This is a genomic window from Paenibacillus sp. RC84, assembly GCF_041260495.1.
Lineage (GTDB): Bacteria > Bacillota > Bacilli > Paenibacillales > NBRC-103111 > Paenibacillus_F.
This window is the reverse complement of sequence record NZ_JBGBYL010000008.1, coordinates 115,344-346,029: the sequence shown is the minus strand read 5'-3', so window position 1 is coordinate 346,029 and position 230,686 is coordinate 115,344. Positions and strand designations below refer to the sequence as shown.

202 protein-coding genes, 1 tRNA gene, 2 pseudogenes, 3 riboswitches and 2 other annotated features (2 of these 210 only partly in view) are annotated in these 230,686 nt (G+C 54.5%); of the genes and pseudogenes, 62 read left to right on the top strand and 143 right to left on the bottom strand.

Going from position 1 to position 230,686, the window contains the following annotated elements:
* Positions 1-50: the 5' end (the start) of a 2-isopropylmalate synthase gene (locus ABH899_RS19720; protein ID WP_369999677.1), read on the bottom strand. It extends 1,501 nt beyond the left edge of the window; 50 of the gene's 1,551 nt are visible here — the first part of the coding sequence; it begins with the start codon at positions 48-50; the stop codon falls past the left edge of the window.
* Positions 51-163: 113 nt separating this feature from the next.
* Positions 164-450, bottom strand: a binding site (T-box leader).
* On the bottom strand, positions 428-580 hold the full coding sequence (locus ABH899_RS19715) for a hypothetical protein (protein ID WP_009675215.1): 153 nt from the start codon (positions 578-580) through the stop codon (positions 428-430). Its footprint overlaps the feature before it by 23 nt.
* Before the next feature lie 112 nt (positions 581-692).
* Positions 693-1,040: a binding site (T-box leader), on the bottom strand.
* A 348-nt stretch (positions 1,041-1,388) separates the two neighbouring features.
* Between ABH899_RS19715 and ABH899_RS19710 the strand changes: the two genes are divergently transcribed.
* Positions 1,389-2,345, top strand: a complete 957-nt coding sequence (locus tag ABH899_RS19710; RefSeq protein WP_369999765.1) for a macrolide 2'-phosphotransferase — start codon at positions 1,389-1,391, stop codon at positions 2,343-2,345.
* A gap of 141 nt (positions 2,346-2,486) precedes the next feature.
* On the opposite strand, the gene ABH899_RS19705 is transcribed toward ABH899_RS19710, so the two are convergent.
* The 8 genes from ABH899_RS19705 to ABH899_RS19670 form a co-directional block, all read right to left on the bottom strand.
* Positions 2,487-3,533, bottom strand: a complete 1,047-nt coding sequence (locus tag ABH899_RS19705; RefSeq protein WP_369999674.1) for a hypothetical protein — start codon at positions 3,531-3,533, stop codon at positions 2,487-2,489.
* A 31-nt stretch (positions 3,534-3,564) separates the two neighbouring features.
* On the bottom strand, positions 3,565-4,398 hold the full coding sequence (locus tag ABH899_RS19700; RefSeq protein ID WP_369999671.1) for a hypothetical protein: 834 nt from the start codon (positions 4,396-4,398) through the stop codon (positions 3,565-3,567).
* Positions 4,399-4,556: 158 nt separating this feature from the next.
* Positions 4,557-5,582: a tRNA (adenosine(37)-N6)-threonylcarbamoyltransferase complex transferase subunit TsaD gene (tsaD, locus tag ABH899_RS19695; protein WP_009675233.1), complete on the bottom strand. Its 1,026-nt coding sequence runs from the start codon at positions 5,580-5,582 to the stop codon at positions 4,557-4,559.
* A gap of 52 nt (positions 5,583-5,634) precedes the next feature.
* A complete protein-coding gene (gene rimI, locus ABH899_RS19690) occupies positions 5,635-6,078 on the bottom strand; it encodes a ribosomal protein S18-alanine N-acetyltransferase (RefSeq protein ID WP_231392150.1) in 444 nt (147 codons plus the stop codon).
* 70 nt (positions 6,079-6,148) lie between these two features.
* Complete coding sequence (gene tsaB, locus ABH899_RS19685; protein ID WP_369999668.1) at positions 6,149-7,156, bottom strand: tRNA (adenosine(37)-N6)-threonylcarbamoyltransferase complex dimerization subunit type 1 TsaB; 1,008 nt, start codon at positions 7,154-7,156, stop codon at positions 6,149-6,151.
* Positions 7,153-7,626 carry a tRNA (adenosine(37)-N6)-threonylcarbamoyltransferase complex ATPase subunit type 1 TsaE gene (tsaE, locus tag ABH899_RS19680; protein ID WP_369999665.1) on the bottom strand — a complete coding sequence of 158 codons (474 nt, stop codon included), beginning with the start codon at positions 7,624-7,626 and terminating at the stop codon, positions 7,153-7,155. The genes tsaB and tsaE overlap by 4 nt, the downstream gene beginning before the upstream one ends.
* Positions 7,627-7,641: 15 nt before the next feature.
* Entirely contained in the window at positions 7,642-8,673 is a 1,032-nt protein-coding gene (gene thiL, locus ABH899_RS19675) for a thiamine-phosphate kinase (RefSeq protein ID WP_218230794.1), read from the bottom strand.
* A 165-nt stretch (positions 8,674-8,838) separates the two neighbouring features.
* Positions 8,839-9,033, bottom strand: coding sequence for a hypothetical protein (locus ABH899_RS19670; protein WP_369999762.1), 195 nt, complete (start codon positions 9,031-9,033; stop codon positions 8,839-8,841).
* A 191-nt stretch (positions 9,034-9,224) separates the two neighbouring features.
* Between ABH899_RS19670 and ku the strand changes: the two genes are divergently transcribed.
* Positions 9,225-10,091 (top strand): non-homologous end joining protein Ku, encoded by an 867-nt coding sequence (gene ku, locus ABH899_RS19665; RefSeq protein WP_369999662.1) that lies wholly within the window; start codon positions 9,225-9,227, stop codon positions 10,089-10,091.
* Between the two features lie 84 nt (positions 10,092-10,175).
* On the opposite strand, the gene ABH899_RS19660 is transcribed toward ku, so the two are convergent.
* A complete protein-coding gene (locus ABH899_RS19660; RefSeq protein ID WP_369999659.1) occupies positions 10,176-11,123 on the bottom strand; it encodes an ATP-dependent DNA ligase in 948 nt (315 codons plus the stop codon).
* Between the two features lie 183 nt (positions 11,124-11,306).
* On the opposite strand from ABH899_RS19660, the gene ligD reads away from it, so the two are divergent.
* Entirely contained in the window at positions 11,307-12,200 is an 894-nt protein-coding gene (gene ligD, locus ABH899_RS19655) for a non-homologous end-joining DNA ligase (RefSeq protein WP_326053280.1), read from the top strand.
* A 211-nt stretch (positions 12,201-12,411) separates the two neighbouring features.
* Entirely contained in the window at positions 12,412-12,819 is a 408-nt protein-coding gene (locus tag ABH899_RS19650; protein WP_369999656.1) for a hypothetical protein, read from the top strand.
* 79 nt (positions 12,820-12,898) lie between these two features.
* Here the strand turns inward: ABH899_RS19650 and cls are convergent, their stop codons facing one another.
* A complete protein-coding gene (gene cls, locus ABH899_RS19645) occupies positions 12,899-14,329 on the bottom strand; it encodes a cardiolipin synthase (RefSeq protein WP_369999654.1) in 1,431 nt (476 codons plus the stop codon).
* A gap of 203 nt (positions 14,330-14,532) precedes the next feature.
* Here cls and ABH899_RS19640 point away from each other — a divergent pair, with 203 nt between their 5' ends.
* Positions 14,533-15,279, top strand: coding sequence for an HAD family hydrolase (locus tag ABH899_RS19640; RefSeq protein ID WP_369999651.1), 747 nt, complete (start codon positions 14,533-14,535; stop codon positions 15,277-15,279).
* 258 nt (positions 15,280-15,537) lie between these two features.
* On the opposite strand, the gene ABH899_RS19635 is transcribed toward ABH899_RS19640, so the two are convergent.
* The 3 genes from ABH899_RS19635 to ABH899_RS19625 form a co-directional block, all read right to left on the bottom strand.
* On the bottom strand, positions 15,538-17,022 hold the full coding sequence (locus tag ABH899_RS19635) for a glutamate synthase subunit beta (protein WP_009675221.1): 1,485 nt from the start codon (positions 17,020-17,022) through the stop codon (positions 15,538-15,540).
* A gap of 43 nt (positions 17,023-17,065) precedes the next feature.
* Positions 17,066-21,655, bottom strand: coding sequence for a glutamate synthase large subunit (gene gltB, locus ABH899_RS19630; RefSeq protein ID WP_369999649.1), 4,590 nt, complete (start codon positions 21,653-21,655; stop codon positions 17,066-17,068).
* A gap of 382 nt (positions 21,656-22,037) precedes the next feature.
* Positions 22,038-22,667, bottom strand: coding sequence for a YdcF family protein (locus ABH899_RS19625; protein ID WP_369999646.1), 630 nt, complete (start codon positions 22,665-22,667; stop codon positions 22,038-22,040).
* Between the two features lie 243 nt (positions 22,668-22,910).
* Here ABH899_RS19625 and ABH899_RS19620 point away from each other — a divergent pair, with 243 nt between their 5' ends.
* From ABH899_RS19620 to ABH899_RS19595, 6 genes are all read left to right on the top strand, one after another.
* Positions 22,911-23,489 carry a thymidine kinase gene (locus ABH899_RS19620; RefSeq protein WP_369999643.1) on the top strand — a complete coding sequence of 193 codons (579 nt, stop codon included), beginning with the start codon at positions 22,911-22,913 and terminating at the stop codon, positions 23,487-23,489.
* Positions 23,490-23,595: 106 nt separating this feature from the next.
* Entirely contained in the window at positions 23,596-24,702 is a 1,107-nt protein-coding gene (locus tag ABH899_RS19615; RefSeq protein WP_369999640.1) for an MGDG synthase family glycosyltransferase, read from the top strand.
* Positions 24,703-24,950: 248 nt separating this feature from the next.
* Positions 24,951-25,934, top strand: a complete 984-nt coding sequence (locus ABH899_RS19610; RefSeq protein ID WP_369999637.1) for a M23 family metallopeptidase — start codon at positions 24,951-24,953, stop codon at positions 25,932-25,934.
* 1 nt (position 25,935) lies between these two features.
* Positions 25,936-26,376 (top strand): bactofilin family protein, encoded by a 441-nt coding sequence (locus tag ABH899_RS19605; protein WP_369999634.1) that lies wholly within the window; start codon positions 25,936-25,938, stop codon positions 26,374-26,376.
* Positions 26,377-26,460: 84 nt separating this feature from the next.
* On the top strand, positions 26,461-27,339 hold the full coding sequence (locus tag ABH899_RS19600) for a DUF2935 domain-containing protein (RefSeq protein ID WP_369999631.1): 879 nt from the start codon (positions 26,461-26,463) through the stop codon (positions 27,337-27,339).
* An 84-nt stretch (positions 27,340-27,423) separates the two neighbouring features.
* A complete protein-coding gene (locus ABH899_RS19595) occupies positions 27,424-28,773 on the top strand; it encodes a hydroxysqualene dehydroxylase (protein ID WP_369999628.1) in 1,350 nt (449 codons plus the stop codon).
* A 369-nt stretch (positions 28,774-29,142) separates the two neighbouring features.
* Here ABH899_RS19595 and ABH899_RS19590 read toward each other — a convergent pair whose 3' ends face one another.
* From ABH899_RS19590 to ABH899_RS19550, 9 genes are all read right to left on the bottom strand, one after another.
* On the bottom strand, positions 29,143-30,192 hold the full coding sequence (locus tag ABH899_RS19590; RefSeq protein WP_369999625.1) for an ABC transporter substrate-binding protein: 1,050 nt from the start codon (positions 30,190-30,192) through the stop codon (positions 29,143-29,145).
* Between the two features lie 36 nt (positions 30,193-30,228).
* A complete protein-coding gene (locus ABH899_RS19585; protein WP_231392098.1) occupies positions 30,229-30,993 on the bottom strand; it encodes an ABC transporter permease in 765 nt (254 codons plus the stop codon).
* Positions 30,926-31,765, bottom strand: a complete 840-nt coding sequence (locus ABH899_RS19580; RefSeq protein ID WP_009674680.1) for an ABC transporter ATP-binding protein — start codon at positions 31,763-31,765, stop codon at positions 30,926-30,928. The genes ABH899_RS19585 and ABH899_RS19580 overlap by 68 nt, the downstream gene beginning before the upstream one ends.
* Before the next feature lie 350 nt (positions 31,766-32,115).
* Positions 32,116-34,470, bottom strand: a complete 2,355-nt coding sequence (locus tag ABH899_RS19575) for a histidine kinase (protein ID WP_369999621.1) — start codon at positions 34,468-34,470, stop codon at positions 32,116-32,118.
* A 328-nt stretch (positions 34,471-34,798) separates the two neighbouring features.
* Positions 34,799-35,416, bottom strand: coding sequence for a potassium-transporting ATPase subunit KdpC (gene kdpC, locus ABH899_RS19570; protein WP_369999619.1), 618 nt, complete (start codon positions 35,414-35,416; stop codon positions 34,799-34,801).
* A 135-nt stretch (positions 35,417-35,551) separates the two neighbouring features.
* The gene (kdpB, locus tag ABH899_RS19565) at positions 35,552-37,597 is read right to left on the bottom strand and encodes a potassium-transporting ATPase subunit KdpB (RefSeq protein WP_369999616.1); all 2,046 of its coding nucleotides are present in this window, start codon (positions 37,595-37,597) and stop codon (positions 35,552-35,554) included.
* Between the two features lie 20 nt (positions 37,598-37,617).
* A complete protein-coding gene (gene kdpA / locus ABH899_RS19560) occupies positions 37,618-39,297 on the bottom strand; it encodes a potassium-transporting ATPase subunit KdpA (protein WP_369999612.1) in 1,680 nt (559 codons plus the stop codon).
* A gap of 60 nt (positions 39,298-39,357) precedes the next feature.
* Positions 39,358-39,432, bottom strand: coding sequence for a K(+)-transporting ATPase subunit F (kdpF, locus tag ABH899_RS19555; RefSeq protein WP_009674691.1), 75 nt, complete (start codon positions 39,430-39,432; stop codon positions 39,358-39,360).
* Positions 39,433-39,622: 190 nt separating this feature from the next.
* Positions 39,623-40,063 (bottom strand): hypothetical protein, encoded by a 441-nt coding sequence (locus ABH899_RS19550; protein WP_009674676.1) that lies wholly within the window; start codon positions 40,061-40,063, stop codon positions 39,623-39,625.
* Positions 40,064-40,180: 117 nt separating this feature from the next.
* Positions 40,181-40,359, bottom strand: a riboswitch (cyclic di-AMP (ydaO/yuaA leader).
* Positions 40,360-40,467: 108 nt separating this feature from the next.
* Positions 40,468-40,662: riboswitch (cyclic di-AMP (ydaO/yuaA leader) on the bottom strand.
* 262 nt (positions 40,663-40,924) lie between these two features.
* Between ABH899_RS19550 and ABH899_RS19545 the strand changes: the two genes are divergently transcribed.
* The gene (locus ABH899_RS19545; protein WP_369999608.1) at positions 40,925-43,015 is read left to right on the top strand and encodes a carbon starvation CstA family protein; all 2,091 of its coding nucleotides are present in this window, start codon (positions 40,925-40,927) and stop codon (positions 43,013-43,015) included.
* The gene (locus ABH899_RS19540; protein WP_326053305.1) at positions 43,008-43,211 is read left to right on the top strand and encodes a YbdD/YjiX family protein; all 204 of its coding nucleotides are present in this window, start codon (positions 43,008-43,010) and stop codon (positions 43,209-43,211) included. The genes ABH899_RS19545 and ABH899_RS19540 overlap by 8 nt, the downstream gene beginning before the upstream one ends.
* Positions 43,212-43,341: 130 nt before the next feature.
* On the opposite strand, the gene ABH899_RS19535 is transcribed toward ABH899_RS19540, so the two are convergent.
* The 17 genes from ABH899_RS19535 to ABH899_RS19455 form a co-directional block, all read right to left on the bottom strand.
* Positions 43,342-44,169: a YitT family protein gene (locus ABH899_RS19535; protein ID WP_231392149.1), complete on the bottom strand. Its 828-nt coding sequence runs from the start codon at positions 44,167-44,169 to the stop codon at positions 43,342-43,344.
* 392 nt (positions 44,170-44,561) lie between these two features.
* Positions 44,562-44,951: an MmcQ/YjbR family DNA-binding protein gene (locus tag ABH899_RS19530; protein WP_369999605.1), complete on the bottom strand. Its 390-nt coding sequence runs from the start codon at positions 44,949-44,951 to the stop codon at positions 44,562-44,564.
* A gap of 224 nt (positions 44,952-45,175) precedes the next feature.
* The gene (gene ptsP, locus ABH899_RS19525; RefSeq protein ID WP_369999602.1) at positions 45,176-46,894 is read right to left on the bottom strand and encodes a phosphoenolpyruvate--protein phosphotransferase; all 1,719 of its coding nucleotides are present in this window, start codon (positions 46,892-46,894) and stop codon (positions 45,176-45,178) included.
* Positions 46,887-47,159, bottom strand: coding sequence for a phosphocarrier protein HPr (locus tag ABH899_RS19520; protein ID WP_369999600.1), 273 nt, complete (start codon positions 47,157-47,159; stop codon positions 46,887-46,889). The genes ptsP and ABH899_RS19520 overlap by 8 nt, the downstream gene beginning before the upstream one ends.
* Before the next feature lie 95 nt (positions 47,160-47,254).
* Positions 47,255-49,315 (bottom strand): glucose-specific PTS transporter subunit IIBC, encoded by a 2,061-nt coding sequence (gene ptsG, locus ABH899_RS19515; protein ID WP_369999597.1) that lies wholly within the window; start codon positions 49,313-49,315, stop codon positions 47,255-47,257.
* A 532-nt stretch (positions 49,316-49,847) separates the two neighbouring features.
* On the bottom strand, positions 49,848-50,249 hold the full coding sequence (locus ABH899_RS19510) for a 4Fe-4S dicluster domain-containing protein (RefSeq protein ID WP_009674669.1): 402 nt from the start codon (positions 50,247-50,249) through the stop codon (positions 49,848-49,850).
* On the bottom strand, positions 50,246-51,934 hold the full coding sequence (locus ABH899_RS19505) for an FAD-dependent oxidoreductase (protein ID WP_369999592.1): 1,689 nt from the start codon (positions 51,932-51,934) through the stop codon (positions 50,246-50,248). Before ABH899_RS19505 ends, ABH899_RS19510 begins: the two co-directional genes overlap by 4 nt.
* A 56-nt stretch (positions 51,935-51,990) precedes the next feature.
* Complete coding sequence (locus ABH899_RS19500) at positions 51,991-53,007, bottom strand: ABC transporter substrate-binding protein (RefSeq protein ID WP_369999589.1); 1,017 nt, start codon at positions 53,005-53,007, stop codon at positions 51,991-51,993.
* A 78-nt stretch (positions 53,008-53,085) separates the two neighbouring features.
* Positions 53,086-53,937, bottom strand: a complete 852-nt coding sequence (locus ABH899_RS19495; RefSeq protein ID WP_369999586.1) for an ABC transporter permease — start codon at positions 53,935-53,937, stop codon at positions 53,086-53,088.
* Positions 53,938-53,952: 15 nt separating this feature from the next.
* Positions 53,953-54,825 carry an ABC transporter permease gene (locus ABH899_RS19490; RefSeq protein ID WP_369999583.1) on the bottom strand — a complete coding sequence of 291 codons (873 nt, stop codon included), beginning with the start codon at positions 54,823-54,825 and terminating at the stop codon, positions 53,953-53,955.
* A gap of 18 nt (positions 54,826-54,843) precedes the next feature.
* The gene (locus tag ABH899_RS19485) at positions 54,844-55,620 is read right to left on the bottom strand and encodes an ABC transporter ATP-binding protein (RefSeq protein WP_009674667.1); all 777 of its coding nucleotides are present in this window, start codon (positions 55,618-55,620) and stop codon (positions 54,844-54,846) included.
* Between the two features lie 305 nt (positions 55,621-55,925).
* A complete protein-coding gene (gene glcT / locus ABH899_RS19480; protein WP_369999580.1) occupies positions 55,926-56,828 on the bottom strand; it encodes a glucose PTS transporter transcription antiterminator GlcT in 903 nt (300 codons plus the stop codon).
* Between the two features lie 88 nt (positions 56,829-56,916).
* Positions 56,917-58,611 (bottom strand): polysaccharide deacetylase family protein, encoded by a 1,695-nt coding sequence (locus ABH899_RS19475; RefSeq protein ID WP_369999577.1) that lies wholly within the window; start codon positions 58,609-58,611, stop codon positions 56,917-56,919.
* Positions 58,604-59,818 carry an MFS transporter gene (locus tag ABH899_RS19470; RefSeq protein ID WP_009674704.1) on the bottom strand — a complete coding sequence of 405 codons (1,215 nt, stop codon included), beginning with the start codon at positions 59,816-59,818 and terminating at the stop codon, positions 58,604-58,606. Before ABH899_RS19470 ends, ABH899_RS19475 begins: the two co-directional genes overlap by 8 nt.
* 5 nt (positions 59,819-59,823) lie before the next feature.
* On the bottom strand, positions 59,824-60,972 hold the full coding sequence (locus tag ABH899_RS19465) for an MGDG synthase family glycosyltransferase (protein WP_369999574.1): 1,149 nt from the start codon (positions 60,970-60,972) through the stop codon (positions 59,824-59,826).
* Between the two features lie 64 nt (positions 60,973-61,036).
* Positions 61,037-62,206, bottom strand: a complete 1,170-nt coding sequence (locus ABH899_RS19460; protein WP_009674679.1) for an MGDG synthase family glycosyltransferase — start codon at positions 62,204-62,206, stop codon at positions 61,037-61,039.
* Between the two features lie 293 nt (positions 62,207-62,499).
* The gene (locus tag ABH899_RS19455; RefSeq protein WP_369999570.1) at positions 62,500-63,357 is read right to left on the bottom strand and encodes a glycosyltransferase family 2 protein; all 858 of its coding nucleotides are present in this window, start codon (positions 63,355-63,357) and stop codon (positions 62,500-62,502) included.
* Positions 63,358-63,695: 338 nt separating this feature from the next.
* Between ABH899_RS19455 and ABH899_RS19450 the strand changes: the two genes are divergently transcribed.
* The gene (locus ABH899_RS19450; RefSeq protein WP_369999567.1) at positions 63,696-64,394 is read left to right on the top strand and encodes a response regulator; all 699 of its coding nucleotides are present in this window, start codon (positions 63,696-63,698) and stop codon (positions 64,392-64,394) included.
* A 114-nt stretch (positions 64,395-64,508) separates the two neighbouring features.
* On the opposite strand, the gene ABH899_RS19445 is transcribed toward ABH899_RS19450, so the two are convergent.
* Positions 64,509-66,359, bottom strand: a complete 1,851-nt coding sequence (locus tag ABH899_RS19445; RefSeq protein WP_369999564.1) for an ATP-binding protein — start codon at positions 66,357-66,359, stop codon at positions 64,509-64,511.
* 234 nt (positions 66,360-66,593) lie between these two features.
* Between ABH899_RS19445 and ABH899_RS19440 the strand changes: the two genes are divergently transcribed.
* Both ABH899_RS19440 and ABH899_RS19435 read left to right on the top strand, forming a co-directional pair.
* On the top strand, positions 66,594-66,833 hold the full coding sequence (locus tag ABH899_RS19440; RefSeq protein WP_009674659.1) for a hypothetical protein: 240 nt from the start codon (positions 66,594-66,596) through the stop codon (positions 66,831-66,833).
* A 240-nt stretch (positions 66,834-67,073) separates the two neighbouring features.
* Positions 67,074-67,733 (top strand): thiamine diphosphokinase, encoded by a 660-nt coding sequence (locus tag ABH899_RS19435; RefSeq protein ID WP_369999562.1) that lies wholly within the window; start codon positions 67,074-67,076, stop codon positions 67,731-67,733.
* A 326-nt stretch (positions 67,734-68,059) separates the two neighbouring features.
* Here ABH899_RS19435 and ABH899_RS19430 read toward each other — a convergent pair whose 3' ends face one another.
* Positions 68,060-68,590, bottom strand: coding sequence for a YfiT family bacillithiol transferase (locus tag ABH899_RS19430; protein ID WP_369999559.1), 531 nt, complete (start codon positions 68,588-68,590; stop codon positions 68,060-68,062).
* Between the two features lie 233 nt (positions 68,591-68,823).
* Positions 68,824-68,924: riboswitch (purine riboswitch) on the top strand.
* Positions 68,925-69,108: 184 nt separating this feature from the next.
* On the opposite strand from ABH899_RS19430, the gene ABH899_RS19425 reads away from it, so the two are divergent.
* From ABH899_RS19425 to ABH899_RS19415, 3 genes are all read left to right on the top strand, one after another.
* On the top strand, positions 69,109-69,720 hold the full coding sequence (locus tag ABH899_RS19425) for a xanthine phosphoribosyltransferase (RefSeq protein ID WP_009674690.1): 612 nt from the start codon (positions 69,109-69,111) through the stop codon (positions 69,718-69,720).
* Positions 69,704-71,038, top strand: a complete 1,335-nt coding sequence (locus ABH899_RS19420; RefSeq protein ID WP_369999555.1) for a nucleobase:cation symporter-2 family protein — start codon at positions 69,704-69,706, stop codon at positions 71,036-71,038. The genes ABH899_RS19425 and ABH899_RS19420 overlap by 17 nt, the downstream gene beginning before the upstream one ends.
* 348 nt (positions 71,039-71,386) lie before the next feature.
* Complete coding sequence (locus tag ABH899_RS19415) at positions 71,387-72,964, top strand: S-layer homology domain-containing protein (RefSeq protein WP_369999552.1); 1,578 nt, start codon at positions 71,387-71,389, stop codon at positions 72,962-72,964.
* A 248-nt stretch (positions 72,965-73,212) separates the two neighbouring features.
* On the opposite strand, the gene ABH899_RS19410 is transcribed toward ABH899_RS19415, so the two are convergent.
* From ABH899_RS19410 to ABH899_RS19395, 4 genes are all read right to left on the bottom strand, one after another.
* On the bottom strand, positions 73,213-73,668 hold the full coding sequence (locus ABH899_RS19410; protein ID WP_009674685.1) for a MarR family winged helix-turn-helix transcriptional regulator: 456 nt from the start codon (positions 73,666-73,668) through the stop codon (positions 73,213-73,215).
* Between the two features lie 13 nt (positions 73,669-73,681).
* Positions 73,682-74,170, bottom strand: a complete 489-nt coding sequence (locus ABH899_RS19405; protein ID WP_369999548.1) for a glutathione peroxidase — start codon at positions 74,168-74,170, stop codon at positions 73,682-73,684.
* A 251-nt stretch (positions 74,171-74,421) separates the two neighbouring features.
* Positions 74,422-75,159: a UMP kinase gene (pyrH, locus tag ABH899_RS19400; protein ID WP_326054755.1), complete on the bottom strand. Its 738-nt coding sequence runs from the start codon at positions 75,157-75,159 to the stop codon at positions 74,422-74,424.
* A 209-nt stretch (positions 75,160-75,368) separates the two neighbouring features.
* Positions 75,369-75,812: an Lrp/AsnC family transcriptional regulator gene (locus ABH899_RS19395; RefSeq protein ID WP_009674688.1), complete on the bottom strand. Its 444-nt coding sequence runs from the start codon at positions 75,810-75,812 to the stop codon at positions 75,369-75,371.
* Positions 75,813-75,971: 159 nt separating this feature from the next.
* Here ABH899_RS19395 and ABH899_RS19390 point away from each other — a divergent pair, with 159 nt between their 5' ends.
* Both ABH899_RS19390 and ABH899_RS19385 read left to right on the top strand, forming a co-directional pair.
* Positions 75,972-76,526: a cysteine hydrolase family protein gene (locus tag ABH899_RS19390; protein ID WP_369999759.1), complete on the top strand. Its 555-nt coding sequence runs from the start codon at positions 75,972-75,974 to the stop codon at positions 76,524-76,526.
* 241 nt (positions 76,527-76,767) lie between these two features.
* Positions 76,768-77,064, top strand: coding sequence for a DUF2691 family protein (locus ABH899_RS19385; protein WP_369999539.1), 297 nt, complete (start codon positions 76,768-76,770; stop codon positions 77,062-77,064).
* 131 nt (positions 77,065-77,195) lie between these two features.
* On the opposite strand, the gene ABH899_RS19380 is transcribed toward ABH899_RS19385, so the two are convergent.
* Positions 77,196-78,392 carry an MFS transporter gene (locus tag ABH899_RS19380; protein WP_369999537.1) on the bottom strand — a complete coding sequence of 399 codons (1,197 nt, stop codon included), beginning with the start codon at positions 78,390-78,392 and terminating at the stop codon, positions 77,196-77,198.
* Positions 78,393-78,536: 144 nt separating this feature from the next.
* Positions 78,537-78,608, bottom strand: a tRNA-Thr gene (locus ABH899_RS19375).
* A 249-nt stretch (positions 78,609-78,857) separates the two neighbouring features.
* Here ABH899_RS19375 and ABH899_RS19370 point away from each other — a divergent pair.
* The 4 genes from ABH899_RS19370 (at position 78,858) to ABH899_RS19355 (ending at position 83,485) form a co-directional block, all read left to right on the top strand.
* Positions 78,858-80,084, top strand: coding sequence for an SPL family radical SAM protein (locus ABH899_RS19370; protein ID WP_369999534.1), 1,227 nt, complete (start codon positions 78,858-78,860; stop codon positions 80,082-80,084).
* A gap of 148 nt (positions 80,085-80,232) precedes the next feature.
* On the top strand, positions 80,233-80,895 hold the full coding sequence (locus ABH899_RS19365; protein ID WP_369999532.1) for an NUDIX hydrolase: 663 nt from the start codon (positions 80,233-80,235) through the stop codon (positions 80,893-80,895).
* A 72-nt stretch (positions 80,896-80,967) separates the two neighbouring features.
* Positions 80,968-81,867: an SDR family oxidoreductase gene (locus ABH899_RS19360; protein WP_369999529.1), complete on the top strand. Its 900-nt coding sequence runs from the start codon at positions 80,968-80,970 to the stop codon at positions 81,865-81,867.
* Positions 81,868-82,012: 145 nt separating this feature from the next.
* Positions 82,013-83,485 (top strand): basic amino acid/polyamine antiporter, encoded by a 1,473-nt coding sequence (locus ABH899_RS19355; protein ID WP_369999527.1) that lies wholly within the window; start codon positions 82,013-82,015, stop codon positions 83,483-83,485.
* Positions 83,486-83,762: 277 nt separating this feature from the next.
* On the opposite strand, the gene ABH899_RS19350 is transcribed toward ABH899_RS19355, so the two are convergent.
* The 3 genes from ABH899_RS19350 to ABH899_RS19340 form a co-directional block, all read right to left on the bottom strand.
* Positions 83,763-85,766, bottom strand: a complete 2,004-nt coding sequence (locus ABH899_RS19350; protein WP_369999524.1) for a methyl-accepting chemotaxis protein — start codon at positions 85,764-85,766, stop codon at positions 83,763-83,765.
* Between the two features lie 203 nt (positions 85,767-85,969).
* A complete protein-coding gene (locus ABH899_RS19345) occupies positions 85,970-86,296 on the bottom strand; it encodes a DMT family transporter (protein WP_217560384.1) in 327 nt (108 codons plus the stop codon).
* A 142-nt stretch (positions 86,297-86,438) separates the two neighbouring features.
* The gene (locus tag ABH899_RS19340) at positions 86,439-87,434 is read right to left on the bottom strand and encodes a metallophosphoesterase family protein (RefSeq protein WP_369999521.1); all 996 of its coding nucleotides are present in this window, start codon (positions 87,432-87,434) and stop codon (positions 86,439-86,441) included.
* Between the two features lie 883 nt (positions 87,435-88,317).
* Here ABH899_RS19340 and ABH899_RS19335 point away from each other — a divergent pair.
* Together ABH899_RS19335 and ABH899_RS19330 are read left to right on the top strand one after the other, a co-directional pair.
* Complete coding sequence (locus tag ABH899_RS19335; RefSeq protein ID WP_016423801.1) at positions 88,318-88,518, top strand: cold-shock protein; 201 nt, start codon at positions 88,318-88,320, stop codon at positions 88,516-88,518.
* A gap of 128 nt (positions 88,519-88,646) precedes the next feature.
* Positions 88,647-88,853: a cold-shock protein gene (locus ABH899_RS19330; RefSeq protein WP_009674668.1), complete on the top strand. Its 207-nt coding sequence runs from the start codon at positions 88,647-88,649 to the stop codon at positions 88,851-88,853.
* A gap of 125 nt (positions 88,854-88,978) precedes the next feature.
* Here the strand turns inward: ABH899_RS19330 and ABH899_RS19325 are convergent, their stop codons facing one another.
* The 4 genes from ABH899_RS19325 to ABH899_RS19310 form a co-directional block, all read right to left on the bottom strand.
* A complete protein-coding gene (locus tag ABH899_RS19325; protein ID WP_369999518.1) occupies positions 88,979-90,172 on the bottom strand; it encodes a cytochrome P450 in 1,194 nt (397 codons plus the stop codon).
* 115 nt (positions 90,173-90,287) lie between these two features.
* Positions 90,288-91,229 (bottom strand): alpha/beta hydrolase, encoded by a 942-nt coding sequence (locus tag ABH899_RS19320; RefSeq protein ID WP_369999516.1) that lies wholly within the window; start codon positions 91,227-91,229, stop codon positions 90,288-90,290.
* A 390-nt stretch (positions 91,230-91,619) separates the two neighbouring features.
* Complete coding sequence (locus tag ABH899_RS19315) at positions 91,620-92,171, bottom strand: DNA-3-methyladenine glycosylase (protein WP_369999515.1); 552 nt, start codon at positions 92,169-92,171, stop codon at positions 91,620-91,622.
* Positions 92,172-92,185: 14 nt separating this feature from the next.
* Positions 92,186-92,662, bottom strand: coding sequence for a hypothetical protein (locus ABH899_RS19310; protein ID WP_369999514.1), 477 nt, complete (start codon positions 92,660-92,662; stop codon positions 92,186-92,188).
* A 177-nt stretch (positions 92,663-92,839) separates the two neighbouring features.
* On the opposite strand from ABH899_RS19310, the gene ABH899_RS19305 reads away from it, so the two are divergent.
* Both ABH899_RS19305 and ABH899_RS19300 read left to right on the top strand, forming a co-directional pair.
* On the top strand, positions 92,840-93,226 hold the full coding sequence (locus ABH899_RS19305; protein ID WP_369999512.1) for a DUF4183 domain-containing protein: 387 nt from the start codon (positions 92,840-92,842) through the stop codon (positions 93,224-93,226).
* 22 nt (positions 93,227-93,248) lie between these two features.
* Positions 93,249-93,668, top strand: coding sequence for a DUF4183 domain-containing protein (locus ABH899_RS19300; RefSeq protein ID WP_369999510.1), 420 nt, complete (start codon positions 93,249-93,251; stop codon positions 93,666-93,668).
* 72 nt (positions 93,669-93,740) lie between these two features.
* Here the strand turns inward: ABH899_RS19300 and ABH899_RS19295 are convergent, their stop codons facing one another.
* On the bottom strand, positions 93,741-94,646 hold the full coding sequence (locus tag ABH899_RS19295) for a polysaccharide deacetylase family protein (RefSeq protein ID WP_369999509.1): 906 nt from the start codon (positions 94,644-94,646) through the stop codon (positions 93,741-93,743).
* A 64-nt stretch (positions 94,647-94,710) separates the two neighbouring features.
* Between ABH899_RS19295 and ABH899_RS19290 the strand changes: the two genes are divergently transcribed.
* Positions 94,711-95,292: a TetR/AcrR family transcriptional regulator gene (locus ABH899_RS19290; RefSeq protein ID WP_016423800.1), complete on the top strand. Its 582-nt coding sequence runs from the start codon at positions 94,711-94,713 to the stop codon at positions 95,290-95,292.
* A 62-nt stretch (positions 95,293-95,354) separates the two neighbouring features.
* Positions 95,355-97,238 carry an alpha/beta fold hydrolase gene (locus ABH899_RS19285; protein WP_369999508.1) on the top strand — a complete coding sequence of 628 codons (1,884 nt, stop codon included), beginning with the start codon at positions 95,355-95,357 and terminating at the stop codon, positions 97,236-97,238.
* Positions 97,239-97,353: 115 nt separating this feature from the next.
* Here the strand turns inward: ABH899_RS19285 and ABH899_RS19280 are convergent, their stop codons facing one another.
* The 4 genes from ABH899_RS19280 to ABH899_RS19265 form a co-directional block, all read right to left on the bottom strand.
* On the bottom strand, positions 97,354-100,470 hold the full coding sequence (locus ABH899_RS19280; protein WP_369999507.1) for a hypothetical protein: 3,117 nt from the start codon (positions 100,468-100,470) through the stop codon (positions 97,354-97,356).
* A gap of 274 nt (positions 100,471-100,744) precedes the next feature.
* Entirely contained in the window at positions 100,745-102,229 is a 1,485-nt protein-coding gene (locus ABH899_RS19275; RefSeq protein ID WP_369999505.1) for an arylsulfatase, read from the bottom strand.
* A gap of 156 nt (positions 102,230-102,385) precedes the next feature.
* Positions 102,386-104,191, bottom strand: coding sequence for a glycoside hydrolase family 35 protein (locus ABH899_RS19270; RefSeq protein ID WP_369999502.1), 1,806 nt, complete (start codon positions 104,189-104,191; stop codon positions 102,386-102,388).
* 9 nt (positions 104,192-104,200) lie between these two features.
* The gene (locus tag ABH899_RS19265; protein ID WP_369999500.1) at positions 104,201-104,548 is read right to left on the bottom strand and encodes an ABC transporter permease family protein; all 348 of its coding nucleotides are present in this window, start codon (positions 104,546-104,548) and stop codon (positions 104,201-104,203) included.
* Positions 104,549-105,394: 846 nt separating this feature from the next.
* Between ABH899_RS19265 and ABH899_RS19260 the strand changes: the two genes are divergently transcribed.
* Positions 105,395-105,715 carry a hypothetical protein gene (locus ABH899_RS19260; RefSeq protein ID WP_369999497.1) on the top strand — a complete coding sequence of 107 codons (321 nt, stop codon included), beginning with the start codon at positions 105,395-105,397 and terminating at the stop codon, positions 105,713-105,715.
* 18 nt (positions 105,716-105,733) lie between these two features.
* On the opposite strand, the gene ABH899_RS19255 is transcribed toward ABH899_RS19260, so the two are convergent.
* Together ABH899_RS19255 and ABH899_RS19250 are read right to left on the bottom strand one after the other, a co-directional pair.
* On the bottom strand, positions 105,734-106,039 hold the full coding sequence (locus ABH899_RS19255) for a hypothetical protein (protein WP_369999494.1): 306 nt from the start codon (positions 106,037-106,039) through the stop codon (positions 105,734-105,736).
* A gap of 148 nt (positions 106,040-106,187) precedes the next feature.
* The gene (locus tag ABH899_RS19250) at positions 106,188-106,949 is read right to left on the bottom strand and encodes a MerR family transcriptional regulator (protein WP_369999491.1); all 762 of its coding nucleotides are present in this window, start codon (positions 106,947-106,949) and stop codon (positions 106,188-106,190) included.
* 144 nt (positions 106,950-107,093) lie between these two features.
* On the opposite strand from ABH899_RS19250, the gene ABH899_RS19245 reads away from it, so the two are divergent.
* Positions 107,094-108,323 (top strand): cation:proton antiporter, encoded by a 1,230-nt coding sequence (locus tag ABH899_RS19245; RefSeq protein WP_369999488.1) that lies wholly within the window; start codon positions 107,094-107,096, stop codon positions 108,321-108,323.
* An 87-nt stretch (positions 108,324-108,410) separates the two neighbouring features.
* Here the strand turns inward: ABH899_RS19245 and ABH899_RS19240 are convergent, their stop codons facing one another.
* The 7 genes from ABH899_RS19240 to ABH899_RS19210 form a co-directional block, all read right to left on the bottom strand.
* Positions 108,411-109,001, bottom strand: a complete 591-nt coding sequence (locus tag ABH899_RS19240) for a DedA family protein (protein ID WP_369999485.1) — start codon at positions 108,999-109,001, stop codon at positions 108,411-108,413.
* A gap of 382 nt (positions 109,002-109,383) precedes the next feature.
* Positions 109,384-110,382 (bottom strand): zinc-dependent alcohol dehydrogenase, encoded by a 999-nt coding sequence (locus tag ABH899_RS19235; RefSeq protein WP_369999483.1) that lies wholly within the window; start codon positions 110,380-110,382, stop codon positions 109,384-109,386.
* Positions 110,383-110,441: 59 nt separating this feature from the next.
* Positions 110,442-112,769 carry a helix-turn-helix transcriptional regulator gene (locus tag ABH899_RS19230; RefSeq protein ID WP_369999480.1) on the bottom strand — a complete coding sequence of 776 codons (2,328 nt, stop codon included), beginning with the start codon at positions 112,767-112,769 and terminating at the stop codon, positions 110,442-110,444.
* Positions 112,770-112,846: 77 nt separating this feature from the next.
* On the bottom strand, positions 112,847-113,725 hold the full coding sequence (locus ABH899_RS19225) for a carbohydrate ABC transporter permease (RefSeq protein WP_009675769.1): 879 nt from the start codon (positions 113,723-113,725) through the stop codon (positions 112,847-112,849).
* Positions 113,719-114,684: an ABC transporter permease gene (locus ABH899_RS19220; RefSeq protein ID WP_369999476.1), complete on the bottom strand. Its 966-nt coding sequence runs from the start codon at positions 114,682-114,684 to the stop codon at positions 113,719-113,721. The genes ABH899_RS19225 and ABH899_RS19220 overlap by 7 nt, the downstream gene beginning before the upstream one ends.
* Positions 114,685-114,771: 87 nt before the next feature.
* Positions 114,772-116,364: an extracellular solute-binding protein gene (locus tag ABH899_RS19215; RefSeq protein ID WP_369999473.1), complete on the bottom strand. Its 1,593-nt coding sequence runs from the start codon at positions 116,362-116,364 to the stop codon at positions 114,772-114,774.
* Between the two features lie 138 nt (positions 116,365-116,502).
* Entirely contained in the window at positions 116,503-116,685 is a 183-nt protein-coding gene (locus ABH899_RS19210; protein WP_369999470.1) for a hypothetical protein, read from the bottom strand.
* A gap of 319 nt (positions 116,686-117,004) precedes the next feature.
* Between ABH899_RS19210 and ABH899_RS19205 the strand changes: the two genes are divergently transcribed.
* The 5 genes from ABH899_RS19205 to ABH899_RS19185 all read left to right on the top strand — a co-directional run bounded on the left by ABH899_RS19205 (position 117,005) and on the right by ABH899_RS19185 (position 122,849).
* Entirely contained in the window at positions 117,005-118,759 is a 1,755-nt protein-coding gene (locus ABH899_RS19205) for an ABC transporter ATP-binding protein (RefSeq protein ID WP_009675730.1), read from the top strand.
* 50 nt (positions 118,760-118,809) lie between these two features.
* Positions 118,810-119,487, top strand: coding sequence for a response regulator transcription factor (locus ABH899_RS19200; protein ID WP_009675708.1), 678 nt, complete (start codon positions 118,810-118,812; stop codon positions 119,485-119,487).
* Positions 119,484-120,557: a HAMP domain-containing sensor histidine kinase gene (locus ABH899_RS19195; RefSeq protein WP_369999465.1), complete on the top strand. Its 1,074-nt coding sequence runs from the start codon at positions 119,484-119,486 to the stop codon at positions 120,555-120,557. Before ABH899_RS19200 ends, ABH899_RS19195 begins: the two co-directional genes overlap by 4 nt.
* A 226-nt stretch (positions 120,558-120,783) precedes the next feature.
* Positions 120,784-121,743 carry a helix-turn-helix transcriptional regulator gene (locus ABH899_RS19190; RefSeq protein ID WP_369999462.1) on the top strand — a complete coding sequence of 320 codons (960 nt, stop codon included), beginning with the start codon at positions 120,784-120,786 and terminating at the stop codon, positions 121,741-121,743.
* A 119-nt stretch (positions 121,744-121,862) separates the two neighbouring features.
* Entirely contained in the window at positions 121,863-122,849 is a 987-nt protein-coding gene (locus tag ABH899_RS19185) for an ABC transporter substrate-binding protein (RefSeq protein ID WP_369999460.1), read from the top strand.
* 221 nt (positions 122,850-123,070) lie between these two features.
* On the opposite strand, the gene ABH899_RS19180 is transcribed toward ABH899_RS19185, so the two are convergent.
* The 6 genes from ABH899_RS19180 to ABH899_RS19155 all read right to left on the bottom strand — a co-directional run bounded on the left by ABH899_RS19180 (position 123,071) and on the right by ABH899_RS19155 (position 129,795).
* Complete coding sequence (locus ABH899_RS19180) at positions 123,071-123,982, bottom strand: winged helix-turn-helix domain-containing protein (RefSeq protein ID WP_369999457.1); 912 nt, start codon at positions 123,980-123,982, stop codon at positions 123,071-123,073.
* Between the two features lie 166 nt (positions 123,983-124,148).
* The gene (locus tag ABH899_RS19175; protein ID WP_009675723.1) at positions 124,149-125,114 is read right to left on the bottom strand and encodes an ABC transporter ATP-binding protein; all 966 of its coding nucleotides are present in this window, start codon (positions 125,112-125,114) and stop codon (positions 124,149-124,151) included.
* Complete coding sequence (locus ABH899_RS19170; protein ID WP_369999452.1) at positions 125,111-126,091, bottom strand: ABC transporter ATP-binding protein; 981 nt, start codon at positions 126,089-126,091, stop codon at positions 125,111-125,113. The genes ABH899_RS19175 and ABH899_RS19170 overlap by 4 nt, the downstream gene beginning before the upstream one ends.
* Before the next feature lie 5 nt (positions 126,092-126,096).
* The gene (gene opp4C / locus ABH899_RS19165) at positions 126,097-127,026 is read right to left on the bottom strand and encodes an oligopeptide ABC transporter permease (protein ID WP_009675689.1); all 930 of its coding nucleotides are present in this window, start codon (positions 127,024-127,026) and stop codon (positions 126,097-126,099) included.
* Between the two features lie 12 nt (positions 127,027-127,038).
* On the bottom strand, positions 127,039-127,995 hold the full coding sequence (locus tag ABH899_RS19160; RefSeq protein ID WP_009675750.1) for an ABC transporter permease: 957 nt from the start codon (positions 127,993-127,995) through the stop codon (positions 127,039-127,041).
* A gap of 75 nt (positions 127,996-128,070) precedes the next feature.
* Positions 128,071-129,795: an ABC transporter substrate-binding protein gene (locus ABH899_RS19155; protein ID WP_009675757.1), complete on the bottom strand. Its 1,725-nt coding sequence runs from the start codon at positions 129,793-129,795 to the stop codon at positions 128,071-128,073.
* 259 nt (positions 129,796-130,054) lie between these two features.
* Between ABH899_RS19155 and ABH899_RS19150 the strand changes: the two genes are divergently transcribed.
* Positions 130,055-130,255, top strand: coding sequence for a hypothetical protein (locus tag ABH899_RS19150; protein ID WP_369999447.1), 201 nt, complete (start codon positions 130,055-130,057; stop codon positions 130,253-130,255).
* Positions 130,256-130,330: 75 nt separating this feature from the next.
* Here ABH899_RS19150 and ABH899_RS19145 read toward each other — a convergent pair whose 3' ends face one another.
* Entirely contained in the window at positions 130,331-130,732 is a 402-nt protein-coding gene (locus ABH899_RS19145; protein WP_369999446.1) for a hypothetical protein, read from the bottom strand.
* A gap of 81 nt (positions 130,733-130,813) precedes the next feature.
* Here ABH899_RS19145 and ABH899_RS19140 point away from each other — a divergent pair, with 81 nt between their 5' ends.
* Positions 130,814-131,377: a hypothetical protein gene (locus ABH899_RS19140; RefSeq protein WP_369999443.1), complete on the top strand. Its 564-nt coding sequence runs from the start codon at positions 130,814-130,816 to the stop codon at positions 131,375-131,377.
* A gap of 108 nt (positions 131,378-131,485) precedes the next feature.
* On the opposite strand, the gene ABH899_RS19135 is transcribed toward ABH899_RS19140, so the two are convergent.
* Together ABH899_RS19135 and ABH899_RS19130 are read right to left on the bottom strand one after the other, a co-directional pair.
* The gene (locus ABH899_RS19135; protein WP_009675738.1) at positions 131,486-131,656 is read right to left on the bottom strand and encodes a hypothetical protein; all 171 of its coding nucleotides are present in this window, start codon (positions 131,654-131,656) and stop codon (positions 131,486-131,488) included.
* Between the two features lie 222 nt (positions 131,657-131,878).
* On the bottom strand, positions 131,879-132,781 hold the full coding sequence (locus tag ABH899_RS19130) for a LysR family transcriptional regulator (RefSeq protein WP_369999440.1): 903 nt from the start codon (positions 132,779-132,781) through the stop codon (positions 131,879-131,881).
* Between the two features lie 184 nt (positions 132,782-132,965).
* Here ABH899_RS19130 and ABH899_RS19125 point away from each other — a divergent pair, with 184 nt between their 5' ends.
* Positions 132,966-133,709 (top strand): SDR family NAD(P)-dependent oxidoreductase, encoded by a 744-nt coding sequence (locus ABH899_RS19125; RefSeq protein WP_369999438.1) that lies wholly within the window; start codon positions 132,966-132,968, stop codon positions 133,707-133,709.
* A 414-nt stretch (positions 133,710-134,123) separates the two neighbouring features.
* Here the strand turns inward: ABH899_RS19125 and ABH899_RS19120 are convergent, their stop codons facing one another.
* Both ABH899_RS19120 and ABH899_RS19115 read right to left on the bottom strand, forming a co-directional pair.
* The gene (locus ABH899_RS19120) at positions 134,124-134,915 is read right to left on the bottom strand and encodes a formate/nitrite transporter family protein (protein WP_016423796.1); all 792 of its coding nucleotides are present in this window, start codon (positions 134,913-134,915) and stop codon (positions 134,124-134,126) included.
* Positions 134,916-135,033: 118 nt separating this feature from the next.
* Positions 135,034-135,585 carry a helix-turn-helix domain-containing protein gene (locus ABH899_RS19115; RefSeq protein WP_009675670.1) on the bottom strand — a complete coding sequence of 184 codons (552 nt, stop codon included), beginning with the start codon at positions 135,583-135,585 and terminating at the stop codon, positions 135,034-135,036.
* Between the two features lie 79 nt (positions 135,586-135,664).
* Here ABH899_RS19115 and ABH899_RS19110 point away from each other — a divergent pair, with 79 nt between their 5' ends.
* Together ABH899_RS19110 and ABH899_RS19105 are read left to right on the top strand one after the other, a co-directional pair.
* A complete protein-coding gene (locus ABH899_RS19110) occupies positions 135,665-136,390 on the top strand; it encodes an AzlC family ABC transporter permease (protein ID WP_369999434.1) in 726 nt (241 codons plus the stop codon).
* The gene (locus tag ABH899_RS19105) at positions 136,387-136,713 is read left to right on the top strand and encodes an AzlD domain-containing protein (protein ID WP_369999431.1); all 327 of its coding nucleotides are present in this window, start codon (positions 136,387-136,389) and stop codon (positions 136,711-136,713) included. Before ABH899_RS19110 ends, ABH899_RS19105 begins: the two co-directional genes overlap by 4 nt.
* 125 nt (positions 136,714-136,838) lie before the next feature.
* Here ABH899_RS19105 and ABH899_RS19100 read toward each other — a convergent pair whose 3' ends face one another.
* The 6 genes from ABH899_RS19100 to ABH899_RS19075 all read right to left on the bottom strand — a co-directional run bounded on the left by ABH899_RS19100 (position 136,839) and on the right by ABH899_RS19075 (position 144,691).
* Positions 136,839-137,897 carry a Gfo/Idh/MocA family protein gene (locus tag ABH899_RS19100; protein WP_369999428.1) on the bottom strand — a complete coding sequence of 353 codons (1,059 nt, stop codon included), beginning with the start codon at positions 137,895-137,897 and terminating at the stop codon, positions 136,839-136,841.
* 7 nt (positions 137,898-137,904) lie between these two features.
* A complete protein-coding gene (locus ABH899_RS19095; protein ID WP_369999426.1) occupies positions 137,905-138,900 on the bottom strand; it encodes a sugar phosphate isomerase/epimerase family protein in 996 nt (331 codons plus the stop codon).
* Between the two features lie 17 nt (positions 138,901-138,917).
* The gene (locus tag ABH899_RS19090) at positions 138,918-139,742 is read right to left on the bottom strand and encodes a carbohydrate ABC transporter permease (protein ID WP_009675692.1); all 825 of its coding nucleotides are present in this window, start codon (positions 139,740-139,742) and stop codon (positions 138,918-138,920) included.
* 58 nt (positions 139,743-139,800) lie between these two features.
* The gene (locus ABH899_RS19085; protein WP_009675663.1) at positions 139,801-140,754 is read right to left on the bottom strand and encodes a carbohydrate ABC transporter permease; all 954 of its coding nucleotides are present in this window, start codon (positions 140,752-140,754) and stop codon (positions 139,801-139,803) included.
* A gap of 33 nt (positions 140,755-140,787) precedes the next feature.
* Positions 140,788-142,143, bottom strand: coding sequence for an ABC transporter substrate-binding protein (locus ABH899_RS19080; protein WP_218230859.1), 1,356 nt, complete (start codon positions 142,141-142,143; stop codon positions 140,788-140,790).
* A gap of 274 nt (positions 142,144-142,417) precedes the next feature.
* Positions 142,418-144,691 (bottom strand): Ig-like domain-containing protein, encoded by a 2,274-nt coding sequence (locus tag ABH899_RS19075; protein ID WP_369999421.1) that lies wholly within the window; start codon positions 144,689-144,691, stop codon positions 142,418-142,420.
* Between the two features lie 238 nt (positions 144,692-144,929).
* Between ABH899_RS19075 and ABH899_RS19070 the strand changes: the two genes are divergently transcribed.
* The 4 genes from ABH899_RS19070 (at position 144,930) to ABH899_RS19055 (ending at position 150,132) form a co-directional block, all read left to right on the top strand.
* Complete coding sequence (locus ABH899_RS19070; RefSeq protein ID WP_369999418.1) at positions 144,930-147,047, top strand: histidine kinase; 2,118 nt, start codon at positions 144,930-144,932, stop codon at positions 147,045-147,047.
* A gap of 17 nt (positions 147,048-147,064) precedes the next feature.
* The gene (locus ABH899_RS19065; protein ID WP_369999415.1) at positions 147,065-148,123 is read left to right on the top strand and encodes a helix-turn-helix domain-containing protein; all 1,059 of its coding nucleotides are present in this window, start codon (positions 147,065-147,067) and stop codon (positions 148,121-148,123) included.
* A gap of 237 nt (positions 148,124-148,360) precedes the next feature.
* Positions 148,361-149,386, top strand: a complete 1,026-nt coding sequence (locus ABH899_RS19060; protein ID WP_369999756.1) for a YrpD family protein — start codon at positions 148,361-148,363, stop codon at positions 149,384-149,386.
* A gap of 284 nt (positions 149,387-149,670) precedes the next feature.
* Positions 149,671-150,132, top strand: a complete 462-nt coding sequence (locus tag ABH899_RS19055) for a hypothetical protein (RefSeq protein ID WP_009675745.1) — start codon at positions 149,671-149,673, stop codon at positions 150,130-150,132.
* Between the two features lie 152 nt (positions 150,133-150,284).
* Here ABH899_RS19055 and ABH899_RS19050 read toward each other — a convergent pair whose 3' ends face one another.
* The 28 genes and pseudogenes from ABH899_RS19050 to ABH899_RS18915 all read right to left on the bottom strand — a co-directional run bounded on the left by ABH899_RS19050 (position 150,285) and on the right by ABH899_RS18915 (position 175,185).
* Positions 150,285-150,755, bottom strand: coding sequence for an immunity protein YezG family protein (locus ABH899_RS19050; protein ID WP_369999410.1), 471 nt, complete (start codon positions 150,753-150,755; stop codon positions 150,285-150,287).
* Between the two features lie 60 nt (positions 150,756-150,815).
* Positions 150,816-151,271, bottom strand: a complete 456-nt coding sequence (locus tag ABH899_RS19045) for a DUF6630 family protein (protein WP_369999407.1) — start codon at positions 151,269-151,271, stop codon at positions 150,816-150,818.
* Positions 151,272-151,294: 23 nt separating this feature from the next.
* Positions 151,295-151,527, bottom strand: a pseudogene (locus ABH899_RS19040) (hypothetical protein); the annotation flags it as partial.
* Positions 151,528-151,571: 44 nt separating this feature from the next.
* Complete coding sequence (locus tag ABH899_RS19035; protein ID WP_009675695.1) at positions 151,572-152,060, bottom strand: antitoxin YezG family protein; 489 nt, start codon at positions 152,058-152,060, stop codon at positions 151,572-151,574.
* Positions 152,061-152,197: 137 nt separating this feature from the next.
* Positions 152,198-152,251 carry an HNH endonuclease gene (locus ABH899_RS19030; protein WP_231392146.1) on the bottom strand — a complete coding sequence of 18 codons (54 nt, stop codon included), beginning with the start codon at positions 152,249-152,251 and terminating at the stop codon, positions 152,198-152,200.
* Positions 152,252-152,442: 191 nt separating this feature from the next.
* On the bottom strand, positions 152,443-153,099 hold the full coding sequence (locus tag ABH899_RS19025) for a hypothetical protein (protein WP_369999404.1): 657 nt from the start codon (positions 153,097-153,099) through the stop codon (positions 152,443-152,445).
* 235 nt (positions 153,100-153,334) lie between these two features.
* A complete protein-coding gene (locus ABH899_RS19020; protein ID WP_369999401.1) occupies positions 153,335-153,877 on the bottom strand; it encodes a DUF6560 family protein in 543 nt (180 codons plus the stop codon).
* A 154-nt stretch (positions 153,878-154,031) separates the two neighbouring features.
* A complete protein-coding gene (locus ABH899_RS19015) occupies positions 154,032-154,409 on the bottom strand; it encodes a hypothetical protein (protein ID WP_369999399.1) in 378 nt (125 codons plus the stop codon).
* A 313-nt stretch (positions 154,410-154,722) separates the two neighbouring features.
* Positions 154,723-155,190 carry a DUF6985 domain-containing protein gene (locus tag ABH899_RS19010; RefSeq protein ID WP_369999396.1) on the bottom strand — a complete coding sequence of 156 codons (468 nt, stop codon included), beginning with the start codon at positions 155,188-155,190 and terminating at the stop codon, positions 154,723-154,725.
* Positions 155,191-155,205: 15 nt separating this feature from the next.
* Positions 155,206-155,823, bottom strand: a complete 618-nt coding sequence (locus tag ABH899_RS19005) for an HNH endonuclease (RefSeq protein ID WP_369999753.1) — start codon at positions 155,821-155,823, stop codon at positions 155,206-155,208.
* Between the two features lie 1,881 nt (positions 155,824-157,704).
* Positions 157,705-158,082 (bottom strand): annotated as a pseudogene (locus ABH899_RS19000) (contractile injection system protein, VgrG/Pvc8 family); the annotation flags it as partial.
* A gap of 118 nt (positions 158,083-158,200) precedes the next feature.
* Positions 158,201-158,590 carry a DUF4280 domain-containing protein gene (locus tag ABH899_RS18995; protein WP_369999393.1) on the bottom strand — a complete coding sequence of 130 codons (390 nt, stop codon included), beginning with the start codon at positions 158,588-158,590 and terminating at the stop codon, positions 158,201-158,203.
* A gap of 27 nt (positions 158,591-158,617) precedes the next feature.
* Complete coding sequence (locus ABH899_RS18990) at positions 158,618-159,154, bottom strand: hypothetical protein (RefSeq protein ID WP_369999390.1); 537 nt, start codon at positions 159,152-159,154, stop codon at positions 158,618-158,620.
* 38 nt (positions 159,155-159,192) lie between these two features.
* Entirely contained in the window at positions 159,193-159,741 is a 549-nt protein-coding gene (locus ABH899_RS18985; RefSeq protein ID WP_369999388.1) for a hypothetical protein, read from the bottom strand.
* Positions 159,738-160,373, bottom strand: coding sequence for a hypothetical protein (locus tag ABH899_RS18980; RefSeq protein ID WP_369999385.1), 636 nt, complete (start codon positions 160,371-160,373; stop codon positions 159,738-159,740). Before ABH899_RS18980 ends, ABH899_RS18985 begins: the two co-directional genes overlap by 4 nt.
* Positions 160,370-161,782 carry a phage baseplate assembly protein V gene (locus ABH899_RS18975; protein WP_369999382.1) on the bottom strand — a complete coding sequence of 471 codons (1,413 nt, stop codon included), beginning with the start codon at positions 161,780-161,782 and terminating at the stop codon, positions 160,370-160,372. The genes ABH899_RS18980 and ABH899_RS18975 overlap by 4 nt, the downstream gene beginning before the upstream one ends.
* Positions 161,779-162,378 (bottom strand): hypothetical protein, encoded by a 600-nt coding sequence (locus ABH899_RS18970; RefSeq protein ID WP_369999379.1) that lies wholly within the window; start codon positions 162,376-162,378, stop codon positions 161,779-161,781. Before ABH899_RS18970 ends, ABH899_RS18975 begins: the two co-directional genes overlap by 4 nt.
* 29 nt (positions 162,379-162,407) lie before the next feature.
* Positions 162,408-163,184, bottom strand: a complete 777-nt coding sequence (locus tag ABH899_RS18965) for a DNA and RNA helicase (protein ID WP_369999376.1) — start codon at positions 163,182-163,184, stop codon at positions 162,408-162,410.
* Positions 163,185-163,210: 26 nt separating this feature from the next.
* Positions 163,211-165,862 (bottom strand): Hsp70 family protein, encoded by a 2,652-nt coding sequence (locus tag ABH899_RS18960; RefSeq protein ID WP_369999373.1) that lies wholly within the window; start codon positions 165,860-165,862, stop codon positions 163,211-163,213.
* 22 nt (positions 165,863-165,884) lie between these two features.
* Positions 165,885-166,580: an iron-dependent peroxidase gene (locus tag ABH899_RS18955; protein ID WP_369999370.1), complete on the bottom strand. Its 696-nt coding sequence runs from the start codon at positions 166,578-166,580 to the stop codon at positions 165,885-165,887.
* Positions 166,571-167,857: a normocyte-binding protein gene (locus ABH899_RS18950; RefSeq protein ID WP_369999367.1), complete on the bottom strand. Its 1,287-nt coding sequence runs from the start codon at positions 167,855-167,857 to the stop codon at positions 166,571-166,573. The genes ABH899_RS18955 and ABH899_RS18950 overlap by 10 nt, the downstream gene beginning before the upstream one ends.
* Positions 167,854-169,614, bottom strand: a complete 1,761-nt coding sequence (locus ABH899_RS18945) for a PP2C family protein-serine/threonine phosphatase (RefSeq protein WP_369999364.1) — start codon at positions 169,612-169,614, stop codon at positions 167,854-167,856. Before ABH899_RS18945 ends, ABH899_RS18950 begins: the two co-directional genes overlap by 4 nt.
* Positions 169,615-169,664: 50 nt before the next feature.
* Positions 169,665-170,507: a PP2C family protein-serine/threonine phosphatase gene (locus ABH899_RS18940; RefSeq protein ID WP_369999361.1), complete on the bottom strand. Its 843-nt coding sequence runs from the start codon at positions 170,505-170,507 to the stop codon at positions 169,665-169,667.
* Complete coding sequence (locus tag ABH899_RS18935; protein ID WP_009675759.1) at positions 170,507-171,043, bottom strand: FHA domain-containing protein; 537 nt, start codon at positions 171,041-171,043, stop codon at positions 170,507-170,509. Before ABH899_RS18935 ends, ABH899_RS18940 begins: the two co-directional genes overlap by 1 nt.
* Before the next feature lie 60 nt (positions 171,044-171,103).
* The gene (locus ABH899_RS18930) at positions 171,104-171,682 is read right to left on the bottom strand and encodes an FHA domain-containing protein (protein WP_369999358.1); all 579 of its coding nucleotides are present in this window, start codon (positions 171,680-171,682) and stop codon (positions 171,104-171,106) included.
* Between the two features lie 168 nt (positions 171,683-171,850).
* Complete coding sequence (locus ABH899_RS18925; protein WP_369999355.1) at positions 171,851-172,282, bottom strand: DnaJ domain-containing protein; 432 nt, start codon at positions 172,280-172,282, stop codon at positions 171,851-171,853.
* A 189-nt stretch (positions 172,283-172,471) separates the two neighbouring features.
* Positions 172,472-172,897, bottom strand: a complete 426-nt coding sequence (locus tag ABH899_RS18920; RefSeq protein ID WP_009675650.1) for a hypothetical protein — start codon at positions 172,895-172,897, stop codon at positions 172,472-172,474.
* A gap of 119 nt (positions 172,898-173,016) precedes the next feature.
* Complete coding sequence (locus ABH899_RS18915; RefSeq protein ID WP_369999352.1) at positions 173,017-175,185, bottom strand: transcriptional regulator; 2,169 nt, start codon at positions 175,183-175,185, stop codon at positions 173,017-173,019.
* 428 nt (positions 175,186-175,613) lie between these two features.
* On the opposite strand from ABH899_RS18915, the gene ABH899_RS18910 reads away from it, so the two are divergent.
* Positions 175,614-177,668 carry a VWA domain-containing protein gene (locus tag ABH899_RS18910; RefSeq protein WP_369999349.1) on the top strand — a complete coding sequence of 685 codons (2,055 nt, stop codon included), beginning with the start codon at positions 175,614-175,616 and terminating at the stop codon, positions 177,666-177,668.
* Between the two features lie 92 nt (positions 177,669-177,760).
* Here ABH899_RS18910 and ABH899_RS18905 read toward each other — a convergent pair whose 3' ends face one another.
* The 6 genes from ABH899_RS18905 to ABH899_RS18880 form a co-directional block, all read right to left on the bottom strand.
* Positions 177,761-178,750 carry a serine/threonine protein kinase gene (locus ABH899_RS18905; RefSeq protein ID WP_369999346.1) on the bottom strand — a complete coding sequence of 330 codons (990 nt, stop codon included), beginning with the start codon at positions 178,748-178,750 and terminating at the stop codon, positions 177,761-177,763.
* 214 nt (positions 178,751-178,964) lie between these two features.
* Positions 178,965-180,143, bottom strand: coding sequence for a response regulator transcription factor (locus ABH899_RS18900; protein WP_369999343.1), 1,179 nt, complete (start codon positions 180,141-180,143; stop codon positions 178,965-178,967).
* Positions 180,140-182,365 (bottom strand): histidine kinase, encoded by a 2,226-nt coding sequence (locus tag ABH899_RS18895; protein ID WP_369999340.1) that lies wholly within the window; start codon positions 182,363-182,365, stop codon positions 180,140-180,142. The genes ABH899_RS18900 and ABH899_RS18895 overlap by 4 nt, the downstream gene beginning before the upstream one ends.
* Before the next feature lie 54 nt (positions 182,366-182,419).
* Positions 182,420-183,244: a carbohydrate ABC transporter permease gene (locus ABH899_RS18890; RefSeq protein ID WP_009675707.1), complete on the bottom strand. Its 825-nt coding sequence runs from the start codon at positions 183,242-183,244 to the stop codon at positions 182,420-182,422.
* A 14-nt stretch (positions 183,245-183,258) separates the two neighbouring features.
* Entirely contained in the window at positions 183,259-184,149 is an 891-nt protein-coding gene (locus ABH899_RS18885; RefSeq protein ID WP_009675755.1) for a carbohydrate ABC transporter permease, read from the bottom strand.
* Between the two features lie 120 nt (positions 184,150-184,269).
* Positions 184,270-185,610, bottom strand: a complete 1,341-nt coding sequence (locus tag ABH899_RS18880; protein WP_009675659.1) for a sugar ABC transporter substrate-binding protein — start codon at positions 185,608-185,610, stop codon at positions 184,270-184,272.
* 240 nt (positions 185,611-185,850) lie between these two features.
* Here ABH899_RS18880 and ABH899_RS18875 point away from each other — a divergent pair, with 240 nt between their 5' ends.
* Entirely contained in the window at positions 185,851-186,993 is a 1,143-nt protein-coding gene (locus tag ABH899_RS18875; protein WP_369999335.1) for a Gfo/Idh/MocA family protein, read from the top strand.
* 622 nt (positions 186,994-187,615) lie between these two features.
* Here ABH899_RS18875 and ABH899_RS18870 read toward each other — a convergent pair.
* Complete coding sequence (locus ABH899_RS18870) at positions 187,616-188,824, bottom strand: hypothetical protein (protein WP_369999333.1); 1,209 nt, start codon at positions 188,822-188,824, stop codon at positions 187,616-187,618.
* 230 nt (positions 188,825-189,054) lie between these two features.
* Here ABH899_RS18870 and ABH899_RS18865 point away from each other — a divergent pair, with 230 nt between their 5' ends.
* The 4 genes from ABH899_RS18865 to ABH899_RS18850 all read left to right on the top strand — a co-directional run bounded on the left by ABH899_RS18865 (position 189,055) and on the right by ABH899_RS18850 (position 192,843).
* Positions 189,055-189,912, top strand: a complete 858-nt coding sequence (locus ABH899_RS18865; RefSeq protein WP_369999330.1) for an AraC family transcriptional regulator — start codon at positions 189,055-189,057, stop codon at positions 189,910-189,912.
* Between the two features lie 139 nt (positions 189,913-190,051).
* Entirely contained in the window at positions 190,052-191,152 is a 1,101-nt protein-coding gene (locus tag ABH899_RS18860; protein ID WP_369999328.1) for a Gfo/Idh/MocA family protein, read from the top strand.
* Positions 191,153-191,361: 209 nt separating this feature from the next.
* Complete coding sequence (locus ABH899_RS18855; RefSeq protein ID WP_369999750.1) at positions 191,362-192,222, top strand: sugar phosphate isomerase/epimerase family protein; 861 nt, start codon at positions 191,362-191,364, stop codon at positions 192,220-192,222.
* A gap of 231 nt (positions 192,223-192,453) precedes the next feature.
* Positions 192,454-192,843: a hypothetical protein gene (locus ABH899_RS18850; RefSeq protein ID WP_369999326.1), complete on the top strand. Its 390-nt coding sequence runs from the start codon at positions 192,454-192,456 to the stop codon at positions 192,841-192,843.
* Between the two features lie 99 nt (positions 192,844-192,942).
* On the opposite strand, the gene ABH899_RS18845 is transcribed toward ABH899_RS18850, so the two are convergent.
* Together ABH899_RS18845 and ABH899_RS18840 are read right to left on the bottom strand one after the other, a co-directional pair.
* The gene (locus tag ABH899_RS18845; protein WP_369999323.1) at positions 192,943-194,208 is read right to left on the bottom strand and encodes a glucuronate isomerase; all 1,266 of its coding nucleotides are present in this window, start codon (positions 194,206-194,208) and stop codon (positions 192,943-192,945) included.
* Between the two features lie 61 nt (positions 194,209-194,269).
* The gene (locus ABH899_RS18840) at positions 194,270-195,037 is read right to left on the bottom strand and encodes an SDR family oxidoreductase (protein ID WP_369999320.1); all 768 of its coding nucleotides are present in this window, start codon (positions 195,035-195,037) and stop codon (positions 194,270-194,272) included.
* Positions 195,038-195,343: 306 nt separating this feature from the next.
* On the opposite strand from ABH899_RS18840, the gene ABH899_RS18835 reads away from it, so the two are divergent.
* Complete coding sequence (locus ABH899_RS18835) at positions 195,344-196,198, top strand: AraC family transcriptional regulator (protein ID WP_369999317.1); 855 nt, start codon at positions 195,344-195,346, stop codon at positions 196,196-196,198.
* Positions 196,199-196,346: 148 nt separating this feature from the next.
* Here ABH899_RS18835 and ABH899_RS18830 read toward each other — a convergent pair whose 3' ends face one another.
* The 4 genes from ABH899_RS18830 to ABH899_RS18815 all read right to left on the bottom strand — a co-directional run bounded on the left by ABH899_RS18830 (position 196,347) and on the right by ABH899_RS18815 (position 199,958).
* Entirely contained in the window at positions 196,347-197,447 is a 1,101-nt protein-coding gene (locus ABH899_RS18830) for a YitT family protein (RefSeq protein WP_369999314.1), read from the bottom strand.
* A gap of 82 nt (positions 197,448-197,529) precedes the next feature.
* On the bottom strand, positions 197,530-198,771 hold the full coding sequence (locus tag ABH899_RS18825) for a cation:proton antiporter (RefSeq protein ID WP_369999311.1): 1,242 nt from the start codon (positions 198,769-198,771) through the stop codon (positions 197,530-197,532).
* Positions 198,772-198,775: 4 nt separating this feature from the next.
* A complete protein-coding gene (locus ABH899_RS18820; protein ID WP_009675736.1) occupies positions 198,776-199,270 on the bottom strand; it encodes a cation:proton antiporter regulatory subunit in 495 nt (164 codons plus the stop codon).
* Positions 199,271-199,598: 328 nt separating this feature from the next.
* Complete coding sequence (locus ABH899_RS18815; protein WP_369999308.1) at positions 199,599-199,958, bottom strand: hypothetical protein; 360 nt, start codon at positions 199,956-199,958, stop codon at positions 199,599-199,601.
* Positions 199,959-200,184: 226 nt separating this feature from the next.
* On the opposite strand from ABH899_RS18815, the gene ABH899_RS18810 reads away from it, so the two are divergent.
* A complete protein-coding gene (locus tag ABH899_RS18810; RefSeq protein WP_369999305.1) occupies positions 200,185-200,877 on the top strand; it encodes a M24 family metallopeptidase in 693 nt (230 codons plus the stop codon).
* Between the two features lie 32 nt (positions 200,878-200,909).
* On the opposite strand, the gene ABH899_RS18805 is transcribed toward ABH899_RS18810, so the two are convergent.
* Both ABH899_RS18805 and pdxR read right to left on the bottom strand, forming a co-directional pair.
* Entirely contained in the window at positions 200,910-201,671 is a 762-nt protein-coding gene (locus ABH899_RS18805) for an HAD-IIB family hydrolase (protein WP_369999302.1), read from the bottom strand.
* 421 nt (positions 201,672-202,092) lie between these two features.
* A complete protein-coding gene (pdxR, locus tag ABH899_RS18800) occupies positions 202,093-203,472 on the bottom strand; it encodes a MocR-like pyridoxine biosynthesis transcription factor PdxR (protein WP_369999299.1) in 1,380 nt (459 codons plus the stop codon).
* Positions 203,473-203,734: 262 nt separating this feature from the next.
* Between pdxR and ABH899_RS18795 the strand changes: the two genes are divergently transcribed.
* Positions 203,735-204,376: an iron-containing redox enzyme family protein gene (locus ABH899_RS18795; RefSeq protein WP_218230892.1), complete on the top strand. Its 642-nt coding sequence runs from the start codon at positions 203,735-203,737 to the stop codon at positions 204,374-204,376.
* A 19-nt stretch (positions 204,377-204,395) separates the two neighbouring features.
* Positions 204,396-204,845: a hypothetical protein gene (locus tag ABH899_RS18790; RefSeq protein ID WP_009675647.1), complete on the top strand. Its 450-nt coding sequence runs from the start codon at positions 204,396-204,398 to the stop codon at positions 204,843-204,845.
* Positions 204,846-205,005: 160 nt separating this feature from the next.
* On the opposite strand, the gene ABH899_RS18785 is transcribed toward ABH899_RS18790, so the two are convergent.
* The 3 genes from ABH899_RS18785 to ABH899_RS18775 form a co-directional block, all read right to left on the bottom strand.
* Entirely contained in the window at positions 205,006-207,060 is a 2,055-nt protein-coding gene (locus ABH899_RS18785) for a glycerophosphodiester phosphodiesterase family protein (protein WP_369999295.1), read from the bottom strand.
* A 231-nt stretch (positions 207,061-207,291) separates the two neighbouring features.
* Complete coding sequence (locus ABH899_RS18780; RefSeq protein WP_369999292.1) at positions 207,292-209,049, bottom strand: fibronectin type III domain-containing protein; 1,758 nt, start codon at positions 209,047-209,049, stop codon at positions 207,292-207,294.
* Between the two features lie 356 nt (positions 209,050-209,405).
* A complete protein-coding gene (locus tag ABH899_RS18775) occupies positions 209,406-209,690 on the bottom strand; it encodes a GNAT family N-acetyltransferase (protein WP_369999289.1) in 285 nt (94 codons plus the stop codon).
* A 108-nt stretch (positions 209,691-209,798) separates the two neighbouring features.
* On the opposite strand from ABH899_RS18775, the gene ABH899_RS18770 reads away from it, so the two are divergent.
* A complete protein-coding gene (locus ABH899_RS18770; protein ID WP_369999286.1) occupies positions 209,799-210,248 on the top strand; it encodes a GNAT family N-acetyltransferase in 450 nt (149 codons plus the stop codon).
* Between the two features lie 64 nt (positions 210,249-210,312).
* On the opposite strand, the gene ABH899_RS18765 is transcribed toward ABH899_RS18770, so the two are convergent.
* Complete coding sequence (locus ABH899_RS18765) at positions 210,313-211,275, bottom strand: DUF4097 family beta strand repeat-containing protein (protein WP_369999283.1); 963 nt, start codon at positions 211,273-211,275, stop codon at positions 210,313-210,315.
* Between the two features lie 210 nt (positions 211,276-211,485).
* On the opposite strand from ABH899_RS18765, the gene ABH899_RS18760 reads away from it, so the two are divergent.
* Positions 211,486-211,896, top strand: coding sequence for a YuzC family spore coat inner layer protein (locus ABH899_RS18760; protein ID WP_369999280.1), 411 nt, complete (start codon positions 211,486-211,488; stop codon positions 211,894-211,896).
* A gap of 437 nt (positions 211,897-212,333) precedes the next feature.
* Here the strand turns inward: ABH899_RS18760 and ABH899_RS18755 are convergent, their stop codons facing one another.
* Both ABH899_RS18755 and ABH899_RS18750 read right to left on the bottom strand, forming a co-directional pair.
* Positions 212,334-213,197 carry an NAD-dependent epimerase/dehydratase family protein gene (locus tag ABH899_RS18755; RefSeq protein ID WP_369999277.1) on the bottom strand — a complete coding sequence of 288 codons (864 nt, stop codon included), beginning with the start codon at positions 213,195-213,197 and terminating at the stop codon, positions 212,334-212,336.
* 159 nt (positions 213,198-213,356) lie between these two features.
* A complete protein-coding gene (locus ABH899_RS18750) occupies positions 213,357-214,976 on the bottom strand; it encodes a glycoside hydrolase family 13 protein (protein WP_369999274.1) in 1,620 nt (539 codons plus the stop codon).
* Between the two features lie 586 nt (positions 214,977-215,562).
* Between ABH899_RS18750 and ABH899_RS18745 the strand changes: the two genes are divergently transcribed.
* On the top strand, positions 215,563-217,140 hold the full coding sequence (locus tag ABH899_RS18745; protein ID WP_369999271.1) for a M4 family metallopeptidase: 1,578 nt from the start codon (positions 215,563-215,565) through the stop codon (positions 217,138-217,140).
* A 177-nt stretch (positions 217,141-217,317) separates the two neighbouring features.
* On the opposite strand, the gene ABH899_RS18740 is transcribed toward ABH899_RS18745, so the two are convergent.
* From ABH899_RS18740 to ABH899_RS18720, 5 genes are all read right to left on the bottom strand, one after another.
* Positions 217,318-217,689 (bottom strand): DUF898 family protein, encoded by a 372-nt coding sequence (locus tag ABH899_RS18740; protein WP_369999268.1) that lies wholly within the window; start codon positions 217,687-217,689, stop codon positions 217,318-217,320.
* Between the two features lie 43 nt (positions 217,690-217,732).
* On the bottom strand, positions 217,733-218,056 hold the full coding sequence (locus ABH899_RS18735; protein WP_369999265.1) for a hypothetical protein: 324 nt from the start codon (positions 218,054-218,056) through the stop codon (positions 217,733-217,735).
* A 33-nt stretch (positions 218,057-218,089) separates the two neighbouring features.
* Entirely contained in the window at positions 218,090-218,251 is a 162-nt protein-coding gene (locus ABH899_RS18730; protein WP_369999263.1) for a stalk domain-containing protein, read from the bottom strand.
* 399 nt (positions 218,252-218,650) lie between these two features.
* Positions 218,651-219,172, bottom strand: a complete 522-nt coding sequence (locus tag ABH899_RS18725; protein ID WP_369999260.1) for a nucleotidyltransferase domain-containing protein — start codon at positions 219,170-219,172, stop codon at positions 218,651-218,653.
* A 670-nt stretch (positions 219,173-219,842) separates the two neighbouring features.
* Positions 219,843-225,317, bottom strand: a complete 5,475-nt coding sequence (locus tag ABH899_RS18720; protein WP_369999257.1) for a glycerophosphodiester phosphodiesterase family protein — start codon at positions 225,315-225,317, stop codon at positions 219,843-219,845.
* 361 nt (positions 225,318-225,678) lie between these two features.
* Between ABH899_RS18720 and ABH899_RS18715 the strand changes: the two genes are divergently transcribed.
* Complete coding sequence (locus ABH899_RS18715; RefSeq protein ID WP_369999254.1) at positions 225,679-226,089, top strand: DUF4395 family protein; 411 nt, start codon at positions 225,679-225,681, stop codon at positions 226,087-226,089.
* Between the two features lie 128 nt (positions 226,090-226,217).
* Here the strand turns inward: ABH899_RS18715 and ABH899_RS18710 are convergent, their stop codons facing one another.
* Positions 226,218-226,706 (bottom strand): DinB family protein, encoded by a 489-nt coding sequence (locus ABH899_RS18710; protein ID WP_369999251.1) that lies wholly within the window; start codon positions 226,704-226,706, stop codon positions 226,218-226,220.
* Positions 226,707-226,769: 63 nt separating this feature from the next.
* A complete protein-coding gene (locus ABH899_RS18705) occupies positions 226,770-227,639 on the bottom strand; it encodes an AraC family transcriptional regulator (RefSeq protein WP_369999249.1) in 870 nt (289 codons plus the stop codon).
* A gap of 278 nt (positions 227,640-227,917) precedes the next feature.
* Between ABH899_RS18705 and ABH899_RS18700 the strand changes: the two genes are divergently transcribed.
* Positions 227,918-230,686, top strand: the 5' portion of a protein-coding gene (locus ABH899_RS18700) for a S8 family serine peptidase (protein WP_369999246.1). The gene runs 504 nt beyond the window's last position; 2,769 of the gene's 3,273 nt are visible here — the first part of the coding sequence; the start codon lies at positions 227,918-227,920; its stop codon lies beyond the right edge, outside the window.

Here is a 230,686-nt window from a genome sequence, read left to right as displayed (position 1 = left end):
TCGCCGTCTCTCAAAGTCGTGTCAAAAATTTTAATTTGCCGTTTCGTCATTTTCGTTATCCTCCTGATTACCCGTTTCGGGTTTATTAAAAACTCCGGTTGGGAGTTTTTTGTGACATGCCTTCCTCAGCCGCCCTGAGCATGCAAAAAAGCCGCCGTCTCCAGAAAGAGACGACGGCTGTGCCGGCGCGGTACCACTCTTGTTGACCTTCCCCACGGGAAAGTCCGCTTACGGCAGCGAATGCAAAAGGGATTGAAGCCTAACATTCGCTGCGCGCCCGTTAACGGAGGCCAACCGTTTGTAAGCTTGAGTCACGGCCGCCCATGCGGCATTCGTAACATTCGGCTCCCGGCTCCCAAGCGAGTTCCGATCCCTTACGGACTGCGTCGCACCTCCCCGCAGCTCTCTGTACCGTTACCGGATCGTACTACTCTTGTTCATTGCCTTTTTGGATATACATGTTGTTCGATGTTTCCCGGACACCGGCTCCTGCTTGAATGTCCGCTCGTTTATATTTGCGATGATCGCAGGCTGTGCCCGCCGCGTTCTTGCTTCGCTTGTACGATCGACCGGTGGTCACCGTCGTTCCGCCTTGCTTAGCCTACGCCCATCTATCTCACTGTTGGTTATCAATGCTGTCTGTGCACATCTGTCTGCTGGAGAGGATACAAAAAAGACCTGCCGTCTCTAACTTAAGAGACGACAGGCCGTTAGCCTTCCGCGTTACCACTCTCATTGATCCGCCGTAAGGCGAATCCACTCGATGCTCTTGGAAACAAGTCGGCCGGTATCCGGATACCGGGACGTTCCAATCGCTGCCCGATCACGGGGGCCAGCCGTTAAAACTTACTTCGCCGGATGCTTCGAAGACTTCTGACCCGACCGATGGGACATCTGTCTCACGGGTTCGGGACGGCTTGCCGGCGTTGTTCAGTTTTACCGCTCCCGGGCGAGTTCAGGGTTCATCCGGCTGCGTTGCACCAACCCGCAGCTCTCTGTGCGACATGAATGACCTTACTTTTCCCGTTCGTTGCGTGTACGTTTTGAACTTGTTGTGATTATAATATGCGCGAAAACGTAAAGTCAATACAAAATGTCAAAATGTTCAAAATTTTAAGCGAAAGCGGAAAAAATTCGTTAAGGAAAACTCGCCCGTTGCCGGCGTTTTCTCTCCTATGGTACGGTTAAAACAGGGGATTTTCCCCTAAGATCGATAGGAGGGCGTTTAACATGGTTATCCACTTCATGCGGATCAGGTAATGTAGGCGGACTGATACCCTACACCTGTTCTTTTTCAAAAAGAGAGATCAGGCTTATTTGTGCTGCCCCGTAAGGATGCTTTCATGAGATTCGATTACTTGATTAAAGATGAAGAGGTGCTAGGAGATATGAACGACTCCGTAAAAAAATCAATACCGTTAACGGAACAAGAACAACTCAACCATTTCCGCCTGTTGGCGGCAAAATATAATCTGGAACTGGACCCGTCGAAGCCCCTGGAGCTGAACGATTCCGGGCTGGACTTTCTGGCGGCGTCCGGCCGTACGGCAGACGATTCCTCCTGGATACTCCGTATCCCCAGGAGACCGGACGTTATCCAATCGGCCGCTTACGAAGCTAAGGTGCTGGAGCTTGTCGGCCGTTCGCTGCCCGTTGCCGTTCCCGGCTGGCAAATCAACCGGCCGGACTTCATTGCCTACCGCAAGCTGCCCGGGACGCCGGCGGCCACTATAGACACCGCCGCAATGGCCTACACGTGGCATATCGATCCGGAGACGCCTTCCCCCGAGTTCGTTCAGTCGCTTGCGGCGGCAATGGCCGCCCTGCACCGGATAGACGGCCGTACCGCCGAACAGGCGGGCCTTATGGCCGTAGAAGCCGGTGACCTGAGAGCGGTCTCCGCGGCACGCATGGAAGTCGTCCGGCAAGCCTACGGCGTTTCGGACGAACTTTGGGAGCGCTGGCAGGCTTGGCTTGCGGACGCATCCTACTGGCCGGAGCATACGTCGCTGATCCATGGCGATCTGCATCCGGGCCATATTCTGGTCGACGGAAACGAGCGGGTTTGCGGGCTGCTGGACTGGACGGAAGCGGAATGCGGAGACCCGGCCACGGACTTTACTGCGTTTTACACTGTTTTCGGCGAGGAAGCCTTGTCGGTACTGCTGAAGGAATATGAAAAAGCAGGGGGACGCGTTTGGCCGAGGATGAAAGAGCATATCGCGCAATTGCAGGGGGCCTTCGCCGTTACCATCGGCTTGTTCGCCCTTAAGTCCGGCCTTGAGGAATATGCCGACATGGCACGCGAAGCTCTCGGAGTCACTGTTCATAAGTCGGCGGATTAAAAGCCAGTTGATGCTGCATCTGGGGTCAGCTTTTAATCCATAGCGCACAGCGAAATGGCGTGATTGATAAACAAAAACAGCCCGGAGGCTGTCTTTGTTTGTTTAGCATCTTCATTTCATTTCCGAATTTCTACCCTTGGGTTACTTGGAAATCAACATAAATTGATTGATAAACCCTGCCTTTTGAATGAAAATTTCATCCATTTTCTTGCTTTCAAAATCATAATAATAAATCCCTCTGGCCGATTTCGATTCGTCCGTACTGCTGGAACCGAGCAGATAAATTCCTTTCGCCTCTTGGCTAAGAAAAGCCCCACTTCGTGCTTTTACCGGCAAACCCAGCTTTTCTCTTTTTCCCGATTTTAAATCGAGCATACTATAATCCAACGGTTCTTTATTGAAATAAGGTGAAGTAGCCAAAAAAAGTTTATCTCCCCGCGCAGATAGAGTGAGTACATCCTCTTTTTCCAGTTCAATGACTTTCTTCGTTTCCTTTGTTACGTTATCGATCTCATAGATGGTTCGCTTGGATGCAGTCATGGGGGTTTGGGACTCATTTGCTGACAAAAGATTGTTTCGGTCCTCTTCGTCCGAGAATCGGACTACATAGGTCTTGTTCGTCTCCGGATTAACAGAAATTCTCGAGTTCTGGGTGCTCTGATCGTCATCGTCCAGAACGGTTAATTTTTTACTTTCTTTATCGTAAAACATCGTTTTTAGCATTCGTTCCCCGTTCTTTACGGCCAGAAGTACCAAAGATCGATTGTCGGGAGTCGGCAAAATAAAATTTATGGCAAACAAATTGGAAGATAGCTGTTCTGTCGCAGCGGTTGATAAACGATAAACCGTTAATTGATCACCTTTCTGCGTAGTTGAAGAAGCCGGGTAATAGATCGAGCTGTCCGTCAAAGAAAGAAAAGAGAGGGGTGATTGGGACGTATAAGGAAGATTGCCGGCATTGCTCAACTTCTTATCCGTAATTCCATACGAATAAATTTTCATGACCATCCCGTCTTTCGAATCCACACCGTTTACGTATTCCGTGTTTGTTAGGCTGATATAGTCATCCTGAGCTGTTTTTTCTTTACTTGAGGGTGTCGAAATAGCTTTAGGTGAATGTTGAGGTTGGCCGGCATCCGGGTTTTCAGCTGTACAACCTACCATTATTCCACTGGCAATTGTAAACAATGCGAAGCACGTCTTCGCGCGGTTCAATCGGTTAAAAAGCATAATAATATCTACCACTAAATGAAAGAGAGGAAGACCAATTCATACCAAAAAGCTCCACGCCTGTTTTCCAAACATCAAGTACAGCATCAGGTAACTGTCCATTATCAGCTTTATATACATTGGAAAAAATATTATTTTCAGTATTTCTCGCATCTAATACCGTATTATATAAAGGATTATCTATTGTATTTTTTGTAGCAACATCACCCTTTTTTAAATAATTACTACTATCACCCATTGCGTCTGTAAAGTTAGTAAAACGACCTTCACCTAAAACTTGTCCAGAAGACGTACCGGTAATTGTAATCTTATTGTTGTTTCGACCATAACTATAAACATTTGGCTCTGCTCTGGTACCTATCTTTAAAACTTTTGTAGGAGGAGACACTTGAGAATTAATATGCGGAGCAATGGATTGGTGTTCAGGGTACATGATCTCTTTCACGTATCCTTCATCATCGTAGTATACCTTCATTCCAGGCTGAACAACCGGATACTCAAGTTTAACAACATTTAAATTTTTAGAGAATTCTTTTATTTGCTTTATTAATTCTTCTTCATTTTTCAATTTATTTAAATCGAGAGGTGGATGGTCCTTTAGTTCCATGGTTTGATTGCTAAATTTTTCAATCTCTTTGCCCGCTTTCAAAATTACCATATTACTAGAGCTATCATACTCAATAATAGTACCAGCCTGCATCTTATCAGGTATCCTAATTTCAAATTTCTCTGCAAAAACCACAGCTGAACTAAGCAATGTGAGGCAACTTGTTATCATTGTAGTTTTCATAGATAGTCTTAAAAGCTTTTTTACATTTTTCAAAAAAATCACTCCTATTATTATTCTTCTACATTAAATACTATACATACATTTTACATATTTACCAATTAATATATATTTATGAAAATAAAAAACCAATCCATAAACTTTATTGTTGTTTATGGATTGGTCTATTTTATCTTTCGTTTTTCCAATTAAGCTCAGTATCCCCACTTCTCCAGGCTCAGCACCGGCTCCGCCTTAAACTCCGGCCCCGTGATATCCCCGCGGTTCCATTTAAGGAAAGCCGCGGCGCCGATCATGGCGGCATTGTCGGAGCAGAGATCCATCGGCGGCAGCAGCAGGGGCACGCCAAGCTCTGCGCAGCGCTTCGTCAGCTCTTCGCGCAGTCCGCGGTTAGCCGCCACTCCTCCCGCAAGCAGAAGCTGCTTGGCGCCGTATTCCCGGACGGCCCGTGCGGCTTTCTCCACCAGCACGTCCACCACGGAGGACTGGAAGCCTTTGGCGACATGGGCCGCCACCGGCTCCTCTCCGCGCATACGCGACTGGTTAAGGACGTTAAGGACCGCCGATTTCAAGCCGCTGAAGCTGAAATCGTAGGAGTCGTCCAACCAGGCACGGGGCATCGGAATTTCCCCGTCCGCTTCCTGGGCGAGGCGGTCAATATGAGGACCGCCCGGGTAAGGCAGTTTCAAGGCGCGCGCCACTTTGTCGTACGCCTCGCCGGCCGCGTCGTCACGCGTCTGCCCGATGATCTTGAAGCTTCCTTCGCTCTCCATATACACAAGTTCGGTGTGGCCGCCGGAGACGACAAGCGAAATCAGCGGATATTCCAGCTTGTGGACAAGCTGATTCGCATAAATGTGCCCGGCGATATGATGCACGCCGATCAGAGGCAGGCCGAGCGAGAAAGCCAGCGCTTTGGCCGCCACTACGCCGACAAGCAGCGAGCCGACCAGACCGGGCCCTTGGGTGACCGCAATAGCGGACATGTCTTTCATCGCAAGCCCCGCCTGATCGAGCGCTTCCTGCAAAATCCAAGTAATGCTCTCGACATGCTGGCGGGATGCGATTTCGGGCACGACGCCGCCGAAGCGCCGATGGGTTTCGATCTGGCTGGAAACCACGTTGGACCGGATAACGGTCCCGTTCTCTATCACGGCTGCGGACGTCTCGTCGCAGCTTGTTTCAATGGCCAGAATGTACACAGGCTTTGTAGTGTTCATGACGTTTTTTTCATTCCCTTTTATCAAATGCGAACAGGACGCTGCCGCCGCTTTAGGCGGGTTGATTCGTGTCGGGCAAATCCGCCCACATAATGATCGCGTCTTCGTTATTATCGGTGTAATAGCCTTTGCGGACGCCGACGTACCGGAAGCCCATTTTGTCGTAGAGGCGCTGAGCCACGTAATTCGACGCGCGGACCTCCAGGGTCATGCGGACCGCCCCCAGCGATCTTGCCTTGGATTGCAGCTGGTGGACGAGCGAAACGCCCAGCTTGCGGCCGCGGAACCGGCCGGATATCGCGATGTTGGTTACATGGGCCTCATCCATAATGAGCCACATGCCCCCGTACCCCGCAATGACCCCGTCTACCATCATTACCGTGTAATGGGCAAAATGATTGCTCGTCAGCTCGTTGTGAAAAGCTCCCGCCGACCAGGGTGTCGTAAAGGCTTCCTGTTCGATTTCGCAAATGTGGGGGATGTCGTCCAGCCTCATCACACGGAAAATCGGGGTTGAAACAGGCTGCTCCCATCTTCGTTCGTCCAAAGAGCCCCTCCCCTTTCCGTCAGGATTTGGCCTTAGCCATCAGATTCACTTCAGCTTCCGTAAGCTGCGTATAGTTCGGAACGAACGTATACTTGTCGATCGTTTCCCCGCGCTTTAACCGGGGCAAGCCAAGCAGACCCACTTCGGACGCCGTCAAGTCGTACGGAAGAACGCGCACAGGGATGCTCAGCTCTGCCGCGGCCTGACCGATCGTTTCTTCGAAAAAAGAAGTCTCGCCGACGAAAACGATCTCCTGGGGTTTTGCAAATCCGGAAGGCACGACAAAAGTTCCGGCGTCGCCCGCGGATTGTCCACCGATCGTCCCGGCGGTTTCCGCTCCCGCCACAGCGTCCCCAATGTGCCGCGTAAAATCGGCCACAAGGCGGATGCCGTCCGGCTGAAGCCGGACCCATCTGCTGCCGGTGTTATCCGACGACGACGCACCGGCGATGTCTTCCGCGCCCAAAAGCTCAACGGCCGGTTCATTCCCGGCCGATGCATAAAGCGCGGTAAATGCCTGCCCCCGCCGGGCATTCATCAGGGGCACGAACCAGCGCACGGCACCGTCCGTACCGCCCCCGCCCTCATCGGCGAGCAAAGCCGTCCGCGCACCCAGCGCCAGCGCCTCCAGACTGGAGACGGCCGCAGCCGGAATGCCGAGCGACCAGGCGAAAGTTTTCGCAACGGTTACCGCAATCCGTACACCGGTATAGGAACCCGGCCCCTGGCCCGCCACGACCGCGGTCAGATCGTTCGGCCGGATGCCGCGGGAAGCAAGCAGCTCCTGCAAATGAGGCATGAGGTGAATGGAATGATTGCGCTCCACGATCGTGTGCTTTTCGGCGACTACGCGGCCGCCCTGAAGCAGGGCAACGGCCAGCGAAGCCGTGGACGTATCCAGCGCAAGCACATACCCGTTTCCGTCGAATCCGGGCCGGCTGCTTTCACAACCTTCACTATCCCCGGCAAGCGGAGAGTCCTTCATCTTTTCCCGCTCCTGCGTACTATTTCCGTTCCCGCTGCTCATACCAACCATCCGTTCTCTTTCAAATTTGCGCACCAGCTCTCGTAAGGCTGTCCGGACGGATTCAAGCGGAACACCCGCTCGTCTCCCCCGCTGTGCTCGATATAAATTTCAAGCCGGTTCGGCGGCAAAAGCTCCTCCACCAGACTGGCCCATTCAATCAAAGTCAGACCTTCCCCGTAAAAATATTCGTCCAGCCCCAAATCCTCGGCTTCTTCCAAAGAAATCCGGTAAACATCCATATGATAGAGAGGGAACTCTCGTCCCTCGTATTCTTTAATCAGCGTAAAAGTCGGAGAGTTGACAACGCCCTGCACCCCGATCGATTTAGCCACCGCCTGCGAAAAACGCGTTTTGCCCGCGCCAAGATCGCCGTCCAGCGCGATTACGGCGCCGGGACCCGCAAGTATTGCAAGCTGGGCTGCCAATGCTTCCGTGTCCCGTTCGTCTGCGGCTTTATATTGGTAAGCCATCTCCGTCGCTTCCTCTCATTTCGCAGCAAAGTGATTGTAGCCCCGCTTCGGCAGCGGCTGCACGGTCCCGTCCGGGCGCTGCAGCCGCACCCCTTCATCCGCGGCCGTCACACGTCCGATGACGTGCAAGGGCAGCCCCTCGCCCGCGAACGCCTCGCGCAGGGCTGCCAGATCCGCTTCTGCGGCCGTGCCCAGAAGCTGGTAGTCCTCGCCGCCGTACAGCACCCACTCCAGCGGGTCGGCGGCCAGCTTCTCCGCGCAGGCGCGAAGCCCTTCCGCCAGCGGCAGCTTCTCCTCCGCGATGAGGAGCCCGACTCCCGAAGCCTCGGCGATTTCGCCGGCTTCGCTCGCGAGCCCGTCGCTGATGTCGTTCAGCGCCCGGCACAAGCCCGTGCGCTGAAGCAGCTCCCCGGCCGCAGCCTGCGGCAGAGGCCGGGTGTGGGCGCGGACGAGCTCCGCGGCCTCTGCGGGCAGCTCGCCCCAAAGCGCCGCGTCCGTGCCGCGGTGCAGGAGATAGCTCAGCCCCGCGGCCGAGCCGCCGAGCGGCCCCGTCACGAAGACGGCGTCGCCCGGCTTCGCGCCGCTGCGCAGCAGAGCCCGGCCTGCGGGGACTTCGCCCAGAATCGTGACGGTCAGCACGATTCCGCCGCGCGTGGACGTCGTGTCGCCGCCGATGACGGCCACACCGAACAAGTCCGCGCACTCATACAATCCGGCGTAAATGCGCCGGATCTGTTCCGTGTCGGCATCCTTCGGCAAAGATAGCGCGACAAGCGCATAACGCGCCTTCGCGCCCATCGCGGCCATGTCGCTGATATTCGAAGCCATCGCCTTGAATCCGATGTCCTCGTCCCGCATCGTCACAGGCAGGAAATGAATCCCTTCGGTCATCGTGTCGCAAGAGGCGACAAGCTGCATGCCGGGAGACAAAGCGGTAACGGCCGCATCGTCTCCGATGCCGACTACCACTCCTTGCGAACGCATTCCGTCCGCCTGTTGTCTGTCCCCCGTCAGCAGGCGGATCAGGCCGAATTCGTCATGCTGCATAAATGCCGCTCCTCCGGTTTGGTTTGCCTCCTATTATAGCCCTCTATCCTCCCTCTAGCAACCGGGATATGCGTGCCCCCGCAAGGCGCGGGCGCTCTTCCGGCTCCTTTCCCGCCCAGCAAAAAAAAGCGCCTGCATGTGCTTTCCTCCATGCAGGCGCCGTCCTCACGCTTCCTCATCCCTTACGGATTCGGGATATCCCATCGTATCCGTGGTGGATTCCTCGATCAGACCGTTATGAACCGTAACCTGGCCGCCGCCGAGCCCTTCATTGATCATCCGGTCGATGTCCATGTAATAGTCGTCCCGGCCCTGATGGTTGCCGTCTTTGGCTTCTTTTTGCCGCTTGTCGTCTCCCATTTCATTCACCTCCACTCTCCGGAGTAAACCTGGCTCCGGTTAGCGTGACACAAATCGCCCTAAAGCATTCATATCCGGCGAATTTTTTGGACATACTGATGCTAAAAAGAAGTTTGGTCACTGAGCGGCCGGTCCCATGCGGATCAATAAAATAAGCCCGTTACGCGGGCGCCCTTAGGAGGTTTCCCCTTATGCATACGGTCTGGAAAGGCGCTATCAGCTTCGGTCTGGTGCACGTTCCCGTCAAAATGTTCTCGGCTACGGAAGAGAAAGACATCTCCATGCGTTACATTCATAAACGCTGCACCACTCCGCTTTCTTACGTAAGAAAATGCACCACCTGCGACACGGAAGTGGAGTGGGGAGAAATTACGAAGGGCTACGAATACGAACCCGGCCGCTTCGTTCTTTTTGAGAAAGAAGAACTGGAGAAAATCTCCGGTGAAGCGACTAAAGAGATTAAAATCTTGGATTTCGTCAACTTGACCGACATCGATCCCATTTATTTTCAGAAGACGTACTACCTCTCCCCCGGAGATACGGGTGCCAACGCCTATAACCTGCTGCTGGAATCCATCAAGCAGACCGGCAAAATCGGGATCGCCACCATTTCCATCCGTTCCAAAAGCAGTCTGGCCGCCGTCCGGGTTATCGATAACTGCATCGCTCTGGAAACGATTTTCTACCCGGACGAGATTCGCGCGATCAATCAGGTTCCCAACCTTTCGGAAGCCTCGAACGTGAATGACAAAGAGCTTACGATGGCCAAAATGCTGATCGAACAGTTGTCCACGCCGTTCGAGCCGGAGAAATACCAGGACGATTACCGGACAGCGCTGATGGAAGCGATCCAGCAGAAAGTGGCCGGCGAAGAGGTCCAGGTCGCTCCGGAGCAGAAGCGCACCAACGTGATCGATCTGATGTCCGCGCTGCAAGCGAGCCTCGAAGCCGTCAAGCCCGTCGCGGCGGACAAGTCGGATGCCAAGGCCAAAGCGAAGCCCAAAACCGCGGCCAAGCCGCGCAAGCCGAAGGAAAAGGCAAAGGAAACAGTATCCTGAGGAAGCCTTCCTCAAGAGAACGACAGCAGAAACGAGCCGCCGGCATCGGAGGCTCGTTTTTTTCGGGCTGTTTTCAGACTGTCTTCACTTTTCCCGCAGGAACGTACATTCCTCAGGCGCAACAGATAGAAAAGCCTGGATACTCGGCTGCCTCAGGGTCAGATACCGGGTCCATTCCATGAACCGGATCTTAACGGTAAGCCGCGGCTGCAGCCAGGCGGCCTCCCTGCTCCGTTCCGGTTCGTTGATAAACGGCCTCTCCGGTACGATAAGAGGTTTCGTTAAAGCCGTCAGGTCCATCCAATCCTGGCGGCTCAGCTTGCCTGTCCCTGCGTGTCCGATGTACACAAACTGCCCCTCTTCGTTGTACAAACCGAGCAGAATCGCATTCACAATTCCCGAGCGATAAGTCACGCCCCCGATTACTGCATTCACGTCCAGGTAGTTTTTATGCTTGCGCCAGCGGTGATCTTTGCCTTTGAGCGCGTAAGTGCTTCCCAAATCCTTGTACACGACTCCTTCCAGACCGTGCGCCTGGGCAATGCCGAACAGTTCTTCCGTCTGCGTGAAGCTTTGGACGATTTGGACCCGGTCATCCGGGATGATCAGTTCTTCAAGAAGCGCCTGCCTTTCCGAAAGCGGTTTGTCGACGACCCATTCGTCGTTACAATACAAAATGTCAAACAGCATGTAGACGACCGGAACTTTCTGCACCGAGCCCGCCAGGGATTTGCCGCTTCGCAGGCCGTCCCTTTTCATGACTTGATGAAAGGAAGGCTTCCCGTTTTCCAACGCGATGATTTCCCCGTCCAGGATGACATTCCTCGCTTGGCAATAATCCGTGACGGCCTGATATTCCGGGTACTGGAGCGTTCTTTCGTTGAGCTTCCGGTTAAACAGCTGCACGCCCGTTCCGTCATAGTAGGTTAGCATGCGGACTCCGTCCCATTTGAACTGGGCAATCCATTCCCCGCCCGAAGGCGCCTGATCCGTGGAAACCGGCTCGAATGGAACAACCGGTGGTAGATTCATGTAAGGTGCCTCGCTTCCGGTACTTTTTATGTTCCATTATTGCCAAAAGCTCCACGCGGAATCCCGCATAGGGCCTTGTTCTTTGACCTCCTCCGGAAAGACGCCGCTGCCGCAAAGAATAGCCCGCCTCTTTTTCGCCCACAATGGGGATAAATGCTTGTACGTCCGGAAGGAGTGCACAGGATGCCCGCAGGGTACAAAAAAACGCAAGGCACGATCATGGTCGAAGGGCAGGAACTGACCATTACCAACCCCGAGAAGCCTCTCTGGCCGGAGGCGGGAATTACGAAACTTGATTTCCTTCAAAAGCTGATTGAGCTGTCCCCCTATTTGCTGCGCTACTGCCGGGACCGGCATTTGACGACGATCCGTTTTCCTCACGGCATTCACGACAAATCGTTTTACCAGAAAAATACCCCCGAGCCCGTTCCGGATTTCGTGAATCTCGCTCCGCTGGACGGCATCCGGTATGTCAATCTGGATTCGCTTCCGACGCTGATCTGGCTCGGCAACCTGGCCTGCCTGGAATTTCATCCCTCGTTCCACCGCATCGGGGAGACACTGCCGGCCGAGTGGCTTATTGATATCGACCCCAGCCTGGAAGTCGAACCGCGGATTATGGAAGCGGCTCACCTGATCGGAGAGGTGCTCGATTCCCTTCATATCCAGTCCGTGCCCAAAACGTCCGGAGCGACCGGCGTACAAATTTACGTACCCATCCAGCACGGGTACACCTTCGAGCAGCTTCGCAAAATCGGCTATTTTATCGGCTCCTTCGTCGTTAAAAAATACCCGAAGCTGTTTACGATTGAGCGCCTGAAAAAGAACCGTGGCGATCTCATTTACTTCGACTACCTGCAGCACTGGTACGGCAAAACGCTTTCCGCTCCCTACACGCCGAGGGCCAAAATCCACGGGACCGTCTCCACCCCGCTGCTTTGGGAGGAAGTCGAGCGTCGCTGCGATCCGAGGGACTTTACGCTGCACGTCATCGTGGAACGGATCAAAAAGATGGGCGATCTGATCGAGAAAGTGCCTCCTCAGAACCTCGATGCTGTTTTGTCTCATCTGGAGTAGCATGGCGGGCCGTTTGGCCCCCAGTAAGAAGTAAGATCTTTCACTTTCCAGTGGGAGATCTTTTTAACATGAATTCTGTAAAATTCTAAAATTTCTTTTCCAATGACTGCATATATGGGGTAAAATAATAACATACATTAAATGACAATTATGGATCTCAAATAGTATGGTTTACCGATTTATAAAATTTTATCTGGAGGCGATGGCTGCCATGAACTTTAAAGAGGTATGGAGGGGCAGAACGTTCATGCTGCTCGGTTTGCTGTTTCTGCTGTTCATTTTGTTTAAAATGGTTCCGCTGCTGGATGCCGGTCAGCCTACCTTCTGGCCCACCCTAATCTTCGTTGTATGCATTCTAATGAACATGTCATGCGACATTTTTTTATCTCCATTCCTTAAAAAACCGGATGAACGGATGAAGGCGATCCGGTCTAAAGCTTATTTCTATTCCTATTTTGCCACTCTGATTTATATGGCGGCGGCTGCGGTTCTTGTTCTCATGGAAATGACGCCAATTCCCCTTCCCCTGATTTTCTTGGATCTGATCGCTTTTGCGTGTCTGACTCCCAACCTCCTCCTGATTCTGTTTTTCAAACGGTCCCCAAAGCTCTCATCGTGATGCTTCCGGATCTATGCACCAGAAAGCCCCGCTTCACTTTTTCAAGCGAAACAGGGCTTTTTTACATTTGCCTTGCCTCTTAAAACAAAGGCGACAGCAATCTTCCCAGCACTTCTTTGCCGCGCTGGAAGCGGGAGCGTTTTTCGAACTCCGACAGGATGATCCGCTTGCTGTTTTTCAGATCCTCCAGGAAATCATGCTCCAGCCGCTCGATCGATTCTTTGTCGTACAGGATGGCGTTCAGCTCGAAGTTGCTGTAGAAGCTGCGCATGTCCATATTGGCCGTCCCCACGGTAGCGAACAAATCGTCGATGATGGTGACCTTCGCATGCACGAATCCGGGCTGGTACTGATAGAACCTCACCCCCGTCTGCATGAGTTCATGAATATAGGACAGCGAAGCGTAGTGGACGATCCAGGAATCGGGAATTTGCGGAAAAATGATTTTCACATCGACGCCGCTTATGGCTGCCGTTTTGAGCCCCATGATCAGACTCGCGTCGGGGATAAAGTACGGGGTCGTAATATAGATCCGCTTCTTTGCCGTCGTAATGCCCCCGAAATAGGATTCTAAAATGGAGTCCCAATGGGCGTCGGGTCCGCTCGCCACGATTTGGACGGGTTTGTGGCCCTCACACGTGTGCTCGGGAAAAAAGTTCGTGTCCACCAGCTTCTGCCGGCATACGAATTCCCAATCGGACAGGAACGTACTCTGCAAATAGTACACGGAATCCCCTACCAGCTTCAGGTGGGTATCCCTCCAAAACCCGAGGACCGGATGCTTCCCGAGGTATTCGTCTCCTATGTTGATGCCGCCTACGAAACCGACCGTCCCGTCGACCACAATAATTTTGCGGTGATTGCGGTAGTTCATCCGCTTATCGAAAAAAGCGATAAAGGCCGGAAGGAAACAGTAGGTATCTATTCCGGCTTCGATCAATTCGCGTATGTAAGAAGAGGCAAGCTTGTAACTGCCGATTCCGTCATAAATGACGCGGACTTTAACGCCTTCGCGCGCTTTCCGGATAAGCAGTTCCTGAAACCTTTTACCGGTGTCGTCGTGCCGAACGATATAAAACTCAAAATGAATATGGTGCTTCGCATTCTCCATCGCCTCGAACATAGCCTCGTAAGCCGCCTCGGCGTTGGTCAGCACTTCCACCTCGTTGTTACGGGTGATCGGCGAGCTGGGAATGTTGCTCAGCAGCCCGAACAGACGCGGTTCTTTGACAATGCTGGGGACGGGATAATCCCGGCCTTTTTTCGTGTTCTCCAGCTCCCGTCGCATTTCCCGCTGCATTTCACCGAGCACCCGCCGGTTTTTACGCTTCACGTGACGCCGCTGCGAGTATTCTTTGGCCAGAAAATAGTACATAATAAATCCGATGACCGGCAGGATAAACAATATCATAAGCCAGGCGACCGTCTTGGTCGGGTTTCGGAATTCCACCACAACGATCGTGACGATTTGAAAAATAAATAGCAGCAGCGCAATGACAAGCCACAGCATCGGCCGGTTCTCCCCCTTCTCTACTCCATGGCCGGCCCTTGCCGGCCGGGATTGCCGTATCTTTAGGTTTTACGTACTTTTAATCCACTATTCGGATCCTATAAACATAAGCCGATCACGTTGTCTTGTAAAGCTGGGTTATCTAGACCGGACATGGTATAATAATCGTTAAACCTATCTACAGAGACCAGGAGAGAAAGCACATGAGACAAACCATTTTGTTCGATCTGGATGACACCCTCATTCACTGCAACAAATATTTTAATGTCGTGATTCAGCAGTTCGTGGATACGATGCTGACCTGGTTCGCGGGTCACCGTCTTACGGATGAAGACATTAAACACAAACAGCTTGAAATAGATTTGGCGGGTGTGGAAATCCACGGTTTCAAAGCGGAGCGTTTTCCGCAGTCGTTTATCGAAACGTATCATTTTTATTCCGATTTTTATGACAGAGCTCCTCGGAAAGAAGAGGAAAAGTGGCTTTATCAGCTCGGCAACAGCGTCTACGAACATTCGATTGAACCGTATCCGATGATGGACACGACTCTTCAGTCCCTGACGGACCAGGGGCATGAGCTGTACCTGTACACGGGCGGCGACGCAACGATCCAGATGCGTAAAATCCAGGAAGCCGGGCTTCACCGCTACTTCGGCGAACGGATTTTCGTCGCGCTGCACAAAACCCGCGAATTTATGGAAACTCTTATCCATACCCAGCAGTTCGAGCGCGCCCGCACCTGGATGATCGGCAATTCCGTACGGACCGACGTCCTCCCGGCCATCGAGGCGGGAATCAATGCGATCCACATTCCGGCTCAGCTGGAGTGGAAATACAACATCGTCGATATTACCGCTACACCGAAAGGCGCCTTCTTCACGCTGCCTTCCCTGACGGAAGTTCCGCAGGTTATATCCGACTATAGCGGCAAACAAGCCGTTAGCCTGTAAAAAGCAAACGCCCGCAAAGCAGCCTGACCAGGCTGTCTTGCAGGCGTTTTTGCCGCTTAGGGGATGTGGGACTTTTGGGTTAACCACCGTCATATGACGCCGAACACCTCGCGCTTTGGGAGCTTCGCGCGAGACGGAAGGAACTGTCCGTCAGGTAAGGCAACGGAAACGGGTGTTGTCGGTTCCCGAACCGTTTCACGCCTATTCGCCTTTCTTGCACGCAAAAAAGGAGCCCTTCGGCTCCTTTTTTATTTTACCTTACGGAAGGTTCGAACTGCCCATCAGGAAACGGTCCACTTCACGTGCCGCTTCCCGTCCTTCGTTAATAGCCCAGACGACCAAGCTCTGTCCGCGGCGTACGTCACCGGCGGCGAAGATGCCTTCCACGTTCGTCTTGTACTTGCCGTACTGCGCTTTCGCATTCGAACGCACGTCTCTTTCAATGCCAAGCTGGTCAAGCAGGTTCTGCTCGGGACCCGCGAAGCCCATAGCCAGGAAGACCAGCTGAGCCGGATAAACCTTCTCGCTGCCTTCCACTTCCTCAGGCACAAGACGGCCTTGGTCGTCGCTTCTCCAGCGGACTTTGACGGTTTTGAGCCCCGTCAGGTTGCCGTTCTCGTCGCCGACAAAGTTTTCGCTCAGCGTCAGGTACTCACGCGGATCTTTGCCGTGCACGGCTTTCGCTTCCTCGTGACCATACTCCAGCTTGTAAACCTTCGGCCATTCCGGCCAAGGGTTGCTCACCGCACGGGTTTCCGGCGGCTTCTCGCGGTATTGGAACTGCACGACGCTTTTCGCTTTGTGGCGCACAGCGGTCGCCACGCAGTCGGTACCGGTATCGCCGCCGCCGATGACGATGACGTCTTTGCCTTCGGCGTTGATATACTCGCCGTCGGCCAGGTTGGAATCGAGCAGGCTCTTGGTATTCTTGTGCAAGAACTCCATCGCCGGGTAGATCCCTTTAAGCTCGCGCCCTTTAATGTCCAGTTCACGCGGACGTGTGGCGCCGATAGCCAGAATGACGGCATCGAACTCGTCCTTCAACTGATCGACCGGCACATTTTTGCCGATTTCCGCATTTGTAACGAAGTTAACACCTTCCGCCGCCAGCAGATCAACCCGACGCTGCACGAGATGCTTCTCGAGCTTCATGTTCGGAATGCCGTAGGTCAGCAGTCCGCCGATCCGGTCGTCACGCTCGTAAACGGTCACGGTGTGACCCGCTTTGTTGAGCTGTGCCGCCGCCGCGAGTCCGGTCGGACCGGAGCCGATGACGGCGACTTTCTTGCCCGTACGCGTTTTCGGCGGTTCCGGTACGATCCAGCCTTCTTCGAAACCGCGGTCAACGATCGTTTTTTCGATGTCCTTGATTGTAACCGGAGAATCGATCAGCCCCACCGTACAAGAGCCTTCGCATGGAGCGGGACAGACCCGGCCGGTGAATTCCGGGAAGTTGTTCGTCTTGTGAAGCCGGTCAAGGGCTTCGCGCCATTGACCGCGGTAGACGAGGTCATTCCATTCCGGAATGAGATTGTTTACCGGACAACCAGTCGTTGATCCGGCAATAATTTTGCCTGTATGACAATACGGAATGCCGCAGTCCATACAGCGTGCTCCCTGAACCTGCAGTTTCTCTTCGGAATTTTTATTATAAAATTCCTTCCAGTCCTGAATCCGCTGCAGAGGGGCGCGCTCGGTGGGCAGCTCGCGTTGAAACTCAATAAATCCGGTAGGTTTTCCCATTGCGCTTCCTCCATCGTATAGAATCTGTCCTGCTCGTTATGAATTAGTTGCCGCCGACACGGGCCAGATCGCGCGTGTTTTCTTCGAACGCCTTCATAACGGCATCCTGCTGGCTCAGTCCGGATCTCTTCATCCGCTCGATTGCATCGAACATCCGTTTATAATCCTTCGGAATGACTTTCACGAATTTCCAGATATATTCATCCCAACGGCCCAGCACGCGGTGTGCGATCGAGCTGTCGGTAAAGGTTGCATGATGCTGAATCATCAGCTTCAGTTCGTTGATTTCATAGCTTTCTTCCACCTGCTCCAGCGACACCATCTCGGTGTTGCAGCGGCTGGCCATCGTACCGTCCTCGTCGAGGACGTAAGCTACGCCGCCGGACATGCCCGCCGCGAAGTTGCGGCCGGTCTTGCCGAGGATGACGACGCGTCCGCCCGTCATGTACTCGCAGCCGTGGTCGCCCACGCCTTCGACAACGACGCGCACGCCGGAGTTGCGGACAGCGAAGCGTTCGCCCGCGATACCGCGGATATACGCTTCCCCGTCGGTAGCTCCGTAGAAGCCCACGTTGCCGATGACGATGTTGTCTTCCGGCACGAACGTCGATTCGCTCGGCGGGAAGATGACGACTTTACCGCCGGACAATCCCTTGCCGACGTAATCGTTGGCGTCGCCTTCCAGCGACAGCGTCACGCCCTTAGGCACGAATGCGCCGAAGCTTTGACCGGCGGAGCCGGTGAAATGCAGGCGGATCGTGTCGTGCGGGAGCCCTTTCGCGCCGTAACGGCGGGTCACTTCGCTGCCGAGAATCGTGCCGACAACCCGGTTCGTGTTGTTAATCGGCAGTTCGATGCGGACGTGATCCTGGTACTCCAGCGCAGGTTTGCAGAGCGGAAGAATTTCGCGCATGTCGAGCGATTTCTCCAGTCCGTGATCCTGCTGCATCTGGTTGTAGCGGCCGACCTCTTCCGGCATCTCCGGCTGGTGAAGCAGCGGGCTCAGGTCGAGACCTTCGAGCTTCCAGTGCCCCGCTTCTTCTTCCTGGGCCAGGAATTCGGTGCGGCCGATCATCTCTTCCAGCGTGCGGAAGCCGAGCTCAGCCATCGTTTCGCGAACATCTTGAGCGATGAAGTGCATGAAGTTCACGACATGCTCCGGCTCGCCCATGAAATGCTTGCGAAGTTCCGGATTCTGCGTCGCCACTCCGACCGGACATGTGTCAAGGTGACACACCCGCATCATGATGCAGCCCAGCGAGATGAGCGGAGCCGTGGAGAAGCCGTATTCCTCGGCTCCCAGCAGCGCTGCGACGATCACGTCGCGGCCGGTCATCATTTTGCCGTCGGATTCCAGCACGACGCGGCTTCTCAGGTTGTTCAGGATGAGCGTCTGGTGAGCTTCGGCCAGGCCCAGCTCCCAAGGAAGTCCCGCGTGGCGGATACTCGTCTGCGGCGAAGCGCCCGTACCGCCGTCGTAGCCGCTGATCAGGATAACGTCCGCCTTGCCCTTGGCCACGCCGGCCGCGATCGTGCCGACACCGACTTCGGAGACGAGCTTCACGCTGATGCGGGCCTGAGGGTTCGCATTCTTGAGATCGTGGATCAGTTCCGCCAGATCCTCGATGGAATAGATGTCATGGTGCGGAGGCGGGGAGATCAGGCCGACGCCGGCCGTCGTACCGCGCACTTCCGCTACCCAAGGATATACTTTCTTGCCCGGCAGCTGCCCGCCTTCTCCCGGCTTGGCGCCTTGGGCCATCTTGATCTGAATCTCGTCGGCATTGACGAGGTAATTGCTCGTTACGCCGAACCGGCCGGAAGCTACCTGCTTGATGGAGCTTCTGCGCAGATCGCCGTTCTCATCCGGCGTGAAGCGGTTCGGATGCTCCCCGCCCTCGCCGGTGTTGCTGCGGCCGCCGATACGGTTCATGGCGATGGCAAGCGCTTCGTGCGCTTCCTTGCTGATGGAACCGAAAGACATGGCCCCGGTCTTGAACCGCTTGAAGATCGCTTCGATCGGCTCGACTTCCGACACCGGAACCGGCGAGCGGTCCGATTTCAGCTTCAGCAGGCCGCGCAGCGAAGCCGCTTTCTTGGACTCACGATTGATGAGCTCGGCGAATTTTTTGTACATGGAATAGTCATTGTTCCGCACCGCGGTCTGCAGCGAGTGGATCGTCTCCGGCGTGAACACGTGATCCTCGCCGTCCTGACGCCATTGCAGTTCGCCGCCGGCATCCAGAACGCGGTCGCGTCCGTCGCGCGGAGAATAAGCCCGCTGATGGCGCTGCAGCGTCTCTTGTGCCACTCCGTCGAGGCCGATGCCTTCGACAGGCGTGTAGGTCCAGGTGAAGTAACGGTCCACGAATTCCTGGCTGAGGCCGACCGCTTCGAAAATCTGCGCGCCCCGGTAACTCTGGATGGTCGAAATCCCCATTTTCGCCAGGACTTTGACAACCCCTTTGGTTGATGCCTTGATATAGTTATAGGAAGCTTTCTCTTCCGTGATATCTCTAATTTGACCGTTGCCGATCATATCTTTAAGCGTCTCGAAAGCGAGATACGGGTTGATCGCGCCCGCTCCATAGCCAAGCAGCAGAGCAAAATGATGCACTTCGCGCGGTTCCCCGGACTCGACGATCAGGCTCGCTTTGGTTCTTGTTCCCTGACGGATCAAATGATGATGCAGTCCGGCAACGGCCAGCAGGGCCGGAATAGCCGCCTGTTCCCCGTCCATGCCTCTATCGGAGAGGATCAGGAAAGTAGCTCCGTCTGTAATCGCTTCATCGGCAGCCGTATAGAGCTCCTCCATCGCCTGCTCAAGCCCTTGGCTTCCCGACGATGCCTGGAAGAGAGTCTTGAGCGTGACGGATTTAAAGCCTTCACGCTTGATGTGGCGCAGCTTCGCCAGTTCCTCGTTGGAGATAACCGGAGTCGGAATACGGACCTGACGACAGCTTTCCGCTTCCGGACGGATCAGGTTGCGCTCCGGTCCGATCGTCGTTTCCTGCGCCGTGACGATCTCCTCGAAGTTGGAGTCGATCGGCGGGTTCGTTACTTGAGCGAACAACTGCTTGAAGTAGCTGTAAAGAAGCTGCGGGCGTTCCGACAGAACAGCCAAAGGCGCGTCATAGCCCATGGAACCGATCGGATCGACGCCGGTTTTGGCCATTGGCTCCAGGAATTTGCGGAGATACTCGAATGTGTAGCCGAATGCCTGCTGGCGCTGAACGAGCAGATCGTGATCCGGCTGCGGCTCGGAAGCGGCTTCCGGCAGTTCCCCGATGGAAACGAGATGTTTCTTGAGCCATTCCTGGTAAGGCTGCTCGTTAATGATCTGTCCTTTGATCTCTTCATCGGTCAGAATACGTCCCGTCACCGTATCGACGACAAGCATGCGTCCCGGCTGCAGACGTTCTTTGCGAGCAATGCGCTCCGGTTCGATGCTGAGCACGCCGACTTCGGACGACAGGACGATAAGATCGTCATGCGTAACATAATAACGGGCCGGGCGAAGACCGTTGCGGTCAAGCAGGGCGCCGATAATGCGGCCGTCCGTGAACGAAATCGCGGCAGGACCGTCCCAAGGCTCCATCAGGGTGCTGTGGTATTCGTAAAAGGCGCGTTTGGCCGGATCCATCGTTTCGTGCTTGGACCACGGCTCCGGAACCATCATCATGGCCGCGTGCGGCAAAGAACGTCCGGAAAGCGTAAGGAATTCGAGCGTGTTATCTAGAATTTGAGAATCCGATCCGTCGTTATCGACAATCGGGAGCAGACTTTGGAAATTTTCACCGAATAAATCCGTTTGGATCATAGCTTGACGGGCGTGCATCCAGTTAACGTTGCCCCGCAGGGTATTGATTTCACCGTTGTGGATGACGTAGCGGTAAGGGTGGGCGCGTTCCCAGCTTGGAAAAGTGTTGGTACTGAAACGGGAGTGAACGAGGGCCATAGCTGTCTCGAAGGACGGGTCTTGCAATTCCGTGTAATAAGCGTCTACCTGCTCGGGAGTGAGCATGCCTTTGTATACGATGGTACGGCTGGATAAGCTGGGGAAGTAAAGCGGCGCGTTATCCAGGGCGCGGGTTTCATTCTCGATCCGCTTGCGGATGACATACAGTTTGCGTTCGAAGTTCAGTTCGTCTTGAATATCTCCGCTGCGGGCGATAAACAACTGACGCACGAAAGGCTCGGAAGCTTTGGCCGATTCGCCGAGGGTGGCATTGTCGGTAGGCACCGTTCTCCAGCCCAGGAACTGCTGGCCTTCTTCCTTGATAATCCGCTCCGCGATGCGCTCGCACTGCTGTCTGGCTTCCAGCTCCTGCGGGAGGAAAGCCATGCCGACGCCGTAAGTGCCGGCTTCCGGCAGAGATATGTTTTCTTCGGCGCAAACCTTGCTGAGAAATCCGTGCGGAATCTGCAGCAGGATACCGGCGCCGTCACCCGTATTGGCTTCGCTGCCCTGGCCGCCCCGGTGGTCCAGATTGCAAAGCACATTCAACGCCTGCCCGACGATTTCATGGGAAGGCCTGCCTTTCATATTCGCAACAAAACCAATGCCGCAGGCATCATGCTCGAACCGCGGATCGTACAAACCTTGTTTGGAAGGGGAAGCGTTTCTGTTCATGATTGTGCAACCTTTCCTCTTGTTTATTTGGGTAGAGCAACGTTTCATGCCTGCATTAAAGGGGTGAAGTCCGGAAATACGCGCGTAACTTGCCAAATTCGCCTGTATTTGCCCAAAAACCGAATCTTTTAGCGATTCGCCTCGATATTTTTCTATTATATTAACATTAGACTTTCTAGAGTGCAATTTAAAAAAAGGTTATGGGTTGAAAAAAAATTTTAATGGGAAACCCTGGACAGGGCTTGAAACTCAGAGATTCCGGGGAAAAATATCGTTTTTTTCGAATCTACAAATCTACCATTTAATGTTAGTTTACAATATTTTCAAATCCGAAAGTTAACATGGACTTACCCTTCAAATGTTTGTGTTTGGACAAGGAGATTTATCCGATTCCGATCGTCTTTAGAAGGCGTTCGCCCATAAAATATGTAAGTCCGGCGCATTCGCGCAGCGTATAATAGTAGATCGCCACGGGTTTGATCCGGACCGGCTCAGCCGTTACGTTCATGTTTAGGCTCCTTGCCATAAGCAGGGAACGGTACGTATGAAAGCCGTGCGTTACGATAATCGCCGTCTCCCACTTCTCCCTCTCCATGATCTTACGGCTGTTGTCCAGATTCTCTATCGTGGATGTAGACTCATCCTCCAGAAAGACCGCCGACTCCGGGATGCCTTTGCCGACGAGGTAGCTCCGCATCACACTGGCTTCCGTCGGTTCGCTTGTCTTCGTTCCGCCCGTTGCGATGATATTCTTGGCCAGCCCGCTCCGGTAGGCCTCGACCGCGATATCCAGCCGCTCTTTCATTGCGTTGCTGGGCTTTCCGTTCCAGACGGCCGCGCCCAGAATAATGATCGTATCGCTCTCGGTTCCGCGGGAATTCTCTCCCACATAATAAATCCATCCGCTCATTCCTACTATATATAATAGAATAGCTCCCATGCAGGACAAAAATCCGTACAACCATTGTTTCCACCGTTTGTTCTTCCGTCTGCCTTCCCGTACGGCCTTCATTCCGCCTTCCTGCCTCTCTCCTCCGGTACCGTTCCACCGAACGGAAGCCCGTCCCGAGCGGCCCCGTCTTTATTCTTCTATCATAACTTGCCGTGAGGAAGTTAGCTACACAAAAAGGCAGGTTTTTCCACTTTCCTCCAGCGCTCGGATGCCGCTTCCATCCATGCCCTTTTTTCTGACACATAAAACATGCTATGATAGCATATACCTGATGGTTTATTGGTAACAGAGAGGACGACACCTGTGGCTAAATTATATTTCCGATACGGAACCATGAACAGCGGCAAATCCATTGAAGTGCTCCGCACTGTTCACAACTACGAAGAACAGGGTAAGAAAGTATTACTCTTCACCCCCTCGGTGGATGACCGAAGCGGAGTCGGTATCGTTGCCTCCCGCATCGGCATGCAGAAGAGCGCCATCGTCATTCAAGACGGGGTCAATATGAAAGAACTGGCGGCCAAAGAGCGGCCGAACTGCATCTTGATCGACGAAGCTCAATTTCTTCATGCCGGACAGATCGAGCAGCTTGCCGAAATCGCGGACGACCTTAATATACCGGTTATCGCCTACGGGCTGCGGGCGGATTTTATGGGACAGCTTTTCGAAGGCAGCGCCAGCTTGTTCGCCATCGCCGATAAAATCGAGGAAATCAAAACCGTGTGCTGGTATTGCGATAAAAAAGCTACGATGAACATGCGCTGTAAGGACGGCGTTCCTATTTTTCACGGGGAGCAGATCCAGATCGGCGGCAACGAGAGCTACATTCCCGTCTGCCGGAAATGCTACACAGATAAGAAAAGAGAGGCGGAACAGCACTGACCGCCGAACACAGAATGCCCGATCCGGCGCCAGACCTCCATCCAGAATTCAGAGCCTGCACGCGCGCTTCCCGGCTATTTTGTCGATTAAGGAAAGGTGAGGTTTCTTGAGAAAAAAACGAATTCTGCTCCTTTCGGAGGGATTCGGATCCGGACATACCCAGGCGGCTCACGCATTAGCGTCCGCTCTGCGCAGGACGAATCCCGGGCTGATCATCCGCGTGCTGGAACTCGGTGCGTTTCTTCATCCGACGATAGCACCTTGGATCTTTACAGCTTATCGCAAAACAGTCGTTTCCCAGCCGAAGCTGTACGGGAAGCTTTACCGCTCCCAATCGAAAAAGCCGCTGAACGGTTTTTTGCAGCATGCCCTGCACCGGATTTTCTACCGCAAGGCGGAAGCCGTGATCGAACAGCTGCGGCCGGACATTATTATCTGTACCCATCCTTTTCCGAACCTGATCGTGTCGCGCCTGAAAAAACAGCTTGGGCTTAATATCCCGCTCTGCACGCTGTTGACGGACTATGATGCACACGGGTCGTGGATCAACGATGAAGTGGACAGGTATTTCGTCTCGGCCCCCGACGTCAAACGCAGACTTGTGGCGAAAGGCGTCTCTTCCCGCAGAATCAAAGTGACGGGCCTGCCCGTTCACCCAAGCATCAGCGAACAGTATTCGGTCGATGAGATTTACCTGGAGTTCGGACTCCGGGATATGCCGACCGTGATGCTGATGGGCGGCGGCTGGGGGCTGCTCGACGAGAAGCTGCTGAAGCGCATCGTGCAGTGGCGCGACCGCGTCCAGCTGCTCTTCTGCCTCGGCACGAACGAGAAGGCGCGCCAGCAGCTTCAGTCGAGCGAGCTGTACCGGCATCCGAACATTCATCTGTTCGGGTACACCCGGGAGATCGGCAAGCTCATGGAGGTGTCCGACCTCCTGATCACCAAGCCGGGCGGCATGACCTGCACGGAAGCCATGATCAAAGGCGTGCCGATGCTCTTCTATAATCCGATTCCGGGCCAGGAGGAAGAGAACTGCCAATACTTCACGGAGCACGGTTACGGGGAGGAATTGACTTCTTTGAGTGAGCTGGACGGCTATTTTACCCGCTTTATGGAAAATAGACGCGATAAAAATAAAAACACCCGTAAAGGCAGCAGCCGGCGCCTGTCCAGCCTGTTCGCCAAAAGTGTCATGCAGATGCTGCGCTGACGTACTTCTGTCTTGGAATTCACACTATACTCACATCATATGGAAGAGCTATGACCACTCCTTCAAAAAGGAGAAGTCAGGCTCTTTTTTCGTTTATCTTCCTTTTTTTCAGGTTCTGTTTCTAGCGTAAGAACAGGCATTTCCGTCTCTTCGCCCGTTATTTGTCCGAATTTATGCGGCATGTACGCCAAAAGTCCTGAATACAATTCGTTAGGGGTTCGGTTTCGCGCGAAAGGAAGGTTCATCGCATGAAGACCAAAGAGGACAAGAAAGAACTGACGCTTATGTTCATTCCCGGCGCCGACAAGCGGGTCGTCCGTTTCAGGATCCCCCGCATCAGCCTGTATGCCGTTCCATCCGCCGCCGCCCTTGTCATCCTCGGCTTCTCCCTGACCATCTACGTCCAGAACACCAGCCACCGGAGCACAACGGAGCAGCTTACCGAAACGTTTACCGGTCAGGAAAAGCAGCTTACCGAACAGTTGATGCTGAAAGATACGGAGCTTGAAAAGCTGCAGATCGAACTGATCGATTTATCGAAGCAGGCCGAGCAGTTCAAAAGCAAGCTGGAGGAAATCCGCAAGTTGGAGAATAAGATAAGTCCGGGTACTGCGGCTTCTTCCGGAAAAGGCACCGCTCCCCCGCCTTCGCTCGCCCCCGATGTCGGCGGCACGGAAGCGCCGGCCGGTACCCGCGAAATGAATGAACTGGCGGCGCAAACGCGGTCCAGCCTCTCCGGAATGATCGGCGATATCGACGGTCTGCTTGTCCAGTTGACGGAGAGCGAGCGAAAGCTGCAGGAAGCACGCCGGCTGAAACGAATCACCCCCACCATCTGGCCGTCGGATTCCCGCACGGTCACCTCGGGTTTCGGGGTTAGGCAGGATCCTTTCACCGGGAAGCCTAATGTGCACACCGGCCTCGACATCGACGGCGAGCTGAACGATCCCGTCTATGCCGCCGCCGACGGCACGGTCACTGCGGCCGGTTACGATTCCCAGCACGGGAATCATATCCGCATCGACCATACGAGAGGCATCGAAACCGAATACCTCCATCTGAACAAAATGGAGGTACAGGCAGGCAGCACCGTCCGCAAGGGCCAAATTATCGGACGCGTCGGAACGACCGGACGAAGCACGGGAACTCATCTGCATTACGAAGTCCACAAAAACGGCACGAAAATCAACCCCTCTCCTTACCTTATTTCCGATCGAAAGGATGATAACTGACATGGTATTCGATAAAAAACGGAATACGGACAACAAAACGACCGACACGATCATCGGAGAAAGCACGGTCTGCGAAGGAAAGATTCTTTCGGAAGCCAGTCTTCGTATCGAAGGACAGGTGCTGGGAGACATCGAATGCGCAGGCGATATCGTCATCGGGGAAAATGCGGTCGTTCATTCATCCATCCAGGCGAGAGATGTCACGATCGCGGGCAAAGTGAACGGGAATGTAACGACCAAAGGCAAGCTGACCGTGATGAGCACCGGAGAACTGATCGGAAACATTCAGGTCCGGGCTTTCATCATGCAGGAAGGCGGCGTTTTCCAGGGAACGAGCACAATGACGGCTTCCGGGCAGGACGACAAAGCGCCGAGCCCGATCTCCAGCGCCCCTTCGGCCAAGAACCGCAAAGATGAGCAGTCCCTCGCCAGCGCCAACTAATAGAAGAACTTCATCTCAAGCGCACCGTCGCGTGCGGACCCTGCGATTACCGATCAGGCATACCAAAGAACGGGAGGTTTTACGGTGGCCCCAACACCCAAGCTCAGCATATGGACGGAGCACCGTTTCTGGCTAGGCATTCTTTATGATCATGCGACCTTCGTATGGCAGGCCCTCGCACCGAGCGAGCAGCCCCTTATTCAGACGGCAAACGGATTCCGTCAGGCTTTCGCCGCCCTCGTCAAGCAAGTCGAGCTGACTCCGCAGGATCTGCCGGTATCTTCACCGGTGATGATCAAACTGGCCCAGGATATCCTTCCGGCCGCAAGCGGCTACTATCAGTTCGAAGGACATATCCAAAGCCTGCGGATAAGCAACAAAATCGTACTGGAGCTGACCCCCTCCTACTTTAACGGAACGTTAATCGAGAACGAGGAATATCTCCGGTTACTGTCGTTCTGGACCCGGGGCGTCGAGGCGGAAGAATTGACGCTGTACGGACTGCTGGATATGTGGCTGGAGGATCAGCTAGGCCATGCCGTTCTGCTCTGGGACCACCTGGACCCCGTAGAAATCGAATTGTCGGAGCAAGCCCGCCGATATTCCAATACCTTTCAGGCATATATGGTCAAAAATCGCGCCATGGGCGGCTATCTCCGCTTCACCCCTCCGGGTTTCCCGGCCCAGCGCCGATTTGCGGCGGATGTGGCGGTAGCCATTATCAATTTCTATGACTTTGTCGTGAAAGTCATCGACATGTATGTCGATGAAGAACTTCTCAGCCGCCTGACGCTGCGGTTCCTGGACCACCATCTGCCGGAAAGCTGCTATTTCCTTAATAAACTGGCCGTCTATGAACCTAATCTGAAGATTCCGGGCAACTGCTTTCTCTACAAGCCGTTAGCTCCCAACGAAAATATCCCGTATCCGGAGCTTACGCCTCCACAGCCCCGGGAGGATTAATCCGCGCTTCCCCGGGGTAAAGGGGTATAGGTGCGGGTTTGGCAGCGTCCCCCGCTTATTTAGAGAAAAGAGGCGGTGGAAATAGTGAACGATTCACAATTCGATACGCTTATTGTCGGCTCGGGCCTGGCGGGCCTCAGCTGCGCATTTGAGCTCGCCGAACAAGGACAACGCGTACATATTATAGAAGCGGCGCCTTTCGCCGGAGGCCGCACATCGAACTGGTCGGATGCCGGCATGGAAGTCGAATCGGGCTTTCATAAATTTATCGGATTTTATGAAGCGCTCCCGAATCTGCTGAAAAGAGCAAGGATTAAACCGAACAGCATGCTGACTTGGGAAAAAACGTTCGAAATCCGGCTCCCCGACGGGGAAACGGCCGGAGAATTCGGAATCGCCCCTTTGAAATCCCCCATTAAAACGATTGTGGGAGCTTTCACCAACAACGATATTATTTCGCCGGCCGACAAAGCTTCCCTGATGCCCTTTGTGGCAGAGGGCCTTAAGCTGCTGTCGGAGAACCGGATGGAGCTGGATACGTACAGCGTAGCCGAATTCGCCCGCAAGCACGGCGTCAAGGACGAGGCGCTGCGTCATGTGCTGGGGCCGCTTACGTCCGGCGTGTTGTTCCTCCCGCCGGAGGACTATTCCGCGCTCGTCTTCTTCGGGCTTTTTGCGCCGGGGGTGCCGAAGTTTTACAAGATGCAGATCGGCGGGTTTAACGGCGGTATGACCGACGTGATGATCAACCCTCTGCTCGCGGCGCTTGAAAAAAGAGGCTGCCGGATCAGCCTGAGCACTCCGGCCGAGGGACTCAGCCTTGAAGACGGCCGGGTCACGGGCGTCTCCCTGCAGGAAGGCGGGGCCCTGAGCGCCGCTCACGTCGTCATCGCCACGGAAATCTCGGCGGCCAAGCGGCTGCTCCAGCCGCCGTTCGGAGGAGAGGCATGGTATCAGCCTCTCCGCGAACTGCCGACGATGCCCGACGTGACGATTCAGCTGGAGCTCAGCGAGCCGCTCCTTCCGCAGGACCGGGTAACCTTCGGTCCCGGCACGTGCATCGGCAGCTTCAGCGAACAGTCGCGCACGACGTTCCCGCACATACCCGGCCGCGTCTCCATGATCCTCTCACCCCCAGACGAATTCATCGACATGCCGGATGATCTCGTTTTCGAGCGGGTGTGCGCGGATGCGGACAAGCTCGGCCTCGATCTGCGCGCGAAGGCCAAGGATTACCGGGTGATCCGCAGACCGGATCACTTCTATTCCGTCCGGCCCGGAAGCGAGAAGCTCCGCCCCGAGCAGCGCACGCCTGTGCCGGGCCTCGCCCTTGCCGGCGACTATACGCGCCAGCCGATGTTCGCGACGATGGAAGGCGCGGTCCTGTCGGGCCGCAAGGCGGCCGAAGCCGTGCTGGGCCGGGAGCTGGGCTGAGCGGGCTTTAGCAACGCGGTTCCGCACTTCGTGATGCTGCGCTTGGCTGAGCTTCGCGACGCCGCACTTCATGTGCTGTGTTTGGCGGTGCTGCACTTCGCGGTGCTGTCATTAAGCTTTGCCAGGCCGAACTTTGCCGCAGTCATTTCCTGCACGTGCGTGATCGAACCCGGCTATCGTTGTCAGCTTTACTGCTCTGCGCAGAACTTGACTGGATCGTCTTATTCCGTGATGTACTGTACCCTTGCTGTGTTGAGCTTGGCCGAGCCAAGGGGCAGGCCCAGCGTCGCGGAGCGGACTCCGCCTTCTAACCAAAAAAGGACAGCCGATTAACCGGCTGTCCTTTTTCCAAACTCTTTTTCACAAGAATTATTTTTTCTCTTTTTTCACTTCGTCCAGAAGCGACAGATCCAGGAACTTGCTCAGATCCAGTTCTTCTTTCTTCACGTTCTTGATGAAGCCGGCATCGATCGATACTTTTGCCATTTCTTCAATCGCTTCCTTGCTCACATCCGGCGTCAGATTGAGGCGGGAGAGCGCCGCTTTGATCAGTTCGTTATCCAGACCTTTGCCGCTCAGTTTTTTAAGCTGATTGTTGATCAGGTCGTATGACTTATCGGGACTGCTTTTGATGAAGTTAATGGCATCGATATTCGCCTGGATCGCGCCTTTGGCCATATCGCGGTGATCTTTCAAGAATTTATCGCTCGCGACCAGGATCGTCAGCGGGTAGTTGCCGTTGTTCGGCGGGATTTTGTCCCAATCCACGAGAATCTGACCGATGCCTTCCTTCTCCATCTGGGTTCCCCACGGTTCCGGGATAAGCGTAGCGTCGACTTCCTTCTGGCGCATCGCAACCAGCGTATCCGCCGGAGCGCGGGCGATAATTTCCACGCCGGATTTATCCGTCGTCACTTTCAGCCCTTCCTGCTGGAGAAGCAGGCGCAGCGAAATTTCGTTCGTGCTGCCGCGTGTCGGGATGGCGACGGTTTTGCCTACAAGATCTTTTACGCTCGAAATCCCCGCGTCTTTACGGACAGCCAGTACGGCGCCGCCGTTGTTGGAACCGGAAATCACTTTGAAGTTTTTGCTTTTCAGGTATTGGTTCGTGGATGGTCCGGGACCGACGAAGCCAAGGTCAATCTGATCCGTAGCCAGAGCGGTCGAAAAGTCCGAGCCGTTATCGAAAGCCGTGACTTCCACTTTGACGCCCTCGCCCCAATATTTCTCGAAATATTTATTTTCGAGCGCCACATAACCGGCGGCATGCGTAACGTTTTTGAAAATACCGACGCGGACTGTCTCCGGCTTCTTGCCGTCGCCGTTTCCGCCGGAACTTTTGGAATCCCCGCCGCCGCATGCGGTGAGCACCGTACCGACCAGAAGAATGAGTGCAAGCAGCCAAGCTGTTTTTTTCATCGTAAACTCCCCTTTATCTGTTCGTCTGTTTCTTACTTATTTACCGCTTGAGGCAAGACCGTAGCGGAGCAGGATTTTATCCTCGAGCTTTTTGAAGCAGAGATGGTCGGAAATCGTGCCGAGCACCGCAATGATAATGACGATGCACAGCATAAGAGCCGTATCCGCAATATCGCGGCCCTGCTGAAGCAATTGGCCCAAACCGACGCCTTTGGCGATCAGTTCCCCGGCTACCAGCGCCCGCCAGGCGAACGCCCAGGCTACCCGCACCCCGTTGATGAGATGAGGGAAGGCGGCCGGCACCATGATCTGCCAGAACATCCGCAGTCCGTTGCCCGTGCCCATCGTCTGGGCCGCTTTCAGATAGATCGGCGGAATGTTCATAATGCCCGTGCGGCTCGACATGGCCATCGTCCAGGTGGCCCCGAGCGCCGTAATGAAAATAACGGAGGTGTCCGTCAATCCGAACCAGATGATCGCAAACGGCAGCCAGGCGATACTCGGAACCGTCTGCAAGGCAACGACGACAAAACCGAGCGTATCGTCCAGAAACCGGAAGCGGGCAAAAAGAAAACCGAGCAGAGTCCCTACAACGAGGGAGATACAGAAGCCGGTCAGCAGCCGTCCGAGCGATCTCAGCGTCGCTTCCACAAGCTGCCCGTCCGTCAAACCGAGGCGGAAAGCATCCAGGGTCTGGAATAGAGACGGGAATTTCCATCCCCAGTCGAAGATTCTATATCCCGCCTCCCACGCTATCAGCAGAATCACGAGAAAAATCGTTCTTCTTAAGGCTGTACTCATCGCCCATCTCCTCCTTTACCACTTTCTCGAGCTCCTCGGCAAGAACGTCCATGATCGCACTCTCGACATGATGGATAACGGAGTCGGCATTATCGCGCGGGCGCGCGGCTTGTACGGCGAATTCCTTTTTGATTGTTCCCGGACGGGTCGACATCACGACGACGCGGTCGGACAGGATAACGGCTTCACGGATGTTATGGGTAATAAACAAGATCGTTTTGCCGGTTTTCATCCAGATTTCTTCGAGTTCTTTATGCAAAATGAGACGAGTCTGCTCATCGAGCGCCGCGAAGGGTTCGTCCATGAGAAGGATTTCCGGGTCCATGGCAAGCGCACGTGCAATAGCGGCACGCTGCTTCATGCCTCCGGACAGCTCGTGCGGATAACGGTCCGCAAATTTGCTGAGGTGGACCGTCTTGATCTGCTCCATCGCTTTCTCGTACCGTTCTTTCTTCGGAATGCCCTTCTGCTTAAGGCCGAAGGCGACATTGTCGAGCACGGTCAGCCACGGAAACAGCGCATGCTCCTGAAAAACGACGACGCGGTCGGAGCCCGGTCCGGTCACTTTCGTCCCGTTCACTTCAATCGTACCTTCATCATAGCCTTCCAACCCGGCCACCATGTTGAGCACCGTCGACTTGCCGCAGCCCGAGGGGCCGAGCAGAGATACGAACTCGCCTTTTCTGATGGTCAGCGAAACATCGTCAATAGCGGTAAATGATCCGCTGCTGCGCTGCTTGAAGGTTTTGCGAACATGCTTGATTTGTATCATCGCTTGATCTCTCCTTCAGGCTCGGACGAAAGCAGAAGCTTCGTATATTCCGTTCCTATTCTTATACCAACTTATTTTATCGGAATTATGTTATTTGTCAACCTTTAATTGCATAAAATTCTAATAAAAAAAGCCCTTGTGAAGGGCTTTCGGGCTGATATAAAAGATATAGGCCGGTTCGCGTGGTGCCCCGGAACTGTCCGTGTCAGTTCGGCGGGATTTCGACGGAGCAGCCGTGACGACGCCAGGCAACCTGAGCGCCGGGCCTACAAAGTTGAACGCGGCTTCGGATGCGGGCCCGGCAGATGCGCTTACCTGCGTGCTTGCCGCCCCCGCCATCGGGGCTGCGCTTACCCGCGGGCTTGCCACCCCCGCCGGGCTTTGGCGGACTCGGACTCCGCCACGACGAGCACGTCCATGCTGCGCGCCCCGCGCATGATCCGTTTCACGATGGACCCGTGAAACAGCCGCTCCCACAGCGACTCGCGCGCCTGGCCGATGATGAGCTGCGTAGCGCTCAGCTCCAAAGCCCGCGCGAGCAGCCCGTCCGCGGTGCGCCTCCGCCCCGCGGCGCCCAGCACTTCGAAGCGGCCGCCGAGCCGCTCCGTCAAGGTCTGCAGCGCGGCGATCCGCGCTTCCTCATCGCCGGCGGCCGAGCCGCTGCGGATGTAAGCGACGTGCCAACGCGCCTTCAGCCGGTGAGCGATGCGGAAGCCGCGGCGGATGATGCGCTCCGCGTGCTGGTTCAGCTTCACGCAGACGAAGATCACTTCCTCGCGCCGCCAGGGGCCGCGCAGGGAGCCGACGCGTTCCCACGCCTCCAGGCGTTCGTCCACGTCGTCGGCGATTTCGCGCAGCGCAAGTTCCCGCAGGGCAATCAGATTAACGGTTTTGAAAAAGTGGCCGAGCGCCTGGTCCACTTTGTCCATCCCGTAAATCTTGCCCTCCTTCATGCGCTGCCGCAGCGTTTGCGGCGTGACGTCGATGAGCTCCACCTCATCGGCCAGCCGCAGGATGCTGTCCGGGACCGTTTCCCGGACCCGCACGCCCGTCAGCTGCTCGACGGAATCGTTCAAGCTCTCGAGATGCTGGACGTTCACGGTTGAGATGACGGAAATGCCCGCATTGAGGATCTCCAGGATATCTTCGTATCTCTTCTTGTTGACACTCTGCGGCACATTCGTGTGAGCCAGCTCATCCACAAGAACCAGATCCGGCATCCGGCGGATCACCGCCTCGGTATCCATTTCCTGCAGTTCGGTTCCCCGGTAGGTACTGATTTTCCGTGGAATCAGCTCCAGATCGCCGACCTGATCCGCCGTTTCTTTACGGCCATGCAATTCGAGAAGTCCGATGACCACATCGATATTTTTACGCAGCAGATCGTTTCCTTCCCGCAGCATGCTGTAAGTTTTGCCCACGCCCGGCGCGGCCCCGATATAAACCTTGAAACGTCCGCGCCGCGCTTTACGGATTTGACGTTCCATCTCCTGGGGACTCGGGCGGCGGTAAAGCTCGACCGGCGGCCGGGCATCGCTCTTTCGTTTAACCGGAAGAATCCGCTCTCCGTCCCGCTCCGCCCGGTCGGCAACCACGAACAGATCGATCCCTTGCAGACGGCTCACCGCATCGTTAAGCACCGAGCCCTGCCAAAACTCCTGCCAGCGGCTGTGCTTGGAGTGGCCCAGCACGATCCGGGTCACTTTGCGGTCGATTCCGTAACGGATGAGCGCCTGGGCAAGTTTCCGCCTCCCCGGGAAAGGAAGCTCCTCGAACGTGCCGCCCACTTTCTCGACCAGTTTGATGATCGAACGGCGGAACGTAGCCGCATCCTTGGATAGAGCTTTCCCCAGGGCGGTAAAAGAGACGACGAACAAATCGCCGCTCAGCCGGTCCGCTATCTGCTGCCCCCGCCGGACATAAATCGACCCGTTCCAATGGTACTGGGCGGAAACCAAAATCCGTTCGTCGGCCCCCGAAGGTCCGGTCATCCCCATTTCTCCCCGGTGCTTCTCCAGAGATTCGTTGACTCCTTCCGCCACGAGCCGAAGGGCCAGCTCACGCAGCACGCCGATGTTCCCCCGTTCCAGCACCTTGCGCTCGTACCACTGGCAGCCCCTCATCCCGCCCTCCTCAAGCCGGTTAAGGATCGTTTCGGGCGTGGCATCGATAAGCCTCACTTCATCGGCCAGCTCCAGAGTATCCGCCGGCACCGTATGTTCCACTACGATGCCTGTCATTTTACGGGCAAGCTCGCGCCCACCCTCCAATTCATACACGTTCACGGTTGCCAGCACGCTGATCCCTTTGCTTAGCAGAAATTTGATATCCTCCAGCCTCGTCGGGTAGAGAGCCCCCGGCCGGTTGCGATGAGCAAGTCCATCGGTCAGCACCACTTCCGGATTGCGGGCAGCAAGGTCATCCAGCGGCAAATCCTGCTGCCTCACCCCGTCCTTCATCCATTCGATGCTTTCAACCCGTTCCAGCCCGCCGGCCTGTTCCATCGTCTCGGGACGTCCCTCCATGGAAACCGCGCAAAGCACGACATCGATTCCTTGTTCTCGGAGTGTCTGCCCTTCCCGCAGCATGTGATACGTTTTCCCCGAACCGCTGACGGCCCCGATATAAATTTTCAGCCGGCCCCGGTGGATTTCCGAAATCGACAGCAAAATTTCTTCGGGGGTTTTTCTCCGGAAATTATCCATCCTCCGGCTCCTTTCCCGTTCCTTGTCCCTTATACCTCACATTATTGTCCCACAGAATTCCCGTTGTTTTGTAAGCATCATGCCATCTTTTAGAGAGACAGAAACTTGATCCGAATCCTCTGCCCCAAAGGAGGTATATATAATAGTAGAAACGCAATTTTTCATAAGAGCAAAACCCGCTTTTCCGCATTCCGAAAACCCGCAAAACGCATGCCCTCCTTACCGGAACGAGCATGCGTTTATGAGTAGCTGCCGGCTTCTGGAATCCTGCCCGGTCAGGCGCTTTTAGAGTTACTGTATAAATGGCTCCCGATTTAGCGGTTACCGGTTATTTCCCGGCTAATTTCTTCACATCCAGGTTCAATTCCAGTACATTCACACGAGGTTCTCCGAATATGCCCAGATCGCGGCCGTCCGTGTTCTTTTTCACCAGTTCCTGGAGCTGGGCTGTGGATACTCCCGTCACTTTGGCAATGCGGGGAATCTGGACTTGAGCCGATTCCGGCGTAATATGAGGATCGAGACCCGAAGCGGAATTCGTGAGCAAGGAAATCGGCACCTGATTGACGGGTACGTCCGGATTTTCCTTTTTCCATGACTCGATGGATTCCTGCGTGCGTTTTACCAGTTCCGGGTTGGACGGGGCATAGTTGTTAGAGCCCGAAGCTTCCGCTTTATATTCAATGGAAGAAACGCGGCCGTGGAAATACTTCGGATCCGCAAACAATTGCCCGATCAGCTCCGAACCGACGACTTCACCCTGTTCGTTCTGGATGACGCTGCCGTTGGCCTGTTTGGGGAAAATGACCTGCGCCAGCCCTGTCGATACGAGCGGATATATAATCCCGCACAGGACGATTAACAATACGCTGACACGGACGGCGATAGACAAGACGGACCCGTTCCACTCGCCGTTTTCTTTAGGTACCGAAGCGCCTGGATTCATCCTTTTTCAATCCTCTCTCTTATACCGGGGGAAGCCTGCGAGAGGCATTCCCGGCATGTGGTTGCTTGGTTTACAGGGCATTTTCATGCCATTTACTTAAGCGTTTATGTGCTTCCGTTTCCACGAAACGGGTCCCTAGATCCAGACATGAACGACCAGATCGATCATTTTGATTCCGATAAAAGGAACGACGACCCCGCCCAGCCCGTAAACAAAAAGATTGCGGCTGAGCAGCTTTGTCGAGCTCATCGGGCGGTATTTGACGCCCTTCATCGCAAGTGGAATGAGCAGCGGAATGATGACCGCGTTGAAGATGAGAGCGGACAGTACCGCCGACAGGGGCGACCCCAGCTTCATGATATTGAGGGCTTCCATCTGCGGGATCGCCAGCATGAACATCGCCGGAATGATCGCGAAATATTTGGCGATATCGTTGGCGATCGAGAAGGTCGTGAGCGCCCCGCGTGTCATCAGCAGCTGCTTGCCGATGCCGACCACTTCAATGATCTTGGACGGATCGGAGTCCAGATCGACCATGTTGGCCGCCTCTTTGGCGGCGATGGTTCCGCTGTTCATCGCCAGACCCACGTCGGCCTGGGCAAGCGCCGGAGCGTCGTTCGTGCCGTCGCCGGTCATCGCGACCAGCTTGCCCTCCGCCTGCTCTTTGCGGATCACGGCAATCTTATCCTCCGGCTTGCTCTCGGCGATAAAGCCGTCCACACCGGCTTCCTTGGCGATAGTAGCCGCCGTCAGCGGGTTGTCGCCGGTGCACATGATCGTTTTGATGCCCATTTGGCGCAAGGTATCGAACCGTTCCTTCATGCCGGGCTTCACGGTATCCTTCAAGTAAATCAGGCCGTACACTCTTCCATCCACGGCAACGGCAAGCGGGGTCCCGCCTTCCGTGGCGATCGCGTCCCCGTTAGCCTTAAGATCGGCGGGAACCGTCCCGCCCTGCTCCTGCACCCAGCGGACGACGGCGTCTACGGCGCCTTTGCGCACTTTTCTGCCGTCTTTCAGGTCGATGCCGCTCATCCGGGTTTCCGCTTTAAAGTCGATGAACTCCCCGCCCTCCGCAAGAGAGGCCTCGTAAACCAGGTTCTGCTTCTTCATCAGCTCCAGCACGGAGCGTCCTTCCGGCGTTTCGTCTTTAATCGAGCTGACGGCCGCCCAGGCAGCCGCTTCACCCGCGGAAGCGCCGCCTACCGGGATAAATTCGCTGGCCATCCGGTTTCCGAACGTGATGGTCCCCGTTTTATCCAGAATGATCGTATTGATGTCACCGGCCGCTTCGACCGCTTTCCCCGACATCGCCAGGACGTTGAACTGGGTGACCCGGTCCATCCCCGCGATCCCGATTGCGGACAACAGGGCGCCGATCGTCGTCGGAATGAGGCAGACGAGCAGGGCGATCAGTACGGCCGTATCCAGCTCGACATTCACGAACCCCGCAATGGGCTTCAGCGTAACGACCACGATCAGAAAAATAAGCGTCAGCGTGATCAGCAGCGTGTTCAGCGCGATTTCGTTCGGCGTCTTCTGGCGGGACGCTCCCTCGACGAGGGAAATCATCCGGTCGATGAAAGATTCGCCGGGATCGCTCGTAATCCGTACCCGGATCGCGTCGCTCACGACCCGTGTGCCGCCCGTAACCGAGCTGAAGTCTCCGCCTGCTTCTTTAATGACCGGCGCGGATTCCCCCGTGATCGCCGATTCATCGACAGAGGCCAGACCCTCAATCACTTCGCCGTCGCCGGGAATCATTTCTCCTTGGGCGACGGTAACGATATCGCCCTTGCGAAGCTCCGTGGACGGAACGACTTTAATGCCGCTGCCGACCACTTTGTTAGCCTGGATTTCCTGCTTGGACTTCTTAAGCGAGTCCGCCTGGGCTTTCCCCCTGCCTTCCGCCAGCGCCTCGGCAAAGTTGGCGAACAGCACCGTGAAGAGCAGAATCAGAAACACCGTCAGGTTGAATCCGATCCGGTCCTGCGTTCCGAAGTAGCCGGGAAGTACCGTCATCAGAAGGACAATGAAGGTTCCGATTTCTACCACGAACATAACGGGATTTTTCATCATCGTAACCGGATTTAATTTAAGAAAGCTTTGCGCGACCGCCTGTCTGACGATATCTCCGCTCAGCATCGATTTTCGTTTCGCTTGAGAAGCATTTGAACTCATCCGTTTTCACCCCATCGTTTTTAACGCAATGTCAAATATTCGGCCACCGGACCGAGCGCGATTACCGGCAGGAAGGTGAGCGCCCCAATGATGACGACCGTACCTACCACGATTCCGGTAAACAAGGCATTGTCCGTACGGAACGTACCGATTGTTTCCGGGACCCACTGTTTACGGCCCAGGGAGCCGGCCACACCCAGAAGGGCAATGATCGACACGTAACGGCCTAGCAGCATCACAATTCCCGTGGAAATGTTCCAGAACGGCGTATTGTCTGCCAGCCCCTCGAAGCCGGAGCCGTTATTGGCCGCCGACGACGTGAACTCGTACAGCACCTGTGAGATTCCGTGGAATCCCGGATTGGTGACGGCTCCTTTGCCAAGCTCCGTCATGAAGGCGATCGCCGTCGGAGCCAGGATGATAAGCGGATGCGCCAGAATTGCAACGGCGATCAGTTTCATCTCGCGGGACTCGATTTTGCGTCCCAGAAACTCCGGGGTCCGGCCGACCATGAGGCCCGCCAGAAAGACCGCCAAAATCGCGTACATGAGCATATTGACCAGCCCGACTCCGTCCCCGCCGAATACGCAGTTCAGCATCATTTGAGCGAGCGGAACCATTCCGCCCAGCGGGGTGAGCGTGTCGTGCATATTGTTGACGGTTCCCGTCGTCGCCGCCGTCGTTACCGTAGTGAACAGCGCGGACTGGGCAATGCCGAACCGCACCTCTTTGCCTTCCATACTGCCGATGGACGAATCCGCGCCAAGGGCGTTCAAGGCAGGGTTACCGGCCTTTTCCGAGAAGAAAGCGACCGACAGAAAGACCAGGAACAAGGTCATCATCGCGGTGAAAATGACCCATCCCTGCTTCCGGTTCTTCGCAAACCGCCCGAAGGTATAGGTTAATGAGGCCGGAATGCACCACATGGACAGCATTTCGATCACGTTAGTCAGCGGAGACGGATTTTCAAACGGATGGGAAGAGTTCACCCCGAAGAAACCGCCGCCGTTCGTACCCAGATGCTTGATGGACACAAGCGAAGCTACCGGACCGATGGCGATTTGCTGCTCCCCGCCTTCAAGCGTCTTCGCGGCCACGGTCGGATCCAGCGTCTGCGGCACCTTCAGGCCGACAAGCACCAGCGCGACCACGATAGCCAGCGGCAGCAGCAGGCGGGTGTGTCCTTTTACAAAATCCGTAAAAAAGTTGCCGATGGTATTGCCTTTGGACGTCAGTCCGCGGATAAACGCAATCGCTACAACGATGCCCGTTACGGCGGACGTGAACATCATCATCATGATGACCGCCATCTGCGAGAAATAGGACAAGCCCGTTTCCCCGCTGTAGTGCTGCAAGTTGGTGTTCGTCATAAAGCTGATGATCGTATTAAACGACAGCGTCGCTTCCATATTGTCGATCCCGTTCGGGTTCAAAGGAAGAACACGCTGCAGACGGAGGATCAGATACCCGACCGCCACAAGCACAATGTTGGTCAGCACAAGGCTGCCCGCATACTTCTTCCACGTCATGCCGTTCTCGCTGCGGATACCCGCAAGCTTGTAAATGGGCCGTTCCAGCCAGCCGAACCATTTGTCCGTCCGGTTTCTCTCATTCGAAAAAACATGATAAATATAAGTCCCAAGCGGTTTCACCAGCAGGCAAAGCGCCGCGATTACGATTACGATTTGCACAATCTCCATGGATTCCTATCCTCCTCAACCAACTCCGCGCTAGTCGTTCACCGGCTGCCCGAAGGCGCCCTAAAATTTTTCGGGATGTATGAGCGCGTATATCAGATACAGGAAAAGCCCTGCCGTAAAAAGCGCGATGATCATCATGTACGGCCGCCTTCCGAGCCTTCCACGACATGGTCACACCAGGTCAGAAAACCGTAAAAGATGAGATAAATGACTGCCAGCAGCAGAATCATATAAAGGTCCGTCATGTGTGTCGGCTCCTTTCTTTCCTATTTATAGGTTCGTTTTATAGGTTCATTCATGATCGTTCGGACAGTGAATTTAAACGTCAGCGCAAAACTTCCTCGGGCACTTGGCCCGGTGCTGCTCCAAGCAGGAAAGAGACCTGACGGGTATTCGTATGCACCACATGGTCGGCGCCGAGCGCTTTATAAATCAACCGCGGTGTGGCATTCGTTTTCACCACGAAAATCGTTCCGGTTGTCCAGCTGCGGACCATCTGAAGATACCGGCAGCAGAGCGGCAGGCTGTCTTCGAAAAGATAAACGTCACCGATCGGAAGCTCGGGGACTTCCCAGGCTTCGTGGCGAACGGTGTCCACTTCCACGATGTGCCGGACTCCCAGCTTCTTCATCCGCTGTCCTTCTGCGGGGTTGTTCACAAGCGCCGCGAAGGGTCTGCGGTAAATATTCAGCAGTTTAATAAAGTTCTCGCCGGTGACATTCGGTGCGGAAACCAACGTATAGGTTTGGATCTTTCTCTCGTCCACTTTTTATCCCTCTTTCATGTTTTGGGCAGCAAAAAAAGAAGCCTGCGGAAGAGGAACTCTTCACGCGGCTTCTTGACGGTCACAGCCTAAAAAGACTATAGCCGAAGCGCGATAGCAGTCGCCTCTCTCGGTACGCTTACGAGGTTAGCTGTCGGATTCGGGCGTGAGAGTCGCCCTACCATGACGGCACGGATGCCGCTTCTGGATTCACCCCATGAGGACTGGCCGTCAGGCCTGCAAGTCCTCGTTGGTTCCCCCGTTTTCCGCTTCACACGGAAACTCAGCGATAAAAACGCATGTTCATTTGTTTGGCACATTTTTCATTTTCGGATGTTTTTGAACATAACAAAACCACAGCGAAACGAAGTCCCTGTGGTCGATGCCGATCACAAGCTTCTTCAACCCCTCCCGAACTCATGCGCTTACGAGGTTAGCTGTCGGATTCGGGCGGTGAGAGTCGCCCTACCTGATTGCCGGGTCCATGGGTTCCGGCGCTTCAGGATTCACCCCTGCAGACAAGGCTCCGGCTCTCACACCGGATCAATGCTGCGATGGTTCCCCCGCTTCCCCCGGATGGGGAAATTCAGCGAAAGCAAGAAACTGTTTTTTTCAATTGATGGAATGAATGTTACACCTCCGCACGTGCTTTGTAAAGATATGGGGAGATTGGTTTTAAACCGATTTAAGCCAAAGAAATCCCCTAATGCGCTTACATTTCTACTTTTTGTGCGCTAGCTTGTTAATACGTCGAAAATCTCACGTTTTTGAAAACGGTTTGGACATCCAGCCTCTTCCCACACCGGAAAAACCTGCTATACTACTTGTAAACGTTCCCATATTAACCAGTAAGGAGGCATGTTTATGAAAATCGGATGGAAATCAATCTTGCTCTGGGGGGTGATTTCCATTGTCGGCGCGTTCGCTTTCGGGCTTGTCGCACTTAATCGCGGGGAAACGATCAATGCCGCCTGGCTCGTTATCGCAGCCGTCAGCTGCTATGCGGTCGCCTACCGGTTCTACAGCCGTTTTCTCGCCCGCAAAGTCTTCGTGCTCGACGACAACCGGAAAACACCCGCAGAGCTGAATAACGACGGCAAGGACTATGTGCCGACGAACAAATGGGTGCTGTTCGGGCACCATTTCGCGGCCATCGCCGGCGCGGGTCCTCTCGTAGGCCCCGTACTTGCCGCCCAAATGGGCTATCTGCCCGGAACGCTGTGGATTATTCTCGGCGTTATTCTGGGAGGCGCCGTCCAGGACTTCGTGATTCTTTTCGCTTCAACTCGTAGAAACGGTAAATCGCTGGGCGATATGATCAAGGACGAAATCGGCAAGGTGACGGGCACGATTGCCATGCTCGGCATTCTGGGCATTATGATCATTCTTCTCGCCGTGCTCGGCCTCGTCGTCGTCAAAGCGCTGATCGGCAGTCCGTGGGGCATGTTCACGATTGCCGCCACCATTCCGATCGCCCTCCTGATGGGCGTGTACATGCGCTACATACGGCCCGGCCGGGTCGGGGAAGCATCGCTCATAGGCGTCGTGCTGCTCGTTCTGTCGCTGATCGGAGGCAAGTTCGTCGCCGAGAGCGCGTCGCTCGCGCCGCTCTTCTCCTTCAGCGGGGAAACCATCGCTCTGATGATGATCGCCTACGGCTTTTTCGCTTCGGTCATGCCGGTTTGGCTGCTTCTGGCGCCCCGCGACTATCTCAGCACGTTCCTGAAAGTCGGAACGATCATCGGACTGGCGCTGGGTATTATATTCGTTCTGCCGGATCTGTCCATGCCGGCCACGACCCGGTTCATCGACGGAACCGGTCCCGTTTTCGCCGGAAATTTGTTCCCGTTCCTGTTCATCACCATCGCCTGCGGCTCCGTATCGGGCTTCCATGCGCTGATCTCCTCCGGGACGACGCCCAAAATGCTGGAGCGCGAATCCCACGCGCGCCCGATCGGCTACGGCGCGATGCTGGTCGAATCGTTCGTCGCCATCATGGCGCTGATCGCCGCCTGCATCATCACGCCCGGCACCTACTTCGCGATTAACTCGTCGGCGGCGGCCCTGGGCGGTACCGATGTGGCGACCGCGGCGGCAACCATCACGAGCTGGGGCTTCACCATCACGCCCGAGCAGTTGACTACGCTGTCCAAGGATATCGGCGAGAGCACCATCCTCTCGCGGACGGGCGGCGCGCCGACCTTCGCCATCGGCATGGCGCAAATCTTGTCCGGCGTGATCGGCGGCAAAACGATGATGGCGTTCTGGTACCACTTCGCCATCCTGTTCGAAGCGTTGTTCATCCTGACAACGATCGACGCCGGTACCCGCGTGGGGCGTTTCCTCATCCAGGATCTGCTCGGCTATGCCAGCAAGTCGCTAGGGGATACCCGGTCCACGGTAGGCAATCTTATCGCTACGGCTCTCTGCGTGGCGGGCTGGGGCTATTTCCTCTACCAAGGCGTTGTGGACCCTCTGGGGGGCATCAACTCCTTGTGGGCGCTCTTCGGCATCGCCAACCAGATGCTGGCCGGCATCGCGCTTGTGCTGGGGACGACCATTTTGTTCAAAATGGGCAAAAAGGCGTACGCTTGGGTCACGCTCCTGCCCACAACGTGGCTGCTTATCGTGACCATGTCCGCAGGCTGGCAGAAGCTGTTCCACGAGAAAGCGAACATCGGCTTTCTTTCTCACGCCAAGCAGTTCCAGAGCGCGCTGGACAGCGGCAAAATCGTCGCTCCGGCCAAAACGGCCGCGCAGATGAAGCAGATCGTGATGAACGATTACATCGACGCGGCCTTGTGCGGATTTTTCATGATCGTGGTGCTGATCGTGTTTATCTCGGCCATCCGCGTCTGGCTGAAGGCGATTTCGAACAAACCGCTGGACCTTTACGAAGCCCCGTATATCCCGCGCAGCGGGCAGGGCAGATCCGAGGCGACGAAATATGTTTAAGCGCCTGAAACTCATCTGGAGCTACCGCAATCAGTTTATCCATCTGATGGTGGGCGTCCCCCACTACGAGACATATGTGGCTCATATGAAAAACGCCCACAAGGACCAGCCCGTCATGAGCCGTGCGGAGTTTTTCCGGCAGGCCCAGGACAACCGATATGACGCCAAGGACGGGAAAATCTCCCGCTGCTGCTAGGTGTTTGCGGCAGCACGCTACAGGAGCACGCTACGGTAGCACGCTACGGCAGCAAAAAAAACCAGCAGCCCTATGGGCCGCTGGTTTTTTCCTTTTCCCTCGCGTCTGCAGGGGAAGTTGTTTGCAAGGATCAGTGGATATCCTTTTTCTTAAATTGTCCGCCCTTCACGTCGTGAATATTGCCGACGGCAATAAAGGCGTTTTCGTCCCATTCTTCGACGATGGATTTCAGCTTCGCTTCTTCCAGACGCGTAATGACGGTGAAAATCACCTTCTTGTCGTCGCCGGTATAAGCGCCTTCCCCATGAAGGTAAGTCACGCCACGGCCCAGACGCTGAGTCAGCGCATCGCCGATTTCTTTATATTTTTCACTGATGATCCATACGGATTTCGACTGATCGAGACCTTCGATCGTCACATCAATCATTTTCATCGCAATGTAATACGCAATCAGGGAATACATCGCATGATCCCAACCGAACACGAACCCGGCGCTGCCGAGAATGAACAGGTTGATGAACAAGACGATTTCACCGACGGAAAACGGTGATTTTTTATTGATCAGAATAGCCACGATCTCCGTACCGTCAAGGGAACCGCCCGAACGGATAACGAGTCCGATCCCGACGCCGAGAATAACCCCGCCGAAAACGGCGGCCAGCAGCGGATCGATTGTGACAGCCGGTACCGGATGAAGAAGGGAAGTGCCGACTGACATTGCAATAACACCGAACAACGTCGAAATGGCGAACGTTTTACCGATTTGTTTGTAGCCCAAAAACAGGAACGGAAGATTCAAAAGGGTTAAGAAAATACCGAGAGGGAGATGGAAGAAGTGGGACAGCATAATCGAAATACCGGTGATACCGCCGTCGATAATATTGTTGGGAACGAGGAACACTTCCAACCCGATCGAAAATAAAGCCGCACCTAACGAAATAAATACGATTCTCTGCAGAAGCTTTGCCGCAGTAGCCGTACGTTTACCTGGTTTTTCGCCTTGAAAAGTCGATTTTTCTACACTCAATAGCCGACACCCCTTTTATTTGTATGTATCTAAAGTCTGCCTTAATCCGAAAAAGGAGCCTGTTTGCAACAGACTCCAGAACAGCGACCGGCAAACAAACATCGAATACATGTATTATACCATATTATTCGCCTAGGATCACTGAATTTACCGAAATACGGTCAAAAACGGCGATCAGCATCCTTGACAAGCGTACCGAACCTCTCCTAATCCGCTTTAATTCTTCCGAAAAGAAGGAAACACCGGGCAGGCGAATCATGCGTAACACCTGTTACAGGCCGCATTTAAGCGTCCGCAAGCTGAGCTTAGTTTCCCCCCCCGTACTAACTTTCATTCCACTCGGCACTGCCGTATTGCAGAATGTGCTGCTGCATTTTCTTGCTTAGACTCCCTCGTACGAGCTGATAGGAAACGTCCACCATATCCATGATTTCCTGCGGGTCCAAGCTTCCGTCCAGCCGGACGGTGTTCCAGTGGCGTTTGTTCATGTGATAACCGGGCTTTACGGCCTCCGGATACTGCATGCGCAGCAGTTCCGCTTCCTCCGGCGGACATTTTAACGTTACGCTTCCCTCTCCCGGAGCCGCTCCCGAAGGCAGCAGAGCGAACATTTTGCCTCCTACGCGCAGCACATCGGTCTCATTGTCGAAGGGACGGTCTGCGACAGCCCCCGGTTTGGATAAAGCATATTCCATAACCTCATTTGTATTCATAGCAGAAATGCCCCTTTCACGATAAAAGTTTTGTTTAACACCGGATTCGCTTCGTAAAGCGGAATTCCTTTTCGATCAAACAAAAGAACACCCCTCGTCCGTCTTAGGCCTATGCCTTTCGACTTGTCTGGGGTGTTCTTGCCGTCGACTTTCATCCTATCTTTGCGGATGTTATTTCAAATTGCAGGCGGCCTTTATAAGTTAGCCGTCTGCCGATCTTGGCATTACGCTTTCGGCTGATACCCGTTTACGAGCGCCACGACTTCCTCTGCCGTCGAAAGCTCGATCGCGCGGGCGGCGAGCTGCCGCATCTCCGACAGGGAGAGCTTCACAATCTGGCTGCGTGCAGGCAGAATGGAAGTGGCGCTCATGCTGAACTCGTCGAGACCGAGTCCGAGCAGAAGCGGAATCGCGGTCGTATCTCCCGCCATCTCGCCGCACATGCCGGCCCATTTGCCTTCGCGGTGAGCCGCGTCAATCACCATTTTAACCAGGCGCAGAATGGCCGGATTATAAGGCTGATACAAATAAGAGACACGCTCGTTCATCCGGTCGGCCGCCATCGTATATTGAATGAGGTCATTCGTCCCGATGCTGAAGAAATCGACTTCTTTGGCAAACTGGTCGGCCATAACAGCCGTCGACGGGATTTCCACCATGATACCGAGCTGAATCTCGTCGGATGCCGGTGTTCCCTCCTCCGCAAGCTTTGCCTTCTCTTCGAGTAGAAGAGCTTTCGCTTGACGGAACTCATCCAGCGTAGCGATCATCGGGAACATGATCCGAAGCGCGCCGTGCACGCTGGCACGCAGCAGGGCGCGCAGCTGGGTGCGGAAGATATCTTCACGTTCCAGACACAAGCGGATAGCGCGGAAGCCGAGGAACGGATTCATCTCCTTCGGAAGCTGCAGGTAAGGCAGCTCCTTGTCGCCGCCGATGTCGAGCGTACGGACCACAACCGGCTTGCCCTCCATTTTCTCGAGGACCGCCTTGTAGGCCTTGTACTGCTCTTCCTCCGTCGGCAGCTGATCGCGCCCCATGTACAGGAACTCGGTCCGGTACAGGCCGACAGCCTCGCCGCCGTTCTCCAGCACGCCCGCCACGTCGGCAGGTGTGCCGATGTTCGCCGCAAGTTCGACATGGTGACCGTCCGGGGTCACCGTCGGCTCGTTGCGCAGCTTGGCCCATTCGGCGCGCTGCTCCGCGTAGCGCTGCTGCTTCGCGCGGTATTCTTCGACCACCGCAGGCTCCGGATTGATCAGAACGTCGCCGTCCAATCCGTCCACAATCAGCAGGTCGCCGTCCTTGACAAGATCCAGCACGTTCTTCGTCCCGACGACGGCCGGGATTTCAAGCGAGCGCGCCATGATCGCGGAATGGGACGTGCGTCCGCCGATGTTGGTCGTAAAGCCTTTCACGTACGTGCGGTTAAGCTGGGCCGTATCCGACGGAGTCAAATCCTCCGCCACGACAACAGTCTCCTCCGAGATCGACGACGGGCTCACGAATTTGACGCCGAGCAGATGAGCGAGCACCCGCTTCGTCACATCCCGCATATCCGACGCACGTTCTTTCAGATAATCGCTGTTCATGTTCTCGAACATTTCGACGAACGTCATCGCAACTTCGTTCATCGCAAATTCCGCGTTGACCTTCTCGTCGCGGATTTTCGCTTTCACCGGATCGACCAGCTCGGGATCACCGAGCACAAGCAAGTGAGATTCGAAAATCTCCGCTTTCTCTTCTCCCATCTCCCGGAGCGTCTGTTCCTTGATAGCCTCGAGCTCGGCGCTGGATTTCTCCAGAGCCTGCTCGAATTTGGCAACCTCGGCTTCCGTGTCCTCCACGGTTTTGCGGACGACGGTCAAGTCGGGGTGTTCCAGACGGAACGCCCGGGCGATGGCAATTCCCGCCGAAGCGGCAATGCCACGTATATTAGCCATTAAGCTCGCCCAGCCCTTCTTTAGTCATAATTGCTTCCAAAGCCGCGATCGCTTCCGCTGCATCTTCACCTTCTGCGGAGAACGTAATTACATCGTTTTCTTCCAGCCCCAGGGAAAGCACGCCTAGAATCGATTTCATAGTCACTTTCTTGCCTTTGCTCTCGGCGAATACGTCCGCTTTGAATTTATTGGATGTGTTGACAAGTGCTGTAGCCGGACGTGCGTGAATACCTGTATCGCTGGTCACTTTAAATGTTTTTTGCATAGTTGGTCATCTCCACTCAATAATTTAGTTGCATACGTCTATCTTAACCGAAAAAGAGGGGGTTAGAAAAATACCGCCCTTCTCCCCCAGTCCTTTTACTTAATCGTAATAATATTTTTGTCGCCCGATTTAATGTCGCCTTGTTTATTCAAACGAATTTCAGTGCCTTCCGGCAGGTTCGTAAAAATAACCGGTGAGATGATGGAAGGAGCGTGCTCTTTCACATAATCGAGATCGACTTTCATGATCGGCTGGCCGGCTTCCACGATATCTCCTTCGGAAACGAGCACTTCAAAGCCTTGTCCTTTCAGTTTCACCGTGTTAACGCCGATATGAACCAGCAGTTCTTTCCCCGCGTCGGACTGGATACCGATGGCATGCTTACTCGGGAATACGTTGAAAATTTTGCCGTTTACCGGGGAAACGATTGTCCCGTTTTTCGGCAGGATAGCAAACCCGTCGCCCGTCATTTTCTGGGAAAAGACTTCGTCCGGAACGAGCGTGATATCCATCAGTTCGCCGTCAGCCGGAGCTACGATCGTTTCTTCTTTCATCAGCTCGCTGCCGCCCGTATCGGGAGATTCCACAACCGGCACGCTCGCCGTGGAAGGAATGCGGCCCGCCATAACGTCTTGAATCTGATTTTTCAAGGAATCGGAACGGGTTCCGAAAATAGCTTGTACATTGTTGCCGACTTCAAGAACGCCCGAAGCGCCCAGTTTTTTGAGACGCTCTTTATCCACGGCGCCTTTGTCTTTCACCTGAACACGCAGACGCGTGATACAAGCGTCAAGGTTCGAAATGTTCGGCGCGCCGCCCAGTGCCGCAAGAATGCTGGTCGGCAGGTCGCCCGTACCGCTGGCATTGCTTGCGCCGCTGACGGGAGCATCGTCCGTGTCGGCTTCCGTTTGAACTTCTTCGCGTCCAGGCGTTCTCAGATTGAACTTGGTAATCGCGAAGCGGAACACCACATAGTAGATGACCGCGAAGACAAGGCCGACCAGAATCGCGAGCCACCATGGCGTGCGGTTCGGCAGGACACCGAGCAGCAGGAAGTCGATCGAGCCGCCGGAGAACGTAAAGCCGAGCTTAACCTGCAGCAGCGTCATAATCGCGAAGGAAAGACCTGCGAGCAGGGCATGGAAAACGTAGAGAAGCGGTGCTACGAACAAGAATGAGAACTCGATCGGCTCCGTAATCCCCGTAAGGAAAGCCGTCAAAGCGGCGGAGCCCATAATACCGGCAATCAGCTTTTTGTTCTCGGGACGCGCCGTATGGTAAATGGCCAGACACGCGGCCGGCAGACCGAACATCATGAACGGGAAGTTCCCGCTCATAAACGTACCCGCCGTAAGCGGCACGCCGTCTTTCAGCTGAGCGAAGAAAATTTTCATATCCCCGCGCACCAGAACGCCCGATTTATCGATATATTCACCGAACTCGTACCAGAACGGCGCATTCCAGATGTGATGCAGACCGAACGGAATGAGAGAGCGGACACCAACCCCGAACAAGAAAGAAGCCAGAACCGGATTCGCGTCGAGCACGGAACGGGAGAAAGCGCTCAGTCCGTGCTGTACCGGAGGCCAGATAAAGATCAGGATAAGCCCGGTCAGCAGCGCGGCAAGGGAGGTAATGATCGGAACGAACCGCTTGCCCGCAAAAAAGCCGAGGTACGACGGAAGTTCGATTTTATGGTACCTCTTGTAGAGGAGTGCCGCTATGACACCCATGATAATCCCGCCGAAAACGCCCGTTTGCAGAGTCGGTATACCCAGCACGCTCGCGTAAGAAGGATCTTTCAGCGTCAGCGAGAAAGGGGTTACACCCGCCAGAACGCCCATCGTCACGTTCATAATCAAGTAACCGATCGTGGCTGCGATACCGGCAACGCCGTCTCCGCCCGCCAGACCGATCGCTACCCCGATCGCGAAAAGCAATGCCAGGTTGGCGAAAATAATGTCGCCTGCGCTCGACATGAGGTGAGCCGCAACCTGAAACCCGTTTCCGCTGAGGAAAGGCATAAGCTCAATCGTATCCGGGTTTTGCATGGCCGAACCGAACGCCAGCAGAAGGCCCGCGGCAGGAAGAATAGAAACCGGAAGCATGAGCGCCTTACCTACTTGCTGGAGCGCGCCGAAAACGCCTTTTAACATGTGCTTCACTTCCTTTATCTGGTCATAGTGTCTATGGATTATTCAACCCCACAGGCAAGGCCGAAACAGCAAAAAAGGCATAAGCAATCAAGGAATGCCGGAAGTAGCTGCCGGATAAGGGTTAATATAACCCAACTCGGAGCGTTTCCATTCATTCTCTTTCTTGCTCATGCCTGATCGTATCAGTCACACGCGCATATCGCCTGTTCAGTTGTATAATACCTAAGCTCCGTCATTATAGCATGACAAATCTCAACAGACAATACCATTTTTCGCACTTTCATCCCGTCAAAAAGGAGACCCCCCACACGGGAGATCTCCGGTTATAAAACGGAAGTGGGTGCGTTCCGGGAAAGGAACGTCGCCCCTTCCAAAGGGGATATCGGTCTATAAGATACCTGCAAGAGATCTGAAAGGCAGCTATTTAAGTCGTCTGTGGAAGATAACTCCCGCAATTGCAAAAGCTTCGGTTCGGAAAGGGCGATCCGGGCACCGGGCCTTAGACGGCTCGGCGGATTCGGGCGGCATGAGCCTACCCGGCCGGTTTCCGAGGATAGTCCGGAGTCAGAATAAACGCCGTCTCCTCCGCATCCAGAGGGGGCTGCCGGGGAAGCACGCGGTCGATAAACGGAGTCGTATCCAGCTTGGCAAGCTTGACGCGCCCCGGTCCCCAGCCGATCTTCTCTCTCCAGCTGCCGAGTACGCCGGATTCCGCAAGCTCCCGCTCATCGACGCTTACCGCCTCGTCGCCGTATGGAGACACGTAAAGCGCGTCAACCGGGCAGTAAACCTCGCAGATAAAGCAGGTCTGACAGTCGTCCTGCCGGGCAATAACCGGTACCCGGTCCGGTCCTTCGTCGAACACGTTCGTGGGGCAGACCTTGACGCACATGCTGCAGCCTACGCAGCGGGTGGAACTGACCAGCTCGATCATGCCAGCGTCACCTCCTTCCGCACGCCATCTCCGCCGGATGGCTGAAGCGGTTCATGCGAAGGCTGCCCGGAATGTGCCGCCGGGGCGACCGCCGTCAGGGGTGGGACTTCCCCGCCTCCCTCCAACTTGACCCGGATATCGTCCAGCCCCGACACAAGCAGACGGCGCTGGTAGGCCGGATCGGTATGCGGGTATTCCGCGAGCGTGTGCATGCCGCGGGTTTCCCGCCTCGCCAGTCCGGCGGTATGAATCCAGCGGGCCGCCGCCACCATGGCGGCCGCTTCCCTGGCACGGACGCGCTCCCTCGCATCGCCGCCGGGGACACCGCCCTGGACGAGGGGCCATAGTCCGTGCAGTCTTTGAAGAGACTCCCGGAGCACGGGCTCGCTCCGGAAGTAGTTGATCTCCAGCGGGAACACTTCCCGCTGGACGGCCCCGATAATCCCCGGGACATCCCTCAGTGCGGATGTCCCCGGCGCCCCTGCGAGCCCGGCGCCGCCTGCCAGGCGGAGATGGCGCTGCCCGGCCCGGCTGCCCAGAGCCAGCGCATACCCAGCGGCGGCTCTGCCGGACCAGGTCCCGGACGAGATCGCCCACGAGGCGTTGAAAGCGCCGCCTCCAGATTGAGCGCCCGTGACTCTCTCCCGGGTGGCCGCATCGCCGGCGGCATAGAGCCCGGCCACGGTCGTCGAGCAGTCTTCGCCGACGAGCCGGATGCCGCCCGTTCCCCGCACGGTTCCCTCGTACCGGAGGGTCAGCGGGAACGGCTGCGTGAACGGATCAATGCCGGCCCGGTCGAGCGGCAGGAAGAAGATCGCGTGCGAGCTGCGCAGGATTGCCCGCTTCTCCGGGGTGTCCGCCTTGTCCATGACGGCGTACACGGGCCCTTTGCTCAGCATCTTCGGCAGGAAGTCGTGCGGCCGGGGCCCCTCGGAATGCAGAGGCGTGCCGTCCTCGGCATAGAAGGTCGCCCAGTTCAGCAGACGGCCGCGCGTGTTCGTGCCGAAGGCCGCGCTCGGTGCGTACTGACGGCTGAACTCCATGCCGGAGAGCTCCACGCCGAGCTCGGCGGCCATCAGCAGGCCGTCGCCGGTCAGGACGTTGCAGCCGAGGCCCTTGCTCAGAAAGGCGCAGCCTCCCGTGGCGATCACGACGGCGCCCGCCCGCACTTCCCAATCCCGGTGATCGAGCCGGGATACGCCTCTGGCTCCGCCGACGCCATGCTCGTCGACGAGAAGCTCCAAGGCCGGAGACTGGTCCAAGATGCGGGCTCCCGCCTTGATGACGGCCCGGCGCATAAGCTTCATGTACTCCGGCCCCTGGAGATGATCCCTCATGGGTACTCCGTTCTCGTCCCTGCGGAACGGGTAGCCCCAGGATTCCACCAGTTCCAGGCTTTCGTACACCTGATCGAGCACGCCGTGAATCCAGGATGGTTCGGACAGGAAGCCGCCTCCCTTCATCCGCTTCCTGACCGCTTCTTCCCTCAAAGCGGGATCGGGCGGAAGGTAGAGAAGATTGGTTCCTCCGGGCGCCGTCGCTCCGCTGGAACCGAGAAAGCCCTTGTCGGCCACGACTACCCTGGCACCGCGTGAAGCCGCGCTCCATGCCGCCCAGGCGCCTGCGGGTCCGCCGCCGATCACCAGGACATCGGCCGTTAATTGAAGCGGCTGTTTCTGACTCATGTTTCTCCCTCCCTGTTCTGCCGCTTATTTTGCTGCAACCGGTTTTGATGACCGGCTTATTTCACCAGCCAGTCATCGACGTTGAAATCCGTGTCCGCCAATTTATCCTGGACCAGAAAATCTTTGGTCGCCTTTAGAGCCTGAATGCCGCTGTCCGTGAACGACTCTCTCTGAATACGGGAAACGGCGCTCGTTTTTTTAACCAAGTCCAGCGGAGTTCCGGTATTCTCGACGACAAACGCATAATAAGCGTCTTCCTGCGTTTTCAGATCGTCCAGCGCTTTAATCCTCAGGTCATTCCACACTTTTTCGATATCCGGCACTTTCTTCAAATAGCTCTCCGATACCACCGTTACCCCCGCGCCTACGAGAGCGGGATGATCCTTGGCCGCTTCGTCCAGAACGGGAAAGCCTTGCGGAATCATCTTGAGCCCGCGTACTTCCGTGGTGGCGATAGCGTCCACTTCTCCTCTGACCAGAGCGGCATCCGCGTCTTCATCCAGCAGATGGATCAGCTGTACGTCTTTAATGCCCTGCTCTTTGAGCAGACCTGCCAGATAGCGGTGCATGTAGGAGCCTTTTTTCACGGAGACTTTCTTGCCTTTCAGTTCGGCCAACGTTGCGGGACCGTTCTTCTTCCCGAGAATAAACGCATTGCTCCCGGAGGAATTCAAGGTGATGACTTTGGACGGCGCTCCTGCGGAACGGGCCAATATGGCCGGGGTATCGCCCAGCGAGCCGATATCGATCCGTCCGCTGATCAGCGATTCGCTCAAATCCGGGCCGTTGGGAAAACCGACAAACTGCACGTCCGTGATCCCCCGTTTTTTTAGTTCCTCCTTCGCTCCGCCTTTGTAGAACCCCCAGCCTTCGGCGCCGCTCGGAAGGTTCAGCTTGTTCGCGCCGATATAGCCCACGCGCAGCACGGAAGGCGCCTTGCCTCCCGGGTCCGCTCCTCCGGATGGATCGGCTTCCGCCCGGCCGCAGGCCGAAGCCAGCAGGACCAGCGCCGCCAGAAGCAGAACAAAACCGATGAGATGCGTGTATTTTTTCGTGTATGCCGTATGTGTCATGCTTATCCCCCTCTGTATGTAGAAATCCTCTCCGTCATGCTTTTCGCCCCGCCCGGCTTTAAGCCCAAACGGCACTTATCAGCCTTCAAAACTGTCTCTCCACTGCAGCAGCTTCGCCTCCAGCAGCCGGACGAACGTATCCACAAGCTTGCCGACGACCGCAAACAGAATGACTCCGACGAAAATAATTTCCGTCGCCGAATTCTGCTTCGCGAAGTTAATCAGGAAGCCGATGCCCGATTGGGAGCCGATCAGCTCCGCTACGACGAGCCCCAGCCACGAAACGGCCAGCGAAAGCCGCAGCCCGAGCAGGATGTTGGGCAGTGAAGCGGGAATGATCAGCCGGAGCAGCTGTTTGTATGGACTGAACCGCAGCACTTTGGCTACGTCGAACAGTTTGTTATCCACACTCCGGATGCCGAGGTAAGTGTGAACATAGAGCGGGAAGAAAGCTCCGTTCGCGATAATGAGCGTTTTGGACGTCTCTCCGAATCCGAACCAGAGGATAATGAGCGGAGCCGCCGCCAGATGCGGCACGAGCCGGATCATCTGCAGCGTCGGGTCGAGCAACTGCTCGGCTTTGCGGAAGTACCCGGTCAACAAGCCGAACAACAGCCCGAGACTGCCGCCGAGCAGGAAGCCCGTCATAGCCCTCCACAGCGAAATTCCCACATGTTCCGTCAGCTCGCCGCTCACGGCCAATTCTTTGAGTGCGGCGCCGATCATCAGCGGAGTCGGCAGAAAAAACGTCGAAATCCAGCCGAGGTCGCCTGCCGCCTGCCACACTATGAGCACAAGCACCGGAAGAACGGCACCCAGGGCAAAATCGCCCGTCTTGGCTTTCAGCAGCGTTTGCCCGTATTTGCGCAAGCTTCCGGGCTGTTCATGTGTTCCGGTGAGCCGTCGAAGCGCTTCCCCGCCACTGTTCATAGTCGCTCCCTCCTTTTACTTGCCTCCATAGCTGTCCTGCCATTGCAGAAGGCGCCTTTCCAGCAGCCGGACCCCTGAATCCACCGCCTTGCCGATCACGGCAAACAGGATAATACCCACATACACCACGGCGGTTTTGTTGAACTGCCGGGCTTCCGACATCAGATACCCGAGCCCGGACGAAGCCCCCATCAATTCGGCGACGACCAGTCCGAGCCAAGCGATGCCGAGCGAAACTCTTATGCCGAGAAAAATATTCGGGAGCGCCGACGGCACAATAAGACGCACCAGTTGTTGATACGTGCTGAATCCCAGCACCCTCGTCACTTCAAACAACTTTTTGTCCGCGCCCCGTATCCCCAGAAAGGTATTGATATATAGCGGAAAAAAAGCCCCTTTGGCAATCAGCAGTACTTTCGAGGGCTCGCCGAATCCGAACCAGAGAATAAACAAGGGCGCAATCGCCAGATGGGGAATCATCCGGATCATCTGCACGGAGGGATCGAGCACTTTCTCCGTTCTGCGGAAAAATCCGACCAGCATGCCCAGCAGAAGACCGAGTCCTCCTCCGAGCGCAAAGCCTGCGGCCGCCCTCAACATACTGATGCCCACATTCTCCGCAAGCGCGCCGGATTCCAGCAAACTGCGAAGCGACTTGGCGATGGTCCAGGGTGTCGGAAAAAGCAGCCGGGAGATATAGCCCGCGTCACCCAGTACCTGCCACAAGATGAGCGCGGCCACAGGCACAATCGCTCCCAGCAAGAACGATTCCAGCCGCTTCCTCCGTTTGGAAGAACCGGTGGGAGCAGGTTCTGCCGGAACAGATTCAGGAGAAGCAGCCAATAATGTCGAGCCTGTACCTTGCAGCAGATTTGAAGGCTTGCTCACGATGCCCCACCTCCTTCGTCAGATTCCTGCGCTTTCAACGAGCTCAAGTTCATCCAGCTTCTCGAATTCGTTTAAAATTTTGTAGCGGATTTCCTGAAACGACGTGCTCGTTTTCTTCCTCGGAAAAGGCAGATCCACCGGAACGATATTCCGGATCGCGCCGGGGCGCGGTTTGAGAATCACGACGCGGTTCGCAAGGAAAATCGCTTCATCAATGTCGTGCGTGACGAACACCATAGTGGTCCGGTTGGCCTGCCAGATATCGAGCAGCACCTCCTGCATATGCGCTCTTGTAAAAGCGTCCAGCGCCCCGAAAGGTTCATCCAGCAGCAAAATTTTCGGATTTCGAAGCAGGGCCCGGGCAATGGAAACACGCTGGGCCATCCCGCCCGAAAGCTCCCTCGGATAAGACTTCTCGAAGCCCTGAAGCTTAACCAGCTCGATCAGATTATCCACCTTGGCGCGTACCTCCGGGTCTTTGAGCGAAAGATCGGCCGCGATATTCTTCTCGACCGTCAGCCACGGGAACAGGCGCGGTTCCTGAAAAATGAACCCTTTATCAATGCCGGGCCCCGTCACTTCCTCGCCTCCAAGCCGGACGTTCCCGTTGTGATCGGTATCCAGACCCGCCACGATTTTCAGAAGTGTGCTTTTTCCGCATCCGCTCGGGCCGATGACCGTTATAAACTCGCCCTCTTTTATATCCAGATTGATATCGTGCAAGGCATGGACAAGCCCCTTCTTCGTCTCAAAAGCCTTGTTCAGCCTTCCGACTTCGAGCAGCAGATTTCCCATCGTGCATCCCCCTTCGTTTTAGGACAAAAATAAAAAAAAGCGCATGCCGTACGGACGATATCTCGCATCCGGATCGCAGGCGCTTCTAGTTGACTAGTCAGCAGGTTTCAATTGCGGGTTTTTATTTCATACTATTCTTATAGGATTAGACAAATATTATCACTATAGCCCAGATCGGTCAAGACTGTTTTTCAAATAAAAATGACCGCAAAAAACAGGCCGCACGCATCCGCGCCAACCTGTTTTAATAACTCCGGTCTTTTAGGGAAAACAATTTGGCCCGAAAAATGCAGCCGCTCCGGGAATCAAATGTCCCCTGCAGGTTTTTCCTTCTCCAGGGAATCGTCTTTCTGCATCAGGCGAATCAGGTGCATGGTCAGGTAAACGGCCTCCGCTTCGTAAACCGGCTGCCGCAGCCGGCGCTGCATGACTTTCATCAAAGTCCAGGCGATAGTGTAAATCTCCGGGTACTGCTGCTTAAGCAGTTCGCCGAGCTTGTCCGGCTCGTGAACCGATTCTTTGCGCTTCACCCGTTCGATGGCAAAACGGAGATGGCGCAGAAGCCGGGAGTACGCGATGGTCCTGCGGTCGATCGTAATATGCATTTGCCGTTCGATCAGGCTAATGAGCTCGCCGATCAGGCGGGAGTATTCATTGACCTCCGATACCGGCCGGTTCGTGATCGCACCGTGAATATGAAGCGTTACGAAACCGACCTCCGCCGGCGGCAGGTGCACGTTCATTTTATCGTTAATCGTACGGATGACATAGTCGGCTATAGCGTATTCCTGGGGATAGAGCTCACGGGTTTCGAGCAGAAACGGATTCTGCAGCACGATGCCCTGCTCCAGCCGTTTAATCGCAAACGCGATATGGTCCGTCAGGGCAATATGAATATGTTCGTTCAGCGGCGCCCCGGCATGCTCCGAGATGTACAAAATCACCTCGTTCATGACCTCGATCAGCTTCTCGTCGATTTGGGGAATCAGCTGCTGGTATTGTTCTTTTTCTTTTTCATTGGTCAAAATGAACAGCTTCTCAACCGCTTCCGAAGGAATGAGATCTTTGGCCTTCCGGTTAAACCCGATGCCTTTGCCGATCACCACAACTTCTCGATAGACGGGATGCGCTGCAATGATCACATTGTTATTCAGCACCTTGACCACTTCTATGCTGCTGTTCTTCACTTCCGCACCTCTTCCGTGCACCCTGTTGATTCCTCCAGATTACTAGAAAAAGGCGCTTACATCAAGTTGCCGGAACAAAAGCAGGCAGGCAATCCCCGGACTCCCGGAGTTACCCGCCTTTTCCCGCCACTCCTTCCGGAAGCTCTTGAAGAACCGCACCGTACGCTTCCTCCGGATAATAAGCGCCGGAGGAAGGCTCTGCCGCACTCAATCCGGGAGCATAACGTTTCTTCATCTGGCTGACCGACATCGCGATAATGCGCGGATTCAGCCGTGCGGTGTTCTTCTGAAGGCGTCCGAATCCTCCGGGGTGAAGCATCCCGAGCAGAACACGCAGGTACAGCGTCGAGGACCAGCGCCACAGGCGGTTATGCAGCGGCAGGACGGTAAATCCGAACTGCCTGGTGCCGCGGTGGATCATGGAGATACCGTACACGCCCTTAAGATCGGCAAGGGCCGGGTCCGTCAGCAGGCGGTGCGCCAGTCTGGGCATGGAATTACCCATGGCCCGGATCATCTGCACGGCCAGCTTCATCATGGACGAGCTTTGCGATCCGGCCCGGCGCAGCCATTCGTTGTCGAGATGAAGCTCCGCCACTTTGTCGCCCGGGCGGATGATCTCCCCGTCCTCGAGAATCAGCTCCTGCCCGTGGTACGCCCGGATCCGGTAGTGGAGGAAGCGGTGCTCGGGATCTCCGGGCTGTACCCGGTACAGCTGGTGGAACAGCCGCTCCCACAGCATCCAAGCGCGCAGGGCCAGGCCCCGGTGCTTCTCCGGCGGCGGAGGCGGCTGGCTTTGCGGCGCTTCAAGGGCGGGCGCCGCTTCCATCACGGGCTGTGGGAGCTGCGCGCTCTCGGCCTCACCCGCGGCCCGCGAGCTGTGCATGGCCGCCGCCTCTCCGGCAGCCTGCGGGTCCCGCGCTGTCGCAGACGCTTCGCCTGCGGTCCGGGAGCCCTTCGCGGCAGCCGCCGCCTCTCCGGCCGCTTGCGCGCTCGTCGCTGCATCGCCGGCAGCCTGCGATGCCTGATCGCGCGGCGAGGACGCTGCCGGCAGAGCGGTCCGCTTCTCCGCGCCGCGGCGGACGAGCCGTTCCGGAAGCCTCCGGCTCGGGAGATGCTCGTCAATACGCGCAAAACGGATGCCCCGCCGACGGGCATCCTCCAGCACATCCGCGAGTGCCTCGATCATATAACCCGGCGCGTCGGGGTTCGCGCCCAGTGTGTCGCCGCTGTCGTGCAGGAGAATGACGGCGCCGTCTTTCACTTTGCCGATCAGCTTCCGTTTGATCTTGTCGGTCCCCCCTCTGCTGCGCCAGTCAAAAGCGGCCATGGACCACAAGACGATACGGAATTTGCGGATCAGCAAAAAGTCGAACACGTTGAAAACGCCCCACGGGGGACGGTAATGAACCGGCCGTATCCCGGTAATGCGTTCGATCACGTCTGCCGAATGTTCCAAGGTGCGGCGCACCTTCCAGGGTGTCATGAGAGCATTGGAATGGTGCATATAGTTATGCAGCCCGACCAGATGTCCTTCCTCGTGCATACGCCGGATCAGATCCGGGTAATGCTCCGCCTTGGCGCCCAGTACGAAAAAAGTGGCTCTCGTGCCTTTCCGGGCAAGCAGATCCAGCAGCTGCGGCGTATACTGCGGATCGGGGCCGTCGTCAAAAGTCAATGCGGCGCACGGGCTCTCGGTTCTGCTTTTAAACACGCCGTATCCGAGGCGCCGAATCAGGAAGGTAGGCACAAGTGTGTAGATCAGGTAAAAAATAAAGACCATCCAGATCATTCCTTCAACCACGGTAGGTCACCCCCTTTACGGCGGCTTTGCCGTCTGTCTTAACTGAAGGCTGAAGCGGTACTAATATGTACCACAGAGCGATGGCTCCCAGCAGGACCGCGCTTGCCGAAATCACGAAAACCTCGCTGTACCGGTCGGCCAGCCAGCCCCCGAGAACCGGCCCTATAAAAGCGCCAAGTCCTTCGACACTGGAAAGCGTCCCCCAGCCCATCTCCTGGTGCCCTTTGGGAACGTAGAGAGCCATCAGCGCATTCCAGGCCGGCAGCACGCAGGCGTAGGAAATGCCAAGCAGCGCAGCCGTCAGCAGCGCAAACTCCAGTTCTTTTATAAACGTCATGACATACAAGGCCGCCGCCAGAAACGCAAACCCGAGGATCAGAAATCCGCGGAGCCCGAAGCGGTCGGAGAGTTTTCCCATCGGCATTAAACAAATGACCGTGCACAGCCCGCCGGCCAGCAGAACCATGGAATATTGCGCATACTGCAGGCCCATGACTCCGGAGGCGAACCCCGGAAGAACAGGGACAAGCAGACCCGCCGCAAGAGTCTGCAGCATCATCGGAGGCAGGAGCGGTTTCGCTGCACCGAGCTGTTTTTTGAGTACGCCCGCCTGAACTTTCCACGTGACGGTTTTCCTCCGCGTTCCTTCCGCCCTGCCCCCCATTCCCATAGAAAGCAGACAGCCCAGCCCCCACAGTCCGAGCAGGATAAAATACGTGACCGACAGACTGTAATCCAGCACAAAATTGATAACGACGGGGCCGGCACCGAGTCCGGTGAGCCAGACGGTATACAGGACCCCCATTTGAAAAGCGCGCTGTTCGGCCGTTATACGGCTCAGACAAACGAGCCAGATCGGGGAAATTCCGACCCCGAACAAAGCCGCCGACAGGAGAAAAATAAACACGTTGTGCGGTCCCTGCAGCAGAATAAGCCCGATCAGAGAGAAGAACATCCCTCCGCCGACGATAACCCGGGCGGGAAACCGGTCGAGAAGAAGCCCAGCCAGCCCTTTTACAATCATATCGACTACATAGTGAATGGAAATCGCCAGTCCGACAACCGTCACGGGATAATGAAGAACATTCGCCGCATATACGGGCAAATAAGACAGCAGGTAAGCGCCCCGGACGAATTCCACGACAAATAGAATGAATGCGTACCCGATTAATCGGGCGGAAAGCCGGCGCTGTTTGTTCTCATCCATCGTTCTCACCTCGCTTGTTCGCTGCTGCGGGCAGGATGATGCCCGATCTCTTCTAGAATATGCGAGACAATCGTCTGGCCCGCATTTTTTTTGTGCAGATTGCGGGCGGACGTGCGGGCCGACTCCGGCGGCCATTCTCCGCGCATAACCCGTCCGACCTGCCGGACAAGCTCATCCGGGTTAAAAGCGGCCAGCGCCGCGCCCTTTTTCACGAAATAATCGGCGTTTTCTTTCTCCTGGCCCAAAAACGGGCGGTAAACGATAACGGGTACATCCAGCGCAAGCGCCTCGGACAAAGTAACCCCGCCCGCTTTCGTAATCATGCAGGCGGAAGCCGCCATCAACCGGTGGATGTCCTCCACAAAACCGTGCACGCACACGCGCTCCTGTCCGGCGAAAGCCGTTTCAAAATACCGCTTCAAGCGCTCATTGCGGCCGCATACGAGAACGATTCTCACGTCCGGAACGTCCCGGAGGAGTTTGGCGCAAAGTCCGCGCAGGCCCCTCAGCACGCCGTACGCACCGGCCATCATAAGCACAAAGGGAGCCGCCTGTTCGGCCTCTCCGCTTGTTAACCCGGCGTTCCCGTCTCCTGCGGTCTGAAAGGAAGGCCGCAGCGGGATGCCGCTGACTTTGATGTTATCCGCCGGCACGCCCTTGGCGACCAGCAGCGTTTTCAGTTCCTCCGAAGGAACGAAATAATGCTGTACATCCGGGTGAATCCACCGGGAATGAAGATCGTAATCCGTCACGATCGAGAAAGTCGGAATCGTCTCCCCGCAGTGCGGTCCCGTATCCGGCATCCCCTTAAGGGGGAAAGTGTTCACCACCGCCGCCGGCTGATGCTCACGGATCATTTGGCGGAGCTTGCGGTCTCCCAGGGAGTGAAGCCATCTGGAAAGCAGGGCGTCCGCCCGCATATCTTGCGTCAGGTAGTAGCTGAGGCCGTACAGGCCGATGGAAGATGTTTTCAGATACACGAAGCGGGTGAAGGAATTGAACCAGGGATGCGCCTGAGCGAACAAGTCCACAAGCTCTACGTTGCTGACGCCTTGAGTTTCAAAGCTCTGCCGCAGGGCCCGGGATACTTGCAGATGGCCGTCTCCGTAACTGGCATAGAGGATAAGTATTTTCGCATCGGGGTTCATGGGCATAACCACGCTTCCTGTTATGGAATAGGGTTATTATACGAAGTTTGCGTAAACATTATTGTCGCTTTTACCAAATTTCTTGTAAAGCCGCCGCATAGCGCCGTTCGCTGCGGGTTTCCAGCACGATTCGCACCGCTTCGGCCGATGCGTTGGATCGGCGCGTTCTGCCCAGGTTCTCCCGCATGGTATACAGCAGCGACGGACTTCTCAGCAGAATGCCCAACTGTCCGATCAAATCGTTCATGTTCTTCGCTTTTACGGCGATTCCCGCCTGCAGAAGGAAACGGGCATTGTCCTCTTCCTGTCCGGGAAGGGACTTGTAGATCACGATCGGCAGCTTCATGGCCATCGCTTCCGAGATGGTAAGGCCCCCCGGCTTCGTAACGAGTATATCCGCCGCGGCCATCCATTCGTGTACGTTGTTCACGTAACCGGTAGCGAGAATCCGATGGCGGGAATGAGCCGCCAGCTCCGTAATCTGCGCGCGGAGCTTCTCGTTGTTCCCGCACACGACGACCAGCTGCGTTCGGACCGGCAGCGCCTCGAAGGCTTCGAGCCTGTTCGCCAGCTCGCCGCCCATCATCCCGCAGCCTCCTCCCATGAACAGGATCGTCGGCAGCTCGGGGTCGAGTCCGAGCAGGCGGCGTGTCTGGGCGCTCTCGTAGGTGCCCTGGAACTCCGGCCGGATCGGAATGCCCGTTACTTCGATGCGTCCCGCGGGCACACCCGCCTGGATCAGGCCGTCCCGGACGGTGTCGGAACCGACCAGGTACTTGTCGGTCTCCGGGTAAACCCAATAGCTGTGGTCCGTATGGTCCGTAATGACCGTGGCCGTAGGCACATCGTACAGTCCGTAAGCCCGTACGGCGGACATAGCTCCCGCAGCCGGAGGGAAGGTGGACACGACCACCGTCGGCTCCACTTCACGGAGCAGCTTCATCATGCGGCCTAAGCCGAAGCGGTTGAACTGTTTCAAAATGTACGAGAAAAAGTTGGCTTCTCTCGTTTTATTGTATACATATCCGTATGCCGACGGGAACGTCTGGAGTCCTTTCAAAAACATGTACCGTCCGATGGAGTTCATGAAGGGATGCGTCCACTCCATAAAATCGAGCAGGACCGTCTCCGCTCCCGGATACCTCTGAGCGATCTCGCGGCGGATCGCTTCCGCCGCCTGTTTATGCCCGTCTCCATAGCTTCCCGAGAGAATCAATACTTTATGTCCGTTCTTTTTCATGGTCCGCAACCCTTTCCGTTAACCTTGTTCTTGTCACTATTCTACTCGGTCGGGAGGGGGAATCAGAACCGACTCACGACGGTTTTTATACCTGGTCTTAGGTCCAGGTAGCCCAGGCAGCCCAATTCCCCGACCGTCTCTTCGGACATCCGGCAAGGCCGGACAACAAAAAGCCTTCCGGGCAGCAGCGGCTGCAGAAGGCTTCTGTTCTAAGAGGTTGCGCCTGGTTGAGTAAGCTTCTGTGCCGTCCATCCCTAGTCCGTACCGTACGGGGATAACACGAATGCTTCCAGTTAAATAGACTCGGTTTGTTCCGACAGACGGGAGATCACCGGCTCTCCGTCCCATATAATCGTGGATGGGGCTTCTCTTTGACGCATGTGCGGTTTGTCCAGCAGGGTGAAAAAGTTTTCCGAAGGCAGTTCACCCAGACCGTGCTTGGCACATAGCCTGCCGAGGTATGGATTCCCTTCCTGCCGGTTTCCCGAAACGTTATCCCCTTTCAGCGAAAAAGCGTAGAGTACGCTCGCGACGGGAACTCTGACGATTTTATAAGAAGCGGCGGCTCGGAGGAAAAAGTCCCAGTCCCAATAATGATGCACATCGGGATCGTACTCGCCCAGGGTGTCGTGGACGGCTCTCCGGTACAGGGTGCCCGACGGCACATACGTCGAAAATTTCCTCATCTCCGCGAGATCGAACTCGTAAGCGAACAACCGGCGGCTGACCGGAATACGCGTGCGGCCTTCCACCCGGTAATCAAACAGCTCCGCATCGGAATAGGCAAAGTCCGCTCCGGTCTCTTCGAGAGCGGCAAGCATGCGCCTGATATGCCCCGGCGTCAGGAGATCGTCGTCGTCGCAAAGCAGAATCAGCTCGCCCCGGGCAATCCGGAGCGCTTCATTGCGGGCATGCACATGCTTTAAATTAACCGGCTGGTTAATGACCGTAACAGCCAGCTCCGGGTAAGCTTCCTTCACAAAATCCACGGACACGCCGGCATCGTTCACAACCAGTACTTCCAGGTTCGGGTAGTTCTGTGCCGCCAACGTCTCCAGCAGCTCGCCCAATACGTAAGGGCGGTTATATGTAGGGACAATAGCCGATATAAGCGGCTCTTTGGGTGTTGTCGGTGATTGCGATTCTCTCACTTGGGAATCCGTTCCTTTCCGTTGCAGCAGGAGTCATCAAATCGTTGCCTCTTTACTATACATGATGAAGCCCGTCCGCGTCTGTATGTTCATAAGCCTGTTGATAAGTATGCCGTTCTATGTCATTATGAATAAAGATTTTAGAAAATAGGACTTAGTGCCTATATATACTACCTACTCATTTGCGAAACCAAGGATTTTTTCTTTCATTTCAGGCAAAAAAAGGATAGAATGTAGGGTATAAACCTTTTTTGTTAGGAAAAAAGTAACAGCTTGTCAAGTCACACTTGGAGTTTTTTTCCTTTTTTAAGCACGGGCAGCAGCTAGGAGGTTTCTTCATGCAGGCAAGTAAAATTCTTGTTGTCGACGATGATCACCATATTTTGGAGATCGTTTCCCTGTATTTACGGCGCGAAGGCTTCGAAGTCATTACCGCCGATCACGGGGATCATGTGCTTCAACTGGTCACGGAACAACGTCCCGACCTTATTCTTTTGGACATTCTGCTTCCCGGCATGGACGGTATAGAGCTGTGCCGCCAACTGCGGAAAACAAGCGACATCCCGGTTATTTTCCTGTCGGCGAAGAGCGAAGACATCGACATCATTCTCGGTCTGAGCATAGGAGGAGACGACTACGTCACGAAGCCGTTCAGTCCCGCACAGCTTGTCGCACGCGTGAAAGCGCTGCTTCGCAGATGCTCTTCATCCCGTAATCCGGCGGACCAGCACGTGCTGAAATATCCCGATCTGGAGATTGATCTGCACAGTCATATCGTGAAAGTTCAGGAGCGGCCTATCGCCCTGTCCGCCAAAGAATTCGATCTGCTCAGCCTGCTGGCGCAAAATCCGAATCGCGTCTACCGGATTGAGCAGCTTTTCGAACAGGTCTGGAGCCTGGAGAGCTTCGGCGATCCCCGGACTCTCATCGTTCACATCAGCAACCTCCGCAAAAAAATCGAACCGAACCCGTCGGACCCCCGGTATATCATTACCGTGCGCGGAGTCGGTTACAAATTCAACGGAAGTCCCGTCTGATCGGACGCCGGTATGTTAACGGAGGGCACGGCACGACGGAAAGGTGCTCACGGCGGTACGCCAAAGCGGTACGGCCTGGCACCGCGGCACGAAAAAAACGGCGTAACCGGACGGTTACGCCGTTTTGATATGGACAGGCAGTATGATATCAATGGTCGTCCCGAGACCCAAACGGCTGGAAACCCGCAGGATGCCCGCATGGTTCTCGATGATTTTATTACTGACCATGAGGCCCAATCCCGTCCCGTTCTCTTTCGTCGTAAAGAACGGTTCGCCGATCCTCGTAAGGTGGCCGGGCTCGATTCCTTTTCCCTGATCGGCGAAACGGATACCCACCTTGTTCTTGGGCAGCGCGGACACCGTAATGTGCAGCAGCCCGCCCTCCGGCATCGCTTCGATCGCATTTTTCACCATATTAATGAAGACCTGCTTAAGCTGGTTCGGATCGCAATCTATCTTCGGAATCGCGCCTTCTTCCTCAAGAATGGCGCTCACCCCCGCCTCTTTGCGCTGGTTATCGAAAAGCTGGAGCGTTTCCCTGAGCAGAGGCAGCACTTCGTGCCGGTCGAAACGGCTGTTTACAGGCTTGGACAGCAGCAGAAAATCGTCGATGATCTCGTTCATCCGATTGACTTCGGAGCTCATCATGCCCAGATAAGGCGCATCCGGCGCCTGTTTCCGCGAAAGCTGCAGAAAGCCGGAGATAATCGTCAGCGGATTGCGGAGTTCGTGAGCCATTCCCGCGGCCATCTGACCGACGAGCGAAAGTTTCTCCGAGCGTTTGAGCTGGAGCATGATGTCCGCAAACTGGCGGAAGAGCAGCACGATCAACAGCAGGATAAAGACCGAGACGCCCAGATACGTCATGGGCGAGAACCGGATCATGATGTTCAGCCGGTTCTGGAAAATATCGATCAGGCCGGTCAGGCAGATGACCCCGATTCCGACCAGAAGCAGTTTCGCCCCCCGGTTTCCCTTCATTGCGCAGACCGCCGCCCGGACGATCACAAGCGGCATGCTTAGAACCAGCAGCAGCTGGTACCAATCGACGATTTCCACGACGGAGACGACGCGGCATGCATGCAAAAGCAGGACCCCCGCGCTGTATGCGAGATGCAGCTGCCAGGCTCTTCTTATGTATGCGCCCCTGCCGGAGCCGAGCAAATGCTCCACAAACATCAGAATGCCGATTACGCCTCCGAACAGGGCGATCAGCTCCGCATAAGTCAGTATGGCCGGGTGGTCGAAAACGAGATAGACGACCGACGAACGGCAGATGCTGTAAATGCCGAAACAGAAGGAAAATAAGCTGAAATCGAGAAAAACTTTGTGGCTCCGCAAACCGAGAGAAACACAAAAAACCACGATTCCCGCCAGTATATAGCTAACCCCTAGCACGGCCCGGAAAAATTCCTGCCGGACCATCCGCTTGATAAAACCGCTTTCGGAGCCGTACATGGCCCCGTCCTCTATCCCGATATTCCGCGACTCCGACTGGAGATGAACATATAACATCCCTTGCGAATTTTCCGGCAGCGGAACAATTCTTCTGGGCGTTCCGTAATAGCGGTATTTCCGCCCTTCCTGCCAATCCCCGAAACGGTAGGCGAGCCCTTGTTCCGTATACACTTCGACGTTGTCGAAGGCGCGGATAAGCAGGCTCGGATCAGCCGCTGTATGAGAAGGGAGCGGAACCCGCAGCCACAAATGGCTTCGGCCCATCCGGTCCTGCGGATTCAGCAGTCGACCGGCCGTTTTCCAATCTCCGCTGCTGTGCGGCGGCCCTTCCGTTCGTCCGGCCCCCTCTTCCTCCGCCCAGCAGTACTCCCAGTTGTCCAACAGGACGGGCGGGGCATTCACGCGCATAGGCGGAGAAGTTTCGGCCCGGACGTCTTTCACCCCGATGAATAAGAAAAGAACCGCAAATACGAGCCCTAATGCAATAGCTTGAATGAACTTAGTCATGTTCTACCCTCTTGCCAACCTCAATTGCCGAATTTTCGACATTTCTTGGTTTTTCTGTAAGTAGATGTGGTTCTTTACCTACTTTTCGATTCGGAAGGACAGTTTCCTGTCCCTCTATCAAATTTTTATGATTTTCAACAATTATCGACATATTATTCGAAAAAGATTAGCGTTCTCCCGAATTTTTTTGTCGAAATAAGGACCATATTATATGAAGAGAAAGGAGTGTGAGTCATGTCCAAAGACAAAACCATGGACCCTATGAGCCACGAAACGGTTGAAACGGACGGCATTTATGCGGATGAAGCCGGCCGGGAAGTCACGTTGAAACGGGGCGACAAGTTCCCCGCCGATCTTGTACTGGGCGAAACGACCTGGGAGATGAAAGGCTTCTCCCTGAACGAAGCGGAAATCGATCACCAGCAGAAAGAAAATACGCCGCCGCGCCAACATGTCAAAACCGGCGACCGGTAATTGCCGAACAGCGGGCCTCCGGGCCCGTTTTTTTGTACGCCTCTACCCAATACGGGCCCAAGCAAAGCTTCCGCGTCCGTATTGTGTTGCCCTACAGGATTAAGCTGGACCGAAAGATTCGGCTGCCGCGCCGTTGTTTCCATCACGTGCTTCACATGCTTCACGTTCGTTCCCGGTTATCGGCCGCTGTGGTATAATAAAACTTCCATTTCAAAGAACGGAAGGAGCCGTTGTGCCGTTATGACGCATACGCAGCAGCGGATTTTCATTGTCACCGGGGGAGCTTTCGGCCCTTGGGCGGACGAGCATCTGAATACGCTGAATCCCGGGACGGATCTTCTCGTCGGAGCCGACCGCGGCGCTCTCCATCTGGTCCGCAGCGGTTACCGCCCCCGGCTGTCGCTCGGGGATTTCGATTCCGTCACACCGGAGGAACTCGCCGAAATCCGCCGCGGCAGCGAGGAATTAGTGGCCTGCGACCCCGTGGACAAAAACTGGACGGATACGGAGCTGGCTTATACCTGGGCGCTTGACCGCAATCCGTCGGAAATCATTCTTCTCGGCGCGCTGGGCACCCGTCTCGATCATACCCTGGCGAATATCCACCTGCTCCGCAAAGGAGCGGAGGCCGGAATCCGCTCCCGCATCATCGATGGTCACAACGATATCGAGCTGGTACGGGACCGCATCGCGATTACAGCCGGACCTTACGGGCAGGTTTCTCTTCTCCCCTTAACGACGGAAGTAACCGGCATTACGCTGACTGGCTTTCAGTATCCGCTGGAAAATGCGACTCTCCAGATCGGACAGTCGCTCGGAATCAGCAATGTGCTTCAAGCCGGGCAGGGGTCGATCTCCATCCGCTCGGGGCTTCTCCTCGTAATCAGAAGCAGGGATTAAAATCCCGCCCGGACCGTCTCTGAACTCGCAGTCCCGCGATTGGAATCATATGTAATCTATTTGGAGGCGATCCGCTCTCAAATACTTATAGGACAAGACTTCGGGCAGCATCCCAATTGGAACATTTTAGTACGTACCAGCTCAAAAATCAAACAAGCCCCGGAAGCGGCAGGGATTTTCCCGCCGCTTCCGGGGCTTATATATGCAGGCTGTGCCCGGGTTTGTACACTTTATTTGAAGAATGTGTCGTTTTCTTGAAATGTGAAGGGACCTGCAATTATTTCCTATTAAAAGGGAGCCGGCCCCTGTGCTTACCTGCCGAACCGTCAGCGCCAGTTCATCCGCTCTCTGAGCGAGGTGATATGAGCGGTGTGATGCTTGCCGTGCCAGACATACAAGCCGAGACCGCGCGCCAATGTAGTCGGCCCGTTCGCCGGATGCAGGAACGTCCGGGCCCAGCCCGCTTCATCCAGAGTCCGGAGCCACCGCACCCAGCGGTCGTGCAGCGCGTCCAGCAGCACCAGCGAAATCTCCGGCGGAGCCGTCTTCCCGTCTTCGAGTTCCGCCCACAGCTGCTCTTCATAGGGCTTAATGACAGGCTCATTCTCCGTCGCGCCCAGCTTGAAGCGGACATAGCTGTTCATATGGCTGTCCGCCACATGGTGGATAACCTGGCGAACGGTCCAGCCGCCGGGGCGGTACGGCGCATCGAGCTGCTCCTCGGTCAATCCGGAAACGGCCCTGCGCAGCTGAGAGGGAGCGGCCGCAAGTTCTTCGAGCCAATCCTGAATTTGTTCCGGGGAAATCTCTCCCTCATAAGTATAAGTTCCGATCGGATAACGCAAATCTTCTCCCATGTCGTTAACGCCTCCTCCGCTTTTGGGCCATTATAGCACAGGTCTCTGCCGCCGCTGAACCACTCTTCCCTTTTCCCTGGACATTACAAGGGTCAATTCCCTCCTCGTCTGCCATGAACTGGCATATAAGCGAACAAAGAAATCCCGTTTCCATCAAAAAGTTCGGCTTTTCGACATTTTCTTCTTTTCAACCCTCCGCTCTCTGGAGTATAATGAAGCCATCATTCAACAAGCCAACCGAAAATCAGCCAGCTCGTATAAAGGCAGGAATAGGCCTGCCAGTCTCTACCCGGTCACCGTAAATGACCGGACTACGGGTGATGACAAATTCCGGATCCACGGACGGTTTTTATCCGCAGGAAGGCCTTTGCGCCCTCTCTGGGAGACAACCCGCTTCCGCGGCATTTGCGGTTATTTGCCTTTCACTCGATGAACACGGCCCTCTGGGGTCCGGTGCAGATTCGGGTTTTTTGCGTTTTTCGTTTCAACTCATTATTTCATTTATGGGGGATGCCAGCATGGAGCTTTTAAAAAGAAAAATCGAAGATGAAGGAACGGTTCTGTCCGGACAAGTTCTGAAAGTGGACGCTTTCCTGAATCACCAGATCGACCCGGTTCTGATGTTTGAAATCGGCAAAGAATTCAGCCGTCTCTTCGCCGGCGAAGGCGTAACCAAGGTTCTGACGCTGGAATCCTCCGGCATTGCCCCGTCCGTGATGGCGGCACTCGAAATGAAGGTGCCCGTCGTGTTCGCCCGCAAGCAGAAATCGCTCACGCTGACCGACAACCTGTATGTGGAGCGCGTCTATTCCTTCACCAAACAGCAAACGAACGAAGTCACTGTCTCCAAAAAGTTCCTGTCCGCCGATGACCGCGTTCTCATTATCGACGACTTCCTCGCCAACGGCGAAGCCGCTCTCGGTCTGGCCAACATCGTCAAAGCGGCCGGCGCCGAAGTAGCGGGTATCGGCATCGTGATCGAAAAGTCGTTCCAACCGGGCGCGGACAAGCTCAAGGCCGCCGGCTACCGCGTCGAGTCGCTTGCTCGCGTAGCTTCGCTGGATAACGGGAAAGTAACCTTTCTGAACAGCAGCGTCTCCGAGGAGGATACTCATGTTCAACTGGTTTAAGACCGGCTCTCTGGGACTCCAGCATGTTCTCGCCATGTATGCGGGCGCCGTGATCGTACCGATCATCGTGGCAGGCAAGCTTCATCTCCCGCCCGAGCAGCTCTCCTACCTGATCTCGATCGACCTGCTCACCTGCGGGATCGCGACTCTCCTCCAGGTGTGGGGCAACCGCCTCTTCGGCATTAAGCTGCCCGTAATGCTCGGCTGCGCGTTCCAGGCCGTCGCTCCGATGATCGCCATAGGCGGCCAGCACGGCATGACGGCGATTTACGGCTCCATCATCGCGTCGGGCCTGATCATCTTCGTGTTCGGCGGCCTGCTCGGCAAGCTCGCCCGCTTCTTCCCGCCGGTCGTCACCGGGTCCGTCGTCACGATCATCGGCCTGACGCTCATTCCCGTCGCCATTCAAGACATGGGCGGCGGTCAGAACAGCGCCGATTTCGGCAGCCTGCAAAATCTGGCTCTGTCTTTCGGAGTTCTGCTCTTCATCCTGATCATGAACCGCTTCTTCGGCGGCTTCATCCGGGCCGTTTCCATTCTGCTCGGCCTGATCTTCGGCACGATTGCCGCCGCCTTCATGGGCAAAGTCAGCTTCCAGGGCGTGCTTGACGCTTCGTGGTTCCACATGGTCCAGCCGTTTTATTTCGGCGTCCCGACCTTCCATCTCACGTCCATTCTGACCATGACGCTCGTGGCCATCGTTTCCGTCATGGAATCGACCGGCGTGTTCATGGCGCTCAGCAAAATTTGCGACAAAGACCTGACGGACCGGGACCTCGCAAGAGGCTACCGCGCCGAAGGGCTCGCAAGCATTATCGGCGGCCTGTTCAACTCCTTCCCTTACACGACTTACTCGCAAAACGTCGGGCTTGTCCAGCTGACGAAAGTCAAAAAGAGAAGCGTGATCGCTGCCGCGGGCGTGATTCTGATCCTGCTCGGCTCCGTGCCTAAAATCGCGGCGCTCACCATGCTTATCCCGACCGCCGTACTCGGCGGGGCAACGATTGCCATGTTCGGCATGGTCGTGTCCTCCGGTATCAAACTGCTTAGCTCGGTAGACCTGAACCAGCATGAAAATCTGCTGATCGTCGCCTGTTCCGTAGGCATGGGCCTCGGCGTAACGGTAGCCCCGACGCTGTTCAGCCACCTTCCCGAGAGCGTGCAGATTCTGACCGGCAACGGCATTGTAGCCGGAAGCTTCACGGCGATTGTGCTGAACCTGGTTTTTTCCATCGGCAAATCCCGTTCCAAAGCTCAGGCAGCCCACAGCACTCCGGATCAGGAAAAGCATGAATTCAGCCTGAAGGCGTCCAACTGATTGGAATAAATTCAACCCGATCCGGGGGTTCCGCGAACCCCAAGCGTGATCGGTTTAGAAACCGCTTCGCTCTACAGAGCCGAAGCGGTTTTTTTGGCGTTTAATCCGACGTCCGCCCCTCTGCTGCGGCTTTAGCGCCCGATCCCGGCTGCGTCCCTCTGCTGCGGTTTTTGGCGTCCGGTCCGGGCTCCGCCCCTCATCGACGGGGATTGAGTCCAGCCAGCCTCGCCCTTTTCTAATAATTGCGGGTGCTTCAGCCGATATAAACGATAAGTGAAACGGACCGCCGTGTCCGACGCTTACACGTATTTGTACGCACCCATCACTCGATATGAAGAGGAACCCGATATGAAAACGAAACTTTTATCTTTGAAAATCATCCTGGCTATTTTACTCATTCTGCCGTTGTTTCCGGCAGGGCCTGCGCGCGCGGGCTTGACCTCCACTCCGTTCCCGGACGTGGACAGTGCCAAATACAGCTGGGCCGTTCAGTCCATCACGTTCATGGCCCAAAGCGGGATTCTGCAGGGCTATCCGGACGGAACCTTCAAGCCGGGACGTTACGTAAACAAAGAGGAATGGGCGGTTATGGTCTACCGGCTGTTCGACAAATACCGGCCGAGCCTCAGATCGGACGCATTGAATTACAGCCGGCCGTCGTACGTCGATGTCCCTTCTTCCCACTGGGCTTACCGGGAAATCAGCGATACGTTCGTCGCGGTAGGAGATATGACCGTAACCGCACGCAACGGCAAATCTCTGTTCAATCCCGAATATGCGTTTACGCGCTGGGATTTGGCCATGATGCTGTACGGACTTTACGGGATAGACGGGGGACCGGAATCCACCAACGTATGCGGCGACATGAACCGGTTTAAGGATATTACGACCCGGCTGTTTAATACCGAGAACGAGCTGGAATCTTTCCGGAGTAAGGACAACCGCTACAATTCGGAGCTCCCTCCGGGCGGGATTTACCCGATTCTTTTCCTGAAGGAAGCGGACGGGACGTGCGGCGCCAATTACGACGACTACAGCGCACTCGCCGCCGGAGCGCTGATTGAGATGAACAAAACGGGCATCCTGACGGCCGACGCGGCCGGAAAGTTCTATCCTTCGGCCAAACTGACGCGAGCCGAGGCGGTGACGGTGCTTCACCGGATTCTCGACCATCTGAAGACGCGGGGAGTGCTCGGCAATTATTCCAGCATCAACCCGACCGGTATTCTCCGTCCGGTTCCGATGCCGGCCCCTAAGCCCGGCGAAGCGGCGGAAGGTCCGGGATCGTTCGACCGCGATCTCCAGCGGGACGGCGAGTTCAACACGATCGTTTACCCGAACGGGAAAAAATATATGCGGCTCGAGCTGACATCCAAAGACGCTGCCGATCTGTACCTGTATATGAACGGAGACATTGCGTTCCTTCGTCAGGAAGAGCTGCCCCGGTACGTCCAGGTAGACCGCGTCAGCCAGATCGGGATCAAGTCCCAGAGCCGCAATCCGGAGAAACGGTCGCCGCTGGCCGCCTACCCGGCTACGCTTAAAGTGACGTTCCACGACGAGATTCCCTCGACGGGAACGGGCACGGGCAAGCCGGGCAAAGACAACGGCGGACAAACCGGCGGCGTAACGGCACCGCCCGGAGCGGCAGCCGTGCAGGACTTGAAGAACCAGGGCGAGATCAATCAGACTTTTGCCCCGAATGGCTCGAAGTACATGAATGTTAACCTGATCTCTCAGGATAAAGTCGATCTCTATGTACAGCTCGGGACAGGCACCGCTTTCCTTAAGCAGGAGGAACTGCCGGCCAAGATCAATGTGCAGGGCATGTCTTCCGTTACGGTCAGAACCCAGAGCCGCAATCCGGAGAAACGCACCAGCCAGCAGACGTACAACGCTTACCTGTATGTGACTTTTTCCAACTGACAGCAGGTCCCTTAGGAGCGTTTGCCGGAACGAAAAGGCTCCCTCCTCCCCGGCAAGAGGCAGAGGCAGTCCTAAGGAAATTAAAAAGCCGTAAAATCCAAAAAAACGCAAGGTTCTCGTCTCGAGAACCTTGCGTTTTTCATAGTGGATTCGGGTTTACGGCTGCCTCCAGAACCTACGTCCGTCAATCCGTTTGGCGAACGGATCGATAAGACCGCGGACTCCTGCCGGCGTTCAGCGTCATCCGCCTACTCCCCGCTGTTGCGGTTAGCGTGGTTCACCGCCGCCAGCAGCTGTTTCACCTGCTCCAGCAGCTCGCCGGCCTGTTCTTCCGTTCCGCCCGCGCGGGTCATAAGCTGTGCCGGTATGCACGTGCTGGGCTGCTCCAGCGCGTGTCCTTTGTCCGTCAGCGTGATGACGACACTCCGCTCGTCGCGGCTGGAGCGGGTACGCTTCAGGAGGCCGGAAGCTTCCATTCTTTTGAGCATCGGAGTCAGGGTGCCGGAATCGAGGAAGAGCCGTTCGCCGAGCTCTTTTACGGTCGATTCGTCTTTCTCCCACAGCACGAGCATCACCAGATACTGAGGGTACGTCAAGCCCAGCTCTTCGAGCATGGGATGGTACATCCGCGTAATTTCGCGCGAACAGGCATATAGCGCAAAGCAAAGTTGATTCTCAAGCCTCGGCTTAGATGGTGAATTCATAGGGCCTCAATCCTTATTCTGCTGATTCCGCCAGCAGCTTCTCGATATCTCCGGAAATTTTGGACGGTGCGGTCGTCGGCGCATACCGGCTGACCACGTCGCCCGAACGGTTAACGAGAAACTTGGAGAAATTCCATTTGACCTCTTTGGACAAAATTCCTGCCGTGTGGCGGGTTAAATATTGGAACAGCGGATGCGCGCCGCTTCCCTTGACGTCGATTTTAGAGTACATCGGAAACGTAACGCCGTAATTGACCTGGCAGAACTGCTCGATCTCCTCATCGGTCCCCGGTTCCTGCTCCATAAACTGGTTGCTGGGAAAACCGAGTACGACAAGACCTTGGTCCTTGTAGGCGTCATACAGCTCCTGCAGTCCTTGATACTGCGGGGTAAAGCCGCACTTGCTCGCCGTGTTGACGATGAGCAGCACTTTGCCCTTATAGTCTTCAAGCGATTGTTCTTCTCCGTTAATCCGTTGAGCCGTAAACTCATACACACCCATCTTCATAACCTCCCGGGTTCATTCGACTGCTCCATCTATTAGATTGTGCAAAATTAAAACATCTAAAATTAATATACGTCTGCGGGTAGAAAAAGTCAAATCCCCTTGGGAATGGATGTACCTAGAGCGGGTGCCGGCTTTCCTTTCCTCGCGGGGTGCTGTTTCATTCAGGGACAGGAGACCGAGGCCCCGACCTGTGCCGTTCATACAAGCCGGCGTGCCCCTGCCGCCGTGTTCCGGCGACGCGTCTGCTATACGCTGAAAGTCAGCTTCGCGGCTTCATGGATCGTGGTGCCCGAGTGAATACCGGTCACGATCTTTTTCATGGAACCCGGCTTATCGAAGTTAAACACGTGAATGGGCATCCCATAATCCCTTGCGAGGATAAAAGCGGACTGGTCCATTACCCGCAAATCATTCTGAAGCACATCGTTGTAATGCAGCGATTCGTACATGCGGGCATCCCCATATACGTTCGGGTCCTTGTCGTAAACACCGTCCGCCCCCTGCTTCGCCACCAGAATGGCATCGCAGTTAACTTCGATGGCCCTCTGGACCGAGGGATAGTCCGTCGTAACGAAAGGCTGGCCGTTACCGCCCGCGAAGATGACGATGTAACCTTTTTCCAGATGGTGAATCGCTCTCAAACGTATATAAGGCTCCGCCACCGACGTAACGGGAATCGCGGTCATCACGCGCACTTCGGCATTCGTTCTCGCTTTCAGCACGCCGCGCAGCATAAGGCTGTTAATGACCGTAGCCAGCGTGCCGATGTTATCGGCCTCCGCCCGCTCGATGCCCCAGTTCTCTCCCATATTGCCGCGGAAAATATTCCCTCCGCCGATCACCAGCGACACTTCCACGCCGAGCTCCAGCACCGACAAAATTTCACGGGCGATATGCTCCAGCCTCTCCGGGTCGAATCCGAAATCGCCGCTGCCGGCTACCGCTCCTCCGCTCAGCTTGATCAATACGCGTCTGTACTTCATCCCTTCACCTCCGGAAAAATAAAAAACACCAAAGCCTGAACGGCCTCAGTGTTCCAAATAGGAAATAGGAAACGATGCTTGCTTCTGAACATTCCGGTTCCACCGCTTCATATCCCCACACCTTTCCCAATGTCTCAACAAACTATTATAAACGTATGAGCAAAGATTGCAAACATGAACACGGCCCGCCGGATTTCTTCATGAACGATTTACAGGACCGACTCCTTCACAGGCAGAATCGGAGCCTGAGCGAGCGGCGAGGACAAGACCACGAGCGTGGACGGCTTGCCGAACTCCATAGACGCGTCGATAAAAGTCTCCAGCTCGCGGACGGAGCTTGTCACCAGCTTGGTCAAATAACTATACGGTCCCGCAATGCGGTGGCATTCGGCAACTTCCGGAACCTGACGGACAAATTCCACATACCGTCGGCAGTGCTCCGTTTCCATCAGGATATACGCGATGACCGCTTTACCTACGGCTTCCGGGGACACGACGGCGCGATACCCCGTCAAAACTCCCTTATCCTCCAAACGCCGAACCCGTTCGGCGGCAGCCGGCGACGTAAGACCCACCTGCTTGCCAAGCTCCGTCATACTCATTCTCCCGTTCTCCTGAAGCAGCGCGAGTATGCTGCGGTCTGTCTGATCCAACTCCTTCTCCCCCAGTTCTTTCTTTTTTAAAATGCGGCCGTTCAAAAGCTTTCAAAGTCAAGGCGAACGAACACTTTTCCTTTCAGTATAACCTGTAATCCGAGCGCACCGACAAGTAAAATGAATAGCAACTGCGAAAGGAGCTGTCAACCGATGCAACTGAACGATAAAGCGGTTCTGCTAATTATTGATGTCCAGAAGGCGTTTGACGATCCGCGCTGGGGCAGGCGAAACAACCCCGAAGCGGAGAGCAACATCGCCCTTCTGCTGGAAGCCTGGAGAGAGACCGGACGGCCGGTTATCCATGTGCAGCATATCGGGATGACGCCGCAGTCCTTGTTCCGAGCCGGCAGCGCTGCGGTAGAGCCTAAGCCCGAGGCGCTGCCTCTGCCTTACGAAGCCGTTATCCGCAAGTCGGTGAACAGCGCCTTCATCGGAACGGACCTGGAGGCTCGTCTCCGAATGCTCGGCTGCACCGAGGTAGTCGTCACCGGCCTCACGACCAACCACTGCGTGGAAACGACCACCCGCATGTCCGGGAACCTCGGGTTCCGTACGATTCTCGCAGCCGACGCTGCGGCGACTTTCGATCGTACGGGCCCGGACGGACGCGTTCATGCGGCCGAGGACATCCACGCGATGACGCTGGCGAACCTGCACGGCGAGTTCGCCGAGATCGCGGACACACGCACCTTGCTGGAAGCGGTGAAGTGAGCGGGGCTGCGGCGGACGGACAGCGAAGCCTGTTCTTCTTTTAGGTGACAAAAAGTCAGCGGCGTGTATGATTAAAGCAGCAAATGTTTTGCGGGGCTGATGACTTGCATCTTCAACCATTTACACGGTGAGATAGAAACACGCGATTCTCGAGTAAATACCGGCTTCTTACAGCCGACTGCATCTCTTTATTCCAAAGAAGGTGAACGTATGAAAAGAGGGATCAGCTTTCTGCTGCCCGATGGACGGCGGCCGTTTCAAGGAACGGATCGGCACCGGCAGGCATTACCTGATTTTCGTGGACATCAAAGCTTTCCCCGCAGGATCGACGGTGCAGGAGGTTACGAATTACGAGCAGTTTAAAGCTTGTTCCTGCGAGCTTGCCCTGATTATCGTGGATTCGGTTTATACCGCTCTCTACTGTAAAGATCAGGAGCTTCTGGCAAGGCTCGAGGCAAACGCCGTGGAGCGGGGCTATGAAAATGTCGTCTCTATAACGGACGACAACGATTTCCGGACCAGATTGGCGGCGTTGTAATTGGCAGGTCTGCTATTCGTCGAAGCGGCGGTGTACCGGATATTTCTTGGCTGACGGCCGCCCCCCTGCACACAAAAAGAGGTTCCGGATAACCCGGAACCTCTTTTTCTTTTATATGAAGAGCACCTGCACTATGCCGTATGGACGGTCTTGGCCGTTTTGCCGCCCATTGCCTGAAGCGCCTGGAGGCTGATAAATCCGCACAGCCCGATGAGCCCGTATATTACCCACGGCCAAACCGTGCCGCCATACTCGCCGATGAGCCACGTGCCCAGGTAGTTGCCGATCGTCCCGCCGACTGCGTAAGAGAGCCCGAAAGCCCCGTAGAAGGCGCCCGTATCCTCGTTCATGCTGTACTCCGCAATTGCGATGTCCACCCCCGGCAGCACAAGCGTTTCGCCCGAGGTAAACAACAGCACGCAAAGCAGGACCCAGAGTACCGAGGGAACCCACGGAACCGCGAGAAGGCCGAGCCCGATAATAAGCATCCCGTATTTGACGATCACGGCAGCGGAATTTCTCTGAAAAACGCCCCGCAGCAGAAACATAAACAGAACCGCATACAATCCGTTGAAAAACACGACGCTGCTGACCAGGCGCCCGTTTTCGCTCAGCCGATAAACTTCGAGCGGCAGCGAGACGGATAACTGTGTGAACATAATCCAGAACATCACCATCGCACCGGAAAACGCGAGAAACGGTCGGTTTCGCAGCACTTTTTTGTAGCTGTCGAGCATTTTGGCCGAATGCCGGCCTTTCGGAAAGCTTTTGGCTTGGGTCAGAAGCAGCACCGAAACCAGGAGAAACAAGACGCTTCCGAAAAGCATCGGGTACGACGTATGAAAACTGACAAGAATGCCTCCCGTTACGGCTCCCAGAACCGCACCCGCGTTCAGCGCCTGATTGAAGTAGGTGAACGCGCGTCTTCTCAGAGCATGCGGCAGGTTGCCGAACAGCGATTTGATGGACGGCTCGTACATGGCCGGGCCAATACCGATAAAACAAGCGGCGAGCACAAGTCCGCCGAAGCTGTCCAGCGCGTAAATCCCCAGATACCCCAGCGCAGCCAGAAACGTTCCGGCTACCAGCATCGTGCTGTAGCCGATCCGGTCCCCGATCATGCCGGAAAAGAGCGGGACCGCCTGGTTGATCAGCAGAGCGACCGTCAGGACGGTTCCGGACTGCCAGGCGGGGAATTGCAGCGTATGAGTCAAGTAGACGGCCAGAAACGTGAATACGGAAAACCGGCCCATATTAATGAAGACGGTGGCCGCTATGATTTTCCGGGCGAAACCGGGCAGGGTCATGTTGTTCTTGTCTTCTGGCATCGTGATCATGTCTCCTTCCGGCTGATCGTGGAAATCCGGCTGACTGAGGCCGTACGGCCCGTGAAACCGACAAGTATCCGGACAATATAAAAACGCGACCCCTCGAAAGCGAGAAACCGCGTTATTCCAATGGTTGTATAAAGATGCTGGTGAAGGGAATTGAACCCCCGGCCTACGCATTACGAGTGCGTTGCTCTACCCCTGAGCTACACCAGCATATTCCGAAGCGAATCGTGCCGGGCAAAACCGACATGTATAAGAATATACCCGCCCGCAAAAATTGTCAAGACTCTTTCCGACCTCTTTCGGCTGACAAAAACAAGATCCGACAAAGCTTGTCCCGCACCGGTAAAACAAGGAAAAAACAGCCCTGTTCCTCCCTGTATGAAGACCGGTTCAGGTATGCTATACTAAATACAAACATATGTTCTATATTGCTATTCTAAAACGGGAAGGTAACCTGCTATGAACCCTGTCCGCTATGAAAAGATTACGGCCAAACAAGTGCTGAATCCGGTAAAAACTCCGGCGATGCCTTTCGAACATTCCATTAATCCGTACCGCGGCTGCCAGCACGGGTGCAGCTTCTGTTACGCACGGGCGATGCACGCCTTCCTCGGGCTGAACGGCGATGATACCTTTCAGACGAATATCCTGATGAAAGAGAACGCGCCCGAGGCGCTGCGGGAGCAGCTCCGCAAAGCCGCGCGCTCCCGCAAAGGCCTGGCCGGGATCGGCCGCGTCGCCATCGGAACGGCGACCGATCCGTACCAGCAGGCGGAAGGCCGCGCCAAGCTGACGCGCGGCTGCCTCGAGGCGCTCACGGAGTACCCCGTGCCGCTGACGATTACGACCCGATCTCCGCTGATTCTGCGGGATCTGGATCTGCTCCGGAAGCTGCCCGTTTACGCCGTGAACATCAGCCTGAACACGCTGAACCGGACGACCTGGCGCAACTTCGAGCCGGGCGCCCCTTCCCCGGCGAAGCGGCTGGAGACGGTGCGCGCATTGACCGATGCCGGGATACCGACCGGCATCTTCATGGCTCCCATGCTCCCTTACATTACGGACGGCCGGGATGAGCTCGAAGAGCTTATTGCCGCCGCGGCGGAGCATGGCGCGCAGTTTGTGATGGCGTCGCACCTGCGCCTGAGCGCCTCGGACGTCAAGGTGTGGTTTTTCGAGACGATCCGGCGGCACTACCCGCAGCTCGTCGGCAAGTACGCCGGCCTGTATGCGGCCTCCGCATACGCGCCTCGCGAGTACCGCGATCCCGTCCGCCGGTACGTCGACGAACTGCTGGAGCGGCACGGGCTGCGCGACATGGACGAGGAGGAAGAGGCGCCTCGTCCGGGGGAGCGGGCTGCCGCCGGCGCTGCAGCCTCCGGCCGTTCAAGCGGGAAGCCGCTTGAAATCGCCTGGGAGCCGCCCGCGGACAGTCCCGGCGGTGCCTGCGGCGGCTGCGCTGAGGCGGGCGCTTGTGCTGCAGGGGACGGCGGATTCACCGGCCCTGCCGGAGACAGCGCAGGCCGCAGGGAATTCGCCGACGGCTCAGGCACGGCGCGGCAGGGCGCCGGAACACCCGGCGCAGCCCAGGCAGGCGCGACCGCGACCGGCACGGCAGCCGAGGGGGAGACGCTCTTGCCGCTTGCGCCCGACTCGCCTCCGGCGCAGCTCGTCTTCTCCTTTTGAACGGCTGCGCTCATAAGAAGCGTCTCCTTTGTCGGCACTTCATTAAGAAGAGCCCGGGTTGCTCCGGGCTCTTTTTTCGTTTACGCTTCAAGATAAGACACCGGGTGGAGCCGCATTCCGGACCAACACAATAGAAAGAGGGAATTCCATGACTCCCGAAATGTTCGATATTTACGACAAAGACGCCAACCGGATCGGGACCGCTTCACGCGAGGAGGTCCATACGGCGGGATACTGGCATCAGACTTTTCACTGCTGGCTCGTCCGGCCCGAGGGAGACCGTCGCATGGTGCTGTTTCAGCTCCGCTCGTCTTCCAAGGATACGTTCCCGGACCGGTTCGACATTACGGCGGCGGGCCATTTGACCGCAGGCGAAACGATCCAGGGAGCGTCCCGCGAGCTTCAGGAAGAGCTGGGCCTCTGCGTTCCGTTCGACAGGCTTTCCCTTCTGTTTACCGTGCGCACCGATGAGCGGGGAACCGTGCGCGGCAGAACGTTTATCGACCGCGAAATCAGCCATGTATTCGGCTATGCAAGCGATTGGCCCCTGGATGCGTACACGCTTCAGGAGGAAGAAGTCTCCGGGCTGTACGAGGCCGAGCTCCACGAACTTGCCGCTCTTTTCGAAGGCACGGCCGACTCCCTGGAAGTCCGCGGCGTTCTGGCGCAGCATGAGGACGGGCACACAGACAGCAGCTCATCCCGCTCCGCTCTAACCCCCGAATCGGTACGCACCGTCGCCAAGAAAGACTTCGTCCCCCATCCGGACGACTACTACCTGCGCGTGTTTGAGCTGCTCGGGAAGATCTAGGCACTCGAACGGGCACGGAGGAATACGATGGAGCATGATAATCGCCTACCCTTATTATTCAGGAGGTTCAGCATGTATCCCATCTATCCTTATATAGGCAAAGAAACGAAATGCGAGGAACAGCCGATCCCGTTTCCCGCGCAGCATCAGCCCCGCCAGCCAGGCATCGAATCCGAAATGATTCCCCGGCCGATCGCCGAAAATCCTTATTACACCGGCAGCGGCAAGCTGCTGGACCGCGTGGCCCTCATTACGGGCGGAGACAGCGGCATCGGCCGTGCGACGGCCATTTCTTTCGCCAAAGAAGGCGCAGCCGTGGCTATCGTGTTTCTGTACGAATGGAGCGATGCCGAAGAGACACGCGCCCGGATTGAGCAGTTGGGCGGCCGCTGTCTCCTGATACAAGCGGATCTGCGCGCGAAAGCGGCAAGCTGCGAGGTCGTCGCCAGAACGTTGTCGGCGTTCGGCAGATTGGATATCCTGGTGAACAATCATGGAGTTCAATTCCCGCAGCAAAGCATCCTGGATATTTCCGAGGAGCAGCTTTACGATACGTACCGGACCAATATTTTCCCGTTCTTCTTCATGACCCAGGCGGCTCTGCCCTATCTGCGCTGCGGGTCTTCCATCATCAACACCGCCTCCATTACGGCTTACAGAGGCCAGAAGGACCTTATCGACTACTCGTCCACCAAAGGCGCCGTCGTCTCCTTCACGCGCTCCCTGGCCCTGTCGCTCGTGGACGATGGCATCCGGGTAAATGCGGTCGCCCCGGGTCCTATCTGGACGCCCCTCATTCCCTCCAGCTTCTCGGCGGATGAAGTCCGGACTTTCGGGACGGAAGTGCCGATGAAGCGGGCCGGGCAGCCTTTCGAACTGGCTCCCGCCTACGTGTATCTGGCCAGCGACGACTCGAGCTACGTGACCGGGCAGACCATTCACGTCAACGGCGGAGGCATGATCACATCGTAGGCCGGTAAAGCCGCCGCACCCTGTATAGCGACGCGACCGCTCCTAAATAATCCAGGAATCCTTTATTGCTTTATCAGAGTAAAAGATCTATAATACTTCCCTACACTAAATTTCATGCACATAAGCAATAAAGGAGTCCTCATTTATGTCTAACGAGCCGCGCAAACTCGGTTTGCTCCCTCTCATTTCCCTTGTCGTAGGTTCCATGATCGGCGGAGGGATTTTCAGCATGCCTGCCGATATGGCGCAGGATGCGGGAAGCGGCGCCGCCCTGATCGGCTGGGCGCTGACCGGCATCGGAGTCATCATGCTCGCCCTGACCTTCCAGAGTCTCGCCAACCGGCTGCCAAGCCTGGACAACGGCATCGTCCGTTACGCCGAAACCGGCTTCGGCCGCTTCGTCGGTTTTATCAGCGCCTGGGGCTACTGGCTCGCCAATATGATTACGATCGTGGCAAGCTCGGTTCTGCTGTTCGGCGCCCTTGATTATTTCATTCCCGTATTCGACGGAGGCAATAATGTGCTTGCCATCGTATGCGCTTCGCTGCTCGTATGGCTGCTCCACAGTTTACAGCTCTCGGGAATCCGGGAAGCGACTCTCGTCCATATCGTAACGACGATGGCCAAGCTTATCCCGATCCTGGTCTTTATAGCGGCGCTGGCGACCGTCTTTCATTCGCCGACTTTTATTGCGGACCTGTGGAAAGCCGCAACCGAAACCGCCGGGTCTCCCATCGGGCTATCGGATATTGGAAGCCAGGTCAAACAGGCCATGTTTATTACCGTCTGGGCGTTCCTCGGCGTAGAAGGCGCCGTCGTGCTTTCCGGCCGCGCCAAGCGCAAATCGGACGTCGGCAAAGCAACGGTCATCGGCCTCATCGGTACGCTTGTCCTGTATATGCTCGTGTCGCTGCTTTCTTACGGGGCGATGAGCAGGGCGGCTCTCGCCTCCCTTCCTACCCCGTCGGCCGCCTACGTACTGGAAGCGGCTGTCGGCAAGTGGGGCGCCGTCCTGATCAACGCCGGCCTCATCGTCTCTCTGCTCGGGCTTCTGCTCGGCATGTCTCTGCTTTCCGCGGAAACGCTCTACGTAGCCGGGAAGCAGAAGCTCATGCCGGCCTGGCTTTCCGGTGAAAACAAGAACGGCGCCCCCAAAGGTGCCCTCTGGATGACGACGGGGGCGGTGCAGCTTTTTCTGATTCTGGTCGTCACCGCCTCGTCCACCTACCATGCGCTTTACCTTGTCGCGACAACGGCGGCGCTTATGCCTTACCTGCTGTCTTCGCTCTTCCTCGTTAAAACGGCGATAGGCGGAAAAGCCTACGCTCCGCAGGATTCGACCGGCGAATCCCCCCTCTGGAACGGACCGCGCAAGCGCGAGCTGGCTTACGGGGCGGCAGCTACGCTCTACTCGCTGTTCCTGCTCTACGCGGCAGGACTGACGAATCTGCTCTATGTGTGCATGCTGTACACGCTGGGTCTTGCCTTCTATTCCTTCTCCGGAAGGGAAAAAGGCATCCGGGCGATGTACGAGCCCGCCGAAGCATTCGCCGCGGCGGCCATCGTAGTGCTGGGGCTCTACTCGGCTCTCCAGTTCATATCCGGAAATGCTGGATAAGCTCTTGCGGCACCTTGTGAACCCTGGCCTAATCATCGCGACAAACGGACAAACAACGCAGGCCCCTTAATCGGGGCCTTATTTTTATTTGAAGCGGCAGCTTATGGAGGGAAGAAACGGTGAAGCCCCGTTCTATAAAAGATCGCACAGCTCCCGGTACGCACTGTTTGGCGTCGCATGACAGCGGTCAATCACACGCAAAAAACCGCCCGGCCACCGTAGAAGCTCGCGCGGTAATTTCGGCAGGCCGTTTCGGCCTGCTTTTTTTTGTAAGGGTCTATTTGATTGTAAAAGCGGAAGCCAGCTTCTGCATCTCTTCCGCCATGGAGCTCAGCGATTCGGCCGACGAGGAAATGTCGTTCATCGAATGAAGCTGCCCGTTCATGCTCTGGGCGACCTGCCGCATCTGATTCAGCGTCTGCTTCGAAATATCGACCATTTCCTGCGAAGAAGCGGACACTTCTTCCGTGCCTGCCGAGATTTCCTGGGTGGCTGCGGACACTTCCTCGATCTGAGCGGACACATCCAGGATGGCCGTCTGAATGGAACGGAACGACTGCTCCATCGCGTTCATCAGGTCCTCGCCCTGGGCCACCTCTTCCAGGCTGCTTTCGATGGACTGCGTGCTTTTGCCCGTTGCGGCGACGATTTCATCCAGTATCTCCTGGATCTCTATGGTAGAATGGCTCGTTTGTTCCGCGAGCTTCTTGACCTCACCCGCCACGACCGCAAAACCCCGGCCATGTTCGCCGGCTCTGGCCGCTTCGATGGACGCGTTAAGGGCAAGCAGATTCGTCTGGCGGGCAATATCGGAAATCGTGCTCGCAATCCTCTGGATTTCCGCGGATTTCTCCTGCAGCGAATAAATCGTACCCGCCGAATCCCGCACGTTGCTGCCTACCACCTTCATCTGGTTCAGCGTCTGTTGAACCGTCTCGCTGCCCCGGTTTACCTCGGAGCGTACGCTGTCCGTCGTTTCGGCCACCTGCGTGGAGGAAGCCGCGATCTTCTGGATACCGATCGCCATCTCCTCCATCGCTTGTGCGGTCTGCTGCGCCGCGTCATGCTGAGTCTCGGCTCCCACGGCGGTGGAATTGGCCGTCTGGGACGTGCGGGATGCGACTCCCGCCGACTCGGCGGAAATGGCCGTCAGCTCTTCGCTGGACGACGCCATATGGTCGATCGCGTTTTTCATCCGGTCCAGAATGGAACTGAAGGAATCCATCATGCCGTTGATGTCCGCGTTGAGCAGGCCCATTTCGTCTTTCCCTTTCACGTCGAGCCTTCCGGTCAGATCGCCGTCAGCGGCTTTGCGCATCATCCCCGAAATATTCATCAGCGGGCGCAAGATGGTGCGGGAAGCGAGGATCGAAATCAGAATAACGAGAAGGACGGAAACCGCGATGATGATGCCCGCCAATGTTTTCGCTTTGGACACCGTGCTGTAGACCTCGGTTTTCGGAGCGCTTATGAACAGCTTCCAGCCGGTCTTCTGCACTTCGGAGTAAGCGACGGCCGCCTCTCCTACCGTCCCGTCGTCGGCGTATAAATAGCCCGTTTTGTCCGAAGAAGCTTCCAGCTTGCTGTCCAGCAACGGCGCGATATCCTTGGCGGACTTTCCGATATCCGCCGCATCCGGGTGCAGAAGAATATTGCGGTTGCCGGACAGCAGGAAGGCATAGCCTTTTTCCCCGAAATGAATCCGCGATACGAGCGAAACGATCTGCTTCGGACTCACAATCGCTTGAATAACCCCGGCATATTCTCCCGTCTTGTCCAGAATCGGCTGGTCGATAATGATAATATCTTCTTTGGAGCCGACATCTTTCAGAATATCCGTGACGGCTAGCTTTTTGGACGATTTCGCGTTTTTAATGTTCTGGAAAGCGGACACGTCCGTTACCCCGCCTTTTGTATCGTGGGAAACGCCTTTGCGGTCGATGTAGGCAAAAAAGAACATCTCCGGATCGCTGTCCTGCAAATATTTCAGATAAGGCAGCACTTCTTTCTCCGAAGACACGGTCGCAAATTCAGGATGGGCCTTTACGAGTCCTTCCACGGCGTTTATTTTCTGTCCCATCCACAAATCGATATCGCCAGCCCCCATTTCCGCCCGTATTCTCATGTTTTCTTCCGTTTGCTTGGAGATGTAGCCATTGGAGTTCGACATCAGGATCAGGGTCGCCGCTATTAAGGGAACCGAGGTAATCACGAGCAAAAGCAGGGAAATCTTGATCCGCAAAGACAAATCGCGGAATTTTAAGGTTAAACCGGGTTTCATCAATTTCACTCCTTGACAGGTTTAATAATCTATGTCTCTCTATCCCACCATTTTCGACAGTATTCTACACGCCTCCTCTCCAATAAGTTCCATGCCTTAAATTTGGATAAAGTTTTCCGGCCGCATACGGTCCGCAGGCATACAAAAAAACGGAAAGCCGTACAGGCCTGCCGTTTCGTAATCAAACTATGATTCGCCCGGTTTCAGGCGTGCCCCTTGTTGGTCAAGTTAAGCAGCGCCACCCCGGCAATAATGAGAATAATGCCGATGACACCGGCCACGCTCAGTTTCTCTCTCCAGACCAGAAAACCGAGGATGGCGGTAAAAGCGGTCCCCACTCCCGACCATATCGCGTAGCTGAGGCCCAGCGGCAATGTTTTGAGCGCCAGGGACAAGCAATAAAACGCCGTTCCGTAGCCGAGAATGACACCCGCGCTCGGGAGCCATTTTGTAAAGCCTTCTGAAGATTTCAGCAGACTGGTCGCAAAAATTTCCCCTATGATGGCAATGGCCAAGTACACATATCCCATTCCAGTCAAACTCCCCTGCTAAATTTATCTAGCCGCTAATCCCCTTCATTATACCGCAAAATCACGCAAAAAATGAAAACCGGCACCAGCCGTATAGGCCGATGCCGGAGCAAAACGGAAAAATTCCGGTCCTCTCTTTCCTTTATTTCCGGACGGGTATTTTAAATTGCGCTTCCGGAATCCACTTCTTGGCGTAAAAATCCCGGCCTTGAATCGATACCCGGTCTTCATATACTTCTACGTACAAGCCTTCGCTTTCCTTGGCGTCCTTAAGTTTTTCTCCCCCTTGACCGTCGGAAGTCCACGGACGTTCCACGGAAGAGGAATTGACCATCGTAAACTTGTCCCTCACGAGGGTGTTCGGCTGCCTAAGCTCCCAATGCGTGTGACCGCTGAAAAAGATCACTTGCGGATACTTCGACAAAATGCTTCTCAGCTCCTCATGCTGGACGACCGGACGCTTGTTGGAAGCCACCGACGTTCCGGCTACCGTTCCGGGAAGCGGCTGATGCAGGAAGACGAAAATCGGCTTCCCCGACTCTTGTCCGTGCCTGGCGAGCGACTGCTCCAGCCAGTTCAGCTGCTCCTCGGAAAGATACGCGTCCTCCATGTTGCCGGGATTGGTCTGCCGATACTGCTCCGAGCCCAGAAATATAAACGGGTATCCCTTAACTTCCTCTTCATAGTAAACCTTCTTCTCCCCGGTAAAAGACAAAAACCTGCCGATGGACGCCGCTTCGGTTTCTTTATTGGGGAAGCTGTTCGGGCTCCAGTTTCCTTTGGCGTTCAGCCAGGCGGAATAAAATTCATGATTGCCGATGGTGGCGAATGTTTTTTGCGGATGCGGAGTGCTCTTCATCAGTTCCTTAAGCCGCGTGTAATCGCGGGCGGAACCGCCGGTCAAATCCCCGTTGATCACCAGAGCGTCGGCACCCGGATTGACCCGGTTGAGATCTTCCAGAGCTTCCGTAAACTTACGCTGGGAATCTTGCTTGGCGGCGTCGACATGCACATCGCTGATCACCGGGAAAGTCAGCACCGGCTTGTCCGCTCTCTCCTGTATCGCACCCGCGGGAACGGTGGAGAGTACGAGCAAACTCGCCGACAACAGAAGCGTCAAACCTGCTTTATTCTTCATACACATTCCCTCCATTTCATCTCAGGACGGGGAGAAAAGGTCAAGTCAGGAGGGGCTGAAACGTTTTACGGCGGAAAAGAAAGAAGCACGTTCAAAAAAGACCGTGCCCCCCATCCGGTTTTGTGCCGACGACGTCTGAACAGCCTTGCTGGAACAGTCCTCGCCGTCTTCTATATCGTGAACAATCTTTCTGTCTGACTCTGGTCCCGGTTCGTTTCTCTTTATTAATCTCTCCAGCCGTCCGACTCGTCCATTCTGTTTAAGGTCTCTCTCCTACGAAACAACAGCGGCAGATCCGCTAAGCTTGTGTCAGGCCTGACCTTTTCTCCCTTATAATTGGAAAAACATAACTTTTATTACCCGCTCGGAATGAAAGGTAAACCCTTCTATTCCGCGGGATGCGAACTTTCCTGCATCCAAATTGTGCCTTTTATGATTATATAGATTCCAGACAAAAAAAGACACCCTTCCGGATGCCTTTCAGAAAAGAATCTTTCCAAGAACCGATTATTGGCGGTCATAATCACTATAAGAGCCGTCCAGATTCAGGGCACGAGCAAGGCTCAAGTTCAGGAAGCCGCCGCTTCCGCGGGTCTCTATAACGACATACGCAGCCTACCTAAATCCAGACCACCGTTTCGGGAAGGAAAACCGGCGCCGACAAGCCGTAGACCGCCAAATATCAGGCTGGTCACCCAGCATTTGGGTCCCCCTAAAGTTGCTATAGAGGAAAATATATGGTAAAATGAGTTATACGTATATTTTTAGTTCTTAGTTCACATATTACAAAGGATATCACGGAATGGGTGCACTTTGTAATGTGTGAACTTTTTTCCTAAAAGGATATGGGTAAATCTTTAAATTTCCGGGAGGTTTTACAAGCATGGAAACAGGAACAGTTAAGTGGTTTAACGCAGAGAAAGGCTTCGGCTTCATTGAAGTTGAAGGCGGCAAAGACGTTTTCGTCCATTTCTCCGCGATCCAAGGCGATGGCTTCAAGTCCCTTGACGAAGGCCAACGCGTCCAATTCGACATCGCTCAAGGCAACCGTGGTCCACAAGCCGAGAACGTTGTAAAACTGTAAGCAACTACACAAACTTATAGAAGGAACTGCCTTTCCTAGGATTAGGCAGTTCTTTTTCATGAACTTCTATAACCTATACGGTCTTGCGTAGACTATAGAGAAGGCCGACTATCTGAAGGAGGGTCACTATGCATTATTCCAAGAAGAACATGGAACCTGTTCCAGAAGAAGAGATCACCGTTTGGGCGTGCAGCCAAGAAAGCTGCGTATGCTGGATGCGGGAAAATTTCTCGTTTAATCAAGTCCCTCTCTGTCCGATTTGCAAATCCGAAATGGTTAAGCAAGTCAAGATGCTTCCTGTGCTTACAAACCACAACCATAACGCCCTGGGTTAACACCGTCCCGTTTCATTAAAATCAGCAAAAAAGCCGAGACCTCACGGTCTGGGCTTTTTTTGCGTTGATGCGCTCATTCGGCTTATCTGCAAGACGGCTCCGCTAGCTGATGCGGCCCGCCCGGCTCAGCGGAGTCGCTTCGTCGGCGTAAACGTGAGCGGCAGGCTGCTCACGCCGTGGACGATAAACCCGCGGGCGGGCGTCAGCGGGTCTTGATCCGCCCGGGCCAGATCCGGCAGGCGCTCCAAGATAGCCTGAAGCGCTACACGCGCTTCCAGGCGGGCCAGCGGAGCGCCGAGGCAGAAGTGCATGCCGTGGCCGAAGGCGATGTGCGGGTTCGATTCGCGCGCGATATCGAACTTGTCGGCATCGGCGAATTTGCCGGCGTCGCGATTCGCCGAGCCCATCCAGGCCACGACACGGCTGCCGGCCGGGATGACCCGGCCGCCGATCTCCACGTCCCGCGCGGCGGTGCGGAACATCGCCTGCAGCGGCGACCGGAAGCGCAGCACTTCCTCGATCGCGGACGGCAGAAGCTCCGGCTGGGCACGCAGCTTCGCCAGCTGATCCGGGTTCTCCAGCAGCGACAGCACGGCGTTGCCGATCAGGTTCGTCGTCGTTTCGTTGCCGGCCACCAGCAGAAGCGCGCAGAAGGAGAGAATATCGCCTTCGGACAAATGCGTGTTGGACTCCTCGGCGGCAAGCAGCGCGCTGACCAGATCGTCCCGGGGCTCTTCGCGGCGGAGGGCGATGATTTTACGGAAATAAGCGTTCATTTCCTCGTGCGCTTGCTGGGATTCGCTATTCGTCGCTCCGACGACGGAGTCTGCCGACGCCACAACCTCATCCGACCAGTGCTTGAACTGCTCGCGGTCCTCGCTCGGGATGCCGAGCATTTCCGCGATGACAATGACGGGAAGCGGGTATGAGAAATCGCGGATCAGATCGATGGCCCCCGTTTCCGACACCTCATCGAGCAGCTCGTGAGTAATCGCGGCAATACGCGATTCCAATGCGGCGACCGCCTTGGGTGTGAACGCCTTGCTCACCAGGGTCCGCAATTGAGTATGCCGGGGAGGGTCCATCGTAATGAGGCTGAATCCGCCTCCCCGGCTCTCCGGCTCCGTCCCTTCCTCAAACTTCGGGCGATGCTCCGAAGAAAATTGGGCATGGTCGAAAAGCACCTGCTTGACGTGTTCATAATCGAAAACGGACCAGATTCCGAGCGGTTCCATAAACATGACCGGCTGATTTTGACGAAGCTGGGCGTACAGAGGATAAGGATTTCTCAAAAAATCGGGCGAAAAGAGCGTACTCATGATTATACCGCCTCCAAATAAGGTTTAAAGAGAGCCACTCGCTCTCCCGAACGGGAATAAGAACGAACCAGCCGGACTTTGCCGGTCTGCTTGCACTTGTTGTCTTCCTATTTGGCTACCGGTTGTCCGTGCCCAAGGCAAGCCGCAGCTGCGAAGCCATTTCATCCAGCGCTTCCTGCGCTGCGGGAACGAATTTATGAAAGTTGGCGAAGCCGTGAATCAGGGTCTCGTAATTCTTGTACACCACTTCGACTCCCGCCCCGATAAGCTTGTCCGCATAAGCCTTGCCGCTGTCCCGCAGCGGGTCGTACTGGGCAGTCACAATCATCGCGGGCGGAAGTCCGCTAAAATCTTTATAGTGAATGGGATAAGCATAAGGATTGCGGATTTCTTCCTCCGTGTTCAAATACTGCTTCGAAAACCATTCCATCATCTCCGCGGTCAACAGGTACCCTTCCTTGTTCTCGCGCAGCGATGCCGGTTCCTTTTCGAGAAAGCCTGCGGCCGGATAACAAAGCAGCTGGTAAACGATCTCCGGTCCGCCCGCTTCCTTCGACTTGATGCAGCTTACGGCCGCGAGCGTTCCTCCGGCGCTGTCGCCGCCGACGGCGATTCGTGCGGGATCGATGCCGAACTCGTCCGGACGGGAAGCGATCCATTGAAGGGCATCGAAAGCGTCGTCCGCCGCCGCCGGGAACTTATTTTCCGGTGCTAAGCGGTAATCCACGGAAATCACCCGGGCATGAACCGAGTTCGCCAAGTTCCGGCAGATGGAGTCATGCGATTCCAAATCTCCGACCACAAAGCCGCCCCCGTGAAAAAAAACGAATGCCGGCCACGGGCCCTGACCTTCAGGCGTATAAATCCGGACGGGAATATCCCGCCCCTTGAGCGGAAGCTTCCGGTCCTCCACCCGTTTGACCTCCTCCACCCCGAAGGTGAAGGCCGCATTCCCCGTACCTTTGCGGAGATCCTCCGGCTTCAGGGCCTCCAAAGACGGCAGCGGGTGTGAATTCATCTGTTTAAGCATCATGGCAATACGCGGTTCCACCGGCATAACACAACTTCCTTTCGAATTAAGCGTTCCCCCTTGAAACGGAAGCTCTATAGAGGGGGACAAAAAGGAACTAGGGTTCAATCGGATACGAAGCTCAGAAATTGGTTTCACTGTGAAATATTTAAACACGAAACATTTCATTTATCTAAATGGTAAATGGCCGGGAACCGAAAGTCAAATTTAGCCGGCTTTCCTAGTTTCTAAAGGGCTTTACATCTTTTGGCGCATACGAAAAACAACCCGCCTCAGTTTGTTCGAGACGGGCTTTTTATATTTCGGCGCGTATACGTTGAAATATGCTTGCCGGATAGAGCGGGGGCTTGGCCGTAAGAATCCGTGTGAAGCAACCGTGCTTCCTTCGTCCCTCCATCCAAGTCTTCACCGGGCGCTTCACTCGGCGACAAAACGCCACGGATAGTCCACCGCCTTGGTGATGCCGATCCTCGGCGTGACGAGAATCGGGCCCGCAGGAGGGGCTCCGGGCTCCAGCGCCAGTCCTTGCGTCGGTTCCGCAAGCAGATCGCAGCCGTTCAGGTCCCGGGTGATCCCGAGGCCCTGCGCCAGCTTGCCGGGACCGTTCAGCAGGTTCCGGTCCGGGGCGCCCCCGCGGTTCCCGCGGATCAGCTCCAGCCCCTCGAGTGGCCTGGCCGCACGCAGCAGCACCGCGCCCACTCCGCCGGGCTCGTGGGCCACGACGTTGATGCACAGGTGCATCCCGTAGATGAGGTACACGTACAGCCGGCCGACCTCGCCGAACATAAGCCGGTTGCGCGGGGTGACGGCCCGGCTGGCATGGCTGGCCGGATCATCGGAGCCTTTGTAGGCTTCCGTTTCCGTAATCGCCACACGAATAAGCCCCGCCTCTGTCTGCCGGACGAGCTCGCATCCGAGCAGCTCTTTCGCTACCGTAACGGTATCGCGTTCCAGAAATGACGCGTCCAATTTTCCGCCCCCTCTTAATTGCCGTATTTCTCCCGCCACGCCGTACTCCAATCCGGATAAGAGACGGAATGGACTTCTTCCAGCGTTTTACCGTCCAGCGACCAGCCTCCGCCGTCCGCACCGTATTGATCCTGAGGAAACGAGGTCCCGCCGAACGGCTGTCCTTCCGTCTCGTACACATAAACGTCGACCTTTCCTTTGGAAAGAGGATGACCTTTGACGACGAATTTCCGGACACGGATCGTTTTGCCCAAATACTGTTCAGGATCTACGGTTTGAAGGCCCCAGTACATCATCCCGGGCAATTGACTGAGTATATTCCTCGTCAGTTCATAGCTTTGGACTTCGCCCTCGTAAGACAAAATGCGGTAGCCTTTGTCCTCCAGATAGCTTTTGGCCAAACTATGTTCCCGCGGGACCTGGACTTCCCTGCCGTCTTGGCATGCCGTCAGCACAAGGAGAATCAGGAGCGCGGCCCATCCAGCTTTCATCGAGTTTCCTCCTTTCAACACTTTATGAACTTGACCGGCATTCTTTTAACGCTGCAAAAGTCAGGCCCGCTGCACGACTGCGGCTCGGGGCCCGGCAGACGCCCGGTTTACGGCAGCCTCCCCTTTGCATATATAAACAGGAAGAAGAGTTTTCCTCAGGGGAAGGAGGCAGGAGCGGTGCGGCTAAAACGGAAGAAACGAATCCGCAAGACGAAACATTCCGGCTCCCTGCGCGTTCTTCAGGCAAAAACGGCCGTTTTTGTCACGTTTTCCGACGGAATCCGGCGCATTTACAGAAACCGCGACCAGGACCCCTCCTACGGCCGGGTACGAATACCGGATCCCCGCACCGTGTCCTACATGAACCTGTTCGTAAACGCGGTCCTCCAGCCGTCCGGCGTCTACCGGGTAAGCCGGGGGAAACTGAGACTCCGCTCGCCTGAATTGCCGGAAAAAGGTGTGCCGATCATGCTGCAATTCGTCACGATTTTGGAAAAGCACTCCCGCGGATACCGGGGGCGAAAGACCGCGACAACCTGCCGTTCACCGCATAAGGTAAGGTAAGCAAGCAAAGAGGTGATCACGCATGCCCCCATCTTTAATCAAACTGTTCGTTGCAGCGAGCAGCGTCATTACGGGAACCGTCACCACGACGGCCGTGAACGACAGCGTCAGACGGTTCGATGCGGTCGTAACCGCGCCGATGATCGACGCGGGCGCAGGCACGACGACGATCCCGGACACAAGCTTCCGGGACGACTCCGGCACTGCCGTGGCCGCAGGCGCACTCCCCGTCCCGCCGGCGGGCGGTTACTATAACCTGTATGCGAACGGAATGCTGCAGGAAGGAGAGCTTTCTACACTGTCCGCGACAAATCTTGTCATCACTACGGCCGCGCTGCTTCCCGGTACGCCCGTTATCGTGGAAATTCACGATTATACCGGCACGACGTCCGCTTCCGCTTCAACGCCGAACCTGACCGTAACGACGACGGTGAACACGTAAACGGCTCCCCCTCTTCAGTGGGAAACATCCGGCCAAGCAGTGCGGCCGCCCTCCGGATAGGGGGAATTTTTTTTAACGGGGCGCCCTCTGCAATCTTTGAAGCTCCGACCAGCCGATGAGACGGATTCCTTCGGCGGCAAGCAGTCCTTTTATTTCGGGATCGCGGAAAAGGCGGAATTCCCACTCGCGCTTTTGCCAATGAGGGTTGATCGCCTTCAATTCCTCGGCAGGCAGAGCCGGATGAAGAATAAACTCCGAGACTCCGGGCTTAAGAGCCTTCAAAAGCCGCATGACGGTTCCCCGGAAGCTCTCGTAGGTCTCCCCTTTTTCCGTATGAAAAGGAAGGCCCAGCAAATAATCCAGAATGACCACGCCTCTGGCATCGGCCTGGGCCGCGCGCAGCCCGGCCATCTTGGCCGCTTCGGCCGGCACCTCCAGTCCCATATCCACGTACCGGGGAATCCGGAAAGGCAGCCCGTAGGCCGCGCAAATGTCAAACACGATGCCGAGAAAATCCCGGCCGGTGCCGAGGCCGTACAAGCTTCCCATGTGATTGTCCAGATGAGTCGGCATAACGCCCATCCGCATCGCCAGCTCGATCTGGCTCACGATTTCCGTCCGCACCTCTTCGGGGTCGGCTCTCCGCTCGAATGACGCGGAATCCGCAGGGAAGTAACCTTCCTGCGTAACGAGCGACGCCACGCTTCCATGCCGGGTAACCGGCCCCCATTTGTAAGGCGCCCATTCGCTCGTAAACGTCAGATGGACGCCCACATCCGTCTGGGGATGGGCCGCCGCCCAATCCGCGGCTTCTTTCGCCCAGCCGCACGGCATCATGACGGTCGCCGACGAGACCGCCCCTTCGGTCAGAAGCTGCGCGATTCCTTCGTTCGCCGCATGACATATGCCGTAATCGTCCGCGTTGACGATAAGCAGTTTTTCATCCGGGCGGTAGCCCAGCGCTTCCGCAAGACTCATCTTTTCCCCTTCTTTCCGAAAGTAAAGATTGACGAACCCACTTTTAGTACTATACAGTAGTAGTATGAAAACGACTAAACGGACTTCCAACCGGGACAAAGCCCTGAATACCGCCGAACACCTTTTTCTGACAAAAGGGTTTCTTCTTACCAGTATGGACGAAATCGTAGCCGAGAGCAAAGTATCCAAAACGAATATCTACTATCATTTTAAAAGCAAGGAGGAGCTTCTCGGGGCCGTTACGGAAAGACTCGTCGGGCGTTACGAGGAGCTTATCCGCGAAGCCGGTTCCCGGAGCGGACTGACTATCCCGCAGAGAATTGCGGCGATCGGCGATCTGCTGATGCGTGGAGAGGACGATTTCCTCGGAGGCTGCCCGTTTCTGACGCTGTACGTACAAACCTCCCGTGAGGCCGGATTTGTCAGGGAGCGGATCGGACGTTTTTTCCGGGAACAGACTGTGTACCTTGAAGCGCTTCTCGCGGAAGGCGTACGCAGCGGAGAGCTAAGAGCAAGTCTGGAGCCGGGTCCTGCGGCCGCACTGATCGTTTCCGGTATAGAAGGCGCGCTTTTCCTCCAGCATGCCAGCCCTGATTCTACTTATATGCAACAAGTGCTTCCCGCTTTAGCCCAGCTGCTAAAGTAATTTTTTTGAGTATTTTTAGTACTAATTAGTAGTATATTTTCAGAAAGCAGAGGTGTTCATGAATGGCGCACATCTTTATTACCGGCGGAACCGGCTTTATCGGCCGTCACGTTCTCCGGGCTTTATCCCTTCCTGGGTCGTGGGCCCCCCACCAGCTTACCGTCCTTGTCCGGTCTCTCACCCGGTTCCATTCTTTCCTGCAAAAGGAGGGACTGGAGCATTCCCCTTCTATCCGTCCCGTGAAAGGCGACCTGTCTCTGCCTTCGCTCGGACTGGACGATACCGGCTTGGAGCTTGCCGGGCAGGCGGATATTCTCTTGCACATGGGCGGGCCCATGGATATCGGGCTCGGGCCAGAGGAGGCCGAAAGTGTGTTTTTTCGCTCCAGCGAAGAGATGGTATCCCTGGCGAAACGGGTCCATCAAAACCGGGGACTGAAGCATTTTATCCATCTGGTGGGCTTCAAGAGCCCTTACCACGAAAAAAACGCCGATCTCCCCGAGCACATCGGGCATCCCGGCGAGCCTCCTTACGAGAACCGGAAGCTGGCCGCAGACCTGTATATCCGCAGGGAGCTGTACCGCGAAGGAATTCCGCTCTCCGTCGTAAATCCCGGCGTCGTGATCGGGGATTCCGCCACCGGCGTCACCGAGCAGACGGGAGGTCTCGGCATTCTCGTCGACTCGGTCCGGCGCGGCCTGATGCCCCTCTCTCCCGGCGGTGCCGGGCACTGGCTACCCTTGGTGCACGCCGACCATTCCGCCGCATTCATCGCAGCGCTGGTCCGGGAAGAAAAGCCCGGGAACGGCACCTATTTTCTGCTGGACGAAAAAAACGGCAGCCCCGATATGCGTGACTTGGCAGGAAGCATCGCCAAAGAAGTGCGTGTCCGGGGACCCTTCGGCGCGATGCCTCTTCCCCTGCTGACCAAGGCTCTGAGGACAAAATGGGGCCGTAAAACCGGCATTCCGGCGGAGTCCATGAATTTTATCGCGGACGGCGATTTCCCTCTTGCCTCCAAGCAAGCCGTGGAGCGGAAGTACAAACTGGTTACGGGGCTGAACAGGGATATCCTGCCCGGCACCATAGCCGATCTGGATTACCGGCTCTCTCACGGGGAGGCGGGACTCCCGGATGCGGGCTTTAAACCGGGCCGTCTGGGCAAGCTCGCCGTATGGTCCCGCCAGGAAGGCGCCGGCATCCCGGTGGTGCTCCTGCACGGGACCTTCAGCGGGGCGTTCCCGCTGCTCCCGGCCGCTTCACGGCTGACCGGCCACCCCGTATACGCCGCCGATTTGCCGGGCTTCGGGCGCTCGCCCTATCACCACGCCTGCGATGTAATCGCCGGTTATGTAGAGGCGGTCACGGGCGCACTGATGGAGCTTGGACAGCCCGTTGTGCTGGCCAGTCACTCCTTCGGAGGGCTTATCGCCGCCAAGGTGATGGAGCAGCTGCCCGGCTATGTCCGCGGAGCGGTGCTTCTGCAGCCGGCCCTTCATGCGGCTCATGCCGGCGTCCCTGCCTGGATCGCGGGCACCTATATGAAGCGGATGACGGAGCGGAAGCTGGTCCGGAAGCTGCTGGAATCCGGAAGTTTTGCGGACGAGGGGGAAATCCCGCAGGAGTACGTGCGCTATGTGCTCCGCGATTTGGCTTCGCCCCGGGTCCGCAAAACGAACGCGGACGTATTCGCCGCCCTCGGTAACGCCGGAGCGTTCGGCCTGAGTCCCGGGAAGTGGGACACGGGCAAAGTCCGCCTCGTCTGGGGAGAGCTGGACCGGCAGTACCGCCTGCCGCAGGCTTTCCGGCATTTGCCCGTAACGCAAATCCTCGCCGGGCACCAGTTCCCGATTTCCCATCCGGACCGGACGGCCGAGTTGATTCTGGAGCATGCGGGACATTGCGGATCTGAGCGGGACGGTAAGGGAACAGTAACCGCTTTTTAGACAATCTCCAGCTTGTCTGTTTTCCTCAAACGGCTTACTGCGCCATGGAGGCAAAGTGCCCCAAACACAAGGATCATAACTTATCCATTCGTTATGATCCTTGTGTTGTTCCCTTCTATTTTGTGAGCGGCGGATTTGTCTGTATTCTAAATTGTGTCGCAGCTTCAACCTTCCCCAAATAAGGTGCGGCGGCGGCCGTGTAGATCGTATTCGTTCCCCCGCTCAATTCCCGCAGGGTAAGCGTACGCCGGAGCACAAGGCCCGGCGGCCTTCCTTGAATCCCTCCGTTATCGTTCCATATCGTTTGAAAGGTATTTAGCGGCAGCTGACAATTGTCCAGAACGACTGAAACTTGAGGATAAGTCCCGATTATGCCGGGGATAGGCTTCCTTACGCCGGAAAAGTGCACAAGAAGTTCAAAAGCGGAATGATTTTCCTGTCCCGGAAGAGGACGCAGCAAAATCAGGGCATCCGTATAAACAATGCCAAGTGATCTCTCAGAAGAGCGGTTAATTTGAAAATCAGCGACAATACGCGGGATGGAAGCCTGGAATTCGGCCACCTGCTGCATTTTTTGAAGAGCGGGGGCCGCTTGCGAACGCAAACTCCTGTATTGACTCTGCAAAGTTCTTACAGGCACGGCTTCCCGAATGGCACGAACCATGTGCTCCGGTGTCAGGGTAATCCCGAGCGGAATTTGCGGATTACCGCCCGGGATCAGAATAAGACCCCCGAGACCGGCATTATTCAGAATTTTATCCAGGGCTTCGCCAAGGCTTTCATCCCCTTTTAAGACTCCGCCTAAGTCGCCTATTGCATCGCCTAAGTCGCCTATTGCATCGCCTAACCCTCCTATTGCATCCCCTAAACCCCCTATGTTCCCGACCCCTCCGCCCAAATCGCCTATACCGCCGTTGCCTAAGCCGCCGATACCGCCGTATCCTGCCGGACCCGTAAAAGCCGGAGCACTGAGCGGGCCAGGAAGTTTAATCGGCACTTTAATACTTAGGTTCAGATTTAGATTTGAACGCTGGAGCTGCTGCAAAATCTCTTGATACAGATAATCCGTGAAAGCGGGGAAGTTCCCTTGACCCGTCATCGTATCCAGTACCTTTTTGGGATCTAAGGTTACTTTACTGAGTCCGTTCATGATCGGATCTAATACCGCATCGGGATGCAAACTATTGACGGCGGCGTCTATCCCGCCCGCTATAAGGGATTGAATGCGTGGAGGTAAATTGCTTATTGCTCGACCGACGAGTTCGCGGATAATACGTCTGAGGGGCTCTGTTAGTACGGTCCGAATATAATTTCGGAGGGCTTCCCAGGCTTCGTTGAGAATACGGCCAAATTTATCGATCAGGTCCCGGAGGTCCTGCAGGAGAACTTCAAGGAAAGCTTGAAGCACGACTGCGATAATTTTTGAAGTAAATGTCGTTGCTCTAGTCAAAAGGATGTTCAGCAATGTATTTGCGACATCCGACAGATTGTCGGCTCTCGGCGTCCAATCCGTCTTCCGCAGATTCTGAACAAACGAAGCCGTAGATCCGGCATCTATCGGGGTAAAAATAACAAGCATCTGATCGAATGCCCGCTGCGGTATAAAATCCGCTAACTGAACAGCCGCCTCTCTGAATCCTGCCTGCAAAGGCCGGATGAGATAACGGTTAGTTGGCCCGGTCAGTTCAAGCAGATTCACGACAGCAGGGCTGGACAATTGATTGGCCGCGCCATTTAGCAGTCCGCCGAGCTGCCCCTGGATATGCATGGTAATCCCGTTAAATATACGGACAAGACTTCTTCCGACAACGGCCAGCAGCGCGGAGGAAAGCGCCTCTCGGACGAATGTCCGATCATAACCGCCTTGATTCATAACATAGGGAAGTCCGACACTGGCCGCAATCTCTAGAGCGGGAATCAGACCGTTCTGTAAAATAACGCCCATTTCCCTGCTGCCCGAAGCGACTTGCTGAATAGCTTGTTTAAAAGCCGGTGTGTTCAGCTGCTGCCCTGCATAGGCTTGGAGTCCGGAGGTTAGTCCCGCTAAGAGGCCCGACGGGTTCGTATTGCTGCCGGTGTAAGCAAAGATTGCTCCTGCGCTTGTTTGCGGATTGCCCGGAAAAGCGGTTTGGAAGATGTTCAGGATGAGACGCGTTTCTTCCGATTGGGAAAGCAGTGTTTGAAGCGGCTTGCCGGTTAAGTAGGCTATCAAATCCGTTTGGGAAAGCGGTGTGCCCGGGCTTCGGCCTAATTGAGTATTTACGTCATTCGCTATGTTTGGCGGCACTTGAACTTCCAAGGGTCCGCTGAATGGATAGGGAGACACCTTACTCTCCATATGTTTGTTTAACGACGTTAATAGATGATTGGCGATCCATTGTACGGTGCTGTTCGAACCTGTTTCCAGAAAACGTTTCAGCAGCCACCGCTGCCCTTCCAGGATAATGATCGCGACACTCCGTTCACCGGCCTGTTCTCTTGGCAGCTCACCGATTTCATAAGCAAGCCGCGCCCCGATGATTACAGGTGCTTCGAGAGAACGGATCATAGCGTATTGTTCCGAGGACATACTCTGACCGGCCAAAGCAATCATTTTGATGACAGCGGCTTCTGCGTAACGATTAATAAGCCTGCGCGGATTATCAAAATTTACCTCAACGAAAGCACGGTACCCGCCGCCCACCTTAAAGCCGTAACCCGCTTCGAAAATATACTGGAACCCGGGTTTGCCGAATCCGTCGTTGCCCAGAAAAGTTCCTGAGGCTATGAGATTGGCATAGGCCATTATTGCAACAGCCGCTTGGGCATGCATCTCTCCTTGTATCGTAATTTCCCCCAGAAGAAGCTGGAACAGCTCCATCGGAGCCCCCTTCATATCGGGCAATCCTCCGACGGCGTCCGTAAGATCTCTGACAGACATCCTTGGCCGCAGTCCAATTCCCGCAGCAAGACGGGCAATGGCTTGAAGCCGTACCGCTAATCCGGCCTCTTCGAATAAATCCAGCGGTGCTTGCGCTTGTGCGCGGAAGGTTACTTCACCACCAACTTGAGCAAACACAGGCACGTTCTTCATTTTGGCGACGAACGTTTCCGCAGCGCCCACGTTTAAGTTCACACCCCTCCGAAAGGTAGCGGAGTATTTGACTTTCTGGCTGCCTTTTACTTGGTCCCATGGAATAAAGGAACCGGATTGATCGCTAAAGATTTGCCGGTTGGGTTGATTCTCTGGCAATAGTGACCACTCCTTTCTAGTTTCGATCATTCCAGTATATGGGAATTGAAATCATTCATGTTTCCAAGTGCGTGCCGGGTTTGACCTCAGGTTACTAGGACAAAAAGACGAACATCCTCTTTGCCCGTCACAAAATACAACCTTTACCCTAGAACTGTTCCAGAACGACCTACTATGTAAATCATCCGTCCAGTAAATAATCAATCCGCTAACGACAAAACCCCTGCATCCGCACGTCAGTGGGCTGCAGGGGTTAAAAGGAAGGATGACGGCGTCATCCTTCCGCAGGGATTTGGCCGGCCCCGGTCAAATGGTCCAGCACCGTCTTCGGCGTCCGGCCGGGGATCAGCCTGCCGCCTTCGCTGTAGCCTTCCTCCCGGCCTTCCAGCTCGGCGGCAAGCCGGGCCCGCCAGTGCTCCAGACGCCCGGCATACTCGTCGTCCCCCGTCAGGTCGGTGATCTCGCCGGGATCGGCGCAAAGATCAAACAGCTGTTCCCGGCCGCTTTGGGAGAACCAAATGTACTTCTCACGTCCGTCGGTCATGTAATGCGTCGACAACGCGCCGTATTCATGCTCCCCGTGAATGGCATCCCGCCAGGGGACCTTGAGGCCCCGGCTCAGCGGAAGCAGACTGCAGCCGTCCACGCCCGGGGGAATCGGAGCTTCCGCCGCATGAAGCAGGGTCGGCATCAGATCGCGCAGCTCGACGACCTCGTCCACCCGGCTGCCCCGGCTGATGCCGGTAAAGCCTCCGGGATCGGAGACAATGAGCGGCACCTTCGCGCTTCCTTCGTACGGAAGCGCCTTCCGGAACAGGTGGTGGTCTCCGAGCAGTTCCCCGTGGTCCGACGTGAATACGATCAGCGTATTGTTCAGCACGCCGTATTCGTCCATCGCGCCGAAAAACCGGCCGAGCTGATGATCGATATGCGTGATCAGCGCGTAGTAAGCGGCGCGCGCCTTTTTCAGCCGGTTAGCGGGCACCCGGCCGCGGGCGGTCACGGGATTCAGACCGCTCAGGTCTTCATCATCCCGTTCCGCCCATTCCCCCACGACGGGACCCGGCAAATCCATGCCGTCGTACAGATCCAGATACGCCTGCGGAGGGTCGAACGGCGGGTGAGGCCGCACGAACGACATCCACAGGAAGAAGGGCTTGCGCGGATCGCGTCTGCGCAGAAAGTCGATCGACTGCGTCACGACCCAGTTGGTCGGATGCAGCGCTTCTGGCAGATGCCAGGGTCTCGCCACCGTCGAGGCGTTGCAGTCCAGCCCGAGATCGGTCAGATCCGCATCGGCTCCCGCCCTTCGGCGCAGCCACGGCAAATAATCGTCGCAGTGGTCGAACGACTCCGTCACCAAATTCCGGTCCTTGTACCGGTTGTGGTGGAGATAGCCGTCGTGCAGCACGATGTTGTGAAACCCGCACAAATTCCGGGCGGGATACACGTGCATCTTGCCGACGCACTGCGTGTGATAACCGGCCTTGGCCAGCTCGCCCGCTGCGGTGTGCTCGTAGTCCCACGGCACGCAGTCCTCGTAGCCGACCCTTCCATGGGAGGCCTGGCTTTTGCCCGTCATGATGGCGGCCCGGGCGGGAACGCAGCTCGGCGTCGCCGTGTAGGCGTTGCGGAACAGCGCGCCGCCACGCGCGAGCTGATCCAGGTTCGGCGTTTCGATCACCGGATTCCCGAGAATGCTGAGACAGTCTGCCCGCATCTGATCGACGGTGATGAACAAAATATTCGGCTGCTGCATAAGGAACACGCTCCTTCACCTGTTTGTGTGCGGGAGGCCGCCAAACCTCGTCTAAACGAGCAGCCTCCGTGCCAAGCTATATCCCGGCGCATGCACCGCATAATGGCATGCATGCGTCTAAAAACGGAGCGCGGACTATTCATCCGCGCCCCTCCTTTACTCTCCCGTGAAATTCAAGATGCTCTGATCCACGGCGGCCTCCGTTCCCAAATCCGGCTTGTCTTCCAGCCGGACGGAAAGCCGCTTCGTGCCGTGAAGCTCGAACAGGACGATCTCGTTCGTCCCTTTGCGTAGCAGAGGCCCCGGCACATACAGCGATTTCTGCGGGCCGCGCTCCCAGTAGCGTCCCAGGTTGAAGCCGTTGACGTACGCAACGCCCTTGGTCCATCCCTCCAGCCGGAGGAACGTGTCGGCCGCCTCCTCCGCTTCGAAGAAGCCCTGGTAGAACGCAGGCCTCTCACCTGCCGCGTCCGCGTCTTCCGGCCCTGCGGCCGTCCCGAACTCAAGCCCGTCCAGCGAATCCAGCGGAAGCGGATAAATGTCCCAGCCGTACTGGAACTGGTTATCGAGCCGCACGCCTTCCGTAATTCCCTTATGGTCGCGAAGCAGCGGGCCGTAGTTGACGCGACCCATATTCTCGACGAGAATATCCAGGCGCGCTCCTCCGGCCGGTACATCAAGCTTGAGCGGCCGGACGTCCCACCGCTCGACGGCGCCGATATAGCTGCCGTCCAGGAACACCTGGGCGCGGTCGCGCACGTCCTGGATATGCAGCTCCTGTCCCCGGCGCGGGCCGGTCACGTGCGTCGAGTACAGAATAAAGCCGTAATTCTGGCCCAGCTTCTCCATCGGTTCCGGCGTTACCCGCCGGACCGGCTGCGACAGCTTACCCAGCTGCGCAAACAATTCAGCGCTCCCGGTCATCTTAACCTCTCCGTAGCTCCTCACCGGAAGCGGCTCAGGCAGCGCGCTGCCCGATTCGCCTTCGTGCTTGGAGATGACTTTACGGAACGCTTCGTACTTCGCAGTCAAATCCCCCCGCTCCGTCAAGGGCGCGTCATAGTCGTAGCTCGTCACCGTAGGCTCGTACGTCTTAATGTGGTTGGCCCCGCTGTAGAAGCCGAAGTTCGTCCCCCCGTGGAACATATAAAAGTTGACGGAAGCGCCGGCGCCGAGCATGTCGTCCAGCACCCGGGCGGCGTCTTCTCCGTCGCGCGTATGGTGTTCTTCCATCCAATGATCGAACCAACCGTTCCAGAACTCCATGCACATGAGCGGTTCATCCGGCCGGTATTCCCTGAACTTGGCGAACGATTCTTCCGGTCTGGAGCCGAAATTCACCGTGGCGAGCACGTCCGGCAGCGTTCCGCCCTGCAGCATCTCGTCGGTCGGCCCGTCCGAGGTGAACAGAAGCACGTCGATGCCCCGGGCGATCATGCCGTCCCGCAGATAGCCCAAATACGCCTTGTCATTGCCGTAGCTGCCGTATTCGTTCTCCACCTGCATGGCAATGATCGGGCCTCCGTTCGTGCACAGAAGCGGAACGAACTTCGGCAGCAGCACGTCATAGTAGGCGTCGACCTTCGCCAGAAACTTCGGATCGGAGCAGCGCAGCTGCATCTCCGAGTCCTTGAGAAGCCAGGCCGGCAGACCCCCGAACTCCCATTCGGCGCAAATATACGGACTCGGCCGCACGATCACATGGAGGCCCAGTTCCCCGGCAAGCTCCACGAAAGCGATAACGTCCGCAATTCCGCCGAAATCGAATGTCCCTTCCTCCGGTTCGTGAACGTTCCACGCCACGTAAGTTTCGACCGTATTGCAGCCGCAGGCTTTCATCTTCAGCAGCCGGTCGCGCCAATATTCCGGCACGACCCGGAAATAGTGAACAGCCCCGGAAATAATCCGGAGCGGTTTATCGTTTAAGAGAAATTGGCTGCCCTGCACTTTAAAGCTTGTCATTGGCTTTATCTATCCTTTCAAGCCGCCCACATTGATGCCGGCGGTTATTTTACGCTGCATAAGAGCGTACAGCACGAGCGTCGGAATCATTACAATGACGAGGCCCGCGAACAAAGCGCCCCAGTCGGTCGCATAACGCTGCACTTCCATCAGGTAAGCGATGCCGAGCGTGAGCGTTCTTTTGCCTTCCGTCGTAATAAACGAAAGCGCCATAATGTACTCGTTCCAATAGGACATGAAGTTGAAAATCGTGAATGGGGTGGTCGTAGCCGAATAAGCGAGCACGAGTCCGAGCAGGCTGTCGAGCAGATGAATTTTGCCCAGCAGCATAAACAGCGGAACGATTTTAAACGCCACTGGAAGAACAGAGCGACCATGTACAGCTTTTTCATCCGGCGGAACATTTTGAAATCGCAGCGTGCGATCACATAAGCGGCCATAAAAGACAGCGTAATGCAGATCGCCATCGACAGAACGGTTACGATCACCGAATTGAGAAAATAGGAGCCGATACTCGCTTCTTTGAAGGCGTTCACATAATTGTCCCACTTGAAGCTTTTCGGCAAAGACCAGGGATTGTCGTAAAATTCGTTCGTCGATTTGAAAGAAGTGGGCACCGTCCACACAAGCGGATACAGAACGATGACGCTTTAAATTAACACTACCACCCGCGCAGGCACATTGGAAAGAAATGTTTTCAGTTTCATGTCAGCCGCCCCCCTAATATTGAACCGAATCGTGGCTCATCCATTTATCGCTAATTAAGGACAAGGCCACGTAATTAGCAGCATAAACACTCACCTCCGTTCCCTTTTACCATACTGAATATCCCCCCGCTTGAACATGAACAGAAATGACCGATGTCTGCACTTTTTTTACTTGTTTTCGAGGCAGCCAAAAGAAGCTCTGCGGCAGAGCTTCTTTTTACACGGTTCATGTACGGCGCGCACATTCCGTCCGGCTATTAGGTCGGGAACCCCGCCAACCCGTCCGATTTTGGAACACCTGCGCCTGGGGAACATATGCTATAAAATAATGGCTTGCGGGATAAGGGTGAAAAAAATGGACAATGAAGACGGTAAACGTATTGTCACGTTTATAGTCGTGATTATTATAGTCTCCGCCTTTATAGCGGGGTTCGGAAAAGGAGAGGGTGGAGGTGTGCCCAGCACGGTTATAGTATAAAACGGATGGTGACGATCCATGAAAAGAGGGAATGGGGCTAACGGCGGGAACGCCAGCGTACTCGGCAGCAGAAACGGAAACGGCAATAAAAACGGCAGCCAAGCCGGCAGCGGCAAGAAGAAAAAAGAACGCAGGCTTACCCCGCAGCAGCTTGCGGTCGTGGTCGGACTGCTTACGAATTCCCTCGACGTGTTATCCGTGCTGATAGACAAGGATCAGAGAATTGAAATCGTGCTGGAGGGCTCGATCCGGAGAAAAACCGAAGCGGACCGGGTTGCGGAGGAGCTTGAGAACATCAGTGTCGCAGAGCTCATAGAAGCGTTAATACGGAGAGGTTGAGACTGTGGGTATGGCGCTTTAATCAAGGAGCCTAAACCGCTCCAACTGGTCGTGAATACCTTCTTTCAGTAAGATTTCTTTCTGCTTGGGGCCGATCAGGTCAAAATGCGGAAACGGGGCCCGGTTATGAATATACCGGGGATTCAGCCCGTGGGAGATGCACCAGTCGGACAAGCGGTCGAGGTCGGAACAGCCGACTTTCGTGACCGTCGTGATTCCGGGAAAGCGCGGCTCCAGCCAGTAATGCGTCAGGTAAGCGATGTCTCCCCGGGAAACCGCCGCTTTCCAGCGCTGCAGTTCCTCTCTTTTCACTCCAAAAGCCACCGGTTCTCCCCCTTTCCGGGTAGGATGATGTCATGCGTTTAAAGCGGCTATAAGCGCCGGGCGCGTGCCGCCAACCAAGAAACTAATTATACCGCAAAAAACCGCCGGGCAACATACGCCCGGCGGTTGTTGGCAATACGTTGCGCCGTTATTGGGCCGCCGCCCATGATTCGGCGGCGGCGCGCAAATAATAAGCCAAACCGGTCTGCTGGCTCTCCAGCATCTGCCGGTGAAAATCGTCTTCCATAAAAAACTTCGCCTGGTTGACGTAGTCTTGAGGCCCGAATGCGTGCCCCGCTTTGTTCAGGAACTCCAGATGGTCCCGGAGCAGCGTCCGCACGTCTTCGTGATCGAACTTCACCCCGTTTTTGAGGGCATCGGCCATCCCGTCCGTAAACCGCTTTGCCTCCGCAGCCTGTTCATTCAACGCCTCCACGTCGATCGTTTCTTTCTCCAGAAGATCGTACCCGTACGTTTCTTTCAAATACTCGTTCTGCTCCGTCAGCGCCTCTTTCCATTCCTCTTCTCTTCCGAATCCCTTGAACATGTCTGCCATTTCCATTCTTTCTCCCTCCGAGGCGTACCGGATGGACTGCCGCAGCGTGAGGAGAAGCTGTTCCAGCCTTACCTTCCGCGCCGTAAGCAGCTCCTCCTGCTCCGATAAAACAGCCGTCCGCTGCGGCTTTTCTTCCAGCACCCTCCTGATTTTTTCCAGCGGTACATCCAGTTCCCGATAAAACAAAATCTCCTGCAGGCGCTGAAGCTCCTCCATCCCGTACAGCCGGTAGCCCGCTTCACTGATCTCCCGGGGCGGAAGAAGACCGATTTTGTGGTAATGATGCAGGGTCTTTACCGTTACACCCGACACTCGCGCGGTTTCCTTGACGGTCAAGAGCTTGTCGCTGAGCATGGTATTCCTCCTTTCCTGTCAAAGTCTAAAGGCTCCTCCAAGAGGAGGGTCAAGATGAATCCGCAAAAAAATTTATACATTTTACCGGTAAGCGGGTATTAGTAGGGGATACTGTTCAAAAAGGAAAGGGAGTCGCACCGTCCCATGCACCATTTTAACGAAATTTTCATTCAAATTCTTATCCTGCTTGCGGTTTCCATGGCTGTCATTGCCATCGCAAAAAAAATAAACCAGCCCTATTCGATCGCGCTAGTCCTTACGGGCCTGCTGCTCGGCCTTGTCCGCGTTCCGTTCCTGGAAGCCGCAGAAGCTTTTATTACGCAATCTCATATGTTCCAGGCGATTATCATCTCCCTGTTCCTGCCGATTCTGCTGGGAGACGCGACTCTTAAGCTGCCCTTCTCCCATTTAAAAGAACAAAGCAGCCCCGTTCTCGCTCTGGCTTTCGGCGGTACGCTGCTGTCGTTTCTGCTGATCGCTTTCGCTTCTTATTACCTGCTCGGGCTTCCCCTGGTCGTGGCGTTTACTTTCGGCGCTTTAATGAGCGCGACGGACCCAATCAGCGTCATCTCGATTTTCAAGTCTCTGGGGGTTCCCAAGCAGGTCGTGACGATTATCGAAGGGGAATCGCTGTTTAACGACGGAATCGCCGTCGTGCTGTTTCAAATCTCTTCGGTGTACCTGCTGTCCTACCTCGAAATGGGCTGGGCCGGTGCGGGGAGCGGTCTGCTTCTGTTCCTTCAGTTTGCACTCGGCGGCATGGCTGTAGGCGCGATACTCGGCGTCGTATTCTCCCAGCTTATCCGGTTTTACGACGACTACCCGCTGGAAATTGCCTTCTCCATGCTGCTTTTCTTCGGAAGTTATTTCATCGCGGAACATTTCCATGTATCCGGGGTGATCGCGGTCGTTGTCAGCGGCCTTATTTTCGGAAGCTATGGAGCCAAAATCGGCATGTCGGACAAGACGTTCATGAACATCCATTCCTTCTGGGATGTGATCACGCTCATCGCGAACTCGCTTATTTTCCTCATGATCGGACTCGAAATCCGGAACATAAATTTCGCCGATAAATGGGGCATGATTGCCGCCGCGATTATCCTCGTCCTTCTCGGCCGAACGGTTGCCCTCTATGCCAGCGTCTTCTTCCTCAAAGATTTTCCAAGAGCCTGGAAAACCGTGCTGAACTGGGGCGGATTAAAAGGAAGCTTGTCCATCGCGCTCGCCTTAAGTCTCCCGCAAGACTTCGAAGGAGGGGAAGACGTGCTCGTGCTTACTTTCAGTATCGTCCTCTTCTCTCTTCTCGTCCAGGGACTGACCATCAGGCCCCTTGTCGTCAAGCTGGGACTGGGCCGGCAGAAGAATCCGTCCTGACGCGGCGGACGCCGGATCATGCGCCTTTAGCTAATTAGAAGCTGAAGGCCCGATTTATGCAAAAAAGCCGCCCTTCCGGGGGCAGCTTTAGGTTTGCGACTTTTTGGCTCTATTTCTCCAGAAGAGGATTAAAACCGCCGCGGCGCAGCCGATAACCAGGACGAGCTTCATTTCCGGGACGATCAGAAGCTGGGACAAATTGTAGCCCCACTGCCGCCCGATTCCGTAAAAAATGAGCGTCCATACCCAGGCTCCGCTATATGCGTACAGAGCGAATTTGGCATAGCGTGTGCCGTATGCGCCCATAAAAATCGGCACGATATACCGGACACACGGGATAAAACAACTGATGCAGAGCGCTGCCGTGCCGTACTTATCGAGAAGCTGCTCGGAAGACGCGAAATACCGGGCGAATCTTTCCTTTCCGCGCAGCCGGTTAATCAGACGTTTGCCGAATACCCGGCCGATCGCAAATCCGATCGTAACTGCCGTGATCAGCCCCAGAAAAATACACAGATAAACGAGCCAGGGATTAAGCAGCCCTTCGGCTCCGATAGCTCCGCCTGTCATCACGGTCACTTCATTGGGTACCGGAATGCCGAAAGGCCCCAGCGCCAGGGCCGCATAAAAAAACGTATATCCGTACTGGTCCACCAGCTCCAGGATGAGATCCCCCATCGCCCTCCGACCCCCTTCGTGTATCTATTAGGTACCTTTATGACTCCAATCTTAATCTAAAATTGTTACGTTTTTTTGATGGAGGACCTGAGAAATACCGGGAATACCGGTGCCTGCAAAAAAAAGGATACAAATAAGCGAAACGTCACCTTAGGACAAGGATCGGTTTCGCTTTGTTGACGTTATGATTTAACTGGAAGCGGCGCTTTCACGAGAGAACGTCCGGACGGTTCCGCATTGGCCGTCTCATGCCGCCGCAGCCGTTCATTCCGCGTGTAAAAGCCTCAAGCTTCCGGTCAAGGGGTCGGTCCGCATGAACAGGCCCGGGCCGCCGGTCAAGGGGTCGGTCCGAGCCCCTAGCGGCGGCTAAGCGGCCTCACCCTTAGTCCGCTCCGTACCGGAGCAGCATACCGAGCGCCGGTTCACTGCCGCGGAAGTTTTCGTACGCTTCCGCGGCCCGGCCGAACGGAAGCGAGGTCAACAGCGGGGCCGCCGAGATGCGGCCTTCCGCGAGCAGACGGATGTACTCCGCGGTATTGCGGCCTTCCGTCCAGCGGACGTAACCGACGGGGTAATCCCGGTTGTCGCGCTCGTACATAGGATCGTAGCGTCCGGGGCCTCCCGCCCGGGAGATCAGCACGCGGGCCTCCTTGCCGAACATCTGGCCGCGCGAGAAATTCGCGCTCACGTCGCCGACAAGGACGACCGAGCCGCGGTCCCGCAGCCAGCCGAACGCGCGGTTGATCAGCGGCTCGCCGTCGCCGCCCACGCAGAGCAGGACGCTGTCGGCGCCGAGGCCGCCGGTCACCCGCGCGAGCTGCGCTTCCAGCTCATCGGCGCCCGCGAACGCTTCCACGCCGCCGGTGCGCAGCCGCTCCGCGCGTCCGGCGTCAAGGTCCAGGCCCGCCGTCCGGATAGCGGCGGCGGAGGCGATCTGCGCCGTCAGGTTGCCGAGGATGCCGAGCCCGACCACGACGACGGACTCGCCGAACCGCAGGTCGGCCGTACGCAGCGCGTGGATCGCGATGGCCCCCAGCCCGGCGAACGCCGCCTCCTCCGGCCGGACGTGATCCGGCACCGGGGCGGCCAGGTTCGCCGGAACGGCCAGCGTCTCGGCGTGCCGGACGTAAGGGGCGCCGTAACAGGCGACGCGCTGTCCCGGCTCCAGGCCGCGGACGCCCTCGCCGGTCTGCGCGACGATGCCGACCGCGCTGTAGCCCAGCTCGACCGGCGTATCGCCGGACCGGCGGAGCATCGACAGCTCCGTTCCGGGGCTGATCGCGGAATACTCCGTCCGGATCAGAATATGCCCCGGAAGGAGCTGCGGTTCCTCCAGTTCACGCAGAACAATTTTTCCATGTTGTGCCGCAACGCATTTCATTTGCTTTTTCCTCCATACCCTTCGTCAGCTTCCCGTATGTCCGCCCGATTGCAGCCCGCTTATGGAGAGAGTGGTATTCGGGCGGGGTATCCCGGGGACGCATCCCCGTCAGGAAAGGACTTCCTGCGGTACTCGCTGGGCGAAATGCCGTTGTATTTTTTAAACGTGCTTGTAAAGGTCGACGAATTGAGATACCCCGACTTCTCGCCGATTTCCGCAACCGACCAGTCGGTCGTTTTCAGCCATTCCTTGGCGTGCGCCATCCGGACCTTGTTGAGATATTCCACGAAATTGACGCCGAACGCTTTCTTGAAGTAGTTCGAGAAATATTTCGGGGTCGTGCCCAGCAGCTCGGCCATATGATCCAGGTGCAGATTTTCCTTGTAATGCATGTTGATATACTGGGCGATGAATTCCGCTTCCAGCTTCGTGTCTCCCGCCGGTTTCCGCCATTCCGCAAAGCGGCGCGCGGCGTATTCCAGCGCGGTTTCGATCTCCAGGTAGTCCACCGCGTGATGAACCGACCGGATGAAGCCGTCCTGCATTCGGATCAGCTCCTGCTGGTCGACTTTGCCCGGCTCCACGTACTGCTGCATGTGATAATACATGCACTCGGCGACGGGAACGAGCTGGTGATGGTGGACATGCCGCTCCGCATTCTTCGCCAGAATGTCGCGGATCATCGCAAGGCATGCCTCCACGTTCCCGCCCGCGAGATGGTTGGAGAGCTTCTCGATTTCATGCAGCGGGAAATACACCTTCCACGTATACCGGATCGCCTGCGTGTCCGTGACGGGGCTTGCCTCCGAGAGATCCCGGTACATCAGGCCCCGCTTAACCTCGCGGTAAGCGTCCTGGCAGTACTGGATCTTGGAGGCGTAAAGCCTGCTGACGGCCGCCATGACGGCGACGTCCTTCAGCGGTCCGCTCCCGGCCTGCTTCAGCATCTGCCCCATGCGCCGGATGACCGGCTCACGGTCCGAAGGCCGGTCGAGGCCGATCAGCGCCAAGAACTGCAGGCTTCCCGCGTGGAAAACGGCGCAGTGGCCCCCGGCCCCTCCGGCCGCTTCACGCAGCACGGCCTGCAGCGCCTGCTCCAGGGAAGCGGCCCGCAGCGGCGCCGGCGGTTCGCTTCCGGCTTCCGGGCGTTCCTTCGGCCGCAGATGAATGGCGGCCATCATGAATTGGCCCGTCTGGAAGAAATCCGCGAAGATGTGCTGCATCCGGTTCTCGAATTCGCGCGAATGCGAGAATTCGTCGAGGGCATGCAGGAACACGCCGCGCCGGATTTCGGAATGCACCGTCTCCATCTGGATTTTGACGGAGGCATTCTCCAGCTGAATCTGCTCGATGCCGCTGCGGATACGGCTGTAATCCGCCTGCGGTTCCGAGTTTTTGCCGCCCAGCAGGCGGACCAGATCCCGGATCGGCCGGTACAGGTAGTGACTGAGCAGGATGGAAAGACCTACCGCCGCCAGAATGGCGATAATCATGATCATCCGGTTCCAGGCGACTACCGGCGCGGTGCCCGCCAGTTCCACCGGCATTTTATCAATATAAATAAAATCGTTATAGTCGGATTTATAAAACAGATACTCGTAATCCCGGCTTTTGACCGTCGCTTCCTGCCCCGGGTTAAAATACACCTCGTTCAGCATTTCCACGAGATCCCACTCCGGGTCCGTACTCAGAATACGGTTGCGCTCGGAATCCATCACCATCAGGGAAGTGCCCTGCATCATCGCGGTCTGGTTGACATGTTTCAGCAGCTTATCCACGTCGATCAGCAGCATAATGTTGTACGTCGAAATCTGATTGCTTCCCATCAGCACGATGAGATTGCGGTTCTGGACTAGCCGATCCGCCACTTTCACCTTGAATACGCTTGCAGGAATCACTTTCTGCGTCCGGTTCGTCTCGGCAAAAGACTTCCAGTACTCCGCGTTGTACGTATCGTGCCGGTACTGCTCGTTGAAGAGCGCCTGCAGATTCGTCGTCCCTTGTGAAGTAATCGCAAAGGAGGAACCTTTCTCGAACAGAACGACTTCTTCCAGATAATCCATCGATGACACCAGGGTCGTCATGTTTTTCTGCATCAGATACACGTCGTTCATGTTGATCCGGTCATCCTCCATCACCTCCCAAGACTTGTAGGGCAGGGCGTGGATCGAATAGATGAGGTCGTTCATTTCTTTGAAAGCCTGATCGAACGACCGGATGACGTGCTTCACAACCAGTTTGTTATTCTCGCTGACTTGACGATAAATACCCGAGATCGAATTCTCGAAGACCAAGTAATTGGATGCGAACATGACAACGGCCACGAGCAGAAGCGAAAAGAAAATCTTCAGCAGCCCCATGTTCACTTTCCAGCGGATCCTCGGCATATTCCGTCCCCCTCGCTCTTTAACGGAAATGACGCTGTTAGTTCCCTTAATCTTCGACATCCGGCCGGGCATCCCTTCTAGCCTTTTTCGGAGCCAAGCATAATGCCCTTGGCGAAATATTTCTGGGCGAACGGATAAATCAGCAGCACAGGAATCATCGAAATGAAGATGGTGGCGTTTTTCATCGCCTCCGGTGTCAGCGCGGCTTGGTCCACCAGCCCCGATTCCTTGGCCTGATCGAAGATAAGCATATCCCGGAGCACCACCTGCAGCGGATAGAGGTTGGCGTCGTTGAGATAAATAAGCGGCAGGAAAAAGCTGTTCCAATGGCCCATGAAGTAGAACAGGCCGATGGAAGCGAGCGCCGGCTTGGACAGCGGGATAATGATGCTGAACAGAATCCGGTACTCCGAGGCGCCGTCGATCAGAGCGGATTCACGCAAGGACGAGGACATCGACTCGTAAAAGCTTTTGAGAATCAGCAGTTCGATCGTCCAGATCGCGTTGGGCAGCACGAGGGCCCAGATGGAATCCAGCAGGTGGAGCTTCTGCACGACGATGTAGGTCGGGATAATGCCGCCGTTCAGGAACATCGTGATCACAATCGCGATCATAAAATATTTCCGTCCGAAGAACGTCTTCCGGGAAAGCGGATAAGCGGCCACCGCCGTCATCAGCAGGTTGATGAAAGTGCCCACGCCCGTGTACAGAATCGTATTGAGGTAGGCGCGCGGAATACGCGGATTTTGCAAAATCTCCTTGTAAGCGTCCAGGTTGAATCCACGGGGCCACAGGAACACTTTGTTCTGCACGATGTAAGCCGAATCGCTGAACGAAATCGCGATGATGTAGAGCACCGGATAGACGGTTGCGGCCGCGACCAGGCTGAGAATGATCACATTCATCAGATCGAAAAGACCGAATTTGCGGAGTTTGCTTCCCTTTGCGGTTACCATAAGCTGCTGCCTCCTGCTCTTCGGCTGATCATATTGCTGACCAGCAGCATCACGAGCGCGACTAGCGCCTCGAACAATCCTACGGCAGCGGCATAGCTGTAGTTCGTTTCAAGCAGACCTTTGCGGTAGACATACGTGGAGAACACGTCCGCCATATCGTAGGTCATCGGGTTGTAGAGCAGAAGCACCTTCTCGTAGCCGATCCGGAACATCGCGCCCGTTTTCAGGATGAACATGATCGTAAGGGTCGGCAAAATACTCGGAATCGTGATATAGCGCATCATTTGGAATCGCGTACAGCCATCCACGCGCGCCGCTTCGTACAAGGTCGGACTGACGCCGGCGATTGCGGCCAAATAAATAATGGCGTCGTATCCGATCGTCGCCCAGATTTCCGAGGACACGTAAATCGTACGGAACCATTCCGGGTCGATCAGGAAATAGGTCCGGGTAAAGCCGAGCGCCTCGATAATCGTATTGAGCAGCCCCCGGGTCGGCGACAGGAAATCAATAATCATGGAGGAGATAATGACGACGGACAGGAACGCAGGCAGATAGCTTAACGTCTGCACCGTCTTTTTGAAAAATTGCAGGCGCACTTCGTTGAGCAGCAGGGCGAACAGGATCGGGAACGGAAAGCCCCACAAGAGAGTAAACAAGCCGAGCAGGATCGTGTTGCGGAACAGCATCCAGAAATCTTGGCTGGAGAAAAACGCTTTGAAATGCTCCAGTCCCACCCATTCGCTGCCCAGGATGCCTTCATAGACGTTGTAATTTTTAAACGCGATAATCAGCCCGTACAGGGGGCCGTAGCGGAACAGGATGAAGAAGACGATACAGGGAATGAACAAAAGCAGGAGCTGGCGGTCCCTCTTGATGTGCCGCAAAATTTCCGCTCCTTTGGAACGCTTCGGTTGGCTGACCGCCGTTGGGGCCAGCTCGGACTGTGCCGGTTGCATGCAGGGAACCTCCTTCAAGGCGGAAGGGGCACCCGCCTTGCTGCGGATGCCGTCCGTCTTTGCTCTGTTTCTTGCGGTAGAGCGTGCTTACTTGCTGTCGAACCGTTTCTGCGCGTTGTTGTAGGCTTCGATATAGGCGGAAGCGCCCATTTTCTCGGCGGTTTGCAGCCATTCATTCCACTGCGCGTCGCCGTAGCTCTTGTTCAGAATGTACTTGGTGCTGAACTCATTGGCGGATTTCTGCAGAGATGTCAGGACATCGGCGATTTTCTTCGTTTCGGGATCGGTAAATTTCAGGACGGGGTCCAGCGCGTCGATCTTGTTGTTTTTGACCATCTTGTCCTGGGCCTCTTGCTCCTTCTCCGTAAAGTTGTAATACACGCTGCGGCTGTCCGCGCGGACGTACATCCCTTCCAGCCAGAGTCCGTAGCGGTCCTTGAGGACGCCGATGTCGACGTTCGGCACGTCTTTCAGCTCGGGATAGACGGCCTTGCCGCCTTCCATCTTGAAGGTCTCTCCTTCGACGCCCATCGTGACCAATGCCGCCCCGGACGGGCTGGACAAGTAATCGAGCAGCTTGAGCGCCACTTCCTTGTTCTTGTTGTTGGATACGACGATGCCGTAATTGTCGATCTTGGAGAGCTGCTTGATTTTGCCTGTCGGTCCTACCGGATTCCCGTAGCGCAGGTTGTAGTCCGGGTTCTGGGACTTGACCTGGTTATGGAACAGATCCAGACGGCCGATCCAGTCGAACGTGACGAAAGACTTGTTGTTCGTCGTCATTTTGGCGGTCCAGGACGCATCGGTGTCGGTGACGAATTCGGGATCGAGAAGTCCCTCGTTGTACAGCTTCTTCATGAAATCGAGCATTTGCTTATATTCCGGCTGGATAAAAGCAAGCTTCCACGTCTTCGCATTCTCGTCGTAGGCGGCCGGATAACTCGCTCCGCCGATCCCCCAGCCCGGCGCCCAGTCCCGGAAAATATAATCTTTCGTTTTGGACGCGTACGTATAAGAAGTCGGGTACGCTTCTTTCAATTTTTTCAGCGCCTGATAAAATTCCTCGGTGGTGTTCCATTCCGGGATGCCCAGCTTGTCGAAAATATCTTTACGGTACAGGAAGCCGTGATTGACATCCCGGTTGATGTTGTAAATCGGCCACGTATAGAGGTTGTCTTTGTCGTCGGACCAGGACTTCATCACCCAACTGCTGTCTTTGTTATCTACATAAAGGCTTTTGAAGTTAGGCAGCTTGTCGAGGTAGGAATTGATCGGAGTCAAAGCCCCTTGCGAACCTAATTTGTTGGCTTCCGCCGGTGTAAGTCCGTGAAACACGTCCGGCAGCTTGCCCGATGCCATCACTACTTTTAATTTATCTTTGTAGTTGGCGGTGGAATAGGCCTGGATGTTCAGCTTGATGCCGGTCCTTTTCTCGATTTCCTTCACGATGAGCTTGTTGCTCAAATCCGGATTGTCGCTGACCAGCATCCAGTTCAAGGTAACGGGTTCGTCTACCAGCGGAAGCTTGAGCCCGCCCGTGTCCCCGTAGTCTGCCGCGGCGGCGCTACTCGGTTTCGTACTTGCAGAAGATGCCCCCTCCTGCTTGCCCCCGGCGCACGCCGATGCGATCGATGCAAACAGCGTCAGGGATAAAAACGTCGATAGAAGCTTACGGGTCATACTTGTGCCTCCTTGACCTCAATGATGGATTTGCGCTTGAGGCGTTCCGGCTCTCCGGCTTTCCGGTGTTTTGCTTCTGGCGCCCTCAGCACATCCCCAGTATAGAAAGCCGGGAGAGATTTCGTAAATAAAGCGTTTTCATAAATCTGCGGATTTTTCTCTCCTGCTCCCCAAAAAATGATCAAAGTCCTTGACAGACAAGGGATCGAGACGATGTGGAAAATGATAAAGCGGTAGAAAATAATAAAATTTCCGTTCTTTGCGCAGATGTCCGCGGACATCAAAAAGATCGGGGATTCCTCCCCGACCTTGCTTCTGCATCTTGTTCCTCATCCCGGTTCTCGACCGCTTCACTTCACTGCTTGAGCCGTTCTTACTGGGACAACCCGACCGGAAAAACATATCATTTTCCGGTTTTTTAATGGAATTACGTGTTTTTTCTTGTTTTTACCAGTATATGGACTTATTGTTACCCCCGTGTTAGCCGGGTTTTAATCTTTCATGTAGTTGAGAAGGAGTCTCCTATTGAATTCCCAGTTAATATGGAGTTCATAAATGCATGATAAATTTACGGCATGGAATACAAACCACAGAAAAAGATTGTGTGGCCACACAGTTTTGCGGGAGGAGAACATTTGAGATGAAAGAAACTATACAAGACAAGAAAAAACTGGGGAATTGGCGGCTGTTTCTCCGCATGATTCAGGATACCCATCCTTCGAAGCTGCTTTTGATCGCCGCTCTCGTGATGAGCGTGGCAACGACCGGGGTCGGCTTTATCGTTCCCCTGTTTACGAAGAAGCTCGTGGACGGCTTCTCGATTCAATCGCTCGATCCGTGGCAGATCGGCCTGCTTGTGCTGGCATTCGTTCTGCAGGCGGTGGCCAGCGGCCTGTCCATTTACCTGCTCAACCGGGTCGGTCATCATGTGGTGGCGAACTTGCGCGACCGTTTGTGGAAGAAGCTGCTCCACCTGCCGATCTCGTTTTACGACACGAATGAATCCGGCGAAATGTTAAGCCGGGTAACGAACGATACCGCTGTCGTCAAAGAAGTCATCACGGAGCATCTCGCCAACTGTATCACCGGCATTTTATCCATTATCGGCTCGATTATCATCCTGCTTTTCCTCGATTGGAAAATGACGCTGGTCATGCTGCTGGCGGTGCCGCTGGCCATGGTCGTGCTCATGCTGCTCGGCAAAAAAATGTTCACCATTTCCCGCGGTATGCAGGAAGAAACCGCCAAGTTTACGGCGGTGCTCAACCAGGTTCTGCCCGAAACGCGTCTGGTCAAAGCGTCCAATGCCGAGGAAATCGAATACGAGCGTGGAAAAACGGGCATCACGAATCTGTTCCAGTTCGGCCTGCGCGAAGCGAAAATCCATGCGCTGATCAGTCCGCTCATTTCTTTCGTCCTGATGGCCGTGCTTGTCGCCATTATCGGATACGGCGGCGTCCGCGTATCGTCCGGAGCGCTGACTGCGGGTGATATGGTCGCCTTCATTCTGTATCTGATCCAGATCATTATTCCGGTCACCCAGCTGACCATGTTCTTTACCCATCTTCAGAAAGCGATGGGCGCTACGGAGAGAATGATGTCCGTCCTGGAGCAGGACGAAGAGAAACTTTACGACGGAGCGGTTTTGAAGGATGTCTCCCGGCCGATTCATGTCAAGGACGTCGATTTCGCTTACGGAGACGAGCGCATTTTAACCGGGCTGAACTTTACGATCGAGCCGGGCAAAGTAACGGCCATCGTCGGTCCGAGCGGCGGCGGCAAAACGACGACGTTCTCGCTGCTGGAGCGCTACTATAAACCGACGGGCGGCGCCATTACGCTGGGAGACACGCCGATCGAGCAGTTCTCGCTGAACTCCTGGAGAAGCCATATCGGCTACGTCGCCCAAGAAAGCGCCCTGATCTCGGGAACGATCCGCGATAATATCTGCTACGGGGTCGAGCGGGAAGTGACCGACGCCGAGCTGAACAAGGTCGTGGAGATGGCATATGCGGGCGAATTCATCGCCGAACTGCCGCAGAAATTCGACACCGAAGTCGGCGAACGGGGCATCAAGCTGTCCGGCGGCCAGCGCCAGCGGATCGCCATCGCCCGCGCGCTGCTCCGGGACCCGCAGATTCTGATGCTGGACGAAGCGACATCCAGCCTGGACAGCCAGTCCGAGATTTATGTCCAGAAAGCGCTGGACAATCTGATGAAGGGCCGGACGACACTCGTCATCGCCCACCGACTCTCCACCGTCGTGGACGCCGACAATATCCTTTTTATCGAAAAAGGACATATTACCGGAAGCGGCACGCATGAGCAGTTGTTCCAGACCCACTCGATGTACAAGGAGTTCGCTTCGCAGCAGCTGAGGCTTCAAGAAGCGTAAATTTCGCAAAGCTAAGACGATGACAGACTATTCTAAAGGAGGCACAGCCGATGGCGAACATTCTGGTGGTCGACGATGATGCGCATATCCGGGAGCTTGTGCTGATCTTTTTGCAGGCGGAGGGACTGCAGGTGTTCGAGGCTGTCGACGGGATCGACGCCCTCTCCAAGCTGGAGAATCACAAGATCGACATGGTCATTCTCGATATTATGATGCCGAAGATGGACGGATGGCAGCTGTGCCGTGAAATCCGTTCCCATCACGGCGATCTTCCCCTGCTTATGCTGACCGCCAAGGGCGAAACGAGCCAGAAGGTCAAAGGCTTCAATCTGGGGACCGACGACTATCTCGTCAAGCCGTTCGAGCCGGCCGAGCTGGTGGTCCGGGTAAAATCGCTGCTGAAACGGTACCGGATTTCGGTCTCGCAGGCGGTGGAAGTCGGATCGGTGACCATGAGGCGCAGTACCTACGAGCTTCTATGGAATAACGAGAGCCTGACGCTGCCCTTGAAAGAATTCGAGCTGCTGTTCAAATTGGGAAGCTATCCGGGCAAAACCTTCTCGCGCGACCAGCTTATCGAGGAGATTTGGGGCTACGATTACGCGGGCGACGAGCGAACCGTAGATGTGCATATCCGCCGGCTCCGGGAGCGGTTTCCCGAGGAGGACTGCGGCTTTAGAATCCGCACGATACGGGGGCTGGGCTACCGCCTGGAAACGGCGGAATGAGGAGAAGCTTCGCGGCCCGGGTCCGTGGGACTGTCCTCGTTCTGCTTGCCGCCGCAGCCATTATGCTGCTGTGCACCTACGTGGCGTACACCGGCTTGCCTTTCCTGTATTCCCTCCTCGGCGCGGAGCCGGGCCCGTACTGGAAGCAGGCGGTTTTCACCGCCGTCGTCTTCATTCTCTTCATCGGCTGTGTCGGAGCGATTTCTTCCTTAATGAGCAAAAGGCACATGCTCGTCTGGGATATGATCCAGGATGCCATGCGGCGCATCGCCAAGGGCGATTTCTCCGTCAGCATCGATTTGCCGATGGACGAGAAGGATCGGCTCGGCACGATCGTATCCAACGTGAATCAGATGGCCGTAGAGCTCGGAGCGCTGGAAAAAATGCGCCAGGAATTTATTTCGAACGTCTCTCACGAAATTCAGTCTCCTCTGACTTCCATCCAGGGCTTCGCCAAGGCGATCAAACGGGAAGATCTGTCGCCCGAAGCGCGGCTGCGCTATATTACCATCATCGAGGCGGAGAGCGAGCGCTTATCCAAAATCAGCGACAATCTGCTCAAGCTGACTTCGCTGGAATCGAAGCATCACCCCTTCGAACAGGTTACGTACAGGCTGGATAAGCAGCTTCGCAGCGTCGTGCTGGCCAATGAACCGAAATGGCTGGAAAAGAAGCTCGACATGGAGGTCGAGCTGGAGCCGATAGTGTGCCGGGCCGACCGGGATCTGATGAGCCAGGTGTGGATCAACCTCCTGTCCAACGCCATCAAATTTACGCCGGAGGGCGGTACGATCCGTATCGGGCTTTCCGTCTGGGAAGGCCGTGCCCGCGTGACCGTTGCCGACACCGGGATCGGGCTGACGGAGGAAGACCGGCAGCATGTGTTCGAGCGCTTTTACAAAGCGGACAAATCCAGGACCGCTTCCGGCGGAGGAAGCGGACTGGGCTTGTCGATCGTGCAGAAGATCATTGAGATGCACGGCGGCGAGATTTCGGTAGAAAGCCGGCCTGGCGAAGGCACCGTTTTCTTAGTGGAGCTGCCATTGGAGACTCAGGAGCCGGACGCGTGAAAATTCCGTTTTCCGCTTGTCCGCCCTTGGAAGCACAGGGACCCGATGAAACATAAACTCCTCTTTTTAAAAGCATACCTGTACCGTGACAGACCCCATGCCCGGAGCCGTGTGTGCCGTTTTTTCCGTGTTGCAGAAAGACTCCCGCCAAGAAAACCGTTGTTCAATTCCTCCGATTCCACTACAATGTTGATAATCATTCTCAACAAGTGGAGGCGTATCGGATATGAACAAGGTGACGAGGCCGGAGTCTTTTTCGATTTTTGACACCTACTTTGAAGCTATGATCCGTCATCACGGAACTAACGGGACTGAACGGACTGACGGCAAGTCCGGGCACACGTTGTCCCGGCTGGAAATCGTCCGGACCGACTGGACCATCCGCCGCGAAGGCGAAATCCGCTGCGCCTCTGAAGCCGCCATGGTCGAACTCAGCTTCTGTTTCGAAGGCTGCGGACAGGTAGAGGTTTCGGGCAGCGCCCACGACTTGCAGGAAGGCTCGTGTTCCCTGCAGCTTATGCGCGATTTCAGCGCATCCTTCCGATATGAGCAGGGGGCGCGGGTGCGGACTCTGGCGTTCGGGATGCCCGTGTGGCTGTTTAATGCGTACCACGGACCCGTTGCCGCGGCTTCCGCCAGTGCGTTTGACCGCCTGCTGGGCACGGATTCTTTCCGGCAGTTCCGCTGCCCCATTCTGCCCGCTACGAGGAGGCTGCTCCAGGAATTGGAGGACTGTCCGTATACCGGAGCGATGAAGGACATGTATCTGGAAGCCAAAGCGTTGGAGCTTTTTGCCGTTTATACAAACCGGTTTTTGTATGAAAGCGATTCGCAAGCCCCCGTATCCGGCACGCTAAGCCGTACCGACCGGCAGAAAATCCGTGAAGCGAGGGAAGAAATCGTCAAACGGATGGATGCCCCGCCCTCCTTGCTTGAGCTCTCCCGGATCGTCGGGATTAACGACTACAAACTGAAGCTGGGCTTTAAAGAGCTATACGGAACCAGCGTATTCGCCTATCTGCGCGAACAGCGGCTTCATAAGGCCGGCGAACTTCTCCGCACGGGCGATATGTCCGTCAGTGAAGCGGCGGCCCGGGTCGGTTATATGAATTTCAGCCATTTTGCCGAGGCTTTCCGGCGCAAATTCGGTATGAATCCGTCCGTTTATAGAAAAGAACCGCGATAAAATCCGCGGAAGGGCCGTTTCATCCGCCGCAGGGTAGCCGCTCCTCCTCACCCGTTGTATGATCATTCTGAGTTTAAGTGAGAATGATTATCATTTGATGAAAGAGAGGAATTTACCTCATGCGGTTTACCGGAAAAGATTTTCGATTAGGCGGCGCCCTGCTCCTGCTGTTGTTCTCAGCGGCTTGCGGAACCGCCGGACAGCAGTCAGGGAGCGGTCAATCGGCTGCGGAAGGGGCGGACGGCGCCTCCGGCCAAGCCGCCGTCCGGACAGTACGGGACGCCGGCGGCGAAGTCGCTATCCCGGCTAAACCTCTGCGCATAGCGGATGTTTCCGGTTCCACAGAGGAGCTGCTTGTCCTCGGTTTCACCCCCGTCGTCACGGGCAACACGGAGATGAGCGCGCCGACTCAACTGACGCCGATCCTGCAGAAGAAGCTGGGAGACGACATCGTGAAGGCAGGCTGGTTCCAGAGCGAAGTCAGCCTGGAAGCCATTGCGGCAGCTAACCCGGACTTGATCCTGGCCGGACCGGCACAGTCGAAGATTTACGACCAGCTCCGGACAATAGCCCCTACCGTTCGGGTCCCATACGGGTTTAACGCATTCCGGGAACGCTTTTCCTTCTTGGCGGAAACCTTGGACAAGAAAAAGGAAATGGAGGACTGGAGCAGCCGGTATGAAGCGGAAAGCCGAAAAATACAAGAGCGGATCACGAAGCTTACGGGGCGTGAGACCTTTGCCGTGATCGAAGCGACACAGAAAGAAATCCGCGTCTATGCCGAGACAGGCATCGCCGATATGCTGTACCGCGATCTCAGGCTGCCCAAGCCTCCGGGGACGCCCGATCCCGATCCTTGGGGCGGGAAGGTGCTGAGCCTGGAAGCACTGCCCGTCATCGATGCGGATCATATCGTCCTCTTGGCGGACAACGAGCAAAACGCGCTGGAGCAGAGCCGGCTGTGGAGCGGGCTGCGCGCCGTAAAAGCGGGCCATGTCTACCGGGTGACGAGCCGGCAAAGTTACAACGAGGCGTTCTTCGCACTCGGCAAAGAAAATCTGATCGGGCAAATCGCCGAAGATATTCTGGAAAAAAATAAACGTTAAGTACACTGCTGACGCCGAAAACGCAAAAAAGCCGGATCTCCGTAAAAGAGAAAATCCGGCTTTTTGCTTACTTCCCGGCTTCGGGCTTTGGGCTTTGGGCTTTGGGCTTCGGGCTCGGCTTCTTTCCGTGCTTTATGCCTTCGCCTCTAGCGGGTTTTGCCGTGTGCTCCCCCGCCTTTCAGCACGCCCGGTAACCGGCAAGCGGTCTCCCGCAGCTTCGGCTAGTCTTCAAGGTACTCCAGCAGCAGCTCCTGCAGCTCGCCCACGGCCGATGTCCGCAGGCTGTAACCCGTGACGGTTTCCCCCGTCACATGGGCTTTGAGCAGACCCGCGCACCGCAGGCTGAACAGATGCTCATGGGTGATCCCTTTGGATATACCCAAGTAACGCACCACCTCGATAAAGCTATGGGGTTCGCTGCGCAAAAAGCGGAGAATCCGCAGACGGCTTTTCTCGCTCAGGCTGCGGAGCATCCGGTACAATTTCGGCGACGGCCCTTCCTCGTGGTCGTGTCCGGGCAAACTGGCCGGGTACTGGCAGAGCGTAACGGGCCCGAAGCTGTAAAACACATTCCCCGGCACAAAGTGAACCTGCGGGGTCAACACGACCTTCTCCAGGCTGCCTCCCGGCTCGAAATACATGCCGCTTGTCGTCTGCTCCGCCAGTTCGACGGCAGGCATCCGTCCGATGAGGGCGCGGTTCTTCTCCGCGTCCTCTTCGAGAGCGGTTACGATGCCGGGCTCAACCTTGGCGAAGTACTGGCTGTTCCACTCCGACAGGAGGTGGACAAACTTGTCCCGCACCGCCTGCATGTCGGCTGGAAAGTTCTGGATGTACGGCGACAGGAGGACGTACAGATCCCCGAGGGACAAGCTTTCAAGCCACCGCAGGAAGCCGGGCACGCTTTTCTTTTCGGGAGACAAATAGGCGAAAAGAAAGATCAGCCGCCACTCCGGCGATAAATCCGTCGAATCGAGCTCCTGCCGGAAATCGTCCGTGAGTCCCGTACGGATTTCGGGGGCCCAGTCCGGGCCGAGATCGATTCTTTTATACCAAATCTTGCACAAATACGTATGCAGGCTGACGATCAGTTCGTTCGCAGGCTGAAACGAAAATTCAACTTCATATGCCAATGCCGTTCACGCTTCCCTTCGAACCCAGGCTGTAGCTGTCTGGTCGCCTGTACTGTATGCGCCCGTTCAGAGGAGGGCGGTCAGACAGCTTGCACGAGATACCCGGCGGATAATCCACTCGAATTCCACTCAAGTATACGGACTGCTAGAAGAAGTGTACATGGCGTCAAACCAAATGGCAAGCGACATAATGCTCGCCCCCCACGTTGCGGTATTCCGGAACGGCCTCCTTGCATACCGCCTTCGCGAACGGACACCGGGTATGGAATTTGCAGCCGGAGGGCGGATCTACCGGGCTTGGAATATCTCCGGTCAGCACGATTCTCTCCCGGCGGATCTCCGGATCGGGAATGGGAATGGCCGAAAGCAGTGCCCGCGTATACGGGTGAAGCGGATTCGCAAACAGCTCGTCGCGCGGAGCCAGCTCCATCAGGGAGCCGAGGTACATGACGCCGATCCGGTTGCACAAATGCTCCACGACACTGAGGTCGTGGGAAATAAAGAGATAAGTCAGATCCTTCTGATCCCGCAAATCGCTGAACAGATTAATAATCTGGGCCTGAATGGACACGTCCAGGGCGGATACCGGCTCATCGGCGACGATGAAATCCGGGTTTAGAATAAGCGCCCTCGCAATACCGATCCGCTGTCTCTGCCCGCCCGAGAACTCGTGCGGAAACCGGTCGATATGATGCGGAGCCAGTCCGCATACCGACATGATCTCCAGCACCCGTTCCCGGATCTCCGCCTTGGAGGCGAGCCCGTGGTCAAGCACGGCTTCCCCGATGGCGTCCCCTACCCGGATGCGGGGATTCAGGGAACTGTACGGGTCCTGGAAAATGATCTGCATGTCGGTGCGGAGCGTGCGCAGCTCCGGCTTGGACAGCGAGAAGATATCGCGGTCCTTGTAGATCACTTCACCGGCGGTTTTGTCCGTCAGACGGAGGATGGCCCTGCCGGTGGTGCTTTTGCCGCTTCCGGATTCTCCGACCAGGCCGAAGGCGTCACCCTTGTTGATCGTGAAGCTGATATCGTCGACCGCCTTGACGTGATTCACCGTCCGGTTCAGAAAGCCGCCGGAAACCGGGAAATATTTTTTTAAGCCTTTCACTTCAAGCAGTTTCGTGCTCACCGGACTCCCTCCTCGTATAACCAGCAGGCCGTTCTGTGGCCCGTGCCCGTCTCGAGCATCGGAGGCTGTTTCGTGCGGCAAATCTCCATGCAGTGCTCGCAGCGGTCGCTGAAATAGCACGATTCCTGCAGATCCACCAGCTTCGGCACCTGCCCCGGAATCGTGTACAGCCGTTCCTTGCGCTGGTTGACGACGGGCTTGGCCCGCAGAAGCCCCTGCGTATACGGGTGCTTCGGATTGCGGAACAGATCCAGCACCGGCGACTCCTCGATGACCTGACCGGCGTACATGACGACGACATGGTCGGCCATCTCCGCCACGACCCCCAGATCGTGCGTGATCAGCAGGATCGAGGTGCGGCGTTCTTCCTTGATCTTGCGCAGCAGATCGAGAATCTGCGCTTGGATCGTCACATCGAGCGCCGTTGTCGGTTCGTCGGCGACGAGCAGCCGCGGATTGCAGGAGAGCGCGATGGCGATCATGATGCGCTGCAGCATGCCGCCGCTCAGCTCGTGCGGGTAGCTCTCGTAGATGGACTCGGCGCGTGCGATGCCGACCATCGTGATCAGCTCCAGCGCCTGCTTCTTCGCCTGCTTCCGGGAGACGAGCTGGTGCTCGATAATAGGCTCGATCATCTGCTCGCCTACTGTGAGCACCGGGTTGAGCGACGTCATCGGCTCCTGGAAGATCATCGCGATCTCATTGCCGCGCAGATGGCGGATGTCTTTGGGCCCCGCCTTCAGCAGGTCCTTGTCGTCGAACCAGACCTCTCCCGCGACCGTCTTCCCGCCCGGCTCCTGAACGAGCCTCATCAGTGACATGGCGGTGACGCTTTTGCCGCAGCCGGATTCTCCCACGATGCACAGCGTCTCTCCTTCCTTCAGGCTCAGACTGACGTTGTCTACGGCTTTCACCGTTCCTTCATCGGTATAGAAATGTGTACTCATCTGTTTAATTTCAAGCAATGGTTTGTTCATTGCGCTCACCTGCTTTTCATTTTCGGATCCATGGCGTCTCTCAGTCCGTCACCCAGCAAATTCACGGCAATGACCGTGATAAAGATGGCGAAACCCGGAGGCGCCCACAACCACGGCCGCTTCTGGAAATCGATCAGCGAATTGGCCGCGTCGATCATGTTCCCCCAGGAGGCCGTCGGAGGCACGACGCCGAGCCCGAAGTAGCTCAGCGTCGACTCGCCGATGATGGCCCCCCCAACCCGCAGCGTCGCGACGACAATCAGCAGCGGAACCGTATTCGGCAGCAAATGATGGAACAGTTTGCGCCGGTCCCTCAGGCCGAGGGCATCGGCGGCCTGGATGAATTCGCGTTCGCGCAGACCCAGAATCTGGCTGCGCACCATCCGGGCGAGTCCCGGCCAACCCACCAGGCTGAGCATGATCATGACGATATACAACCGGTAATCGGACGGCACTTTCCATTCGGACAAGACGGCGCCCATAATGAACAGCATCGGCAGTTCGGGAATCGTCATCAGCACGTCGGCGACGCGCATAATGACTTGATCGACGACTCCCCGGTAAAAGCCCGCGAGGATGCCGAGCACCGATCCGATCAGGACGGACAGCACCATGGACGCGAGGCCGACCGTAAGCGAAATCCGGCCCGCCTGCATAAGCCGGGTCAGAATGTCGCGGCCCAGCTGGTCCGTACCGAGCCAATGCTTCAGGCTTGGCGGCGCCTTAATCAGAGCGGCATCCACTTTGCCGGAGCTGTACGGCGAGAAAAACGGGCCGATGAAGCAGAGCAGAAATATAAAAATAAGAACGCCCAGACCGAGCATGGCCATCTTGTTCTTCCTGAGCCTCAGAAACGACTGTTTCCACAAAGAAGACTTAGGAGCCGACGGCTGTCCTGCCGCCGGGTTTATCGTATGTTGAGCGCTGACTGGCATGCAAGAGCCCTCCTATTTCAATCTTACGCGCGGGTCCGCCACGCGGTAGAGCAGATCGGCGATCAGGTTGCTGATCACGGTCAAGGTCGCGATAAAGATCGTGAACCCCATCAGGACCGGATAATCCCGTACGGAAAAAGCCTGCATGTACACCTGCCCGATCCCCGGCCAGTTAAAGATTTTCTCCGTGATGATCGCTCCTCCGAACAAGGAAGGGATCTCGAAGCCGAGCAGGGTGATGGCGGGCAGCAGCGCATTGCGCAGCGCGTGCTTGTATACGACCGTCTTCTCCTTGAGCCCCTTGGCTCTTGCGGTCCGGATAAAATCCTGCTTGATGACCTCCAGCAGATTCGTCCGGAAATACCGGGTCAGCGATCCGACGCTCAGCATCGTCAATACGGCAACCGGCAGAGCCATGTGTCGAACGACCTCCCATGCGTAAGCCAGACCGGTCGACGTGCTGCCGGTTGTGGTTTTGCCTCCCGGCGGAAACCAGCCGAGGTCGACCGCAAGCAGCTTAATAATGAGTAGCCCCACGAAGAAGGCCGGAAGCGACATGGCGGCGAAGACCAGAAACGTAATCAGGGCGTCAAACCAGGAATACTGCTTCGTAGCCGAGAAAACCCCGATCGCTATCGCGATCAGCCACGTGAAAATCATGGAGGTGAACGCGATCAGAAAGGAGTTGCCGATAAAGTTGACGACCAGCGAGGTCACCGACTGCTGGTACTGCAGCGAGAAGCCCAGATCGCCCTTGAGCAGATTGCCCAGCCAAATAAAATAACGCTCGACGACCGGCTTATCCAGCCCGTACAGCTCTTTCAGCTCGATTTTGCGCTCCATGGACAGCTTCGGATTGGAATCGACGAAGTCCCCGGGCGTCAGCGCATACAGCATAAAAATGAGCATGGATGCCCCGATCAGGGTGATCAGCATATAAATCAATCGTTTGATTACGTAAGACTTCATTGTGTACCTCCCAAGAAAGATGCCCAGCCTGTAAGCTGGGCATGACTCTTTCCGCTATTGATAGGATAGAAAAGACTACTCGATCTTCAGCTTAGGCAGGCTGGAGGAAATGCCCGTGTAGCCGTTCGGTTTGAAGCCTTCGATTCTCGCGTTATGCGCGGAAATGATTTTCCGGTACGTCAGCAGAATGTACGGCGGATCGTCGGACAGTTCCTTGTACAGCTCTTTATAAGTCGCTTTTCTCTGCTCGATGTCAAAGGAAGAGATTCCTTTCTCGATCAGCTCATCCACTTTCGGATTCGCATAGCCGTTCGTATCGGTGAAGCTGCTTTTGTTCTTGGAATAGAAGCTGATAACACCGTCGGACGGATCGGGCAGCAGCGTGGTCGAGAAGGAAGCCAGATCGTGATCGCCTTTGCTTGTTCTCGCCAGCAGGGCGTTGTAGTCCATCAGTTCCGTTTCGAGCTGGATGCCGATGTCCTTGTAATTTTCTTTGGCAATCGGAACGAGCACGTCGCTGAGCGGGCCTTTCGTCGTGAAGTAATGGACGACCAGCTTCGCTCCGTCTTTCTCCCGAATGCCGTCAGCTCCCGGTTTCCAGCCCGCATCATCGAGAAGCTTCTTCGCTTTTTCCTGATTGAACTTGAACGTATTGACGCCTTCTTCGGTATAAGCCCAGGAAGCGGGAGAAATCGGCACGTTCGCTACCTGACCGTAGCCCTGGTAGGCGGCTGCGACGATTTTCTCGCGGTCGAGGCCGTAAATAAACGCCTGACGGACGTTTTTGTCTTTAAAAATCGGCTTGCTGTGGTTGAACTTGATAAAGCTGTAAGCCGTAGAAGTATAAATGTTTACGTTCGCGTAGCCGAGACCTTTGAGAAGCTCCAGGCTGTCGTCGTTGGCCGGATAAGCGCTGTAATCCACTTCTCCAGTCTGGAAGAATTGCGTCGCGTCACCGGAGGTCGTTTTATAAATAAAATGTTCCACGGACGGCTTGCCGCCGAAGTAGTTTTCGTTCGCGATAAAGCGGACTTCCTGTCCCGGAATGAATTTCTCCAGTTTGTACGGGCCCGTTCCTACCGGCTTGGTATGGAGCGTTTTTATATATTCGAGATTGCCCGGCGTGTAGTTTTTGCCGTAGTAGGCTTTGGAAAGAACCTGGCCGCCCAGCAGTTGAAGCGCTCTGGCGTTAGCTTTCTCCGTCGTGATTTCGATCGTTTGCGGATCGATAACCTTGATGCCTTCGATTGTGGAGGCTTTGCCCTCTTTATAAGCCTGACCGCCTTTAACGGCCGTTTCCGTAATATCCGTTTCGCCGTCGTAAGCTTTGTCGTAGAGCACGCTCAGGGTGAACGCTACGTCATCCGCGGTCAGCGGGGAACCGTCGCTGAATTTAAGGTCTTTTCTAAGATGGAACGTATACTTCAGCCCGTCCTGGGAGATGTCCCATTTCTCGGCCAGAGCCGGGATCGGCTTACCGGTTTCGTCGATGTCGACCAGCGGCGAGAACATGACCGAGGTTACATTGCCGTCATAGCCGTTGTGATAGAAATAAGGATTGAACACTCCGCCGGGTTCCGTGAGCGTAACCACGACCGTATCCTTCCTTGCGGTAGCGGCGGCCGGCGACTTGGATTTGTCGGTTGCGGCAATAAATTGATCCGCACCCGTCTGCTGTTTGGCCTGCTCGTCCGTTTTCGGCGCTTCCGATGCGCCGGGTGTCCCGGAGCTGCTGCAAGCCGACAAGGCCAGTGAAGCTGCCAAAATCAGACTAACCGCGTATGAAGCTCTTTTTTTCATGATAGTTCCTCCCCGTTTTTCAGCTGCATCCCATCCGAATGCCAAATTCTTAATATCCCATTGGTAAAGTAGGAATTAATCTTATCGCCATTATAGGAGGATTTTTCGGTTCTGTAAATAGGGAACTTAAAAATTTTTCTCCGAAAAGAGTACCACTAAACACTTGATAGGTATTATCTCGCTAATAAAAGCATTTTATAGATATTTTTCTTTTTAGTGGTGTATACTACAATTAGTACCTGTTGAGGAGGTGAAAACATTGAAAAAATTATTGTTCAGTTCTTTTTTCTTGCTTGCTGTAGTAATCTTTTTAATCAACTTGAGTAATTCTACTTACGCTAACTCTGGAGCAAAACCTTTAAATCAAATTGATAATGCTTCATCAAAATCAGACATTGAATCTGTTGAGAAAAATATAAAAGAAGGTAAAACTTTCAAAGCAAGCCTTCTCACCCCATAAAAATTGCTATCAACATAAATAGCTGGTGCTCTTTCTTGAGCACCAGCTATTTATGTTGATACAGCTGAAGTAGATTCATGAGTTTTCATCAATATATATTTTCCATTTTCCGTTCTTTTTTTTTAATTTGAAGGTATTATTTATATTCTTTATATTTCCTTCGTCGTCAAGTTTAAATGTAGCTTCAATAACAGTATTTGCTTGATCAATTTTTGAAATATTCAATATTCTAAAGTCTAATAAATTTACTCTGCTAAATTCATTCAAATAGAAAGAGCGGAGTTCATAAGAATTTTTAAATCTCTTATCGTCAACATACAAAATCGCTTTATCGATATTCTCTTCTTTCAAGTTATAAAAATAGGAGACAAGGGTATCTTCCGGATTATCCGAAGATTTTTTCATCTCCAAAATAACTACTCCAATAAAAAAGCAAAGAAAAGAAAATGCACTAATGAATATAACCTTTTTTTTCAATAGACCAATCTCCTTAAACATGTTATTATATCTAATATATACCATTTAAGGAAAATGGTAAACAAAAAAGGAGTGAGTTAAATGAAATTATCTAAGCGTTTTATTGTATTATGCACCACAATTTCACTAAGTATCTTATCATCAGTGCCTGCATCAGCTTCAAATGATTTTGTAAATAAGAGTCTATTAACACAAGAGAAAAATTCAGCCTCTCAAGAAGATACAATACAAGTAGAAAACAATATTACTAAAGGTAATTTGATACAAACAAGCTTATTAAAACCTATTACTACATTTTTATCAGAAAACAAAATATATGGCGATAATGGTTTTAGGGGGATTAATTCAATAGGAGTTAATACAGATTCATTCGACGCCCCAAATGCAAAAGATATCCAAATCAATTCTTATGCAAGCCGGGATTCCGGTTCAAATTCAGGCGATTATCTAATCACCTTACAAAAAAAGGGCTTTTGGGGTTATAGCAGTTTAGCAACATCCTATTATCCTATCACTACCAATAATGCTACTTATGTGGGGACATGGTCAGGAGTAGGCACAGGAACTTACAGAGTAAATATACGACTGCAATCTGGGGATCCTGATACCATCAGCGGCGGTATTTCTGTATATGAAAAGTTTTAATGAGGCATTAAGAAGCATTAAATAGTCATATGAAATATATTTATTCATATAAATAGGTGAACAGAGTGTCAAACGACACTCTGTTCACCTATTTTCATTAGCCAAGATTTACGAGTTTCTTTGAAGTTCATATTCGTTCTGATGCAGCTCTTTAATCATGTTTCTCAGAAAGCTGCTTTCCTGCATACCGAGACCTTTCGTATTGTCTTTTGCAATCATGTCTCCGATGGTACGCTTTAAAATCTCACTGCGCCGTCCCAACATTTCCGCATACGTCAATCCAAGTCAACTCCCGGTTCGTTTATTTCGTGTGTAAAACACTCTTATAAGTATAAAGAAGGAAGCCGGTTTTGGAAAACGGACTCAGCCCCGCTGACGGAGGCTCACCCGCGCTCACCCCCGAAGAGCCTTACTGAGCCGTGACGTTCGGAAACATCCTCCGGTATCCTCCCCTATCCTGCCGAGAATCCCGCGGGTACGGACGCAAGGCGAGCCGTAAACCTACTGGAGTCCGCTTCTCAGCCGCTCCACAAACGTCTTGGAAACCCGCGGGAAATGACGTCCTTCCGAACGTACCCAGCCCAGGTAAACCGGCTGCCCCGCCTTGAACTCCAGTTCCGCCGTCATCATGTTGACTTCCGTGGACAAGGAAGCCCATTCCCGCCGGAAGGAATAATCCATCCCCACGGTTACCGCATTCTGCTCTTCCACCGCCTTGCGGATGGCGTCCGTGTTGTTGGTCGTGAATAAAATGTCCATCTCGCCGTGCTCCGCGGCGAACCGGTTCATAAACCACCGCACGTACTCGTCGTTATACAGCACGACAGGCTGGGTGCGGAGCATTTCGGGCGTGACGGCCCCCCGGTAAGCCAGCGGAGACTTATCGCTCATGCCCACGACCATCTTTCCTTCCAGCAGCCGTTCGAAGGTCAAGCCCTCGCTTTTTTTGAGCAGACTCTCGAACAAAATGATAAACCCGATGTCCAGCCGGTTATGGTGGATGTCATCGAGAATTTCCTGCGAGCCTTTCTCCGCGATTTCCATCCGCACCAGCGGGTAATCTTTCTTGAACCCCGCGACGGTGTCGACCAGAAGGGACATCGGCCCCGGAATAGTGCCAATGCGCAGTTCCCCGCTCAGCGTCTCGCCCCAGCCCCGCGCGGCTTCTTTGAGCTCGTCCAGCTTGCCAAGCACTTCGAACGCCTTGCGGATGATTACCTTGCCTTCGGCTGTCGGAACCGCGCCCATCCGCGAGCGCACGAACAGAACGACTCCGAGTTCGCCTTCCAGATGAGCGATGGACTGGCTGACCGCGGACAAGGACACGTGCAGATTGCGTGCGGCGCTAGTGATCGATCCCGTTTTTGCCACTTCGACGATGTATTCCAGCTGCTCCAGATGCAAAATTCCGCCCCCTTCCTTAAGCACAGCTTAAGTATAGCTTACTAAGTTTAAATAGTTCTATAGGAATAAAAGCGATACAATAAAAGCAAGATGATGAGGACTTGCCCTATGGCAGGACCTGGATTACAGAGCCATAACGGCCGTAACGACCGTTCACCCTACTTGAGAAACGGAGAGATGCCTCATGAGATTTACGGACAAAGTAGCCATCGTAACCGGCGGCGCCAGCGGAATCGGGGAAGCCACGGTCCGCCTGTTCGCCCAGGAAGGCGCCAAAGTCGTAATCGCGGACTTTTCCGACCGCGGTCAGACCGTAGCGGACGAGTTGAAAGCCGAGGGCCGCGAAGCCCTGTTCGTCAAAACCGACGTCACCAAGGAAGACGACGTTAAACATATGGTTGCCGAAACGGTCAAACAATACGGCAAGCTGGATATTTTATTTGCCAATGCGGGCATTGCCAAAGACGGCCCGGCCGACAAGCTGAGCTGGGAAGCCTGGCAGAAGACCATCGACATCAACCTGTCGGGCGTGTTCCTCAGCGACAAATACGCGCTGGAGCAGATGCTCGCCCAAGGAACCGGCGGCGCGATCGTCAACTGCGGCTCCATCCACAGCCACGTCGGCAAAGCCGGCGTCACCGCGTACGCTTCCGCGAAAGGCGGCGTGAAGCTGCTCACGCAAACGCTGGGCATCGACTATGCGCAGCACAGCATCCGCGTGAACGCCGTATGTCCCGGCTACATCGACACGCCGCTGATCGCCGGACGCACCCAGGCCATCACGGACCACCTCACGGCCCTGCATCCGATGGGTCGTCTCGGCAAGCCGGAAGAGGTCGCGAAAGCCGTGCTGTTCCTCGCCAGCGACGACGCCTCCTTCGTGACCGGCACGACGCTGCTCGTGGACGGCGGATACACCGCTCAGTAACGCGCCGCACTTATTAACCGGATTGATATTTCCCGACGGGAAATATCAATCCGGCTCAGTTAACCTTCAACCTCCTTAACCGTTTAGCCGGTTAAGGAGGTTTTTGCGCGGGCGGGCCGAGTCCGTCCTCCCGGCTCGTGCAGGCTCTCCGGCGCGGCCCGTACAGCCGCGCCAAAAAGGGCTCTCTCCCGCCAAAACGGGATGAGCCCCGGTAAAGCGCCGGAGACAGCCGACGTATAAGAGCCCGGGCATCAGCCCCGGGCTTGCGATGAGCCGTCTGCTCCGGACACCCGCCCCGGCTTGCGACGAGGCGGCAGGCCCCAACCCGCGACAAGGTGCCGCATGACGGTGACGGGCCCGGGCTCCGACGAGCCTGCGCATGAAGGCGGGCCGCCCCATAGCCTGTTTTCACCGCTAAGCTTCTTCGTGCTCGTCCATAAACGGTTTGTTCACGTAATGATACATAACCGCCATCAGAACCCCGCCCCCGATAAGATTGCCGAACGTCACCGGGATCAAATTATGGAGAACCCCGCCCCACGAAATCGTATCCGGATGCTCCACCACCAGCGCAATCGCGAACGTACACATATTGGCAATGCTGTGCTCGTAACCGGAAATGAAAAAACAGAACACAAACAGCATCATGGCGAACAGCTTCGCCCCGTCCCCTTTGAGCGACATCGGAATAAAAAAGGCCAGACACACGAGCCAGTTACAAAGAATGGCCCTGAAAAAAAGCTCTAGCGAAGGCGCGTTCATCTTTTTGGCCGCCACGCTCAGCAGGAATCCGTTCACGTCATGCTCCCTGAAAAGCCCCGTTGCCAGAATCAGCAGCGCGAACGCCACGGCTCCGAGAATATTGCCTCCGTAACTGGTCAGCCATAACCGGATGACCTCCGGCCAGCGGAGCTTCCGCCTTAATGCGGCAAACGTATAGTAGAACGTATTTCCCGTGAAAAGATCCCCGCCGCCGTACGAGATCAGAATGATCGCGGCGCCGAAAGTGATCGCGGCCATCGGATAGGTGAACGGGGAATGCTCCAAATAGAAGAAACTTCCCGTCTTGAACGCGACGATCACCCCGAATCCGATAAACATGCTCGCCAGCGCGGAACGGGATAAATAGCGGAGCTTGCTCTGCTTATAAATTTTCATTTTTTTCATAGCCAGCTTCTCTACCTGCAGCAGCGGCTGTACTTCCATAATCCGGTCTCTCCCTTCCCGGCGACTGCACCAGTTGTTCATATTTTCCATTCATTATGTAGCTTATTATGAATTGTCTTTTTAATAAAGGGCTATATGAAGAACTCGTGCCAGGCGATTAATCGGGATAAGAGATAATGATATAAAATCTAACCAGTTCATCCGTAGAATTAACATAAATGTGTTCGGTATTCGCGTTAAATTTAATCGTTTCGTCGGGGGTTAACTCAAACTTCTCACCTTGAACATCCAGTGTAAGAACCCCCCGTTGTATAAGTACATATTCCTCGCCTAAATGTTTTTCGGAGATATGATTAAAACCGGGTTTCAGGTCTACAGTGAAAACTTCAAACTTTTTTTCCGGATTAAAAGGGAACATGGAATATACAAGATAATTCCCATCGTCATCGATCAACGGGTTCAATTGGTTGATGTTTATTTTTTCGATTTGCGGCTTATCCGTTTCCTTTAAAAAAGCGGAAAAAGATACGTGCAACCCATTGGCAATTTTCCAGAGAGTCGTGACAGTCGGATTTGATTTTCCGTTTTCGATTTGAGCCAGCATCGCTTTACTGACTCCCGTCAATTCCGCTACGTTATCTAAGCTCAATCCTCTCTTTTTTCTCAACTGGGCAAGATTATGGGCGATAACCTCTTGAATAAACTCCATACAACATCTCCTTGACTCTCTTATTCGTTTAATATAGCATACAAATATACAATATAACATACAAAAAGGTGGGGAAACGATGCATGAATTATCTCATGAAATGACGGATGAAGAAAATCTCTCTACCTTCTCCCAAGGCGTAAAAGATTGCATTCCGACTTTATTCGGTTATATCAGTGTTGGGATTGCCATGGGCATTGTCGGGGTATCGTCCAATCTAAGTATAATAGAAGTTACCCTTTTATCGGCATTAGTTTACGCCGGAGCGTCTCAATTCATTATTTGTGCCTTATTCGTTTCGGGAAGTCCTGTGTCCGTCATTATATTCACAACTTTCGTTGTGAATCTGCGGAATTTTTTATTGAGTATGACATTGGCTCCCCGCTTTGCGAAATATTCTTTATTAAAAAATATCGGGGTTGGAGCGTTCGTAACGGATGAATCGTTCGGTGTAGCCATGAACAAGATAGCCAAAAGAGAACCGATCAATGTCCAATGGATGAACGGACTGAATGTAACCGCGTATATCTTCTGGATTTTATCTTGTATGTCGGGGGCTTTCTTTGGCAAATGGATTTCAAATCCGGAAGTATTCGGTTTAGACTTCTCTTTGACCGCTATGTTTTTGGCGCTGCTTGTTCTGCAATTACAAACTATTAATAACGGAAAGTTGAAGTTTTATTTATCCTTAATTGTTTATGTCGTTATATTGATGCTGGTTCTGTGTACGTTTGTTCCTTCTTATGTGGCCATCATTTTATCAACGATTATTGCTGCAACTATCGGGGTGGTAAAAGACAAATGAGTATCCGGTTATCCTTTTTACTCATCATTTTAGGGTGTACCGCCGTAACCTTCCTGCCAAGAATTATCCCGTTTATCGTTATACGAAATATTAATCTTCCGAAAGTTGCGGTCAAATGGCTCTCCTATGTTCCCGTTTGTATTTTTACTGCGCTTATCGTCGAGAGTTTCATTAAGGAAGATGAATCATTACCGGCGATTGATTGGAGTGTTCTTACGGCTATTATACCGACTCTTGCTGCGGCCGTATGGACGAAGAGTTTATCCGTTACGGTTATAGTCGGAATAGTGAGTATGGCTGCTGTCAGGTTTTTGATTTCGTGAAATCCGATTCTTCTATTTTATATAACCTTCTTCTTGTCATTTGCCGCACAAAAAAAGGATAGGACAAACAAAATTTCTGTTTGCCTCTATCCTCTTTATGGTCTTTTTCCCTTATTTCAAGTGTTTTAGGGCTGAATCGGGCTTCCGGCAAAATACCGGGCCGGAGCGCTCTGAAACGCTATTTCCTTGCCGGTCCGGGCGGATTCGTAGGTTCCGAGTATGATCTCCAGCGAATGCCTTCCCTCCGTTCCGGGCACGATGGACTCTCTGCCCTCCCGGACAGCGAGCGCCATGTCCCGGATCTGGATCCGATGACCGTCGGGAATGACCTTGAACGGTTCGAATTCCGGGAGTTCCACAGGCACCCCGTCGATTTTAAGCGCCACGATGTCGTCGTCTTCGATCACCAGGGAGCCCCTTTCCCCGTGAATTTCGATCCGGTGCACAGGCCCCAGATGCGCGGTGGTCGTAATTTCAAGCAGTCCCAGCGCGCCGTTCTCGAACTGAAGCACCGATACCGCGGTATCTTCCACCTCGATATCTCTCAGAACGGCTTTGGCTTTGCCGTACAGGGAAGCGACGGGGCCCGCCAGCCACTGGAGGAGGTCCACCGTATGAATCCCCTGATTCATCATGGCCCCGCCCCCGTCCATCGCCCAGGTTCCGCGCCAGCCCGCGCTGTCGTAATAATCCTGGCTGCGGTAAATATTCACATAGCCCGAGCATAGGCTGAGTTTGCCCAGCCGGCCCTCCCGGATCAGCTCCCGGGCATACCGGGCCGCCGGGGACATCCGGCGTGGGAATACCGTCGAGAGGAGAACACCGTTCTCGCGGCTTACCCGGATCATGTCGTCGAGGTCGGCCATCGTAATGGCCATCGGCTTTTCGACGAAGACATGCTTGCCCGCTTTGGCGGCCTGCACGGCCTGCCCGGCATGAAGCCCGCTCGGCGTACAGATGCAGACCACGTCCAGATCGTCGCGGGCCAGCATCTCTTCGAGGCTCTCGTAGACCGCGGCCGAGTAGGTCTGTCCGAAACGGGCCGCGGTTTCCGGCACGAAGTCGTACACGGCGGTCAATTCCGCTTCCGGGGTCTCCTGGATTCCCTTGGCGTGAATGTCGGCGATGATGCCGCATCCGATAAGGCCGAACCGGACTGGCTGCGCCGTAACCGGTGTTGTCATAAGAAAGTCACTTCCCTTTCGATGGTAGGCTAATTTCCGCCGGAGCGGACACGGATGAAGAGGATGGAGATGCCGGTGTCGGCGCTGTTGGCGATGCCGGTGCTGTCGTTGTCGGTGCTGTTGTCGGTACCGTCCTCGGTACCGCTGCCGACGCCGTCTCCCGGAGCAGCTGCCGGACCGCGTCGCGGTCATGGGCAAGCTGCTCCGGAGGCGGATACGGGGCGAAGCATTCGAGCGTCACCCAGCCCCCGTATCCCGTCTCCGCCAGCGCCTCGAAGAGCTCCCGGTGGTCCACTTCCCCCTCGCCGAGGCGGCACTGGAGGAAATGCTCTTCCCCGTGGCGGGTGACGTTGCGGAACGTCCCCGGCCCGCCCGCCTCGGGGATTCTTTTCTCGTCCTTCACATGGACATGGAGCAAGCGGCTGCCCAGCCCCGTAACGGAAGCGCGGCCGAAATCGGTGTCGCTGATGTACATGTTGCCCGCGTCGTGAATCAGTCCGACGTTGTCTTCACCGATCATCTCCAGCAGACGCAGGGAACTCTCCACGGTCTCGATCAGGCTCACATTGTGAATCTCCAGCAAAATTTTCTTCTCGTGCTTGCGGGCTTCCGCCGCACATTTTTTCAGCCAGTGGGCCGCCTTCTCATAATGGTAATCGGCAGCCAGGAAAGCGTTGGGCCCTCCCGGAAAAATCCGGATCATATCCGTTTCCAGATAATCCGCCCGCTCCAGCAAGCCGAGAAACTCGTCGTAAGCGGCTGCGCATTCGGGATCGCCCGATTCGGAAAACCGCCCCATGTAGCCGCCGAGCACGGGGATATCCAGCACATGCTCATCGGCGAGCCTGCGGATCTCTTTAACCCTCGGAAGAGAGGTCTGAGGCGAAAGATGGGGCTCCCGGCACGCGATTTCGATCCCGTCGAAACCGAGATTCGCCGTGATTTTCATCGCTTCCTGAATACTGTACTCCATGAGAGCCCCGCTAAATGCCGCGATTTTCATAAGGGAGCCGTCTCCTTTCACTTAATGCCCGAGGCACTGTGGTTCTGCACGAAATATTTTTCCGCGAACAGGAAAACAATCAGAATCGGCACGAGGCTTAGCAGAGCGGCCGCAACCATCAGCTGCTCGTTGCCGAACCACTGGCCCCCGAGGGAAAGAATCCCGATCGGAAGCGTAAACTTATCGTTCGAGGTCAAATAAATGACCGGCGTTAAAATTTCGTTCCATTTGCCCATAAACGTAAAGATCGCCAGCGTGGCCAGGGTCGGCCTCGCCATCGGCATGAAGATCCGCCAGTACACCTGGATCGGGTTGCAGCCCTCCAGCTTCGCGGACTCCTCGTACTCCTTCGGAATGTTCATGAACGCCTGCCTCATCAGGAAAATGCCGAACGGCTGCGCGAGCCATTCGATCACCCATAGAGGCGTCAATGTATCGAGCAGTTGCAGCTTATTGAAAATAATAAAATGCGGGATGATGATGACGACCGGCGGGATCATCATCGTTCCGAGCACCATGACGAACAGCGCGTTCTTAAGCGGAAACCGGAGTCTGGCGAATGCATAGCCGACCATGGAGCACGAGAGCAGCGCCCCTATCACCGACAGCAGGGCAACGGTAAAGCTGTTCAGCGTATACCCGCCGATATTGCCTAGCTTCAGCACCTCCGCATAATTCGACCATTGGAAAATTTCCGGTATCCATTTCGGAGGTACGGTTGTGTACTCTTTATACGTTTTGAGCGAGTTCATCAGGGCCGTCGCAAACGGGACGATCATCACCAGCGACGACAAAATAATGGCCGTGTAACGGAGAATCGTCGGCAGCCTTTTATGTTTCATACAGGGTTCTCCTTTCCGGCGGCGGAACCGCACCAGGGTCCATTCCGGAGGATACGGGTCAATCGTAGTGGACCCATTTTTTCTGCACCTTCATTTGAATCAGGGTAAGCGTGAACAGGATCATGAACAGCACCCAGGCGATAGCCGAGGCATAGCCCATCCGCATGAAGGTGAAGCCCTCGCGGTACAGATACAGCATCAGGACGAGGCTCGAATTGTTCGGACCGCCTGCGGAACTGATATCTCCGCCTCCCGTCAGGACGTACACCTGCTCGAAAGCCTGGAACGTGCTGATCGTGCTCAGAATGACGACCAGGAACGTGGTCGGGGAAATGAGCGGAAACGTAATCGACAGAAATTTACGCAGTGTACCCGCTCCGTCTATTTCAGCCGCCTCGTACAAATCCTGGGGCACGCTCTGCAGACCGGCCAGATAAATGACCATGATGTAGCCGATCCCCTTCCAGACGGCGATCAGAACCAGCAGCGGGATAACGAGCTTCCCGTCCTGCAGCCAGCGCTGCGGATCGAGACCCAGCGAAGCCAGAATCGAGTTGGCGAAGCCGAATCGGGGATTGAAGATGGCGTCAGACACATACAAAATGACCGTCCACGAAGAGATCACGGGGATGAAATGGGCCATCCGGAACAGCTTCAGCCCCTTGAGCTTCTGATTCAGCACGACGGCCAGGATCAGCGCCAGAATCGTCTGGGCCGGCACGAACAGAACCGCGAAATACAGCGTGTTCCACAGCGATTTCCAGAAGAGAGCGTCTCCGAACAGACGCCCGTAGTTGTCCAGTCCCGTCCATTTCGGAGGGTTCATCATGTCGTACTGCGAGAAGCTGAAATAGAGCGAAGCGATAAGAGGCCCGGCGACGAATACGATAAAGTGAAGCAGGTAAGGGGAGACGAGCAGCAGTCCCCACTTCCCCTCCTGATCAAGTTTTCCAAGCTTTCTTGCCGGGGTCTGAGCTTTCGCATAGGCTTTGCCGCTTACGGTATCGTTCATAGAAAGCCCGACCTCCCTTCCGTAAATTGCGGTTTACTTCTTATAAAAATCATCCAGCACCTTCTGCACCGCCTTGTCGGCATCCGCCAGGGCGGCGTCTATAGGGGCGTCTCCGAGGAAAGCCCGCTGCGCGTTCTCGTTGAACTTCCCGACCCACTCTTCCCATACGGCGTTGTTGTCGAGCGTCTTGGCGAAGTCCAGGCTCTCGAGGAACGCCTTGCGGTTAGCCGGCTTCTCGCCCGCTTTCAGGAATACGTCGGAATTCGCGACGGATTTCTTCACCGGAATCGCTTCGCCGAGCGCCGCCCATTCTTTCTGGACGTCGTCCTCCGTGGCCCAGTATTTGATCCATTCCCAGGCTGCCTGCGCCTTTGCGTCCGCCGACTTCTGGTTCACGACCCAGGAGTTCGCGATAACCGGTGACACCCGCTTGCCGTCGGGCCCTTTGGGCAGCAGCGTGACATCGTAGTTCAGCTTCGCTTCGTTGGCGGCCAGCACGCGGGCGTAGATGCCGATGCGCATCGCCGCGGAACCGCTCGGGAATACCGCCATGGAGCTCTGGAAGCTTTTCAGATCCACCGGATCGGTAATAATGCCCTTCTTCATGCCGTCCACCATCCACTCGAACGCCTGCTTGTTCTGCGGGGTGTTGATGATCGACTTCTGTGCCGTCTCGTCCAGAACGCCGCCCCCGTAGGATTTCATTACGGAGAACCAGCCTTCCGTAATGCTGAAGAAGGTCAGCCCGAACTGGTTGACGTTCTTCGGATCGAAGCCGGATTCGTCCGCCTTCTTGCCCTTGGCGTCAAGCGTAAGGAGGGCCGCATTCTTCTTCAAGTCTTCCCACGTCCAATTCTCATTGGGGTAGGCCACTCCGGCTTTGTCGAACAAGTCCTTGTTGTAGAAAAGCGCTCCCACCTGAATGCCCTGCGGCACGGCCCAGTACTTCCCTTTGGCGTCTTTGTTGAAATCCAGCCCGTAGTAGTCGTCCTTCTTCAAATCTTTGCCGATCCATTCGGTGAGGTCTTTAACCGCGCCCCGCTCGGCGTATTTCATGACATAGACTCCGTCCGAGAGCCACACGTCCGGGGCCTGGCCGGCCGCGATCTGCGTATCGAGTTTCTGGTAAAACTGCCCGTAAGGCGCACTCTGGGTGTTCACTTTGATGTCCGGGTGCTTCTTCATAAACTTATCGATCAGTTCTTTCATCTTCGCATCCGACTTCCCGTCGGAATAATAACCGAGCAGAATTTCGACCGGCTTGCCGCCGTTGTCTTTGGAATCGCCGCCCGTTCCCGTCGTTTCCGCCGTCCCTTTCGAGCAGCCGGCACCTACTACAGCCAGTGTCAATGCCGATAGAAGCACGGTCGTCCAAGTCTTTCTTCTCATCTCTCGTTCAGCCCCTTGTCTCTTCAAAATGAGGTTGTTCGTTTGGTGGTTGACCACCGTCATGCGACGCCAAGCATCGCCCGCCGGGAGCCGCGCGCGGCGTGTCATCCGCGCGTTGAAAGCATGTCTTATAAAGTCCGCCGTCCTCGCGGATGCGGTTCGCGGTACGCCGGTTCGACCGGCCTTCGGTTCCGGCCGGCCGCCGCGGAATGCCGCAGCGCGCGCCTGCGATTCGCGCACGCCGCTTAACGCCGGAAGCCCGGAATGTCCGCCCCTACTCCCCCGCGCCGCCCCAGACGGCCGAAGCTTCACGCGGCTTATCGTAGGCATGCGCCCAGTAATAGCCGCCCGCCATCACCCGCCGGGGCGCGAAGCCGATCTCGCCGGACGCGGCCTGGACAAGCTCCGACACCGCGGTGAAAGTCCCGTCGCCAGCGGACCGGCCGTCCACGTACTTGCCGCCCATCCGCGTGAATCGCCCGTGGACCGCGGCCGCGACGGGTTCGCCCGTCCGCATGTCCGCCGTCTTCAGCCGGACCGTGGCTTTCGTGCCGTCGTATGTCACCTGCATGCCATCCACGATCATCGGCTTCAGGCCGGTGACGCCCGTCTTCGCGGATACTTCCGGCGAGGCCGGACCTTCGTTCCCCGACACGTCGACCGCCGCTACACGGTAGTAGTACACCGTGTCCGGCAGGAGACCGTCGTCCTTGAACGTCAGCCCGCGCGCGGTGCCGGCCAGCAGCTCCTCCGCAGGCTTGAATCCCCGGACCGTGCTCCGGTAGATCTTGTAGCCCTCGACTTCCATGTTATCGGAAGCCCGGCCGTAGGCCAGATCGATCCGCTGGTAGTCGAAAGCGGCCGCTTGGGGCTTGCCTTTCACTCCCGAAGGAGGCCGGTTGTCGGCAGGCGGCTGCCAGAAGCGGGCGCCGGGGCCCCAGGCGGAAGGCAGCGCGCGCAGCGTATCGTAGTGATGCAGCGCGATTCCGCCGAATGCGGCGTTCCCCTCGAACGCGGCGTACACTTTATCCAGCTCCCGCTCCATATAGGAGCGCCCTTCCTCGCTGAAGGAGATCGTTTCCGGATCGCCTCCGTCCGCGATATCTTTGGTCTCTACGCCGAGGATGACGGAGTTCGGCTTCCCGATTTTATTGGCATAGTCAATCTCTCCCTGCGCCTGCTGGATGATGCCGACGCTGCCCTCGGCCTGATCCCGGTAATCCATGATGGCGATATAGTCCGCCGTATCCTGGATATGCTCGGACAGCCATTTCGTCGAGCCGTTCCACGTAATGCTTTTCGCCGTATCCGACGAATCGTACCATCTCGGTATAGCGGGACCGACCGGCAGAGCCAGGCCCGACGCCTCTTTGCGCTCCATCAGCGCGGCAAGCATATCGAGGTATTGAATCTGAACGTCCGGGTAGCCCGTTTTAAAATCCGGCAGCGAATACGGCTCCGTGTCCACGTTCACTCCGTCAAACTGTTCCGCAGACTCGGAAGCCAGGTTATAATTCAGCACTTTCTCGAATTCCCGGAGCGCGTCTTCCCTATATCTCGGATAAGTTCCGAAGTACGGCGGAACCGTGCCTCCCGCTATCAGCGCCTGCACGCGGTAGCCTTGGGCATGAGCCCATCGCACGAAATCCCGCACCTTGGGCCTCTCGTCCTCCAGCATGTCCGTGCCTCCTAATTTGTCGACCCCGAGATAAAGCGTCGTAACGGGGTCCTGCCCGAACGTCTTCGTATCCTTCGCCATCGCATCAAGCACTTGGCGGGAACCCGGCGTCCGGATGAGGTTGTAGGACGCGTTCTCCCAGATCCACATGGAGCGGTCCTGGCGGGGCAGCACGGTGACCGGCTTCGTCCCTTCCCCTCCGCCCGTCTGAACGTAGGTCGTCAGGCTCCGGCCCGTATGGCCGCGGACGTCCGTTGCCCGAGCCTCGATGCTGTTCGTGCGGCTCCCCGCTTTCTTCGTGTCCCATTTGTAGATATAGCCGCTTCCCTTCTTCTCGGCCCGCTTCCAGTCCCCCCCGTTTATGCGAACCTCCACGGATTTAACCGGACTCGCGCCGTACACATTCACTGCTACGTCGGCACTGCCGCTCACCTTGTCACGATCCGCAGGGCTCAAGATCGTTACCTGCGGGACGCCTGCGGCCGGATTATGCACCGTCAGCCGGGTGAAGGCCGACCAGGCGTTGTACCGGGTCGCATTATCCTTCGCCCTGGCGATCAGCTCGACTTCCCCGTCGTATGCGGTCGTATCCAGGTCATAATACCAGGTACCCGCATCGTCTCCGTCGGGGTCGTCCATGTGCGCATCCGCCACTTTTTGCCCGTTGATCACCAGTTCGACCTCGTAAGCTCCCGCATAAGAGCCGCCGATTCTTACCGTACCGACCTCCAGCCGGCCTCCGTCCCTGTGGGAATCGATCGTCAGCAGGGAAGCCGCATTCCCCCTGGACACCGGAAACGTCATTAAACCAAGCAGAAGAACCAGTGCGATAAGAGAACCTTTTTTCCAGCCGTTCCATACGGATGTCACGGGATCAACCTCCTTGTCGGATTCATGTTCGTTTTACGGCCCCGGCAGGCGTCTATCTTATTTTGCGCTTACCGACAGGCGCTTTTTTAACGGGCTCATAAAAATAAAGCGTTTTCAATGTGTAGTTGTAGTATACGAGATGAAAAAGCGGCCCCGCATGGTTTTTTATTTACAATTGGTGTTTTTTTGCTACACTATTTTTAACTTGGACAATGAAAAACGGAAAAGGGGTGTGACGATGAGGACCCGGAATTCCCAACGCAAAATCATTTCGATCCACCGGCGGCTGTTTATTCTGATCATTTTCTTCATCGCTCTGCCCGTCTTGGTGATGGGCTGGCTCTGGTACGAATCCTCCACCCGCACGATCGAGCAGTCCGCCATCGAAACGAACCGGCGCTTTATCGAACAAACCGGTAAAAACCTGGACTTGTATATCAAGAACCTGGAAAACTCCACCTACCCCATCGTAACCAGTCCCTTGACCCAGCAGTTTCTGGCGCCAGCTCTGCCCTCCGCTTACCCGTATTACCAGCTTACGGAAAAAGTCGAAAACGATCTGTTCGCGCAAATGATCTACGGACGCTCCGATATTGTCGGCATTTCCCTGGTCGGAAAAAACAGCCTGCAGATCAACGATTTCAGCGAGGCGAAAGAAATTCTGGATATGAACACGATCCGCAGCCGCAATGCGGACCTGCTGAAAAGGCTGGACACCCTCGGCAATTTCGAGATCCTCGGTTTAAACCGGGTCGGCTCCAGCCCCGTTCTGACCGTTGCGCGCAAGCTGCACAGCAGCTCGACCTATTTGTACGAGGGACTTCTGATCGTCGACCTTAATCTGGAGCAGATCGAAAATATATGCAAAGACGAATCGCAGGGAAGCTTCAGCGCCTGGATCTCCTCCGCAGACGGAGAGCTTGTCTACCATCCGGACGCCTGGAAAATCGGCACGCGCATTTCCGGGGAGCAGCTGCTTCGGTTTCAGGGAGGGGAACACGCCTCCGCTTCCTTTTCCTTCCGGACGGATACGCCTCAGGGAGAGGAACTCGTCATTTATGAAACCTCCCGGGTGACCGATTGGATCGTCGGGGCCAACATTCCGATGGAGACCATTATCGGGAATCTGATCCGCCTGCGGAACATCTCTCTTGCGGCTGCGCTGCTGCTGTTCATGATTGCGCTTTCAATCGTGGGCGGCTACTCGCTCTCCATCACACGCTCCCTGACTTATTTGCAGCGATTGATGGCAAAGGTCGAGAACGGCGATTTTAATGTCCGGCTTACCTCCACGCGGGAGCGCAAAGACGAGATCGGACTTGTGTTCCGCAGCTTTTCCAAGATGGTCAGTGAGCTGAACCGGCTTGTGAGGGAGGTTCATTCTTCCAAGCTGAAAGAGCAGGAGCTTATTATCAAGCAGAAGGAATCGGCCCTGCAATCCATGCAAGCGCATATCAACCCTCATTTTCTGTATAATTCGCTGGAAATCATCAATTCTCATGCGATCCTCGAAAATAACCGCAGCATCAGCAAAATGACGGCGGCTCTGGCGCATATTTTCCGCTACAACACGGGAAACGCCGGACCTCTCGTATCGCTCGGCGAGGAAACGGCGCATATCCGCTCCTATCTGGAGATCCAGACTTCCCGCTTCCGCAATCTCCAGGTGGAGATTGACGTCGAGGAACCGTGGGTCCGTACCGTCCCGGCCGTCCGGCTGACGCTGCAGCCCCTGGTGGAAAACGCGTTTATTCACGGCTACCGCGACAAAAAGCCTACGTATATCGGCATTGTCGGCAAGCCCCGCGAAACGTACTACGCCGTCGAAATATCCGACCACGGCAGGGGCATGAGCGCGGAGGCCGCGGGGAGGCTGACCTCGCTGCTTGCCGGTGTCACCGGGGAAGGGCCGACGTACCCGGAATCGGGCGGCGCTGCTCCGGTTGGCCCGCGCGAAGCTCCGGCGGCCGCTCCCGGCCATGCCTCTGAGGCAGCCCGGGAAGCGGCAGCGTCTTCCGCTGGCCGGGCAGCGGGGGAAGCTGCCGGGAACGGCTCCGGAGCAGCCCCCGCACCCGTGAACGATCCGGATGCGCCGCAGAGACCTATCGCCGGGAACGACCCGGCTTCGGAGACCTTGAGCGGCCCGGGGACGCCGCAGCAGCCTGCCGCCGGAAGGACATGGCCGGAGGCAGCCGGGACGCAGCCGGACGACGGGGCGCCCCAAGGCGGAATCGGCCTGCTCAATGTGCATCAGCGCATCCGGCTTACGTTCGGGAAGGAGTACGGAGTCTTCCTCCTCTCTTCCTCTCCCGGCGCCGGAACCTGTTTCGAGATCCGCCTGCCGTATACCAACTAAATCAAGGAGGTCTTGCCATGTATCGGATGATGATTGTCGACGACGAATACATGATCCATTTGAGCGTCCGCAAAATGGTGGAAACGTCCGGACTGGACATTATCATCGCGGGCGAAGCGGAAGACGGAGAGGAAGCGCTCCGGCTGCTCGGGAGCTGTTCCCCGGACATCGTCCTGACGGATATCCGCATGCCCGAACTGGACGGGCTCTCCTTCATCGAAGCGGCGAAAAAACGGAATGAACGGACCCAGTTCATTATTTTGTCGGGCTACAGCGATTTCGAGTACGCCCGGCAGGCAATCCGCTTCGGCGTTTCGGATTTTCTGCTGAAGCCCGTCGATCCCGACCAGTTCCGCGAAGCGCTCGGACGGGTGTACGATCAGCTCGCGAGCAGCGAGACGAAGCTGTCCCGCCAGCATGAATGGCTGCTGACGCTGCAGGGGCTGAGCGAGGAACTGCTGGAGCAGATCTGGGCCGCCTGCGAGGACAAAGCGCAGCTTCTGGCCGGGGAGGCGCTCCGGCATTACATGAGCTCGGGCCCGGCCGAGCTCAGCCCCCCGCAGTTTGCCCACCATTTCACGGGCATGTTGGAGACGGAGCTGGGCAAACGGGATTTCCGGTTTGCCCGCCCTTACGCAGACCGTGAATGGCCGGGCCGTGCGGCGGATCTCGGAGAGGCCCTGCGCGATGTCTTGAGCGCCATGATCCGTGAAATCAAAGGGACCCGCAACCTCGGGTCCCGGCAGAACATCCACAGGGCGATGCAGTACATGCAGGAGCACTTTGCCCGCGAAGATCTCTCGCTGAGCGAGGTGGCGGAGGCCATCGGCATGTCCGATGCGTATTTGAGCCGCACGTTCAAGGAGGAGACGAACGTGAACTTCGTGAAATACCTCATCCGGCTGCGGATGGAGAAAGCCAGGGACCTTCTGGAGCATACGGATTGTCCGACGACGGATGCCGCGTACCAGGTCGGCTTCTCCGACTACTCCCATTTCAGCAAAACGTTCAAAAAAACGTACGGGCTTACGCCTTCCGAGCTTAGGAAACAAAGCCGGCAGCATCCGAACGGATAGTCCCGCATAAACAGAAGCCGCAAACGGACCCCACCGCTTGCGGTTTTTTTGCATGGTAATCAAGTGGGAACATCCAAAGGGGACGACCCATTTCCTGGTAATTTGATTACATTTTCTGGTATCTTGATTATAACTTTTTAATTAATTTCATGAAATTATTTACATTTTTACTAGAAGTGTTAAGCTTTTTTTGAAAGAACCCATAAAACTATAAAGGATGTGTGCCGTTTGAAGAAAATGAAGACCGCCCTCGCTTCCAGTCTCACTCTGCTGTCCCTTGTAGTCTCTCTCGCCCCTGTGTCCGCTTCGTCAAACCGGGACCTGGAGAAAGAAGTCGCCGCCGGAATTACCGGTCAGGAGCGTCAGATCATGATCGACGTCATGAAGAACCTTCCCAAAGAAGAGCGCGAAAATGTTATTTACATCGACGACAACGGGCAAATTCATGCAAACAAGACAGAGTTGAAAGATGTCTTCGGCAAAGTAACGGTATCCGAAGAGAATACCATAGCCGGCAGCAACAATGAAACCTTCACCCTGCCGAAAAGCACCGACTCGCCGACACTGAACAAGAGCGCTTCCGTTACCCCGCTGGCGGGTTATGCCTGCGGAGAAGCGGGCGGCCCGTACAGACGCGTTTTCTCGAATCCCGGTTATTCCTGGTGGTCCGGCAATGTATACCTGCCCTCCAGCGCCAACAATGAAGTCTACGTGAACAACGCTTCTTCCAACGATACTCCTTACATTTATACGGGTGGACACGCCAGCAGCGGAGCCTCCGAAGTCGATGCCGGATTCCAGTACAGCAAAACTTACAACAACTGGGCCCACTCGATCTTTACCGGCGGTGTCTACTACCATAACAACTCGTTCCGCTTCAAGGCCGGACAAAATCTTACGTTTAAATTCTACGTACCGGCAGACGGACAAGTCGCTCTATATGCCGCAGGTATCCGGTATGACACGAATACGGCGGACAACTACACCGTTGTAACCAATGTGGCCGGCTGGAAAAAAAGCGGTGCCGGCAACGAGCTCAAACGGATCACGGCCATCGCGAGCAATGCCCCTAAGCCTTACAGCACCGGTACCTACCTGAAAAACGTCAAATGGTCGAATTCCATGATCGGCACCAGCTCGACCAGCAATCATCAATGGCTCGCGTCAGATACGGGCGGCTACTGCACCTATCCGAACTCCACCCAGGTCAGCGTGAACTATGTCAACGCGGGTGAGGAGACAGTCAGCATCAACATGAACTAGCCGGGGCTGCTTTCGATTCCATTCGTTCCCGCACTATTTCCATAAACTAATCCCTTCAAACGGGGCTCAAGAAAGATACCAGCCCTCTGTACGAAACCGCAAAAGGTATATCCCCCATGGAGGAGGATATACCTTTTTGCCAGTTGGTTTTCCGAGCAGAAGAAAAATTATTTCTCTATTTGAGACCATCACGCGTATCCCCGTAGAATACCGCCCACCTTATTGCCATATAGTGTAAACGCAACCTGATTTTAAATCCCACTAAAAACAGAGGAGATGAGTTGATGAGAGTAAAAAAATGGGTGCTTGGTTTAATGACAGCCGCCCTGCTGTCGTTAACGCTGTTAATCAGCGGAGCAGCCGCAGCGCCGGTAACGAGTGTACACAGTATCTGGTCTACGAAACCTATTCAGGTCATAGACAATGGTACGGCTTACAAAGCTAAAGCGGGGAACGTCATCATCAGTTGGACGAATGAACCCCTGTCCTCGGGTGACAGCGGTTTCTTCAACGCTATCGTTCAAGCCAACGGCAGCCAGTATGAGTTCCGGCTCGTGTCGTTCGGCTCCAGCACAAACGATGAGATTGTAGGCAAATTCGACATTTACAAAAATTCCACCCTAGTCGCCTCTGTGGCCGGAACCGCTTACGGATTGAGCCAGCCGGTCGGAAACTATTTCAAGTTCTACGACACGACCCAGCAGTGGCATGTCTCGGCTTATATTACGAGCCGGTTCGATTATTAAAATCCCGGTGAGAAAGGGGGCTGTGTAAACCCCGAGCTCCGTCACCGGAACAAGGGCTGCCGTGTAAAAAGGTACATTTCCCTTCGTTTAAAGGGAGATGTACCTTTTTTAAATCGCGACATCCTGATAACCGACTTCCGTTACTTGTTCATTTAACAAACGGAGCCTTCAAATTCCCTCATTTTATCCATTTTAATTCTATCCGTTTCATCTTGTGGAACAGCATTCAAGTATTTACTTTCCCAATATTCTAACCTGTCTGACGGGCCGAAATTGGATTCTCCCCATTTGGTATAATCGTATTCTATATTCAGTTTGCCCTCGGAAGTGAGTTTCATGGTTATTGAGAACCACGGTTCTTGTCCATCTTCTAAAAATATATTTTTCAGATCATTGGTAACTTTAAATAGCCTTCTCATCGTTTTTTTATAGATCTCTGAATCAACATTGTATTTCTTTAAAATATCTCGACAATAAACATACCCATGCTTATTTATTGGTTTGAAGAAAAAGAAAACCCCTCCTTCTCCATTTTCTACCTCACCATTAAAATAAAAATCTTCCCAGTCTTCCGGTATCAATTGATTGATTGTTTCTGCTATCTCTCTATATAAATCATTCATCTGTTGTTTCCTACTAACCTCCCGGATGCCATTTGCCCAATCAACAGCGTTTCTCTCATCCTATAAATAATACTGTACATATCTTTCTTTCGAAGGAATTCTTTCATCATACAGCAGATCTACTTGCAGCAATTTTGTTTTATTTTCTAGCTTGGCAATGAAAAGCGCATAAAAGTCACCAGAGGTCGGATAGGAAAATAACCCGTATCCCCTTTTCGATATAATTTTATTAGCTTCCTTTATCTTGTCAGGTAACAATTCATATTCAAACTCTCCAAGCTCCTCAAGTTCTTCTTGTAAAGCTAATTCAATGTTACGAGCAAATTCATAATCTAAAATATAATTCACGATCTCGCGATCATCCTCGCCTTTATAATCAACATAGAGAAATTTCTTCGTAGACAGCCCATAATTTAATATACACTCGTGTACATCGAATGCTTCCGGGTCGCCTAAAATCGCTTCTACATCTTTCCTATCATCAAATATAAGCCGCACGATATCTTTATCTGACATGCTAATTTCCTCCGTAAAAATTATTAGAACAATTCCCCGTGTTTATTGGGAATATATTCGGGATAGTTCTTGCGATAGAAGTTATCGATAAGACGTAGTAAAGGGGCCCATTCGGATAAGGTTCGGGATCTTGAACAGCCATTTTTGCTTCCGGCGTATTCATTAACAGATTGTCAAAATGCTCGGGGACCGGTAAGCCCATCTTATTTCTTACAAATATAAGGAACAAAATTTCATATGGGTAGAACTGTTTCCTCAACCACACCTGCAATTCTCCCTCTCACCTTGCTTTTTGCTTACTTAAATTGGATTATCCGGGAATTCCTCGGAGTACTTAGTTATTAGATTTTGTAGAGCTATATCTTGAGGAATTTCGTTTAAGTACTTGTATTGCCAGATAATAAGTTGGTCACTAAAACTATAATTGGTAGCAAACCATTTTGTATAATCAAAGTGAACTTTAAATTTACCTGTTCTTTCTAAACTTAAAGTGAAAGAATACCATAATTCCTGTCCTTCATCTTTAAATATTTCTCTCACTTTTTCTGATAATGACAGAAGTTTTCTTTTATTTAATTTGAATTCCCTCTCGTTAACTTGATATTTAAAAGGAATCTCAAGACTGTATTCATACCTTTCCGGGCTCGTTTCTGGCTGGTAGAAAAAATACGTACCTCCACCATCATCAGAAATTTGAGCATAAAAATAAAACTTCCCCCAACTTTCCGGTATCATTTCATTGACTGTTTCAGCTATCTGCCGATATAAATCATTTAGTATTTTCTCCAATTATTTCAGCCTCCCGATTGATTTTTTATCGTTTTCTCAAAAATTCCTTTGCCTTTAATTTACGCACGCTTCTCGCTCCAACCTATCTATGAATTGAAGTACTTACCACCATTAGGAGTTGTAATATTGTGAATACCCTAGGACACTAACTGCATTTTCCCCGGTACTTCAGTGTGATGCCATGTATACATTCCGTTGTCAACCATTTTCATTCATCAAATTTCTTATTACCTGACAAGAAATCATCAACGTTTTTTAAATAAGCTGGTTTAGTACCACTGTTACCTTGTCCCATCCCCTAAGTTGTAAAGCTATATTAGACAACAAAAAAGCAGTAACTGGGTTACCAATTACCGCATAGCGATGCCAAACAATTGGTGTACTATATTATCACAATTATTTTATTTTCAACGATGGTTCTAAAATTCGAATAATTTCTCATCATATTATTACCGTATGCACTTACAGCCTTATTGCCATTTATCATACTCTCATAATTTTCTTTAAACTCTTTTTTTATCGATTCGTCTAAACTAGCATAGTATCTTTTAGTGGCTTCTTCGGCTAACTTACGTGAACCATACGTTAAGATAAAACTAATATCAACCACATAACCATTCGGAGGATAAAATCCTCTCACAGCAACTTGTTTAACAAAGTTATCCAGATCATTCATACAGCATTCTACAATCGGTATTAATACACTATCTAACCAAGTAGTGAATTCTTTAACGGTACGTTCCCAATTTTCCTCATTTGCGATATTCCAATATAATTGACCACTCGGAACATTGCATTGACGGGTATTAATATGAAATATTTTGTCTTTCGATTTTAATGGGATAATTGCACATTCACCATAAAATGCTACATTTGTATCAGATATATTATTCCAACTTGTATAAAAAAACACCTTGTGCATGAAATTCTTATCTTTTTTCGTCATCCAATGACCTGACTTAGAATATTTCCATCCACTGGCCGTATACTTTTCAGATATTAAACTGCATACGTTATCAAACGCTTCGTTTGCTTTCATATTTACACCTCAGTCTAAATAGTCTGCATTCATTAAAAAGGGGCAATCATGATAATATACGACCATAATCAATCTGTTCGATGCAACGAAATAGCGTTATTTAACGCTCCACCAAACAGTAGCCCCTTCAAAAACTTCTTACCTGTTCGCTGAAGACTAGGTGGAAACAAAGAAAAAACAGGTCAATCATAGTAGCAACTCACCATAACCGACCTGTATATTTTTAATGAAGAGATTACTGGTAAGAATTTATTACACGTATTCGTTCAGAGATTATTGCCGACGCATGAGCAACCCTCTCCGAACCTAATTTTCGAGATAAATGCTTTACGAAATCATGAATACCTCGATTCTCAAGCGTGACTGTTATAGACTTTTTGTTCGATCTGATAACAATGGCTCCACCGTAAAGCGTAGTGCTCTCAACTCTAGTAATATCGGCAAAACGTATTGTTTTCTTTCCATACCATTTGTACGTACGAATTGCCTCTTCATTTATAACCATCTTAGAGATGGCCGCTCCAATCGAACAGAATCCAAGAATCAGCGCAAACATTCCACATGCGGCAACTGCTTCTTCTTTTATCTTGGAGTCAAAAAGTAATACAACTGTAACGGCAACAAAGACTAAAGCTAATAGAAAGACTCCCCATTTGATAAACCAGTGAGGGGAAATCACCATCTCCCCATTTTGATTGATTTTGGCCGGTTTTAGGCAGGACGCCCACATTCTTATTTTCATCTTATGTGAAAGTTTCTGAACCAAATTGTGTTCCAATATGATTTCTCCATTTCAAAAATTGTTGATTGGATAGCATTACTGTGTGTACAGACAAAATGAGGAAATCTTTATATGGGTTTTACGTCGGTTAGATGTGTTACTGGTTGAATGATGGGTTCATTCGACACTGGGTAGCACCTCAATTTCTAAGTTACAGAATTTTGGATAATTTTGTACCATCGAACTTATTTCCCCACCCATTTTCTACGCTTGGCAATGGATATTTGTTATTTAATATTAAATTTATAAGTCTCTCCAAAGATTTCAAGCTACTTTCACCATACCCACTAACCGTACCGTATGCGTGGCTAGCACCAAGCTCATGAATACCATACAGTAATGAGTTAATGGATTCATCAATATCTTGATACAATTTGTACAAGTGCAGAAATTCCTCTTTGCCCAATCGTTCAAACTCATGCTTTTCATATGTTTTAAACTCTAGCAAATTCTCAGGAATTAATTCATTTGCAATTGTATGAGATTCTTCTAAGTTGTTGGAATTAGTGAATTCCCATAAGTAGTTCAAAACTATCTTCCAATCATTGAGATTATATTTTAAAGCTAGAAGGGCATTCTCAAAACAGCTAACTCCATATAGCCGATCATTTGCACAATTGCTTTGACTTCTTCAGGACTCAGAATGGATTGAAGGACGGATGGGATCGTGATACAATTTTTCATGAGATCGTCTCCTTCTTGAATCGGTTTGGTGGTACAAACGATTCTACAGAAAAGGCGATCTTTTTTCTACCATTGAATGGATAATCAACAGACCTGATTGCACATTATACTCCATGATGGCACAACCATCATTAGTCTGTACTTTTTAACAGCCTATTTTAAATAGCGACATCTTGATAACCTACTTCATCTACCATTTCATTTATAAGACGAATTCCTAAACCATTTTCCTCATCCCATGAACAATCAAACGAGATCCCTACATCACGTCCATCGCGAAGGAAATCATACGGAACAGAAATACCTACTAATGTTATATGTTCTATTAATTGATCAACTGTTTTAATTAATGGGTAGTCTTCATTAAATGCAACATCATAACCAAGCTCATGCCTTTTTTGTTTATAATAATTTAAAATTGATTGTAATATGTTATGTTGGATTTTCTCCCAATTATTCATTAACGAATTGTATGCCACATATTGACCTTCATCAAATTTACCATCATCTTCTCCTCCAATTAATAATGCTATCTCCGTGTCCTTTCCTAAAAACTCTATGGTTCTGTATCCTACCCATGTATACTGATAATCAAGTTCTCCAAAAACTTTATCATTTATTGTCATTTTATAATCTCCTTATTATTTATTTGCAAACCCTCCAGGTTCAAAAGCTCCTGCGTTTATTTCACCAACTCCACCAAGGTGTCCAAATTGGGCGTTTATTTCTGTTGGCACAAGTTGCATAGTAGCTCCATCATTTAACTCATGCCATGTTAATTTATTTTGTACTCGGTATTTTTCTATATCTTTTGCCGTAATTCCACCAGATTCCATTCCAAATTGGTGTGCCAATTCTGATGAATTATTAAGCTGATCTGCTAACCTTTCATTTGCTTGCTTAAAATTATAATCTCTAGCAGCATTTCCTTTAGTCCCTTTTCCACCTAGCATATAATCGATTTCCAACTGTGCCTTTGCTACAGGTGAAAAATCAGGCACTCCATTTTTATACTCAATTCCATTAATACCAGCTTCATTCAAAATTTTCTGTAACTTAGGATCTGGTGGTGGTTTTAGGGTACATAAAGACTCACCTCTAGCCCCTTCAAAAACGACCTTTGAATTCGTTTCTGCGGGTGTTTGCTTAAATCTTGATTCATATGTACTGGCAAATTCCTCTTGCTTGAAGGCTGGCGGAATATCAGCAACTCTATTACCCGTCCCCCCAGTTCCCCCGCCGCCAACCGCACGAGTCACAGCCTTAGAAGAACTTTGTAGGACGTTCGCAGTGTTTGTAGTGGATTTACCAAAATGATTGCCTATTTGATTGGCAGGCAACGGTGGTCCATCAAAAGCGAATTCGTAACCGAACCTTGGCATCTGGACGCTATTCTGAATTTTCTGGCCCAGTTCTTTGCCCATTTGGCCTAAATCGGAAATGTCCTTGGTTAATCTGTTTACGGATTTATTCAGTGTTCCGGTTACCGCCCCCGCTATACTTTGAGCAAATTGCTGGGTTTCCTTCATGTAGCCCTTGCCCAAACTCGTACCCCAATCATTTAAATTCCCTACAAATTTTCCAAAACCTTCTCCTATTTTGCCAAATCCGTCCGCTATCCACTTAGGGGCTATTTTAGTGGCTCCCTGTGAGATATATTCGCCTATCGTCTTCTGGGCTATCTTAGCATCCAACAGACCTGCCGTTCCAAACCCGACCCCTGCAGTGAACAGCACTTGTCCCCAGCTGAATCCCGGATCGCTGTCCGTAAGTTGACTGACGATACTTTCGGCGGCGCCTGAGACGCCCCCAACAACCATCTTGCCCAGTATCGGGGCGCCTGCGCCCAACGGTCCGAAAACGGCTCCGGATACGGCTCCAATAACGGATTCTCGGAAAGCATCCGCCGCATAATCTCCAAAGTCACTGACTTCCCCGCGCGAGATATCCGAGATGGCCTTTGCCGCCACTGCCGCTGTTCCGGCCGCCGCCGCTCCGGCAGCCACGGCGGCAATGACAACGGTACCTGCCCCTAATGTCGCTACCGTTACGGCCGCTACAACAGCTACGACCGCTACAATGGCTAGGGCGCCGACAACATTTCCAAGCAGCTTCCCCCAACTGAACTTCTTCTCCGGCGGCGGTTCAGGCGGAGGTGGCGGCGTCCCCTTCTGCGGCTCATCGTTGTACGGCGAGTACGAAGTCTGGTCCCTTCCCTCCGCAAGTACGTTCTCGCTGAGGAAGTGGTACTCGCCTTCAATGGCAAACCCGCTCTGCGCCGCCAGCTTCTTCGCCATCAACTGGCTCGTCGCCTTGATCACGATCCGTTTGGGCGTATACAGCGAGATGTCCTCTCCGGCATTCAGCGTCAGCTTCTTGTGGCTCGTAATGGTGACGCCGCTCGCATCGTCGAAGCTCAGCTTCAGCGGCTCTTTGCTGCCGCCCGCCACGTTGACGGCCGTCGGCGTCAGCTCGACTTCGCTTCCGTGCTCCGTGCCGAAATACCGGTTGCTCGGATTGCCCGTCTTGGCGCAGCTGTCTCCGTTCTTGCGCACGCAGTCGAGCACCTTCGCATTGCCGCAGCTGTCGTCGGGCAAATACAGGCTCGCATCGGTGCCGGCCTTTGGCATGCAGTACATCGCATTGCCTGTCGGCGGCGCAAAAGCGAACCAGTGCGCCGAGGCTTTCGGCTGCTCCTTGTCGATCGTCAGGTGAAGCTTGACGAGCTCCCCTTTCACGTCGAGCACCTTGCCTTCCAGAGAGATACCGGTCAGCTTGTCGTTATGCAGGCTCGGCTGGTACATGCCCTCCAGACGCGAAAGGCGGTACGTGTATTTCAACTGTCCCGCTTCCATTCGGCCGGCTGCCTCACTGACTCGCATCGGCTTGTCCTTGAAGCGAAGCTCTTCCCCGATGGCATAGCGGCTGCCGTTTTCGAACTCATAGCCGAAAAAATCCGTATCGTGCAGCCCCGCTCCGCTGCCGCCCGCTTTCTGATACGCCAGCAAATCCTTAAAGGCTTTATAGGATGTATCGGAAGGCAGCGTACGGCTTTTGAGCTTCGGGATACCGAAACTGAATTTGGGCTGCACACTCCAGATGTCGCTGATAAGCACCGTGTGAAAACGGCTCGCCAGCCGCTTAAGCAGCTCCCAGTCCGTTTCATCATACTGGATAACCGGAGCGCCGATAGGCACGCCTGCGCCCGCTTCGCAAATGACATCGTGGCCGGGATAATCCGCCAGGATGGCGGCAATCAGAGCGGGATAATCCATATCCGCCTGCTGAAAAGAACGCCGTTTCCTGCGGACATCCAGCAGATAGCTGCCGGCCATCGCCTCGATTTCAAGGGTGTACACACCCTGGGTAAACGTGGCCTCAACGTCCGTGATTAAACCTTTGAAGATAGGCTCTTCCCCATCTTCGCCGTTTTCAACTACTTGTATTTCATCCTTTAAGGAAGCTTCGAGTACCGCGCCGACATGATCCGCATCATCCACGATGCCGCGCAGTTTCATCCGCCCATGCTCGCCCGGCTTCCAGGTAATCTCCACATGATCAATCCGCTTCATCCGGTAGGGAGATGTTACTCTGATTTGGTCGTACCCTATCATACTCCGTCAGCCTCCGATCGGATTAATTGTCATGCTGTCCGTCGTTTAAGAATTTAATGACCCCCTGCAACTCGCAGTGCAGCTCGGAATCTGTCGTTAAGGCCGGTTTGCCGGCCACCTTTGTAGTTTCTTTGGAATGGGTCCATTTGGCCAAAATAGACGGCAGACACGGTTTCCCGGAAATGGTCTCCCCGCTCTCGCTGATCAAATAAATCGTTTCCCCGCTCTGATTGAGCGGACTTATACAAATGCCGAAATGGGAAATATTATCCGGCTTATAGTCCTCTTCATTCATCATAGGTTTCTCGTTCACGTAAGAGCCGTGGCTGTTAGGCAGATTGATGTGCCTTTTATGGGTTCCGCACTGGCATTGAATGTACGCTCCCCTGACCACATACCGGGGTCCTGTCATGACGTGCCGCCTCCTCGGTCAAATGATTTATAACCGTTCTATCTGTTGCTTTTGCTTGGCTAAGGCCTCTACAGCCGCCCCGGCCCGTTCCCTGCCGAGCTTCTCGCTCAGCTTGTCCACAAATTCCGCGGATCCCACGCTCATTAGGGGAACCTTGACGGCTTGGCGCGTCCCCTGCAGAATAAACCGGCCGCCGAAAAAACGGGAGAAATCGACCTTCTCAATATCCGAAAAGGAGATCGTTTTACTTGCAAACCAAATATGAGAACGTACTTCATGATCGGTCACGATCGTTTTAGACAACAGCAGGAAAATAGAAAGGAATCCGAGAACGAACGCACACGCCCCGATAATCGCTATGAACTGCCCGCTCTCTTCCACATCCATCTCCATAGACGGCACCAGAAGCAGAGCACTTACCGCACATAAGAAACCAACGATCACCAGCCAGCGAAACGTTCCCAATCTGACCAGTTTCAGGTCTCCTGCGGAATTTCTTTTCGCGGGTCCGAACATGGGATTGAGCATTTTTTCTGTCATTTTTCTTACAATTGAGATATACATGGTCCCAAATAATCCCTCTTTCTATGAATAATTTTCGGTTATCCCAAGTTTTCCGTATCTTCTTCAACCGCCGCGCGCTCCAGCCGGATTCCGGCGAAATCTCTTCGCAGCAGGCTTTCGGCGACATCCAGACGGACGATGATCAGCGGCTTGGCGCTTTCTTTGATCTTGAAAATTTTGCGTCCCGCCAGCTTGCTTCTCTGAAGGACCAGCTTTTTGACCACGGTTCCGTCCCGGTTGAGCTCGCTGGAGGGGCTCAATACCTCCGCCTCTTCAAAAAGAGGCAGATAGTAATTGCTCTGCTTCCGCTGGACTCTGTCCATCAGGGGAATGAGCTTGACCGGCAGATCCGGCTCATAGGCGGCCGCGATTCGTTTCAGCCGGTCGGAGATCAGATACAACTGCCCGTCCAGTACATCCGGGTACTCCGTTTCCGGGGTCGACCTTACCTGCATTACAACCGTGTCGGCAATCCGGTGCGCTCTATCCGGACGAATATCCCGGAGATCGATCCGGCTTCTCACATCAAGAAGAACCGGCGCGTCCGTGCAGCGCTCGTCCTGCTTCAGCACAAAGTAATCCATCATCCGCTTAGAGCCTCCCCGCTTGCGCCGCTTTGCGATTCCAGCGAACCGTGCAGAAGCTGGCATTCATCCCGGTATTCCCCGGCCAGCAAGGCGATTTCCGGAAACTTATTCATCTGTTGATAGTTCTTGCAGGCAAGAAGCTGCGGCACCATATTTCTCATAAATTCCACGGTCAGCAGATGATATTTCACGGCCTCGATCTGCTTGATACGGTCCAGATCTGGGGAAGTAATTCGCCTTGCATAAGATTTCTTCGTCTCCTCCAGCTCTTCCATGCGCCGGAATAACGGAGCAAATATAAAATCCGCCCTCCACTCCGACCGGCAATCCGCCGTATCCGTCAGCCAGTTCTCATCGTAAGCTTCAATCCGGTAACAAGGGCTGTTCTCCATTACGCTTGTCCGCATCAGGGAAAAGTAGATGTACCGGATAGCTCCCTTACATCCTTTGGCTTGAAGCTCGGCCGCTTGTCCGCAAACCGCCTCGAAAGCGGCAAGAAACTCCTCTTCTATGCGCTGCCGGTGTTCTTGATAGACGGCATCAACCGTCATCAAATCTTCCTGCCATTTGCCGAATATATGCTTCTCCAGGAAGTCCTCCAGCACCGCCTCTTTATCGATCCGTCTGCTCATTCGATATTGACCTTGGCGCCGCTGATTTTGACTTCATCCATGATGCTCAGGCTTGCATCGGCCTGCTTCAGGTCAATGCCTTCTTCCCCTTGAATGAGCACCTTGCCGCCCCCGGTAATCTCGATGTCTTCCATCGCCGATATGGATATTTTTTTGTGGCTGTTGATCTCGATCCCGCCGTCGTCGGTAAGCCGCATCAAGAGGCTGCCGCTGCCGATAATCTCAACGGATCCGGGTTTGAATACAATTTGCTTACCGTATTTGGTGCTGATGCTCTTAACGGAGGGATCGCTGCGCTTCTGGGGGTCGGAGGAATCGGTATCCACGGAACTGGCGGCATAGGCGTTCTTCTCCTGCTCGTCCGGGAAATACAGACGGACCTCGTCCCCGACCTCGGGCATGCAGTACCAGCCGCTGCCGTCGGGAGACGAATAGACCGTCGAGTACGGGAACCACAAGGCTTCGTCGGAAGATGATTTCCCGTCGATATGAAGCTTGACCTTCACCTTGTCTTTGGATACGTCCTTGATAGACCCGAACAGTGAGGTCCCGGCCAGCTTATAAGCATACAATGTCGGGCAGCTGAAGCCCTGCTTGTCTCTTAATTCATACCGGTTGGTCAGCGTGCCGCCTTCCATCCGCGTGCTCGCCCGGTATACATACAGCTTCCTCCGCTGAAACGTAACCGGACTGCCCAGCTCCAAAATCATGCTGCTGCTGACCTCGTAGCTGATGCTGTTCTGTTCGTCGATGCCGGAGACGCCGTTTTCCGACTTCCGCTTGAAGTCCTTCAAATTTTTGCGGATGCTGTAGTTGTAGGCGTCGAGCTTATGGGGCTCTCCCAGGTCCGGCACGCCGATATAGCATTTCATGCCCTTCTGCGAACAGAGCGGAATCAGAGGCAGATGCAGACGGGAAGCCAGTCTCCTGGCGAATTCCCAGTCTGTTTCCTTGTATTGGACGACCAGTCCGCCAATGTTTGTTCCTCCGGCAGCTTCCACGACAACGTCCGAATTCGGATACGAACCCGCGATGCGATCTAACAACCCGCGATAGGTCAGCTGCTTATTTTGAAAAGACCGGGTGACTTTCCGGATATCCATCAGCAGTGTCGAGCTCTGGGCTTCGATGGTTAGAGTGCGGACATTGTGTACCGCCTTTACGGCCATGTTCGTTACGATTCCTTGGAAAATGACCGTCGTACGCTCTCCGTCGCGCACCGAAACGGCAATCTGTTCATTCTCATCGGCCTGCTCCACGTATCGGTCCAGCATCTCTTCCGGAACGATCCCGCTGATCGTCAGCTTGGCATGCTCATTGACTGCTTTCTCCAGATGGAGGTCCATAATCTTCTCGAATTTGTACGGCGCAACGGAAATGTCGGCAAATGAAAACACCGTTTGGCTCATGCTGGCTCCGCCCCTTCCTCCACTTGAACGACCCGGACGGCCCGCACGATCTGAAAAGCTACGTCCCTCCAAACCTCATACTCATCGTATTTGCAGCTGAAAGTTCCCATGAGGGTCTTGCCCTCCAGCTCCAGAAAAAACATCAGATTATAGAGAAAAGCATCCAGCGCCGGACTCTTGAACTCGAAATAGCCGACCTGTTTTCCGTGGATTTCCTCGACACCATCCGTAAAAAACACGTTGGAGGGATTCACTTTTTTCAGAATTGTTTTCATTCCCTGAGTCAATTCTTCGACCCATCCCTCTTCCAGGTCTTGATCGATCCGGTTAAGCGTAATATTGATGCTGCCGTCTTCATTGGTTTTGATCGTTTCCGGCCGCTGGGAATGAGGATATTTGATGGCACTTAATGCTTCGGGCATGTCTGTGAAATCTTTCGGAATAAAGACCAGAAGCTTGTCATCGTAAAAAGCCTGCTGCTCAAACTCGTAATAACGTTGTCCGATCCGCACAGGCCCTTCGCCAATGGTGTTTGCTTTCTGGGATTCTTCCATCTTGTTCAGCATCGCAATAATCTTCTCGTCCGAAAACGCCACGGCACTTCCCGCCCTTTCTTCTTTCTGGATTAATCCACGATCATCCGTTGAGGCGCCCCGAATCTTCCCCCGGGTACCGGCCGGCTTCCGTTCCCCGCTTCCTCCAGAATGCGGGACAAATGGGCGTGGATCTGTTCATTGGTATAAGGCTTGTATTCCCTGCCCAGCCGTACCGCCAAGTAATGAAGAATCGCTTCCCGGTCAACGGGCTGCATACTCAGGCACTGCATGGCGAAGGCGAAATCCTGGGTGCCGGCTGCCCGGCTTTTCAACATCTCCGCCGCAAAATGCCGCATGATTTCCGGATGAAGCGTACTCTGCCGGAAGCCCGCATATTGTGCACGAAGCCGGTTAAGCGTGTTGTACTCGGTCGCCAAGTCCGCGAAATTGCGGTAGTCCGAGCGCAGCCTCGCTCCTTCCTTCAACTTGAACCGCGCCAGCTCCAGTTCTCCGGCAGAGACGGATACGTGCTCGTCCAGCAAGGGCTCGGCCCGGCAGACGGTAAAATCGCCCTCGGTTTCGGCAGGATAGAACCGGATTTTCAATACGGTCTCCCGCCCCGAAGCCTCGTAGGGAAGCTCAACCTCACGAATCAGCGTGTAGATAAGCCCTCCGTGCTTAACAATTCCGGGTCCGATGCACAGGCTGTCTTCACCAACCCGGATTTCGGTCCCCGCCACAATACCGTCTGAATAATCCCTGAGAAACAAATCCGTCAGCTCGTGAGGGAAATCCCTCAAATTTTCGAGCATCTCTGTTTTCAAAATCCGCCCTTTGGCGAAATTCGGATAGGTACGGGTAAACATAAACACCCCCCTTTCGTCCGCGCTTCTTACTTCAATCCGTCGAAGAAATCAATTTCCGACAGATCATTTTCAAAGGCAAAAAATCGTTTGGTTCCCACATACAGCCGTTCCTGGCGGCGCGCTACCGGCACGACGTGGAACCCCCAATTTTGGCCCCCTCCGAAGACGAAAAATTTCACTTCTTCATTGACGATGGAATCCGTCTCGTCCTGAGGTATGTTGCGGCCGTAAGTCTCCTCGATGTCTTCGTAGAGCACGGGTTGGAAACTGTCAGGCCGGCTCGGGTAGCTGTATTTCTGCCGGAGCTTCCCGTTCATATCTTTGAGGCAGAACTCGATCTCTGCGGCTCCCCAAGGTCTCGAAATCGAGCCTTGCGCGGTATTGACGCGATCCAGTGTGCTGATCAGCACCTTTTCGCTGCGGCTGTGTGTATAAGCCGTGACCGCGTAAGGGATAACGGCGGCCTGATGCGTCACGTGAGTCTGGATGATTCCGGCCTTCTTGTCCCCCAGATAACGGATAGCGCCTCTCAGACAAGCCAGCTTCAAATCCGGCACCCGATCGGTTTCGCCTGCCTTTTGCGTAAATTGAATGGTTCTGCCGGGGACAAATTCTTTCAGCGCTTCCCGGAAAACATCGATCCGGCAGGACTGACCCGTCAGCTTGATGATGGAGTAAGTCTGCAGCTCGCCGCTCTGGTAGAAATCTTCCAGAAATTTGCGTACAATTTCATAAATATCCGCTTTGATCAAATGGTTAATTTCCTGAATGGTGAACACCACATCGGGGAATTCATACCGGTCCTTGAACCTTCCCTGCTCACGCACGGACAAATACCACCGGTCCACTCCCGTGATTTTGAGGTCGTGCTCGCGGACATCTCCGCTGCCGGAGTGAAACCGGTTCCTCAAGATGCCGGTTTTGCGGAAAAACTCCGTCTTCATGTTCTCCGCCATTTCCCACAGGAAATGAAAATTGTTACGAACCCGGTTATAGTCCTCCCGGGTATGGCTGCCATACTCCCGAAAACGGGTAGGAAGCAGCAGTTCCGCTTCCCTGTACCGTTCTTCCAGCCGTTCGTATACCGACGCCACCCCAACCTCATCGACATGCCGAAAAACATCTCCGCTCGGAATCCCGATAAGACTGTCGATGTCCGTCACTGTTTCTCCGCAGCTGTAATACTCGGCGAACACGATTTTCATGTACTGCATGATGCGGTAAGTCAGGTTATTGCCCCCGAAGTTGGTGTCGCCGTTCTCATACGTAGTCTGGACGTCAAGCCTGTAAGACATATGGCCGTCCTCGATACGGAACCGGCAGGAAGACAGGTCCGTCGTGCCTCCGCCGCAATCGATCACAAGAGCTTTGTAGGTTTCTCCGTCTTCAAAACGGTTCTGCCGGAAGCGGTCCGCGATCGTGTTATAAAGGACAGCCATCCCTTCATCCAGCGAATCTTCCGTTTCCAGTCGGTATTCCGGCAAAATATCCGTATACATGTCCAGGAACTGGGCTTTGAGCTTGACCGGGCTGGACATGTGCAGATTCCGGAAGCGGCATTTGAACTGATGCTCGGCGGTCTCGATAATATACGCGAGGTAGGCGCGGATAATATCGCTTCTGCGCACATGCGTGCTGTTGCCGTTCGCATCGCTTACTTCCTCGGATCTCGCGTAATCGTTCACCCACCGTTTGATCCCGTGAAATACGGTCGCCTGCGTGCCGGATCCGAGTTTCTTCCGGTATAGAAGGGCTTCGTGTCCGAACTGGTACCGGGGATTCAAAGGATCGGAACAATCCGCCACGCGGACGACCGTCGGCAGAAGCTCGATCCATTGACCGTCCGGGGCGGCCGGATCGGGGAACGCCGCGTAGTTAATCGCATCGAGCCGGACCGTTCCGTTCAAGAGGTCCTGGCTGCAGGGCGTTTGAACATAGGCGCCGTCGAGATAAGCCCCCGCCGTCGTATTGGAGGTGCCGAAGTCTATGGCCAATACGGCCTCGGTCAGCTCCGGCTCCCGGATTTCCAGATCGGCCGCCGGCAGGCGGCAGTAATGCAGATTAACCGGGGGAAGGGGCTTGTTCTGGTGGTAAATCCGGTACAAATAATCGGAATCGTGCCTGCTGAAGAAGAGCAAGCTGTAGTTGCGGTTGGCCGAGCGCTTCAGGTAGGCGTCCCGGTTCCTCGTCAGACAGAATGTACCCGGCCTCGATACACTTTGGACCACATTCAGTATGCCGCACAGCTCCATCTGCTCATTTACAAGGAGGGCGTTCGTTCCCGAGAAAGCGGCAGCCCCCTCCAGCCTGCAGCCGTCCCGCTCATCGAGACGAAATCCCTCGTAGAGCGTGATTCTGGCCGGGACTTTGGTGCCCCTCTCTCCTAGAGGCGTACGCAAATAGCGCCGGATCGCCGTTTGCAGCCGTTCTTCGCCGCCCGGAACCGGGCTTCCGATCAACAGGCATTCTTCCGTCCCCCTGTATTTGAGGATGGTGGCGATGAAGCCTTCACGGTCCAGCGTATTAGCGAACCCTTCAATCAGTTTCTCTTTACTGCAAATGGTCCGGAGCTGATACGTCGTCATTTCCGTCAGCTCCTCACGGCTGTAGCGTACGACGCCCGGATCGGCCATTCTATCCTCCGGATGCTGATACAGCCTGTATGAGTATCCGTTCATCGTTGTCCTCCTTCACGGCTGGTCAATACATCGCAATGCGGTCCAGCCGCATAGTCTCTTCTACGCCCAATATGCCGAAATGCCGGTTCCAATACAGCTCGGTATGAAAACGGACGGGGAGCAGCAGATCCAGCAGCAAGCTGATCTTAGCCCGGCCGGACTCGCTCTCCTCCTGGTTGATATAGAAGAGAAGCTCATTCTTCTCCTCGCAATTTGCATAAATAGTGGACCCGGGAAACAAAAGGCGGGCTGTCCGCTTCAAGGTAAAGAGCGCATCCCCGGTCTGAAGCGTCTGCAGAACGCTTGCCGCCACAATATCCTGCTCCTCCTTGCCGCATCTCTGGAAGTTCCGCCGCACCTTGTCCCCGAAAATCCCGGCTTCTATATCACGGCGGACAAACCGGATGTAAAATTCCCTTTTGTTCATTCCCTGGAGCAGATCGATCTCACCCAGAAAATGAATGAGAATATCGAACAAGGCACGTCTGAATTCCGGGTACTCCGTGTAATTAATATCAAGCATCCCCCGGAACATCTCGTCAAAACGATAGAACGGATTAATTTCAACCTGTTTCTCGACGTGACTTGCGTTCATATGTTCCAGGCTCAGCTCCATATACGGGGAGTACACGGAAGCGGCGGAGAATTGAATGTCTTTCTTGTCCAGACCGCACTGCTCGGCCCGGATCAATAGATCCCATATGTAATTCAAACCCATACCCCTTCGCATGTGTATTCGGGCAGGTACATTTGAACCTCCGACACGACAAAGCTCATGAAGTCGTTTCTTATAAACTCATCCCTTCCGAACGAACGGCCGGGCCGAAAGCTCATACACAGCGCGGCCCTGCCGCTCGACGCCCGCACCTGGTCACTGATGAAAGGGTTCATTTCGTACGTAACTGCCGTTGAATCCGCTTTGTCCACGATCCGAATATCCTCCAGCGTCAAATATTCGGAAGCTTCAAGGGAATGCACAATCCGTGCCACTTCCCCTCTGGAGCGAACAATCGTGGCCTGCTTTCGTGCATACTTGCCGACAAAACTGCTGGCGCAGCGGTTCGAGACAAGTGCGTATTGAAGTCTCCCGATCTGGATATCAACCGGTTGGACAACCTTCAACACGTTCCAGACCCCGGCTTTCTCTTGCGGCGAAACGATCGTCAGCTCTTCCCCGGATCGTTTGATGTACCGGATATCGTCCGTGTGCCCATCCACCAGATACCCATGCTCCATCCCCGTTTTCCTCAATGACAGAACATGTTCAAAATTAACCTTGTCTGAAGCGGGAACCGGAAATCCGCTGTTCTTGATCTCAAGCCGTTCCATATTCCAAAGGGGAATCCGATCCGTCCGCTTGTAAGCTTCAAACTCTTCCAGATTCACTGAAATTTCCGTAATGGTCTCATCTTCCCCGGGTATTCCGGCGCATTCCGTCAGGACGACGTCGATAAATTTATAGGCAAACGGATGGTTGATTGTCCGCCATGGAATTCCGTTTTTCAGGAATATCTGATACAGATTCTCGATCTCTTTGATGTACTTCTCGCAAGGCCGAAGCGCTACTTTAATCGGATAGGTTCCCGAAAGCGTCTTGAGATGCCCGTCGAACAGTCTGCCGCTCTTCGTCAGTTCCCGGATACGCACGGAATCACATTCCAGGAACAGAGAGATCAGCCGCGCTTCCCTGCCGTCCCTCAGCCCTTCGATGACGTGAAGCATATCAATCAAAGTGTTCTCCACATCCTCCGGGCACATCGGATACAAAAATTCATGGAGAGGGTCCCATTCATCCCGCGAACATAAGCTGGCATAAATATCAAACCGGCCTTCCCAATCTTCAATCTCGTCAAATACCCGCTTTTCCAGCTGCCGGTTCATTTGCTCCTGATAGTCCACCAGATTCAGAAAAAGCCCCGTCATCAACTGCTTGAGCATACGGCGCTGCTCCAAATCCTCCATTTTGTTCAGCCGGTCCAAAATAATATCCTTCATGCGGGAGAATTCCCTCCTTCGCCCTTAGCGGGCCGAGACTGCTCTTCTCCGCCGGCCGGTGACCCGGATGCTCCCGCCGAAGAAGGAGAAGATTGTCCTCCTGCGGAAGGTGTCTGCGGCTGAGCCGGCTGATTCGGTCCGGATGGATGATCCCCTGGTCCTTGACCCGGAAGAGCTTGTCCCCCTTGAGCCGCAGGAGCTGCGGGCGGTGCCGCCGGGACGGGATTTTGCTTTTCCTCTGCTTTCGTAATCTTCCTCTCCATCCCAAGCACCCGTTCCAGCATCTTGATTTCCTGATAAATCTCCTGGGCCGAGGCAAAAGCCGTGATCGCCCCGGCGTAGTCTTGGGCGGCCATGCTGCGGTCTCCCTTCTTGTCCAGCTTGTCCGCTTCAAGAAGCTTCGTCTCTTTCTCGAGGCCGGCGATCTTTTCCTGAGTCTCATCCAGCTTTCCCTTAATGAGCTTGTCCCCGTCCGGGAACGAAGCTTCCGCGGATGCCTGCTTCGCTTTCCGGTAAATCTCAAGAGCGCCTATGTAATCGAGAGCGGTAAACTTCCGGTCCCCTTCTTTGACCGTATTCATGACAGCCGAATAAGCCTGGACACGCCCTATGCGCTCTTCCAGATGCTGAGGGTTAAAATCAGCCTGATTTTTGATCTCGGACTGGGCTTTAGTAAAACTCGCCGCGGCTTTATCGTATTCCCCTTCCTTAAGGAAGGTGTCCCCGTCCACGATATACTGGGCGGCACGCTGTTTTTTGGTAAAGAGCACGGTGTGCACCTTATCTTTGATCTTCTGGGAATCGCTGCGCGCTTCGCTGTATTCCTTGAGCGCCTTGGCATAATCCCCCTCAGCCGCATAGTCGTCCCCGCTCTTGCCGTGCTCCAGCATGCCCTGGGCCGCTTCCGCTTTACGTGCGGCTTCTTTGGCCGCGTACACATAAGCTCCGCCCCCGACCAGCAGCAGAGGAATGAGAATCAACGCGATCCGTTTGGCCCACTTCCGCTTTTTTCCCTTGACTTCTTTGTAGACTTTATTGGCATAAACAGCCGCCGCCGTATAGTTAGGAACCATCCGCTTTTGCCTGCTCAGAAGAACTTCTTCCAGCAGATCCGCAAGCTCCGCAGGCCCTTTCGCTTCCTCGACGGCGTCCACCATCTCGGCGGATGCGACGTTTTCCCACATGCCCGGAGTGCTCATCAAGAGCACATCCCCGTCTTCCAGCATGAATTTCGGAGAGACATACGGTTCGAACACATCCGGTTTGCCTGCATAATTCAGCAGGTTATGCCTTTCTTCATGCCGGTCCACGGCTTCAAGCGGAATACGTTCTTCATCCGCCCAGGATTGGGCCAGGCTCTGGTCGCGGCTCCGTTCCACGAGCCTGCCTCCCCGGATCACATACAATCGCGCGCTGCCCGCAACGGCCCACATGATTCTTGTGTAGTCCGTCACGACGATCAGCACGCTCGCCTTAAGGCGGACCCGGCGGCTTTCCTCATTCAGCCATTCGCTGGCTTCCTGCATGTAGCGTTTAAGCCGGGCGGCCGACAAAGCGGGCTTATTCAAAAAGCGGGACAAAATACTGCGGACAACCATTTCCGCACTGTTTACCTCGCTGTCCGAATCAAGACCGTCCGCCAGCACCCAGCAAGCCATATCTTCAAGCTCGACAAAGGCAAAGTAGTCCCTGTTCTGCACAAAGGTCCCCGCTTCGGTAACGAAACCGGTCTTGAAATCGCTGTTTTCTTTTCTCATTCGTCCCCCCGCTCCCTTTGGTCAAAACCGGTTTCCTTCATCCGGCACTATCAGCCCTTCTCCAGGATGATGACCGTCGCATTATCCTGCTTATGAAGCCCCTTGGCTTCAATCGCATCGATCATGCCCTGTGCGGATTCCTCCGGCGAGCTGCTGCCTGTCAAGATTTGCTCCATTTCAACCTCTGTTAACGTGTTATACACCCCGTCGCTGCAAAAAATGATTTTGTCCCCTGTCTTTAGCCGGAACGGCGTCTCACTGATTTCCATGTTCTGAAACTGCTCATACCCGAGGTAGTTAACCAGTTGTCTTCTCTTGGGATTGGCGGCCATTTCATCCTTTGTAATTTCACCCGACAAATATTTCTGTTCCAGTACGTTCTCATACGTATGTTTAGGATTAACAGGAAGAAACTCCCCCTGCCGGTAGATCAGAATCACGCTGTCACCTACAGCGCCCCAATACAGGTTATCCCCGTTGATAACTCCCGCCACAAGAGTCGTACCGCCCTGAGCCCCTCTCAGTTGTTCGACTATCTCGGAATTCACCCTGCGAGCCGTTTCGCTTAAAAAATGAGGGATATGCCGCACATGCTCCACATTCAAGAAATTCTTCAAGAACGCGGACACCGCAAGTGTACTGCACATTCTGCCGTTCGCCAGTCCGCTGATTCCATCTGCCAGTACGGCCAAAGTTCCGATGTCCGTTGTGGTGCTGGCGAAATAATCATCCTGCTCGTTCCTGGCTCCGATGGTCTGTCCGTTCCCTATCCGTACCGCGGGCACTTCAGGCTTCCGCTTATTCAGCCGGCTCCGTACATACAGCATCAGCAGAATGAGGAGAATGGCAACTCCGACAATCAGATACGGTGTTCCATCTGATCCCGCCGGCATTAGCCGATCCCCGCAGCGGCCGTATTATTCCACTCGAAATGGGCTCCGCACAGCGGAATGAAAACAAATTTGCTCCGCCCGAGCTGGAGCAGATCGTAAGCGGTTAATTCCACCGGCGTATAGACCGCCTCGTTATTGTGGTACGCCAATCCCGATGCGTCTCCGGGCAGCAGATAAAAATTCCGCTTCTTCGGGTCATAGACAATGACCGCGTGGTTCCGCCTGGAAATCGCGTTGTCTCCGATAATCCGGATGTGCATTTCTTCCGAGCGGCCAATAAAATTTTTCTCGGCCATGATGCGGTAATCTTGTCCCATTTGAGGCCCTTCGATGCAAACCAGCCATCCCGCAACCGGTTCAATGCCGGTCGTCTCCCCCAGAAACGGCATCGTCTTATCGTCTTCCTGCACTCTCTGCGGCCTTGATTCTTCGGCTCGTGAAGCCGGCGGCTCGACCACAACGCTGCAGTAAGGGCACGTATTGCCATGTTTTCTGGTGCTGAACATGTGTCCATTGGCGCATCTTGTCAAACTCATCCTGTTCATTCCTCCGTTTGTCCTATCGGATCGGCTGTCGGCTTCTTCTCCGCTTGCTCCTTATTTGACCAAAAGCCTCGTATTGGCTATGTATACAATATCTCCGACATCCAGCTTGTGAGGCTCCTCGACTTCTTGCTTGTCTCTGGGACCCCTGCCGCTTTTCTGGATGCCCACACCGCTTTCGGAATCGACGTCCTCGATAAACCACTCTCTGCCGCTGCGGTTTAACACGGCATGTTCGCTATGGATCAGCGATGCGTATTCGGCATCGGCCAGATCTATATCAACCTCGTTTTGACCGGAGCTTTTGCCGATCAGCAAGGATGTTTCCCCCTGGATATACCACTCCTTCACGCTTTCCCCGTCCTCATTAAGCAGAACAAGCTTCGCGATCGCCTCCCGTTCCGGCCTTTCTACCGGCATACGGTAGTATACGAACCCCAGAACGGACAGCCCTATCGCCATTAGAAGGCTGACGAACATTTTCAGCGTATTGTCGGTATTGATAAAATAGACATAAATCAAGACGGCTGCCGCCAGCCCTGCAATAAGAACGTCTAGTAGAGTAATCCATCCGGATTTTCTGCCTTTCACGCCGGTTTCCCCCATGTCCTTCGCATTATTGCGTAACAACATTCGCGCCATCGGGAACGCAAAAAAAGTTCCCTTCCTGACGGCAAGATGCTCCGACACATCCCTTACACCGTAGAAGTGGAACCTACTGCTTCATTGGCACCCGCCAGCTTCTTCACCAGAGGGGCATCCCGCAAGCCGACTTTGCTTACGCGTTGTTACCGAAGCAGACTACTTCTTCTTCGCATCGAAGAACCGGTTAAAGAGGTCTGTCGTATCCATCGGATTTTTCTGAGATGGTTTGGCTTCCCCGCCTCCGGCTTTGCCGGCAAAACCGAAAAAGCGTTCAAAATTCTTTCTTACGTCGCTTGGATCAAATTCAGCCTGCTGCGCTCCGGCACGGCTGCCTGCCGCTTTTTCATGCGAGCCCTTGCCGCTGCTCCCTCGCCGATCCTGCCCGTCAAGCTTATGATCGTAAGCGTTTCGCGACGATTCATCTTCCAGCGTCTGGTACGCTTCATAGATCTGCTTGAACTTGCGCTCCGCATCCGGATTGCCTGGATTAAGATCCGGATGGTGCTTCTTGGCCAGCAGCCTGTACGCCTTCTTGATCTCCGCTTGCGGAGCGTTCCTTGCCACGCCAAGCACCTGGTAATAATCCATTCTGTCCTCGTCCCTGCACATATGAGATAAACCTCTGCCAAGGTCTTCCGAAAATAAACGACCGCGGTGTAGAGGTAGGTTTATTCGCCAATCAGGATCGCTTTCCGATGCATAGACGCCGGAAAATTCCGGAACAGAATTCAAGAGGCATAACGCCTCTTAAATTCTGTTCCGATGAACGGCCGGGATTTATACGGAGTAGCCGCCTTCGACTTTCGCGAATTCGGTTTTGTCCTTTTTCTGCTTAATAAACAGGCTGAAACTTCCAACGCCTTCGGTGTCTCCGAAATTCTCGGTGTAGTCCACTACGAAAGCATTCGGGAAATAAATCTTACGGACAACTTGGTCAGCCGCAATGACTTCAAGCGTCACTTTTCTGTAGCAGTCCGCTTTCTCGGCCGGAACCAGCGACCACAGACCCAGCTTCAGCGTGTCATCCGCGCTGTCGCCGTCCGTAGCCGTAATAATTTTGCCCGAAATTCGGAGTGTTGCCCCTACATCGGTCGATCTTGCATTGGAATCGTTTGGCGTGTCGGTATCGTAAGTTACCGTTTGAATGTTATCCATGCCCAATTCGAATGTTTCTGCGCCTTCTACTTTAAGTCTGAAACCCATTTGTATTACCTCCTTGAAATTGGTTGATAAGGTTCCCGCAGGCAAGGGTTGCTTACGGGATTTATGTATAAAAGCAGGTATGGGAAACCATGCCTTTAACATACGCTTTAGTGCACCGATCATACTTTGACCGGCGACGTACCCTTCGTAATCGTCACTTCCAGGTTCTTCACGTTGCCGTTAAATACAAGATCGATATGGCACAAGTTGCTCTTGTCGTCGATGATGTAGCTCATATCGTCTCCATCCTGAATGATCGAGTTTACGAATCCCCGGGTGCCGAGCCATTTGCTCTTCTGGCTGCTTGGATTGTTGCTGAAAAATTTAACGATATTTTCATGTTTGAAATCACCGGTCTGGAAACGAAGAATCCGCTCTATGTAAGTGCTGACCAATGTTTTATAAATGGAATCGAATCCGTCTTCCGCCATCGCAAGACTGCGGGCCTTATACACGGTAATTCGTTTGATATCCCGGTCCTGAAGCTGGGCATTCTCCGAAGAGAAAATGAATCCGAAGTTTTTGCGGTTAATGGCATCCTTGATGTTGTTGGTGAAGCCGGATATTTCCTTGGCCATAGTGGACACGGCCCGCAGACTGTGGTCCCCCGCCTCGATATCGAAGCGTACGCCCGGATAGTCTCTGCTGACGCTCTTAAACTGCTCCCGCAAATATTCCGGGCACTGGTAAGCGGATACCAGACCGGCCGCCACGTAACTCGCGCCGATATAAACGCCTTCGATCCACAGCTTCAGAATGTCTTCTTTCTCCTGGGACAGACGCGCTCCGTCTTCGGTATGCAGCATACGGCTGTCGATCACCACACCCGATTTGTCTTTCGGGATAATGGTAAAGTTCGGTACGCACGGGACAGCAAACTCGCTGTACTCTTTGCGGACAAGCACACCGCATTTATCGATATATTTATCGATTCCCGCTGTCGCCATGCTGTTGAAGGTGGTGTCTTCGCCCGATTCGAAGCTGAAGAACAGCTGCACTTTATACTCCTTGAGGACTTGGAGCAGCATGGACAGCGATTCCATCGTGTTTCCGTCAGGCTTCATGACCTTCTCGTTGCCTTTGAAACGCTCCCGGCTGACTTTGACTTTGCCGGCCGTTTCGAGTTCAACGGAAGGTACGATACCGAACCAGATCGTATCGCTGAAATCGTTCTTGGAGTTGACGGTGTTGAGATAGGTCTCCAGACGCGGAATATTGCTGCTCTTCACCGTCATGTCCAGCTTACTGTTCGTCACGAGCAAAGTAGGCTGCATGCCTTTGTTCTTCGTGGCGTACTGTTCGAAAAACATTTTGACGCCCAGTATTTTCTCAACGAGAGGCTTTACCGTTTTGACGAAGTCGTCCTTGGCGTTTTTATAAAATTCCAGATAGGTGTTGTAGTTCTGGACTTCCGTCTCCACATCCACGGTGCTCTGCACAGCGGGAAGCGGGCAGAACGTGCGGACAACCAGATCTTTCACATATCCCGACGGCGTTTCCGTGATTGACTCATAATCTTCCTCGAACACGGAAACGAGCTCGTTAGAGCTGTTATCGTCGAGCAGCATAAGCTCCGTGCTTCCGCTCTTCGGCGCCTCGATAATTTTGAGCTCGCCGTTATTGCCGATCGTCAGCATGCCGATCTGGAACGCCTCCGACTTGTTCTCTTCCTGCGCGCTGCCGAGCAGAAGCCGGGTTTTGATATCCTCGATAGCAAGCGGAAGCATCGCCATGACGTTGTTGTAATTCTTGCTCGCATCTTCGAACATCCCGTTGAGCTTGTCACCCAGATCGAATTTTTTCGGATCTCCTTCATCCAGCTTTTCGTACTGCCCGTATAAATAATGGATTTCTTTCCGGACCTGCCGGATATCGTCCATCACTTTTTTGGGGGAAATCATATCGAGCAAATTCTCGAATTTAAAATCCACATTGGGGATACCCTGGCTGCGTTTGGTGTCGATCAGGGTGAAGAGCATTTTAAGAAAGTCGTTGTTCTGGTCGATCCTGATTTCAGAAATGGCGTCATCCGCCAATCCTTCCGGCTTCTTTAACGTGTACATCACTTTCTGATTAGCCGCATTGTAGAAGGAGTAGACCGTGGGAGAAAATTTGTCGAGAAACTCATCGAAATTACGTACAAGCAAATGCCTGTTAATATCCTTGATTTTGTCATCGCTCAAGCTGTCAATGGCTTTGACATCTCCTACGATGGTCACTAGGTCTAATTTCTCAGGATTAATTTCCTCAAAAAGCATCGTTCGGTTCGTTTGATTGATAATGTCCATAGCGGTCAGCGGAAAGTTTACCTGATCAAGACCTTAGGCAAGGCTTGTTTAATGGCGAAACAGTAAACCTGCCGCCCCCTCCTTCCTGTGAGTTTAGAACTAGTTTCTTCTAATTAAGTAGTTATAAAGAACTATTTATGTAAAAACATGACTTCACAAACCGAGAATGGAAAAATATCCGGTTTGTGACTTTAGGAGTATCATAATGATCTGTGTTTGATTTTGTCAATATTTATGAAAATAGGGATAGAACACCTTTTATATAAGTAAAAACGTAGATTAAAAATAAAAATTTACTTTTTTTATCCACGATCTAACATTTTTGATTTTTAAAGCCGATGAACTATTCTGTGGAATAAAAGAAAATTTACCATTTATTTGTATATTATTAGTAGTATAGTCCGATATTTCTACAAAAAGGTGATGTCATGTCTCTCGTCCGCAAGCTTATTCACTCTAAAAAATGGCTCCAGGCCGCACTACTTGTTTCTCTGGTTGCAGGTCTGTTGATTTATCCCCGGCCGCTTTCCGCCGCAAAAGTGGAAACCCCTCAAGGACTCGATGCCATGTTTGTGCTGGACACGAGCTTTTCCATGAATGAAACAGACAAAGACGGCATTGCCGCCGAAGTCGTCAAAATGTTCATGGATCTCGAGGGAACCGGCCATTCCCGGGTCGGCTACGTGGCCTACAACGATAAAATTGTCTCTTCGCTTCCGCTTTCGGACCTCGGATCGAGCGAACGCTCCAACGCCTGGAAATCGACACTGGACGGAATCAAACGCCGCGGGTACTCCGATATGGGCCTTGGTCTGCGCAAAGCGGCCGAGCTAATGGAAAACGGTTACGATCCCGCCCGGAAACCGTTCCTTATTCTGCTGTCCGACGGGGGGACCGACTTCGGCAAGCACGCGGGCGGGAGAAACGCGGACATTTCGGGCCGGGACGTTGAAGACTCTATCGGCATCGCCAGAAAGCTCGGCATCCCGATTTATACCGTCGGATTAAACCGGGACGGGTCCGCCCGTAAATCGGAACTGGAAAACATAGCCGCCGAAACCGGAGGCACCTCCTTCATGGCGGGCAGTGCGGATGATTTGCCGGAGATTTTCAATCTCATCTTCGCCAAACAACTGCAATCGTCCCTTATTTCCGTATCTGCCGTCTCGGCAACAGGCGAGCTTCAGGAAGTAACGGTACCCGTTGCGAACTCGAGCATAAGCGAGGCAAACCTTATTCTTTTGTCTCCGAATCCTCTAACAGAGGCGCAAGTCTATTCCACCTCCAAAAATGTGAGGCTTTACAAGTCGGACAATTATACGCTTATGAAAGTGATCGAACCCCAGAAAGGCAGTATGAGGGTCATTTTCCGGGGGAAACCGGGCGATCTGGTGAAGGTGAATCTCCTCGCCGGCTATAAGCTCCAAGCGGGGATTGAACTACCGGAGGAAGCGCAAAAGGGAGTCGCCTTCCCCTTCACAGCGCGCCTGTATCATACCGACGGCAAGCCTCTTGGGGATTCAGACCTATACGGTTCTATGAAAACGGAACTAGTCGTGACAAATCCGCAAAAGAAAACAGAGGAGCGTTTTCCGCTTAAGCAGGAAGGAAACGGCTTCGAGCTTGCGCATATTTTCCCGGCGACAGGTACTTATCCGTGGAAAATCGTCATGACCGCTCCCGATTTTTACCGGGAAACCACGACGGCCGAGCTGAAAGTGCTCAATACCCCGCCTGAAGCGAAACCCGGAACGATCAAAATCAGCCGGGAGGACGGCGAACAGAAAATTGACCTCGGGGAATACTTCCATGACGCGAACGGGGATAAACTTACGTATTCCGTTACCGCTGACGACGGCCGGAATTCTGTGGAAGCAAAATTCCAAGACGGCTTCCTGTTCCTAAACCCGCTGAATACCGGAAACAGCGAACTGCGGGTTACGGCAACCGATGAAGAGGGCGCGAGCGCAACAGCAACCCTGGCTGTAACCGTCGTTTCGATATGGACGCTTATTACGAAAGTCCTGCTCGGAGTTGCGGCCGCGGTAGCCTTAGGCGCGATTCTTTACTTCACCCTCCGTCCGAAACCTAAATTCACGGGACGCCTGGAAGGTTATTTTCTGCAAACCGCCAGCGGCAATGACATCCCGGTAAAATACTGGCCGCTGACTTCTTTTGATACGCGGAGCATCAGTCTCCAAGAGCTGTTCCGCAGCCTGAATGTGAACGAATCGCTGCCCGAGGCTGACCGCATCTTCTTCGAGGCGCGTAAGGACGGCAGCCTCCTGTTCCGTCACAGCACACGCTGTGCGGTGCAGAAAGGCTCGTCTCCGCTAGGCAAGAAACAGAAAGACAAGCTGGAATACGGGGATAAACTCTACATCACTTTCGAAGACGGTGTCACGGAGATCGAGCTTCGTTATAAAGCCGTCAAGGCCAGTTACCGGCCGCAAACACAAGAAGCGCAGACCGTCCGGACATAAACGGACGGTTTGCGCTTCTATAAATTCGGGAGCAGGCTGCGAGTCACGAGAATCGGCTTGCATTGATGAAGCCAGGCGGGTGTTAAGAAGAACTAGATTTCTGACTTAACCAGATCCTTCTTCTTACCGGAGGCGGCAGCATCCGCCGGCGGGGACTTTCGCCCGGGGCGAAAGTTTGCACGTAAGCCCTCTACCGCTTTCCACAAAAGCGACTCCGCTTTTAACGCGGTTCTCAAACGCTGCAAGCTCCCCCTCTGTCCGGCATCCATGGACAAGCAGTTCATAATGCGGCGGGACAGCAAAGGTGTCACTCTCCCGCCCCGCTTACGTAAAACTTGTTCAACCGGGTCATGGAACAATCTCCGGCTAGCCTCGACCGGTGCTTCTCCGCACAGGCAGTAATACAGGGTTGCACCCGTGCTGTACAGGTCGGAGAAAGGACCTTGGCGGGATGCGGCCGAATAAAACTCCAAAGGAGAATATCCCGCCGATGTAAAAATAGGCTTGTCCTCACTCAGCGAGTGGACGGCCGATCCGAAATCAAGCAGTTTAGCCTGACCGTCCGGGCCGACGATAATATTGGAAGGTTTGATATCGCGGTGCAGCACGCCCTGCTCGTGAATATACTCAAGAGCATCTAGGAGACTGGGCACCGTCGTTGCATAAAATCGGCTTTTCGAGCGTAAACGGTTTTTACGGATACAGCGTTCCAATGACATTCCGCGGCAGCGTTCGAGAATGATATAGGCCGTCCCGTTTTCCTCCACATGTCCGGTAAGCCTCACAACGTTCGGGTGCCGCAATTGTTCCAGAATCAACGCTTCATTTAAAAAGACGGACTTCAATGTCTCGTACTTGCTTCTTAGAGAAGGAGTCCGGCACAGTACGGACCTTCCGTCCACATCCCTCAAAGCCAAACTTTTAGGGAAAAATTCTTTTACGACGCACGCTTCGCCTTTTCCGGTTTCTCGTGCCGCATAGACAATGGACAACTCGCTGCAAGCAAGTACCCTACCAATCCGGTAGGCTCCGTCGTGAAGGAATGTCTTCGACGCCAGCCCGCAATCAATTCTTACCGACATACTCCCCGCTTCCTCGCTCCCCTGCCAAAACGGCGGCATTCTAATCGATTCCATAAAGTCTCAAATAATATGCTCATATTAACATATAGCCCACCATCTGGATAATACTAATTTTGTTAAAAGAGCTATCTACATAAAAAGGCTCCCTCCGGAAGAAGGGAACCCGTTAGATCGTGTAAAGTCCGGAGCTGCGTTCAACCCAGCCAATCCCCGCTCATACCACCGTCACATGATGCTCCTGCCGGTATTCCGTAGGCGTCTGCATAAATTTCTTGCGGAACACCTGCGTAAAATGCCGCACATCCTGGTAGCCCACTCGCTCGGCGATTTCCGCCAGTTTCAGCTGCGGGTTGCACAAAAGCTGCTTGGCCTGATCCAGCCGCAGGCCCGTTACATACTCCTTATAGCCCTGGCCGGTCTTCTGCTTGAACAACTGGCTGAAATAGACCGGGTTCAGGAAGACGACGGAAGCCATCTTCTCCAGGGACAAGTCCTCGGAATAATGCGCCTTGATGTATTGAAGCGCAACCTCGATGGATTTGTCCCCGCTTACTTTGATGCTGTCGTACTCGACCGCAGCGGAAGCCTGCCTCAGCCGTGTGACGGTTTGCGGTACGCTTTTAAAATCATGATGCAGTCCCGAGTTCAAAATCTGGAACGGTACCTTCAGATAGTGCTTGAGATGACTTTTCAGCGCATCCAGCAGGGTATCGATCCGGATTCCGTCGTTCAGCGCCACGAGGCCGAGCAGGCTCTGGCGGTCGTAGCTGACGACAAACCCCTGGCCATGCGTCTCGATCATCTCGGAGAGGACATTTTCCACGATAAAATGCTCCAGATGAACGCTCTTGCTCCCGGCATCCATCTGGACGAACACGAGGTAATAGTCCGGGAAATCCTCCACGAACGACTGGATATCGAGGTTGCCGGTATCCAGCCCCGCCGCCAGCCGGAGAAAAACCGCTTCGCGCAAATATTTCAGGCTCGACTTCAGTCTTACGCTCTCTTTGCTTTGGAGGTTTTCGCGTCTGATCTCGCCGGTGAGGCTCTCGATCAACTCGATCAGCTTAGGCTTGCCGATCGGTTTCAGAAGATAGTCGCGGGCGCCGAGCCGGACCGCCTCCTGCGCATAAGCGAATTCGGAATGGGCGGAAATGACGACCCACTTGATGGCCGGATGCTTCCGCTTCGAAATCCGCATAAATTCGAGGCCGGTCATGCCCGGCATAATAATATCGGTAAGCACGATGTCTACGTGCTGTCCGCTGAGGATCTTAACCGCTTCCTCGGTAGAAGCCGCCAAGAAAACGCCGTACCCGGGGTAGGCGTGCTCGATGGTGCGCTTGACCCCTTCCCGGATGACGCTTTCATCGTCCGCAACCAGAATATTCATACGTTTCTCTCCTCCTTCGGAAGCGGGACCCGCACGATGACGGTCGTCCCCTCGCCCGCTGAACTTTCAACGGTGACGCCGTATGCTTCGCCGTACATGTGCTGCACGCGCCGGTGCAGATTTTGCAGTCCGATGCCCCCCTGGGACGACGCATCTTCCTCACTCCGGCTTATGTCCGGCCGGGGAGGAAAGCCCGCAACGGGCGCGAGAACCGGGGGGCCGGCATGTGCCGAAGCCTGCGCCGGGCCGGAGGAAACACCAGCGGCAGCGACAGTTCCGCAGGCGGACGCACCGGCACCTGAGGTGGCGGATGCTCCGAAGGACACGCCATCGACGGTACCCGCACCGTAGTTCGCTCCGGCATCCCGGGCAAGGGATGCATCGAAGGCAGCCCTAGCGCCGCTCCCGGCACCAGTGCCGTCGGTACGGGCACTCGGGGCGGTCGGGCCGTGACCTCCGGCTGCTCCGGCTCCGGCTTCGGCGTCTTCCCGGCCTCCCGGCTCACCTGCCGCAGCGGACGCGTCCGCTTGCGCTGCACCGCCGCCTGCGCCCGGACGGTCCGCGCTCTCACCAGCGCCCGGCGCTCCTCCCCCGCTCCGCCTGCCTCCTGCGGTGCACTCGCCGTACAGCGATTCGCGCAGCCGGCGCAGCTTCTCCTCTTCGATGCCGACACCGTTGTCCTCGATTCGGATCGCCAGCTCCCGGCCGTCCGCAAACGTCGAGATGGTGAGCATCCCCCGACGGTTAAGCGGCTCCAGGCCGTGCTTCACGGCATTCTCGATAATGGGCTGGAGCGTCATCTTCGGGATACGGATGTCCATGTACCGTTCATCCGTCTTCAGCTCCACCTCCAGACGGCCTTCGAGCCGGACGAGAATAATGGTCAGATAGTGGTGAATCTGTCGGAATTCTTCCCGCAGCGTAACCTCCGCCCCTTCTTCCCATTGGCTGCTGTAGCGGAACATATGAGAGAGCGAAAGCACGACTTCACCCAGCTTGTCGTTGCCTTTCTCGTCCAGCATCCAATAAATCATATCCAGCGTATTGTACAGGAAGTGGGGATTGACCTGGGACTGGAGTGCATGAAGTTCCGCGTTCTTTTCGCTGACCGATGAAATCTTCACCCGTTCGATAAGCTCCTCGATCCGGTTCACCATATGATTGAACGATCCGACCAGAATGTTGATCTCCCGGTAGGACGTCACATTCACGATTCCTTTGAAGTTGCCCTGCTCCACCTGCTTCATCTGCCGGATCAGCCGGATGAGCGGCATCGAAATCCGTTTGGATACGATGGACGCGATAAAAGCCGAGACAAGAACGAGAATCGTTCCGATCAGAATAATATAACGCTGCATCTGCACGAGTTCGACGTTCAGGTCTTTGTAGGGCGTAAGGCTGACCACCAGCCAGTCGGCAAAAGGCAGCTTGGAAGCTACCGCCAGCCGCCCGTTCTTCTGATCGACGGTCATTTCCTGGGAATCGTCCGGCAGAGGGACATCTTGGAGAGAAGGCAGCGATTCGGCCGAAGCCGTGGAAGACACGAAACGCCCCTTGTCCGAGACGAGATACACCTCGCTGTGTTCGCTGAGCTTCAAATTATTCAATGCGGACAAAATCGCCTGCGGATTCGCTTCGTAAAGCACAATCCCGATCGGCTTATGCTCGTTGAGATCGTAAATCTGGCGGCCGAAGGCAAACACGGTCCGTTTCTCGTTCTGGTCGATCAGGGAGTGCGGAAACACGCCCAGCCAGACCATTTTGCCCGAAGATTGACGGACGTCCCGGTACCAGTCGGAACTGCGGTATTCGGGATCGACCACATTCATGTAGTTGCCGTAGTTGTAGATCTTTCCTTTGTCCATGATGACGTGGATGCCGATCAAATCTTCCCGAGAGTAGAAAATCGCCCCGATCATGTTAGTGACGGAGCGAGTGTTAATATAATCGAGCGCAGGCTCTTGCGGCGATTCCGTCAGCAGACGGACCAGATCGAAATTGTTGCCGATCGTTTTGGACAAGCTGTCGTAGCCTTTGAGCAGCAGGTCGAAGAGGTCGACGGTCTGCGAGACGTTTTTCCGGGAAAGGTCGCTGATCTTCGTCTGAAACTGCTCGGTCGTGCGGCTGTAGAACAGTAGGGAGATGATGATCAGAATGCCGGACATGCAGAACAGGAACAGAAAAAACAACCGGTGGTGGATGGATTGGAAGCCGCGTCTCAAGGATTCGTCCCCTTTCGTTGTTTCGCCCGGTTCCCCATGCCGTCCGTGCGGCGCCTACCCTTTTACCGCCCCGGCAACCATACCCTTCGTGATTTTTTCCGAAAGAATGAAATAAAGGAGTATGACGGGCACCGCCCCCATGACGAGAAAAGCCCCGATGTTGCCGTAGTTGACGGAATACTGGCTCACAAAGGTGTACACGCCGAACGGAAGCGTCTTCAACTTCTCCGAGGAGATGAAAGTCGCCGCCAGGATGTATTCGTTCCAGATGTTGATGAACGTCAGAATGCAGACCGTCATGACCGGCGGAACGGAAATCGGGAGGATGATGCTCCGGAAAATGCGATACACGCTCGCCCCGTCCATGTAAGCGGACTCTTCGATTTCGTGCGGAACGGATCTCATAAAGCCGCTCAGGATAAAGACGGCAACCGGCGTCTGGAACGCGATGTAGGGCAGAATCAGGGACAAGTGCGTGTTGAGTATGCTCATGTTTTTGAAAATAATCATTAAAGGCAGCAGCGTAGCCTGCAGCGGAATCATCAGCCCGATCAGGAAAACGAGCATGACCGCGGGGGCCAGCTTCCAGCGGAACCGTGAAATGGCATAGGCCGCCATGGAGCTCAGCAGAATGACGCAAACCATCGTAACGACGGTGACGAACACGCTGTTGAACAAATACTGCAGATAGTGTCCCGCTTCGTACGCTTCTTTGTAGTTACCCCACCTCGGCGATGCGGGCAGGGAGAAAAAGCTGCTGCCGAGAATCTCTTCGTTGGTCTTCAGGGAGTACGTAAGCAGCCAGAGAAGAGGATACATCTGAGTGACGATCAGAATCGCGAAAAGCGCATAGACGATTCCTTTTTTGACGGATTTCACAGGCGGTCCTCCTCCTAGCTTACCTTATTTTCCAGACGTTTGAAAACTACGTTAATCAGCACCGTAAACGCCAGGCACAGGATGACTAGGAAGGTGGCAATCGCGCTGCCGTACCCGTATTTCTGAGACAGGAACGACATGTTGTACATATGCGTCGAGATGACGTCCGTAGAGTGTGCGGGCCCTCCGCCCGTCATGACCATCACGAGATCGAACGCCTGCAGGGAGCCGATAAAAGCGAGCACGAGCGAGATTTTCAGGATGGGCACGATCATCGGGAACGTGATGTAGCGGTCGGCCGTGAAGCCTTCCGCGCCGTCGATGCGGGCCGCCTCGTAGATCTCGGCCGGAATGTTCTGCACCCCGGTGAACTGGATCAGCAGATGGTAGCCGAAATACTGCCACAGAGACACGATGTACAGACAGAACATGGCAATGTTGGGCTCGGTCAGCCAGCTGTGCGTCCATTCGGTCAAGCCGAACGCGGTCAGCATCCCGTTGATCATCCCGCCCATCGAAGCCGGGTTGTAGACGGTTTTCCAGAGCTGCCCGATAATGACGACCGACAAAATAACCGGCAAAAAGTAGATCGATACGAGTGAGTTGGCTTTCTTCACGTACCGGTTCAGCAGAATCGCCACCATCAGGCAAATCGGAATCTCGATCATGGAAAAGACCGCGTAAAGCAGCGTCCGGCGGACGGACGGCCAGAAGACCGGGTCGTCGAAAAACATCGTCTTGAAGTTGGCCAGGCCCACGAATTTGGAGCCGGATATGCCGTTCCAGTCCAGCAGACCGGTATAGAACGAGACCAGGATAGGGACGAACACCATGCAGACGTACAGCAGCAGGCTTGGAAGCACGAAGACGGCGACGGTTCGCGCAGGTACTTTTAACACATTCATTCTAGTACGCCTCCAGTAGACAAACGGCCGCTTGCTCTTTCTCTCTCCGCTGCGGCCCTTGCAAAAAAATGTCGATGAAAAAGGGGTCCGGTCCGAACCCCTCCATCGCAATGCCTCGTTTTATTTGATGTTGGCCTCGAAAGCGCTCTGATGTTCCTGCGCGACCTGTTTCGGATCGGCCTTCTGGATGAACAGGTTCTGGATGCTGCCCAGGTGGACTTGAGCGGTGGCCGGGTTCATCGTGTTGTCGAACGCGAGGTCGCCGCCTTTGACGTTTTTGAACAGATCGAGGATGGAAATCGCCAGATCGGAGTAACCCGCGGCTTTAAAATCCCCCTCTACCTTCTGCCCGATACCCACGGCGTTCTTCAGTTCGAACTGGACTTTCGGCAGATTCAGCGTGAAGTAGTTCAGGAAGTCCTTCGTCTCCTGCAGGTGCTTGCTGTTGGCCGAAATGGCGAAGGCGCTGCCCGGTGCGATCATGTACTGGTTCACGTCGCCCTTGCCGCCTACCGTCGGGAACTGGAACACGCCGACCTTGCCGCCCACGGAAGAAGCGTCGATGGCGCCCGTTTCCCATGTGCCTATGATGTGCATGGCCGCTTTGCCCGTTTTGAAAATGTTGCCGCCCGCGTTGTAATCGACGGACGTCGCGCCTTCGTTAAACGCGCCGGCCTGCACCAGCTCCTGGAACTTCGAAACGGCCTCCGTGAACGCCGGATCGTTGAACGTCTTCTTCTTGTCGAGCACGTCCTGGAGGAAGCCCGGACCGCCGTTTGTGCGGAGCAGCATATTCATAAACAGGAACGAACCCGTCCAGGAATCTTTCTCCCCGATGGCGATCGGCGTGATGCCTTTGGATTTCAGCAGCTTCACGTCTTCCAGCAGTTCCTCGAACGTCTTCGGCGTATCTTTGATGCCTGCCTGGGCGAACAAGTCCTTGTTATAGTAAACGACCTGAATGTTATTGCCGTCCGGCAGGGCGTACACGTTGTTGTTAAAGCTGTAGTAATCGAGCAGCCCGTCCTGGTAAGTCCCTTTCAGACCGTTCTTGTCCAGCATGTCGTTCAGCGGGGCGAGCAGCCCGGCATCGACGAAAGGCTTCATCTGGGCCGCCGGGTTCACGATCGTGATGTCCGGAATCTCTTTGGAAGCGGCCTGGGTTTTCAGCTTCATTTTCTGCTGGTCGGTGTTCATGGAATCAAGCTCGATATGAATATTGGGGTTTTCCTTCTCATACTGTTCCACGATTTTATGAAGCATTTTGTACGTAGGTGTCGTCGGATCGGGGTAAATGTTCTGGAATGTGATGGTGACTTTCTTATCCCCTCCCTTTGACCCCGTATTCGTATCCTGCGTGTTCGTACCCGCGGATTGATCGGCGCGTCCGCAAGCCGCCAAGCCGACCGCCAAGACACCGGCCAGAGCCGCGGCGGAGATGCGAGCTGTTTTTCTGCCCATTTTTCCTGACCCCCATTAAGTTCGAAATGTAAGTTTATTATCATCGTTTGGAGCGCTTTCAACAATGCAAGAAATTAAGGTTTGTGGTTTACTTTTTCAAGATTGTTAACTTTTTCAACTGAACAACCAGAGTCAAATCCTCCGGCCAACTGGCAAAGCGCAGTAAAACGTTCCCCGTCACAGCCGTGCTAAACTAATACAAAACGGCCTTGATCTATGCCGGGGAGGATGGTTGTACAGATGGAAGTTGTCCGTATCGGAATCATCGGGTTAGGTAATATGGGATCGGCGCATGCGAAATATTTGATTGAGAACAAAGTAAAAGGCGGGGTGTTGGCCGCCGTGTGCGACCCGCGTACCGAGCGGCTGGAATGGGCGGCCCGGGAATTCGGGAACGTCGTGGCGCGCTTCACCGGGATCGAAGAGATGTACGCCTCCGGCACGATCGACGGCGTGATCATCTGCACGCCGCATTACGGCCACCCCGCGGAAGCCGTCGCGGCTTTCCGGCACGGTCTGCACGTGCTGACGGAGAAGCCGGCCGGCGTCTACACGAAGCAGGTCCGCGAAATGAACGAAGCGGCCGCGGCGGCCGGCAAAGTGTTCGGCATTATGTACAACCAGCGCACGCAGCCGCTTTACAAGAAGCTCCGGGAGCTGATCAGGCAGGGCGAGCTCGGGGAAATCCGCCGGATCAATTGGATCATCACCCTCTGGTACCGGTCCCAGAGCTACTATGATTCCGGCGGATGGCGCGCCACATGGGCCGGAGAAGGCGGCGGGGTGCTCATCAACCAGTCGCCTCATCAGCTCGACCTGTGGCAGTGGGTGACCGGCATGATGCCCAAGCGGCTGCGCGCCTTCTGCGCTTTCGGCAAGCACCGGGACATCGAGGTCGAGAACGAAGTGACCGCCTACGCGGAGTACGAGAACGGAGCGACGGGCGTATTTATCACGTCCGCCTGCGAAACGCCGGGTACGAACCGGCTTGAAGTGGCAGGTAACCTGGGCAGAATGGTCATCGAAAACGACAAGCTGACCTTCTACCGACTGCGGCAGTCGGAGACGGAATTCAACCGCACCTATAAGGGCGGCTTCGGTGAGCCGGAGGTGTGGAAAATCGACATCCCCGTCGGAGGCGAACGCGGGCAGCACCACCTCATCACCCAGGATTGGGTGAACGGCATTCTTCACGGCACTCCCCTGATCGCTCCGGGCGAAGAGGGCCTGAAGGGGCTCACGCTCTCGAACGCCATGCTGCTGTCCGCGTGGACGGACGAATGGGCGGAGCTGCCGCTGGACGAAGACCGGTTCTACGGGCTGCTCCAGCAGAAAATACAGGCTTCCGGAGCCGTGAAAAAGGATATACAACCGTACATTTAATCTCTTCGCCGTTCTTCATAATAATTTTCTCTTTATTTTTATGCAGTGTTTTAGTAAGCGCAGCAATGAATTCTTGAACGGATCAATCCTCCCGATAACGCAAAATAACACTTTCATTATCATATTAACCAATTTTTGACTTGAGGTTATGGTCATGTTATCTTAGCTTAAACAAACATTAGTGCCCAGAGAAATATTCTAAACTGCCCCTCAAAAATTAATCTTTGATTTATACTTAAATATAAACTTAAGATTATATGTGAAAGGAGTTATATCGTGCGCTCAATTGGCTTCTTAATAATTACCTTGTCACTGTTAACTTGTAGTTTACTGTTAGTTGTAGGTCAGATGTCAGTATCAATTAAAATGGCAGGTACGGGAGCAGTTTCTTACGGAAATTTCTTTGAAGAAGTCCCTATAATAGCATTTTGTTTAGTAATAATAACTTTGTTACTTGGTGTGTTACTAATAAGTAAAAAAGAATAGAGGAAATACATTCTGGCATTTCACCAAAATTTAGACTGAAATTGCGTTGAAAATATAATAACGCAGATAAAAGACCGGTAAAGGTCTCTCTTCTGCGTTATTATATTTACTGAACTAATGTTACTGGCAGATAAAATCAATAATAATATCTTACTTCTTGGGTAGAAGTATCACTATAGGTTTTTGAATCGTACGTATAAACGATATATTCTTCGAGATTAATTGCTGCTGTTGAACTACCCTTAGAAGCCCAGGCAGTTCCAGGTTTATAGGTTGCAGGATACTGTAGCCACGACTGCGACCATGTTGGTTTCCACGAAAACTTCGATATGCCGGTTGACTGAGAACCAGTTGAGGTAAGAGAGGCTGAGGAGTTGAGTGAAAATTGCCATTGTACAGCCCACGGTAAAGCAACAGTAAATACAGAACTTGAAGAAGTTGATTTAGGAGCAAAATCCCTTTGTATGTCAGTTGAATATGGTAGAGAATGAATAATATCATATGTGTTGCCTGAGCCACCTGAGCTTGTGCTGAATACTCTTGCTCCATTGTAGAAATTAGTCTCTACGGAATGTTCAATGTAAAAATAATCATAATTGGGGTCACTATCACTTTCTTTGTTTTGGTGCAAAATCCAGAATACATTTTGATAAAAAACTTTTGTGGAATTCTGATATATAGTTTTTGTAATATTGTATTTTGAAGCTACGTTCGGATCCGATGAATAATCTAATATACTAATATCATTGGATTTAAAAGGAGCTTCATTAACGATACTCATGACTTCTTGAACAAAAATGTCTCTATGGTTTTTTAGATTTATAGATGGTTCTGCTTTATCACTTACTACATTTTTGATTTGTCGTAAGTATGGTTTTCTCGGATTATTAGGGTCAATTCCAACAATTTGCCATTTTTCTTCTTCGGAAGATATTATGGCTCCTTTATCACTGGATTTATGATTAGGTCTTTCTTCAACTACTATTCCTAACAGAGATTCAACATCTGAAAGTTTTATATCCGAACCATAAAAATAAATAATACCACCTTTTTTAAAATGTTGAATAGCTCGTTTACTGTAAGAAGGATTTGAGGAAATATCATCAAAATTAACGGCTATTTGGTTGGTATTGTTTTCTGAAGATGAACCTTGCGGGTTGAATTTCTTTAATAATTTTGTCGCTTCTTCATCTGAGGATCGAGATCTTAATTCTTTTACCGCCTTCTCAACTTCATTATCTAAGAAAATGATGTCAGCCTTTTTGGAACTATTGTCAGCAAAAGAAGAGGAAGAAAAGGATAAAGATAGGACTATACTCATTGCTACTAAAACATTTTTTTTCATTAGTAAAGCCTCCTATTTGATTTTATTGATAGTGGTCAGCTCATCAAAGTAAGTAACATTAAGTCGAGGTCATCTAATTTCATTAACAAATATGCCATATATTTCATTTTATGTATATAAAAAAACACTTTATTCAAATAGAAAAGGGAAGCGCTTCCATGCTACACTGAAGACAGAAAGGCCGCTTCCGGGCGGCCCTTACATCCCGATAAAGCGTGGTGCTCTCCCGCATGTTCATGAACCTGCACGACCGCGAAGATATGCTCGGCCTGAGCTACCGCAACGAGGGGAAGGTCGATTCCGTTTTTCATTCCCATGCGTATTACGAAATTTATTACTTCCACAGCGGAAGCTGCAATTATCTGATCGGCGGCAACATCTATATGCTCCAGCCCGGGGATCTCATCCTCATGAACGGCATGACGCTTCACTGCCCCAAGGTCGACACCGCCGTCCCTTATATCCGGACGACCGTGCATTTTGAGCCGGCGGGGCTTAAGCCGTATCTTGAGCTGCCTCATGCGGTCAATGTTCTCCAGCCTTTTCAGGAATTAAAAAACTGCCGCCTCACTCTTCGCGGCCCCGAAAAGGAGGAAGCGGAGCGCATCCTGCACGAAATGAGCGTCCACTGCAAGAAGGACGGTTTGACCGCCTACAACCGCCTCCACCTCGCATTCCTGGACCTGCTGTATTTCATTCACGAGCAGTGTCAGCGGACGCTGCGTACGGGGCGTGAATTCTCTTCCGAGAAAGAAAAACACGTCCAGCGTATCGTCAGCTTTCTCGAAGAGCACTTTGCGGACGATCTGCACTTGGAGCATCTTCAGGAGCACCTAAACTTCAGTAAATTTTATTTATCTAAAATATTTAAGGAAATCACGGGACTGACTATTTTTCAGTTCGTGTACCGCCGCAGAATCAACGAGGCCAAAACGTTGTTCCTGCACAATCCCGGCCACTCCGTTACCGATGTGTGCCTGCAGGTCGGCTTCAAGCATCTCGCTCATTTCAGCCGCTTGTTCAAGCAGCAGGTCGGACTGACGCCGGAAAAATACAAGAAAACCGTCCGCGAGCAGCTTTCTTCTTAACGGCCGGCCTCCGGATTGGCATCATTTGAGAAGGGTTCACACAGTCGGGGGATTCACACCAACCGGTTCCGCAAATAAACCGGGAACCGGACTTGGTCTGCGCCAGCATAGGCCATAGCCATGAAAGGAAGGGTTTCTTTTGCACAAAAAAGACGGCATGAACTACGCTCCCGAAGGAAAACCGGCGCCGGTCGTCGCGCGGGGCGACTTTATTTTCGCCGCTGCGGGATTGGAGCACGGCCATATTTACGGCATGTGCAACGGACTGCGCGAAGCCGGGGGCGAGCTGAAATGGGTCTACGACCCCGACCCGGTAAAAGTAAAAGCTTTCCTCGCGGCCTATCCCGGCGTACGCCCCGCCACGTCGCTGGAAGAGATTTTGCAGGATGAAGAAGTAAAGCTCGTAGCTGCCGCCGCCATTCCGTGCGACCGCGGGCCCCTCGGCGAGAAAGTCATGCGCAGCGGTAAAGACTACTTCACCGACAAAACGCCGTTTACCGCGCTGGACCAGCTTCAATCGGCCAAAAGAACGGAAGCCGAGACCGGCCGCAAATACGCGGTCTATTTCAGCGAGCGGCTGCATGTCGAGAGCGCCGTCTTCGCGGGACAGCTCATTCGCGACGGAGCGATCGGGCGTGTCGTGCAGGTGCTCGGCCTCGGCCCGCACCGGCTTAACGCCGCTTCGCGGCCCGGCTGGTTCTTCGAGCGGGCCAAGTACGGCGGCATCCTGTGCGATATCGGCAGCCACCAGATCGAACAGTTTCTGTTCTTTGCCGGCTGCCGGGATGCACAGGTACTGCACAGCAAGGTCGCCAACTACAACAACCGGCAGTATCCGGAGCTGGAGGATTTCGGCGACGCGACCCTGCTCGGAGACAACGGGGCGACCCAGTATTTCCGCGTCGATTGGCTGACGCCGGACGGCCTGTCCACATGGGGTGACGGCCGCACCGTTCTCCTCGGCACGGACGGCTACATCGAGCTGAGGAAATACGTCGATATCGCCCGCAGCGCGCAGGGCGATAACCTGTACCTCGTGAACGGCGAGGGCGAGCGCCGGCTTGAGCTGAGCGGGAAAGTCGGCTATCCGTTCTTCGGGGAGCTGATTCTTGACTGCCTGAACCGCACGGAGCATGCGATGACCCAGGAGCATATTTTCAAAGCGGCCGAGCTCTGCCTGTTTGCCCAGCGGGACGCGGTCAGGGCCGAGTTTCCCACTTCAAACACTTGGGGACCTTAACTGATGATCTGGGCTGCATGACAATGGATTTAGCACTCGCTGTCTGATTCCCCGGTTAGTGTCTTGGGCATTCAAAGATTGACTGGACTAGGTAATCCTCAGCCCTAAACTACCGATCACAGTCGAGATACCTCGTCGAGCGCTGTGAACGGCACGCAGTATAGCGATTTACACATAACCAACCTATCCGACCGGAGGTGTCCTACCGAATGAAACTGTCCGTGTTTACCGTCGCTACACCCGAGCTGTCCCCGGAGCAGCTTGCCGCCGCTGCCAAAGAAGCCGGAATCTCCGGCATCGAATGGCGATACAAAGAGATTCCGCCCGAGATGGCCGGTGAAGCGCCGTCCTTCTGGCGCAACAATCTCTGCTCCATCTCGCCGGAGTGGGACGATGCCGAGCTGAGCCGCTTTCGAGACGCCGCCGCGCGTCACGGGCTGCGTTCCCTCAGCGTGACGCCTTACCTCGACGCCGGCGATCTGGAAGGCACGGAGCGCGTGCTGGGCGCCGCCCGCCGGCTCGGCGCTTCCTTCATCCGGCTCGGCGTGCACCGCTATGACCGGACGCGGAACTTCCGCGAGCTGTTCGGGCTGCAGCGAGCCTATCTGCGCGAGGCGGAAGCCTTGTGCCGGCAGTACGGCGTGAAGGGGCTCGTCGAGACGCACCACGTCACGATTGCGCCGAGCGCCTCCGCCGCCTATCGCCTCGTGGAGGGGCTGCAGTCCGAGCATATCGGCGTGCTGTACGACCCCGGCAACATGGTCTACGAAGGCTTCGAGAATTACCGGATGGGGATGGAAATTCTCGGCCCTTATCTCGCCCACGTGCACGTCAAGAACGGGGGCTGGGCGCCGGGTGCCGATGAGAACGGCATGACCCGCTGGGTTTCCGCCGCCCGCCCCATGAACCGGGGAATGGCCGACTGGCGGCAGGTCGTCGCGGATCTCCGGGCGGTCGGCTATACGGGCTGGCTGGGCGTCGAAGATTTCAGCGGCGAGCTGCCGGGCCCGGAGATGCTGAAGAAGTTCAGCGCTTTTATGAACGGGCTGATGCAGCCTTCCGAGGCGTAGAGGAACCGTTCGAGCGATAAAAAAAACCAGCCGGGTTTTCCGGCTGGTTTTGCTGTTTCGGGGGGAGCGGGAAAACATGCGACTCTTTTTCTTGCAGACCGCCTCCCTCTATTTATCCACGCTATTTAAATTCCATTATTATCCATGTACAATAGAGATACATCGGTTCCTCTTTTGATGTCATCCCCGTACAATTCAGTGCCATTCAAAATTTTACTAGGGAGGACGTCCGTGAAGAAAATTTTTATATTAATCGTGCTGATTTTATCCGCGGCAGGATGCGAAAGCCGACCGGAAGCCGAACCGGCTCCAAAACCATTAGCAGATTTTTACCAAACCGATTGGGGCAAAATCGATCGGATCGATATCCGCAACGGCGCCACCGGCGAACTAAAAACATTCAAGGAGAACGATATTCTCCGAAAATGGATCAATGAAGCCCGCATTATAGAGATAACCCCCGATCCAAATCAGGAAGCGAGAACAGGTTTTAGATATTCAGCAAACTTATATGAAGGCGATCAGCTAAAGTTCGGCTTTACGGATAGCCACATCGGGAACGCATATATACTTCCTTCAGAACAGCTTTATCATCTGCTTAAGAGTTTGTTCGAATCCTAAAATTTTAAAAAAAGGCGTCCCCTTTGTTATCTGAGCTAACAAGGAAGACCGCCTTTTCTTCATTTTTCAGCGCCAAATCCGCGCGCCACCTCTCAGCGCCTACCTCGCCTCTCTGCCCAAAAACCGCCAGAAATTGCGATGATACAGGTCATCGAAATCACGCTGGATCTCTTCCTCCGTCACGTACCAGCCGCTGCCGTGCAGCTTTTCGTACTTGTCCGCAAGCACCCGGCCGATGATGGAGCGGGAATGCTCCCACTTGTAAATTAGCTGCTCTAGAACGCGGCAGTCCGAGTGCTGCGGAATGACGGAGGTTCCGAGAAGCTCCACCCGGAAGCGGGTCATCTCCTCCACGATGGATTCCACGTGAAGGAACCACCAGCAGCCGAAAATCATCAGGTTGCGGAATTTGCGCGCAAGCACCGCAAGCTCATGCTGATTTTCGCGGGCCAGCATCGTGACCAGGAATTTCTGGTCCGGATAGCGCCGGCAGAGGGCTTCCACCGCGGTCACGTCCGAGTACATGCTCATGTCGCCCGCCAGACGGAGGCCCGGATTGACCGAGCGCCGCACTCCGATCATGAGAGCAAAAGGAATGCCGTGCTCGCGGCACACCGGGATCATCGCTTCGTCGATCATCCGGCTGCGGTGATCGTCCGACGGATACACGAAATCCCCCGGCATGGAGACCGCCAGATAGAGCGCATCCATCCGCCGGGTCCATTCCGACAGGAAGCGGCGGACTTCCCCGCGCGTCTCCTCCGTCCATGCCTCCTCCACGCGGTATCCGAGCTGCTTCAACTCGCCCGCTGCCTGCGGCCAGTTGTTCAGCAGCGCATCTACACGCAGAGCCGCGGAGAAACGCGGATCCGTATTGCCTCCGCGGTCCAGCCACACCGTTCGCTCGGCCGCATCGAACGGGTCGTTCGTCATGACAATGCGCTCCACCTTGGCGAGCTTCATGACCGTGTCGAGCTGTCCGCGCAAATCCCGACCTGCCAGGTTGCGGCGGTACTCTTCCAGGTTACGGCTGGAAACATCCAGTCCGAGCCGGTTCAAAATCGTGATCAGTCCGCTTGCGGCCTCGCTCACCGGGGAATGATCGACGAACAGCTTTTTCCAGATGGTATCCGCCTGCTCCCTTTTCGGCATCTCCCAGAAAGCCTCATAAGAGTCCTCCGACCAACGGAAAGATTCCGAGATCAGATAGTGATAAGTCAGCAATTCATCGATTCCCCAGAGCAGAGAGTCTTCAAAATCAGCGGAATACAGATGGGTATGCATATCGGTGACCGGGGTGGAGGCGGCCAGCCTCCCGACGATTTTCCTCAGTTCCGCCGCGTTTTGGATCGTTTGTGCCTTCATGGTTCCACATCCTTTTGATAGGGGTAGATGCAAAAAAAGTCCCGACAAGAAGTGCTATGTTCTAAATCGTCATTGCCCCGAATCCCCCGTCGACCCGCAGGATAGAGCCGGTTACGAAACCTGAGGCCGCGGATGAGGCCAAGTACACGGCGGCGCCTTGAAGCTCGCGCGCTTCACCGAACCGGTTCATCGGCGTATGGCTCATAATGGAGGAAATCCGCTCCTCCGAAAGAATTTTGCGGTTCTGTTCCGCCGGGAAAAATCCCGGTACGATCGCATTCACGCGCACTCCGGCCGGAGCGAACTCCCTTGCCAAATATTGGGTCACGCTGTTCACACCGGCCTTTGAGGCGGAATAGGTGAACACCTTCGACAACGGCGGATCGGCCGATACGCTCGAAATGTTGATGATGCTGCCGCCGTGACCGCTTTCCACCATATATTTGCCGAAGACCTGGCAGGCCAGCATGACGCTTTTCAGATTGACGTTCATGATGCTGTCCCACTCCTCTTCCGTGATCTGGAAAAAAGGAGTCGCGCTGTTTTTGCCCGGACAGTTGAGCAGGATATCCACTCTGCCCGTCCAGTCCAGCACTTCATCCAGGACACGCCGCAAATCCGCCGAGGACGTTGCGTCCGCCTGGAAGCAGCGGGCCTCGTCGCCCCCTTGCTCTATGCGGTCGCGGACCGCAACGGAGGTATCCGGATTGCGGCCCACAACGGCCACCTGCGCTCCGTGTCCCGCCAGTCCGGCCGCCATCTCCCCGCCCAGCGTGCTGTTGCCGCCGATGACGACAGCCGTTTTGCCCGTTAAATCGAATAAGTTCATATGAGTGTGACTCCTTTGGGGTGCTCCGGCTATGACGGATTGTCCGATTACATATAATAAGGACATTAACTATCTTCTCCCACGCATAAGCCGGGCCTTTTAGTGAGACAAACGGATTCGCTTTATTGATCTACTTCTACCGTACCATGAGCTGCTGTAGAGCGCTTTCTTCTCGTTATGCACCTACCTTCACTTATTTATATCTGATTGGTGTGATTGTCGGAGAGGGCATGCTAAACTGTGTATAAGATTAGGTTGATTAATTAACTGACTGAACAGATACCCGCAAACCCGGAGGACAGCCTTATGAGCCTGATGGAAACCTTTACGAGGCCGATAGAAGCCCTGTATAACACATCCCGCATTCCCGCCGGCTTCCATTCCCATCTTTATTATGAACTTTATTATTTTCACAGCGGGCAATGCAGCTACCTGGTCGGGGACCGGATTTATACCCTTTCCCCGGGCGATCTTCTTCTGATGAACGGTATGACTTTGCATTATCCCAAAATCAATCCGGCTTTCGAGTACTGCCGCACCATTGTGCACTTCGATCCGGCCTATGCCGAGGGGCTGTTCCGCGCGCCCTTTCACACTCCGGTGCTGAACCCGTATAAAAGAACGGATAACCGGCTGATTTCTCTGGAGCCTGGCGAACGGGCGATTTTGGAACCCATGCTGGAAGAATTGTGCTCCCTGTCCGGAGAAAGCGATTCTTTATGTCGCGACCGGTTCCTCGCTTCTTTTATGCGGATCCTGCTTCAAGTGTATGAAATCGCCGACAAACCCCGTAACCGGAGCCACGAGCCCGCCGGACCCAGACAGCAGCATGTGCAGCAGCTCATTTCTTTTGTGGAGGCGCATTACACCGAGGATTTGTGCCTGGATGACATCGCCGCCGCCGTCCACTTGAACAAGCACTACCTCGTCAAAATGTTTAAGGAAACGACCGGTATCACCTTGTTTCATTATTTGTACCGGCGCCGTATCAACCAGGCGAAAGTTCTTTTCACCCTGGAACCCGAAAAAAGCATCACCGAGACCGCCTATGAGGTCGGCTTCAAGCATTTGTCGCACTTCAGTCAGACGTTTAAAAAGTTTACCGGCCTGACGGCGGACGAATACCGCAAACAGGTGCTGAACACCTATCCGAAGGAGTGAGGTGCCGTTTAGGGTCTGCTTCGCGTTAAAATACAAGAAGGCACCGCAGTTACTTGCTGCGGTGCCTTCTTGTTCCGGCGGGTAAACCTCCCCGGCAAAGGGTTTGTTCTTGCTCTTGCTCTTGCTCTTTTCCCGCTTATACAATCCGCTATTCCGCCAAGCTTCCGTCCCTTCTTCGCCCCCGCGAATCCGTCACGATACCGGCGGCCGGGTCGATCGCTTTCACAATGGCTTTCAAGCGGGCTTCCTCCATAAAATGAATGGTGTAAGAAAGGCTGCGGCCTCTGCTGCGGCTGAAGCCTTCGCTCATCGCTTCATTCGGCGCTCCTTCGTCCGGCCCCGGGCCGCTCCCTTTCGCCCCTCCCCCCGTAGGCTCACGAGGCTCGATAGGCCGGAAGTTTGCCATGACCCGCCTGGATCGCCTGCTGAAAAAACGTTCCGCGGCCCGCTCCAGCCCGTAAGCTTGACGCTCCTCCGGGAACTCTCTTTTTGCAGCCGCCCCACGTTTTTCCGCCTCTTCAGCTTCGCAGTCAAATGCCTTCCGTCCAAGCCTGGCCTCCATCTCTTTCTCGATTTCGGCGCAGTGCCCGCTTACAATCGTAATCCGGCGGTGCACGGAAAACCCCCGCAGGCTGAAATGCACCGTTTCATATGCGAGCAGGTAAGCGAGAATGGAGTACATCGCCTGCTCCCAGCCGTAAATAAAGCCCGCTCCCGCCAAAATAAAGCAGTTCAGCAGCATAAAATCTTGATCTTTGAAACCGAATTTCACCAGTTTCTCAGTGTGGTCCCGCGTTTCCAGCGTATCCAGGGTACCCCCGTAGCGGATGACCAGACCGATTCCCAGCCCCAGAGATACTCCTCCGAGAAAAGCCGCCGACATCGGATTTTCGATCAGAGCCGGTACCGGATGCAAGATAAGGGCGCTGAGCGAAAATACGAGCAAGCCGAGAACCGTGAGCACCGCGAAATTTCGCCGGACCTGCCGGTACGAAAGCAGAATAAGCGGCAGGTTCAGCACGAACAGAAACAGGCCGAGCTTCATCTCCGTAAAATGGGCCGCCAAAGCGGAAAGGCCCGTCATTCCCCCGACCAGCATGCGGTTCGGAATCAGGAACAGCTCCAGCCCGACTGCGGCCAGCACGCTCCCGCAAATCACCATCAAGAGCTTGAAACACCACTGTGCCAAGGACCAGCCGCCCATTGTTTCTCCGGCCGGACCGATGCGGACATTTTGCAAAAGTTTCATCGGAATTCCTCCTCATCGCTTAGATTCCGTCCTTACAGGACCGTACAATCAGCCAGCGTCCGAGTGCGAATATCCGGCGGCATTACCCGCTTCCTTCCTTTTGCAGAACGGTTTTGCCCTCCTTTTTGCCGGACGCGTCTTTGAAAGGAATCACTTTATTCATCCACTTGTAAATGGTTTTGCTTTCCTTGGTAAGCAGCGGCCCGAGAATCGCCATGATAAGTACGTACAGAGCCGCGAAGGGCTGTAAAACCGCCAGCAGTCCGCCCGCTTTGCCGAGATTGGCCATAATAATGGAAAATTCGCCGCGCGATACAATGGTCAGGCCGATGTTGGCCGAAGCCTTCGAAGGCAGACCGGCGCTTCGTCCCGCCAGCATCCCGGCGGCCAAGTTGCCGATCAGGGTAATCGCGACGGCTCCCAGCGACATCCAGACGGCTCCGCCGAGCGCCAGGGGATCGATGGTCAGTCCGAAGCTGAAGAAGAAAATAGCGCCGAAGAAGTCCCGGAACGGCATGATCAGATGCTCGATCCGCTTGGCGTGCTCCGTCTCCGCCAGGACAAGCCCGACGAGCAGAGCTCCGATCGCTTCCGCGACATGAATCGTTTCGGAGAATCCCGCTACGAGGAACAGCGCCGCGAAAATCACGAGCGCGAACAGCTCGTTGGAGCGGATGTTCAGCAGCCGGTTCAGGAGTGGAACGGCTTTTCTGCCCGCTACGAGCAGCACCAGCATAAATCCGAGCGCGATGAGCGCGGAGAGCAGCACGCCTCCCAGTGTTGTGGAACCGCTTAGGACGAGTCCTGATAGGATAGAGATATAGACGGCGAGGAAAACATCTTCGAACATGATAATACCGAGGATCATTTCGGTTTCGGGATTGGCCGTTCTTTTCAGATCGACCAGCACTTTGGCCACGATGGCACTGGAGGAAATCGTCGTAATTCCGGCAATCACCAGAATTTCGGCTAGAGGAAAACCGAGCGCCCAAGCGAATAAGACGCCCAGCGTAAAATTAATGAGGATATAAATCGTACCGCCCACGGCGATGGAACGCCCCGACTTGATAAGCCGGCCTACCGAGAACTCCAGTCCCAGATAGAACAGAAGGAACAGGACCCCGATCCGGCCCATAAACTCGATCAGCGGCGCGCTTTCAATGAACCGGAAATCAAAATGCCAGAACTCCAGCGCGTGCGGACCTACGGCCATCCCGATCAGAATATAGAAAGGAATGACCGAAAAGCGGAGTTTGGCCGACAACAACCCGGCCGCCGCAATAAGCGCGATAGCCAGACCTACCTCAAAAACCATGTGATTCATCTATTCAACCACTTCCATTCTTTAAAATGTGCCGGAACAATTTTTGCTGCTGTCTTTCCCCGACCACGATCAGAGTCGAGTCGGCGGACAAGACATAATCCGGTCCCGGATTGATCTGCTTGCCGTGATTTTTGTCGACCACCGCAATGATGGTCGCTCCCGAATTTTGCCGGACGTCCAGCTCGCCGATTGATTGGCCGATGCACGCATACTCCGGGTCCATCTTGTACCATTCGATGATCAAATCGTCCAGAGCCACTTCGATCGACTCCAGCGCCTTCGGTTTATACGTCAATCCGCCTACGATTGCGGCAAGTTGACGGGCTTCATCGTCGTCAAGGGTGACCATGGACAAGCTCTCGTCGGGATCGTCATAGTGAAAATGGTACATTTCACGTCTGCCGTCGTCATGAAGGATAACGACGATCTTATCTCCGCCGCGGGTATTCATCAGAAACTTCTTTCCTATCCCCGGCAAATCGGATTCTCTTACGTACATAGCGGAATAGCCTCCTATAAATGAGTGTAATTAGGGACCGTTCGGTCCTGCTTCAAACCGCCCGCGCCCTTCCCGGCCGTAAGGAGTCCAGGAATTCGGGCAGACGGGGGCCTTGCCGCCCGGCTTATTTTTTCGCCGAGGCTCATCATCGTTTCCAATATCATCCACGTTATTTTTATACATGTTTATGCATTATTTATACATTTAGGTAGTTTTAGACAGACTCAAAGAAACCCTTAACAAGCGGCCGAAAAATTTGACAGCAGGTGCTTTCGTTTAACATTCGGATGAATGGGACTATACGTTTTGCCGGATAACGGCTGAGAACTTAAACCACGTAATTCGACGTGAATTTGATGGGTAGAAGAAGTTGTTTGCGCCTTAACAGGCAGAAGAAGGGTTTGTACCGGAGCCCCGGGATGGGAGCTTTAAAGAGGGTAAACAAGCACAGCACGAATAAAACCACGAGGGTGTTGGCCGCCTTCATCATTTTGGCAAAATGATGGGTAACGGCTTTGCGGATCACATACTTGGATTTGTGTTCGCTAAGCGGAGGGACAGACTCATACGTAGAGGATGACTGGCTGGCCGCGGCCTCCTGAGTCAGAGGCACGGGCGCGGAGAAGCTCAGCAGGAAGGACAGCGCAAGAAACAGACACCAGCGAATGATCGCGTTCCGTTGCTTCATCGTCTCCCCCCTTTTGTAATCTGTTACAACTATGATAACACATTTTGCGCGATTTCGAAACAGTCCGGCGCTTATTTTATGCATTTTTTTGTTTGATTATGCAAAAATACCGGCGATCTGTCCTTACTTTCTTGCCGAATCTGTAACTTTCCAACTCGTCCCTCGGCCCGTACAATAGAGAAGGAGATAATTGGATACCTGTTAGAGAGAGAGGAGACATACAACAATGGCAGCAACCCGACAGGAGCGTCATACAAATTTACGCGAGGCGGAAAAGAAAGCCCTTGCGCTTTTCGAATTGGCCGAAGCGAAAGGAATTCTGCGCAGCGGCGTTACGGAGAAAGAATTGAACCGGGAAATTTATCAGTTCGCCTTCGAGCTTTACGGGATCAAAAAGTACTGGCACAAGCGGATCGTCCGTGCGGGAAGCAATACGCTTCATCCGTACCGGGAAAATCCGCCCGACAGAATGGTGGAGCCGGGAGACATTCTCTTTATCGACTTCGGCCCGATCTTCGAAGATTGGGAAGCCGATTTCGGGCGCACGTACGTGTTTGGAGACGATCCTCTTAAAAATAAACTGCGGCGGGACGTCGAACTCGCCTGGCATGACGGCAAAGCCTTCTTCGAATCTCGTCCGGACATAACGGGCAGCGAGCTTTACGATTTTATGACCGCTTTGGCCCGCGATTACGGCTGGGAGTATGGCGGCCCTCACGCCGGTCATCTTATCGGGGAATTCCCTCACGAGATCGTACAAGGCGAAGAGGTCGAGAATTATATCCATCCCGACAATCACATCAAGATGAGGGATAACGATAAAAACGGCCTGCCCCGCGACTGGATCCTGGAGATCCATTTTGTGGACCGCGAGCGCGAGATCGGCGGCTTTTTCGAGCAGCTGCTGACTGTGGACTAATCATCCGCAAAAAAAAGGAGCCTGCCCGGCACTCAAACGAGTACCGTGCCGAGCTCCTTTAATTTTTGCAGGATATTCTCCTCTGTCCGGTCGTCGACGGCGATTTTCTCCTTGGCGAGTTCAGCCAGCGCGTCATGGTCCCCGATCAGCACCGAATGCTTCGCTTTCCGGAAAAGCGGCAGATCGTTGTTGTCGTTGCCGAAACAAATGAACTCCTCCAGCGGGAGCCCGCAGCCGCTCAAGGCCGCCATCTTATTGACGCCTTGGCTGGTCACATCCAGAATGCCCTCCGAGGAGTGATGATGGATCGTAACGTCCAGGGCTCTCAGCTTCGCGGACAACTCCTCAAATCGGCTGCAGGAGAGCACAACGATTTTGACAAACGATTGAATGTCGTCCAGCTCCACGCGTCTCGCCAGCCCATGGGGGTCCACATTAGCCAGGAACGGGTGCCCGGGACTCAGACGGTAAGCATAGTTCCATGTATCGTCGATAAGATATTCGGCCTCATAATCATTCAGCAGGTTAACGATTTGCCCGGCTAACGGCCCGGGAATCGGCTGGTACGCCAGCGGCTGCTTGCGGTAAAACGTCATCGCGCCGTTCGCCCCGATCAGCAGATGTCCGCCGAATCTTTCGTCCAGGACGGGAAGCATATCCCGGCAGGGCCGCGCCGATGCGAAGCCCACAAAGTGCCCGGCATCTTCCAACTCCAGCAAAACATCCAGAATGCGCTTCGAAATCGGCTGTCCTTTGAAGCAAATCGTTCCATCCAGGTCAAAAATAAAGTTCATGTTCACGCCCACCTTACTCGGTTGATGTACCTAATCGTAACGGGTACGGTCCGTCCGTTAAAGGGACAGAACGCGCAAAGTGAGCAGGACACCCGGCAGGCGTCCGGCAAGCTAGCGGCAGGTTACGCCCGCCATGTAATGACCGCTCAGGCCTGTGAGCCGTAAGGGGCGTTACAGGCTTCGGGCAGTACGGCACAGCTGAGCCTTCCAGTAATGTGGTCCGAGGCCGGACGTACCGTGGACAGCTGAGCCCTCCCGCAATGCGGCGCGAGAACGGGCATGCGGGCACAACCGCGCCCTCCGATAATGCGGTCCGAGGCCGGCTATGCGGGCACAGCCGAGCGTGGCGCAGCCCCGCCTTCCCGCTCAGAGCAGCCTGCGCAGCGGGAACAAGCGTCCGCCGCCGTCACAATCCGGCGGCTCAGAACCACGCTTCCGCCAGCGCCTTCACGCCGGCGGAAATTTCCTCCCGGCCCAGCGCCCCGTATCCGAGCAGCACGGTCGGATACTCGTCTCCGGGCCGCAGCCAGTACCGGGCGGTGCCGTACACCCGCACGCCCTTTTCCAGGGCCGCTTCGATCAGCTCGTCCTCCGACCGGTCCGTCCGTACGGTCAGAAAAGCGTGAAGCCCCGTATCTTTTCCCTCGGCCTGCGCTTTTCCCGGCATATACCGTTCAAGGGCCTCCGCAAAATACCGCTGCTTCTCCTCGTAAAGCCTCCGCATCTGCTGCAGATGCTTGTACCAGTAGCCGTCGGACAAGTACCGCGCGAAGGTGAGCTGGTCCAGTCTGGAAACCGGCTGGTCGTACTCCGGGACTTTCGAGTGAAACTCGGAAAGAAGTCCGGAGGGCAGCACCATGTAGCTGAGATTGAACACCGGCAGCAGCGCCTTGGAGATCCGGCCGATGTAAACCGTCTTGTCCGGAACCACGCTCTGAATCGCGGGAAGAATCCCTTCCTCGTATTTGAACTCCCATTCGTAATCGTCTTCGATGAGATATTCGCGGGAGCGGGCCCAATCCGCCAGCTCCGTTCTTTTATCGGCAGGCATCGTCATCCGGTTCCTGAACTGCTGGGAGGGGCTTACATACATCACGTTCGCGCCGCTACCCGTCAGCTCCCGAAGCGAGACGCCGCTGCCGATCAGTGGAATCGGATGGACACGAAACCCCAGATTCAAAAACGTATTCCGGGCCCCGTCGTATCCGGGATTCTCGACGCCGATCCTGTGCTTCTTCACGTCGAGAAGCTGGCTTAACAGCATCACGAGCTGCTGGGGGGCCGCTCCCACGACGATCTGGTTCGGGGTAGACAGAACGCCCCTCGATTCATACAAAAGCCTGGAAAGCTCCTTGCGGAGCGGATATTCCCCCTGATTCGTTCCTTCGACGGCATAACGGCTCTGATACTGCGCGACCAGGAGATTCCGCACCTTGTTCCAATGCCGGAAGGGGAACGTCCCCAGCTCAATATTGCCGTAGCGGAAATCCGTCGCGACTGTCCGTTCGGAGATATTTGCCGCTTCCGCCCGGATAACCTCGCGAGAGGATGCATCCGGCTCGTACGTCACGCAGTAGCCTTTTTTGGGGATATTCCGCAGATACCCTTCCGATATCAGCAGCTGATAGGCGTTTTCCACGCTATTTTTACTGACGCCGAAAGACCGGGCACTGCTGCGGAGCGAAGGAAGATAGTCTCCGCTGCGCAGCCTTCCTTCCCGGATCCCGTTTTTGAAATAGGTATATAACTGGTGAAAAATCGGTTTTTTGCTGGCCGAAAAATCCAGCGTAAATTCACGCATGACGCCGCACCTCCTGAGCTTGGATGCTTCCTCCGGCTGAACCGGAGAACGTTTGGCATACAGCATCCTGATCGTTAACGAGTGCCGCACTTCCTAATTTTATCATGCATATCCTGCCTGTCCCGTCCACGATTTCAGTCCTATCTTCCCAAACTTCACCCGAACTTTCAAGTGAACATAATTTAATAGAAATTTGTCGTTATTTGTCTTAAAAATTTACATTATTTTACCGATATACATGTAGAAAGGGGAGAATTCCTGAATGACAAACGTAACAACCACCAAAGAAGAAGTTATCGAAAGAATCAGCGGGATTATTTCATCGGAGCTTGCGCGTGTTAAAACCGAAAATCCGTTCTTTTTGAATTTCCCGGCGGAGAAAGATCCGCAGTATTTTGTCTGGTGCAACAACCTCTATCATTTATCCAAACATTTTGGCGAGCTGCTGAAGCTCAGATGGGAACGGTTCCCGGATGTGGACCACGATGTTTTCTCCACTCACTATGACGAAGAGAAAGACCATGCCGAGATGCTCCGCAAATGGATGATCGGCATCGGCTTGGACGATCCGGAAAACCATACAGCCAATTACGAGACGGAACACTTCATCTCTCTCCAATACCGTGCCGTTGCGGCCATGGATGAAAATATGTCGCTGCTGATCATCAACAGCACGAGCGAAGGCTTCGCTCACGCCGTCTATCTTCACGCCTACAAAATTTTGCAGGAAACCGGATTTACGGATCTTGAATACTGGGCGATTCACTGCGAGGCGGACGAGGAACACAGCCAAGTGTATCATCTCATCCAGAACATGACCGAAAAACAGCTGCAGGAAGCCGAGCATCTCGTTAAGTATACCTGCAACACGCTGGACGTCATGCTCGCATCTTGGTTTAAATAATTAGCGAAGGGGTAACAAAATGAGCGTTCTACTGAAAGATAAATTCAGCTCCAACATGGATAAAGCCAACCTGGTTTTTGCCTGGCAGGTCGTCGATAACCTGACGGTCGAGGAAGCCCGGGAAGCGGCTCGCATCATTACCGAAACTGTGGCAAACAGCGCCAAAGCGGGCAAAGTCAAGCTGCTCGTCGACAACCGTTTTATGGAGCGCGACGGACGTCCGATCGTGTTCACACCGGAGGTCAACAGCATTTGGGAAGAAGCGCAAAGAACCGTATTCCCTCATGTTTCCCACATTGCCGTGCTGTGCAGCGGTTCGATTATGAAGATGCAGATGGACCGCATCTCCAGAAACTCGAACATTTCCGATATTCAAAAAAGCTTCTGGAACAAAGAAGATCAGGCTATGCTTAAAGAAGCTTTCGATTTCCTCGGCATAAGCTCCAACGATCTCGTCAAAAACAAGTAACGGCCGAACGACCCGAGTCCCGCGTTTCCTCCCGAGGAAACCGGGGCTTTTTTCGCGCTTCCGTCTTCTCCATGAAAAAAAGCGCACAAATCCCGCAGGATCGTGCGCTTTTCCCCCTAGCGTAAGCTTCCAACGCGTGGTTCGAAAGAACATGTTTCGGTCAGCTCGGTTCTTTAATTTCCCGAACTTCCAGCGTAATGGGCTGCGTGTACAAATCGTACTTGCTGCCGCCGTCGATGACCGCCGTATATCTCAGAAGAGCGTGAGCTTTGCCCGGTCTTTTCGCCGTGATCCGGCTTCCGTAAGCTTCCACGCTGCTTTCGCCGTCGAGCAGAATCACATCGGCCGCCTTCTCCAGCCGTTCGCCTTTGAACGTTTCCACAAGCACGGACAGGTCCTTGCTTTCGTAGTTGCCGATGACGATATGGTCCTGTACCGGTTTAACGTAAGCCGCCCAATCCGAAGCCCAGAACGCGTAGTCCGTCGTAATGCCGAACGCGCCGTAACAGAAAAATTTCGCAAAATTGCTTTTGTCGTTAAACGTCCAAGGAGAGATCAGAACTCCCCGGTGCTTGGCGGCTTCCATAAAGTTCGGCCCCAGCCCTTTGTAAGTGGTATTGAACGTGGTATTTCTCAGCTGCATCAGCCGCAGCGTGTTGGTCAGCGATCCGTCGATATTCGCCTCATTGGCGGTTTCCCCGGTCAGCAGCCCCATCGGCATTTCGGGCATCAACTCGGAGAGACGTTGCAGCTGGTCCGGATTGAAAGCCATCGTGTTGATCAGATCTTCGGCGCCTTTATCTTTAACCACCTTAACAAAAGCATCCATCGCCGCCGGGTTCTTCGATTTCATCTCGGCCATAATCATCTTGCCCTGGCTGCGGGCGAGATCGATCTGCTCTTCGAGCGTCGGTATCTGGACGTACGGGAATCCGGCCGGATGCGGTTTGTTGGCGTTCAGCTTTTTCAGCTGGGCCAGGGTAAAGTCCTCGACCTTGCCTTTGCCGTTGGTCGTGCTTTCGAGCAAAGGATCGTGAATGATCACGAGCCGACCGTCTTTTGTCAGGTACATATCGTTCTCGATAAAATCCGCTCCCGCCTCCAGGCCGAGACGGTTGGAAACGATCGTGTTCTCGGGGGCCTTCGACGGCATTCCCCGGTGACCGATAATGTACGGCTTGCGGATCAGCGTATTCCCGTGGGAATACACTTTCAGGGCTTTGTAGGCCGCTTTGGGCGAATCGGTCACAATCCCGTTAACCCCCGCCGTAATCAGCGTGTGCAGACCCAGCTCCGGGCTGGCCTTCGTCCCCGCCTCCTTCGTCCAGACGACGATCAGCCTTTGCTGAAGGTACGCGACGGAGGAACGGGAGGCCGAGGCCCCGGGCAGAATGGCGATCTTGGCCAGACTGGCCGTCGTTTTGCGGCGGATGTTCAGCAGATCGTCCGCCGACAAATTCCCGGCCGAGCTGAAATCCACGATGCCGCGCACGGCCGGATAAAGCGTTCTGGCCCGCTTGACGAGCTCGCCTTGGTCGGACACGACGAAAGCGTCCTCGATGCCGCTCTTCTTAAGCAGGCCGGCCACGCGGTCCGCCGTCTCTCCGTCCCGGACGTAGAAAGCCGGGATCATCCGGCGGCCCAGCCCGTCCAGGACGGCTTCGAGCGTACCCAGCTCCGTTTTGCCGGAAGGGTCCGTAATGCGGAGTCCGCTGCTCACATGGAGAATGACCGTGGCAGGCTTCGCCGGACCGGACAGCTCCTCCAGCTGTTCCTTGCTGCGCAGCTCCGTCACGATAGTCGGCGCGATGGCGATGCCCGTCTCCGGCTCCGTGACCTGCACGAGCCTGCTTCCCGGTTCCGGGGGCTGCTTCACCGGCTGTGCGGCGACACCCGCGCCTGCCCCGACGGGTGGAGGCGTCCCGCCCCTTCCGGCGGAAACTGCCTCTGTCGCAGCTCCGGTTTGTTTCGTTTTATCTGATAAGATGTTCGGGTGATCCGGGGTTCCGCCTGCAATCGTCGTGCCGCTTCCAAGCGCCTGACTTCCTGCATCGGCCATGTGAGCCTGCGGCATCCCCGCACGAAACGGAACCGCCATGCCCACCAGTGCCAACGTAACTCCCACATAGAAAATGTTCCAACGACGTGTCGACTGTTTGCGCTCTTTCCCTGTGGAAGGTTTCAGGTACTTGAAAAATCTTGCCGGTTGCTGCACGGCTCTCCCCCTTACATGTGGTGAAATATTCCCCACCCCGATAATCCCATGTGTATTTGCAGATTATGATGGATACTCCCTCATTGTATCAAGTTCTCATTAGCGAGTAATGTATTCTTTATAAAGAATGTTTGAATTTTCCTTAAACTTTTCTTACAAAAATAAAAGACTTCCCGACGTGGATCGTCGAGAAGTCTTTAGAGCAAATCCGCACTTACCTGAAGACGGACATTAAGGCAGCTGGTTAAGGAAAGGTTTGACCGTTTTCGCGAAGTTGTAGCTGTTCATGCCGTCCCAGTTGATGGACCAGGTCATGGCACCGCGAATGTCCGGATATTTCGCTACCGGCTTGTAGGTTCCGCAGCTGTTGCCGGTTGCCAGGCAGTTCAGCGCGTTGTTCACGACCGATGCGGATACATAACCGCCGCCCGCAGCCGAAGAGGTTGCCGGAACGCCGATACCGAGCTGGCTAGGCTGTACCCACTGGATCGCGAGGTCCGTAAGAGCCGTCAGGAAGTCGACGGTTCCCTGCGAGTAACACTTGCCGTCACGGCCGAGCATACAGCCGGAATTGTAGAACTGGGTGTTGATCACTGTCGTAATGTCTTTCACATTGTTGTAGAACTGGATGTAGCTCGTTTGGTTGTTCTGCATGTCGATCGTTTGCGGAGCCATGGTCAGGATGAAGCCGGAGCCGACTTTCGCCTGAATCTGGCGGACCGCCGTGGTCAGGTTCGGAACGTTGAAGCCGTGCTCCAGATCCACGTCGAGGCCGTCAAATCCATATTCCGTAATAAGGCCGGACATGGTGCTGACAAAGTTGGACACGTTCGGCGAAGCGCTGCCGAGGTCGATGTTGCCTTTCTCGCCCCCGATGGACAGGATGACTTTCTTGCCCTGCGCCTTTTTCGCTTTGATATCGTTAATCAGATCCGCATTGCTGTAACCGCCGAGAGCCTTGGACAGATCGGGATCAATGCCGAAGGTAACGCCGCCCGGCTTGGTGCGGTCCATCTCCGCGAACGATACGGCAATGATGTCGTACTCGGCCGGCACTTCGCTCAGCTTGAGGTTCTTCGCACCGTTAACGAAGTTCTGCCAGTAGCCGGTCACGATGTGCTTAGGCAGTTGACCTCCGCCTCCGCCGGTCGGCTGGGTTCTGGCCGTAACTGCCGCGCTGGCCGGAGATACGTTGCCTGCCGCATCTTTCGCCTTCACCGTGAAGGTGTAGGAAGTGTCGGCCGACAAGCCCGTTACGGTAGCGGTCAAGCCCGTTACCGTCTGCGCGAGGGCGCCGTTATTGTACACTTCGTATTGGGTGACGCCGACGTTATCCGTTGCAGCGCTCCAGGACAAGGAGACGCTGGACGTGGTCGAGCCGGTCGCAGCCAGATTGCCCGGTGCTGTCGGCGCCTGTGTATCAGAGCCTCCGCTCGTAGGCAGTGTAGTCACGCTGAGCGCGCTGCTTGCCGCCGACACGTTGCCTGCGGCGTCTTTCGCTTTCACTGTGTACGAATATGCCGTATTCGGGGTCAATCCCGTGTTCGTGTAAGTCAGCGTACTGCCGGAAACGCTTCCAACAAGCGTCGTGTCTCTGTAAATATCGTAGCCCGCGACACCGACATTATCGGTGGACGGATTCCAGACCAGCGTGATACTGGTGGAAGTCGTCGTTCCGGAAACCTTCAGGCCTGTCGGCGCTGTAGGAGCCTGGTTGTCGACTGTTCCTCCGCCTTGAACTTCTTTCCACAGGGCGGGAACGTTAGGCGGCTCCCAGCCGTTTAACGACGTATGCGGCTGTACAACCTGATAAGTTTTGCCGCTGTATGTGACCGTATCGCCCACCGCGTAGGAAGTCGATGCCGCCCAAGCTCCACGATCGGCCGCCGAAGCCATTGCGGGAATTAAAGAGGCGAACAAAGTCGCGGTCAGCAGAAAACCGGCGGTTTTCTTCACAATCGATTTTGGACCGGTTAAAATCTTTTTCATAAATGAGATCCCTCCTGAATTGGTTGATCTGCGTTCCTGGGAACGCGGAATGGAATGCATGCTGCATCCGAAGTGCTGATCGTCTTCCCACCTCCTCATGGATATAAAAAACGGTTGGCGTAAGGAATGAAAGCCCTTTCCTACTTCCATTTAAACACGGGCAGATAACCAAAAGTAGGGATAAATCTATTGAATTTAGGGAGAAGATTAAAGAATCGGCCCACAAAAAAAGCGCCATTCCGTCTGGAATGAACGCTTACGTCAAATTGCCCGGGAACCATTCCCACGGCCCCGTTCCAAATCCTGTTCCCCGGTGCAAAATACCCGCCGGACACACATGCTTTCGCCGCTAAAGTCTATTCTTCTTCACGCCGCCAAATATCGTGATATTCCTTGTGCCGCTTGAAAAGGGCGTGCGCGTACGAACAGGCCGGAACGACCGTCTTCTTCTCTTCCCTCGCCTGATCGACGACAGCCCGGACCAGCTCTTCGCCGACTTTCTGGCCCCGCAGGGATTCGGATACGAAAGTATGATCGATCACCAGCGACTCTTCGCCCAGGGGCTGATACGTAATTTCAGCGACCGCTTCCCCGTTCTCCATCACCGCGTAGCCGTTGCCTTGTTTGATCGTTTCTCTCATGGTATTGGCCTCCTCCTAATCAGTTCTTTTTATTATTAACCATTTTTTAGCCTTTCTATTTTCCGATAATCTTGGCAAACTCAAATGAGAACGGGAGGCGGCGGAAAAATGAAAGAAAAAAAGGTCAGGGAGATCCGATTATCCGATTATCCGGCTATTTATTTGTTAAACCAAGACTTCAACCCGAAGCTGCATTCATTTTCTGAACAAAAAGTAAAAGAAAAAATTGAAATCATCACCAAAAAAACAAACGATATCATTTTTGTTTGTGAACAAGACGAGGAAGTTATCGGATATATCCATGGAAGCCCCTATGAACTGCTTTTTTCCGATTCATTAGTCAACGTCTTGGGATTTGTAGTGAAAGAAACGTTCCGAAATCAGGGCGCAGGCCATATGTTGATCGAGAGTCTTGAAGCCTGGGGAAAGACCAACGGATTTTGCGGAATCAAATTATTATCCCATCCGAGCCGGACAGCGGCTCACAGATTCTATGAAAACCGCGGCTATGCGTTTACAAAGGACCAAAAGAATTTTATAAAAAAGTTCGACTGCTAGCAAAAAAGCCTTAACCCATTTCCGGGTCAAGGCCTTTTTTTCATGCATTGTTTAATGCCCTAAATTATTTCGCCAGCTGAAAATCGCCGGAACCGGTTCTTACTTTGAGCTTCACTTCGCCGCTGCCGAATTTACCTTTCAGCCGGTCTTTCTTATCGTTCTTCTCTTCATAAGAGAAGGCTTCCCAGTCGACGCTTCCGTTGCCGCTGCCGCCCTCGAAGTCGACGGCGAGCGATTTGGGCTCCTCGGTCAGTTCTATCTTCACGCTGCCGCTGCCGGATTTGAGATCCGCGTCCCGCAGAAGCTCGCCCGCTTCCACGCGGATGTCGCCGGAATGCGTCTCCCCTTGCAGAGAGGCCTTGCCCTGCTTCAGCTCGACATTGCCGCTGTGCCCTTCGAATTTCAGGTCGTTCGCCGCATACTGTTCGGCTCTGATATCACCGGAGTCCGCTTTTAGCGTAATAGCGTCTCCTTGAACGTCAGCCACGTAAATATTGCCGCTTCCCGCATTCGCAACCAGCTTGGCGGATTTAATCTCACGGAAAGAGGTGTCGCCGCTTCCCGCTTTGGTTTCAACGGAATCTCCTTTCAGAGATTCGAGGTCGATATTGCCGCTTCCGGATTGTACCCGGACGGACTTCCAGTTTTTCTCGGGCAATTCCACAACCAGCTCTACATTGATAATCGTCACGCCTACTCCGATTTCGTTAGGTTCCTCGATTCCGACCGATAACGTGTCGCCTTTGGCATCGACTTTGAGCTGAAATTTCTCCGCCTGCTTTTTGCTGACACTGCCGTCCAAGCGTACATTCACTTGGTCCCCTTCGCCTTTGACGATTCTGGTATCGGCGCTTCCTGTCTCTACGGTAATATTTTGTAGGGAAGCCGCTTCCGCCGTTTTTTCCAGATGTATGTCCTGCGTCTTGAAAGAAAGTCCGTTCCAGGAGAACACGCCCACCGGATTAAAGTAATACAGCAGCGCCAGCACCCCTGCGCCTATCAACAGAAAACCCATATTTCTTCTCATGTAATCGTTCCACTCCAATCAACCGACATTGTTCTTGAATCCAGCCGAGCCTTACCTCGCTTTCCAAGTATATCACCAGATATTGACTGTCCGCATTGGACTTGCGAAGGTAATTCTTCCCCGTCTGAGGTCCAGGGGGACCGGCCGGACACCAACCCCCCGATTTTTCATAAACTGAACAAAAGAACGACCGAAAAGGAGTCTGTAAGCATGTACAGCCCCCCTTATCCCGTCCCTTATCCCTACTGTCCCCACGCGTTCGTGCCGGCCGTTCACGGTTTGCCTGCCGGACCGGGCCCGTTTCCCCGGCTTCCGGAAAATTCCGGATACCCGCCCGTCGAACCGAAGCAGCTGATCTCGTCCGCCGCTTCTTTGCGCAAGCTGCTCGCCGACGGCAATGTGGTCCTCGCCCGGCTGTCCGACGAGCCGTTCGCCCGCCGGCTGATGACAGCGGCGCAGGCCGGCCGCAAGCAGGAGGTCGACCGGCTTATGAAGAGCATCGCCATTTCCTCCGTCCTGGCTGCCCGCTACACCCCAAGCGGACTTGTCATGACCGTAACTCCAGGCGATCAAGACCTGGCATGCTGCGTCCTTACGATGTCCCTGAGGTGGGGACAGTAAGGAACTCGGCGGCGGGTGTGATCGGGCTCCATGCGGGGGCAGTTCCCGGACAGGGCGGCCGTAGGCCGTACGCCTCAGAATGAGCGTCCACGGAGCGCCGCAAGCTTGCGTTCAAAAATGCCTGCACGCACATGCCGTCCGGCAGTGTCTGCGGCTTTGACCAGGCGGCTCAGGTCGGTCCGGGCAGCTTTCAATCCTGGCAAAGCGAGGCCTGGCAACTTTCGGCTGGACCAACGCCGGGCCTGACAGCTTTCGGACAGGGCCAACGCCGGGCCTGGCGGTCTGCGGTCTGCGGCCTGCGGCCCGGACCGCCGAAACGCGGCGCCACACACTGCGCGCCGCTGGAGCAGCACGCGGTACGAAACAGGCCCGACCGCCGCGCAAACCAAAAGGACCGGAGGCACACACTCCTCCGGTCCTTCCATCAGCTGGCGCGCTTAATTCCCTTGCGCCAGACTGGCTTTAAACCCTTCGCGCCAGCTCGGGTACACGGGCTCCCAGCCGTATTCGCGCCGGGCCTTGGCATTGGACGCTCCGCGTTCGCCCCGGCCCTGGCCCGGCTGGAACTCCGGCTCGGGGGCTCCGATCGCCGAAGCGTAGGCGGGCAGCCAGAGCGTGCCCGGGGCCGGCTCGTCGTCCACGATGTTGACCGCCCCCGAGGGCCACCCCAGCGCAGCCAATGCGGCTCTTGCCGCATCTTCCACGTGAAGCAAGGAGCTGACGCCTTCGGTCGCCTTCACTTCGCCGCTGCGGACCTTGCCGGCGACAGCCCCGTCCCGGGCATACCAGGTTCCGGGGCCGTACAGCAGCCCATACCGCAGAATGACGGACTCCGGCATCTCCGCCGCCGCACGCTCCAGGGCGACTACGCCGTCCACAGTCGTCTTCCTCGGCTCCGGCGCCTCCAGATCAAGAGGCACATCTTCTCCGGCAGGCCCCTCCCCCGGCTCATACATCCACGAAATGCTCTGGGCAATCATTTTCCTGGCGCCCGCCTCTCTTGCGGCGTCCACCAGATTGCGCGTGCCCTGCTTCCTGATCCGGGCGTTCTCTTCCAGATTATAGCCGCTAAGCGCCGTAAGCTGATGAATCACGACCTCGGGCTGTACCTTCCGAAGCTGCGCAATCAATCCTTCCCGGTCGAAAGCATCCGCCTCCACCGGGACAGCCCCTTGTGCCAGCACAGCATCCTTCCCCGCCTCGCTGCGAATCATGGCGTATACGGTATGCCCTTCCTTTACCAAGAGCGGAAGCAAGGGGCGTCCGATTACCCCCGTAGCGCCTGCCACAAAAATGTTCATCTCCAGCCCTCCTGTACGAGTTCCCTAAGCGGGATTCTTTTCCCTTGTTAGACAAAGGAAGGAGCGTTTTCGTGACAGGCCGAAACCTGTTTAAGATAATCAATCATTAAGGAAGCGAACGATCAGCGGAGCGACCGCCCTCGCCGTATCAATCCCTCGTTAATTCTTCATCCGGTAAACCCGGGCCTCGTACGGCTTCATTTCGCAAGAAGAACAGTCCGGACCGCTCACCTCGTAATTCGCAAGAATCAGCTCTTTTTCCGCCGAAGCTATGGGCCCCGGCAGCGTGCAAACCGTACTCTGATCCGAAATATTCAGCAGGACCAGCCATTTCTCACCGTCCAACTCGCGCAGGAAAGCGTAAATCCGGTCATCCTCTTCCAGAAGAGGCTCGTAAGTTCCGTAGATCATCACCGGGTTTTCCTTGCGGAGACGGATCAGCTTCTGATACGTGTAAAAAACGGAATCCGGATCGGCGAGCGCCTGTTCCACATTGATTTCCCGGAAATTCGGGTTCACCTTGATCCACGGGGTGCCCTCCGTAAAACCGCCGTTGGCCGAGCCGTCCCACTGCACGGGAGTTCTCGAATTGTCTCTGGCCAGGTGCAGCAGGCTCCGGAAAACTTCCTGCGGCTCGCGGCCTTTTTCCACTTCTTCCTTATACTTGTTCTTTAACGCGATATCGTTGTAATCCTCGATCGAATCGAACCGCACTCCGGTCATGCCGATCTCTTCCCCCTGGTAGACGTAAGGCATTCCGGGAAGGGTGTGGAGCAGCACGGCAAAGCATTTGGCCGATTGTACACGGTACTCCTTGTCGTTGCCGAACCGGGTGACAAGCCGGGTATGGTCATGGTTGTTCAGGAACTGGGAGTTCCAGCCCCGGCCCCACATACCGTCATACCACCTTTTCTGGATCGCCTTGAACTTGTCCATCTCCCAGTGAGCCATATAATCGCAAACCTCGAAATGGAACAGGGTGTTGAGCTCGCCGCGGTCTTCGCCAACATAAAGCAGGCCGTCCTCCGGCGTCACAAACGGGATTTCTCCGACCGTAAAAACGTCGTAATGCTTCAGGACCCGCTCGTGCATTTCCTGCAAATACTCGTGTATCCCCGGATTATTTCCCAGATAGGAAATATTGTCCGGATGCTCCGCATCGGGAAAACCCGCCTGCTTCGCGAGCAGATTGATGACGTCCATCCGGAAGCCGTCGATGCCTTTATCGAGCCAGAAGCGCATCATCTCGTAAATTTCCTCGCGCACCCGAGGATTTTCCCAGTTTAAATCAGGCTGCTCCGTTGCGAAGGAGTGAAAATAATACTCGCCCGTCCGTTCGTCGTACTCCCAAGCGGAAGGCGTGAAATAGGATCTCCAGTTGTTCGCTTCCCGGCGCCAGATGTAATAGTCCCTTTTGGGGTTATCTGTCGACGAGCGGGCTTCCGTGAACCAGGGGTGCTGATCGGACGTGTGGTTGACCACCAGGTCCATGATCAGTTTCATGCCGCGGGCATGAACTTCCCGGAGCAGTCTTTCGAACGTCTCCATCGTGCCGGCCTTGGCCATCACGGTCCGGTAATCCGATATATCGTACCCGTTATCGACATCCGGCGATCCGTAGATGGGATTGAGCCAGATTACGTCCGCACCGAGCTCTTTTATATAATCCAGTTTCCGGATAACGCCTTCCAAATCCCCGTACCCGTCTCCGTCCGTATCGTAAAAACTTCTCCAGTACACTTGATAGACAACCGCTTCTTTCCACCATGTTTTTTGCATGCGCTTGCACTCCTCGCTGATAAAAGTCGGTTTCCAAATCTATAATTCGGCACCGGGACACTCCACCCCTTCAAAAGCCGCCGGATGCCTGGCTCAATAAAGCGCCGCCCCGGGCAAGTCTTTCCGGATTCATCATAAAAAAATATATTTATTGCGTAAAGCGTGACAGATGTGTGAACGGCACTGTCAATATTATACCCGTGGTCAATAACCTTCGGTCAATTCCAACTGCCTCCTTTTGCCCCCCTCTCACGGTATTTCGTCGCTGAAACAGGGTAATCCATCGCTTAAAATTGCTAATTTTAGTTAAATTTTATAAAAAATGTTTGACAAGAGTGTGAGCCCATTCTATACTACAGATACAAAAACAAGTTTTCCTACCCGTTTACTTGCATATTGATTTTACCGGTCCCTCATAGTCCCGCCGTTTCCCGTACGGCAGCTTTTTCGACCCACTTGGAAAGGGGTGATGCCACTCGGTTTGTAAGGCTGTTTGCAAGGCCGCAGCTAAGATTAACCGGCTAACGCGTTTTGCCCAGGCGCCGCACAGCGGCCATCAACCATTTCCTAGGAGGGATTTTTTATTATGAAAAAGAAGCTGACTTCGCTCGTACTCGGAGGAACACTCCTGATTGCATCCGCTCTGCCTGCAAGTGCAGCAACCGCCGAGGTTGCAACGCCGAAATCCGTAACCCCTAAATTTATCGGGGAAACTTGGAAAGCGCCGGCAGGACTTTCGAACGATGAGAAAGTGTGGGGCTTCCTCGATCACAAGAAAGAAGCGCTAAGCCTTAGCGGCAGCTTGAAAGACAATCTGAAGATTGTCTCCAAGCAGACCGACGCTGCGAGCGGAACGAATCACTATCGCCTGAAGCAATACGTCAAAGGAATCCCGGTCTACGGAGCGGAGCAGACGGTGCATCTGGATAAGAGCGGCAACGTGACTTCTTATCTCGGAAGCCTGCTTGCGGATTCGGAGCAAGAAGTGGCTAACGGAGTTAAAGCCAAAATCAGCGCTTCCGATGCGATCAAAACCGCTATTGCGGACACCGAGAAAGCCGTCGGCAAACTCGGCCAGCAGCAGAAGCCCGCACAGGCGGAGCTGACGATCTATCCGCTGGAAGGCAAAAACGTGCTCACCTATGCGACAGAGGTGAACGTATTAGAGCCATCCCCGATTCGTACCCGTTACTTTATCGATGCGGTTGACGGCTCTATCGTGAAGAAGTACGACCTGCTCGATCATGCGGTCGGTACGGGCACAGGCGTGCTGGGTGATACCAAACAGTTCATTACGACACAGAGCGGCTCGACTTTCCAGCTGAAGGATACCACGCGCGGCAACGGCATTGAAACCTATAGCGCCAACAACGGTTCCTCTCTGCCTGGGGTACTTAAAACAAATACCAACAATACCAACTGGACCGACCGGGCGGCCGTAGACGCTCACGCTTACGCGGAGAAAGTCTACGACTTCTACAAAACCAAGTTCGGACGCAACAGCCTGGACGGCAACGGAAAGCTGATCAAATCAACCGTTCACTACGGACAAAACTATAACAACGCCTTCTGGAACGGCGTACAGATCGTTTACGGAGACGGCGACGGGGTCAACTTCCTGCCCTTCTCCGGCGATCCGGATATCATCGGCCACGAGCTGACGCATGCCGTAACCGAATACACGGCCGGCCTTGAGTATTACGGCGAGTCCGGTGCCCTGAACGAATCGATTTCCGATATTTTCGGAAATACGATCCAAGGGACCAACTGGCTGCTCGGAGACGATATTTACACGCCGGGCAAACCGGGCGACGCGATCCGCTCCCTGTCCAACCCGGAGCAGTTCAACCAGCCTAACCACTACAGCAAACGGTACACGGGCACTTCCGATAACGGAGGCGTTCACACGAACAGCGGCATCAACAACAAAGCGTTCTACCTGATCGCGCAAGGCGGCACTCATTATAACGTTACCGTTGCGGGCATCGGCCGTGACAAAGCCATCAACATTTATTACCATGCCCTGACGTACTACCTGTCTCCATATTCCAACTTCTCCAACATCCGTGCGGCCGCCGTACAATCCGCGGTAGACCTGTACGGAGCCGGCTCCGCCGAAGCCGTATCCGTAGGCAAAGCCTACGACGCGGTGGGCGTGAATTAAGCGGGCGGCCTTAGCCTCCAAGTTTAGTCCGTCGGGGGCATGACCGCAAAGTTTGCGGCTGCCGCACCGCCGGTAATAAAGAAACCGCAGTCCTCTTTAGGAGACGACTGCGGTTTTTCAATTTTTGCTTAAGTTGCCGTACGGCGGATAGGCAGCGCCCGGCGTACCTGTTCTTTTTTACCGGAAATACGTGTGCTTGGCTTTCCACTGCTCCAGCTTGATGCCCGCCCAGAAGAAATAAATGCCTAACGTGACAAGGCCGAGCAGGAACCACTTGATCCACGAACCGAAAAGTCCGACCGCCGTTCCTTCAAAGCGCAGACGGCGTCCTTCAATGACCGTATGCTCAATCTTCCAGCGGTAAATGATGACGAGGCTCCACGGGTAACAAATCCCTGCCGTTAGACCTGTGATGATGGCCCCGAGCAGATACAGGCCTATCAATTCCAGCAAGCCTCCGTCAAAATAAGATGCCCCGCCCTGCGGCTTCCGGTTGGACTCGAAATCGAATTCCTTCGGAAGTGTCACGTTGATCGTCGTATTGGCCATGTCTTTTGCGATCTTCCCTTCTTATATTGAGTTAGAAAAACGTTTATTTGCCGGACATCCACTTGTCAACTTCAGCCTTGGGCACTTCACCTGCGGGAACTTTTCCGATGTAAGCGGTAGACGAAGGGCCGTAATAGTTGACCGGAAGCTCAAGAATGTCGCAGGCGGCTCTCATCGGAACATACGTCGTCCCGTCGTAAAGAAACGTACTTGCGGCGATGCGTTCCCCGTGAACCTTCACCTGCACACGATCCAGATAAACGTCGATGGTTCCGCCGCCCCGCACGAGTGTTCCGGCTGCCGCATCCGTATCCGTACTCTCATCCGAGCCCTGCTTCTCCCATTCGTCGATAACCTCATCGGGCACTTCTCCGGCGGGCAGTTGGCCGATGTAGGCCGTCTAGGCGGCCCCGTAATAATTCACGTTTAATCCGAGCAGGTTGGCCAGATCCCTTATAGGCAGATATGTGGTCCCCTCATACAAAATATTAGGCGCCACGAACTCTTTGCCGTTCACCTTGATGTTCATCCGGTTAAACTGGACATCGAGTCTTGCCTGCACGGCATTCTCTCCCGTCTCTTGCCCTCCGCTTCCTTGTCCGGAAAGTCTTCACAGAAATTTTGGCATAGCTGATCACCGGGATCTTCTTCGCAGATCTCGATGTAAGCGCTATGGGGCAAAAGATAATCTCTTGCCAATGCCGCCCCCGAGAAGCTTGCCACGGCCACCATCAAAAGAAGCGCCGCCAAGAAAGATGTTTTTTTCAGCACGTTTCAAATCCCCTTTTTCCGTATTAGCAACCTCCCTTGTAAAAAAGGTTGCCTATCAATAATAGGCTTATCCTCCTATAATTATCGGTTTTACCAGAGTTATTAGTGAGCTATTTGACCTATAAAAACAAACCGACTTCCTAATAAGGCGATCAAATGAAAAATCTATTCCTGGTTAAGCACATAATGATCAACCTTTTGCAATGATGCTGGTAAGGATTTTTTTACTTTCGATATCTTTGGGTCGTAGCGTTCGACCGATTTGCTCGTACACTACCTTTTCTTCGAGCAATTGATTTGGGCTTATTACGGATGCTGATATTCCGTTCAGGGTGAATTGTTTCAAGGGAAGTGAATCTGCTCGCCACACCCATTCGGGCAGTCCATTCAGAATAATATTTCCTTCACTTGATCGAGTTACATAAAGAAATTGAATTTCCACGTTACTCTTACGGAAATCCGTCTGCCTATCACTTACAGGCATCCTTTCGAAACCTGATTCTATAAGTGCCCGTTCCAGACTTTCTCGATACTGTACCCATGTGACCAAATCGAGGTCTTCATGCGGTCTGGTAATCTTACCAAGTAGGAAGTCAATTGCCCAACCTCCACGCAACCAAAAATCCTCACCAATTGAATAAAATATTGCTTTAATCTCACCAAGTACAATCAATTGGGATAGGGTTTGATCATTAGTAACTTTTTGCGACATGTAGTTGCCTCCCACTTATATCTGCTTATAATTATAATTTGCTGTTAATTCAGCAAAAAAGTCAGCATTTTCTTCTTATTCGGTGCAGTATTCTTATATTCCTTGCTGTCTAAATAGCGGGAACAACGCCCGGTAATGTTGCAATCACTTTGTTTCAACGCCATTAAAGCGGTCGATCCAGCGTTTCAAACGGTTGCGGGGGCTTTTTACATTCTGAATGTAGTACACGCTTTCTACATGAAGCTGCACGTCAGACTTGAAGCGGTAGTGGTCTATGCCCCTCGTTTTTGCATGATGAACTGAAAACCAACTGCTTCATCCAACTTAGACGTTCGAATGCTTCCACTCTAAGAACGCCAGATAATGTCACCTTCTGATTGTTATGGGTAACCAGTATACATATTGATCGTAACTGACGCCACGCCACTTAGCTTTGCCCAAGTTTAAGTGACTTCCGTTCGGTGGAGTGTATTCGAAAATGTAAAATATCAACATTGTAATTTAACATAGCCTTATATAAAAATGGCCCCCGATCAAACTCATCCGGCAGCCTCCTCGTGCGGTATGGCGTTGCATGAAGGGAGCCCGTCATACTCTGCGCAAAACTAGGCATGTAAAAAAACCTGCGCAGAAGTTCTGCGCAGGTTTGGGATCGGTGCTTTCGCTTGCGTTAGTTGATGAAGCCGGCGGTGACAAGGAACCGCCGCAGCATCACCGCGGACTGAGCGCGGGTCGCTTCGCCTTCCGGCGCCAGCGTGCCGTCCGTCATGCCGTTCATGAGACCGGCATGAACGGCTGCGGCTACTTCCGCCTGCGCCCAGCCGATCTTGCCCGAATCGGTGTACCGGGCAAGAATCTCTTCCTGCTGCGGCTTCGTGACCGCCGCAGCGGATGCCGCGCCCGCATAAGGCAGGGCGCGGACGAGCATGGCCGCCTGCTCTTCGCGGGTGATCGGGCGCTGCGGACGGAACGAGCCGTCCTCATAGCCGCCGATCAGACCCGCAGCCGCCGCAGCGGCCACATCTCCGGCGAACCAGTCGGCGGAGCCGACGTCGCCGAAGGCTGCCGGCCCGGCCGCTTTCGGCAGGCCGAGCGCCCGGACAAGCAGCGCCGCAAACTCGGCGCGCGTAACGCTGCGCTCGGCGTCGAACCGGCCGCCGCCGCTGCCTTCCACGACGAGCTTCGCCGCAAGCAGCTCGACATCGGCCTGCGCCCAGTGGCCGGCCATGTCGGCGAAGACCGGCGCGCCGCTTACGACCGCGTAGAAGCCGCTGCCGCTGCGCTTAAACGTCACGGCCGTCTTGGCCGTGCCTGCCGGTGCGAAGAGGGATGGCGCGAATGAGATTTTCTTCTCATTCGGGTAAGCGCGCACGCCGGTCGCTCTCTTCGCGTCGAAAGTCCCGTCCAGGGTCAGCTCCAGCTGTCCCTGTGTTTCCAGCGCCGCAGAGCCGCCGGACTGGGCCTTTGCGGCGATTTCGAGCTGCACCGGGGTTCCAGCCGCCTGCAAACCTGCCGCTTTCACGGCCGCTCCGATTGCGGCCGCATCGCTGTCCGCCGCATAGCGGAGGGTGTAACGCACGTTCATGCTGCGGCTTTCGCCTCCCAGCTTGCGCGCAGCTTCGTCCAGCTTCAAATCCGCGAGCTGTACGGTGTACTTGCCTACCGGACCCGCGATGACGAGTGTCCGGCTGCCTTGAGGGACGTCCATCAATGCGGACGCCGGGATTTCGACCGTGTCGCCCGTGTAGGCGATTTCTACGGTCGAATGGGTTGTGAGCGCTTCTCGCAGGGCGGAAGCGTCCACGGTACCGCCGGATGCCGTCACCTTCCCGGCAGAACCGCCATTGTTACCGTTATTGCCGTTATTTCCGTTATTGCCGTTATTTCCGTTATTGCCGTTATTTCCGTTGTTGCCGTTGTTACCGTTATTTCCTTCGCTTCCATTGTCGCCACCGCTGCTGCCTCCATCGTTTCCGCCGCTGCCGCCTTTTACTTCCAGCGTAACCGGCTGAGTGTAGAGGTCATATTTGTTAGCGGCATCGATAGAAGCCGTGTACCGCAGGAGAGCATGGGCTTTTCCCGCTTTTTTGCCTGTGATTTGGCTGCCGCTTACGTCCACGACATCCTGTCCGTCCAGCAGGACGATATCCGGCACGGTGTTCGTTTTCGTCCCTCTGTAGGATTCCACTTCCAAGGAGAGTGTCGCTTTTTCGCCCGGAGACAGGCTGTACGAGCTCTTTCCCGGTTTAACCGATGCGGCCCAATCTGCGGACCAGGACGCATAATCGGTCGTAATGCCGAAGGCCCCAAGCCCGAAAAACTTAATAAAATCGTTCTTGTTGTTGAATGTCCATGGAGAAATGATTACGCCCCGGTGTTTGGCGGCTTCCATGAAATTTTTACCGAGTCCGCCGTAGCTCGTGTTGAACGTCGCGTTCAAAGGCTGAAGCACCTTGAGCGTTTCCCTCAGCGATTTGTTGACATTGGCTTCGTTGGCATAGCCGCTTGTCAGCAGACCCGAAGGCATTTCGGGCATCAGCTCGGCAAGCCGCTTCAGTTGATTCGTGTCGAAGGACATCGCATCGACGAGGTCTTCGGCTTTCTTTTCCTTGATGATTCTTACAAAAGCATCGACCGCCGCCGGGGTACTGGTTTTAATTTCGGCCATTACCATGCGGCCCTTGGATCTGGCCAGGTCGATCTGTTCATCCAGTGTCGGTATCTTCACATCGGGATACCCGGTCGGGAACGGTTTGTTCGCGTTGAGCTTTTTGAGCTCGGCAAGGGTAAAGTCTTCGACTCTGCCTTTACCGTTCGTCGTGTTTTCCAAGACCGAATCATGAACGATGACAAGATGGCCGTCTTTGGTCAAGTACATATCGTTTTCGATAAAATCGGCTCCGTATTCGAGGGAGAGCGCATTGCTTTCGATGGTATTCTCCGGAGCCTCGGAAGGAATGCCCCGGTGACCGATAATATACGGTTTACGGATCAGAGTCGTTCCGTTGGAATACAGCTTCAGCGCCCCGATAGCTGCTTCCGGCGCATCCGTCACGATGCCGTTCGCTCCGCCCGTAATCAGATTGTGCAGGGACACGTTTTTATCCGCTTGAGCGGACTGGTCCTGCGCCCACACCACCAAAGTCCGTTGCTGGAGATAAGCCATACTCTCACGCGTAGCCGCTTTCTGGGACAGGAGCGCGATTTTGGCCAGATTTACGGTCGTTTTGCGGCGGATTTCCATCAACTCTTCGTTGGTATCCGCTTTGGCCTGGCGGAAATCCAGAATACCTCGGATAATCGGGTAAGCCTGACGCGCTTTTTTGACCAACTCGCCTTTGTCGGACACGATGAACGCGTCTTCGATACCTCTCGCTTTGAGCGCCTCGACAAGCTTGTCGGTGCTCGGCTCATCCCGGACATAGAAAGCCGGAATCACTTTATTGTTCAGCGCTCCCAAGATGTCATCCAGGCTGCCGATTTCGGCGCCTCCGGGAGCGGTGATTTTCAGATTGCCGTTCACGTACAGCATGGCCGTCGCTGGCAGGGAAGTTCCCTGCAGCTTAACCAGGTCGGCGGAGGATTTCAGCTCCGTGACCACAGTAGGGGCCAGGGAAATCTTCGTCTCCGGCTCCACGACCTGCACGAAACGCTCGGAAGGCAGCGGAGGAAGCGCATCCTGCTGTAGAGTGACGCGGATATTGTCTACCTTCATGCGGCTTCCGTTCGCCTGGAGACCGATGCGGCCCTTCTTGTAAGCGCCGGCGTTATCGGTGTCGACGAGAAGCTTGTCGCCGATCCATTCCTGTACCCGGTCGCCGTAGGCTTTGACGGTGTAGTGGTACATTTTCGCGGGGTCGATCGCTTCGGTGTAAGAGCCGCGGTCCATCACATTCCACTCGTTAGCAGGCGTCCGTTCCGCGAATTCAACCCCGTTCACGGCTGCCGCATTTTGCCGGACGGCCATCTGGTAATAGGGGACATTGTCATTTTGGATACGGAACATAATCGAATGCCATCTCGCTGCATCGTTAGCGGAGAGATGCGTAATATCCGCCTCGATTTTGTAATTCCCGAACAGTCCCAGATACTCGGGAAGCAGTACGCGGGAAGGATTATCCGGGGCGGCGGAGGCGTTCAGTTCAAATGCGCCCGACTTGACGACCGCCGCTGAAGCGGTCGTTCCTTCTTTACGCGTCCAGTCCTTCGGAAGAGTGCCTTCGACCGTTTGATCGAAGTTTTCCTCATAGAGGGTGTATTCCTTCTCCCCCGGATTCTTGGCAATGACCATCACGGTAAGCGACGCGTTATCCTTCTGAACCGTAACCGGATAAGCGCCTTTTTTATTCACCTGCAGAGTACCGTTTCCTGCTGAAACCTCTTGACCTGCCGGTTTCCAGAGAAGATCTCCGCCTTTCAGCGTCCCTTTGGAGAAATCGCTGAATTCGGCCTGGAAGCTGAGCGTATTAAGATCCAGTTTCACACCGGTATCCGTCAGCACATAGCCTTCCGCATGCTGCAGCTTAACGGCTTGGGCGCCCGTCGCCGAAGGAGTGACGGTGATTTCACGCGCCGTTTCCGCATTGGCGTAGACGGCTTTTACGGACGCTTTGCCCGCTTTTACCGGATAGAGCTGGTTATTCACGATTTTCACAATCGTCTCATCGGAAGAGTACAGGCGAATGGCGTCCCGGGCCGGCACTTCCGTTACCCCGTCCGAATAATACACGCTTCCCGTAACGGTCGCGGGACCCGTCAAAGCTTCCAGCGTGCCCGGCAGCGTCACATCCAGCCGATCGGCCGTTACCCGCGTCACCTTCAGGTTATCGAACGAAACTTTGCTCTGATCGGCCTGAAAGCCGACTTTTCCTTTTTCCAGAAGATTGGAAGGGAAATTCTGATCCATGAGAAGCGTAAAATCCGCCTCGTCTTTGGCTTTGATGTATTCTTTGACGTTGTTTCCGACTGCGCGGACCTTCAACGTATAGTCCTTATTGAACTCCAGCGGTTTCCACATGCCGCTTACAGGCGTAGGCGAAGCCCAGTTGTTATTGGGCATCCGGTAAGCCAGCTCGAAGGTTCCGTTGCGGCGGACCGCCATCTGGTTGTACGGATTTTTCCCGTCGGCCGCTCCCCTGAACATCAGGGCCGCCCACCTCGTATCGTTAAGCACCTCTTCAAACCGCATGTCCGCTTCGACGATATAATCGTCCCACTGGACAGGCGCGGAGATGCGGGCCTGCTGCCCGGAGGCTTTGCCGTCGAAAGCCATGCGGCCGTTACCGTATGTATCCTGAACGACGGTAAAGGGAGAGCTTCCCGCATTCACATCGGAGATCCATCCGGCCGGAATTTGCCCCGGCGCATAGCCGTCGAAATGATCCTGAAGGAGCACGGGATCGATTTGAGCCGAAACCGGGTTCTCGTCTTTCAGGTTGAGAATTCCGTAGCCGGCCGTGTCGTTCCAGAACGATTTGGAGTTAAACGCGCTCCAGTAGCTTGTGCGCTGCTTGCTCGTGTCAGCCTCGTAACGGTCCGTTACACCGATCTCAAAGCCGAGCTGCTTCTGCAGACCCGCATCAAAATGGAGCATGTCCCACGGAATCGCGGTTTCCAGCGTCCATCCGCCCTGTTCGGTGCCGACTGCCCTCAAGATTTTCTTCTCGTCTTTGCCGCTGTGGTTGCCCAGCGCCGCCCCGAAATGAAATTCCGGCGTAGAGCCGGGTTTGTACACGAATCCCGCCTGCATATCATCGGCTGCAAAAGGTGCCGACTGATGCAGGGTCGGATCGAAGAAGAAATTGATATTGTCCTGCTCGAACCAGTACCCCGTTCCGCCTGGGACCAGCGTGTCGTCCTCGGCTTTCACGCCGATATACAAATACTTGTTATCCCACAACAACCCGAACCGGGCGTTTTTGAACGTGCCTTCGCCTGTCCGGACATTCATCGTTTCGCTGAGGTTCCAGAGCGACTCGTCGAGCCTGCCGTCGATTACGGGCGGAGTCAGCGTCTTGCGGACATCCAGCGCCTTCCTCCCCGGGTCGGCAGCGTATGCCGCCGCATCGAACAGGCCAAGCGGAGCCGTACCGCACAGTAAAGCGGCGGTTAGAAACAGGCTCAAAAACCGGGAGAATCTTCTCATTTCTGATCCATTCCTTTCGAATGAGATATCCGGATCGGTTCCGGACGGCCATGGGCGAGAACAACAAAAAAACCCTCTATCCATCAAACCGGAAAATGCCGAAGCAAGACATTTTCGTTTGTGCATAAAGGGTTTTCTCCTGGACTCTTACCCTTGGATATTCAGTTGTTCCTGCATGTCTCTTACTCTACCAGTACTATGTCAGCGCTGCGTTAAGTATGCTTGAAGATTTTGTAAGCGTCCGGAAGGAGGCGGAACGGGGACATGGGCGCGAAGCGAACGGAAAGAGTTACGGATTGACTTATCAAAACCTATCGGTTAAGTTGGTTATACAACATTGACGACTCGTGAGGTGATCTTCTTGAAAGAAATCCCTATGTCCTATATCAAAGCGAATCAGGCCGGCATCGTCCTGTTCGCGGTACTTACGTTCGCTACCCGTCAGCCTTGGCTGCTCGGCCTGCTGCTTGCCATACAACTGGCGGGTCTGCTGCTCCGCTGGAACTTGTTCGTGCAGGCGGCCAAGCCTTTCCTGCGGACGGACGGCGAAACCCAGGCGGCGGAGCTTCAGCGCTTCAACAACGTGCTCGCCGTGCTGTTCCTCCTTCTGTCCGTGCTCTCGTTCTCCGTCGGCTGGACGGCTGCGGGCTACATATTTGCCGGCATGCTGCTGGCGGCCGCCGGAACCGCTCTGCTCGGCTACTGCATCGGCTGCACGGTCTACTTCCAGTACAAACAGCTCCTGGCGAGAAAACGGCTGAACCGCTCCTAACACCCGATCAAAAGAAAGAACCCGCCGGTCAACCGGCGGGTTCCGCAATAAGACGTGACGATCCTTCCGCCGGTTTAACGGCGGCCGGAAAACAGGAAGGAGTGCGGCTCCTTCCTGTTTTTTTTATTTTAAGCGTACAGCATAAAGAAGTTCAATTCATGACCGTTGTGCTTCAAATAATTGTACAGCTGCGAACGATGGTGAAAAAGATGCGTCACGATTTCGATCAGCCATTTGATTTGAGGCATGCTGTGCTCCAAATAGAAAGCTTTCGTCTCTTTGTTCAAAAGCTCGTCTTCGCTCAGCGAAACCATATAAGCTTTCAGCGTATCGAAGTGAGTCCTCAGCCGCTTCGCCAGCTGTTCCGGGTCCGTCACGTCCTGCGCGCCGTTTTCGACAAGTTCAACCTCCGGCTGCGATTTTTCCTGCAAAATGGCCAGGTCCGAGGCGGGCAAAGCGGCAATATGATGGACGAGCTGCAGAAGCGTCCGCATGTTTTCCCCCGGGGTGAATCCCCACTCCTCCGGTCTGATCCGCCGGATCAGCGCCTCGCTTGTCCGGACCGACAGCTCCAGCTCGTCCAGAAGATGATCCCTGATTTGCATAACTCCGCTCATAGGTAATCCCCATCCTTTCTTGTTCCATTCGAGATACATATCAGTATAACCAAACCCGACCGCTTACAGATAGGATAAATCGGACATGCCCCGGTATTCGGCTGCCGCCTTTATCGGCGATGCTCCGTAAAATCTCTTGAACTCGCGGATCATATGAGCCTGATCGAAAAACCCGCGCTCTGCCGCCGCAGCCGCCCAATCGGTGACGGAACCGGCCTGAATGTCCCTGAGGAGCGTTTGAAACCGCACCACTTCAGCGAACTTTTTCGGGCTGAGGCCCACCCATTGATTGAACGAACGGTGAAGTTGCCTCGTGCTGATGGTTTCGGACCGTGCCAATTCGCTTACCGTTTCCCCGCCGCCTGAAATAAAAACGCGGTACAGCACGTTCTTCATCCGATTGTCCCCGTCCGTACCCTTGTCACTCAGCTGCCGCACCAGACACGCTTCGACCGCTCCGATTCTTTCCCGGAAAGAACGGGCCTCCCGAACGCGTTCCTCTGTTTCTTCCCCGATAACCGGGCCGATTTGCCCGGCCGCAACCGCCTGATCGTGAAATTCGGACAAGGCCGTCCGCAGGAACGGATACGCGCCACCGGGCAGAAAACGGATTCCGAACTTTCTCATGGGCGCCCCCTCCTCATAGGAAAGGGTAAAAGCTTGCTGGAAAGTCCCGCAGTACCTTACTTGCATTTCACCCGTTTTCAGATTCTCCGTAAAAATGATATCCGTGCAGCCGTCGGGAAGAACCCGGTCCACCGCATCCGGTCGAAGAAGCAGCGGCGCAGCCTCAACACCGCACGGTTCGGACTGCCAATAGCAGCATACGTACGGCTTGAGAACGGGGGACGGCCCTTTTTCTTCATATATATAGGTAGAAACTCTTCCGTTCGCCTGAACGGGCCGGAATAAGTCGTGCAGTCTCGCATCCATCTTCCCCCAGAGGCCCCCTCACCCTTTTATCCTCTATCTCCCACTATAAGCCCGCAAGAAAAGCCGAGCAAGGCTCATTTTAAAGACAAATTCCAACCCATTTTTCATGAAAAAAAATATTTTCTGTAAAAAGGATGAAATTATCCATTTTTTATGGAATAAATCCCCTTTAAGAACTGTCTTACATATTGTACAGGCCTAATCTTGAAAAGGGAGGAGGTTCCGGATCGTTCACTAGCTCGTTTATTGTTCAAATATGAATGAAAAGAGGGAACTAGTTGAAAAATCGCCATCTCATCCAAAAATTATCCGTGATGTCGCTCGCGTTTGCATTCGTTGCAGGCACGGCGCTGCCTCATGCCAGCGCAGCCCAGTCCGGCAAAAGCATCCAACCGCGTACCCAGCTCAATGGTTCTCTGAATCCCGGTACAAACTCGCTCCCGGGCCAGGTCAAGGGGTATATTTCCCCGAAACTGAATACGGCCTCCATGAATTCCGTCCGTGTTATTGTCCAGCTGCAAAATCAGCCGGTCGCCGTAGGCAAATACGCCGCTAAGCTGGGCATGTCCGCTCTGGCAGCCGAATCTACCGAATCGGCCATTACGCAGGAGCAGACCGCTCTGGTCAGCGCCGCCAAAAGCAGCGGAATTAACCTCCAGGTTAATTACCAGTATAATACCGTTTTAAATGGACTGGAAGTAACCGTTCCGGCCAACAAAATTCCCGCGCTGGCAAAACTGGCCGGCGTCAAATCGATTCACCCCAGCGCCAATTATTTCCCGATCCCCGTAGACGAACCGAAAGGGCTGGATGTCAGCAGCCCCAATTATGACATCACTCCGCTGAAACAGATCGGCGCGGATGTCGCCTGGGCCAAGGGCCTTACCGGTAAAGGCCTCAAAGTCGGCGTTATCGATACCGGAGTCGACTATCTTCACCCCGACTTGAAGGATGCCTACAAAGGCGGCTACGATTCCTTCGAGAAGGATAACGACCCTTACGAAGAGCCTCCGCTTACTCCGGAGGAAGACCCTTACGGCACCGGATTTGAAGGGACGTCTCACGGCACCCACGTATCCGGAACGATCGTAGGAAGAGCATCCAACCCAAGCTCGGACATCGTTCAAAAAGGCGTCGCTTACGAAGCCGATTTGTATGTATATAAAGTGCTCGGCCGGAATCCCGAAACGGGCAAATCGTCCGGCTCCTCGGCTCAGGTCATCGACGGCATCGAGCATGCGGTTAAAGACGGCATGAACGTCATTAACCTGTCTCTCGGCTCCGACTCCGAGAAAGACCCTAACTCTCCCGATGTCGTGGCTATCAACAACGCCGTGCTCGGCGGCGTAACCGCCGTTATCGCGAACGGCAACGCGGCGGACAAAGGGCCTTACTACTATTCGCTGGGATCGCCCGCGACTTCGCAGCTCGCTATCTCCGTAGGCGCCGTAACCAGCCCGAAAACGCAGTACACGGCATCCGTATCGGAGGCGGTCTATACGCCGCCCGTTTCCCTGGGCGCCGCTGCAGTTTCACCGGTGACGCCTGCCGCCGCCGGATACAATCTCAATGTGATGGCTTGGGAAACCGGCCAAGAAAACTTCGCCTCCATTCTGGGCACCAACCCTAGGGACGTCGTGTACGTCAACCTGGGTCAGCCTCAGGATTATGAAGGCAAAGACGTAACCGGCAAAGTCGTGCTGATCTCCCGCGGTAATCTCGCCTTCGTGGACAAAATCGCCAACGCCAAGCAAAGAGGCGCGAAAGCGGCGATTATTTTCAACGGCAACACCGAACGCGGAGATGCGACTAAAGCCGATCTTTCTGAGTCGGTCATCGGCCGTGACGGCTTTGTCGGTTCCGCCGCTTTCCTCGGCGACGGCTTCGAGTACATTCCGACCTTCGACATGAAAGGCACGGAAGGACGCGCTCTCGCCAGAAAAGCGCTGGCCGCTCAAGGCCAGACGCTGAAGCTCGCTTTCGGGGCCAACTATCCGAAGAGCGAAATCCCGGGCGATACGATGGCGACGTTCAGCTCCCGCGGTCCGAATGTGGACGGCGACCTGAGCATCAAGCCGGATATCAGCGCGCCGGGTGTGAGCATTCTGTCCACATGGCCTGCCTACGGCAAGCAAAAACCGGATGCGAACTACAATACCGCCTACAGCCGCATCAGCGGTACCAGCATGGCCACTCCGCACGTAGCCGGACTTGCGCTGCTGCTGAAACAGCAGCATCCGGACTGGTCGCCGCTGGATATCCGCGCTGCGCTGGCTAACACGTCGGACAAAATCAGCGACCTGGACGGCAAGCTGTACGACGTCTACTCGCAGGGCGCAGGCCGTGCGAATGTGGGTACTGCCGTGAAGACGCAGGCGCTGCTCCAATCCGTGGAGCCGATTACCATTCTCGATAAGTACTGGCAGCCTCAAGCCGTGACGAACTACAACCCGTCCGTTAGCTTCGGCCTTCTGGCTCCGGGAACGAACGCCCAAAAGGAGCTTCAACTGAAGAACGTATCGAAGCAAAGCGTGACGTACTCGGCCAAAGTCGTGCTGCATCCGAACGTAACGTCGGATCCGAACGCTCCGACCAAAACGCCGGATGTCACGAACCTGACCGCTCAGCTGCTCGGTCTGCAAAACGGTAAACTGACCGTTGCGGCCGGTGCTTCCAAAGGATTTTATTTGTCCGTAACACCGAAGAACAATGCGGTTAAAGGCGTTTATGAAGGCGAAGTGCTTCTGGAAAGAAGCGGCCAGCCTTCGCTGCACCTGCCTTTCGCCGTTCACGTCGGTCAAGATAAGCCGGAAAACGGATTCGGTCTGCAGGAACTGGAGCAAACGGAAAATGCCATTTATCCCGATAATCGTGACGGCTCCCCGACCACAACCGACCTTTCCTTCCGCCTGACGGCCAAGGACGTGAACGCGATTTCCCTCTGGGCCGTGGGACTCGATGACAAAGAAATCGGCATCCTCGACGAAATCACCCGGACCGACGCTAACGGCCGTCTCAAACTGATCGAGCCTGGCGTTTACTCGTTC

Bases quoted from the DNA above. Each gene is read 5' to 3' on its own strand.
- ABH899_RS19710 (WP_369999765.1), top strand. From the start codon at position 1,389: ATGAACGACTCCGTAAAAAAATCAATACCGTTAACGGAACAAGAACAA.
- tsaD (WP_009675233.1), bottom strand. From the start codon at position 5,582: ATGAACACTACAAAGCCTGTGTACATTCTGGCCATTGAAACAAGCTGC.
- rimI (WP_231392150.1), bottom strand. From the start codon at position 6,078: ATGAGGCTGGACGACATCCCCCACATTTGCGAAATCGAACAGGAAGCC.
- tsaB (WP_369999668.1), bottom strand. From the start codon at position 7,156: ATGAGCAGCGGGAACGGAAATAGTACGCAGGAGCGGGAAAAGATGAAG.
- tsaE (WP_369999665.1), bottom strand. From the start codon at position 7,626: ATGGCTTACCAATATAAAGCCGCAGACGAACGGGACACGGAAGCATTG.
- thiL (WP_218230794.1), bottom strand. From the start codon at position 8,673: ATGCAGCATGACGAATTCGGCCTGATCCGCCTGCTGACGGGGGACAGA.
- ABH899_RS19670 (WP_369999762.1), bottom strand. From the start codon at position 9,033: ATGGGAGACGACAAGCGGCAAAAAGAAGCCAAAGACGGCAACCATCAG.
- ku (WP_369999662.1), top strand. From the start codon at position 9,225: ATGCATACGGTCTGGAAAGGCGCTATCAGCTTCGGTCTGGTGCACGTT.
- ABH899_RS19660 (WP_369999659.1), bottom strand. From the start codon at position 11,123: ATGAATCTACCACCGGTTGTTCCATTCGAGCCGGTTTCCACGGATCAG.
- ligD (WP_326053280.1), top strand. From the start codon at position 11,307: ATGCCCGCAGGGTACAAAAAAACGCAAGGCACGATCATGGTCGAAGGG.
- ABH899_RS19650 (WP_369999656.1), top strand. From the start codon at position 12,412: ATGAACTTTAAAGAGGTATGGAGGGGCAGAACGTTCATGCTGCTCGGT.
- cls (WP_369999654.1), bottom strand. From the start codon at position 14,329: ATGCTGTGGCTTGTCATTGCGCTGCTGCTATTTATTTTTCAAATCGTC.
- ABH899_RS19640 (WP_369999651.1), top strand. From the start codon at position 14,533: ATGAGACAAACCATTTTGTTCGATCTGGATGACACCCTCATTCACTGC.
- ABH899_RS19635 (WP_009675221.1), bottom strand. From the start codon at position 17,022: ATGGGAAAACCTACCGGATTTATTGAGTTTCAACGCGAGCTGCCCACC.
- gltB (WP_369999649.1), bottom strand. From the start codon at position 21,655: ATGAACAGAAACGCTTCCCCTTCCAAACAAGGTTTGTACGATCCGCGG.
- ABH899_RS19625 (WP_369999646.1), bottom strand. From the start codon at position 22,667: ATGAAGGCCGTACGGGAAGGCAGACGGAAGAACAAACGGTGGAAACAA.
- ABH899_RS19610 (WP_369999637.1), top strand. From the start codon at position 24,951: ATGAAGACCAAAGAGGACAAGAAAGAACTGACGCTTATGTTCATTCCC.
- ABH899_RS19605 (WP_369999634.1), top strand. From the start codon at position 25,936: ATGGTATTCGATAAAAAACGGAATACGGACAACAAAACGACCGACACG.
- ABH899_RS19590 (WP_369999625.1), bottom strand. From the start codon at position 30,192: ATGAAAAAAACAGCTTGGCTGCTTGCACTCATTCTTCTGGTCGGTACG.
- ABH899_RS19585 (WP_231392098.1), bottom strand. From the start codon at position 30,993: ATGAGTACAGCCTTAAGAAGAACGATTTTTCTCGTGATTCTGCTGATA.
- ABH899_RS19580 (WP_009674680.1), bottom strand. From the start codon at position 31,765: ATGATACAAATCAAGCATGTTCGCAAAACCTTCAAGCAGCGCAGCAGC.
- ABH899_RS19575 (WP_369999621.1), bottom strand. From the start codon at position 34,470: ATGGATAATTTCCGGAGAAAAACCCCCGAAGAAATTTTGCTGTCGATT.
- kdpC (WP_369999619.1), bottom strand. From the start codon at position 35,416: ATGAATCCAGGCGCTTCGGTACCTAAAGAAAACGGCGAGTGGAACGGG.
- kdpB (WP_369999616.1), bottom strand. From the start codon at position 37,597: ATGAGTTCAAATGCTTCTCAAGCGAAACGAAAATCGATGCTGAGCGGA.
- kdpA (WP_369999612.1), bottom strand. From the start codon at position 39,297: ATGGAGATTGTGCAAATCGTAATCGTAATCGCGGCGCTTTGCCTGCTG.
- ABH899_RS19545 (WP_369999608.1), top strand. From the start codon at position 40,925: ATGAAAATCGGATGGAAATCAATCTTGCTCTGGGGGGTGATTTCCATT.
- ABH899_RS19540 (WP_326053305.1), top strand. From the start codon at position 43,008: ATGTTTAAGCGCCTGAAACTCATCTGGAGCTACCGCAATCAGTTTATC.
- ABH899_RS19530 (WP_369999605.1), bottom strand. From the start codon at position 44,951: ATGAATACAAATGAGGTTATGGAATATGCTTTATCCAAACCGGGGGCT.
- ptsP (WP_369999602.1), bottom strand. From the start codon at position 46,894: ATGGCTAATATACGTGGCATTGCCGCTTCGGCGGGAATTGCCATCGCC.
- ABH899_RS19520 (WP_369999600.1), bottom strand. From the start codon at position 47,159: ATGCAAAAAACATTTAAAGTGACCAGCGATACAGGTATTCACGCACGT.
- ptsG (WP_369999597.1), bottom strand. From the start codon at position 49,315: ATGTTAAAAGGCGTTTTCGGCGCGCTCCAGCAAGTAGGTAAGGCGCTC.
- ABH899_RS19510 (WP_009674669.1), bottom strand. From the start codon at position 50,249: ATGATCGAGCTGGTCAGTTCCACCCGCTGCGTAGGCTGCAGCATGTGC.
- ABH899_RS19505 (WP_369999592.1), bottom strand. From the start codon at position 51,934: ATGAGTCAGAAACAGCCGCTTCAATTAACGGCCGATGTCCTGGTGATC.
- ABH899_RS19500 (WP_369999589.1), bottom strand. From the start codon at position 53,007: ATGACACATACGGCATACACGAAAAAATACACGCATCTCATCGGTTTT.
- ABH899_RS19495 (WP_369999586.1), bottom strand. From the start codon at position 53,937: ATGAACAGTGGCGGGGAAGCGCTTCGACGGCTCACCGGAACACATGAA.
- ABH899_RS19485 (WP_009674667.1), bottom strand. From the start codon at position 55,620: ATGGGAAATCTGCTGCTCGAAGTCGGAAGGCTGAACAAGGCTTTTGAG.
- ABH899_RS19470 (WP_009674704.1), bottom strand. From the start codon at position 59,818: ATGGATGAGAACAAACAGCGCCGGCTTTCCGCCCGATTAATCGGGTAC.
- ABH899_RS19465 (WP_369999574.1), bottom strand. From the start codon at position 60,972: ATGCCCATGAACCCCGATGCGAAAATACTTATCCTCTATGCCAGTTAC.
- ABH899_RS19460 (WP_009674679.1), bottom strand. From the start codon at position 62,206: ATGAAAAAGAACGGACATAAAGTATTGATTCTCTCGGGAAGCTATGGA.
- ABH899_RS19450 (WP_369999567.1), top strand. From the start codon at position 63,696: ATGCAGGCAAGTAAAATTCTTGTTGTCGACGATGATCACCATATTTTG.
- ABH899_RS19445 (WP_369999564.1), bottom strand. From the start codon at position 66,359: ATGACTAAGTTCATTCAAGCTATTGCATTAGGGCTCGTATTTGCGGTT.
- ABH899_RS19440 (WP_009674659.1), top strand. From the start codon at position 66,594: ATGTCCAAAGACAAAACCATGGACCCTATGAGCCACGAAACGGTTGAA.
- ABH899_RS19435 (WP_369999562.1), top strand. From the start codon at position 67,074: ATGACGCATACGCAGCAGCGGATTTTCATTGTCACCGGGGGAGCTTTC.
- ABH899_RS19430 (WP_369999559.1), bottom strand. From the start codon at position 68,590: ATGGGAGAAGATTTGCGTTATCCGATCGGAACTTATACTTATGAGGGA.
- ABH899_RS19425 (WP_009674690.1), top strand. From the start codon at position 69,109: ATGGAGCTTTTAAAAAGAAAAATCGAAGATGAAGGAACGGTTCTGTCC.
- ABH899_RS19420 (WP_369999555.1), top strand. From the start codon at position 69,704: ATGTTCAACTGGTTTAAGACCGGCTCTCTGGGACTCCAGCATGTTCTC.
- ABH899_RS19415 (WP_369999552.1), top strand. From the start codon at position 71,387: ATGAAAACGAAACTTTTATCTTTGAAAATCATCCTGGCTATTTTACTC.
- ABH899_RS19410 (WP_009674685.1), bottom strand. From the start codon at position 73,668: ATGAATTCACCATCTAAGCCGAGGCTTGAGAATCAACTTTGCTTTGCG.
- ABH899_RS19405 (WP_369999548.1), bottom strand. From the start codon at position 74,170: ATGGGTGTGTATGAGTTTACGGCTCAACGGATTAACGGAGAAGAACAA.
- pyrH (WP_326054755.1), bottom strand. From the start codon at position 75,159: ATGAAGTACAGACGCGTATTGATCAAGCTGAGCGGAGGAGCGGTAGCC.
- ABH899_RS19385 (WP_369999539.1), top strand. From the start codon at position 76,768: ATGGACGGCGGCCGTTTCAAGGAACGGATCGGCACCGGCAGGCATTAC.
- ABH899_RS19380 (WP_369999537.1), bottom strand. From the start codon at position 78,392: ATGCCAGAAGACAAGAACAACATGACCCTGCCCGGTTTCGCCCGGAAA.
- ABH899_RS19370 (WP_369999534.1), top strand. From the start codon at position 78,858: ATGAACCCTGTCCGCTATGAAAAGATTACGGCCAAACAAGTGCTGAAT.
- ABH899_RS19365 (WP_369999532.1), top strand. From the start codon at position 80,233: ATGACTCCCGAAATGTTCGATATTTACGACAAAGACGCCAACCGGATC.
- ABH899_RS19360 (WP_369999529.1), top strand. From the start codon at position 80,968: ATGTATCCCATCTATCCTTATATAGGCAAAGAAACGAAATGCGAGGAA.
- ABH899_RS19355 (WP_369999527.1), top strand. From the start codon at position 82,013: ATGTCTAACGAGCCGCGCAAACTCGGTTTGCTCCCTCTCATTTCCCTT.
- ABH899_RS19350 (WP_369999524.1), bottom strand. From the start codon at position 85,766: ATGAAACCCGGTTTAACCTTAAAATTCCGCGATTTGTCTTTGCGGATC.
- ABH899_RS19345 (WP_217560384.1), bottom strand. From the start codon at position 86,296: ATGGGATATGTGTACTTGGCCATTGCCATCATAGGGGAAATTTTTGCG.
- ABH899_RS19340 (WP_369999521.1), bottom strand. From the start codon at position 87,434: ATGAAGAATAAAGCAGGTTTGACGCTTCTGTTGTCGGCGAGTTTGCTC.
- ABH899_RS19335 (WP_016423801.1), top strand. From the start codon at position 88,318: ATGGAAACAGGAACAGTTAAGTGGTTTAACGCAGAGAAAGGCTTCGGC.
- ABH899_RS19330 (WP_009674668.1), top strand. From the start codon at position 88,647: ATGCATTATTCCAAGAAGAACATGGAACCTGTTCCAGAAGAAGAGATC.
- ABH899_RS19325 (WP_369999518.1), bottom strand. From the start codon at position 90,172: ATGAGTACGCTCTTTTCGCCCGATTTTTTGAGAAATCCTTATCCTCTG.
- ABH899_RS19320 (WP_369999516.1), bottom strand. From the start codon at position 91,229: ATGCCGGTGGAACCGCGTATTGCCATGATGCTTAAACAGATGAATTCA.
- ABH899_RS19310 (WP_369999514.1), bottom strand. From the start codon at position 92,662: ATGAAAGCTGGATGGGCCGCGCTCCTGATTCTCCTTGTGCTGACGGCA.
- ABH899_RS19300 (WP_369999510.1), top strand. From the start codon at position 93,249: ATGCCCCCATCTTTAATCAAACTGTTCGTTGCAGCGAGCAGCGTCATT.
- ABH899_RS19295 (WP_369999509.1), bottom strand. From the start codon at position 94,646: ATGAGTCTTGCGGAAGCGCTGGGCTACCGCCCGGATGAAAAACTGCTT.
- ABH899_RS19290 (WP_016423800.1), top strand. From the start codon at position 94,711: ATGAAAACGACTAAACGGACTTCCAACCGGGACAAAGCCCTGAATACC.
- ABH899_RS19285 (WP_369999508.1), top strand. From the start codon at position 95,355: ATGGCGCACATCTTTATTACCGGCGGAACCGGCTTTATCGGCCGTCAC.
- ABH899_RS19275 (WP_369999505.1), bottom strand. From the start codon at position 102,229: ATGCAGCAGCCGAATATTTTGTTCATCACCGTCGATCAGATGCGGGCA.
- ABH899_RS19270 (WP_369999502.1), bottom strand. From the start codon at position 104,191: ATGACAAGCTTTAAAGTGCAGGGCAGCCAATTTCTCTTAAACGATAAA.
- ABH899_RS19260 (WP_369999497.1), top strand. From the start codon at position 105,395: ATGAAAAGAGGGAATGGGGCTAACGGCGGGAACGCCAGCGTACTCGGC.
- ABH899_RS19250 (WP_369999491.1), bottom strand. From the start codon at position 106,949: ATGCTCAGCGACAAGCTCTTGACCGTCAAGGAAACCGCGCGAGTGTCG.
- ABH899_RS19245 (WP_369999488.1), top strand. From the start codon at position 107,094: ATGCACCATTTTAACGAAATTTTCATTCAAATTCTTATCCTGCTTGCG.
- ABH899_RS19240 (WP_369999485.1), bottom strand. From the start codon at position 109,001: ATGGGGGATCTCATCCTGGAGCTGGTGGACCAGTACGGATATACGTTT.
- ABH899_RS19235 (WP_369999483.1), bottom strand. From the start codon at position 110,382: ATGAAATGCGTTGCGGCACAACATGGAAAAATTGTTCTGCGTGAACTG.
- ABH899_RS19230 (WP_369999480.1), bottom strand. From the start codon at position 112,769: ATGCCGAGGATCCGCTGGAAAGTGAACATGGGGCTGCTGAAGATTTTC.
- ABH899_RS19225 (WP_009675769.1), bottom strand. From the start codon at position 113,725: ATGGTAACCGCAAAGGGAAGCAAACTCCGCAAATTCGGTCTTTTCGAT.
- ABH899_RS19220 (WP_369999476.1), bottom strand. From the start codon at position 114,684: ATGCAACCGGCACAGTCCGAGCTGGCCCCAACGGCGGTCAGCCAACCG.
- ABH899_RS19215 (WP_369999473.1), bottom strand. From the start codon at position 116,364: ATGACCCGTAAGCTTCTATCGACGTTTTTATCCCTGACGCTGTTTGCA.
- ABH899_RS19210 (WP_369999470.1), bottom strand. From the start codon at position 116,685: ATGCAGAAGCAAGGTCGGGGAGGAATCCCCGATCTTTTTGATGTCCGC.
- ABH899_RS19205 (WP_009675730.1), top strand. From the start codon at position 117,005: ATGAAAGAAACTATACAAGACAAGAAAAAACTGGGGAATTGGCGGCTG.
- ABH899_RS19200 (WP_009675708.1), top strand. From the start codon at position 118,810: ATGGCGAACATTCTGGTGGTCGACGATGATGCGCATATCCGGGAGCTT.
- ABH899_RS19195 (WP_369999465.1), top strand. From the start codon at position 119,484: ATGAGGAGAAGCTTCGCGGCCCGGGTCCGTGGGACTGTCCTCGTTCTG.
- ABH899_RS19190 (WP_369999462.1), top strand. From the start codon at position 120,784: ATGAACAAGGTGACGAGGCCGGAGTCTTTTTCGATTTTTGACACCTAC.
- ABH899_RS19185 (WP_369999460.1), top strand. From the start codon at position 121,863: ATGCGGTTTACCGGAAAAGATTTTCGATTAGGCGGCGCCCTGCTCCTG.
- ABH899_RS19170 (WP_369999452.1), bottom strand. From the start codon at position 126,091: ATGAACAAACCATTGCTTGAAATTAAACAGATGAGTACACATTTCTAT.
- opp4C (WP_009675689.1), bottom strand. From the start codon at position 127,026: ATGCCAGTCAGCGCTCAACATACGATAAACCCGGCGGCAGGACAGCCG.
- ABH899_RS19160 (WP_009675750.1), bottom strand. From the start codon at position 127,995: ATGAAGTCTTACGTAATCAAACGATTGATTTATATGCTGATCACCCTG.
- ABH899_RS19155 (WP_009675757.1), bottom strand. From the start codon at position 129,795: ATGAAAAAAAGAGCTTCATACGCGGTTAGTCTGATTTTGGCAGCTTCA.
- ABH899_RS19140 (WP_369999443.1), top strand. From the start codon at position 130,814: ATGAAATTATCTAAGCGTTTTATTGTATTATGCACCACAATTTCACTA.
- ABH899_RS19125 (WP_369999438.1), top strand. From the start codon at position 132,966: ATGAGATTTACGGACAAAGTAGCCATCGTAACCGGCGGCGCCAGCGGA.
- ABH899_RS19120 (WP_016423796.1), bottom strand. From the start codon at position 134,915: ATGGAAGTACAGCCGCTGCTGCAGGTAGAGAAGCTGGCTATGAAAAAA.
- ABH899_RS19115 (WP_009675670.1), bottom strand. From the start codon at position 135,585: ATGGAGTTTATTCAAGAGGTTATCGCCCATAATCTTGCCCAGTTGAGA.
- ABH899_RS19110 (WP_369999434.1), top strand. From the start codon at position 135,665: ATGCATGAATTATCTCATGAAATGACGGATGAAGAAAATCTCTCTACC.
- ABH899_RS19105 (WP_369999431.1), top strand. From the start codon at position 136,387: ATGAGTATCCGGTTATCCTTTTTACTCATCATTTTAGGGTGTACCGCC.
- ABH899_RS19100 (WP_369999428.1), bottom strand. From the start codon at position 137,897: ATGACAACACCGGTTACGGCGCAGCCAGTCCGGTTCGGCCTTATCGGA.
- ABH899_RS19095 (WP_369999426.1), bottom strand. From the start codon at position 138,900: ATGAAAATCGCGGCATTTAGCGGGGCTCTCATGGAGTACAGTATTCAG.
- ABH899_RS19090 (WP_009675692.1), bottom strand. From the start codon at position 139,742: ATGAAACATAAAAGGCTGCCGACGATTCTCCGTTACACGGCCATTATT.
- ABH899_RS19085 (WP_009675663.1), bottom strand. From the start codon at position 140,754: ATGAACGATACCGTAAGCGGCAAAGCCTATGCGAAAGCTCAGACCCCG.
- ABH899_RS19080 (WP_218230859.1), bottom strand. From the start codon at position 142,143: ATGAGAAGAAAGACTTGGACGACCGTGCTTCTATCGGCATTGACACTG.
- ABH899_RS19070 (WP_369999418.1), top strand. From the start codon at position 144,930: ATGAGGACCCGGAATTCCCAACGCAAAATCATTTCGATCCACCGGCGG.
- ABH899_RS19065 (WP_369999415.1), top strand. From the start codon at position 147,065: ATGTATCGGATGATGATTGTCGACGACGAATACATGATCCATTTGAGC.
- ABH899_RS19060 (WP_369999756.1), top strand. From the start codon at position 148,361: ATGAAGACCGCCCTCGCTTCCAGTCTCACTCTGCTGTCCCTTGTAGTC.
- ABH899_RS19055 (WP_009675745.1), top strand. From the start codon at position 149,671: ATGAGAGTAAAAAAATGGGTGCTTGGTTTAATGACAGCCGCCCTGCTG.
- ABH899_RS19050 (WP_369999410.1), bottom strand. From the start codon at position 150,755: ATGAATGATTTATATAGAGAGATAGCAGAAACAATCAATCAATTGATA.
- ABH899_RS19045 (WP_369999407.1), bottom strand. From the start codon at position 151,271: ATGTCAGATAAAGATATCGTGCGGCTTATATTTGATGATAGGAAAGAT.
- ABH899_RS19025 (WP_369999404.1), bottom strand. From the start codon at position 153,099: ATGAAAGCAAACGAAGCGTTTGATAACGTATGCAGTTTAATATCTGAA.
- ABH899_RS19010 (WP_369999396.1), bottom strand. From the start codon at position 155,190: ATGACAATAAATGATAAAGTTTTTGGAGAACTTGATTATCAGTATACA.
- ABH899_RS18995 (WP_369999393.1), bottom strand. From the start codon at position 158,590: ATGACAGGACCCCGGTATGTGGTCAGGGGAGCGTACATTCAATGCCAG.
- ABH899_RS18990 (WP_369999390.1), bottom strand. From the start codon at position 159,154: ATGTATATCTCAATTGTAAGAAAAATGACAGAAAAAATGCTCAATCCC.
- ABH899_RS18985 (WP_369999388.1), bottom strand. From the start codon at position 159,741: ATGATGGATTACTTTGTGCTGAAGCAGGACGAGCGCTGCACGGACGCG.
- ABH899_RS18980 (WP_369999385.1), bottom strand. From the start codon at position 160,373: ATGAGCAGACGGATCGATAAAGAGGCGGTGCTGGAGGACTTCCTGGAG.
- ABH899_RS18975 (WP_369999382.1), bottom strand. From the start codon at position 161,782: ATGAGCCAAACGGTGTTTTCATTTGCCGACATTTCCGTTGCGCCGTAC.
- ABH899_RS18965 (WP_369999376.1), bottom strand. From the start codon at position 163,184: ATGTTTACCCGTACCTATCCGAATTTCGCCAAAGGGCGGATTTTGAAA.
- ABH899_RS18960 (WP_369999373.1), bottom strand. From the start codon at position 165,862: ATGAACGGATACTCATACAGGCTGTATCAGCATCCGGAGGATAGAATG.
- ABH899_RS18955 (WP_369999370.1), bottom strand. From the start codon at position 166,580: ATGGGTTTGAATTACATATGGGATCTATTGATCCGGGCCGAGCAGTGC.
- ABH899_RS18950 (WP_369999367.1), bottom strand. From the start codon at position 167,857: ATGAAGGATATTATTTTGGACCGGCTGAACAAAATGGAGGATTTGGAG.
- ABH899_RS18945 (WP_369999364.1), bottom strand. From the start codon at position 169,614: ATGAGAAAAGAAAACAGCGATTTCAAGACCGGTTTCGTTACCGAAGCG.
- ABH899_RS18940 (WP_369999361.1), bottom strand. From the start codon at position 170,507: ATGCCGGCGGGATCAGATGGAACACCGTATCTGATTGTCGGAGTTGCC.
- ABH899_RS18935 (WP_009675759.1), bottom strand. From the start codon at position 171,043: ATGAGTTTGACAAGATGCGCCAATGGACACATGTTCAGCACCAGAAAA.
- ABH899_RS18930 (WP_369999358.1), bottom strand. From the start codon at position 171,682: ATGTTGTTACGCAATAATGCGAAGGACATGGGGGAAACCGGCGTGAAA.
- ABH899_RS18925 (WP_369999355.1), bottom strand. From the start codon at position 172,282: ATGGATTATTACCAGGTGCTTGGCGTGGCAAGGAACGCTCCGCAAGCG.
- ABH899_RS18920 (WP_009675650.1), bottom strand. From the start codon at position 172,897: ATGGGTTTCAGACTTAAAGTAGAAGGCGCAGAAACATTCGAATTGGGC.
- ABH899_RS18915 (WP_369999352.1), bottom strand. From the start codon at position 175,185: ATGGACATTATCAATCAAACGAACCGAACGATGCTTTTTGAGGAAATT.
- ABH899_RS18910 (WP_369999349.1), top strand. From the start codon at position 175,614: ATGTCTCTCGTCCGCAAGCTTATTCACTCTAAAAAATGGCTCCAGGCC.
- ABH899_RS18905 (WP_369999346.1), bottom strand. From the start codon at position 178,750: ATGTCGGTAAGAATTGATTGCGGGCTGGCGTCGAAGACATTCCTTCAC.
- ABH899_RS18900 (WP_369999343.1), bottom strand. From the start codon at position 180,143: ATGAATATTCTGGTTGCGGACGATGAAAGCGTCATCCGGGAAGGGGTC.
- ABH899_RS18885 (WP_009675755.1), bottom strand. From the start codon at position 184,149: ATGAATGTGTTAAAAGTACCTGCGCGAACCGTCGCCGTCTTCGTGCTT.
- ABH899_RS18880 (WP_009675659.1), bottom strand. From the start codon at position 185,610: ATGGGCAGAAAAACAGCTCGCATCTCCGCCGCGGCTCTGGCCGGTGTC.
- ABH899_RS18875 (WP_369999335.1), top strand. From the start codon at position 185,851: ATGGAAGTTGTCCGTATCGGAATCATCGGGTTAGGTAATATGGGATCG.
- ABH899_RS18870 (WP_369999333.1), bottom strand. From the start codon at position 188,824: ATGAAAAAAAATGTTTTAGTAGCAATGAGTATAGTCCTATCTTTATCC.
- ABH899_RS18865 (WP_369999330.1), top strand. From the start codon at position 189,055: ATGTTCATGAACCTGCACGACCGCGAAGATATGCTCGGCCTGAGCTAC.
- ABH899_RS18855 (WP_369999750.1), top strand. From the start codon at position 191,362: ATGAAACTGTCCGTGTTTACCGTCGCTACACCCGAGCTGTCCCCGGAG.
- ABH899_RS18845 (WP_369999323.1), bottom strand. From the start codon at position 194,208: ATGAAGGCACAAACGATCCAAAACGCGGCGGAACTGAGGAAAATCGTC.
- ABH899_RS18840 (WP_369999320.1), bottom strand. From the start codon at position 195,037: ATGAACTTATTCGATTTAACGGGCAAAACGGCTGTCGTCATCGGCGGC.
- ABH899_RS18835 (WP_369999317.1), top strand. From the start codon at position 195,344: ATGAGCCTGATGGAAACCTTTACGAGGCCGATAGAAGCCCTGTATAAC.
- ABH899_RS18830 (WP_369999314.1), bottom strand. From the start codon at position 197,447: ATGAAACTTTTGCAAAATGTCCGCATCGGTCCGGCCGGAGAAACAATG.
- ABH899_RS18825 (WP_369999311.1), bottom strand. From the start codon at position 198,771: ATGAATCACATGGTTTTTGAGGTAGGTCTGGCTATCGCGCTTATTGCG.
- ABH899_RS18820 (WP_009675736.1), bottom strand. From the start codon at position 199,270: ATGTACGTAAGAGAATCCGATTTGCCGGGGATAGGAAAGAAGTTTCTG.
- ABH899_RS18815 (WP_369999308.1), bottom strand. From the start codon at position 199,958: ATGAAGCAACGGAACGCGATCATTCGCTGGTGTCTGTTTCTTGCGCTG.
- ABH899_RS18810 (WP_369999305.1), top strand. From the start codon at position 200,185: ATGGCAGCAACCCGACAGGAGCGTCATACAAATTTACGCGAGGCGGAA.
- ABH899_RS18805 (WP_369999302.1), bottom strand. From the start codon at position 201,671: ATGAACTTTATTTTTGACCTGGATGGAACGATTTGCTTCAAAGGACAG.
- pdxR (WP_369999299.1), bottom strand. From the start codon at position 203,472: ATGCGTGAATTTACGCTGGATTTTTCGGCCAGCAAAAAACCGATTTTT.
- ABH899_RS18795 (WP_218230892.1), top strand. From the start codon at position 203,735: ATGACAAACGTAACAACCACCAAAGAAGAAGTTATCGAAAGAATCAGC.
- ABH899_RS18790 (WP_009675647.1), top strand. From the start codon at position 204,396: ATGAGCGTTCTACTGAAAGATAAATTCAGCTCCAACATGGATAAAGCC.
- ABH899_RS18780 (WP_369999292.1), bottom strand. From the start codon at position 209,049: ATGAAAAAGATTTTAACCGGTCCAAAATCGATTGTGAAGAAAACCGCC.
- ABH899_RS18775 (WP_369999289.1), bottom strand. From the start codon at position 209,690: ATGAGAGAAACGATCAAACAAGGCAACGGCTACGCGGTGATGGAGAAC.
- ABH899_RS18770 (WP_369999286.1), top strand. From the start codon at position 209,799: ATGAAAGAAAAAAAGGTCAGGGAGATCCGATTATCCGATTATCCGGCT.
- ABH899_RS18765 (WP_369999283.1), bottom strand. From the start codon at position 211,275: ATGAGAAGAAATATGGGTTTTCTGTTGATAGGCGCAGGGGTGCTGGCG.
- ABH899_RS18760 (WP_369999280.1), top strand. From the start codon at position 211,486: ATGTACAGCCCCCCTTATCCCGTCCCTTATCCCTACTGTCCCCACGCG.
- ABH899_RS18755 (WP_369999277.1), bottom strand. From the start codon at position 213,197: ATGAACATTTTTGTGGCAGGCGCTACGGGGGTAATCGGACGCCCCTTG.
- ABH899_RS18750 (WP_369999274.1), bottom strand. From the start codon at position 214,976: ATGCAAAAAACATGGTGGAAAGAAGCGGTTGTCTATCAAGTGTACTGG.
- ABH899_RS18745 (WP_369999271.1), top strand. From the start codon at position 215,563: ATGAAAAAGAAGCTGACTTCGCTCGTACTCGGAGGAACACTCCTGATT.
- ABH899_RS18740 (WP_369999268.1), bottom strand. From the start codon at position 217,689: ATGGCCAATACGACGATCAACGTGACACTTCCGAAGGAATTCGATTTC.
- ABH899_RS18725 (WP_369999260.1), bottom strand. From the start codon at position 219,172: ATGTCGCAAAAAGTTACTAATGATCAAACCCTATCCCAATTGATTGTA.
- ABH899_RS18720 (WP_369999257.1), bottom strand. From the start codon at position 225,317: ATGAGAAGATTCTCCCGGTTTTTGAGCCTGTTTCTAACCGCCGCTTTA.
- ABH899_RS18710 (WP_369999251.1), bottom strand. From the start codon at position 226,706: ATGAGCGGAGTTATGCAAATCAGGGATCATCTTCTGGACGAGCTGGAG.
- ABH899_RS18705 (WP_369999249.1), bottom strand. From the start codon at position 227,639: ATGGATGCGAGACTGCACGACTTATTCCGGCCCGTTCAGGCGAACGGA.